Below are 230,686 nucleotides of genomic sequence, written 5' to 3'. Positions count from 1 at the left end.
TTTATATCTCATCGAAGGGGATCCGCAGTCATTTGATGACAGTGTCTTTGCCGTCGAAGAACTTGATAAAGCGGTGGTGGTGAAAATAGCCGATCGCCAATGGCGTTATTCTCGCTATCCGGAAGTGCCGCTGTTTGGTCGTGCTGCCCGTGAAAACCGGCTAGAAGCGCTGTACCAAGAGCGTGATAGTCTGGCGGAGCGCTATGCGACACTGTCGTTTGATGTGCAGAAAACCCAGCGTTTGCATCAGGCATTCAGCCGGTTTATTGGTTCTCATCTGGGTGTGGCATTCGATTCTGATCCAGAAGCTGAAATTCGGTTGTTAAATACTCGCCGGGGTGAAATCGAGCGCGCGCTGAATGCGCACGAAGACCAAAATCAACAGCAACGCCAGCAATTCGAACAGGCTAAAGAGGGTATCTCAGCGCTTAACCGTTTGATTCCGTTGGTATCATTGCTGCTTGATGACAGCCTGACAGATCGCGTCGAAGAAATCACTGAAGAGCTAGCTGAAGCACAAGAGGCCGCCCGCCATATTCAGAAACACGGCGCTTCTTTGACCAAGCTTGAACCGCTGCTGGCGGTGCTACAAAGTGACCCGCAGCAACACGAACAGTTGCAGAAAAACTATACTCAGGCGCAAAACAGCCAGCGCCAGGCTAAGCAGCAAGCTTTCGCCTTGACGGAAGTTGTGCAGCGGCGTGCCCACTTTAGCTATACCGATTCTGCGGGGATGCTGACTGAAAACTCCTCTCTGAACGATAAACTGCGCCAGCGCTTAGAACAAGCCGAAGCAGAGCGTACGCGCGCTCGCGAGCAGTTGCGTCAATATCAGGCGCAGTTTACTCAATACAATCAAGTGCTGGCGTCATTGAAAAGTTCTTATGATGCCAAACGTGACATGCTCAAAGAGCTGAGTCAGGAGCTGGTGGATATTGGCGTTCAGGCGGATGCTAATGCCGAAGCCCGCGCCCGCACGCGCCGCGATGAATTGCATGCTGCATTGAGCACCAACCGCTCACGGCGCAATCAGTTGGAAAAACAGCTGACTTTCTGTGAAGCCGAGATGGACAGCTTGCAGAAGAAATTACGCAAGCTGGAGCGCGATTATCACCAAATTCGCGAGCAGGTGGTTAATGCTAAAGCGGGCTGGTGTGCCGTGATGCGGATGGTGAAAGACAATGGTGTCGAGCGCCGCTTACATCGTCGTGAATTGGCCTATATGGATGGCGATGAGCTGCGTTCTATGTCGGATAAGGCGCTGGGGGCATTGCGTCTGGCGGTGGCTGATAATGAGCATTTGCGCGATGTGCTGCGCATGTCGGAAGATCCCAAACGGCCTGAGCGCAAAATTCAGTTCTATATTGCGGTATATCAGCATCTACGCGAGCGTATTCGCCAGGATATCATCCGCACTGATGACCCGGTCGAAGCCATTGAACAAATGGAGATTGAACTCGGCCGGCTGACCGAAGAACTGACCGCCCGTGAACAGAAGCTGGCGATCAGTTCGAAAAGCGTGTCGAATATCATCCGTAAAACCATTCAACGCGAACAGAACCGTATTCGGATGCTGAATCAGGGCCTGCAAGCGGTGTCATTTGGTCAGGTCAAAAGTGTGCGGCTAAATGTGAATGTGCGCGAAGCCCATGCGACCTTGCTTGATGTGTTATCCGAACAGCAAGAACAGCATCAGGATTTGTTCAACAGTAACCGCCTGACCTTCTCTGAAGCGCTGGCAAAACTGTATCAGCGCCTAAACCCACAAATGGATATGGGGCAGCGTTTGCCGCAAACCATTGGTGAAGAGTTACTTGATTACCGTAACTATTTAGAGCTGGAAGTTGAAGTTAACCGCGGTGCAGATGGCTGGTTACGGGCCGAGAGTGGCGCATTGTCAACCGGTGAGGCTATCGGTACCGGGATGTCTATTCTGGTGATGGTGGTACAGAGCTGGGAAGAAGAATCTCGCCGTTTACGCGGTAAAGATATTTCACCTTGCCGCTTATTGTTCCTGGATGAAGCTGCGCGTCTGGATGCGAAATCTATCGCAACATTATTTGAACTGTGCGAGCGGCTGGAAATGCAATTAATTATTGCCGCTCCAGAAAATATCAGTCCAGAAAAAGGGACGACTTATAAACTGGTGCGAAAAGTCTTCCAAAATCATGAGCATGTACACGTAGTGGGCTTACGCGGTTTTGCCAATGAAATACCGACTTTGCCACAGATATCTGCTGAACAATGATATTTCGGTTAATTTTCGCACAATAAAGACGTAATAATAATTAATTCCATCCAATGGCCGCCTAGCGGCCATTTTTATTTGTTGCGACATTTGAGGGTTATATTTTATAACCGAAGAAAATCTGTTAGCGTAAGGTTAATGGCTAATTTAGATTATTATCTACTGAGTAGCATTTCTGTTTATATAATAATACCCAAAGATAGTGGTGGTGTTGTCAACGGCCGATGTTGTCAACGACCGAATCGGGTAACGAGAGCCGCTAACCTACTGCGACTTCAGGGAAGAAAGGTAACGACAAACTATGACGTACTTAGATAAGCATACCGGGGGCATAGAATGTCGGTAGAGAAAAGAAATCCGCGACCTGTATTAGCGTTATATTGCGCTGTGATTTGTAGCGTAATGCCCGTATTTACAGCATCGGCCACAGTGCCGATGATGCCTGTTGATTCATCTTCAGCGCAAAAATCACCGCCACAAAGCATGTCGGTCGCACAAAGCCGCTCTCAATTATTGGCAGTGTTACCGAAAACTATCACGCCGTTCTATTCTTCTGAATTAGCCGTGCTCTATGCTGCCAATAATATGCAGCCAATGTGGCAAGACCAGACTGCTGTCCAGCATTTCCAGCAACAATTAGCGGAAGTGGCTCTCTCCGGTATTCAGCCGCAATTTATGCAATGGGTGAAATGGCTCAGTGATCCTGCTATTACCGGCTTGGCTCGCGACGTTATTCTGTCCGATGCCATGTTAGGTTATTTGCACTTTATCTCAGGCGTTGGTGCAAATGGTAGCGTCTGGCTCTACAACAATGTGCCGTACAAGATGGCGATGCCACCGGCGACGATTTTAAATCGCTGGCAACAAGCTGTACACGAGGGGAACACCGCGCTTTATCTGGCATCTCTGGCACCTCAACATCCTCAATATGAGAAAATGCGTCTGGCGCTGAAACAGATGCTGGCAGACCGGCGTCCGTGGCCACAAATGGCCAATGGCCCGAGTTTACGTCCAGGGCAGTTAAGCGACGATATTCCAGCGCTGCGGGAGATTCTCGACAGAACCGGCATGTTGCACCCGGTGGCGTCTACACCAGTGCACACCCCGGAGGTTATCCCGGCTGATAATCCTGCGGTCGCGGTTGTTAATGATGACCTCTCGGTTGATGAAGAGAAAAACCGTGCTCAGGCCCACAGTTTGGTGGTTAGCCCATCAGCAGCCCCGGTTGCAGACACTCCCGCTAGCGAAGGGGTAGTTGCGCCATCTGCGGCACCACTGGCCGCGACTGTCACGGTAACTGACAATGTCTATACGCCAGAGCTAATGGAAGCCGTCAAACGGTTCCAACAGTGGCATGGTTTGAGTGATGATGGCGTTATCGGTGCCCGTACTCGCGAATGGTTGAATGTTTCTCCACAAACACGGGCGACATTATTAGCCTTAAATATTCAGCGCTTACGCATTTTGCCGGGGCGGGTGGATAACGGCATCATGGTTAACATTCCAAACTATTCGCTGAATTATTATAAGAATGGTGCCGAGGTGCTTTCGTCACGCGTGATTGTCGGCCGCCCAAGCCGTAAAACGCCGTTGATGAGCAGCGCGTTGAATAATGTAGTGGTTAACCCGCCGTGGAATGTGCCGACCTCTCTGGTGCGCCAGGATATCGTGCCGAAAGCGCGTTACGATTCCAGTTATTTCCAGCGCCATGGCTATACGGTATTGTCCGGTTGGAGCAATGATGCCGAAGTTGTCGACCCGTCAATGATTGACTGGAGCATGATTTCACCGAATAACTTCCCATATCGCCTGCGTCAGGCACCGGGTGCCAGCAATTCATTAGGGCGGTTCAAGTTCAATATGCCAAGCTCTGATGCTATCTATTTGCATGACACGCCGAACCATGGTTTGTTCCAGAAAGATATTCGGGCCTTAAGCTCGGGCTGTGTTCGCGTGAATAAAGCGTCTGATTTAGCCAATATGTTGTTGCAGGATGCGGGTTGGAATGATGCTCGTGTTTCCTCGACCCTGAAAAAAGGGGACACCACTTATGTCAACATTCGCCAACGTATTCCGGTGCAACTGTATTATCTGACGGCATGGGTGGCTGAAGATGGTAAACCACAGTTTAGAACAGATATTTACAATTATGATATGACGGTGAGATCCGGTTCACAAATCGCTCATCAAGCTGAACTTTTGCTGCAATAAATGCAGTAAAACTCAATAACTAATGGTCTCAATATCAGGTTGTCTTATGGGCGCTTCTAAACGGGCGCCCTATAAACCTGGACTAAACGCACAGTGAATGCGTACCGAATGCGGGTTGACTGGTTTTCCGTAGACGGTTATGGTTCGGGACGGTACATATATACCCAAAGTTATTGGAGTTGCAGCCAGCCAACACAGCCGTGGCTCCAAGCCATGAGGGGACAGTACTTACTTTTGACATTCTTGCCGGGTATTAACAGAGATCATGGATAAAATTGATAATCATCGCCGTAAATGGCTAGCGTTAGGCGGGGTAGCGCTCGGGATGTCGCTACTCCCAGGGCAAGCATTTGCTACCCTTTCAACTCCTCGCCCACGCATTTTGACCCTGAATAACCTGAATACAGGTGAGTCCATAAAAGCCGAGTTCTTTGACGGTCGAAACTATAATAAAGATGAACTTTCCCGTTTAAATCATTTATTCCGCGACTACCGAGCTAACAAAGTAAAAAGCATCGATCCTCGCCTATTTGACCAGCTATACCGCCTACAAGGCCTTCTTGGCACCACTAAACCGGTGCAGCTGATTTCTGGCTACCGTTCACTGGATACCAATAATGAACTGCGTGAGCGGAGCCGCGGTGTGGCCAAACATAGCTACCACACTAAAGGGCAGGCGATGGATTTCCATATTCAAGGTATTCAATTGAGCAATATCCGCAAAGCGGCATTAAAAATGCGTGCAGGTGGTGTAGGATATTACCCTCGCAGTAATTTTGTGCATATTGATACTGGGCCAATACGAACCTGGTAATATACCCGTCGCCCTTCAAGATACAGGGGTGTTGGCTGCCCTTGCTCACCCCAGTCACTTAGCTATCTAAGCTTCTGGGGATTTGCTCGGTTGCCGCCTACCTGCATCTTGAAGTAACTTGGGTATCCGCATTTTTATGCCAATGCTTTGAATCTATCCAGTGCATTGGGGGAGCTCTATGAAATATCAAATTATTCCAGTGACGGCCTTTAGTCAGAATTGCACACTGATCTGGTGTGAAGAAACAGGGCTAGCTGCTCTCGTGGATCCCGGTGGTGAAGCTGCCAAGATAATTGCTGAAGTCGCCCGTCAGGGTGTTAAGGTCAGCCAGATTTTGTTGACTCACGGTCATCTGGATCATGTGGGTGCTGCTGCTGAATTAGCTGCACATTTTCAGGTGCCTATCTATGGCCCAGAAAAAGAAGATACGTTTTGGTTAGAAGGATTACCCGCTCAAAGCAGAATGTTTGGGCTGAGCGAGTGTGAAGCTTTCACCCCAACTCGTTGGCTGGAAGAAGGGGATACAATGACGGTGGGCGCAATAGAATTATCAGTATTGCATTGCCCAGGGCATACCCCAGGCCATATTGTTTTCATCGATCAAAAAGATCGTTTGGCATTAGTTGGGGATGTTATTTTTAATGGTGGTGTGGGACGCAGTGATTTTCCACGGGGTGACCATCAGCAATTGATTCATTCTATCCGAACCAAATTATTGCCTTTGGGTGACGATATCACATTCATTCCGGGCCATGGCCCGATGTCTACGTTAGGGCATGAGCGGCAGACCAATCCGTTTATACGTGAAGAACCTGCTGTTTGGTAAGAATGGCAACTTAGTGCGATATAACACTGAGTATCAGATAGCGTCAGATCAAGGAGGGCACCGTGAGGTGTCTTTCTTATATTAGATTTAATTTTTTGTTAAAGTATTTTGTGAACTCTTAATCAGCTATTTATAAATACGACGAACATAATTATGGGGTTCATAAAATTAGCATGACCCTATAATATTCATAAGGCGTAACATAACAGAGAAATATACCCTAGCGACTTCGAGGTGCAGGTAGGCGGCAACTGAGTGAACCTCTTGGAGCTTACACAAGTAAGTGATTGGGGTGAGCAAAGGTAGCCAACACTCCTGCGTCTTGAGGGCACAGGTATAGAACTGATATTGACCCGCCACGACCTTTACTGCCGTTTTAAGTTCGTCATATTATGAGTGCCTTTCAATGGAATCTACTATGCCATTTCGTCGTTTCAGAGTGAATAAATTCCTGTCCCGGCTCGGTTTTTCTTCTATGGTATTATTGCTATTTCTGCTGTTGGGCGCTGTTGTGATTTATGCGCAAACAAAAGCTAATATGCATCAAGATGCTCAAGCCAAGTTATTACAGGGTAGAGAACGTTTCGACCAAATATTTAATAACTTGCAGCATGCTGCTACCCAGGTGGAAACAGGGCTGGGAAAACCTTGTTTACAAGTTGTGCAGAACTTACGCGATCAAGTTGTCTTTATACCGGATGTGCGTTCAGTTTCTTTGGCAAAAAACACGACTATTTATTGTTCTTCAATATATGGCCCAATTTCCGAGCAATTCTATTTAGATGCATTTGTTGATGGGCAATTAGAATTAATGTCGGGTAATGATGTAACTCCTGATCGTGCTTTGATGGTTTATCGGCAAGCTCGAGGGGATTACAGCATTCTGGTCGCTGTTGATGGTTATTATTTACGCAGTATTCTTAATTTATTGAGCGGCGATATCGCATTGCAACTGAGAGTTGGCGATAAATGGATGGATGCGATCGGAATGGTGCATTCAGGTCATCCGACGAATAAAGGCGAACCTTTATACTTGGCCTCAGAAAGATATGCTTATTCATTAAGCACTGCACTTTCTCATCAACAATATTGGGCTTATGCTTGGCAATACGCTCAAGGCAGTTTAATTTTCTTCATATTAATGAGTATTGGCTCGGCGGCACTTGTTTTCTGGTTGTCAGGAAGGGCATCATCACCCACTCAGGTATTAAAACAAGCATTAGAAAATAATGAATTTATTCCTTATATGCAGCCGATTGTCAGCGGTAAGAGGCAATGCTGGGTGGGGTGTGAAGTTTTAATGCGTTGGCAGCATCCAGAGCAGGGATTAATTCAACCAAATCATTTCATTCCTATGGCGGAGGACAGCGAACTTATCGTGCCGATGACCCGTGCTATTATGCAGCAGGTCAGCACAAAATTTGCGCATTACGTCAATAAATTACCCGAAGGGTTCCACTTTGGTTTTAATATTAGCGCCAATCATTGCCGTGATCTCAGTCTGGTAGATGACTGCCGTAATTTCATTCAGGCTTTTGGCGGCAATAAAATTAATATCATGTTGGAGTTAACTGAACGAAAATTGATTGTTGCAGATGAGATTACAGATAAATTATTTGCCGAACTTCATGCTTTAGGTGTTTATATTGCCATTGATGACTTTGGTACCGGGCATTCGAGCCTAACTTATTTGCAGAAATTTAAAGTCGACTTTCTCAAGATTGACCAAAGTTTTGTCGGGATGATTGGTTCAGATGCTCTGTCGAGCCACATAGTGGGGAATGTCATCGATCTTGCAACTCGACTGGGATTACAAACCATTGCCGAGGGAGTTGAAAACGAAACTCAAATGCGTTATTTACAGGCCCATAATGTGGATTATCTGCAAGGATATATGTACGGACGACCCATGCCAATGAACGAATTTGCCAAATATTTGTTCCGTTAAGATTATAGGCAGGAGAATAAAAAAGGGTGCCTCTAAGGCACCCTTTTTAAGGCCGGTCGCGGAGGCTTAATTAGAGCACCGCAACGATAGCTTCACACAATGGCGCCATATTGTCTGGCGTCATACCGGCAACGTTAACGCGACCAGAATTTACGGCATAAACAGCAAACTCATTACGCAGACGCAGAACTTGTTCTTTGGTCAGGCCACTGAACGAGAACATACCATTCTGGTTTATGATAAAGCTGAAATCTTGCTTAGCGCCTTTTTCCTGCAAAGTATTAACAAACAACTGACGCATACGGTGAATGCGTTGGCGCATATCAGTCAGTTCTTGTTCCCAAATAGCACGCAGCGCTGGGTTACTCAAAATGGTGGCAACCACAGAGGCACCGTGAGCTGGTGGATTGGAATAGTTAGCGCGGATAACGGCTTTCACTTGGCTGAAAGCGATATCAGCGACTTCACTGTTTGCGGCAACAATAGTACAAGCCCCGACACGCTCATTGTACAAACCGAAGTTTTTGGAATAAGAGCTGCAAACAATCAATTCTTGATGTGTCGCGGCAAAAATTCGCAGGCCTTGGGCATCTTCTTCCAAACCTTTAGCAAAACCTTGATAAGCGAAGTCAAACAGCGGCAACCAACCTTTAGCAACTGAAAGCTCGGCTAATTGGCTCCACTGGGCTTCTGTTGGGTCAATCCCTGTTGGGTTGTGACAGCAACCATGGAACAGCACTACGTCACCAGCCTGGGCTTCTGACAGGCTATTTAACAACCCATCGAAGTCCAGCGCATGATTGGCTGCGTCATAATATGCATATTCAACGACTTCCAGCCCAGCAGCGGCGAAGATATTTTTATGATTTGGCCAGCTTGGATTACTGACCCAGACACGTTTGGCGCTGGTTTGATGGGCAATGAAATCAGCGGCGATACGCAAACCACCAGTACCACCAGGGGTTTGAGCGGTACGCGCACGTTTATCAGCAATAATTGCGCTATCGGCCCCGAACAACAGTTCCTGAGTACAACTGGCGAAAACGGGCAGGCCATCAATACCCAGATAGTTCTTGGTGACTTCATTTTCCAGTAAATACTGTTCAGCTTTCTTTACGCTGGTCAGCACCGGCGTTTTCCCGGTTTCGTCTTTGTAGACCCCGATCCCGAGGTTAATTTTATGAGAGCGGTCATCCGCGCGGAAAATATCGGTCAGACCCAGAATAGGGTCGGCAGGTGCGGCAGTGATTTTTTCAAACATTTCAGAGGTTTCCATGGCTTAGCTTTAAGCAAACAGAACTACCAGAGTAGCGCCAGTTGCGGCCTTTGCCAACCGTTTGCAATAAAAAGAAATGAATGTTGTGAGGCGAGGGGATTCAGGGTGAAAAATCGGCAAAATAACGCTTTCTACAGCGCAATCTCCCTGGATTAATCAAGGGTAAAAATGTTAGCCAAGCATAAAAACAAAAAGACAGAGCCGAGGCCCTGTCTTTTTTAACTTAGGTCAGCAGATAAACTGCTTGATTAAGTTTAACTTAGAACTGGTATACCAAGCCAACACCAACAACGTCATCAGTGTTCAGACCGTTAGTACGAGTGAAATCATTCTCGTCCAACAAGTTGATTTTGTAATCAACATAGGTAGACATGTTTTTGTTGAAGTAGTAGTAAGAACCAACAGAAACATATTTCAACAGATCTTGGTTATCGCGAGTCGCGTTAAGATCTTTGCCTTTAGACTGAACGTAGCCTAAAGATGGACGCAGACCGAAGTCGAACTGATATTGTGCAGTGATTTCAATGTCACGAGTCTTGTTAGCGATAGTATCGTTAGCATCGCCGTACGGAGTCATGTTCTGAGTTTCAGCATACATTACAGCCAAGTATACGTTGTTTGCGTCATATTTAGCACCAACGTTCCATGCCTGAGCTTTATCGCCTTCAGCAGTACTGAAACGTTTTTGTTGATCAGTACGGTTTGAAGAAGAGAAACCAGCACCGAAGTTCACGCCGTAACCGATATCATAAGTAGAAGAAATACCGAAGCCGTCGCCATTCTGATCTTTCAGGTTGCTGTAAGTAGTGCTGGTTACATTACCAAGTGCATCAGTTGTTTCAACAATACCGTTACGACCATCTTCATTTTTGCCTTGGTATTGCAGAGCAAAGTTCAGACCATCAACCAGACCGAAGAAGTTAGTGTTACGGTAAGTTGCCAGGCCAGTAGAACGGCCAGTCATGTAGTTGTCAGAGTTGGAGATTGAATCACCACCGAACACTGGCAGCATGTCAGTCCATGCGTTGACATCATAGATTACGCCGTAGTTACGGCCGTAGTCGAATGAACCGAATTCAGCAAATTTCAGACCAGCAAAGCCCAGACGGGTTTTGTTGCCTTTGTCGCCTTGGGATTCAGCGTGGTTAGCCTGAATGTTGTATTCCCACTGGCCGTAACCGGTCAGTTGGTCAGTAATTTGGGTTTCACCTTTGAAGCCGAAACGAACATAAGATTCGTCGCCGTCTTGGCCTTTGTTATCAGAGAACTGGTGACGGGCGTCAACTTTACCGTACAGGTCAAGTTTGTTGCCGTCTTTGTTGTAGATTTCTGCTGCATTAGCTGCACCAGCTACTAACAGTGCAGGGATTACTACTGCAAGAATATTGCGCTTCATCATTATTATTACCCTCATTGGTGTTATTCGGACACCTGCCACTGCCGCCAATAATTTTTTTGGAACTATTGTTGAGAGTTTGGTGTCGTCTGTGTCTGAACGCAGTGTTCCATTCACGGGGGTTATAATCCAGACCGAAAATGCTACCAATTACCTGAATATGTTTCATAGGGATACTATGTGTTACAAAGTGTAAATTTAAGGGAACTTTGTGACTTAGATCGAACTTTAAAAAATGACAAAAGCCAGCAGAGCTGGCTTTTATTTATACAAAAACACTTTTTTTCTCAATGACGAACTTAGAAACTGGCATTTCTCGGCGTGCGTGGGAATGGAATTACATCACGAACGTTTTGAACTCCAGTCACATAGGAGATCAAACGCTCAAATCCAAGGCCAAAACCTGAATGTGGCACAGTGCCATAGCGACGCAGATCACGATACCACCAATAATCTTCTTTATTGAGGCCCATTTCTGCCAGACGTGCATCCAACACATCTAAACGCTCTTCACGTTGTGAACCACCGATAATCTCACCAATGCCAGGGGCGAGGACATCCATCGCTGCCACGGTTTTACCATCTTCATTCATACGCATATAGAAAGCTTTGATATCTTTCGGATAGTTTTTGACCACTACCGGCGCTTTAAAGTGTTGCTCAGCTAAGTAACGCTCATGCTCAGAAGACAAATCAATGCCCCAAGAGACATCATTTTCAAATTTCTGACCTGATGCCAATAAAATCTCAATAGCATCGGTGTAGTCAACCTGAGCAAAGTCAGAGGTGACAAAACGCTGTAAGCGATCGACCGCATCTTTATCGACACGCTCGGCAAAGAACTTCATATCATCAGCGCGTTCGTTCAATACCGCCTGGAAAACGTATTTCAACATTTTCTCGGCCAGTGCGGCGACATCATCCAATGAGGCGAAAGCAACTTCAGGTTCAACCATCCAGAATTCGGCTAAATGGCGGCTGGTATTGGAGTTTTCAGCACGGAAAGTCGGGCCGAAAGTGTAAACTTTGGATAACGCACTGGCGTAGGTTTCACCGTTTAGCTGGCCGGATACCGTAAGGAAAGCTTCTTTACCGAAGAAATCCTCACTGAAATCAACAGCGCCAGTATCTGTGCGCGGCAGATTTTCCAGATCTAATGTGGAAACACGGAACATTTCACCGGCACCTTCAGTATCTGAAGCGGTGATAAGTGGGGTTGAAACCCAGAAATAACCGTTCTCATCGAAGAAACGGTGAATGGCTTGTGCCAAAGTATGACGAACGCGAGCAACTGCGCCGATCAGGTTAGTCCGCGGGCGCAAGTGAGCGACTTCACGCAAGTATTCGATACTATGACGTTTTGCTGCCATTGGATAAGTATCAGGGTCATCAACCCAACCGACGACTTTGATAGCGGTGGCCTGAATTTCAAAACTCTGCCCTTCACCTGGTGATGCAACCACAGTGCCAGTGACTTCTACTGAGCAGCCGGTAGTTAAATGCAATACTTCGTCCTGATAATTAGGCAAAGTATTATTCACGACGGCCTGTAACGGGTCAAAGCAGGAACCGTCATAAACGGCAACGAAGGAGATACCCGCTTTAGAATCTCTCCGGGTACGCACCCAACCGCGTACGGTGACTTCACTGTCAACCGCAGCACGGCCTTGCAGTACGTCGACTACAGGCACTACGCTCATAGATTTCTCTCTTTAATAGTTTTGATAAATAGTTAACAACCCAACAAAATGGGGATATTGCTATGTTACTTGCGACGGTGCAGGACACAAGTAGAAATCACCCGTTCAGTGCAACATTTCTATAAATATACCCGTCATACTTCAAACTGCATTTGCGTTGGCTGCACTCAATCACCCGAATCACTTACTCGAGTAAGCTCATCGGGACTCACTTGCTTGCCGCCTTCCTGCAATCTGAATTATCTTGGGTATAAAGACGACATAAACTGAGAAATGATTGAATCGCGGAATACGGGAGAGTAAAGAGGGGGCAAAAAACGCAAGTCTGGCTAGGGCCGGGCGAGCATCTGCCGCCCGACAATCAGGTATTAACTGGCTTTCTTGACCAAAGGAAGGGCGAATGCTTCACGCAATTCATCAACAAAAGCCGGGTCATGACAAATGGTTTTTCCCGGGCTATCGGAGAGTTTCGCCACCGGTTTACCGTTACACTCCACCAGCTTAATGACAATATTCAGTGGCTTGATGCCGGGAATATCACAGGTTAAACGCGTCCCAATACCGAATACCAATTTAATCCGTTGGTAAAAATGTCGGTACAGCGACAGTGCTTTTTCCAAGTCTAAATTATCCGAGAACACCAATGTTTTGCTCATTGGGTCAATACCCAGCTTTTCATAATGGGCGATAGCTTTTTCACCCCATTCGACTGGATCACCGGAGTCATGGCGTAATCCCTGATAGCGAATAGCGAATGTTTCATCAAAATCACGCAGGAATGCATCCATAGTAATACAGTCTGTTAATGCTACTCCAAGTTGGTTTGGATACTCATCTAACCAGACTTGCAATGCTACGCGCTGGCTGTTGGCCAGAACTGGGCTAATTTGTTGGTGGGCCTGGAACCATTCATGAGCCTGAGTTCCAACCGGAGCTAAAGACAACTTCCGTGCTAAATCATAGTTACTAGTGCCGACAAAGTAGGAAAACTCATCTTTTAATTCACTGACAATGGCGTGCTGAACCTCGCGGGAAAAACGGCGCCGCGTACCAAAATCCATTAACTTGAAGTGAGTTATGTCGATATCAGCACTCAGCGCTTTAAATTGCTGAAGTTTGCTGCGCAACTGTGTAATCGCCTGGTCAGCAGTGACAAGCTCGGAGCGGCGGCGATGGACAATCTCACTGATTACCGCTAATAGCGGCACTTCCCACAGAATTGTTTCGCACCATAACCCGGTAATCCGAATGTCTAATTTGCCACCATTATCAGATACGCTGACTTGTTCGGGATTAAAACGAAAGCTATGTAACCAATTTAAATAATCATTTTTAAAAAAGGGTAAGCCGGAGAGATAGAGATACTCATCATCGCTCAGTGTTAATTGGCTCATCAATGTTATCTGATGGCGGATTTCGTCGGCATATTCGCCCAGCAGCTCATCACCACGGCAGCGGAATTCAGCGGCAACGGTAATATGGCGATAACGATGGAACACTGCTTGTTGCATATGAAGCTTATAAGCATCCGTATCAAGCAATGAAGTCAAAATCGGTGAGGCGTCTTGGGTCATGGCGCTGTATAGCATCCTCGTAGGAGCATTTTCCACAGTATGAATGTCGCGGAAGTATACCGGTATTATCCTGTTATTGAAGCCTCATCACACCATAAATGCTAATCAGAGGTCTAGGATTAAACGTGCCATTAGCGATGAAAAAAGTTTTTTGCTAAATGTTCAATCCAATTAAGGTCAGTTTTTTAGCTATTTAGATAATAAAGAGAAAGTTGTATTAAAATAGTAGGGTTATTCACTGAATATAATATCCGCAATAATATTGCACATATTCTGAGTGATTCTTAAACAGTTAGGCAGTTTTTACCCTAGATAACGTCTACCCGAGGTTTTATCTGGGCTCAATGCAATAAGACAATAACCTTGCGAAGCGGCTCGAAAAAGTGGCATTCAATGCTTTATTTGCCTCAATAGCACTGGCTCTCACCTAGGTTTTTTTCACAATTGTGATACATTGAAAAGACTATCTGAGTCCAGGATGAAGTCACTGATAGCGGTGCTTTGAACCTGATTTTATGAGCCAAAACGGCCATAAATATAGACTTGATAATCATATTCACTGATGACGTCAAAAGGGTTTCTATGACACAACAGCCGCAAGCTAAATACCGTCACGATTACAAATCACCGGATTACACTATTACCGATATCGACCTAGACTTTGCCCTCGATGCGCAAAAGACGACGGTGACGGCGGTGAGTAAGGTAAAACGTCAGGCAGCAGACGCGACGCCGTTGGTTTTGGATGGTGAAGATTTAACGCTCATCAGTATCAGCGTTGATGGGCAAGCATGGCCCCATTACCATTTACAGGAAAATTCACTGGTTATTGAGCAATTACCCGCGAATTTTACACTGACTATCGTGAATGATATTCATCCGGCGACCAACAGTGCACTTGAAGGGTTATATCTTTCTGGTAATGCATTATGCACACAATGTGAAGCCGAAGGTTTCCGCCACATTACCTATTATTTGGATCGCCCTGACGTGTTGGCGCGTTTTACCACCCGCATCGTCGCGGATAAATCACTTTATCCTTATTTGCTCTCCAACGGGAATCGTGTGGGGCAGGGAGATCTGGATAATGGTCGGCATTGGGTTAAATGGGAAGACCCATTTCCGAAACCTTGCTACCTGTTTGCCTTGGTCGCGGGCGATTTTGATGTCTTGCGAGATAAGTTTATAACGCGCTCAGGCCGTGAAGTTGCATTAGAGCTTTTTGTTGATCGCGGTAATTTGGATCGTGCTGACTGGGCAATGACCTCATTGAAGAACTCCATGAAATGGGATGAAACCCGTTTTGGCCTGGAATATGACCTCGACATCTATATGATTGTGGCGGTTGATTTCTTCAATATGGGTGCTATGGAAAATAAAGGGTTGAATGTATTCAACTCAAAATATGTTCTGGCAAAAGCAGAAACGGCGACAGATAAAGACTATCTGAACATTGAAGCCGTTATCGGTCATGAATATTTCCATAACTGGACAGGTAACCGAGTTACTTGCCGTGATTGGTTCCAATTAAGCTTGAAAGAAGGGTTAACGGTATTCCGTGATCAAGAATTCAGTTCCGATTTGGGCTCACTCTCGGTTAATCGTATTGAAAACGTCCGTGTGATGCGTTCGGCGCAATTTGCTGAAGATGCCAGTCCAATGGCTCATGCGATTCGTCCAGATAAAGTCATCGAGATGAACAATTTCTACACCTTGACGGTGTACGAGAAAGGGTCAGAAGTCATCCGGATGATGCATACTTTACTGGGGGAACAACAGTTCCAAGCGGGTATGCAACTCTATTTCGAACGCCATGATGGCAGTGCGGCGACCTGTGATGATTTCGTACAGGCAATGGAAGATGCATCTAATGTCGACTTGTCTTTATTCCGCCGCTGGTATAGTCAATCGGGTACACCGATACTGACGATACGTGATGATTATGATGCTGAAAATCAGCAATATCATCTGCATGTTAGTCAGAAAACATTGCCAACCGCCGATCAGCCGGAAAAACTGCCATTACATATCCCATTGGATATTGAGCTTTATGACAGTAAAGGCAATGTGATTGAGTTGCAGAGAAATGGTTTGCCGGTTCATCATGTTCTGAATGTCACAGAAGCCGAGCAAACCTTTACTTTTGATAATGTTGAACACCCCCCCATTCCGTCTCTATTGCGTGAATTTTCCGCGCCAGTCAAACTGGATTACACCTACAGTGACCAGCAACTGACTTTCTTGATGCAGCATGCGCGTAATGAATTCTCGCGCTGGGATGCGGCACAAAGTTTGCTGGCAACTTATATCAAGCTCAATGTTGCTAAATACCAGCAAAAACAGCCGTTGAGTTTACCTAATCATGTGGCTGATGCTTTCCGCGCAATATTGCTTGATGAAAATCTTGATCCTGCTTTAGCAGCACAGATCCTGACATTGCCATCAGAAAATGAAATTGCAGAGTTGTTCACCACTATCGATCCGCAAGCTATCAGTGCGGTGCATGAAGCCATTACCCGTTGTCTGGCAAATGAACTGTCTGATGAATTATTGGCTGTCTATGTGGCGAATATCACCCCTGAATATCGTATTGAACACACTGATATCGCCAAGCGGGCATTGCGCAATATTTGTCTGAGTTACCTGGCCTTTGCGGATGAAGAATTTGCCAACAAGCTTGTTTCTTCCCAATATCATCAGGCAGATAATATGACTGATTCGCTGGCGGCGCTGGCAGCCGCTGTTGCTGCACAGTTACCTTGTCGCGATGAGTTACTGGCGGCCTTTGATGTACGCTGGAATCATGATGGTTTGGTGATGGATAAATGGTTTGCTCTGCAAGCAACCAGCCCAGCGGTTGATGTTCTGGCGCAAGTGCGCGGTTTACTTACACACCCCGCCTTTAGTTTGAGTAATCCAAACCGTACTCGCTCGCTCATTGGTAGTTTTGCTTCCGGCAACCCAGCAGCATTCCATGCCACTGACGGCAGCGGTTATCAATTCTTGGTAGAAATACTCAGTGATTTGAATACCCGAAATCCACAGGTTGCTGCTCGTTTGATTGAGCCATTGATTCGTTTGAAGCGCTATGATTCAGGGCGTCAAACTCTGATGCGTCAGGCCCTGGAACAATTGAAAACATTGGATAATTTATCTGGTGACTTATACGAGAAGATAACCAGAGCATTAGCGGCATAAGTCGGTTATTTGCAAAAGTAAATAATTTGTGAAAATTATTGTTTAAATAGATAGAGGGCATAACGGCCCTCTATTTTTTATCCTTACAATTGTTAACACCAGAGTAACATCAGAGAGCAAGGTCTTTGCATGGCTTTACTTCGCAAACGTTTACTTTCCTGAAAGATGAATTTACCATTCCAGCATCAAAGGCTAGTCACCGCCCGCTCAGGAGATTACATGTATTATCCACTTGTCAAAAAAGCACTTTTTCAGCTTGATCCAGAACGTGCACACGAACTCACTTTTCGCCAGTTAAAACGCGTTACCGGCACACCACTTCAATTCTTGATTCGGCAATCAGTGCCAACCAAACCAGTAAGCTGCATGGGGCTGTCATTCAAAAATCCATTAGGCTTAGCTGCGGGTTTGGATAAAGATGGCGAGTGTATTGATGCTCTGGGCGCGATGGGGTTTGGTTTTATTGAAGTCGGGACAGTAACACCACGACCACAGTCTGGAAATGATAAACCAAGATTGTTTAGAGTCGTCGAGGCCGAAGGTTTGATCAACCGCATGGGATTTAATAATCACGGGGTTGATAACTTAATTGAAAACGTTAAGAAATCACATTTCGGCGGTATTTTAGGTATTAATATCGGCAAGAATAAAGATACGCCGGTAGAGCAAGGTAAAGAAGATTACTTGATTTGCATGGATAAAATTTATCCTTATGCCGGTTATATTGCGATTAATATTTCATCGCCTAATACCCCAGGATTACGATCTTTGCAGTATGGTGAAGCACTGGATGATTTGTTGGCAGCAATTAAAAATAAACAAACTGAATTACATCAGCGGCATCATAAGTATGTTCCTGTCGCAGTTAAGATCGCGCCGGATCTTACTGAAGAGGAATTGATCCAAATAGCGGATAGTTTGGTTCGCCATAATATAGATGGTGTTATTGCTACTAATACCACATTAGATCGTTCTCTTATTCAGGGTTTAAATTATTGCGAACAAGCTGGTGGATTAAGTGGCCGTCCATTGCAATTACGCAGCACTGAAGTGATTCGCCGTTTATCGCAAGAGCTACAAGGTCGGTTACCTATTATCGGCGTCGGTGGAATTGACTCGGTCATTGCTGCGCGGGAAAAAATGGCTGCGGGTGCTTCATTGATTCAAATTTATTCCGGGTTTATCTTCCGTGGGCCAAGTTTGATTAAGAATATCATTACTCATATCTAATTATTTATCTTCTTTACTTGTCTGGGGGTTTATTTATTCCCCCAGCTCGTCTATATTTTATCCCTATAGATTAAATATACATCAAAAGCCTTATATGATTTAGTGCAATTAGATGGGTGAGAGCTCAGTTATTGAGTCAATAATGTTGGCGAGCCTGGCGGGAAGGATAAAATATGCGGATTAAACCAGACGATAAATGGCGTTGGTATTTTGATATCGAACATGACAGGCTCATGTTGGATTTAGCCAATGGTATGATATTTCGGTCGCGGTTCCCATCTAAGATGTTAACTCCTGACGCCTTTGATGAATCTGCATTTTGCGTTGATGATGCCGCACTTTATTTTGAATTCGAAGATCAATGCCGCCAAATTAAAATGGGCCATGAGCAACGCTCAGAATTAATATTAAATGCTTTAGTTGCATTTCGTTTTCTAAAACCATTAATGCCCAAAAGCTGGTATTTTGCACAACAGCCTAAAACGTGGGTACCACAGAATGCGGCGCTGGCCACAGTAAAAGTATTGGATAGCAGTGAAGAGATTAGTTTGTTAGTGGTTGAATCCGGTGACACCGCCAGTTTGTGTTTATTAGCGCAGCCCCAAGTTGTATTAGCTGGGCGTCAGTTGGCATTGGGTGACGCGATAAAAATAATGAATGACCGTTTGTTACCATTAGTGATTCAAGAGGTTTACACCACGACGGCCTATGACCGGGCAGTATAATCTCTTGATACTCGTCATACTTCAAGCTGCATGTGTGTTGGCTGCTCTCACTCACCCGAGTCATTGACTGGCGTCAACTCATCGGGATTCATTCGATTACCGCCTTCCTGCAACTCGAATTATCTAGAGTATATACTCGTCATACTTCAAGCTGCATGTGTGTTGGCTGCTCTCGTTATTCGTCCCGTCCATGGGCTGCCCTTCTGCGAGTCGCATTCCAATATGCTCCCGGCCGATTTGTATCTTATTTACCGCTAAGAGTAATATTTCCTTTGGGTATGCAACTGCAACAAAGTATCGTCCCGTCATTGCCAATAGCACTTTGTTTTAACGGTGCGACATCACCATCGACTAAGGTAATTCTGCAACTACCACATATTCCTGCTCGGCAAGAGTAAGGAATACGGATATTTTGTTGTTCCAGTTGTTCCAATAATACTTGCTGATTATTACCGTTAAAGCGAATGCCATTATATTCAATGGATACGGCTTTGGATTGATCTTGCGGTGCGCTAAGGCTTTCAACTACCGCGCCAGCGGCATAGGGGCGCGGTGGCTTGGTTGACAGAATTTCCACTTCGTCCCCAACTCGAATAATACCACTGTTTCTGGCCACCATATTTTGACCAAAATCGATATCACCATTCTCGGCAGTTCGGAATGTCTGTAGTGTTTGTAATGGCTCGCCCGTTGGATGTTTGCGACCGCGCTCAACACTGACGGTGGTTAATACGCAGCGGCTGCATGGCTTAACCAAATCAAAAGTAATATCGCCCACTCGGATAACCTGCCAACTGTCTTCAGCAAATGCACTCGCGCCGGTCACGACTAAATTGGGGCGGAACTGTTCCAGCTTAATACTGCCGGGGCAGCGTTGCTGTAATTCTTTAAACGAGGCTTCATTAATCAGTAGATAAGGGAAGCCATCGGCAAATGATAGCGGAATTTCCGGCATGGGTTTTACCCGCCGGGTGAGTTCCGGCCCCAGCCAGCGTAATTGTACTTCTCGCTGAAAATAGCCGCTGAGCCAGTTGTTGATAGCCGCAGGGGCAATGAGCGCGGTAAAATGATTTCCCCAAACTTCAGTCGGTTCGGCATTGGCTAAAAAATCATTAAAGCGGATACTGGCACTCTCGCCATCAGGGGCAGTGAGATATAAGCCGTCTGACATTAAGGCGGGGGTAAACATCACCATCTTTGGATATTGGCGCGCAGTAATAAAAGTGCCATCCGGTTCGGTAATCATAAATACGCGGTCAAAGGCCAATCCGCTGCTGCTGACTTGAGCATGAGAAAGCTGCAAACCACGCATGGATTTTACCGGATGAACATAGAGTCGGGAGAGGGTAATCACCATTGCCTCCGTGCGAGTATTAAATAAGAGGGAGCAACTTTATGACAAGCTGCTGGGATTAGCTATAATGCGCAACAATTTTCTTTTTGGTGATAGTGCGATATGAACTCTCTGTTTGCCAGCACGGCGCGTGGACTGGAAGAACTGTTAAAAAGCGAACTCGAAGCGCTGGGCGCTCACGACTGTAAAATAGTACAGGGTGGGGTACATTTTCAGGGCGACGATCGACTCATGTACCAAAGCCTGTTGTGGAGTCGCCTGGCTTCGCGCATTTTGTTACCGCTTAACGATTTTAAAGTATACAGTGACTTAGACTTGTACCTTGGGGTGCAGGCGATTGATTGGCCATCAATTTTTGGTGTGGATAAAACCTTTGCCGTGCATTTTAGCGGTGTGAATGACGAAATCCGCAATAGCCAGTACGGGGCATTAAAAGTTAAAGATGCCATCGTCGATAGCTTTACCCGTAAACTGGATCAGCGCCCAACCGTGGCTAAACAGCAGCCGGATATCCGGGTGAATGTGTTCCTGCAACGGGATATGGCCAGTGTTGCGCTGGATCTCAGCGGCGAAGGGTTACATCAGCGCGGTTATCGTGATCTGACCGGTCAGGCACCGCTGAAAGAAAACCTGGCAGCGGCCATTATCCAACGTTCTGGCTGGCAGTCGGGCACCCCGATGGTCGATCCGATGTGTGGTTCTGGTACTTTGCTGATTGAAGCCGCCATGATGGCTTCAGATCGCGCCCCAGGGTTGCACCGAGCGCATTGGGGTTTTACCGCCTGGAATGCTTTTAACGAAGAGCTGTGGCGTGAATTGACCACTGAAGCGCAAGTTCGTGCGCGCCGTGGTTTGCAAGAGACAACCTCCCGCTTCTTTGGTTCTGATATTGACCGCCGCGTTATCGAGATGGCTCGGGCCAATGCCCGCCGCGCTGGGGTAGCAGAACTGATAACCTTTAATGCCAATGATGTCAGTAAGCTGGTGAATCCATTACCTGAAGGGCCTGTGGGGACGGTTATCAGTAACCCGCCTTATGGTGAGCGCATGGAAAGCGAACCGGCATTGATTGCGTTGCACAATATGCTGGGCCGCATTATGAAAAGCGCCTTCGGTGGCTGGCGTTTATCCCTGTTCAGTGCCTCGCCGGAACTGCTGAGTTGCTTGCAATTGCGCGCCGAACGCGAATTCAAAGCGAAGAATGGCCCATTGGATTGCGTGCAGAAAAATTACCAATTAGCAGCCAATCCACAGGGAGCTGCGGGTGTTCAGGTCGCTGAGGATTATGCCAACCGTCTGCGTAAGAATGTGAAAAAACTGGATAAATGGGCTAAACAGCAGGGCATTGAATGCTACCGCTTGTATGATGCCGATTTGCCGGATTATAACGTGGCCGTTGACCGCTATGGCAGCAAAGTCGTGGTGCAAGAGTATGCGCCGCCGAAAACCATTGATGCACAAAAAGCGCGTCAGCGCCTGTTTGATGTGATTAATGCGACTTTGGCGGTGCTGAATCTGCCATCCAACCAGTTGGTGTTGAAAACACGTGAACGCCAGAAAGGCAAAAACCAATACGAGAAATTGGCGCAGAAAGGCGAGTTCCTGCTGGTGAGTGAATATAATGCCAAGCTATGGGTTAACCTGACTGATTACCTTGATACTGGCCTGTTCCTTGACCACCGCATTGCTCGTCAGATGCTGGGCAAAATGAGTCAGGGTAAAGATTTTCTTAACCTGTTTGCTTATACCGGTACTGCCAGTGTCCATGCCGGGCTGGGCGGTGCGCGCAGTACCACGACGGTTGATATGTCGCGGACTTATCTGGAGTGGGCTGAGAAGAACCTACGGGCCAATGGTTTAACTGGCCAGCAACACCGCCTTATTCAGGCTGATTGCCTCTCTTGGCTAAGTAACACCGATGAGCAATTCGATGTGATCTTTATTGATCCACCGACATTCTCCAACTCTAAGCGAATGGAGACCACCTTTGATGTTCAGCGCGATCATTTAGTGCTGATGAAAGAACTTAAACGGTTACTGCGCCGTAAGGGAACAATCATGTTCTCGAACAATAAGCGCGGTTTCCAGATGGATTTGGACGGGATAAAAGCGTTGGGATTGGAAGCGAAAGAAATCACCGCACAAACACAATCTGAAGACTTTGCCCGCAATCGTCAAATCCACAACTGTTGGCTGGTTACCCACAGCCACGAGGAAAAGTAGAAACTATGTCGTTAATTAGCATGTCCGGTGCTTGGCTGTCGTTCAGCGATGCACCTTTATTAGATAATACTGAATTGCATATTGAGCCAAACGAGCGTGTTTGTCTGGTGGGCCGTAATGGCGCGGGCAAATCTACCTTGCTGAAAATTCTGAGCAAAGAAATTGCATTGGATGATGGCCGGATAACTTATGAGCAGGATTTGATTGTCGCACGTCTGCAACAAGATCCTCCGCGCAATGTAGCCGGAACCGTGTTTGATTTTGTTGCAGAAGGCGTACAAGAACAAGCCGAGCATCTGAAAGCTTATCATGCCACCCTGCATCAGGTTGAACTTGACCCGAGCGAAAAAAACCTTAATCGCCTGGCGGCATTGCAGGAAATTCTGGACCATCAGGGGCTATGGCAATTAGACAGCCGTATTCAGGAAGTATTGGTTCAACTGGGTTTATCAGCCGATGCGGAGCTTTCATCTCTGTCCGGTGGTTGGTTGCGTAAAGCGGCATTAGGTCGCGCTCTGGTCAGTTCACCAAAAGTGCTGCTGCTGGATGAACCGACTAACCATTTGGATATCGAAACCATTAACTGGCTGGAAGGTTTCCTGAAAGATTTTCAGGGCAGCATTGTCTTTATTTCCCATGACCGCTCCTTTATTCGTGCGATGGCAACACGTATTGTTGACCTGGATCGCGGCAAATTGGTGTCATGGCCGGGTAATTACGAACTGTATCTTGCCAGCAAAGAAGAAGCACTGCGGGTTGAAGAGCTGCAAAATGCTGAATTTGACCGCAAATTAGCGCAAGAGGAAGTGTGGATTCGCCAAGGAATCAAAGCACGACGTACCCGTAATGAGGGCCGTGTTCGCGCCCTGAAAGCGCTGCGGATGGAGCGTTCAGAGCGTCGTGAAGTGATGGGCACCGCCAAGATGCAAGTAGAAGAAACTGTGCGTTCGGGCAAAATTGTCTTTGATCTGGAAAATGTTAACTATCAGGTTGATGGCAAAGTGTTGGTGAAAGATTTCACCGCACAAGTACAGCGTGGCGACAAAATCGCGCTGGTGGGGCCGAATGGTTGTGGTAAAACCACCTTGCTGAAACTGATGCTCGGTCAGCTTAAAGCCGACAGCGGTAAAGTGCATTGCGGAACCAAATTGGAAGTGGCCTATTTTGACCAGCATCGTGCAGAGCTTGATCCAGAGCGCACGGTGATGGATAACCTGGCCGAAGGTAAGCAGGAAGTGATGGTCAATGGCCGTTCACGCCATGTTCTGGGCTATCTGCAAGACTTCTTGTTCCACCCGAAACGCGCCATGACCCCCGTGAAAGCGTTGTCTGGTGGTGAGCGTAACCGCCTGTTATTGGCTAAGTTATTCCTTAAGCCAAGCAACTTGTTGATCCTCGATGAACCGACCAACGATCTGGATGTGGAAACACTGGAACTGTTGGAAGAAATGGTTGATAGCTATCAGGGCACCGTATTGCTGGTTAGCCATGATCGTCAATTCGTGGATAACTCAGTAACAGAGTGCTGGATTTTTGAAGGTAATGGTCAAATCAGTAGCTTTGTGGGCGGTTATTATGATGCTCACCAGCAGCGCGCTGAGGCAAAACCTATTCGTCAAGTGGCGGCTAAAGTTGAAGAAACCAAAGCGGCTGCACCGGTGAAAAACAATACCCCGGCAGCAAAACGCCCCGGCAAACTGAGCTATAACTTGCAGCGCGAGCTGGATCAGTTACCGCAGCAGCTAGAAAAACTGGAAAATGAAATCAGTAGCTTACAGGCCGAGGTCAGCCATGCAGATTTCTTCTCCCGTCCGCATGCAGAGACGCAACAGGTTTTGCAAGCATTAGCTGATGCCGAACAGGCACTAGAAGTTGCATTTAGCCGCTGGGAAGAGCTGGAAGCTCAGAAAAACGGCTAAATGGTGTTTCGCCGCTCAATTAAATGATGTGCTATACGATAGTATGCCTATTGTTATATTAGTATCGTGACAATGTGATACTTAATATACCCAATAGATTTCAATGTGCAGGAAGGCGGCAAGCGAGAGAACCCCGATGAGCTTATATCAGTAAGTGATTCGGGTGACGAGAACAGCCAACACACCTGCGCGTTGAAAGATAAAGGGATAGACAGTTCAGCCGTGAGGGATTCGATATTGTGTTCTGTAATTCAGCCTGAGCACGGCGAGCACTCTGGGCAATCAGGGGACGTCATCCTGTGCCGGCAGTGCGATATGTCAGTGGCCTTACCCCCTTTGCCATACGGCACCAAAGCGGTATGTCCGCGTTGTAAAACCACACTGACTGCGCGGTGGGATGAACCACGTAAGCGCCCGGTGGGTTATGCTATCAGCGCATTGTTTATGTTATTGCTGGCTAATATGTTTCCCTTCGTCAACATGCGTGTGGCGGGGATCACCAGCGAAATAACGTTGATCCAAATACCCAAAGTGATGGTGGCAGATAACTATGCCAGCATGGCAACGTTATTTATGGTTCTGGTTCAATTGATACCCGCTTTCTGCATGGTGGCTATTATCCTGCTTTGTCTGCGGGTGCGCATGCCGCACCGGTGGAAAGCACTGATGGCAAAAGCATTATTCCAATTTAAAACCTGGTGCATGGTGGAGATTTTCCTCGCCGGCGTGCTGGTTAGTTTTGTCAAACTGATGGCCTATGGTGAAATCGGCATCGGCAGCAGCTTTGTCCCTTATTGTTTATTCTGCTTATTACAAGTGCGCGCTTTCCAATGTGTTGACCGCCATTGGATGTGGCAAGATATTGCCCCCGCACCGGCGTTACCTCACCCACTTATTGCGGGCCGAACGGGCTTACGCCAAGGTCTGCGTTCTTGCTCGTGCTGCACTGCAATCTTGCCGCAAGCTCAGGTGGAATGTCCGCGTTGTCATACTCATGGTTATATCCGTCGCCGCAATAGCTTACAGTGGACTATGGCATTATTAGTCACGTCTATCTTGTTGTATATTCCAGCCAACTTAATGCCCATTATGATCACCGAAAGTTTGGGGAACCAGATGAACTCCACCATCATGGCGGGGGTGGTTTTCTTGTGGAGCGAAGGTTCATATCCAGTGGCGTTGGTGATTTTTATTGCCAGTATTATGGTGCCATCATTAAAAATGTTGGCGATCGGTTGGTTATGTTGGGATGCAAAAGGCAAAGGTAATACCGACACCGAACGGATGCATTTTATTTATGAAATAGTGGAGTTTGTTGGTCGCTGGTCAATGATTGATGTCTTTGTTATCGCGGTGCTGTCGTCATTGGTGCGTATCGGGCAACTGATGAGTATCTATCCGGCGATTGGTGCGCTGCTATTTGCCATGGTGGTTATCCTGACCATGTTTGCTGCATTAACCTTCGATCCGCGTTTAACTTGGGATCGGATAAGTGAAACAACCCAAAAGGAGCCGCAAGGTGACGGACAATAATCCCAGCCAGGGTGTGGCGGAAATTGAAAAAATCAAGCGCTGGTCCCCGGTGTGGATCATCCCCATTGTCACTGCGCTGATTGGCGCATGGATACTGTTTTATCATTTTAGCCATCAGGGGCCACAGGTGGTGATGACCACTTTGAATGCTGAGGGTATTGAAGCCGGTAAAACAAAAATAAAGAGCCGCAGCGTGGATGTTGGCATTGTTGAGCAGGTCACTCTGAGTGAAGATCTTAACCATGTTATCGTGCAGGCGCGGTTAAATTCCGGCATGAATACCTTGTTGCACAGTGACACGGTTTTCTGGGTGGTTAAGCCGCAGATTGGTCGTGAGGGGGTTTCCGGTCTGGGAACCTTGCTTTCAGGGGCCTACATTGAGTTACAACCTGGTAGCAAAGGTAAGGCACTTAATGAGTTCACCTTGCTCGATTCCCCGCCATTGGCCTCACCGGATGCTAAAGGGATTCGTATTACACTCGATAGCGAACGAGCCGGGCAGTTGAATGCAGGTGATCCGGTCTTATTCCGTGGCTATCGCGTCGGTTCAGTGGAAACTAGCACCTTTGATGCTAAATCACGCCTGATGCGTTATCAGTTATTTATTGGTGCGCCTTATGACGGTTTGGTCACTAGCAATGTCCGGTTCTGGAAAGACAGTGGCGTAGCAGTCGACCTCTCCTCACAGGGGATGCGGGTTGAAATGGCATCGCTGGCGACTTTGCTCAGTGGCGGAGTCAGCTTTGATGTGCCAGAGGGTGTGGATTTGGGTAAACCAATCACACAAGATAAGGCTGAGTTCAAACTGTTTGATAACCGCAGTAGCATCCAGAACTCGCTGTACACCGAACATGAAGATTTCTTATTATTCTTCTCCGATTCTGTGCGAGGTTTGCAGGCGGGAGCACCAGTTGAATTCCGTGGTATTCGTATCGGTACTGTCGGGGATGTTCCTTTCTTCGCCGAAGGGATGAGACAGCGCGTTGATAATGACTTCCGCATTCCGGTGCTAATCCGCATTGAGCCAGGCCGTTTCCGCGAGGACTTAGGCCCGGATGCCAATTTTGAGCAAATCTTGAAAACCGCCAAAGAACGCGGTCTGCGTGCATCTTTGAAATCAGGTAACTTGTTGACTGGCGCACTGTTTGTCGATCTGGATTTCTATCCAGATGCCAAACCGTGGAAAGGGCCAATGGAAGTGGCGGGCTATCCGTTGTTGCCAACTGTCAGTGGTGGCTTGGCGCAAATTCAGCAAAAAGTGATGCAAACGTTGGATAAGGTTAATAATCTGCCGTTGGATCCTATGGTCAAAGAAGTCACCAAAACACTGGCTGAAAGCCAAAAAACCATGCGTGAAACTCAGAAAACCTTGGAATCATTGACCGCGATTACCTCCAGCCCGGCGATGCAAGATCTGCCCAAAGATCTGCAAAAGACCTTGAATGAGTTGAATCGCAGTATGAAAGGTTTCCAGCCAGGTTCACCCGCCTACAATAAAATGGTGGGTGATATGCAGCGGTTAGATCAGGTCTTGCGTGAATTACAACCAGTATTGCGTACGCTGAATGAAAAGAGTAATGCACTGGTATTTGAAGCGGCAGGAAGTCAGGACCCTCAGCCTAAGAAGGCCAAAAAATGATGAAATGGATGGCAGTTATCGCAGCGCTATTACTCAGTGCATGCAGCAGCACACCGAGCAAAACCTATTATCAGCTACCGGCACTCAGTGCGCCAGCAACCGCGACTAGCAGTGTGGCATCGCGGCAATTGTGGGTTGAACATGTGGGAGTCGCGGATTATCTGGCGGCGGCGGGTTTGGTGTATCAAACCAACGATGTGCAGTATGTGATTGCCAGCAACAACCTTTGGGCCAGCCCATTGGACCAGCAATTGCAGCAAACTCTGGTCACTAATCTGAGCAGTGCGCTGCCGGGCTGGTTGGTGTCTTCACAACCACTTGATAGCGATCAGGATGTCCTCAATGTCACTGTCACCGGGTTCCACGGCCGTTATGATGGCCGAGCTATCATCCGTGGCGTGTGGATACTCAAACATCAGGGGCAGCTGATTAAGCAGCCGTTCGATTTAGAGATCAAACAAAGTGACGATGGTTATGATGCACTGATCCGTACTTTGGCCGAGGGTTGGCAGCAGGAAGCCAAGACAATTGCGGTGCAGTTACAAAACGCTCAGTAATATTTTATCTTAAATAAATCTAACCCTCTTTCGGTAGTCATACTTATATGATACCGGAAGAGGGTTTTTTATTTAAAATCAACCAGATAACATTCATTGTTTCAAATCAATCACTTAGCCAATTCAGTGTGCATAGTTCACAAATATGATATTGGCGTGAATTTTGCGCATTGCTTTTCTGTTTCCTAAGGTCTATCACTTAATTGTGGCTGAACATAAATTAGCCACTGTTTTCTTTCCACCAGACCGAAATATGAGGGAAACGAGGCATGAAGAGACAGAAAAGAGATCGCTTGGAAAGGGCATTGTCACGAGGCTATCAAGCAGGTATTTCAGGGCGTTCAAGAGAAATTTGCCCCTATCAAGCTTTAGACGCCAGATCGCATTGGTTAGGAGGTTGGCGACAAGCCATGGAGGACAGGGCTGTGACCGCTTAAGCGGCTCTCTGTCAGACTAAGGGATAACCTCCGCTTTATGCGTATATTGCGGAGGTTGTTGTTTTTACTCTTTGTCTTTGGCACCGCAGCGTTGTTGGCTGCTCTCGTGCACCCGAATCATTGACTGGCGTCAACTCATCGGGATTTACTCGTTTGCCGCCTTGCTGCAACACCAATGACTTTGAGTAACACTCTCGTTGTTGCTTGGCATCGCAGCGTTGTTGGCTGCTCTCGTGCACCTGGGCTATTCAGCCCAGCGCTTCAGTAGGATGCTGGCATTCACACCACCAAAACCAAAACCATTTGATAGTGCATAGGTCATTTCATGAGGCTGTGCTTGACCTGCAATTATATTCAGCCCTTGAGCCGCTGGATCCAGATTTTCCAGATTAAGTGTTGCCGGCACGATTTGGTCACGTAATGCTAGCACGGTGAAGATAGTTTCCAACCCGCCAGCAGCACCTAGCAAGTGGCCAGTGGCCGATTTTGTTGAGGTTACCGCTAGTGTATTACCCTCACCAAACAAGTGCTTAATGGCATTGATTTCACCCAAATCGCCTACTGGCGTTGAGGTTGCATGAGCATTGAGATGCTGAACCTGTGCAGGAGTTATTCCCGCCTGACGTAATGCAATTTTCATTGCACGATATGCACCGTCACCGTCTTCCGCACCCGAGGTCATATGGTAGGCATCGGCACTGGTGCCGTAGCCGACAATCTCTGCTAATGGTTTTGCGCCCCGCGCCAGAGCATGTTCCAGCTCTTCAATAATCAGCAAACCGGCACCTTCACCCATCACAAAGCCATCCCGGGCACTGTCGAATGGCCGAGAGGCTTTTTCGGGCGCATGATTAGAACCGGTTGATAATGCGCGTGCGGCCGCAAAGCCCGCCAAACTGACTTTATCAATCGCGGCTTCAGCACCACCGCACAAAGCAATATCAGCTTCATCATTGCGGATCAAACGCACCGCATCGCCGATCGCCTGAACTCCAGCTGCACAGGCAGTGACTGGCGCACCAATCGGCCCTTTGAAATGATGTTTGATGGAGACATGACCAGCGGCCAGATTCACCAGAAATGAGGGCACGGTGAAAGGGGAGAGGCGCTTTGGCCCACGGCTATCCGTGGTTCGCACCGCATTGGCGATGGAAGGAAAACCGCCAATACCCGAACCAATGATAGTCGCGGTGCGCTCTTGCTTATCTTCACTATCGGCTTGCCAGCCAGCATGGGCAATGGCTTCATCTGCCGCGGCCATAGCAAACTCAATAAAACGATCCATTTTCTTTTGATCTTTCGGTGCAACAGCTTTATCAGGATCAAAGCCAGCTTCAGGATCGTCTGCAATTGTGGGAACTTGCCCACCAATCTTTGCCGGTAAATCACCTACAATTTCGTCTGGCAGAATACGGATACCCGATTTCCCGGCTAATAGACGCCGCCATACAGCGTCGATACCGCAGCCTAATGGGGAAACCACACCCATTCCTGTAATTACTACACGGCGCATATTCATTATTTTTCCTTTGGAGACTCAATTGAATAGGGGGAATACTTGGCATTGGTTGAGTTTTTCTCACGCATCAATGCCAACCGTTTATTAATTATATCGCTCCTGACCGAACCTGCCGCGAGGGTGACATCCTCTGCACAGATAGGTCGTCGAGTCGCATTGTCCAGTAATATGGGTTCGACAGGGGCACCGCTCCGGCGATCGGTGAGTATGGCTGCCGGGCCATCCGGCGCAAAATGTTGATTACCCCAATGAAACAAGGCAGCGATCACTGGGAAGAAATCATTACCACGTTCAGTCAATAAGTATTCATAGCGGGCGGGGCGAGAATGATAAAGCTGTTTCTTCAGGATGCCACTTTCCACCAAATATTTAAGGCGGCGGGTGAGGATCGTGGGTGAAAGCTGCAAACTTTGCTGAAATTCATCAAACCGTGTTAACCCCTGAAAAGCATCACGGATGATCAGTATGCTCCACCATTCGCCTACCCGTTCGAGAGAGCGCGCCACCGGGCAAGGCATATCTTGAAAGTGAGTTCTTTGCATATCACTCCTCGGATGATTTTTGTGGGCATAGAGAGCTGCCGCCAAAGCTAAACATTAGTCACTACATTTATTGTAGTGACTAATGTTTAAAAAAATGCCATTGGCATCATAATAATGGTGCAGGGGGTTAACAGCCCCTGCACCAGAAGTATTAGAAAGCAGCAGTGTCTTTAAACAGGCCCACTTTCAAGTCGGTGGCGGTATAAATAACTTTGCCATCAACTAATACTTCGCCATCAGCCACACCCATAATCAGTTTACGCATAATAATGCGTTTAAAATTAATACGGTATGTCACTTTTTTGGCATCTGGCAGAACTTGCCCGGTAAATTTCACTTCACCGACACCGAGTGCGCGGCCTTTGCCTTCGCCACCCAACCAGCCAAGATAGAAACCAACCAATTGCCACATAGCATCAAGGCCCAAGCAGCCAGGCATTACCGGGTCACCAATAAAGTGGCAACCGAAGAACCATAGGTCCGGATTAATATCCAGTTCCGCTTCCACATAACCTTTGCCATAGGTGCCGCCGTCTTCTGTCATTTTGACGACACGATCCATCATTAACATATTTCCTGCTGGCAATGGTGGACCGCCAGCGCCAAACAGCTCGCCACGGCCTGATGCTTCAAGGTCTTCTTTTGTATAGGATTCGCGTTTATCTACCATGTTCTCAGTAAGCCTTATTTTAATGAAGTGCGCACAATAGCGTACACCTGTACGCTGAACAAGTCCGATCAGCCCTGGTTAAACCAGTTCAGCCAACGTAATGGCCATGGCCAACGGTGTCTGTCTTGCGGATTGACTTGTGAGATTCGTTCTTGAATTATACCCAATAAGCTAGGTTGTTGCTCATCGGCATAAACCACGCCGGTTAACAACGGTAATGCTTCTGCGGCGGTATCAACAGCCCATAAATGGAACTGGCCTTGCTGCACCGCATCAATCACTGCTTGATTCAGACATAAATGGCGGACATTAGTGGCAGGTAAAATAACCCCCTGATTACCCGTTAGCCCGCGGCGCTGACAAGCTTCGAAGAAACCTTCGATCTTTTCATTCACACCACCAATAGGCTGCACATTACCAAATTGGTCAACAGAACCTGTAACAGCGATTTGCTGATTGATCGGTTGTTGTGAAAGGGCGCTGATCAGCGCGCAAAGTTCTGCCAGTGATGCACTATCGCCATCAACTTCACCATAAGATTGTTCAAAAACAATCGAGGCGGAGAAGGGCAGTGGCTGATCAAGTTCCAGTTCTGAAATCAAGAACGCCTGCATAATCATCATGCCTTTAGCATGAATATTACCGCCTAATTCAGCTTTACGTTCCACATCAACAAATTCGCCATCGCCTAAATGGACCACACAACTGATACGTGCTGGTTCACCAAAGGCGTAAGGATGCCCAGGATATTCCAATACTGACAGACCATTAATCTGGCCAACAACCTGACCTTCGGTTTCAATCAGAATTTGCCCAAGCTCTATTTCATCTTGCATCCGTTCAGCGAGGTAACTATTACGCCAATCACGGGCATTCAGCGCAACTTCTAGCGTATTGGCTGTGATGGTGTTCTCTTCGGCATAGAGTGCAGCCTCTGCCAGTTGGCTAGTAAGCCATTGCGGACATAAAGGCAGGCTTCCTTGATCACCGCTATAACGCACCGCTTGACGGAATAGCACCGGCCAGGCATCAGCAGATAACGAAGGTAACTGTTTCTGTTGCAACAGCGAATTAATATAACCGCACCACAATGTCATGCCATCAATATCGACCAGCGGCAGCTCGACTTCGAACTCGCCGTAAATAGCCAATTCGCCTAGTTCAGGTTCCATATCGTGGAAATCAGCCAAACCAAGACGATCGCCAACTAGAATCAAGCGCAGGTCCAGTGGCATTGAGGGGATATGTACTGGTAGAGGACGGGTTTCATCAGGCGACAACCAGTCGAAGCGCTGTTGAACTATCATCTGTTTCAGGCGCAGCCACATCAAAGGTTGAGCTTGTAATACCCGTACCGACAAGATCAATACACCACCATTAGCTTGATGCACTAAACCGGGTTGTAGATTTATTTGATCTTTATGCCATCTGACACAACCAAACAGTTGTTCGGGTTCGACCCATTCTTGGTAGAGACAGCGTGAAACTGCCGCAAAGGGTTCGTCACCGCGTTGAGCGGGTTGCCAACTGACCTGGTGGCCATGCACGAGGTAGTCTCCGCCAAACAGGGCTGAAGCATCAGGCTGGAGCTCTTTAACAGCTTGAGCGATCAATGTCAGATACTCAGTGCTTTCCTGTGCTTTGATCAGCATAAAACGCGGACGTGACTGTGGATGACAGAATAGCGTCATGCCATTTTCGAGCCGCGGTTGAATCGCCGAAAAAGAAACAGGCTCCAACTGGGAAGCTGTAGCAAATAACGCTTCATATGGCGCTGTGTTCGGCAGCAGCGACTGCCATTCAAGTCTGTTATTGGTCAAAGTGATAGATGCAATCGTCAAAAAGGGAAAGGGCGATTATACAAGAATAAAGCAGGCTGCATATATGTAGAGTAGCAGTTGGTGGCAAGGAGTAAGATATCGGTAGTGTTTCGTACAAAAAACAATCTAATCATGTGCTTTTAGTAGGGTGAAATTCTGCGTAAAACTGTTATGCTTAAGTTAAGTTACGCGGTCACTGAAGAGTTCAGAATGAAATATCAGCAACTGGAAAATCTAGAAAGTGGTTGGAAATGGACCTATTTGGTTAAAAAACACCGTGAAGGTGAAGCCATTACGCGCCATATAGAAAACAGTGCGGCTCAGGATGCTGTCGAGCAGTTGATGAAACTGGAAAGTGAACCAGTGAAAGTGTTGGAGTGGATTGATATTCACATGAATGTGCAACTGGCTAACAGGATGAAGCAGACTATCCGTGCCAGGCGTAAGCGGCATTTTAATGCGGAGCACCAACATACTCGCAAGAAATCAATCGATCTGGAGTTTTTGGTGTGGCAACGTTTGGCGGCCTTGGCAAGGCGTCGAGGCAATACTCTATCAGAGACTGTTGTTCAGTTAATTGAAGATGCTGAGCGTAAAGAGAAGTATAAGAGCCAGATGTCATCGTTGAAACAGGACTTGCAGGATATTCTCAGTAAAGACATTTGATATGACTAGGTGTAACTCAATATTAACGTAGCTAAAATACTGCAATTAAGAAAACAGGATATGACTCGATTTTTCTTAATTGCATGATAAAAAAAACCCCGCAATGCGGGGTTTTTTACGAAAGGAGTAAACTTAAGCCTGTGGCTGAGTTACAACTTCTTTGTAGCCTTTAACTTCGATCTCTACGCGACGATCTGGTGCCAGGCACTCAATCAGAGCAGCACGTGGTTTCACATTGTCACAGGTGTTGCCTGTAACTGGGTTTGCTTGGCCTTCACCGCGAGCGGTGATTTTGTCAGCAGGGATACCTTTAGAAACCAGGTAATCACGTACGCTGTCAGCACGACGCTGAGACAGAGCTAAGTTAGGAGCTGGTTGACCGATACGGTCAGCGAAGCCCAGAACAACTACAGAACCGTCTTTAGGATCGATAGAGCTCAGCTGTGAATACAGTTGATCCAGAGCTTGCTGGCCTTCTGCTTTCAGAGTTGACTTGTTGAAAGCGAACAACACGTCTGATTTCAGAGTGAAACGCTTAGTGTCAACAACTGGAGCTGGAGCTGGTGCTGGAGCAACTACTGGAGCTACTGCATCTTCCTGACCGAAACGGTAAGAAACACCTACGCTCAGCATGCCGTTGTCTGGACGAGCACCAACGGTAGCTTTATCACCGATGTTGCTAACCCATTGGTATTCCATACGGGTTGCCCAGTTCTTGGTCCATGCGTATTCAGCACCCAGAGCTACCAATGGAGAAACACCGGTGTCATGGTTGTTCAAACGTGTGCCAGAAGCTGCGTTAAACGCGCTGGAGTCTGCACGCCAAACCATACCACCCAGACGGGTGTACAGGTCCAGGTCCTGAGCAATTGGGTAGCTCAGTTTTGCAGCCAGTTGAACGCCTTGTGCTTTAAAGTCGCCGTTACGAACGTCGCCTTTGTAAGGCATACGGCCAAGCCAGTCGTATCCCATTTCAAAGCCCAGGTATTGGTTTGCTTGGTAACCCAAGAACGCACCAGCACCTAATTGGTCTTTATGAGTTGGACCGTCATTGCCTTGGTCGCCATAGATACCGCCAGTGCCAGTATTTTGATACTGAGACCAGCCCAGTTTGCCACCGGTGTACCAGGTGTTATCTTTCGGTGCGGCTTGCGCTACTGTAGCGAAACCAGCCAGTGCCACTGCTAATGCGATAGCTGTCTTTTTCATTTTACGCCTCGTTATCATCCAAATAGGCAATGAGCTTTAAAAGCTAAGCCCTTGGTTAAAATTCTTCGTCAAGGTTTTAACGCTCCCGTTAATTACGCTGCCAGTATAATTTGGCGTTTTAGAGCAACCTTGGCGATGTAAAGTCTACAACGTGGCGAGAAAGTTACAAGTGTGATGTGATATTCTGACTGAAAAAAAACCGAAATTGTGCATAATCTTTAACGATTTAGCCGTAAAAAGGCTCTTTTTGTAGACGTTATTTTCTACTGTAAGCCGCATTCTGACTCGCTTTATGTCGATTTATCAGGAGTAAGCCCTAAATATTGTAATAATTCATGGGATAAATCCTAAATTTACTTAATGATACAAAGAAGAATGAATTTTTAACGTTGCGCACTGTCCTTGATCGAGTTTTGTGTCTTCTAAAGGACGCATAACAAACCCATAAGCGTTCCCTAATTTTGCCGCCAAACGCAATCTGATGCGGTCATTTTCTGACAACTCGGGTAGCCAACCAAGAACAACACTGTAATTTCCTGTTAACAGCGCTTTTTCCATAGCATCAACAGTTGATAATGGATTGATTTGCCTCGCCTGAACGACTTTAGTTATTGGTAACCCCGATTGCTGTAGCCATAAACGGCTCAATTTCTGTTGTGGGGTTAACCATAGAAGCCATCGAGATTGTTTACCGAGCTGTTGTAATAAAGGAAGCAATAATTGTGCTACTACAGACTGGTTTTCACTGTACACAAGTTCACTGATAAGGCCACTATCCGTTTGAGTATCAACTCGTTGCGATACATCACGGGTAGCAAGAGAATGATGATTAGCATTATAAGATTTTAGTGATTGAGTACGCATTATGAACCTCGCCTGTAGTGTGCTGTATGTATATACAGTAGTCACTGTTTGTTCGAAGATCAACTAAATTTTTACAAGATGCTTCGCATTATTGTGATGAAAATACATGAAAACTGATTTTGTGTTTGGCTCTGTTATCCATATTGCGTATTTTCTAATTAGTTGTTCCTCTTACACTTATTACAACTGGATAGGGACGTTGGATCGGATTTTTACTAAAGGAGTAGTGATGAAAAACATATCAGAGAATAAGATAAGACAAGCACAGAATCGCTTTGATTTTTTAGGGAAAATTACGGCTCGCTCACAATTTGGCGGTTATGGGTTGCTAGCCAATGGCATTATGTTTTCAGTGGTTTCTGAGGGGGAGCTGTATTTACGTGCAAATGACAGGGTTGAAAATTTATTTCGCGCCAGAGAAATGACCAATCTTGTTTATGCTAAGCGGGGGATTCCTATTTTATTGCGTTATTATTGGGTGGACTCTCTCTTGTGGAATGACGACCTCGCACTACGCCATTTTGTAAAACAGGCCTATCAAGGGGCTAAATCTGAAGTTTTAAGCAAAAAATGCCCGCCAGTTCGGTTGAAAGACTTACCTAACCTCAGTGCCAGCCTCGAGCGACTATTATGGAAAGTCGGTATCAAGAGTGTAGCGGAATTGAGGTTTGAAGGGGCTAAGCGCTGTTATTTGAAGTTGCGTACGTTGAGGTGTTCACTTGGCGTGAATGTTTTATTGGCTCTTGCTGGGGCGATCAGTGGCCATCACTATGCTGCGCTGCCCCTCATAATGCGCAGTGAACTTATTGAATGGTTTGAAATGCACATTCGCACAGATGATGTTTCACAATATGAAACAGCATAAAGAAGGGCCATTGATAGAAACTGGCCCTGGGTTCAATTAGCCAGTGTGGCCGATACGTTTATTGAGCTCACTGAGTTCAGGTAATAGTTCAAGCAATAAGCCAATCTGTTGTAATACCAATTGATCTTTGCTCTCCGGCTCAGGATTACAGCTCTGTAGCCGGGTTGATAAGCCGGCTAACACTTGCGCCATTTTTATACTGTCGGGTTGTTCTTGCTCAAGTGTACCTTCAACATAACAAATAGCATCGTTGAGTAACCTCAGCGTAGCTGTATTGGTCAGCTTTTCACGATGAGCGCCTAGCGCAGATATATAACTGAGCATAGTGTGGTTGAGACAAAGTAAACGAAATGCGGCTTCCTGAGTTTCTTTGTCGTTCTTGGGCTCTGCTGACATATTTGAAATGACGGAAGCCAATTCGGCATCGCAATTATGAGCATCACGGCGGGCAATACGGTAAGGCAAACTATTATCTCTACCTTGATAATATTGCACTAAGATAGCATCCAGATAGCGGCAGTTCGCATTAAGTGTTCTACGAACTACGGCGGGAAGTTGGCGGAATTTCCAGTCTGGCCAGATAAAACTCACCGCGACCCAGGCAATTGCGCAACCGAGTAAGGTGTCAAACACGCGGGGTGCAGCAACCTCAAATCCCTCTCCGAGTAAGTTAAAACACAACAAAACCAGCAACGTAATGAACATCGTCGCGTGAGCATACTGAACATTGCGGAAAGCAAAAAACAGCACGCCGGTAATGACAATTAGGATTAACTGGCCCTCAATGGAAGGGACGAAATAGAGGATTGGTAGTCCGATCAGGATACCCGCCAAGGTGCCAATGATGCGCAGCGCCAGGCGACGCCTGGTTGCATTGTAGTTGGGTTGGCAGACAAAAAGGCTGGTCAGTAAAATCCAATAACCGTGTCGCATGCCGGTCAGTTGAATAAATGCATAACCCACGCAGAGTACTACTGACATGCGGACAGCGTGGCGGAAAAGTGCGGACTGTGGGGTCAGATGGCGGCTGATCCGCAATTTTATATCGCTCCATCCGGTGATACGGTCGTCAGATAGGCGGCTTTCAGGTTGCGGCCCTTCAGCAAGGACTTGCTCTGATTCAATCCCCGCTAATTGGGCATCAATGGCCCGCAGGTTTTTGAGCAAATGGGAAAGCGCTTTAACTTGCGGCACATTCTCGTTTTGAGCTAATTCTCTGGCAAGGGCTGCATCCAGGAAAGTAAACGCCCGTTCGAAACGCGGGTCATGCTGATATTTCTGTCTCATGAGAATTGATTGCGACAGTTGCACACAAGCTCGGGATTGCATGTTCAGCAGACGTTGAAAGCGGAATAACACGTCGCTGTAGCGGAATTTTTCGCGCAATATTTGATATTGAACATGGGATGAACTGGCGCGTTCATGAATATCTTGCGCCACAAAATAATAGTGGAGGGTTCGTCGTGTTTCGCGCTGGCCGCGATCGCCTTTCAGCCGCGTAACAAGTGAGGTTTTGGCTTGATTCAGTGTCGAGACTAATGTGCTATTGGCCATTGCAACATCAATAAGCGGCTGGTTAACCTCAGATTCAATATCAGGATCAAATAGGTTGGCTTTTGCTTCCAGGTATTGAGCCAGGTGTTGATAGCAGCGGGCCAAATTATCCTGTAAGGGTCGGATAGGGAAAATAAGGTGTCCACATAGGGTCAGCACGTTATACCAGACGGCACCGAGTATCAGTAGCAAAGGTTGCTGATACCAAATATGGTACATCGAAGTGCCCAACATGGTGTAGATAGCAATTAACAAGGCACCAAAGGCGATAGTGGCATAACGTTGGCCTAAGGCGCCCAGCAAGATAAAGCCACAGGTTGAAAAAGTCAGGCCAAGGGCAAAGAGCCAAGGATAAGGAAATAACAGTTCAATAGAGGCTGATGCGATAAAAAAGCAAATCAGTGTGATGAATAGATTGCGCAACCGCCCAGCCAGGCGGTCATCAAGATCAGTTAATGCTGCGGCCACGACACCGAGAGTTAGGGGGATTGTCAGTTTGGGCTGCTCAATCCACCAAGGAACCGCCGTTACACCCACCAACGCGATAAAGATACGAACATGATAAAGCAGGCTGCTATTGTAGATATAACGGCGTAAACCAGTGACGAAAGTGAGCACAAAAAACCTCTAAAAACAGAAAATTCAGCGTTGCTGATACTGGCGTTGAGCATTAGCCATTCTTGCCTGTTGCGCCATTTCGACAGAAACGACACGGCGGCCTACTGGCCATAACGCAATAGCGGCAATCTTAAAATTGGCAATTCCGACGGGAATACCAATTATGGTGATACATTGCACAATTCCGGTTGCAATATGTGATAAACATAGCCACCAACCAAATAAAATAAACCAAACGATATTCAGTAAAGAACCACTGGCGGATAACAGAGGATTACTTTTTTCTGGGTATAATTCATTGACATGGATCGCCTCATTGCCATAAGGGAGAAATGATAACTTGGTAATCTCCCAGCAAGAGCGAGTTAATGGTAAGGTGAAAATCAGCATGACACTGACCACGGTGGCCAATAACCAACCCAATGTGGTGAAGAAACCACCTAAAACAAAATTAAGAATATTCAATACAGTACGCATAGTGATTAATCTACCTGGCTGAATAAAAACCGCAATGCGGGTGAGTGATAACTGGCGTTAGCTATTCTATACGCATAGCGCCGGTTAGTTTCCTTTGTTAACTATCGGATACCTGTTGTTTAAACTCAATTATTTTATTTACACTCTATCATGTTATTTCAATTCACTTAATACGAGTAATGGCGCGCAGATATGGAACTTAAAGCGACATCTTTTGGCAAGCATCTGGCTCAGCATCCCTATAACCGGGTTCGTTTGCTGAATGCGGGCATCGAAGTATGCGGTGATAAACATCAATACCTGATTCCTTTCAACCAGTTGGTTAACATTCAATGTAAGCGCGGTATTGTCTGGGGCGAGATGGAGTTTGAATTGCCGAATCAGCAAGTTGTGCGTTTGCATGGTACCGAATGGCAGGAAACGCAACGTTTCTATCATCATTTACTGGGCATCTGGCAGCAATGGAGTGAGGAGATGAGCCTGGTTTGTGTTGAGGTTTTACATAAACAAGTTGAATTAATTAAGCGAATTGAGCAGCAGGATAAATGGTTTAAACGCAGTGAGTTAAGTCAGGTGCAGGCGTCTATTCGCGAAGCTTTCACGTCATTGCCGATCCCGGTTCAGCGTTTAACCGAGTTTGATTCTTGCCGCGCCGATTATGAGCTTTGTTTGCGCTGGCTGGATCAAGGTAACCGCAGTGTTGATCGTCGCAATCAGCAATGGACTCATCGCATGTTGGAAGAACATCAAGATTTCTTCCAGAGCGTAGAAACTTCGCCCCTCAATGAGTCGCAAAGTCGGGCGGTCGTCAACGGCGAAGATTCGGTATTGGTGCTGGCCGGTGCTGGCAGCGGCAAAACCTCGGTGCTGGTTGCGCGAGCGGGTTGGTTACTGCGCCGCAATGAAGCACTGCCGGAGCAAATTTTACTCCTCGCTTTTGGCCGTCAGGCTGCCGATGAAATGAACAGCCGCATCAAGCAACGGCTTGGTGTGGATGATATTCAAGCCAAAACTTTCCATGCACTTGCGTTGCAGATAATCCAGCAAGGTAGCCGTAAAATGCCAGTGATTAGTCAACTTGAATCTGACAGCCAAGCCAGACGGTCGCTGTTGATCAAACATTGGCAGCAGCAGTGCAGTGAAAAAAAGGCGCAGGCTAAAGGGTGGCGAGAATGGCTAACGGATGAGTTGGCGTGGGAAGTCGATGATGGCGAGTTTTGGCGTGATTCGCGCCTTGCAGCCCGACTGGCTGGGCGGCTTGAACGTTGGTTAGGGTTGATGCGTATGCACGGCGGTAGTCAGGCCGAAATGATTGAGCAGGCTGATGAAGAAGTGCGAGATCTCTTCCAAAAACGTATCCGACTAATGGCACCGTTACTGAAAGCATGGAAAGCAGCGCTGAAAGAAGAGGGGGCAGTTGATTTCTCCGGGCTGATTCATCAGGCTGTTAACTTGCTGGAAAAAGGGCGGTTTGTTAGCCCGTGGAAACACATATTAGTCGATGAGTTTCAGGATGTTTCGCCACAGCGCGCCATGTTATTGACTGCTTTGCGTAAACAAAATAAGCAAACTTGCCTGTTTGCGGTTGGGGATGATTGGCAGGCTATTTACCGGTTCAGCGGCGCAGAACTTTCTCTCACAACGGCTTTTAGCCAGAATTTTGGTGAGGGCGCTGAGTGCGCATTGGATACCACCTATCGTTTTAATGACAGGATTGGTGAAATTGCTAACCGGTTTATTCAACAGAATCCATACCAATTGAAAAAACCACTGAACAGCTTGAGTAAAGGTAATGAAAAGTCAGTGACTATTTTGCCGAATGAACAGCTGGAATCGCTATTGGATAAGTTAAGTGGTTTTGTTAAGGATGATGAGCGCATTCTTATTTTGGCCCGCTATCATCATTTGCGCCCAGCAATTTTGCAAAAGGTGTCCACCCGCTGGCCGAAGTTAACCATTGATTTTATGACGATTCATGCCAGCAAAGGTCAACAAGCAGATTATGTGATTATTGTTGGTTTACATTACGGGAGTGATGGTTTCCCGGCAGCGGCGCGCGAGTCAATTTTGGAGGATGTGTTGCTACCGGCCCCTGAAGATTTCCCTGATGCGGAAGAACGGCGTTTGCTGTATGTCGCCATGACGCGAGCAAAACATCAGGTTTGGCTACTACAAGATACGGCTAACCCCTCTGTTTTTGTTAATCAACTTAGCGAGTTAGGAGTGTCAACTCAGCGCAAACCCTAGAACGTCATTGCATGAAAAATTCACATGTGCAGTTTTTTGTTAAAAATAAAGCCCAGGGGTAATCCCCTAAATAATTCGAATTGCAGGAAGGCGGCAATTGAGCGACAAATCGGTCGGGAACCGATTTGAACAGCATTTATGCTGCCCATAGGGTGAGCCTCAGGGATGAGGCTCATTAGTCCCCAGGAGCTTACATAAGTAAGTGACTGGGGTGAACGAAGGCAGCCAACGCCCATGCAGCTTGAAGAATGACGAGGTATGGTATCAGTCCAGTTATCGCCCCCGAGCCTAATGATTATTTCAGGCGTTGCTGTAAGTAGCGCTCATAATCCGGTATTGCAATGGTCACTTCACTGCTAAATAAGATGGAGCCAATCAAGAAATCGGCGGTAGAGCGGTTGGTCGCGACCGGAATATTCCACACTGTCGCCAAACGTAGCAGGGCTTTGACATCTGGGTCATGTGGTACAGCATTGAGTGGGTCCCAGAAGAAAATCAAAATATCAATTTTCTTCTCAGATATCAGCGCTCCAACTTCCTGGTCCCCCCCCATTGGGCCACTGAGCAAGCAGCGGACATCAATCCCCGTTGCTTTCTGTACCAGGTTTCCGGTGGTGCCTGTTGCATAAAGTTCGTGCTGTGCCAAAAGATCTCTGTTTTCCATGACCCATTCGAGCAGAGATTTTTTGCAATGGTCGTGGGAAACCAGTGCAATGTGTTTACGTGCCGCAATAGTGCGGGTGGTGAGTTCCATCAAGTTTTCCTTCAATGTACCCGTCATACTTCAAGCTGCATGGGCGTTGGCTGCCTTCGCTCACCCCAATCACTTACTGGTGTAAGCTCTTGGGGATTCACTCAGTTGCCGCCTTCCTGCAACTCGAGTTATTTAGGGTATGAGTGCCAGCGGTTTGCAGACAGATTACTGAAATGGCGATTTTGTGCATAGGGGTAACGCCAAGAAATGCGAGGGGACAAGCATAACCTGATGTTTAAGAACGCCCTTGGTTCTACCTCACTACTTTGTGGATTGTTTTTTAGCCCACAGTAGAAAACGCTGTTGCGTTTCGGCATCGGTTTGTAGGAACCAATATTGCAGCATTTGTTCTGCTACATTCTCACCTTGTAAATTGGTCTTTTTCTGGGCGGTATTCGTGCCCGCAACTGCGATTGTTGTTCCCGGCACAGCACTCACCGGTGATGGCGGGATCTTGGCAAAAGACGGAACCGAAGCGCTGAATTGCCCGACGTTATAGGTGGCCATGGCTGTTTCAAGGGTTGTAGCAGTATTGAGATTATCCTGATGCAATACATCGTGGCGTACCGATAATGGCCGTCCGTTATCACCTATAAGCTGATATGTCGGGTTTTTAGAGAACTTGCTGGCATCTCGTTCAGTCTCGAGAGTGGGTAATTGTATCGCCACCGAGCTGATATTGCGGGTGTTAAATACCACCACTAATGGCGGGGAGGCATATAATATCTTCGGGTCAGCCGGAAGAGGTTTTGCAACTTTGAACAATATTTGATGCTGTCCATTATTTAATTCCAAGCTATCAGCCCCTTTGAGCAGGGATCCTGACATATTTTTACCATCGACCACCAACAGGTCAATTTCCGGCGCGAGTTTTAAGGTCGTGGCTATAGCGGAAGCACTACAGCTAACGGCCAGAATCCCTGCGACCACCAGACCAACTTTCATGTGCTACTCCTGAGGGTGATATCCGTTTATATTGTCAGACACGCTAGATTATGTGTCAAAGTCTTTCCGGTTGCCCATATTTATTTACTTTCTGAAACAATCAGTATAACTATATTGATGTTATCTCAATGAATTTTAAAGATTAGATAACCAATCTAACAGTTATTCCCACTATACCTATTACATCAAATCAATTAGACGGCGTTTATCATCATTTTTCTACATGATATACACTTGCTATCACCTGACATGTGTAAATCCATCTGGATGCAAATGGATTGAAATACTCTTTTAGCGCATCAGAGGAACTGAAAATGCACGATAAAGACATTGCTGACATTCTCCAACAGGTGAAGACAATTGCATTAGTGGGGGCAAGTGATAACCCTGCGCGGCCCAGCTATGGTGTTATGGCTTACCTGCTACAGCAGGGGTATCAGGTGACGCCTGTCAGCCCCAAATTGGCGGGGAAGACATTATTGGGTCAGCCGGTTTATGCTGAATTGGCCGACATCCCTTATCCTATTGATATGGTTGATGTATTCCGTAACACTGAAGCGGCATATGGCGTTGCGCAGGAAGCCATTGCTATCGGAGCCAAAGTGCTGTGGCTACAAATTGGTGTGATTAATGAGTTAGCGGCAACATTGGCGGCAGATGCAGGGCTAAAAGTTGTTATGGATCGCTGTCCTAAAATTGAAATTCCGCGATTAGGACTCGAGAAAGAGTAATTTTTCTATCCCCGTCATCTTTCAATATGCAGGGGTGTTGGCTGCTATCACTTACCCAACTCATTGAGTTATCTCAACTCCTTGGGTTCATTCTGTTGCCGCCTACCTGCAGCCCGAAATCTATTGGGTATAAAAAACCCGGCAACCAATGCCGGGTTTTATCAATCAGTGCAAAACTTAGTTGCGCAGGCGCGGAGCCTGTAATTGATGGCGGATAGAAGCGGCCAATTCATCTAATGAAGGTTGCTCCGGGTGAGCATCCATATCTTCATAAGTCAGCTGCGCTTCAGCCAGATAAGTATGTATCGGTTGCCCCTCATCATCCTCAATAACCACGTGATACCAAGGTGATGAACGCAAAGTATCATTATTTGCAACTTCATCAGGAGCTGGTGGCTCAAGAGAATATTCAGGATCGATATCAATCACTACACCCAAGTAGCCATGTAGGTTGTGGCGAACCTGCTGCCCAATACCGAATTTGCTGGCGATCATGATAACCTCCGGATAAACATTACGCTGCCATCTATATGAGGGCAGTGCAGGGCATTTCAAGTCACATTATCCGACACGCAAAGCCTTTCAGGTACAAACCCTCAGGATATGTCGCGATAACAGGGTGGTCCGCGGCCTGACGGAACTGCTCTATAAATTGTATATCATGGCCTGCATCTAATGCAGCATCGGCTAAAATTTTCTGGAATAAATCTATTGGCATCAAGCCCGAGCAGGAGAAACTTAATAAGATGCCGCCGGGGCGTAATAGCTGTATAGCTAACATATTAATATCTTTATAACCACGGCAAGCGCTGGCCAGTTGACTTTTATTTTCCACAAATTTCGGTGGGTCCATGATGATCATGTCAAATTTTTCCCCTTGTGCGCGGTAATTACGCAGCAATTGGAACACATCATCACGAATAAACTCGGTTTTGCTCAAATCTAACTGGTTCAGCTCGACGTTTTGTTTGGCAATATCCAATACTGATTGCGAGGTATCAACACTGATAACTTGCTGGCAATTCCCCATCAACGCCGCAACGGCAAAGGCCCCGGTATAAGAGAAGCAGTTCAGAACGCGGCGGCCCTCAGCATAATGACGCGCGGCGAGGCGGCTATCGCGCTGGTCTAAATAAAAGCCTGTTTTATGGCCTTGCTGAATATCGACTAGCAATTGCATTCCGTGCTCAGTGATAGGTAACAGTGCCGGGGGCATTTCGCCACAAACAGTGCCCTGAGTCAGCGGCAAACCTTCTTTTTTACGCACCGAAACATCGGAGCGGTCATAAATAGAGCATTCCGGGTAGCACTGTTGTAATGCGCTGACCAGCGCTGCGCGTTGATATTCAGCCCCTGCCGACAACAATTGCAATACCAGGAAATTTTGGAAGCGGTCAATGGTGATGCCCGGTAGGCCGTCGGATTCACCGGCAATCAGGCGGTAGCCATTCAAACCATCGCGTTGCGCCAACCAATCCCGCCAGGTTTGCGCCCGTTGTAGACGGCGAACAAAAAATTCACTGTCGATAACTTCATCTTGTTGGAACGTCCAGACTCGCGCCACAATTTGTGATTCAGGAGAGTAGGCGGCGCGGGCCAGCCATTTACCCTGACTATCAAGAACATCGATGGTTTCACCGGGAACTGCATTGCCTTCAAGGTGTTGTACGGCCCCAGAGAAAATCCATGGATGGCGACGAAGTAAGGATTTTTCACGTCCTTTAGCAAGAAATAGGCGCATTGTAATATTCTTATTAAATCAAAATAGTTGAAATTGATAAGTCATTATCAATCAAAATAAGGCCATTATGATATAGCAATATCATGCCGCTCACTACCACGGCGGCCTTGATATCTGGCGGTCATTGGGGCGATTCTGTGTCTTATGGGCGGGCATATTGTGTTCAACAGGGCGACTAAAAACTTTTTCACTACTATATTCATAGAGCTATATGTATTCATAGAGCTATAGTCTTCATAGAGATATAGTAACTTTCTTTCTGCCAAATAGGGACAGCATCATGACGAATAAGCAAACTGACTTAGCACTCACAGAAAAACAAAAAGAAGAAATTGACGAGATTGCGTTACAGCGCGTCCAGGCAATGAACAGTGATGAGTTTCTGTGTAATAGCATTGACCAAAAAATTCACTCGATGGAAGAACAGGTTAAATCTTATTTCCAGTCGCGTTTTTCGTTCCACTTGAACCAAAAGAACGGTGATAAATAGATGAGGGGTTAATATGGCAAAAGTATGCACCGCGGCGTATGTCTATGGTGTGGTTCAAGGTGTAGGGTTTCGCTATAGCACGCAACGGCAAGCATTGGCGTTAGGGGTGACCGGTTATGCCCGCAATTGTGACGACGGCAGTGTAGAAGTGGTGGCTTATGGTGAACAACAGGCGGTCGAGCAACTGATGGCGTGGATTAAACAGGGCGGGCCACGGGGGGCGCGAGTTGATCGCCTGCTGACAGAGCCCCATCCTGCCACGCCATTTGAGACATTTAACATTCGCTACTAACCAACCCACCTAGAATATGGCCGCCAATTAAATACATTTCACCGGTTTTGGCAGCCCGGCAATTTTTGTCGCTTGCTTGGCTGGCCCCTTAGGGAATAAACGGTAGAGATAGCGGCTATTACCTTTTTCTTCGCCATATTTTTGCGCCATAGCTTTTACCAACATTCGGATGGCTGGTGACGTATTGAATTCCTGATAAAAAGCGCGCACAAAACGCACCACTTCCCAATGAGGTTCGGTGAGGGTAATGCCTTCTTGTTCAGCTAATATCGGGGCCAGAGCTTCACTCCAGTCTGCGCTATTTTTCAGGTAACCCTGAGTGTCGGTATCAATCCTGCGGCCTTCAAACTCCAACATACAACCTCGGTGGTTCAATCAATGAAACGGCTGCTAATTTAGCAAATATTTGCCGGTACCCCAAAGAAGTCTGTGCTGTTGCTGGGTAAAATGGCCTCTAGATAATAAATATTCGGAGCGGTTGTACAGTGAATCATCATCATGATGATTAATTCATCATTCGATAATCAGATGGCGGCTTTTTGGGCGATTAAACACGAACAAGCTTTACAAGCGGCGGAGCTGTGTTTATAGTTCGGCTCGTTGCGGAGGGGTGGCCGAGTGGCTGAAGGCAACGGTCTTGAAAACCGTCGACGGGTAACCGTTCGAGAGTTCGAATCTCTCCTCCTCCGCCATCATTTCTCTGTTTCTCCCGCTGATTATCCTTGCTTAATCTCCTGAAGTACCTCAATTTTATCGGTCATATTTATTCTTTCTGACATAACAAAACTAGCAAAGCCCGCCCACAAAATAGTGAACTATAAGTTTTTCAAACTCTCTGTTGTTCGTCACATCATCCGCAGCAGAAAAAGGCTTAATAACATTTTGGCTAAACCTCATTTTAAACCCTTTTTTTAACGTACTTTTTAACTTATTGATTTTATATAAAAACCCCCAAGATTTTAAAAAATCATTTTTTATTACTACGGTCTAATGCGCTTTTATTATCAGTAAGTTATCTGTATTGTTCTACTGTTTACTGCCGCACAGGCAGCTTAGAAATCTTGGAAGATTAATGTTTTTTTCTATTTTACGTTTACTGCCGCACAGGCAGCTTAGAAACAAAGCGGCAAACTGTTACCGGCCATCACCATGTTTACTGCCGCACAGGCAGCTTAGAAAGAACCCGTTTGACAATTTAACGCCGCATTTGGGTTTACTGCCGCACAGGCAGCTTAGAAAGGAGAGTTCAACTGCGGGGTGGTGTAGAGTGCGTTTACTGCCGCACAGGCAGCTTAGAAAGCCGAAAACCGGTTGTTCCCTTGGTTGCTCCGGTTTACTGCCGCACAGGCAGCTTAGAAAATTTGCATTGCGATAAGAACATCGTTTGGCTTGTTTACTGCCGCACAGGCAGCTTAGAAAGTAGAGGCTAACATGCAACTCATGGATACAGGGTTCACTGCCGCACAGGCAGCTTAGAAAGGTAAACGTCATTGTCGGCTTGCGATTCGCTAGTTCACTGCCGCACAGGCAGCTTAGAAAAATACATATAATTATTTGGCGATATTCCAGTGGTTCACTGCCGCACAGGCAGCTTAGAAAAACTGCAACCCCGAAAACTAAAAGCCCTTGTTGTTCACTGCCGCACAGGCAGCTTTAGAAATCTATCCGACTTCTTATTTCTCCTTTCTCGCTTCATACCTCCAAAGAGGTATATGTTTGATTTTATGCAAAAATTGTTTGGTGCTGAGTTTTTTTTGAGCTGGTTCATAAAATCAAATACCCACACAAAGAATATTTGATCTAAAACAAGCATTGTTACTACAACAAATCATTTACTGAAAATCCTCCTTACTATCTCCATAACCCGCACTGGGTAAATCTGTCATGGGTATCACTGAGTGAGTGTCTTACATTCCGGTGCGGGTTTAAAAATAAAAAAATGACTGTCTGGTGCAAGCACCGGCGGCGTCCGGTATGGAAAAACACACTGGAGTATCTATTGTGAGCAAATTTATAAGACAAATGTCGGTAGGGATATTGGCGCTATTGGTCATCGGAGGGGTGTTTTCTGTGTCGGCAGCACCTACGCCGCCGATTGAGGCCCGCAACGATAAGTTCGCGCAGCAGCATGCGGATCAGTTCACCTCTTGGTTGAAAACCAAAGAAAGTGGGCCGCGAGAAGATGCATTGGCCGAAGATCCTAATTTGGTGATTCTGTGGGCGGGTTATCCTTTCGCCAAAGATTATAACAAACCGCGCGGGCATGCTTATGCCGTCACTGATGTGCGGGAAACATTGCGCACAGCGGCCCCCAAAACCGCGGAAGATGGCCCACTACCCATGGCGTGTTGGAGCTGCAAAAGCCCGGATGTCGCCCGTTTAATTAATGAACAGGGGGAGGAGGGCTATTTCAACGGCACATGGGCCAGAGGCGGCCCGGAAGTGGTCAATCAGTTGGGATGCGCCGATTGCCATGACACCGCCTCGGCCGATTTTGCGGCGGGTAAACCTGCATTGGTGCTATCTCGCCCCTATATTGACCGCGCGCTGCAATCTATCAACAAACCTTTCGAGCATGCCAGCCGCCTGGATCAACAGTCTATGGTGTGCAGTCAGTGCCATGTGGAATATCACTTCGCCGGTAAAGATAAAGCCGTGAAACTCCCTTGGGATCAAGGGACTGATGTAGATTCGATGGAGAAATATTACGATGAAATTGCTTTCTCTGATTGGGTTCACCCTCTGTCAAAAGCCCCTCTGCTGAAAGCGCAACATCCTGAATACGAAACCTGGCGTGCAGGTATTCACGGTAAAAATAATGTCAGTTGCATTGATTGCCATATGCCGAAAATCCAAAATGCGGCGGGTAAAGTGTATACCGATCATCAAATTCGTAATCCCTTTGATAGTTTCGAAACCACCTGTGTTAACTGCCATACCCAAGATAAAAAAACCTTGCAAGATATTGTCGCCGAACGCAAAGCCAGCATTCAGGAGTTGAAACTGAATGTTGAGAAACAGCTGGTTCATGCGCATTACGAGGCCAAAGCGGCTTGGGATGCAGGGGCGACGGAGCAAGAAATGCAGCCGATTTTGCAGGATATTCGCCATGCGCAGTGGCGCTGGGATTACGCCATTGCCTCCCACGGCATTCATATGCATGCACCGGATGTGGGGCTGCGGGTTCTCGGCGGCGCGTTGAATAAAGCCGCAGACGCCCGTACCAAATTAGCGCGCTTACTGGCCACCAAGGGGATTAGCCACGAAATTCCACTGCCGGATATCTCCACCAAACTCAATGCGCAAAAAGCGCTGGGGATGGACATGGATAAGCTGAACAGTCAGAAGCAGGAGTTTCTGCAACAAGTGGTGCCAGCCTGGGATGCCGAAGCCAAAAAAGCGGGCCGTTTGAGCCAGTAAAAGGCGTTCCGGTGGGGTAAAACACCTGCCGGAGCTATTCCAGAGACAAACTGGCTCCCACTTGGAGCCATAGCAAAGGTGGAATAACTATGCGCGTTTTACGTTCATTCTGTTCAGCAGTGTTGCTGGCAGTGTTGGCTCTGCCCACATTCGCCACAACATCGGCCGAACCGCCGAAAGCTGCCGACTCGCGCCATGTGGTGGAGCCGCAGCGCAACCCGGATGCAGCTTGTGTCCAATGCCATAAAGAACAAAAAGATGAGTTACACGGTAAACATGCCGGAGCCATCAATCCGAATACTCAACTGGCGGTAACTTGTACTAATTGTCATGGAAAAGCATCAATACTGCACCGAAATGGCGTCAAAGATGTGATGCGTTTTAATAGTGATATGTTGAATGCCGATAAGGCGATGTTCAGTGTGTCACAACAAAACAGTGTTTGTATGAGTTGTCATCAGCCGGAAAAATTACGCGAAGCATTCTGGCCACATGATGTGCATATGCTGAAACTTTCTTGTGTCAGTTGTCATCAGTTGCACCCCAAAACAGATCCAATGCATGGGCTGGATGATAAAGGGCGGGTCAAAATCTGTGTGGATTGCCATCGCCGTCAGCAGGAGTTGCTACCTAAGGACGCGCCATGAAGACCAATCGTCGTCACTTTATCGTCAGTATGGGGGCGCTGATTTTTATGACCAGCTCATCTGGGCGGTCATTGGCGCTGAGCGGCACGATTGATGGTGTTCGTTACGGTATGTTGCATGACGAAACCCGCTGCATTGGCTGCACCGCCTGTATGGATGCTTGTCGTGAAGTTAATCAGGTGCCCGCCGGTGTTTCGCGCTTAAGCATCATCCGCAGTCAGCCTATTGGCGAGTTCCCGGCGGTGAAATATCAGTTTTACCGCCACTCTTGCCAGCATTGTGATAAAGCGCCGTGTGTCGATGTTTGCCCCACCGGGGCTTCTTATCGCGATAAGGCGACCGGAATTATTGACGTCGATCCTGACCTTTGCGTCGGGTGCCAGTATTGCATCGCGGCCTGTCCGTATCGGGTTCGCTTTATTCATCCGGTGACGAAAACCGCCGACAAATGCGATTTTTGCCGCAAAACTAATCTCAAGCAGGGCAAACAACCGGCTTGTGTCTTGTCGTGCCCAACTAAAGCACTGGTTTTTGGCAATTTGGATGATGCCAACAGTGAGTTGGTGAAGCTGTTGCATCAGCGCACGGTCTATCGCGCCAAGTTACATCTGGGAACACAACCGAAACTTTATCGTGTTCCTTTCCAGTATGGGGAGATAACCGGATGAGTCCTGCACTGAATACGCCCTTTCATTTTGAGTCATTAGTCTGGGACTGGCCGATTGCTATCTATCTGTTTTTAATCGGGGTTTCGGCCGGTATGGTGGTGGTGAGCTTGCTGGTTAAGTGGCGCGTCTTGGGGGAGGATGCCGCGCAAAGTGGCTTACTAAAATCCACCGCAATTATCGCGCCACTGGCAGTTATCGCGGGTTTGCTTATTTTGATCCTGCACCTTACCCGCCCCTGGACTTTCTGGAAGCTGATGTTTTTCTACAGCAGCAGCTCGGTGATGTCATTGGGCGTCATGTTATTTCAGATCTATATGTTGGTGTTATTGGTTTGGCTGGCGGTGATATTCCGTCGGGGAATAACGGCATTTTTACAGCCTTATCCTAAATTGAGCTGGATTAGCGCGCTACTGAATAAACTGGCTCCAATTGAACGCAAACTTGAGCCGTTGATGATGTTTCTGGCGGTCGCATTAGGGGCTTATACCGGTTTTCTGTTATCCGCGTTGAAGAGTTACCCACTGTTGAATAACCCAGTATTGCCGGTGTTATTCCTGTTTTCAGGTGTTTCTTCCGGTATCGCCGCCATGGTGCTGTGCTCGGTGGCTTTTTTCAAAGAGCCGCTCCATAGCCCGGCATTGGCTTTTGTTCATCGATTGGAAAAACCGGTGGTTTGGCTGGAGCTTTTTCTGCTGTTGGCTTTTTTTACCGGACTATGGTTTGGCGGCGGACAGAAAGAAGTGGCGGTGACAGCCGCCCTCGGCGGCGGTTTCTGGGCGCTGATGTTCTGGTTCTGGGTGGTTGGCTGCGGCATGGTGCTGCCATTGGCTCTAAACCGCTATTGCAGCCATAACCTGCGCCACCGGGTCTCATTCCTGCTCACGGTTTCCGGTTTCAGCTTGTTCGGCGTATTCGTTTTGCGTTTTTTCATTCTTTATGCCGGTCAGATGACCCTGGTGTGATAGGGAATAGTGTGATGGAAAAATGGTCTGATGGATAAGGTAGAGTAATGGATAAAATTCTATGACAGGAGAGTTTGGGCTGCTTTCACTGCTGGCGGCGGCGTCACTGGCGCTATTGCTCGGTTGTGTGCCCTTTATAGCTTTGTATGGGCGGCGAATGCCATTGCTTGTCTGGCTGCCGTCGCTCAGCTATGGCGTGACTTTATTGATCACATTGGCGCTATTGGCTCTGGGGTGGTGCTTTGTCACCAATGATTTTTCTGTATTGTATGTTGCCCAGCACGCCAATAGTCAGCTCCCACTGTTTTATAAAATTGCGGCAATCTGGGGGGGGCACGAAGGTTCCATGTTATTTCTGCTGTTTGCACTTAGCTTGTGGAGCAGCGCGCTGACACTCTTTCGCCACCATTTTCCGTTGCGATTCTTTGCCCGCGCCTTGGGCGTGATGGGCTGGCTGCTGGTTGCTTTCAGCGCTTTTATCCTCTTCTTCTCCAACCCCTTTGTGCGATTATTCCCCACCTTAGCGGAGGGGCGCGATTTGAACCCGATGCTGCAAGATCTCGCGCTGATATTTCACCCTCCGCTGCTGTATCTGGGTTATAGCGGTTTTGCTATCAGTTTTGCTTTTGCGGTCGCGACATTGCTTGAGGGCAAAAGTAGCCAAAATATAGCGCGTTACAGCCGTCCATGGGTGCTGGCGGCTTGGGGGTTATTGAGCATCGGGATTTTACTGGGCGCTTGGTGGGCATACAGTGAATTGGGCTGGGGAGGCTGGTGGTTCTGGGACCCGGTAGAAAATGCGTCATTATTACCCTGGCTTACCAGCACGGCACTATTGCATGTTTTGGCTATCAATGAGCGGCGCGGTTTGTATCATCAATGGGGCATTTTGCTGTCATTGGTGACATTTCAGCTCTGCTTGTTAGGGACTTTTATCGTCCGCTCCGGCGTGTTGACCTCAGTTCATGCTTTTGCTGTTGATGCCGCCCGTGGCGAGGTTTTACTGGCGCTATTTGGCATGGTGACATTGATTTCTTTGATGTTATTTGCACTGCGGGTGCGGGGTAATCACCGCGCGGCTGATTTCGCGTTATTTTCTTTGGAAACCTTGCTGCTGGCGGCGCTAGTGTTACTCAGTATCGCGGCGGTTACGGTGTTGATTGGTACTTTATATCCTTTAATTTTCAGCGCATTAGGTTTGGGGTCACTCTCTGTTGGTGCGCCTTATTTTAACCAAACACTGACGCCTTTTGTGTCGCTGTTGTTATTGCTGATGGGGGCCGCGCCATTTGCTGATTGGCAGCAAAGCCGCAAAACCCCGCGCTGGCGTCTGGTGGCTCCTGCATTGTTGGCTATCTTCGGGGCGCTATTCAGTGCGGGCTGGTTTCAATTTCTATGGCAACCACAATCACAATGGCAGCCAGCCATGATGCCGGGCGTCACACTGGCTCTTTGGGCATTATTTGCCCCGCTGTTTGCCGCCAAGATCCGCTGGCGCTCATGGTTGATTCATGGCGGGGTGGCCATCAGCTTGCTGGGCATGCTGTTTGCTTCCTATCACTCGACGGAGCTGGGCAGCCGCATGTCACCTGGTCGCGAAGCAACATTGGCGGGCTACCAACTGACTTATCAGCAAACCGAATTACTGGTCGGCCCGAATTACACCAGCGAACGGGCGCACATCAGGGTGAGTCAGCATGGGCGGCCTATCACCACATTGTTACCTGAACGGCGGCATTATACCGCGCGTGAAATGTTGATGATTGAGCCGGCGATAGCCAGTGGCCCCTTGGCCGATTTTTATGCCGTGTTAGGGGATAATCTGTCTGCCGGGGAGTATAGCGTGCGCTTATATCATAAACCGATGGTTAGCTGGATTTGGGGCGGCGCATTGATAATGGTGTTTGGTGGCGTGCTGACACTGTGGCGTAGAGCCAAACCTGCCAGTGATATTGTGGAGGACAAATGAAACAGCGGTGGCCTTGGTTGCTGGTTCCAGTGCTGGCCTTTTTCTTAGGATTGGTGCTCTACAGCGGCCTAAATCGTGACCCGCATCATATTGAGTTAGCAGAGAAAAACCTGCCAATCCCCGAGTTTTCATTATCTGAATTACAGCAACCAGAACAAAAAATAACGCGGAGCCAACTGCTGGGGAAAGTGACTGTGATTAATGTATGGGCCAGTTGGTGCGCCAGTTGCAAACAAGAGCTGGCGGTATTAGACCAGATTGCTAGCAGCTTAAATAAAGTACAGTTTTACGGGTTGAATTACCGCGACGAGCGCCAGGCGGCATTGAATACACTCCACCGCTACAGCAATCCTTATCAAAAGAATCTTTATGACCCACAAGGGATTTTAGCGCTGGCGATGGGAGTCTATGGCACCCCCGAAACCTGGCTGATTGATGCTGATGGTATTATTCGCCAGCGCTATGCGGGTGAAATGACATTAGAGATATGGCAACAGCAGTTTATGCCATTATTGGCGCAATGGGCTGAGGCGGAAACACCATGAAAACCCTTTTGCTGCTGTTATCACTGGTTTTCTCGCCGTGGGTGTTGGCCGATTTGGTGGATACTTACCACTTTAGTTCGCAACAAAATCAACAACAAGCGCTGGCACTGGCAAAAGAGTTACGTTGCCCACAATGTCAGAATCAAAACTTATTGGAATCAACATCACCCATCGCGCAGGACTTGCGCTTAGAAGTCTACCGGTTGGTGGAAGCGGGGCACAGCTCTCCAGAAATTATGGCCCTGATGACTCAGCGCTATGGTGATTTTGTTCTTTATAGGCCGCCGGTGCGCAGTGCAACATTGATACTGTGGTTTGGGCCGGGAGTGCTGCTGGCCGGTGTGTTAGGCGGATTAGTGTTACGCATTCGAAACCGAGCGGCCTCAAGTTCAAGAGAGGGGCGCTGATGATATTGGCAATCGGAATGGCGATATTATTGCTCATGATTTTAAGCGGCATATGGTGGCCTTGGTTGCGGCAATATGGTCGTCTGAGTTGGCGCTGGCCGTTGGGATTGAGCTTGTTGCTCCCGATACTTATTCTGTTGGGATATCAGCAATTAGGCCACTATGCCGCGGTGCAGCAGGAAGTTTTACGCCAGAAAGAAGCTACGCGATTGAACAATATGTTGGATAAGCAAAGCAGTGACCCCACATTATTTCTATTACAGCAGCGTATCCGACAGTCACCTGATAACAGTGAACTCTGGTTTAGTTTGGCTCAATATTATTTGTATCAGAATGAATTTGAGGACGCGCTGGTGGCATTGCAGCAGACAGAACGTTTGCAGGGGGCGAGTGCTTCAATAGATGCTGCCCGAGCGACTCTGTTTTATTATCAGTCAGGGCAAAAAATGACTGAGGATGTGACCTATTGGCTACAGCAAGCACTGGCAAAAGATCCGTTGCAATACACCGCACTGATGTTGCAAGCCAATGATGACTTTATTCATGCCAAGTATGCACAAGCTATAGTTATCTGGCAGCAATTACTCGAAAGCCCCCATCCTGACGTCGATCGCGCGATGATTATCCGAGCCATTACTTTAGCTCGAGCGCTACAGTAGAGTCGTCATCCAATAAAACGCGGTTGTAGGCCAAATAATAGACAAAAAAAACCCTTACCAATCTCATTTGGTAAGGGATGCCAATTCGGCCAACACCAGGGAAACATTATAACCGGTTACTTATCATGCGATTAATTTAGGTTATTCAAATGACTTAAGTCAAGTTTATCAAAATTACATTAATATGTTTAATGTTTATATGTTTTTGAAGAATATTTTTTTACACTCTTAGCGGCATTAATACACTTGAAAGTAGGTTGCAGCTTAAATGCGTGATAGGCGACAAGATAAATTGCGTATTGTGACGATAAAATCGTCCGGGCAGGGCTGTCACATAGCAAAGCGATTTTGGGGGCTGGAATCAGTAAAAAGATCAAACGCAAAGAGCTTTGATAGTTTTAATACAAACAGTTTTGAGGGTTTTGACATCCAGATGCGCTATAGGTGTGAAGCAATAATCTTATTGGCATCTTTTTAGGAGAAAAGTGACATTAGACAGGATTTTTAAACCAGAAATGGTTATAACGAAACAATGTTTCATTTCTTGTTTGAAAGGATGTTGACGTGGACCGGAGTCCTCCGCTTTTTACCAATAAAAAATTTGTTTTTCTTGTCGCGACATTTTGTTGCCTTCTTTGGGGCAGTGCCTATCCGGCGATAAAGAATGGCTATGCGCTGTTTCATATTGCACCAGATGATATTCCGAGCAAGATGGTATTTGCGGGTTATCGTTTTTTATTGGCCGGAGTGGTGTTGCTATTTTTTGCTGTGGCCAGCGGCAAGGCGATTGGCCGCCTCAAAAAGAGCCAATATAAACAAATTGCTCTATTGGGGCTAACACAGACAACGTTACAGTATGTGTTTTTCTATATTGGTCTGGCCTACACCACGGGTGTCAAAGGCTCTATCATGAATGCGACAGGTACATTTTTCAGTGTGCTATTAGCGCATTATATTTATAAAAATGACCGCCTGACGTTCAATAAAATCATTGGATGCGCTTTAGGCTTTGCCGGTGTCATGGTGGTGAATTTTGGTTCCGATTTAATGGACTTTAATTTTTCCTTGATGGGCGAGGGTTGTGTGGTGTTGGCGGCTTTTATTCTATCCGCCGCCAGTATTTATGGTAAACGGATCTCACAAACCATGGACACCACCGTGATGACGGGGTATCAGTTGGCGATCGGCGGGTTAGTATTAACGCTGGGCGGCTATCTCTTTGGTGGCTATTTAAGTGATTTTGATTGGCAGGCATTATTGTTGCTGGGCTATTTGGTGCTGTTGTCGTCGGCCGCCTTTGCACTGTGGAGCTTGTTGCTGAAATATAATCGAGTCGGCATGGTGGCGCCATTCAATTTCCTTATCCCGGTTTCTGGTGCGGTTTTATCCGCCATTTTCCTGAACGAAAGTATTTTAGAATGGAAGAATGCCATCGCCCTAATATTGGTCTGTGTGGGGATTGTTTTGGTTAATAAAATTAAATCAGTGTAGAAGAAAAACTGGAAAGTGTGACCAAAAAGTAATCCTATAATGTATTCGCTGTAATAGATGATTACAGCGAATACAAAGTACGACTCTTGCCGTCTTGACTGAATGGCTATGTCATTGACTCTGCTTTTTAGTGATCAATATTTGGCATTGCTGAATGATAGATAAGAAGGGTATCAAGCTTTGCTCAAAAGCGTGCGATATGAGTGCAATATTTTCAGACTCATGTTGCAAAATAGCAGCATAGCTATCGCACTGATTCATTAGATCCTCAAACTGGAGCAAACTTAACATTCTTTTAATGCTATAGACTATCTCGAGTCTGGCTTCTTTATCTTCAGGATGCGTATTTTGTAACTGTTGGATATTTTCATTCACTGCATCTGACAGAACATTGACTATAGCTAATAACGTGTCTTGGTTACCATAAGTATTTTTCTCTAATAGTGTGAGTAATTTGTAGGTCTGTTGCGATGACTTAATATTGTCTAGTATCTCTTGTAGTTGTTCAATTGATAATGGTTTGGCGATGAGTCCGGTGGCCCCAAGTGCCAAGCTCTTCTCTTCGATTTCTTTTTCAATACGGTCAGTATAAATATAACAAGGTGGTGGATATTGGGTAGATTCTACCAGCGTTTTGAGCACATCGTAGCCTGTTATATTTTTCATGGTTAAGTCACTAATAACGGCATCAAGTGATCCTTTCTCCACTAGCTGTTTTAATTCAAGCAGGTCATTAGTCTCGCTAACATTAACCCCATATTCTAGAAGTTGGGCTTTAAGTAAGATTTTACTGATGGAATTGTCGTCAATAATAGCGATGTGAAGCATGCTATAATTGCTGTCGACAGCATTTTTTTTCGCGGTTGCAAATGTAATATCTGTTTTTTTACTGTGTATAGCATCGAACCAACCACCAATTAACATGACTTGTTGCTTATCACTGTTTTGAGTTGGTGATATCCATTGCCTAATGTAGAAGTCGATATCTGAAATTTTATACGTTTGACCCGAATTTATCTCTCTGTTAGTTGTGTATGCGGTCTCGTGTAATTCCATTATCTTTGACAAGCTGTTTGGTGCCAGAGATTGAATATCTTGCAATGAGCTAATACTGTCAGGGTCTTTGATTGAAAGGAAATCATAAAATGCTTTGTTGGCTAAAATAATATCGCCATTGACACTCACTTTATAAAGCGGGGACGGGGTTGCATCTATAATTTCTTTTAAGTTACTGTTATACAATTCTAAATTGGTCTTCCGTCGTTTTCTTAGGCGGCTATTTATATAAATGATCACACTAATTGCTGCTATAACAACTAATACTGATAAAGTCAGGTAAATAATAGTCGGAATTCTTGGCGCAATGGTGGAGGGAGGGGTTATTGACTTTGACCAATGATAGTCAATCATCTCTAAATTGTTATAAGGTAATGTAAGCATGACATTTTTGATAATATCATTGAGGATGGTATATTTACGATTAATTGTAAATGCTATGACCGCCGGTGGATTGGTTAATGGGTATTCTTTTAGTTTTTTTTCGTAAAAATATTTAATCCAATAAGATGATACAATTTTCGGTATAATAGCAATGTCTGCTTTATTATTAACGATGGCACTTAATAAATCTAATTCTGAACCTTCAATAGTGATTATTTCTGACTTGGGAAATTCAGCCGCAATTTCCTGAATGACTTTCTGGCCCTTCACCAGCACAATACGCTTACCATTGATATTTTTTGAGCTTTGGATATCGTTATCACTTGCCCTTGCAACCGCGACGAATCTTGAAATATAAAATGGTGGACTGAAAATGGTATTAGGTGTGTAATTTGATGTAACACTGCGATGAGCCCCCATATCGGCTTTTCCTAATGAGACATACTCAATCATTTCCCCTAATGATTCGACAAACACAGGTTTAAATTTAAGACCGGTACTGGCTGAGACAATATCCAAAAGTTGTGCCGATAATCCACTAAAATTACCTTCATCGTCCTGGTATCCTATTGGATAAGAGTATTTAGGCACCGCAACAATGATGGTTTTTTTCTCTGCCACCCATTCTTTTTGTTCGGGAGTTAATTGAATTCTTTGATAGTTACCTAATTGGGCATAATTAAGCCAATACATCTCATCGTCGTTAGGATATTTGGACGACTTCTCTGTCATGAAGGAATTAAGTGCATTAAATAATTTTCTATCAATAGAGGGCGTTAAGGCAAAAATAAATTTTGTATCATAATTATAAGTTAACGGCGCATATTGAATATTTGCTGCGTTTTCTTGCACGATACGGTTAGTGTTAAAAATACCTGCAATATAGATAGAATAAGGATCTGCCAGTAAAACCTTTAGAACTTCGGCCTCGGGCAGATCTTCTATTATTTGAGCATGAGGATAAATCTTTTTCAGGCTTTCAGCGGAAATCTGTTGTGAGAGTGAATAGACTGTTTTTATGTCTCTCTGGCGCTGGCTGTTTTGTAGTTTATAAAGGCGAGTTTGCCAAAAAACCGGTGAGTTAATGGCAATTTTACATTGTGTTATTTGAGTAAACCCAATAGCAATACTGATTTTTCCGCTTTCTAAATCATCACATAAATCATTTTTATTTTTATAATGAACATATTCAAATTGAAAATTATTTATTTCGCTGAATTGATTGAGATAGTCGACAGCTAACCCACTGGGCTGTGAAGTTCCTTCGCGAAACACAAGTGGCGACAGGTTATCAAGATAACCTACATTAACTAATGTTCTGATTATTTCTTGTGGGGCAGCGACAGTGCCATAGGTTAAAAATGTCAGAACAACGAAAATGATACCGGTTAAAAAATTTTTCATAATGACTGGCTCTTTATATAGCCTAAGTGTGAAATCGGGCTAAATTTAGGGTTTTAGTGCTTGAGTTTGCATTCTTGACCGTGGAGAAAACACTATTCTGACATTAGAATTACCAAGCGAATTTATAATGTTATCTGTCAGCTTATACTCACGACCTTAGAGCGAAGGCATAGAGAGAATAATTAACTACGTCGTGTGTCAATAAGAACTGTGGCTACTAATTCATTATAAACCACTGATTATAATTCACAATATATACCATTATTGATTAATTTATCAACAAATATATACAACAGGCCAACATTTCTTAATATATTGTATTTAATGGTTTTTTTTGAAATGAAATTGACTGAGACTAGAATTCACCACGGGCTAATATTTATATTGCCAATAAAATACAAGAAAACTCTTAAATAAATTAAGCGAACTCTAAGCCCGAGTTGAATATTAGATCAAGCGGTTGTGCTACTCAACTCAGGCTTTATCCGTGACTATCTTAACCCCGACCCGGCTCACTCGGTCAGATTCCATTTCGGCAATTGTCCACGTCAGACCATCCCATTCAATCTGATCACCAATAACCGGCTCACCACCAAAGAGATAGAGCACGAATTGGCCCAGTGTTTGTTGTTTATCAACACCCGGCTCTAGATTGAGACCATAAATCTGAGAAATATCATGAAGTTTTGCATCAGCATCGAGAATAAAGTCGCCGAAGAAACGCTCATCCAACTGGATGCTGGGGGACCGGCTGAAGAGTTTCCCTAGTGCGGGTAAATCATGTTCTTGACCAATAACACACAAAATATCGCCCTCTTTCAGGCGAGTGCTACCGGTGGGATGTAAGAGATCCTTGCCACGGAACAGTGCGGCAATGCGCGTGCCCTCCGGCATTTTCAAATCACGCAGGGTAGCTCCGATACACCATTTATCACAGCTGAGCTGGTAAATGAATTGCTCCCACTGGTTATTCTTATCAATGTCTAAACCAATCCGTGCCACTGGCGCGAGGGCAGGAGGCACCACCAGTTTTGTTTTGCGCGCCGCGAATGACAAACTGGTGCCTTGCAGCAGCAGTGAAACCAGCACCACGAAAAAGGCGACATTAAAGAATAAATTTGCATTGGGTATACCCGCCATCATCGGGAATACTGCCAGAATAACTGGGACTGCACCGCGTAAACCGACCCACGAAATAAAGATACGCTCGCGCAGATTAAAACTGGGGAAGGGCAGTAGGCCGATGAACACTGACAGCGGTCGGGCGAACAAAATCATCCACAATGAGAGAATTAATGCCGGAATGGCGATCGGCAACAACTCAGTTGGATTAAGCAGCAACCCTAATACCAAGAACATGCCAATTTGGCTGAGCCAGGCCAGCCCATCAAAGGTTTGCAAAATCCCAGAGCGGTTGCGGATGGGGCGATTGCCCAGTAGCAAGCCACATAGATAGACCGCCAAAATACCGCTGCCATTTAGCGCGGTGGCGAGTGAAAAAACCAGAATCCCGCCGCATACCGCCAGTAATGGATATAAACCACTGGGTAATTCTATCCGGTTGATGAGTAATATCAGTAAGCCGCCGCCGCCCAAGCCGATGAGAATACCCAAGCCAAATTGTTGAATTAAGTGCACCAAAAACATCCAGCTTAGGCTAGTTTCACCGGCTGAAATCATGGAAATCAGAGTCACGGTCAAAAAGACGGCCATGGGGTCGTTACTGCCCGATTCTATCTCAAGAGTGGCGCTAACACGTTCGTTGAGACCTTTCCCACCTAACAGTGAGAAGACCGCCGCCGCATCGGTTGACCCTATAATTGCCCCAATTAATAAGCCTTGAATGATATCTAAATCAAATAGCCAGGCAGCGGCCATGCCGGTTAGGCCAGCAGTAATCAATACCCCGACTGTCGCCAGCGAGAGGGCCGGCCACAATGCGACGCGGAATGATGATGCTCGGGTGCGCATACCGCCATCTAATAGAATGACGGCCAACGCCAGATTGCTCACCAAATACGCGACAGGATAATTATCGAAAGCAATTCCACCGATGCCGTCGGTACCCGCCAACATGCCAATGGCCAAGAAAATGACCAAAATGGGGATGCCCAGGCGGGAAGAGAGTGAACTCAGTAAAATACTGGCTCCCACCAGCACAGCGCCAATCAAAAAAAGGCTGTTAATAGTGATGGCGTCCAATGTGGGAGGTCTCCTGATATGAAAAGAAATGGCGGGTGAGCAGAATTATTATACACAGATTTGGAGGAATCGATGGGAAGATATGACCTAATTCAATATGTTAAATTAAGGTATAGCCGCAGCATATAGGAAAGTATCTCCAGATCGCTCACCTTTAATCGCCCAGCGGGGAATCAAGGGTGAGCGTTGGATAATGAAATTAATCGCGTTTCAGTGTTGCTAACGATCTTTTTAGTGCTTCAGTCGTCACTGATTTTTCCTGTTCAGGAAGATTATCGACAGAAAATTGTGAAAGTTCATTGACCAATACGCTGCGGTCTTTGCCGGTGATCGCGCTATCTAAAGCACCGCTAAGGCGGCTAATCAGGGCCAATAAGGTGCTGAACCCGGTGACTGGCGTAGTATCAGATGTGGGATTATTCTCAATAGATTCTTGCTTACTCATCACAATTCCTCTTTTTGTTGTCACTGCAAGTGAAACAAACCCTGATAAGGAATCAACAGGATAATTGCTCTGAAAGCAGAGCGCACAGTGAGGCATTTGCCATCCCGCATCTACATGATGGTCTCACAGTGTAGCGGTTTTATGACCAAAACGGTATGCAGTTAGGTAGATCGCTTAGCAATAACTTTATTACTTTGCACAATACTTTGGTTGCGTCGTTTGCTGCTGCGACTTGCCAGAAAACAAGAATTTTAGCAAAGGAATACGGCGATGAACCTCATATAAAATAAATGAAATCAAACACACAAAGAGCATTCCGAGTAAAAAGCCCACGCCATTGTTGTCAATTTTGGGAGTGACAAAGGCACCATAAATCAAGGTCAATGGATGATGCACCAGATAAATGAAAAGAGAGGCATTAACCAGGTAGGTGATGCGTGTAGAAGGATAATTGAGCAACTGGTGCCCCAGAGAGTAGACCACGTTGGTCATCGTCACGCCCATTAACGCTTTAATCATAAGATCCAGCTCGAAGGCAAAAAACTCAGCAGTATTAAAGTGTTGGTTTAAATAGTAAGCACCAAATAACAGGAGTGAAGCAGCTAGTGCACCCGGCGAAAAGGTGAGAAAAACCTGCTTGAGTGGGGGATAGATAAAGCTGTAAGCGCCCAGAAGAAAGAAAGGCAGATAAAACACGGTTTCCATCACAACGAAATTGAAGACACTATTAAAGAGTATTTCAGGATTTAGGATAAATATTATTCTCCGTATTACTGAATAAATGAACACGAATAAAAACAATGATAGTGAGATTTTTCCTATGTTATTCATTCTCTTTATCAAGGTCGGAACTGAGTGCTGTTTATTCTTTATCTTCTGGAACAGATAAAAACAAAGTGTGGTCAATAAGGCGAGTGTTAACAAAAACCATAAGTGAGAAACAACTTCCCAAATAGCAATATTTATTTTTTGATAAATTGTAAATAAATTCCAATCTTGTAATTTACTGGTGTAATTTTTAAGTAAGAAAAACTGAGGCAAAGTAATGAGCGGGATAGCAGTAATTAACGGAATAACAACACGTTCCAGCCGGACTTGCAGCCAGCGGTGGCGCTCATAACGCTGATATAACATGAACGAAAAATAACCGGAAATAACAAAAAACACTTGCATGCGGAAAGCATGGATAAAGTCATTTAATAGGGTAAATTCCAATGAGGAATGGCTGCTATTCACTGCCCAATGATGGCTGGAGTATATAAGTGAAAGATGAAAAGGAATGCCGAGTAACATCAAATAGGCGCGGATGGCGTCTAAAAAGTACTCCCGTTGGTGAGTGTTTTTTTTCATACTTATTCGCTGTTTGTTATCGGAATTAGAATAACGTATCTGATTTTGCCCAGAATATTTTTTATGGTAATTACTCATTGGTAACTATATGCGTTATCAATGGATCAGTACGGCAAGAAACACTACTATAAGGGTTAATGATTTTCCATAGCGTATTTTAGTCTAGCTTGCTAGGCTGGTGGCTTAGCCACTGGTTTAAACACTGGGCTGGTGGTGTAAGTTTGGGCATAACATTAGCCGGGACTTATCAACGGCACCTGCTGGATAAACCGTCAATTATTTGGCTGTTATGATTTAGGGGGAGATGTGGGAGTTAATATTTTGTCGAACGTCAATAGAATGTCAAAAGGGTTACGCGCAAACAGCGTCAGATGGCTGGGGGTGGCTCTCTTGCTGTCATTATTCACTTCTCAGGCCATGGCTTTCTCATTAGATGATGTGGCTAAGCAGGCACAGGCTCTGGCGGGTAAACGTTTTGAAACGCCGAAAAGTAATCTGCCATCGCAATTTCGCGAAATGAAATTTGCCGATTATCAGCAAATTCAGTTTAACCATGATAAATCGTATTGGAACAAACTGGATACGCCATTTAAGTTAGAGTTTTATCATCAAGGTATGTATTTCGATACACCGGTGCAAATTAATGAAGTGACGGCCACCAGTGTGAAGCCTATCAATTATAACCCGGACTACTTTAACTTTGGCTCGGTCAAGCATGATCCCGAGTCAGTGAAGGATTTGGGTTTTGCCGGTTTCAAAGTGCTTTATCCTATTAACAAAGCGGATAAAAAAGACGAAATCATCAGCATGCTTGGTGCCAGCTATTTTCGTGTGATTGGTAAAGGCCAGGTTTATGGTCTTTCTGCGCGCGGGCTGGCGATTGATACTGCCTTGGCTTCTGGCGAGGAGTTCCCGCGTTTTCGTGAGTTCTGGATTGAGCGTCCCAAACCTAATGATAAGCACCTGGTTATTTTTGCTTTGCTAGATTCCCCTCGCGCCACCGGGGCTTATCGTTTTGTGGTTTATCCGGGCCGCGATACCACCATTGATGTGCAAGCTAAAGTTTTCCTGCGCGATAAAGTAGAGAAACTGGGGATTGCACCATTAACCAGTATGTTCTTGTTTGGCCCAAGTCAGCCATCTGCGGTGTTGAACTATCGCCCGGCCTTACATGATTCCAATGGTCTTTCTATTCATGCTGGTAATGGTGAATGGATCTGGCGGCCGCTGAACAATCCAAAGCATTTGTCAGTTAGCACTTATATTGTTGAAAATCCAAAAGGATTCGGTTTGCTGCAACGCGGCCGTGAATTCTCGCAGTATGAGGATTTAGACGATCGCTATGATTTGCGTCCGAGCGCCTGGGTTGAACCCCGTGGCGATTGGGGCAAAGGTAAAGTGGAGCTGGTGGAAATTCCAACTGCGGATGAAACTAACGATAACATCGTGGCTTTCTGGACACCGGATGTTTTACCGGATGCCAAGAATTCGCTCGATCTGAATTACCGCCTGCATTTCACCCGTGATGAAGACAAATTGCATTCACCGGATGTGGCTTATGTGAAACAAACTCTGCGCTCAACCGGGGATGTGAAACAGTCGAATCTGATCCGTGAGCCAGACGGCAGTGTGGCTTTCCTGGTTGATTTTGTCGGCCCGGTACTGAAATCACTGGATGAAAATGCGCCACTGGCTTCGCAGGTCAGTATTGATGACAACGGTGAATTGATCGAAAACAGTGTTCGCTACAATCCAGTGACCAAAGGCTGGCGTTTGACACTGCGGTTAAAAGTTAAGGATGCCAAGAAACCAATAGAAATGCGCGCTGCGCTGGTTAATGGCGACAAAACCCTGACGGAAACCTGGAGCTATCAGCTACCTGCCAATGAATAAGTTAAATCAATCTCCTGTACAGGATTATATTGCGGATTTGCCCCTGACTGCACAGCAGCAAGGGGCGTTGCGCGATGCTTTGCCTGAGGATGTGCTGCTCGGCAGCACACCTGATGCGATACCACAAGTACATCAGCAATTAGCTGCCAGTACATCAGAAAAGATGGTTTTCAGTGAGCAAGACAGTGCATTGGCTTCGGTCAATGCCCGCTTGCAAGCGGCATGGCCGGATGCTTTGGCCGATAAGAAATTACTGGCTGATAAAAAATTACTGGCGCAAGACGACGAGGGGCGCACGGTTATTCATGCTACGCCGCCCATCAAGCGCACCAGTATGGCTCCGCAGGCCTGGCGTACTAATCCGGTCGGGCGTTTTTGGGATTCGCTACTGGGCCGCAGCCCGGTGTCACGCGCCCAAACACATGAACAGGCACTTGCCGAGAAAAAATGGCGCAGCGTGGGGTCTCTGCGCCGCTATATATTGCTGATACTGATTGTGTTGCAAACCACCATTGCGACCAGCTATATGAAGACCATTTTACCTTATCAGGGCTGGGCATTACTCGATCCATTCGAAATTTGGCAGCAGAACTGGCAGGTTTCAGTGATGCAATTGCTGCCTTATTTACTGCAAACCGGCATTCTCATTCTGTTCGCCATTCTGTTCTGTTGGGTCTCCGCCGGTTTCTGGACCGCGCTGATGGGGTTCTTGCAATTATTGATTGGTAAAGACAAATACAGCATTTCCTCCACCATCAAAGGGGATGAGGCGCTAAATCCAGCACATCGGACAGCGCTGATTATGCCCATTTGTAATGAGGACGTGGAGCGCGTATTTGCCGGTTTGCGGGCCACTTATGAGTCGGTGGCCGCAACCGGGCAACTGGATCACTTTGATATTTATGTGCTGAGTGACAGTTATGACCCCGATATCTGTGTGGCGGAGCAAAAAGCCTGGTTGGAATTGTGCCGCGATGTGGATGGGCACGGGCGTATTTTCTATCGCCGCCGTCGGCGTCGGGTGAAACGCAAAAGTGGCAATATTGATGACTTTTGCCGCCGTTGGGGCAGCCAGTATAGCTATATGGTGATATTGGATGCCGACAGCGTGATGAGCGGCGGCTGTTTGACGGGCTTGGTGCGGTTGATGGAAGCCAATCCGAATGCCGGGATAATTCAGTCCGCGCCGAAAGCCTCCGGTATGGATACGCTGTATGCCCGAATACAGCAATTTGCCACTCGCGTTTATGGCCCGTTGTTCACTGCCGGGTTACATTACTGGCAACTGGGCGAATCCCATTATTGGGGCCATAACGCCATCATCAGGGTGAAGCCGTTTATTGAGCATTGTGCTTTGGCACCTTTGCCGGGCGAAGGCTCATTCGCGGGCGCTATTTTGTCCCATGACTTTGTGGAAGCGGCATTAATGCGCCGTGCTGGATGGGGCGTGTGGATTGCGTATGATCTACCGGGCAGCTATGAAGAATTGCCCCCCAACTTACTTGATGAGTTAAAACGAGACCGTCGCTGGTGCCACGGTAACTTAATGAATTTTAGGTTATTTTTGGTTAAAGGTATGCATCCGGTTCACCGTGCAGTGTTCCTCACCGGTGTGATGTCTTATTTGTCGGCCCCGCTGTGGTTTATGTTCCTGGTGCTATGCACGGCTTTGCAGGCGGTGCATACCCTGATGGAACCGCAGTATTTCTTGCAACCGCGCCAGCTGTTCCCGGTATGGCCTCAGTGGCGGCCGGAATTGGCCATCGGTTTGTTCTCCACCACCTTGGTCTTGCTGTTCTTGCCTAAGCTACTCAGCATCATTTTGATCTGGGCTAAGGGGGCGAAAGAGTACGGCGGAGCACTCCGTCTGTTGCTGTCGATGCTGGCGGAAATGCTGTTCTCAGTCTTACTGGCACCGGTGCGGATGCTGTTCCACACCGTGTTTGTGGTCAGTGCTTTCCTCGGCTGGTCGGTGCAGTGGAATTCACCGCAGCGCGATGATGACGCCACGCCATGGAGTGAAGCTATGGTCCGCCACGGGCCACAACTGTTGCTAGGTGTGGTTTGGGCGAGTGGTGTGGCCTGGTTGGATCTGCGTTTCTTATGGTGGTTATCGCCCATCGTCTTTTCGCTGATCCTGTCGCCGGTGGTCTCTGTATTCTCCAGCCGCCGTACCTTGGGGCTGGCCAGTAAACGGGCGAAATTATTCCTGATCCCAGAGGAATATAATCCGCCACGGGAATTGGTTGCCACGGAAGAGTATCTGAAACTTAATCATCAGCGGGCGCTCAGTCATGGCTTCTTCCATGCGGTAATGAACCCGTCGTATAACGCGTTAGTCAGTGCTATGGCAACGGCCCGCCATCACACTCGCGCGATTATCGAGCAATATCGTCGTGAGCGGGTGGAGCAAGCTCTAGAGGCTGGGCCGGAGAAATTGGCTAAATTACAGCGCTTGGAACTGCTCAGTGACCCGGTCATGATTTCGCGTTTGCACCAGCAAGTCTGGCAGCAGCCGGAACAGTACCAAATCTGGAACGGTTATTATCGCCAACTGGCGCATAATATGAAGGCGTTTCCCGCCGCGAAATAGCGGTGAAGTAAAATAAAAAACGGGCATATAAATTGCCCGTTTTTTGTGTATATAAAAGCTTGCTATGAAGATTAAAAATCGATGGAACTCCATGTTTAAACTGACCCGCCGCTGGCTTCCGCGAACTCGCATTCTCATGCTCGGGGCCGTTATTCTGCTGTTATCGGGCTGCGGCAGTATTATCAGCCGCACCGTGCCGGGGCAGGGGCATGGACACCAATATTACCCCGGAGTGCAATGGGATATGCGCGAGGGGCCATGGAAATACATCACGGTGATTGATGTTCCTTTATCAATGATTGTTGATACTTTTATGCTGCCAATTGACGCCCAGCACGGCCCCTATGAGTAATGCTATGCTGTGGTCGTAAAAACTAACAATTGATAATGTTGTTGCTGGCAAGTGAACTCACAGATCGGCGTCATATTTAACCCTTTTACATGGGCCGCCAGTGAGTGTTGGTTATCATGGTTAACAAAAGCGGCACCGACATCAAAGTCTTTGCAGGTATGGGCTTTAACGGCGGTAAATAACTGACTTAGCACGCCTTTTCCCCGCCAACGGCTATCAATACACACCGGCCCATAAAGAAATACCCGCAATTCTTTCAATGGTTTACCTTGAAATTGGTGCTGACTTATCGCCTCCAGCATGGCATCGACCACCGGTGGGCGAGGTTGCTGATGTGTGCGAGCCAGGCAGACAAATGCCGCCACCTGAACATCATCAATAGCCACCAGAATCCCCAGATCTTGATTGATAGCATCCAGCTGTTTTTCGTCCATCTGCGACACAATAAAACCCTGTTTGCGCTGTTCCGTGCTTAAATTTGCTGGGGTATTTTGTGATTGCAACTGTAATATGGCGGGGTAATCAGCAGGTTGCGCAGGTCTTATTTTCATTTTTAGTCTCAGCATTCAAATGTGCTATCAAAGGAGAGCTAGATGTCATCCAAATCCATTGGTTTGCCTGCTACCGGTTTGACGAAAGAAGCGGCCATATTGCCACAAACTTCGGTAATGCGAGTGGCCAGAGCTACGGATAATCTCAAATTAATCAGCGAGATGTACTGTAACGGCTTAGGGTTCACTCTGTTGGGCAGTTTTGCGGATCATCAAGGATTTGACGGTGCCATTCTGGGTCACCCACATCATGCTTATCATATAGAGTTTACTCATCATCGTGGCACTTGGGTAGGTTTTGCGCCCACGCAGGATAACTTATTAGTTTTTTATCTGCCGGATGAAGCGCAATGGGCAGGGCAGTGCCAGCAAATGTTGTCTGCCGGTTTTCGCGCGGTGGCGTCTTATAACCCTTATTGGGATATCGGTGGTAAAACTTTCGAAGATACAGATGGTTATCGGGTGGTTTTACAGCAGCGTGTATGGGAACTGTAAGCTTATTTTGAACATAAAAAACCCGCCATTAAGGCGGGTTGGTGTAGCTTAACTTATCACTGTTAGGCAGTTTGCTGGCCCTGAGTGTTGTTCATCAGGCGACGAATTGGCACGATAAGCAATATTAATACCGCCGCACAGATAACCAGCGCAATTGAGCAGCGCGCAAACAAGGTTGGCAGCATATCAAGCTGGTCAGCTTTAACATGCCCACCAATCAAGCCCGCAGCCAGATTACCCAGTGAACTGGCGCAGAACCACAGCCCCATCACCTGACCCCGCATTCTGTCTGGAGCCAGTAAGGTCATGGTCGCCAGCCCGATAGGGCTAAGACACAATTCGCCCAAGGTCAGTAGCAAAATACTCATCACTAACCACCAGGGTGAAACGCCCGCGCCGCCACTGCTGAGGACATGCTGTGCGGCATACATCATCACGGCGAAACCAGCCGCCGCGCATAAAATACCAATCACGAATTTAGTGATGCTGCTCGGCTGAATCTTTTTCTTCGCCAGTGCTGGCCACGCCCAACTAAATACTGGCGCTAACAGGATGATAAACAGTGCATTTATTGACTGGAACCAGACGGTCGGGATCTCAAAACCCATCACCATACGGTCAGTATAATCATTGGCAAACAGGTTAAATGAGGTTGGTTTTTGTTCAAAAGCAGACCAGAAGAATGCCGCTGATACCAACAGAATAAAGCACACCAACAAACGGGCGCGATCTTTACGGCTCATTTTGGCAAAAGCGAACAGATAGACAAAATAGAGTGTCACGGAGGCGGCAATGACATACACCAGCAAGCTGGCAATCAGCACCGGATTAATCGGGATAACGCCCTGTGAAATAAGAGCAATAATGGCCACCACCACCAGCATAATGGCTGCAACCCATTTACCCACACCCTGGCGTTGATTGGTCGGTTTATTCCAACTTGAGTCCAGCCCCACTTCTGCGTCATAGCGCTTCATCGCCGGTATGGCAAAGCCACGGAAGATAAGCAACGCCACCAGCATACCGATCCCGCCAATACCAAAGCCCCAATGCCAGCCATGAGTTCGCAACAACCAGCCGGAAAGCAGCGGTGCAATAAACGACCCCATATTGATACCCATATAGAACAGTGAGAAACCACCGTCACGGCGGGCATCACCGGGCTTATAGAGGGTGCCGACCATCACCGAAATACAGGTTTTGAACAGGCCGGTACCGAGCACAATAAATGCTAAGCCGATAAAAAACAGGTCATTGCCGAAGAAAGCAGATAAAGCAATCGACAGATGGCCCAAGGCAATCAGAATCGAGCCATACCACACCGCGCGTTGTTGGCCCAGCCAGTTATCCGCCAGCCAACCGCCGGGCAGTGCCGCCAAATACATACTACCGGCAAAAATCCCGACGATAGCCGAAGCTTGCTCACGGGGTAGACCCATACCGCCATCAAAAACGGTGGCCGCCATAAACAGAATTAAGAGAGGGCGAATACCGTAGAATGAGAAACGCTCCCACATTTCGGAAAGAAATAGTCCACTGAGCGGATAAGGGTGCCCAAAAAATGTACGACCACCAGGGGTGTTAACAGAGGTTTGCATAAAGTCTTCCCATAGAATCGCTTTAAAATGAGCGAATAAACCCGTCATACTTCAAACTGCATGTGCGTTGGCTGCTTTCGCTCACCCCGGTCACTTACTTATGTAAGCTCCCAGGAATTTACTCAGTTGCCGCCTTCCTGCAATTCGAATTATTTAGGGTGTAATTATCATCGAGTGTCAGCTCTTTGGCGCTGTGACCAATTGTCGGAGTTAACACGCGTTACAGTAGAATTTAACGCAATAATAACGTCATTTTTTAATTTCCACTGGGGGTTATATCGTATTTTTAGATAAAAAGTCGACATTCATCGCAATTATCAATCAGTTTGAACCGAATCTTATGGTTTTTTTTACTGTTTTTATTCGCATTTTGCGGATTTTTATGCTGAAAAAATACACAAATCTAGATTGCTTTATCCTGACTTTTCGTCGCCTCAGCGGTGTTATCTTGAGTTAGCTATCTTGCTGTTGTTGAACTTCGCGCTGTGCTTTTAAGGGCTGGCGTTGCAAACACCAGTAAGAATACAGGGCATTAAATAGCACAACCACGGCGGTGACGCAGAATACTGCGCGGAAACCATAGCTGGCGGATACCGCCGCACCCAGGAGTGGGCCGCTAACATTCCCCACATCACGGAATGATTGGTTATAGCTGAAAATTCTACCCGCAATCTGATTGGTACAGTTATAAATCAGCAAAGTCTGCACTGCGGGTAACAGTGCGCCATCTGTCGCCCCCAATAAAAAACGCAAAATACCCAGTTGTAATGGGGTTTGTACAAAGGCCATCGGGATTAAAATCAGAATGGATAATGCCAGCATGGCGATCAAAATGCGTTCTGGCCCGATTTTATCCCCCAACTTGCCTAAGCGCGGCGCACTTATCAGCGCAGCGACACCCGGCACCGAAGCAATCATGCCACTGACAAAAGCCAAATTATGGATATCTCCGGCCAGCTCGCGCACATACAGGGTCAAAATGGGCGCAATCGAGCCGGTCGCAACTTGAATAATCATGGTGGTGACAAACAAACTCAGGATTAACTTAGGGTTTTTCAGTGAGTTAAATACCTGTCGGCCATTCAGCATATCTTTCTTCAGCACTGGCGCAAACTGCTCGCGGACATAAAACCAGGTCATGGCAAAACAGGCGAATAGCACTCCGGCAGTGATAAAAAACACCGGCCGCAAACCATAATTATCCGCCAATAATCCACCAATCAATGGGCCGATTAATGCACCACTGACCCCGCCGGTTGAGAGTGTGCCCAATGCCCAGCCACTTTTGTTGCGCGGCACCTGTGTGGCAATCAGCGCGTTGGCATTAGGAATAAAGCCGCCCAACAGCCCCAGCAGGGCGCGTAGGGCCAAGAATTGCCAAATATTTTGCGCCATGCCCATCAGCACCATCACAATCCCCATGCCGAGAGCGGATCGCAGTAGCATGATTTTCCGGCCTTTTCGGTCGGCAAGGCTGCCCCAGAAAGGCGCGGCAATGGCGGAAAACAGGAAAGTAATGCTGAACACCAAACCCGACCACATGTTCAATGACTGGTGGCCGCTCACACCCAACTGTTCCACATACAGTGGCAGGAATGGCATGATCAAACTGAATGCCGCGCCGGTTAGAAAACAGCCTAACCAGGTGACAAATAAGTTTCTTTTCCAGTTAACAGGTTGTGGTGCTGAGGTCATAAATTACCGATTAAACAAGGGATTGCTTCTTAACAAACTGAGCGCTTTGCGTCTCTTTATTCGTCGATAGGGGCGTTTGAAGGGGCAACAAAGCACAAGAATAAAACAGTTAGCTTGGTAAGTATGCGCCTATAGCACATTGACATCAATGAGATGAATGTTAGTTTTTATTAAAATGAAAAGAGGGTTTGAAATTCGGGGATATGCTTATTCGATTAGGTTATAACTGAATGGAGAGAGCTTTGACCGTTTGTTATAACTCATTGCCGCGAAATAAAAAAGCCACTACGCGATGGGCGCAGCAGCTCATTTATCAGCACAGATTATTATCAGCGATAAGCTTCATTTTTGGTGACGGAATAACGGCCACTACCCAACAGCATGATAGCCACGCCGCCGAGGAAGTACATGGCTTCGTTTTCCAAACCCCATGCGCCCACTTGGGTCAGAGTAAAGAACTTACCGGTGCCGACCATCAATACCGCGACCAATAGGTTAACGGCGTAAATGAAAGCCGCAGGGCGAGTAAATAAGCCCAAAATAATCAGGATCGGGGTGATAATCTCGCCAATGTAAACGCCATAGGCAACAAAGCCAGGGATGCCCTGCGCCTGTAAAGAGGCGGCTATCCAACTGGTGCCGTGCTGAATTTTTGCCACGCCATGAAATAACATCAAAACACCGAATGTCAGGCGTAATAACAATTTACCGCCGTTCGGATGATCTGTTAACCGCGTGAACCACAGATTAAGAGTTGCGAGCATATATATCCTTATCAAGAAAAAGATATTCCCGTCATACTTCAAGCTACATGTGTGTTGGCTACGTTCACTCACCCCAGTCACTTACCTGTGTAAGTTCTTGGGGACTCGCTCAATTGCCGCCTTACTGCAACTCGAATTAATTAGGGCGTCACCAGAAGATAACCAAGGGAAATTAATTCAGTATCGTCAGACCACAACTATATTTCTATCGGATAATACTGACAGATTGTATCAAAAAAACTGATATAAACTAATTCTCATTATCATCTGTTATATTATTTTGCTCTAAGCTAATTCCGTTTAGCTAAGCTAGTCATACAGCGAAGGTGCGCCCTCGGGGCGGGTTTTAAAACGCCGGTGCAGCCACATGTATTGATCCGTGGCGCGCATAATCTCTTTTTCGATCACTTTATTCATAAAGGCCGCGGCTTCGACTTCATTATCCAGCGGGAAATTATCCACTGCGGGCTGTAAAATCAGTTGATAACCTTTGCCACCCGGTAACCGACGTGGTGTGAAAGGAATGATTGCGGGTTTACCCATACGCACCAGAAGATAAGTCCCGGTGGTGGTGGCGGCTTGGCTGACGGCAAACAAGGGCACGAACACACTGCTGCGTGGGCCATAGTCATGGTCGGGCGCATACCAGATAATTTCACCTTGCTTGAGGCTGCGAACCATCCCTTTGAGGTCTCTGCGATCAAGCATGGCTTTATTTGACCGCATCCGGCCCCAGGTCTGCATCCAATCCATGGCTTTATTATCATGTGGACGATAAACGCCAATTCCCGGATTGTAGATACCAAAAATACGCGCGCCCAGTTCTAGCGTCAGAAAATGCAAGCCAATCAACAAAACCCCTTTGCCCTCATCACGCGCCTGTTGGATATGCTCCAGCCCGCTGACACTGCACCAGCGCTTAATTCGCCAGTCTGGCCAAAACCACGCCATGCCGGTTTCAAATAACCCCATGCCGACGGATTCAAAATTCTTAACCAGCAGTTCATCCCGCTCGTTTTTCGGCATGTCAGGGAAGCACAGCTCCAGATTGCGCCGCGTTATTCGCTTACGTCGTGCAAGAAAACGCATAGAAAAACGGCCAAGGGAGGTGCCCATGGAATAGATGACCGGATAGGGTAGCAGTACCAGTAGGTAGAGAATACCGAGGCCGAGCCAAGTCAGCCAATAACGAGGGTGCAGTAGTGAGCGATTAAAAGACGGAACTTGCATATCTGTTCTCAGCATTATTGTCATTCGTTCGGACATATTGATGGTGCACATTGAGTTAATCAGAAAACCTCAATAAGCCCAGTCCCAACCTACTTATCTGTCGTTTTAAGGTAGCCTATTGTGGCATTTTTAGGAGACTACAGGAAAAAAGAGCGCACCAAAAAGCCATTTTCATGCTTTTTTGTCGAAAACTTCATCAAATAAATCATTTGTTTGATGATTATGTAAGCGGGGCGATTGCCCCGATGGGCGCTCCGACGGCTTACGCACTTGTATTTGAAACTAACAGGGACCCATCCGGCACATTTCCCCGCAAATTAACTTGGTCAGTAGTCCAATCCCTGTCTGTCGAAGAGGGATTTTTATTTCTGCGGTATGATATTTCCAGTGTATAAATGGATATTATTCATTCTTATCGGAGAGCCGTCGATGACAGTTGCAAGACTCAGTGCGGGTTTATTGGTCGTCGGTGGCATATTGGGTTATCTCGGCGCTGATTGGCAGAGCAAACCGTTACTGATTGCTGCCGGAATTGCCTTGCTCGCGGGTGTTATTTTTTCTGCTTTGACTGAGCGTGATAGCCGCTAAAGATGTGCCGTGGCGGGGTTTCAGGTATTATATGCGCCGCACGGGATAGCCGGTGCCGAAATATCAGTTCTATTGCGCGATGATTTAGCGTGGTTAGCCGTCTAATGATTAACCTAACCCATTGAGCAATAATTAAATATTCATCAGTAACCTCTCTGAAAGACAGGAACGTACACCATGCCAGTGTTACATAACCGAATTTCTAATGAGGAACTTAAAGCGCGCATGTTGGCTGAAACCGAACCGCGCACCACAGTTTCTTTTTATAAATATTTCATGCTGGAAGATGCAAAAACCTTCCGTGATAACCTCTATAGCCAATTTGTTAAACTCGGGGTATTTGGCCGGGTTTATGTGGCAAAAGAGGGAATTAATGCCCAGATTAGCGTGCCTGCAAATCGTTATGATGAGTTTCAAGTCGCGCTGTTTGCCGCTCATCCCGCGCTGAACCAAGTGCGGTTGAATGTTGCGCATGAAGATGACGGCAAGTCATTTTGGGTGCTACGCATGAAAGTTCGTGAGCGCATTGTGGCTGACGGTATCGACGATGACAGTTTCGACCCCAGCAATGTTGGGCATTATTTAAAGGCCGATCAGGTCAATCAGATGATTGATGACCCCGATACTTTGTTTGTCGATATGCGCAATCATTATGAATACGAAGTCGGCCATTTCGAAAACGCGATAGAAGTTCCGTCGGATACTTTCCGAGAACAACTGCCGATGGCGGTTGATATGCTGCAACATAATAAAGATAAGAATATTGTGATGTATTGCACCGGTGGGATTCGTTGCGAGAAAGCCAGCGCTTATATGCTGCATAATGGCTTTAAAAATGTTTATCACGTCGAAGGCGGGATTATCGAATATGCCCGTAAAGCAAAAGAACAGGGATTGCCGCTTAAGTTTATTGGTAAAAACTTTGTTTTCGATGAGCGGATGGGCGAGCGGATATCTGAAGATATTATCGCACATTGCCATCAGTGCGGCACCCCAAGTGATACGCATACTAATTGCAAGAATGATGGTTGCCACTTACTGTTTATTCAATGCCCCGTTTGTGCAGCAAAATTTGAAGGTTGCTGTAGCCAGATTTGCCAGGAAGAGCTGAAGCTTCCACAGGAAGAACAACGCTCTCGCCGGGCCGGGCGAGAGAATGGCATTAAGATTTTTAATAAATCTAAAGGTTTGCTACAAACAACCATGCATATTCCTATGCCGGAAAAGGGCGCAGATAAGTAATATCCAGTGCTATTAAAATAAGGCGTTGTCGGTTATTTTATCCGCTAGCGTCTTTTTTTTGCCATTTGAGCCGTGGCGGTTCCAATACAAGGATTAATAATGACAAAACCTGTGGTAGGTGGCCAAGGGTTGCGGTTAGTTGCGATGCTGGCAATGTTGGTGGTGATTATGGCCGGGATCAAAGCGGCATCGCCCATTGTAGTTCCCTTTTTACTGGCGATATTTCTCGCTATTGTTTTAAACCCTTTGGTGAAATTACTCGAAAAAATAAAGATCCCCCGGACATTGGCTATCATCTTATTGGTAACCATTATTGTTTTACTGATGGCATTACTGTTTAGCCGCTTAGGTTCTTCATTAAATGAATTTGCCCGCTCACTACCGCAATATCGCGGGATGATGCTGGAAAAAATGCGTGACCTGCAAGAGTTCGCCATGCGCTTTAATATCGAGTTTTCGGTGGATGACATTATGAAACATGTCGATCCCAGCATGGCCATGAACTTTGTTACCCGCCTGCTCAGCCACCTTTCCGGTGCTATGGCTAGCACGTTCTTGCTGTTAATGACGGTCGTTTTCATGTTATTTGAAGTCGAGCGCCTTCCCTATAAAATGCAATTAATGTTTGATAACCCAGAACAAGGGAATGCGATTTTGCGGCGTGCGCTGAATGGCGTGACGCATTATCTGGTGATTAAGACCATTATTAGTATTGCGACGGGGATTGTCATTTGGCTATTTTTGGCCGCGATGGGGGTTAGGTTTGCTTTCCTGTGGGGGTTACTGGCCTTTGTTCTCAATTATATTCCCAACATCGGGTCTGTATTGGCCGCTATTCCACCCATTATTCAGGCCTTACTCTTTAACGGTTTTGCTGACGCCTTTGCTGTAACCGGCGGTTATATTCTCATTAATCTGATTGGTGGCAATATCATCGATCCGCGCATGATGGGCCGTGGCTTAGGGTTATCAACATTGGTGGTGTTCTTATCATTAATTTTCTGGGGATGGTTATTGGGGCCGATAGGTATGTTACTGTCAGTTCCATTAACCATTATTGCCAAAATCGCACTGGAATTAACACCTGCCGGTTATAAGTTTGCAGTGTTACTGAGTGATGGTAAGCCGGCTAAGATTGAATCGGATACGCCCATATTGTAACTTAACATCTGAGGGCCGCAGGTGATTTGATGCCTGTTGGCCCCGTTAAAAAAGGAGAGGCGAGTTAATAGAAAAAGAAGTAAATATCCAGCGCCAACAATATTAACCACAAACAGATATAGAGTATTAAATGCTCTCGTACATTATTGATAACCATTGAGATGAATTTACTTAACATACTGACTGCCTGAGGTTAAAGTTATAGCCCATTGTAGGTGATTTTAATTGGGTAAACAATCAGTTAGGGGGTAAACCTTTATCTAAGAGAATAATAAATTAAATAACTTATTTTCAGGCGTGTGTAAAAATTGAAGGAAATAGAAATTAGTTTATATAAAAAGGCATTTAATAGAATGTAACCGATATTTTTAACAGTAAGCTATGTCGCATTGTTTTCTCGGCTACATTATTCATAATATAAATATATATGTGTATTATTTGGCTATATCTAGAGTGCTATTGGCTGATGCTGTCTCTAAATACAGGCCAAAGTCTAGTATAAATATTTAAATACATTATAGATAAAGCACAGTTCCAAGCGGTTTCTGACTTTTATTTTTTCAGTAATATGGCGCTTATGTGAGTAAACTGTACTGTCACTGATATTTAATTTTCTGGCTATCCGGTAATTGGGCATTTCTGTCATCCAATAGCACATAACTTTATGTTCTTGTGGGCTGAACAGTGATGCAGGACATGGCAGCACTGGTTTATCGTTATCATTTGAAACACTTGATAAGCTTTGTAATAATTCGGGCAAATGCTTTTTAGCCAAGATTGAAACAGAATCCGTTAGAGGGATAGGCGTTTCGCTAAAGGGATATGATGCATCCAGATAAATATAAACTCTTGCCTGACCACAGCAGTTGATGAATTGTGCTAATAATGGGCAGTGTCCACCGAATCGACAGTATTGCGTAAGATTAACAATTATTATTTCAGGATTAAAATTATCAATGGCTAATGTTGCCTGCTCAACGGTAGAAACATCCATTAAATTAAGAGATGCGGAACTATTTAAATAAGTATTTACCCCTGAGCGGGTATAAAAACACTCGTCAATAATTAATATTTTCATGTGACATACATCCTTGTCTAACTGCAACCATACCTGACTGCATACTAGGATAAGGTAATCCTCTGACGACCAAAGCGTCAATTCGGCATTTACGATGTTTTTTTGCGGGTTTTATGAATTGATGGCTATTAATTACCAGGCTAATGTGGTTTTGATGCTAACGATTAGATATGAATTAATTGCCAATGACTTGTTTAAGTCTCAATAGTCATTGGCAATAATTTAGTGAGTCAATTGCGGATATGAGTGCTATGAATCCGTGAATCGAGCCAAAGAAAAGGCAGTAATATCAATAGGTGATGGTTTATCTTGTGCAAACAGTGCAGCGACCTCGCCCAGCGCAGTAGCAAATTTAAACCCATGGCCACTTAACCCCGTCACGACCATAATATTGGGGTTATCCGGCAAAGTATCGATGATGAAATCTTCATCAGGGCTCATATCATAGCTGCATGCAGCACCATGTAAACAAACGCCCACGCCGGGTAAGAAATTACGCAAAAAGCCAAATACTTCTGTTCCGTCTTCAGCATAACTGCCAAAGGGTTTGCGCTGTGTCGCTGATTCTATGGGCTGCCCACCATTATGTTTACCGAGTTTCAATTCATCATTTTGTGAAGGGAATCCGTAATAATGAATATTGTCCGGTGTTTCCACCGTGAATGCTGGGAAATGATTCCCTTCACTGTATCGGCCATCGGCATGGTGCCAGGAAAAGACTTTGCGTATTGCGGTTACCGGCAATTGCGGTAGCAACTCCTTCACCCAAGTTCCAGCAGTCACAACCACTTTTTTAGCGCTGTAGGTACCATCGATGGTCACGACATCCACGCCTTCATCCAGAGGTTCAATCGCGGTCACCGGGCAGTTAAATAGAATGCCACAACCGGCTTCAGTGACGGTTTTTATCAGTGTTTTTATCGCCAACTCTGAGCGGAGGAAACCGGAATGCGGTTCGAACACGCCGATATAATTATCCGGGACAGTAAATACCGGCCATTTCTCACGAATTTGTGCAGCATTTAGGATCTCAACCGGCAAATTAAATTGTTGAGCACTGTATTGTGAGTTTTTTAGAAAGACCGAATCCTCTGGCCCCAGATTAAGCACACCACAGGCCTGGAACAATTTTTCACCAGTCTGGGCTGAAAGTTGATCCCAAAGTGCTTGAGCACGTAATACTAATGGGACATATTTCTCGCCTTCACCATATGCATGGCGAATGATTCTGGTATCACCATGGTGGCTACCTGCTTGGTGAGGGGGCATTGCGCTATCAATCATCAGCACATTTAGACCGGCTTGTGAGGCATAGTAACCTGCGGCTGAACCGACCGAGCCACTACCAATGACAATCAAATCATAATCCATATTTTTCACCCTGCTGAATATCACCGCGAACCCTATTTAACGCCCGATCTTATTTAATATTGTTTGATTTGTAACGCAGTTTTATCCTGAAAATGACCAGAGCGATTTAAATTAAAGGCAGTAAGTTGTCATAAAAATTAAAACGATAGTAATAACATGAGAGCCAAGAGAGCAAAAGGAATGTTCACCATATTATAGTGGGAGCGGTTAATAAAAAGGCACCGAGTGATATTCACTGGTGCCTTTTTACGAGCTTTGAGAAATTAATTGCTGGTGATAATTAATGCTTACGGTGATCCAAATCTTGGTAATCTGATGATTCAATTTTAGCAATGCCTGCTTCTAATATATTTATTAATTGTCGCGCAACATCAGTCGTCAGCCAGAGTGTTCTATCAACTAGCGCATCTTCTGGCGGTTGATCCATGGAAGACAGGTAATGAAGGCGTATCATCATCGCGTCATATACATCTACAGTGCTGATATCCCAACCTACGAGCGGGTGAGTCTGGATAACTTCATCATTTCTGTCCATAAAGACCCCTTATATAGTAGTTACTGAACGGTAGTGACTAATGAGGATCAATGCGGCCCAATACTGAGTGAGCTTTTTCAGTATACGCAACCGTTGATGAATTTGGCGATTATCTACAGATATTTACAAATTATTTATTTTCTGATGATTAATGAATCGAAAGTTAAAAATAAAAAATGTGAAACGGAAAGGGCCAATATACATTGATATAAAAAAGCCGAGGAGCGACTCCCCGGCAAAAAACTGCATTTATCTACAACATATCGCCGTCATTGACAGCCTATTGCAGTGGGTTAATCCGCGTCGAACCAGTCGTCCGCGCTTTCCCATATTTCTTGTAATATTTCAGATATGAGGTCTTTATCCGTTTTGGCTCCACCTAAAACAGAAAGATTATTCGCACTGGCATAACGTACTTGTACCGCAGTGGTCGTATCTGGGAATTTAGTCTTCAGTCGTTTACTCAATTCATTGGTGAGTGCTTCGATAGCACCTGCGGGTAACTGGTTTTTTTTATCAATACAGACTTCAACACGCATACTTGGCCCTCCGAATATTTATACTGTTTATTTATACAGCATAAATATTCAGGCCGCAACTGACTAAGAAAAAAATTTTCAGCTGCAGAGAAAAGTGCGCTCTACAGCTGGTGTTATCAGGCTTTAACTGACCAATTGAGGGTCTGACCGGCAAGGAAAGGAATGATAGATTCGTTTCCTAATGTGATGTCCTCTGGTTGCTGGAAAGGTTTCCGAACCAACTCAACAAAATCTTCGTTAACTGGCAAACCATAAAAACGCGGGCCATTCAAAGAGCAGAAAGCTTCCAAATGTTCCAATGCATTCATTTCTTCAAACACAGTGGCATAAGCCGAAAGCGCCGATGGGGCATTGAAAACACCGGCACAGCCGCAAGATGATTCTTTCCGATGTTTGGCATGAGGAGCAGAGTCAGTGCCAAGGAAGAAACGGTCTGAGCCACTGGCCACAGCTTGCCGCAAGGCATCTTGATGAGTGCTCCGCTTCAGAATTGGCAAACAGAACAGGTGAGGGCGAATCCCACCCACCAACATGTGATTGCGGTTGAACATCAAATGTTGAGGAGTGATGGTCGCACCAAGGAAACGATTGCCTGCCAGCACATAGTCGGCCGCATCTTTGGTGGTGATGTGCTCAAAGACAATTTTCAATTCTGGGAATTTACGGCGTACCGGTTCCAGAATTGTTTCAATAAAACGCGCTTCACGATCAAAAATATCCACCGCGGCATCGGTGACTTCACCGTGGATCAACAGCGGCATGCCAATCTTCTGCATTTGTTCAAACAGCGGATAAATCGCTGGAATATCAGAGACACCATGCGTTGAGTTAGTGGTGGCATTGGCCGGATATAACTTGGCCGCGGTAAATACACCGTTTTCAAAACCTTGGGTCAGTTCATTGACATCCAGGGTATTGGTCAGGTAGCACGTCATCAGTGGGGTGAATGTATGACCTGTAGGTATTGCCGCCAAAATACGGTCCCGATAAGCAATAGCACTGGCAACAGTGGTAATCGGTGGGGTCAAATTTGGCATGACGATGGCTCGGGCAAACGCCTCGGAAGTGTAGGGCAGCACGGTACTGAGCATTTCGTCATCACGTAAGTGAATATGCCAGTCATCCGGGCGGCGAATTTTCAGGGTTTGAGGTTGTGCAGTCATTTAACGGGCTCCGCAGTCATGAAATATATACCGTCATACTTTAAGCTGCATGTGTGTTGGCTGCGTTCAATCACCCGAATCACTTACAAATGTAAGCTCATCGGGACTCTCTCGCTTGCCGCCTTCTCGCAACTCGAATTATTTAGGATATGGGTTTTTGTGCTGTTTCCGGCGGGGTATAAGGATAAGCGGAAAGCGCTTAGGATGCATCTGATTGTTACGGTTAAGTTGAAAACAATATTTTTTGGTTAGTTGGAAATTTTGGTCAGTTGAAAATAATATAAAAAGGGTCTCTTATAGGGAGGCGCCAAGTCACATTGTCCTGCAGGACGAGTGATTGATTTATCGGCAAGTAGGCTAATTAAATATCAGATGGGAGAATAATCATGGAAGTCCGTGTCATTGCCAGTTTAGTGGCGAAACCTGAGTTTGTTGCTGAAGTTAAAGCGGCGGTTCATCAGGTTATCGACCCTAGCCGTGAGGAAAAGGGGAATCTGCAATATGATCTCCATACCGAAAGCGGCCAAGAAGGTTCTTTTATATTTTTCGAGCGCTGGGCGTCTGATGATGCATTGGAAAAACATAACAAAACTGAACATTTCAAAGAATTTGTTAAAGCACTAGAGGGCAAGCTGGAAAGCCTTGAGATCAAGAAAGTGAAGCAGATCGCTTGAATTTATCGGCGAAATAAAAAACCCGCCAGATGGCGGGTTTTGCAATATTAGGACTGAATGATATTGCTATTATTCGACCGATTGTGGTTTTGTTGCCGGTGCCGTGGCCTGAGTAACAGCAGCATGGCCACCCGCAGGACCTTTTCCTGCGAAATCAAAGGCTGGGCGCTCCCATTGGCCTTGAGTTGGTGATGCTGGGACGTAATCAGGCGCAGGTGCTTTAGTCATCGGTGCTGAAGCATAGTGCTTAAATAGCACACCTTCAGGATGAGCGACAACCGGCTGTGGTGCTGCCACGGCAACAGGCGCTACAACGGCCTCTTCTGTCACATTGACCTCTTCAACTGCAGCCTCTTCAGTTACAGTTTCCGCAGCAATCGCTTCTGGCTCGGTTATTTCTTCAACCACAGCTTCTTCAACCACAGTTTCCACAACAACAGTTTCTACAACAACCGCTTCTGGCTCGATTGTTTTTTCAACTGCTGTTTCTGTTGCAGCCACTTCTTCAACCACTGGCTCAGTTGCCGTGATAGTTTCAGCTTCTGTTGCTATTTCAGTAACCTGAACAGGTTCTTCAATCGCGCGGCTTTCAACAGTGGCTTCTACTGTTGCTGGCTCAATAACTGCTGTTTCTGCAATTGTCGTTTCTACAATTTTTGTTTCCACGACCACAGGTGCACGGCCAGGTACGGCAGCGGCGGATGAGGATGACCCCCCCGGCTTATGTTGTGGCGTCGGTACGGCAATTTCAGCTACGGCAGTGGCAACAACTGGAGCAGTAATCACTGGAGCAACAATCACTGGAGCAACAACAACTGGTGCGGCAGCAATAGCGATTGACGTTTCTACAGCTGCAACTTCTTGCACGCGTTCTACTGGCAATTGCTCTTCAACCGGGTTTTCCACAAAGGCTTGTTCAACCTGCTGGGCAACCGGATAACGCACCCACACTTTACCCGACGCCATTTCTGGTGAGGCGAAAGCACCTGCCAGCGGCATAGCAGATTGTGTTGGATAGCGCTCATCACGGTAGCGACGACGGCGTTGACCGCTGACACGCAGGTGGCGAGGCGAGCGGCGAGAGCGACGTGGCATGCCATTTTCATTGTTGGCATTGCGGTCGTTCGTTGCATCATCATCGGTCTGAGGGCTGGTCTGTGTCAGTAATTTCACTTCTTCGTGCACTACTGGTGCAGCAACCTGAGCAACCGGGGCGGTGATCGGCGTTTCCAGAACATTCAGCTCATCATTCGCGGATTGAATACGGACTTTCTGATTCAATTGGCGGCGTTGACGGCGCTGCATCACCTGTTGGCGTTCTTCTTGCTCAGGTTGTACTTCTTCTACAGCCGCAGTAATGACATCAATGTCATCAACTTTAGCTTTAACGTCCTGTGGTGCCTGGCGTTTGTCATCCTGACGGCGACGCTGGCGATCACCGCGGCGCTGTGGCTGCTCTTCACGCGGTGCTTTATCCGCTTCTACAACTTCAGTTTGCGCTAATGGCGCAGTTGTCTGTTGTGTTGGGCGTTTATTGCGGCGTTGATCTTCACGGCCCTCGCGATTGCTATTATCGCGGTTAGCATTGTCACGGCCATTATTATCACGGCTTGAGTTATCACGGTTTGAGTTATCGCGACCTTCACGTGGTGTGCGGTCACCGCGATCTCTACGGTTATTATTCTGGCGACGAGGATTACGGCGATCATTGCGACGATTTTCGCTGTTTTCCGTTTTTTCAACTTCGACCGGTTTAATTTCTTCTTCTGATGTGCCGAATATACCTTTCAGGCCACTGAGCAGACGGCTGAAGAAACCAGGTTGTTCAACCGCCGCAGCAGTTTTTTGTGGTGCAACAGTTGGCTCAACCGGCGTAGCTGTAGGGGCTGATTCTGGCGGCACTTCAGTTGGCAGAGAGAAAGTTGCCAACGCCGGTTGTTCCGGACGTTTACGCTCAATAGTCGCTTCTTCCAGCGGTTGCGCCATTTCTGCTTCATGCAGTTGTGGCAACAAATAGCTGAGAGTCGGGACTTCTTCGCCTTTGCGTACGCGAAGCACCGAGTAATGCGGCGTTTGCATTTGATCGTTTGGCACGATCACTGCACGTACACCGCCCTGGCGTTTTTCGATAGCATTGACGGATTCACGTTTTTCGTTCAACAGATACGACGCAATTTGTACCGGTACAATCGCGTGAACTTCATGAGTATTTTCTTTCAGCGCTTCTTCTTCAATCAAACGCAGAATAGAAAGTGACAGGGATTCATTGTCACGTACAGTACCGGTACCGCTACAGCGTGGGCACACATGGTGGCTTGACTCACCCAGTGACGGGCTGAGGCGCTGACGGGACATTTCCAGTAAACCAAAGCGGGAGATGCGGCCAATCTGGATACGCGCACGATCCTGACGGACGGCATCGCGCAAACGGTTTTCCACTTCACGCTGGTGGCGTACCGGTGTCATATCGATAAAGTCGATGACAATCAGGCCACCCAAGTCGCGTAGACGTAATTGGCGAGCAATCTCATCGGCAGCTTCAAGGTTGGTATTGAATGCGGTTTCTTCGATATCACCACCACGCGTTGCTCGCGCGGAGTTGATATCAATCGCAGTCAGCGCTTCGGTAGTGTCAATAACAATCGAACCACCGGAAGGCAGACGCACTTCGCGTTGGAAGGCAGATTCAATCTGTGACTCAATTTGGTAGTGACTGAATAATGGAATCTCACCACTATACAATTTAATTTTGCTGCTGAAATCCGGGCGACCGAGTGCGGCGATATGCTCTTTAGCCAGTTCGAGAACTTTAGGGTTATCGATCAGGATTTCGCCGATGTCCGGGCGCAGATAATCACGGAAAGCACGGACAATCACGTTACTTTCCTGATGGATCAGGAAGGGCGCAGGGCGACCTTCAGCGGCTTTTTTAATCGCATCCCAATGCTTCAGACGGAATGATAAGTCCCATTGCAGCGCATCAGCAGATTTACCGACACCGGCGGTGCGAACAATCAGGCCCATGCCGTCAGGCAATTGCAGGGAGGATAGGGCTTCTTTCAATTCAGTGCGGTCATCACCCTCGATACGGCGAGAAATACCCCCGGCACGTGGGTTGTTTGGCATCAAAACTAAATAACTACCCGCCAGGCTGATGAAAGTCGTGAGTGCGGCACCTTTATTACCGCGTTCTTCTTTATCAACCTGAACAATAACTTCCTGGCCTTCGCGCAGCACATCTTTGATGTTTGGGCGGCCATGAGAGGAATAATTACTAGGGAAATATTCGCGAGAGATTTCTTTTAATGGGAGAAAACCATGTCGTTCAGCGCCGTAATCAACAAAAGCGGCTTCCAGACTAGGTTCGATTCGGGTGATTTTCCCTTTGTAAATATTCGCTTTTTTCTGTTCATGACCTGGGCTTTCAATATCCAAATCATACAGCCGCTGTCCATCTACAAGGGCGACACGCAACTCTTCTTGCTGAGTGGCGTTAATCAACATTCTTTTCATCTTTAACTTACTCGTTATTTTTACATTGTCATTAGAACTGCGGGCAAAATAACCTCATGGTCGGGTAAACCGATGACCCCGAGTCTTCTAGCAAAGCCGTCAACCTCACGGTTGTCGCCTGCATAGGGGCGCATTATTTCGGTAAGCCTGTGTTTCTTTCTGAAAAACAGCGCTTTTTATATAAAGGGTAGCTTCTGAATATAAGACAACAGAGCCTTACCCACTTGCCGACCAAGCTGCAACCCGCAGCCCGCTAATTGCTTGATTTCACATTACGTCTTACGCCATTGCTGCGTTTTTGCGTGATCAGGCAAAGTTTATTATTCCACAAGTCTCTTGGTCTAACGAGAATCAACGCAGAATTAAACACATTATTCCATTGCTGACACTGATATAGCAAGATGACTTTACCTGTCTAGGTAAAGATTCTTTTACTGTATTCACAGTGTTGGCGGCTATCGTTGTCTTATTAAACAATAAATGCACGCAAACGTTATCTTTAAATAGCCAGATTGACAGTTAAGCACAGAAAAAGGGGTGGCGCTAATTCCTCGGTGTATTTAGAATCGCGTCCCATGAAAACGAATAATCCAGTAGTACAATTAATCACCATTTCTGCCGACGAAGCCGGTCAGCGGATCGATAACTTTTTGCTCACTAAATTGAAAGGTGTGCCAAAGAGTATGATTTACCGCATCGTACGCAAAGGTGAGGTTCGAGTTAATAAAGGGCGCATTAAGCCAGAATATAAATTGGCTGACGGTGATGTGGTGCGTGTGCCGCCGGTACGGGTTGCTGAGCGCGAAGAAATTCAGGTATCAGCTAAACTTGATAAAGTTGCCGCGTTAGCCGATTGCATTCTATTTGAAGATGACTATCTCTTAGTGCTGAACAAACCTTCCGGCACTGCGGTCCATGGCGGAAGCGGTTTAAGTTTCGGGGTGATTGAAGCATTACGCGCCCTGCGCCCGGAAGCGCGTTTCCTGGAATTGGTCCACCGTCTTGATCGTGATACCTCCGGTGTTTTATTAGTTGCAAAAAAACGTTCAGCTTTGCGTTCCTTACATGAGCAACTGCGCTTGAAAGGGATGCAGAAAGATTATTTAGCTTTGGTGCGCGGACAATGGCAATCACATTGCAAAGCCGTGCAAGCGCCTTTGCTGAAAAATATTATGCAAAGTGGTGAACGCATGGTGAAAGTCAGTAGCGAGGGCAAACCATCAGAAACCCGCTTTAAAATAGAAGAGCGTTTTGAGCATGCCACACTGGTTAAAGCTAGCCCGATTACCGGTCGAACACATCAGATTCGTGTCCATGCGCTGCATGCTGGCCACCCGATCGCTTTTGACGATCGCTATGGTGACCGTGAATTTGATGCACAATTACAGGGTACTGGGTTACATCGTTTATTCCTGCATGCCGCCGCTTTACGTTTTGAACACCCAAATACCGGTGAAACCATGCGCATTGAAGCACCGCTGGATAATCAATTGCGCCATTGCTTGTCAGTATTACGCAAGAATAGCGCTATTTAAAATAGCGCTATTAGTTTTACAGTCATCAGTTTTACGGCCATCAGTTCTAAAGTAATGGATTTACCCCTTGCTCAATTAACATTTGGGTGAGGGCGATTAACGGCAGGCCGATGAGGGTATTTGGATCTCGGCCTGATAATTTATCAAATAAGGTGATACCCAACCCTTCACTTTTAAAACTTCCCGCGCAATTCCACGGTTTTTCCCGCACTAAATAACCTTCAATTTCTGCACTATTCAAGGTGCGGAAATAAACATCAAACGTTTCACAAAGACAACTATGGCTATTAGTTGCGGTGTTTAGCAGCGCCAGTCCGGTATAAAAAGTGACACATTGCCCGCTGGCTTGGTGTAATTGTTTGACGGCATTGGCATGATTATGGGGTTTGCCGATGATGCCCCCGTTGATAACACACACTTGATCAGAACCTATTATCAAGTGTTGTGGGTAATGCGCAGCCAGTGCTTGGGCCTTCGCTTGTGCCAAACGCTGCACCAATGCGCTCGCGGTTTCGGTGGGCAACGGGGTTTCATCGGTTTCTGGCGCGGCAGTGATAAAAGGCAATTGCAGCTTTTCCAGTAATGCGCGGCGGTATGACGAGGTTGAAGCAAGGACTAATTGCGGCATAATATTTTCCATAAACCGTGGCGTAATTGAATCAGACATTTTAAACTGTCTTCCGCTTCGGAAGCGAATATTGGTGAAAGGTGCAGTAAAACGGCCTTTTTCTTTGACTCTATGTCGTTACAAAGTTAATATGCGCGCCCTATGCAAAAGGTAAAATTACCCCTGACCATTGATGCGGTTCGTACCGCTCAGAAACGTTTAGATTACGCAGGTATCTATTCGCCTGAGCAGGTTACACGAGTAGCCGACTCAGTGGTAAGTGTGGACAGCGATGTCGTGGCCTCATTATCATTTAATATTGATAATCAGCGCCTGGCGGTTATTACAGGTCATGCGGACGTCGATGTAACATTGATGTGTCAGCGCTGTGGTGGCACGTTTGCGCACCATGTTCATACAACGTATTGTTTTAGCCCGGTCGTCAATGATGAGCAGGCTGAGGCATTGCCGGAAGCGTACGAGCCGATCGAAGTCGACGAATTTGGCGAAGTTGATCTGTTGGCTATGATTGAAGACGAAATTATTCTTTCACTGCCTGTCGTTCCGGTACATGATTCTGAACACTGTGAAGTGTCCGAGGCGGACATGGTATTTGGTAAACTGCCTGCAGAGGTGGAGAAACCGAATCCATTTGCCGTATTAGCCAGTTTAAAGAAAGTAATTAAGGAGTAAGGTCAATGGCCGTACAACAGAACAAACCCACTCGTTCCAAACGTGGCATGCGCCGTTCACACGATGCACTGACCACTGCCACTCTGTCTGTGGACAAAACTTCCGGTGAAACTCACCTGCGTCACCACATCACAGCCGACGGTTTCTACCGCGGCCGCAAGGTTATCGGCTGAGTAGTACTTGCTAATCTTTAGCAAGGCGATACCTTGACTTGTCTAACCCTAGCGTTAGATGCAATGGGTGGGGATTTCGGTCCCCACGTCACAGTGCCTGCTTCATTGCAGGCACTGGCCTCTAATCCAAAGCTAAAACTCCTGCTGGTCGGGAATCCCGACGCCATCACTCCGTTACTTGTTAATGCCGATCCTTTGTTGCTGGAGAGGTTACAGGTAATCTCCGCTGAGCATGTTATTGCCAGCGATGCTAAACCCTCACAAGCTATTCGTGCCAGCCGTGGTACCTCCATGCGTATAGCTCTGGAGTTGGTCAAAAACGGTGATGCAGCAGCCTGTGTGAGTGCAGGGAATACAGGAGCATTGATGGGGTTGGCGAAGATGCTTATTAAGCCATTGGATGGAATAGAGCGCCCGGCATTGATGACAGTTATCCCCAATCAGCAGCGCAGCAAGACTGTGGTACTGGATTTAGGGGCCAATGTTGAATGTGATAGCACGATGCTGGTGCAATTTGCTGTCATGGGTTCGGTGATGGCAGAAGAAGTTGTTGGCATAAAAACCCCACGTGTTGCTTTGCTCAATATTGGCGAAGAAGAGAGCAAGGGGTTAGATAATATCCGCGAAGCCGCCGCAGTATTAAAAAATACACCGGCGATCAACTATATTGGTTATCTTGAAGGCAATGATTTGCTGACAGGCAAGACTGATGTGATGGTTTGTGACGGCTTCGTGGGTAACGTCACTCTAAAGACCATGGAAGGTGTGATAAGAATGTTCTTGTCATTGCTCAAATCATCGGGCGACGGCAAAAAACAGTCCTGGTGGCTTAAATTTATTGGCCGTTGGCTACAAAAACGTGTGGCTAAGCGGTTCGGTCATTTGAACCCCGACCAGTATAATGGCGCATGTCTGTTAGGATTACGGGGCATCGTAATCAAGAGCCATGGCGCTGCGAATCAACGTGCATTCGCAGTGGCTATCGAACAGGCTGTGCAGGCGGTGCAGCGGCAAGTCCCACAACGGATTGCAGCGCGCCTTGAAGCGGTTTTACCCAAGAGTGACTGATCGTACATGTATACTAAGATTCTCGGTACGGGGAGTTATCTGCCCGTACAAGTGCGCAGTAATGCTGATTTAGAAAAAATGGTGGATACGTCGGACGAGTGGATTGTCACTCGGACAGGTATTCGTGAACGGCGTATTGCTGGCCTTGATGAAACTGTGGCGACAATGGGTTTCCAGGCGGCTGAACAAGCACTGGAGATGGCCGGTATTGCTAAAGACGATATCGGGCTGATTATCGTTGCCACCACCTCTTCAAGCCATGCTTTCCCAAGCTCGGCCTGTCAGGTGCAGCAAATGTTGGGCATCAAAGATGCGGCCTCTTTTGATTTGGCTGCCGCCTGTGCTGGTTTTACCTATGCACTTAGTGTTGCTGATCAGTACGTGAAAAGTGGTGCTGTCAAACATGCTATCGTCATTGGTTCAGACGTACTGTCGCGAGCACTGAATCCTGAAGATCGTGGCACGATTATTCTGTTTGGTGATGGTGCGGGTGCCGTTGTATTAGGTGCATCCGAACAACCTGGCATTCTCTCTACCCATTTGCATGCAGATGGTAAGTATGGGGAATTGCTGGCATTGCCGTATCAGGATCGCCAGCAGCAAGACCAGCCAGCCTATGTCACGATGGCCGGTAATGAGGTTTTCAAAGTTGCGGTGACTGAACTTGCTCACATTGTGGACGAGACCTTGCAGGCCAATAATCTGGATCGTTCAGCGCTGGATTGGCTGGTGCCGCATCAGGCTAACCTGCGGATTATTAGCGCAACGGCTAAAAAATTAGGCATGGGGATGGAGAAAGTGGTCATCACGCTCGATCGTCATGGCAACACTTCTGCAGCATCTGTACCGGCGGCACTTGACGAAGCCGTGCGAGATGGGCGTATTCAACGTGGGCAGTTAGTGCTGCTGGAAGCGTTTGGCGGCGGCTTTACCTGGGGCTCGGCGCTGGTTCGCTTTTGATTTAACAGGGTTTCTTTGATTTAACAGGAAAGTAAAATGTCGAAATTTGCTTGTGTTTTTCCAGGCCAGGGATCTCAATCTCTTGGTATGCTGGCCGATTTGGCCGCACAATTTCCGATAGTTGAAGAGACTTTCAGTGAAGCATCTTCAGTTCTGGGTTACGATCTCTGGCAGTTGGTACAACAAGGCCCGGCTGAAGAATTGAATAAAACCTGGCAGACGCAACCGGCATTGCTGACGGCATCTGTTGCTATCTGGCGTGTTTGGCAGCATCAAGGCGGCAAACTGCCGGCGATGATGGCGGGCCATAGCTTGGGTGAATACTCAGCTCTGGTGTGTGCTGGCGTGCTGGATTTCAAACAGGCGGTTCGTCTGGTTGAATTACGCGGTAAACTGATGCAGGAAGCGGTACCGGAAGGCACCGGTGCCATGTACGCGATTATTGGTTTGGATAATGAATCCATCGCCAAAGCGTGCGAAGAATCAGCACTTGGGCAGGTTGTCTCTCCAGTCAACTTTAACTCACCGGGACAGGTCGTTATTGCCGGTAATAAAGATGCGGTAGAGCGCGCAGGTGCGGCTTGTAAAGCAGCCGGTGCGAAACGCGCCTTGCCTCTGCCAGTCAGCGTGCCATCCCATTGTGCGTTGATGAAACCTGCGGCAGATAGATTGGCCGTCGCACTGGAAGAAATTGAGTTCCAGGCACCGTTATTCCCGGTGGTGAACAACGTCGATGTGAAAGCTGAAGTGTCGCCAGAGGCTATTCGTAGCGCGCTGGTGCGTCAGTTATATAATCCGGTACGTTGGACTGAAAGTGTGGAATTCATGGCGTCAGAAGGCGTTGAGCTGCTGTTAGAGGTTGGGCCGGGTAAGGTATTGACTGGTTTGACTAAGCGCATCGTGGATACTTTAGCTGCAGCACCGGTAAACGATGTTGCCACGCTGACCAACGCGCTCGAAAACTAAGAAAAGAGGATAACATGAGCTTCGAAGGTAAAATTGCGCTAGTCACTGGCGCTAGCCGCGGTATTGGCCGTGCGATTGCAGAATTATTAGCTGAGCGTGGTGCCCGTGTTATTGGTACCGCGACCAGTGAAAAGGGCGCTGAAGCCATCAGCGCCTACTTGGGCGACCAAGGTAAAGGTTTAATGCTGAATGTCGTGGATCCTGCATCAATCGAGTCAGTACTGGCAACGATTCGTGCGGAATTTGGCGAAGTCGACATTTTAGTGAATAATGCAGGTATTACGCGTGATAACCTGCTGATGCGTATGAAGGATGAAGAGTGGCAAGATATTATTGACACCAATCTAACTTCCGTGTTCCGCCTATCAAAAGCGGTAATGCGCGCTATGATGAAAAAGCGGTTTGGGCGTATCATCACCATCGGTTCTGTAGTTGGGACAATGGGCAATGCAGGGCAGGTTAACTACGCGGCAGCTAAAGCGGGTCTGATCGGTTTTAGCAAGTCTTTGGCGCGTGAGGTTGCTTCACGTGGCATTACTGTCAACGTTGTGGCACCTGGCTTTATTGAGACGGACATGACGACGGCGTTGACAGATGATCAACGCGCAGGCATTTTAGCCCAAGTACCAGCTAACCGGCTTGGGCAAGCTAAAGAAATTGCCAGCGCTGTTGCATTTTTAGCCTCTGACGAGGCCAGCTACATCTCTGGTGAAACGTTACATGTCAATGGCGGCATGTATATGATTTAAAAATCACGAAAGTATTTGCGTTATTTGAGGTAAAAACCGCAAAATAGCGTAAAATCGTGGTTTGACCAGCCGAGATTTAGTTGCATCTTTTTCAACATTTTATACACTACGAAAACCATCGCGAAAGCGAGTTTTGATAGGAAATTTAAGAGTATGAGCACTATCGAAGAACGCGTTAAGAAAATCATCGTTGAACAACTGGGTGTTAAAGAAGACGAAGTGAAGAACAGTGCTTCTTTCGTTGAAGATCTTGGCGCAGATTCTCTGGACACCGTTGAGCTGGTAATGGCTCTGGAAGAAGAATTCGACACTGAGATTCCAGACGAAGAAGCAGAGAAAATCACTACTGTTCAGGCAGCTATTGATTTTATCAACGCTAACCAGCAGTAAGCGAATATGCTTTAAGTTTGGATAGATAGTTAGGCGGTCATTTGACCGCCTAAGTTTTTTTTGCCCTAGTGTAATTTTCCCTCCCTGGAGGACAACCGTGTCTAAGCGTCGAGTTGTTGTGACTGGACTGGGCATGTTGTCTCCTGTCGGTAATACAGTAGAATCCACATGGAACGCTGTTCTTGCCGGGCAGAGTGGCATCAGCCTGATCGACCATTTTGATACTACAGACTATGCAACGAAATTTGCTGGCTTAGTAAAAGATTTTAATTGTGAAGATTACATTTCGCGTAAAGATGCACGCAAAATGGATGCCTTCATACAGTACGGTGTCGCGGCTGGCATGCAAGCTATGCGAGACTCCGGGCTTGAAGTGACAGAAGCCAATGCTCCTCGTATCGGTGCCGCGATTGGTTCCGGTATTGGTGGGTTGGGTCTGATTGAAGAGAACCACACCTCATTGGTGAAAGGCGGGCCGCGTAAAATTAGCCCATTCTTCGTGCCTTCAACCATTGTTAATATGATTGCCGGCCACCTGACCATTATGTTCGGTATGCGTGGGCCAAGCATTTCTATTGCTACGGCATGTACTTCTGGCGTCCACAATATCGGGCAAGCGGCTCGTATCATTGCTTACAATGATGCTGACGTTATGCTGGCCGGTGGAGCTGAAAAAGCCAGTACCCCATTGGGTGTCGGCGGTTTTGGTGCTGCGCGTGCATTGTCTACTCGCAACGAGAATCCGCAGGCTGCCAGTCGCCCTTGGGATAAAGACCGTGATGGTTTCGTTCTGGGTGATGGCGCAGGCATGATGGTGCTGGAAGAGTACGAACACGCGAAAAAACGTGGCGCAAAAATCTATGCTGAAGTTGTTGGGTTTGGGATGAGCAGCGATGCTTACCATATGACCTCTCCACCAGAAGACGGTTCTGGTGCAGCTCTGGCAATGGTGAATGCGTTGCGTGATGCGGGTGTGACCCCCTCTCAAATCGGCTATGTCAATGCCCACGGCACGTCAACTCCTGCTGGCGATAAAGCCGAAACGCAGGCAGTTAAGTCTGTATTTGGTGGAGACACCAAAGTGATGGTCAGTTCCACCAAATCCATGACTGGGCACTTGTTAGGTGCAGCAGGCGCGGTTGAGTCTATCTTTACGGTATTAGCGCTGCGTGATCAGGCTATTCCGGCAACCATTAACCTGGATAACCCAGATGAAGGTTGTGATTTGGACTTTGTTCCAGGTGCCTCTCGCCAGGTAACAGATTTGGAGTACACCCTGTGTAACTCCTTCGGCTTCGGTGGTACTAACGGTTCTTTGGTGTTCCGCAAGGTATAAAAAGACCGCTGACAAAGTTGATTCGCGGGGAAATGTGCCGAATGGGTCCCTCTTGGTTTCAAATACAAGTGCGTAAGCCGTCGGAGCGCCCATAGGTACAGTCGCCCCGCCAGTCCCGGGCTACAAAAGACGTTTGTCAGCAACCTTAAAAGACCCGGTTTTCCGGGTTTTTTATTTGCTTAGTAAGCATCAGCTATAACATCCTTCCATAAAAATTGTCTCAATAAGAGATAAATCTGAAAACAGCCACGGCCTTAAATCTGATACTGTCAGCAGGTAGGATTTATATTTATGGGCAATACCTATACCCTAATTGAATGTAGAGCCAAGACGCCCCCATTTAAAGAGAATCTGAATGTTCTGGATTAATGGTGTTGAACAAAATTTGATTTCAGCTTCAGACCGCTCAGTGCAGTTTGGTGATGGCTGCTTTACCACCGCCAGAGTCTCCGGTGGTCGGGTTGTGTGGCTGGATAAGCATATATCGCGTTTGCAACAGGCGGCTGAGCGGCTATTAATGCCGGTCGTAAATTGGAATGCATTGAGAAAGGAAATGGTTGAGGCGGCAAATCATACTGAGGACGGTGTGCTGAAGGTGATTATCAGCCGGGGAAGCGGTGGCCGAGGCTACAGTGGCACAGCATGTCAGCATCCCACGCGAATTATTTCTCTTAGTGATTATCCGGTTCATTATCTTAGTTGGCGTGAACGGGGTATTTCTTTGGCACTTAGCCCGATATTGTTAGCACGCAATCCATTACTGGCCGGTGTTAAGCACTTGAATCGCCTGGAACAAGTCTTGATCCGCGCGCATCTTGACCAGACAACGGCGGATGAGGCACTGGTGCTTGACACTGAAGGCATGCTGGTGGAATGCTGTGCGGCTAATTTATTCTGGCGTCAAGGGGATAAAATATTTACCCCAGACCTGTGTCAGTCAGGTGTAGATGGCATTATGCGCCAACGAATAATCACTTGTCTGGCCGCTCATGGTCGGCAAGTGGAGATTGTGGCACAACCGGTGAGTGTGTTGGCAGACGCAGATGAAGTTATCCTGTGTAACGCGCTAATGCCGCTACTCCCGGTAAATAGGATCGAGCCGATAAATCGCGCCGAACAGTGGGTTTATCACTCACGTCAGTTGTTTGATTTCTTAAATCTTCATTGCTGTGAAATATAAGCTTTATGGGGATTTTGATTTTCGTACCAATGATACCTTTAATTTGAAGATGGTCGTCCGATGAAAATAAAAAGTACCAGAGCATTAATCCTTTTTGTCGCTATCTGTTTGGGATTGCTGCTGTTGGGTTACCAAAGAGTACAACATTTTGCCGATCAGCCTTTGGCTATCCAACAAGAAACCTTCTTCAAACTTCCTGCTGGCACCGGGCGAGTGGCGCTGGAGAACTTGCTGCAACGCGACGGCCTGATTAAAAACACCCGCTGGTTTCCCTGGCTGCTGCGGCTTGAACCAGAGTTAGCCAAATTCAAGGCGGGGACTTATCGGTTTACCCCCGGAATGACGGTGCGCGGCATGCTAGAACTGCTCGCCAGCGGCAAAGAAGCACAATTTACCGTGCGCTTTATTGAAGGTAAGCGGCTGCGTGATTGGATGGATGAATTACAACAATCAAAATATATAAAGCATGTCTTGGATGGGAAGAGTGATGCTGAAATCGCGCTATTGTTGGGGTTGAAAGACAGTGAACACCCAGAAGGCTGGCTCTACCCGGATACTTATTCCTATACCGCTGGCACCACTGATTTGGCATTACTCAAACGTGCCCATGTGAAGATGGAAAAAACAGTCGATGAAATCTGGCAAGGGCGTGATAAGTCATTGCCTTACAAAACCCCGGGCGACTTAGTCACTATGGCGTCCATCATCGAGAAAGAAACGGCAGTCAATGAAGAACGAACCAAAGTGGCGTCGGTATTTATCAACCGGTTACGCATTGGTATGCGCCTACAAACAGACCCAACCGTCATTTATGGCATGGGGAATAACTATAATGGCAACATTAGTCGTAAAGACTTAGATACTCCAACGCCTTATAATACCTATGTGATATCCGGTTTGCCGCCGACCCCCATTGCAATGCCGGGGTTGGCATCGCTCATGGCTGCCGCTCATCCGGCTAAAACGGCTTATCTCTATTTTGTGGCAGACGGCAAGGGCGGTCATACTTTTACCACCAATTTAGCCAGCCATAACCAAGCGGTGCGGGTTTATCGTCAATCGCTAAAGGATAAAAATGAACAGTAAATTTATCGTTATTGAGGGGCTTGAAGGGGCAGGGAAAAGCACCGCCAGAGATACCGTGGTTGCTACGCTGCATGCCCAAGGGATTAACGATATTGTCTTCACCCGGGAGCCAGGGGGAACGCCGCTGGCAGAAAAACTGCGTGACTTGATAAAGCAAGGTATTGACGGCGAAGTTCTGACAGATAAAGCCGAAGTGCTGATGTTGTATGCTGCCCGAGTGCAATTGGTTGAAAATGTGATTAAACCTGCGCTGGCGCGCGGCAGTTGGGTGGTGGGTGATCGCCATGATTTGTCATCGCAAGCTTATCAGGGCGGTGGGCGTGGGATTGATAGCAACCTCATGACATCTCTGCGTGACACCGTATTAGGTGAATTTCGCCCAGACCTGACACTGTATCTCGATTTGCCACCGGTGATTGGGCTAGCGCGCGCGCGGGCTCGTGGTGAATTAGATAGGATTGAACAAGAGTCATTGGCCTTTTTTGAGCGCACCCGCGCACGTTATCTTGAGTTGGCTGCCGCAGACTCCAGCATCAAGACCATTGATGCTTCTCAACCACTTGAGCAAGTCAGTGAATCTATTAGCCGGGTACTGAAGCAATGGCTGACTCGCCGAGAAACAGCGTAATGAAATGGTATCCATGGCTTACCGCGCCTTATCGTCAGTGGGTTGGACAGCAGACGGCCGGGCGTGGTCATCATGCATTATTACTGCATTCTTTGCCCGGGAATGGCGAGGAAGCGCTGATTTATGGTATCAGCCGTTGGTTAATGTGCCAGCAGCGGCAAGGTGAGAAAAGCTGTGGCGAATGCCATAGTTGCCGCTTGATGTTGGCGGGTAATCATCCGGACTGGTATGTGCTGGCCCCGGAGAAAGGCAAAAATAGCATCGGTGTAGAGTTGGTGCGCCAACAGATTGAAAAACTCTATTCTCATGCTCAGCAGGGCGGGGCAAAAGTTGTGTGGCTGCCTCATGCCGAGTCACTGACTGACGCGGCGGCCAATGCGTTACTCAAAACTCTGGAAGAGCCGCCAGAGAAAACCTATTTTCTGCTCGATTGCCATCAACCCGCCAGTTTGTTAGCGACATTACGCAGCCGCTGCTTTTACTGGCATCTGGCCTGCCCGGATACCGCGCTCAGCTTACAATGGCTGCAACGGCAGATTCCGGCAGAACCGATTTCGATGCTGGCGGCACTTAAATTAAGCGAGGGCGCACCGTTGGCGGCTGAGCGCTTGCTCCAACCCGAACTCTGGGCCATCAGAACGGCCTTGTGTAGCGCGCTGAGCAGCGCCCTGAACAGTTCGGATTTACTGTCGCTATTACCGCAGCTTAATCATGAAGATGCCCCAGAGCGCTTGCAATGGCTCTCTTCATTGGTGCTGGATGCTTTGAAGTGGCAGCAAGGTGCAGGTGAGTTTGCGGTTAATCAGGACCAATTGCCGTTGGTGCAGCAATTGGCACAGATGGCCACGACACCTATATTGCTTCATTCAGCCAAGGCGCTGGGCCATTGCCGGCATCAATTGTTATCCGTGGTCGGTGTCAATCGTGAGTTATTACTTACCGAGCTTTTGCTCAACTGGGAAAGCGCCCTGACCGCGGGGTCTTACTCCACATCACTTTAATTGAGTTTAATATGTTGTTAATAGATTCTCACTGTCATCTTGATAGCCTTGATTACCAGACGCTACACAGTAGCGTCGATGATGTATTAGCCAAAGCGAAAGCTCGGGATGTGGGTTTTGTGCTCGCCGTAGCCACTACATTACCGGGCTTCTCCGCCATGACGGCACTTATCGGTGAGAGAGAAAACGTGGCGTTTTCATGTGGCGTTCATCCACTGAATCTTGATGGCGGCTATGATTTTCAGCAGCTTGAGATTTTAGCCGCGGCAGATAATGTGGTGGCGATGGGGGAAACTGGGCTGGATTACTTTTATCAGCAAGACAATATCACACTGCAACAAGCTTCGTTTCGTGAACACATTCGGGTTGGGCGTAAATTAAATAAACCAGTGATTGTGCATACCCGCGATGCGCGCGAAGACACACTCGCGATTTTGCGTGAAGAACAGGCGCAAGAGTGTGGCGGGGTTTTACACTGTTTTACAGAAGATAAAGCGACCGCAGCCACCTTATTGGACCTCGGCTTTTATATCTCTTTCTCGGGTATTCTCACTTTCCGCAATGCGGAGCAACTGCGTGATGTTGCACGCTATGTGCCGTTAGACCGGTTGCTGGTCGAGACCGATTCGCCGTATTTGGCTCCGGTTCCGCATCGTGGTAAAGAGAACCAACCTGCCTATGTCCGTGATGTTGCAGAGTATATGGCAGTTCTCAAAGGCGTCAGTCTTGAATCCTTGGCTCAAGCCACTACGGATAACTTCTGCCGGTTATTTCATCTGGACTCGTCAATACTCCACAGCGAAACGCGCTAATTTCCTTAAGAATACTTTTTTTTAAGCTCGTAATTAATCGCCGAAACGAGTAATGTTCTCACCCGATTTATTGGGTGAGGGCAGCTAATATTGACGTTTTTTTACAAAAAATGCGCTATCTGAAGCAAATTAAGCGCTTTCTTGGAAGAAACGTGACTGCCATCAAACATTAAGCAAGCTATTTATTTTACTCTTCGTAAAAATTAAAGGGGTGCTTTAGACACCCTGATTCGCAAAGGCTTACTCCCCCCTTTGTAATGCCAATAAACGCGAGAAAAAGCAGTAAAAGCACTATTACTCAGGAGCTCACTCACTATGTTTAAGAACGCATTTGCAAACCTGCAAAAGGTCGGTAAATCGCTAATGCTACCGGTATCCGTGTTACCCATTGCAGGTATTCTGCTGGGTGTCGGGTCCGCGAATTTTAGCTGGCTACCATCGGTAGTCTCTCACGTAATGGCAGAAGCGGGCGGTTCCGTTTTTGCTAACATGGCATTGATTTTTGCTATTGGCGTTGCACTCGGCTTTACCAATAACGACGGTGTATCTGCGTTAGCGGCAGTTGTTGCATACGGCATCATGGTGAAAACCATGGCGGTGGTAGCACCATTGGTCTTGCATCTGCCGGCAGAAGAAATTGCTGCCAAGCATTTAGCTGATACTGGGGTACTGGGCGGGATCATTGCAGGTGCAATAGCGGCCTACATGTTTAACCGCTTCTATCGTATCCAATTACCTGAATATCTGGGCTTCTTTGCGGGCAAACGCTTCGTTCCGATTATCTCTGGTTTCACAGCGATCTTCGTGGGCGTGATTTTGTCCTTTATATGGCCGCCAATCGGTACTGCTATCCAGACTTTCTCTCAGTGGGCAGCATATCAGAACTCCGTAGTCGCTTTTGGTATCTACGGCGTCGTAGAGCGTGCGTTGGTTCCATTCGGTTTACACCATATCTGGAACGTACCATTCCAAATGCAAATTGGTGAATACACCAACGCAGCGGGCCAGGTATTCCACGGTGACATTCCACGTTACATGGCCGGTGACCCAACTGCGGGTAAACTGTCTGGTGGTTTCCTGTTCAAGATGTACGGTCTACCCGCCGCAGCCATTGCCATCTGGCATTCTGCTAAACCGGAAAACCGGGCGAAAGTGGGCGGGATTATGATCTCCGCAGCACTGACCTCATTCCTGACCGGTATCACCGAGCCAATCGAATTCTCCTTCATGTTCGTGGCGCCAATCTTGTATGTTATCCATGCGATTCTGGCCGGTCTGGCTTTCCCAATCTGTATCCTGCTTGGGATGCGCGATGGTACCAGCTTCTCCCACGGTCTGATTGACTTCATTGTACTGAGTGGCAACAGCAGCCGTATCTGGTTGTTCCCGCTGGTGGGTATCTGCTACGGTCTGGTGTACTACACCATCTTCCGTGTGCTGATCGCTAAACTGAATTTGAAAACGCCGGGTCGTGAAGACATGACAACAGAGCAAACTGTACAGGGTGGCACTGAAATGTCAGCGGCACTGGTCAATGCGTTTGGTGGTAAAGAAAACATTACTAACCTGGATGCCTGCATCACTCGTCTGCGTGTCAGCGTGGCGGATGTGTCCAAGGTTGACCAAGCGGGTCTGAAGAAATTGGGTGCTGCGGGCGTAGTGGTCGCAGGCTCAGGTGTTCAAGCTATCTTCGGGACGAAATCTGATAACCTGAAAACTGATATGGACGAATACATTCGTAACCATTAATTCAGGTCTGGGGAGTGCAAAAGGGCGGCGAAAGCCGCCCTTTTTTTGTATTCAGAAAAGCTTTGCATGGCCCACAGTTTACTGTTTCTAATATATTACTTATTCATTTTTAAACTTCTTGATAAGTAATCTCTGCTTGGGGAAATCAATGGCTAAAGCGAATTCATTCAGGAAGTTATTGCCAATTAATCCATCGGTATCCATCTGATTGAACTGCCCATCTAGCAGCACTGCATTAAAACCAATCTCTGTTGCACCTATTTCGTTAAGCTGAAAATCTGATGCCACGCAGCCTTTATGATCCATTTCTTTCATGACTGTTTGGCAGGATAGGCTAACAGCTGGCGATTTAAGCCGTTCTTTAAAAAATACAGACACTGTTGCGCCGGTATCCAAAAGCATATTGTATTCCTTAGCATTTTTTACGACTTTGATTTCAAGCCCTTCTGGCGTCAACCTCAGTGGCAGTGATGTCCACCCATCAGCCATATTAATGCCCAATACATGAGTATTATCCGCGACAGACAAACGCTGTTTTTGGTAATCAATCAGTACTGCCTTACCTTTGAATAAATCTAGCCCAATCATCATTGAATGAGGGGGCGTGCTATCAGAGTTGAGAACCATACCCTGAGGGGTGTTTACCGATATCCCTTTTACATTCTTAAATTCCATGCCATTGATTGAAAGTTTTGGAATGTAGAACTTATCGTTAAGAAATACTTTGCCGGTCAGGTCTGTTGTGCGATGTTTTCCTGGTTCAGGTATCAAGCCCGGAAGTTGTGCGATAACATCTTTGAATAAGTGCAGAGCAATTAAGGCCCCGGTATCGATCATGAAATTTTGGCGCATCCCATTGATTTCAATATTGACTATGGGGGTTGCGGTATCATCCCACTTAAACGGCATATGCATGACTTTTTCCGAAGTGATGGCATGGAGTGCTGTCGGAGTGGCGAGAGCAGAGAAGAGAACGAACGTCATCGCGGTAATGTTTTTATTGGGTAAAAAGTGCATAAGGGCTTTCCTTTTCCTTTTCCATTTCAGCATTTTTGCTGAGGTCAAACACCCGATCCGCCATGGCAATCATTGTTGGGCGGTGGGCGACAAAAATTCGGGTTATCTTCAATGCGCGCAGCGAATCATTAATTCGGGCTTCGTTGTCGATATCCAGGTCACTGGTGGCTTCGTCGAGAAATAATATTCGCGGGCGTTTGTATAAAGCGCGGGCCAGAGAAATGCGTTGGCGCTGCCCACCTGACAGGGCGCTGCCCATATCGCCGACCATGGTTTCATATTTCATCGGCATGGCGTCAATCTCAGTATGAATTGAAGCGAGGCGCGCGCATTCACACGCCCATTCATTGTCAGGATGAATATCAAACGAGCTGATGTTATCGAGCAAAGACCCCGCAAATAGTTTGTCCTCTTGCAACACGTAGGCGATATGTTTGCGGTAGGCAGTAAGGCCTAATTGCCGAACATCGACACCGTCTAGTAAGATAAAACCGCTTTTTTGTGGAGCTAAACCACCTAGTGCTTTGAGGAGTGTCGATTTGCCGCAGCCTGATGGCCCAATGATGGCAATGCTTTCACCGGCTTTGATAGACAAACTCACATGTTCAAATACGGCAGGTTCGCCGTCACCATAACGGTAGCTTAGATCTTTAACTTCAATGCTGGCAGCAAGGGAATTGGCGGGAGTCAAATCGGCCTCGCCGGTATCCTGTTCAGGTGTGGCTAGCGCGACTTCTGACAAGCGCTCACTGTGCATATCAATCAAGCGGAGCCGGATAATTGAATCAACAACCCGAATAGCGCGAGTGACGTACATGTCCGAGTAAATTAAGAAGGCAAATAGCATGCCGGTGGTGAGAGTCCCGCCATCAATCAGCTTTGCCCCTAACCACAGTATTATTGCCGAAGACAGCCCGATTAATAACAAGCCCACTGTCTGTGTCGCCAAGTCTATTTTGAACAGATAGATTTTTGCATTGGCTTCATTGATCACGAGATTGATCCAGTCGGATCGGCGGCGCTCCGCCAAATTGAAAATTTTCACGCAGGCAATGCCGCGCACGGTTTCGAGGAAATGTGATTGTTGTTTTGCCTCGTGAGCAATGGCCTCCAAATTGGCAGAGCGATAGGCACCGAAAAGAAAAAATTTGATAGCTGCATAAATAATGGATATCAACACGGCGATTGCCGCGAGGTAGCCATCATAGGCCCACATCAAAAATAACAGCCCGATGACCACCACAATATCCAACAGCGACGCAACCATCTCGGCGGTAAAAGCATCTTGTACCACTGACAGGGAGTTAAAACGCGACCTGACATCACCAATATGGCGTTTTTCAAAGTAGGAAACGGGCAAGCGGATTAAATGGCTAAAAAGCCCGGAGTTCCATTGAATCCCCAAGGTGTATTTAATAGACATCACCATCCAGGCGCGCACCAGACTGAGCAAGGCTCTAAAGATTAATAAAACAATGACCCCCCAAGCTATCAGCGAGACTAAATGAATATCGCCAGACCTTAACGCCATATCGAGAGTAAATTGAGCCGCTAATGGAACGGCCATAGCAAGAAGTTCGATGCACAATGAGAGGGCCAATATATGTGCTAAAGCGCGTGGCAGGCCGGATACGTTTTTGAACATATCCAGTAGGCGGATAGTCTCTCTTTCAGTCCGGCGTTGAAAGTGCTGATTAGGCCAAATTTCCAATGCGATACCGGTAAAGTGTTGAGATAGCTCAGTCAGAGAGATTTTTCTCTCACCTTTAGCTGGGTCAATAATAGTGGCCCCGTGGCGAGAAAACTTCTTTAGCACCACAAAATGGTTAAACGACCAATGCAGAATGCAAGGTGTCTTGAGTTGGCGGACTGAGCCTAAATCCGCCCGCACCGGACGTGAACCTAAGGATAACCGGTCTGCCAACACGATAAGATCGCGCAGACTCATGCCTTTCAGAGAAACTTGATAATGCTTCCGCAGTGCCTGGAGATCCATATTAAGGCCGTAATATCCGGCAACCATCGCCATGCAGGCCAGCCCGCACTCTGTTGCTTCTGTTTGCATCATCACCGGCAAACGCTGTCGCAGGGCTTCAAAGTAACCTTTCATAGCGACTATCATGCGGCTTCTCCAGAGTGTTCTTGAGGTATGTTGCGAGCCCCTTTTAGAGGTAAAAGGAGCCATTCATAGAGAGGCCGTTTTCTGATGAAAACATCTGTTTTAACACCGATTCCCGGCCGCAAGGGGTAGGTTTTACCGGCCATAACGACATTATTGTTCGTAGGGACTATCCGCACTTGAAAATAATGTCGCGATGGTTGATGAGCTTGCTTTTCGCTTATGTCTAAACGCTGTTCGACGGACGCAGTGGATATTGACCTTACAATGCCATCATATTGCCCAAACCACTGATAGGGGTAGGCATCGAACCGTAGTCTCACTGCTTGGCCTTCACGTAATTCGCCGATGGTATCCGCAGTGGCAAAAATTTCCACTTCGGCTTTCCCTGATGTTGGCACAATACTGGCCAATTCTTGCGCGGCTCGAATGGTGTTGCCGGCAAACCCTGTAATGCCGGTTAAGGTGCCATCAATCGGAGACGTAATATGCAGTTCTCGCTCTCTTTCCGTCGCGATTAAATCTTGATCCAACTGTGCCGTTTGCCGGCGTAGCCTTTCCAGTGAAACGTCAACTTCGCTATGGATAGCCGCTAACCGTGCTTTAATGCTGATGGTTTCTCCTTGTAGCTTTACCTTTTCCCGCTGGTAAGCTTCGAGCTGGACAGCGGCACTGTAATACTCGGACTGGCGTGCCATATGCTCCGTCTCAAGAGCTATTCCTTGCCTAACCAACGTTTTGAAATGTTGTGCTTTTTCCAGTAACCATGAGGTTTGTTGCACCGATTTGGCAATCAAGTGGCCCATTTTTTGCTGTTCGGCGTCTTTATTTTTTAACATCTGCAGAAGGTGGCTTTTCTCGATGTCTGCTGCTGCAGATTTGAGTTTTATCTCCTGTTCAATAGCCGTTTTCTGCGATTTCAGTGCTGCGGTTATTTCACGGTTTGTTGCGCCAAACTCGGTCTGGGTTTCCATACTGATGATATAAATCACTTCGCCAGCACGAACGATTTTCCCCTCTTCAGCCAGGCTGCTAATAATAATCCCATCCCGTGGGGCGGTTATCCGTGCCACTGCAGGGTGATGAACAACAGATCCGGCGAGGCGGGCTTTTTGGGTGTAAGTCCCCACCACCAAGAATGCTATCAAACTGGTAATCAACACCAGCGCCAGCATGGCCCAAACAGAAGCACCTACTGGGATAATAACTTGTGGGCTACCCAGCCAATGATGTGCTCTGTGCTCTAGCGCTTCCTGTCTGAAAATCGCGGTTTTTTCGATCAATTTATTGGCGCTCCCTCACCCTATATTTCAAAAGTCATGCCCTAATTGCTGCCATAATGCGTTCTTCTTTGATGCCCATATTGAGTAAGTGGGCTGATGAGCGGCTCAGGAAAGTCCTCATGGAATAACAATAAATAGACTTGTGTTTGAAGCGATCCTCGGTGGAAAAACGATTTACGATGCGCCCACCGGCACAAATATTCTCCCAAATGCAACCTTCGCATTCCGTGGGTAATGATTGTCCGATTGATGAATATTCTTGAAACTGCGGGCTAGCGAAGACATTAGATAGATTGACTTCAGAAAGATGACCAATGGGGTTAAACATTCTGTCTGATGTTGACCGCAAGGTATCGTCCACCCGGACAAAGCCATCGGAACTGACGGTCAGGGCGTAGACACCGGTAATATTGGGTGTGTGGCCTAAGACGCCCGAATTTTTTTGCCCCAATAGGCTGGCGATATGGGTTTGAAAGAGTCGGACAAAAATTTTGGCATTATTATCTTTCACCCACTCATCCAGCGCTTCGTTGAGAAAACGCCCTATACCGACAGCATCAGGATGAGCATCTTTGTAAGAGTCATCAGGTATTAGGAAATCAAAACTATAAACACCTAACTCATCAACGAAATGTCGATATATTTCGGCACCATTTGCCTGAGCATTCGCGACACATAAAATACCGGGGTCTGAGGGGAGCCGCCCTTGTTGATAGGCGTTTTGGAGTATACGGAGGCCACGAACGGTGCTCTCATATGTGCTGCGCCCTTTGGTATCCAGGCGGTGCCTGTCATTAATATGCTTAGGGCCATCAATAGAAATACTCACATTCACGGAATATTTCTCAAATATCGCTATCCATTCATTGTCAATTAACGTGGCATTGGTTTGTAAAGCAAGTCTGATATTTGAGCCACAGTAATTCCCTGAAATCAATTGAATACACATATCCGTGAAATTTTCTTTTTTCATCAGTAGCGGTTCACCACCATGAAAATCAATTTGTACTGTGCCAATTTTATATTCCTGACACGCTCGCTGTAAAAAACAGACTAAATGGTGAATATTTTTATTTGAGAGTCTGGCCGGACTATCGTCAGCGGCTGAGTTTCCTTTATTAAAAACATAACAATAATCACAATTTATATTACAGCGCTCGCTGATTTTTAATATTATTTCAAGATGTCGAATGTTCTTTTCAATTAATAAATTAAGCATAACTCTACCCTCGCTTCCAGTGATTACTTCCATACTGGACAGTGGATGAGTTTACAAAAGGGCCACCTGCGGTGGCCCCACTGGGGGATTAAAAACTTCTTGACCAGTTCCCAAACGCTTTTATCCAGCCAGCACCGCCAGCTATCTGTTCAAGAACATCTTCAGTCAGACGTTGAGGCTGGCTTTTTTTTGCGCCACTGACATCAATGACGGTTTTAGTTTCAATGATTTCTTTTTGTAAACGAGACATAGGTTATTCCTCCATTGATTCTGAATGCCAGGAAACCACCTCCTGACATGTCCATTAAGGAAAGTATTTTCACATTCGTCTTTGTTTTAAAATTATCAAAATAAATTAACCATATAAATTTAATATTATGGATGAATGTAATTTTGCATCCTTTAACTTTCCTTTAAATATGAATATCATTTAATTAAACCTATCGTCAAGAAATAACTTTTAATTTTTTATTGGATTAATGGTTATAGGTAAATAACATCATAAAATGATAGAGTTAATTAAATACATTAGAGTTTCTCTGTACTGTTGCATGGAAATACAAATTAAATATCTATATGAGAGTTAAATTTTATCCGCTATGTAATTAATATTTATTTTGAATTTGTTTTATATTAATTATAGTTATTCCGGTTCCAGCCAGGTTGTCTGGAAATCAAACCAACCTAAATTATTCAAGTGTGCGCCTTGGGCTTGTTCCGGGGCTTTTAAGCGCATCCAATGGTGGAATAAAGGTTGTAACCACCCACTGCCGATAACCTCTCTGATCAATTGTTCGCTACCGAGGGATTGATTGCGCCAATTGTGTAGCGAGGTTTGCAACTGAGCGCCATCACCGCCAGTCATACATTGACGCAGCAGTGGGGAGCCCAATAACCATGCGCCAACATTCCATTCTTCGGGAACCGCAAAGTTCACTGTGCCTAGCCATAAATCGACATGGGCCTCGCCCTTGGCCCAAGTGATGTAATCCAGCTCTATTACCGCCAATTTAATCCCCTGAGCTGCTAGAATATGAGTCATTTCAGTTACCAGCATCGCGTATTCTGGGTGCTGAGCATGATAAGCCAGAGTTAGCACCGGCATATCCTCTGATTCTATCGCGCGGCCAATGGGGAAAGGAGAGCACTCTTCCCCTGAGTCTATGCCGTGAAACCAGGTGGGTAAAACACTGGTGGCGGGTACCCAGAAGGGGCGAATAGGGGCAATTAGGCGTTGGATGAGATGATAAGGATTGAGTGTTTTTCGCAACCAGCGGCGCTGTTTAATGCTGTGCCAGTGCGGTGAGCGGCTGTCACACAGCAAAAAATACCCGCCGCGTTCCAGAAACATCTCTTGCGTTGAGTCTGAGGGTTTACCGGTCAGGCTGGCGGCAGAGCCAGACACATAATCAATATCACTGATACTGGAGCTCAGCCAGGTGGCACTTTGGATATTTGCCATGCTCAATTGCTCTGATAACACGGTGGGCGTGCCAGAGGGCGGGCGGGCTAAATCCGGGAAGATAAGCACTTCAACTTCATCCAGCAGGCCACGAAAACCAAAATAGTGGTCAAAGGATTTCATCTGTAAGTGCCAGTCATCATTTTCAGCCACTCGGTAAGGCCCGGTTCCCACCGGGTGAGACGCAAAATCCGGCTGCGTAGCATGATTCTCTGGCAAAATCAGGGCGCTGTGATGGGCCAGTAGCTGGGGTAGGCGGGAGTCCGGCTGATTAAGTTCAATCACCACACTGAGTGGCCCGTGCTGACTGACTTTTTGAATATGCGAAAACAGTGGCAAAGTTGCACTGCGGGTTAATGAGCTGACCACATCACGGCTGGAAAGCTCTCGACCATCATGGAATTGCACCGCAGGGCGTAAATAAAAACGCCAGTGTAATGGATCGAGCATCCGCCATTTGTGGGCTAAATCGGTTGTGACCTCGCCGTCTTCCTCTTTTATCCGTGTCAGTCCGTTAAAAATTTGCCGGACTAAGTGCAATTCAGAACGGCGTAAGGGGGTGCCGGGGTAAAGATTTGACATAGTGCGGTAGTAGGGGATGCGCAGGGCTTGATAGTCATCACGTATCCGATACCCTAACTTGGCCCGCAGCAGGGGGGTAATTAGCTGTTTATCCTCCCCTAATAAGGCAATCGCCTCATTAAAATCACCGGAATCCAATAACTGTTCCGCTTTTTCCATTAAAAGTTGATGAGTATTCCGCAATAGCTGCAAATGTGACCGGCGGCCACGACCCGCTTCTGCTTGCCATATCAGCCAGCCGGCTTGTTGCATCTGAACCAATAATGTCCGCATATGGCGCTTGGTACAGCTGAGTTTATCCGCGAGTTCTTGCAGTGTAATCTCAACCGGTTGTACCCCAACCTGATGAAGTAATCGCAAATATTGTTGTTCAAGGCGGCGGCTGGTCATAAAAGAGGAACCTAATTGAGTCAAACTCAGCAGTTTTATATATCATCTTTTTAGCCGATAATTTTCACTACAGCAAGCGTTTGTGCTTTAGCACTTTTCGTCAGGAAAAGGCCGCAGGCAAAGCGCCATGATTATTTGAGGTAAGAAAATGACCCGCTACTTAAATAAAGACACCCAAGTGTGTATTTCTCTGGCCGCCAGACCCAGTAACTTTGGCACCCGTTTTCATAACTTTTTATACGATGCTCTAGACCTCGACTATCTATATAAGGCCTTTAGCACCACTGACTTGGCCGCGGCGATTGGCGGTGTGCGGGCATTAGGATTCCGAGGTTGCGCCATTTCGATGCCGTTTAAAGAGGCGGTTATCCCGATGGTTGATGAGCTGGATGCATCGGCGGCAGCGATTAATTCAGTAAATACCTTGGTGAATACGAAGGGTTATCTGAAAGCCTATAACACCGACTATATTGCCATCGCGAAATTGCTACAGCGCTATCAGGTGCCGGCAGAAACCGTTTTTGCACTGCGTGGCAGTGGTGGGATGGCGAAGGCGGTGGCTTTTGCGCTAAAAAATGCGGGTTTTAAGCAAGGGTTTATTATTGCGACTAATGAAAAAACCGGTCAGAAACTCGCCGAGCAATCTGGTTATATTTATCAGCCCGATATGCAGGGCGTACCGGCCACTATGTTGATCAATGCCACGCCTGTGGGGATGCTGGGGGGGAAAGATGCTGATAGCATGGCGTTTACTGAAGCTGAGGTGGAGCAGGCTAAGGTGATTTTTGATGTGGTGGCCATGCCCGCTATTACCCCACTAATCAGTTATGCTAAAGCACAAGAAAAAACCCTTATTACTGGTGCTGAAGTCTTTGCTATTCAGGCAGTTGAGCAATTTGTGCTGTATACTGGCATTCGCCCGGATCAAGCTTTGTTTGAAAAAGCAGCGGCTTATGCCCGCGCTCAATGATTGAGGTTGAAATCAATAGAAATTGTCGCTCATACTACCCATTCTCCATTTTTATCACTTTCAAGGAAATGCGTTATGGCCGAAGAAACGATTTTCAGCAAAATTATTCGCCGTGAAATCCCTGCTGATGTGGTTTACCAGGATGAACTGGTAACCGCGTTTCGTGATATCGCCCCACAGGCTCCCACCCATATCTTAATCATTCCTAATATTCTTATCCCAACTGTGAATGATGTCACAGCAGAACACGAAGCAACTCTGGGTCGAATGATCACTGTGGCTGCTAAACTTGCAGAGCAGGAAGGTATTGCTGAAGATGGATATCGTCTGATTATCAACTGCAATCGCCATGCAGGGCAGGTGGTTTACCATATCCACATGCATTTGGTGGGCGGTCGTGATTTGGGTTCGTTGCTGTCACATAAGTAATTGAGGTAAGCCTATGCGCCCTGTAAAGGCGTTTTTATTACCGCAGACGCATTTATTACCGCTAATTGTGTTCGCGTGTATAGCGACATTGCTGGGGTGCAGCAGCCCGAAAGGGATTGCGGTGAATAAGCAGCAAACGGTGGTAATGGATTCGTCAGTGTTAACGGCGGGTATTTTGGCTTCTCAACCGGCAATTTCAACATCCGATGGCGATAATGTGACGCGCTCGGTGATTACCAATAGCCAGAATAAACCGATAAAAATAAACTACCGCTTTTATTGGTATGATGCGCAGGGTTTAGACGTGCCGCCACTGGAAGCGCCACGGTCTATTATTATCGCGCCAGACAGTGATGTTGAAATTCAATCAGTTAATAATAATTTTAATGCACGCAGTGCGCGTGTTTATCTATTCTTATAGCCACACTTTGGAGTGGGACAATGAAAAGGTATTTATCTGTGGCTCTGGCGGCACTGGTGCTGACGGGGTGTATAACTCAGCCACCGGTTGAGCCAACTACGCCACCAGTGACCATCGAACCCGTTACGCCCCCTGTGACTGAAACGCCTCCGCCAGTTGACACCGTGCCGCCACCGCCCAAAATGCAGCAGCCGACTGATTGGGCCGCCAGCGTAGAACCCTTAGTTGCGCAAATGGTGAACAGCAATGATGTAGCAACCGGCAGCATATTGCTCCTCGATAGCGTCAAAAATAACACCAATGGCGCGTTGCAAACGGCGAAAGCGACCTCGGCCTTACATCAAGTGCTGTCATCAAATAAAAAGTTTGTATTGATCTCGCCGCAGCAATTAGCTGTCGCTAAGCAAACTTTAGGGTTATCGGAAGAAGATAGTCTCGGCTCGCGCAGCAAAGCTATTGGCCTGGCTCGCTATGTCGGTGCTCAGTATGTGTTGTACAGCGATGTCAGTGGTGATGTGAAGTCACCGACCATTGAAATGCAACTGATGCAGGCGCAAACCGGCGAAATCATCTGGTCAGGTAATGGCCCAGTTCATCGCTGATCCTTCTCTGTATGCGCTCATCGACAGCATCAAACCGGCGGCGAACACCGCCGGCGGTGTTTTTAATCCAGCCGATTTTATTAAGGCAGATTGGTATATTAGCCCGGTGTCCGGTCTGACCGGTGAAAGTTGGCGCATTGTTTATCCATCAAACATTCATCCATCAAACATTCATTCGCTAAACACTGGGCCAAATATTGATTGGCTGGCGCGTGAGCAATCAGTCCAGAAAACTCAGTTAGGTGTGAACCGGCGGCGCGAGCGTAAGTTATTGCAGCATGTCGCGGGTTGCTATTTAGCACCGACGATTATTGCAGCAAATCAGCGCTGGTTAGTGGTCAATTGGCTTGAGGGTGACGTTGTCACTAACGAGCAATTCATTGAATTATCAGCTAATGGTCAGTTAGCACAGCTATTAACCCGTTTGCATCATTTACCTCCCAGTGGTTATCGTCTGGATCTCTGTGCTCAGCTTATCCGTTATGCCCGGCAGATTGATGCCAAACGCCTCTCGCCCAGTTGGTTGCGGCTGCATCAGGATTTTTTACACCGGCCACAGCCCCAACCTGTGAAATTGGCTCCTCTGCATATGGATATTCACCCAGGCAATCTATTAGCAACATCAACCGGTCTAAAACTAATTGATTGGGAATATGCTGCTGATGGCGATATCGCCCTTGATATTGCTGCCTTATTTTGCGGCAATGATTGGTCCGCGCCGCAGCAACAGGCTTTTTTACAGCACTATTGCAGCAATAAACTGGGCTACCATGATATCGACCGCCTATCTCGCCAGGTACGGCGCTGGTTGCCATGGGTTGATTACCTGATGTTGATGTGGTTTGAGGTGCGTTGGCAGCAGAGCGGGAACACTGAGTTTTTGCAATGGGCCGCACCGTTGCGCCAAAGGTTTAATTTATCATTTTGATTTTATTTCCAACGCTATAAAGTTGATGAGGTTGTCGTGGGTCCAGTAATGTTAGACGTTGCCAGCTATGAGCTGGATGCAGAAGAACGTGAGATTTTAAAGCACCCGCTGGTGGGCGGCTTGATTTTATTCAGCCGCAATTTTCATGATGCCGAGCAATTACGTGAGTTAGTCCGCCAGATAAGGGCAGCATCCCACGCGCGGTTGGTGGTGGCCGTTGATCAGGAAGGGGGCCGGGTACAGCGTTTTCGTGATGGTTTTACTCGTCTGCCCGCAGCCCAGTCTTTTGCTGAGCTGAATGATGCCGCCACGGCGGCGCAGTTGGCGCAAGAAGCGGGCTGGCTGATGGCCGCTGAAATGATATCAATGGATATTGATATTAGCTTTGCCCCGGTTCTGGACATTGGCCATGTCAGCGCCGCCATCGGTGAGCGCTCATTCCACAGTGACCCGCAGCAAGCGCAGAATATGGCCGAGTGCTTTATTCGTGGGATGCACAGCGCAGGTATGAAAACCACCGGTAAGCATTTCCCCGGACATGGGGCGGTGGCGGCTGATTCACATAAAGAAACACCGCGGGATAATCGACCACTGGCAGAAATCCGCACACATGATATGGTTATATTTCGCGAGCTGATCGCGCGGGGATTACTGGACGCCATCATGCCCGCTCACGTGATTTATACTGAAGCTGATGCGCGCCCTGCTAGTGGCTCGGCCTATTGGCTCCAAAATATATTGCGTCAAGAGTTAGGGTTTGAGGGCATCATTTTCTCTGATGACTTGTCGATGGAAGGGGCGGCTATCATGGGCAGCTACGCCGAGCGTGGGCAAGCTTCTCTGGATGCTGGCTGCGATATGATTTTGGTTTGTAATAACCGTCAGGGCGCAGTGAGTGTGTTAGATAACCTGTCTCCAGTCAAAGCAGACCAACTTATACGCTTGTATCATTCTGGACAGTTTGACCGTCAGGCGTTGATGGCATCATCGCGTTGGCGGCAGGCGAATAAGGCATTAACGGCACTCAGCGAACGTTGGGATGCACATAAGTCGCGAGGATAAAAATGATCATTTATCTACATGGTTTTGATTCCAACAGCCCTGGCAATCACGAGAAAGTCCTGCAATTACAATTCATTGACCCGGATGTGCGTTTTATCAGCTACAGCACTTTGCATCCTCGCCATGATATGCAGCATTTACTGAAAGAAGTGGATAAAGCTATTCAGCAGGGCGGAGATGCCAAATCATTGATTTGTGGCGTGGGGTTAGGGGGCTTTTGGGCTGAACGTATTGGTTTCTTGTGCGGGATCCGCCAGGTTGCATTTAATCCAAATCTTTATCCGCAAAACAATATGAACGGCAAAATTGATCGCCCGGAAGAGTATGTGGATATTGCTGGTAAGTGTGTCAGTGATTTCCGTGAGAAAAACCGTGACCGGTGCCTGGTGGTGCTGTCGCGCAATGATGAAATGCTCGATAGCCAAGTGACCGCTGGCGATCTGCACCCTTATTATGAAATTGTCTGGGATGAGAAACAGAGCCACAAGTTTAAAGATCTTTCTCCTCATCTTCAGCGGGTCAAAGCATTTAAAACATTGGGTTAATGATAACCTCATTAACCGGTGTTTTGTTAAAGATTGGTTAATTGAAAAACTCATGATTCTGTGCAATTTGGCCTGAAAAAAGAGTGTCATCTGCTTTTTTCAGGCCATTTTTATGACTAAAAATCGCAAAATAGCGCTTTATCGCCCCTCCAATAGAAAATTTATAAATTGTGACTAAGCGCTAACTATTTGAATCTTATTCCAGAAAAAATCCCTATGCTGGCACTTTAATCAAAAAAAATTGATATATATCAATTTTGGTATGACCAAATAACCCTGCATGATATTCTGAGGTTAGTTTATTGAATTAGCATCAGTGAACCCTATGTTATCTAAGGATATTATTCATTTACCCTTAGCTAACAATTGGTTCACATTTAGGGGGGTCATTTTGACAACGCCGAAGAAAAAAATCGTTATTATTGGTGGTGGTGCTGGCGGTCTTGAGTTAGCGACCAGTCTGGGCCATAAACTGGGCCGCAGCAAAAAAGCCGAGATTGTGCTGGTTGATCGCAACCACAGCCATCTGTGGAAACCACTGCTGCATGAAGTCGCGACCGGTTCTCTGGATGATGGTGTTGATGCATTGAGCTACCTGGCTCATGCGCGTAACCATTACTTTAATTTCCAGTTGGGTTCGTTAACTGACATCAATCGTGAAACTAAAACCCTTAGTCTGGCGGAAATTTGCGATGAACACGGCGATGTGCTGGTGACCCAACGCGAATTAACCTATGACATTTTAGTGGTCGCGCTGGGCAGTACCTCGAATGATTTCGGTACACCGGGTGTGAAAGATAACTGTATTTTCCTTGATAACCCGCATCAGGCGCACCGTTTCCATAATGAAATGCTTAACTTGTTCCTGAAGTATTCAGCGCAACCGGGTGACAAAGGCAAAGTTAATATCGCGATTGTTGGCGGCGGGGCCACCGGTGTGGAACTGTCTGCTGAGCTGCATAATGCGGTCAAACAGTTGCATAGCTATGGTTTTGAGGGCTTGGACAATCAAGCGCTGAATGTCACATTGGTGGAGGCGGGTGAACGTATTTTGCCAGCATTGCCGCCACGTATTTCGGCTGCTGCGCATCAGGAACTGATTAAACTTGGCGTCCGGGTATTGACCAAAACTATGGTTACCAGCGCTGATGAAAAGGGCCTGAATACTAAAGACGGCGAGTTTATTAATGCAGATCTGATGGTCTGGGCGGCGGGTATCAAAGCACCTGACTTTATGAAAGATATCGCCGGGCTGGAAACCAACCGAATTAATCAGTTAGTGGTGGAGCCGACACTACAAACCACCCGTGATCCGAATATATTTGCTATTGGTGACTGTGCTTCTTGCCCACAACCTAGTGGTGGTTTTGTACCGCCGCGCGCGCAGTCGGCCCATCAAATGGCCAGCCGCTGCTACAGTAATATTCTGGCATTGCTTAATGAGCAACCTTTAAAACCATACATTTATAAAGACCATGGTTCACTGGTATCGCTGTCTAAATTTAGCACTGTCGGTAGCTTGATGGGTAACCTGATGCGCGGTTCTATGATGGTGGAAGGCCGTGTTGCCCGTATTGTTTACATCTCGCTGTATCGGATGCATCAAGTGGCATTGCATGGCTATACCAAGACGGGCTTGATGATGCTGGTGGGCGGGATTAACCGCGTGATACGCCCGCGTCTGAAGCTCCACTAATTCTCCTTCGTCCTTGACGTTGCAGCTGTGTTAGCGGCGCTAGTTACTCGGCCCGTCCATGGGCCTCGCCTCTGCGAGGCCGCTGCAAGCAGCGTTCAAATCGGTTCCTGACCGATTTGTCACCCGAATCATTTACTTATGTAAGCTCATCGGGATTTGCTCGCTTGCTGCCTTGCTGAAACGCCAATGACTTTGGCGAATACTCCCCCCACTAAAAACCGCTGCCCGTTAATACGGGTGGCGGTTTTTTTTGGCGCTAATCTAGCGCACGTTTTGCTCAAGCCATTCGCACGTAATGCTAAATTTACAGTATAAAATTCTGTAGCAATCAATCTCGCTAGTCGGATTCCTCCTAAACACATCCATTCACACCTATTATCTGAATGTTTCGTCCATTTATCTTATTGCTCGTTCGCCGGACATTGTGCAGACTTCTCGATGTTTACAGATCAATGTTTACAGATCAATGTTTACAGACGGCGAGTCACGCACGCCGTCGTCCGCAAATAAGGGGCAACCCTCATGGAGGATGCTGTCAGGTTTTCGCTGTTAATGTGGGCGTCTGGGGCAAAAGCTGCGTGGTAATACTTTTAATTCGTTATTGACCTTCAGGAGGATGTCCTGTGAACAAATCAATGTTAGCAGGTGTGGGTATCGGTATTGCGGCTGCTCTGGGAATTGCCGCTGTCGCGAGTATGAATGTCTTCTCCGGCGCACCGCAATATGCACAAGTTCTTGCTGCGACACCGATTAAAGAGACGATTAAAACGCCTCGTCAGGAATGCCGCAATGTGACAGTGACGCACCGTAAGCCGGTGCAGGACGAAAATCAAATTGCGGGTTCAGTCTTGGGTGCTGTTGCGGGTGGCGTTCTGGGCCATCAGGTAGGTGGCGGCCGGGGTAAAGATATTGCGACAGTTGCTGGCGCGCTGGCAGGCGGATATGCCGGTAACCGCGTCCAAAGTAATATGCAGGACAGTGATACTTACACCACCACCCAACAACGTTGCCAAACTGTTTACGATAAGTCACAGAAAATGTTGGGATATGACGTAACCTACAAAATTGGTAATCAGCAGGGAAAAATTCGCATGGATCGTGATCCAGGCACGCAGATTCCAATCGATAAAAATGGTCAACTGATACTGAACAAACAAGCATAATACAAAATCTGTTGTCCAAGACCTTGTATCAAAAACCCGCGGTATAGTGTTAATTCTGATCGCTTAACATGATTTTTAAGCGAGTGGCATTAACATTAGCGCGGGTTTCTCACATCTGAAACCCGCGCTAACATTTTGATATTAAGCCACTCGATGCTGAGAAAATGCCGCCAGCAGTTCACTGATAAACTTCAACCGCTGTGTCCGATCACTTAAATCCTGGATAAATTTCAGTTTGGTTGGCCCTTCCAGACGGTATATCTGTGGTTGGCGTTGCAGCAAACCAATCAAATAAACCGGGTCCACTTTGTTCTTCTCACCAAATTCGATAAAACCACCGCGCTCATTACCTTCAATGCGCTTGATACCCAACTTCTGGGCCTGTTGGCGCAATTCTGCAGTATGTAACAGATAGCGGGCGGCATCGGGCAGTTTACCAAAGCGGTCAATCAGCTCGACTTTCAACTCATCAAGTTCAGTTTCATTGCGAGCACTGGCGATTCGCTTATAAAACGAAAGCCGGATATTCACATCAGGAATAAAGTCTTCCGGCAGCAGCACCGGCATACGCATTTCAATTTCAGTCTGATTACTGGTCAAATCTTCCAGCGACGGCTCTCTGCCTTCTTTCAGCGCATCCACCGCGCTTTCCAGTAACTCCATATACAGAGAGAAACCGATGGTGGTCATTTGGCCACTTTGATCTTCGCCTAATAGCTCACCGGCCCCACGAATCTCAAGGTCATGAGTTGCCAGGGCAAAACCAGCACCGAGATCTTCCAGTGACGCAATAGCCTCCAGCCGTTTTTTGGCATCGGTAGTCATGGCTTTCGGATTCGGCGTGAGCAAGTAAGCATAGGCTTGATGGTGGGAACGCCCAACCCGGCCGCGCAATTGGTGCAACTGCGCCAGACCAAAATGATCGGCGCGTTCGATGATAATGGTATTGGCGCTCGGAATATCTATACCGGTTTCAATAATGGTGGTACAGACCAACACGTTAAAACGCTGATGATGGAAATCATTCATCACCCGCTCCAGATCCCGCTCACGCATCTGGCCGTGGCCGATGGCAATGCGCGCCTCTGGCACTAATTCCGCGAGCCGCTGGGTGGCTTTTTCGATATTTTCCACGTCGTTATACAGGTAATAAACCTGTCCGCCACGGAGAATTTCGCGCAGAATCGCCTCTCGCACCACCAAGCTATCATACTCACGGACAAAGGTTTTTACTGCCAGACGGCGCGCGGGCGGGGTGGCAATAATGGATAAATCGCGCATGCCGCTCATTGCCATATTCAGTGTGCGCGGAATTGGCGTGGCGGTGAGTGTCAAAATGTCGACATCGGCGCGCATCGCCTTGATTCGCTCTTTGTGGCGCACCCCAAAGCGGTGTTCTTCATCGACAATCAACAGCCCAAGATCTTGCCAGTGCAAGTCAGTTTGCAGCAATTTGTGGGTGCCGATAATAATATCGACTTTCCCTTCCGCCGCTTGTTCCAAAATCACTTGCTGCTCTTTGGCGCTGCGGAAGCGGGACATCATTTCAATCCGCACCGGCCAGGTAGCAAAACGGTCGCGGAAGTTGTCAAAATGCTGTTGCGCCAGCAGGGTGGTCGGCACCAATACCGCCACTTGCTTATTATTCGCCACCGCCAGGAAAGCCGCTCGCATAGCCACTTCGGTTTTACCGAAACCAACATCCCCACACACCAGGCGGTCCATGGCCAGTGGCCGGCACATATCACTGAGCACCGCATTGATGGCCTGTTCCTGATCCGGTGTGGTTTCGAACGGGAAGCTTTGGCAAAACAGCTGATATTGCTCTTTATCCAACTTGAACTTAAAGCCCGATTTAGCGGCGCGCTGCGCATAGATATCCAGCAGCTCGGCGGCCACATCACGCACTTTCTCGGCGGCTTTCTGCCGTGCGCGGCCCCAAGCCTCTCCACCCAATTTATGCAGCGGTGCATTATCATCTGCTCCGCCAGAATAGCGGCTGATCAGGTGTAATGAGGAGACCGGTACATAGAGTTTATCTTCACCGGCATAGGTCAATATCAGGTATTCAGCTTTAATGCCGCCCGCTTCTAAGGTGGTCAAGCCCAGATAGCGGCCAACACCGTGCTCCAGATGCACCACCGGCTGGCCGGGGCGCAACTCCGCCAAATTGCGGATCAAGGTATCGGTGTTGATGGTGCGGCGATTATCTTGACGGCGGCGGCTCACGCGCTCGCCCAGCAAGTCACTTTCGCAAATCAGCGCTAATTGTTTTTCGCTGTCGAGGAAGCCGCGTTCAGCGGCACCAATCATCAGATAATGGCCGGGTGCGCTGGCCTGAGGTAGCTCGGTTATCAACGTCGGGCTGATTTTTATCCGCGCCAGCAGGTCTTGCAGGGTTTCGCGTCGGCCCTCGCTTTCCACCGAGAACACGACGCTACCGCTGAATGACTCAATAAAGCGCCGCAGATTATCCAACGGTGCTTTTTGCTGCGCCTGTACCGCTAAATCGGGTAGCGCTTGATAATGTAAGTTGGTATTGGCAGTTTTTGCCGGTAATTCTGTCGTTTTAAACTGAACTCGTGGCCACTCTTTTAGCTCACTGAAGAGTGAATCAACCCGTAACCATAAGGTTTCTGGGGCCAGCAATGGGCGCATCGGGTCAATACGGCGGCTTTCATAGCGCTGGTTAACATCCAGCCAGAAACGCTCTGCCGAGCTTTCCAAATCACCGGTATTGATCAATAAGGTATTTTCAGGCAAGTAGCTAAAAAGTGTCGGTAAGGGCTGGCTGAAGAACAGCGGCTGCCAATATTCAATACCGGCAGGCCAAATACCTTTGCTCACTTGCTGGTAAATATGTTCTGCATCGCGGCGCACTTCAAACTGTTCCCGCCATTGGCTGCGGAATAATTCAATGGCGGCTTTATCTATCGGGAATTCATGGGCGGGCAGTAAATTTATTTGCTCGACTTCTGACAAAGTGCGCTGTGAATCCACATCAAATACACGCAAGCTATCAATATCATCATCAAAAAAATCAATGCGATAGGGTTCTTCACTGCCCATCGGATACAAGTCAAGCAAGGCCCCACGGGTAGCGAATTCACCGTGTTCCATGACTTGATCGACACTGCGATATCCCGCTTGTTCAAGCTGAGCACGCAACTTATCCCGTGATAGATGCTGGCCTTTTTTCATCACCAAAGCATGGCCATGCAGGAATGCGTGCGGGCAAACCCGTTGCATCAAAGTATTAATCGGGAGAATAATAACGCCGCGTTCCATGGTCGGAAGGTGATACAAACAAGAAAGGCGCGCCGAAATAATATCCTGATGAGGAGAAAAACTGTCGTAAGGCAGTGTTTCCCAGTCGGAGAGGGTGTTCACCGGACGAGGGGAAAACTGCTGAATCTCATCACGCAGCCGCAGCGCCGTTTGCATATCCGGGGTAATTAACATTACCGGGCCATCATGGCGCTCAATGATTTCTGCACACTCGACGGCGCAAGCGGAACCAGTCAACTGGCCTAACTGGCGGGTATCGCCACGGCGCGTCGGCAATGAATAACGATGTTGTTGGGACATAAGCAGTTAAACAGTCTCTTTATCAGGACGAATTATCTCGGCGGCTATCCTAGCACGTGAGAAGACATAGCCACAGATTGGCGCTCTGATTTGCAATAAAAGCCGGAGATATAGGCGGTTAATGGTTCCATAAAGCGGTAGTACCCTTTATTATCCTCGATCACTTTGCTTTAGCAACAGGATCTAAACAGATTTCATGTATCAACCTGTCGCATTATTTATTGGCCTGCGTTATATGCGCGGGCGTGCATCTGACCGCTTTGGTCGGTTTGTTTCATGGCTTTCTACCATTGGCATCACTCTGGGAGTGATGGCATTGATCACCGTGCTATCTGTGATGAATGGTTTTGAGCGCGATTTGCAGAATAACATTTTGGGGCTGATGCCACAGGCGCTAATTACCACGCCACAAGGTTCTCTTGACCCGAACAAAATGCCTGCTTCATCACTGCAATCACTGACTGGCGTCACTGATGTCGTGCCATTGACCACCGCCGATGTGGTGTTACAAAGTGCGCGCAATCTAGCCGCAGGGGTGATGCTGGGCGTTGATCCTAATCAGCATGAGCCTCTGAGTGACTACCTGGTCAATGTGCACCTAAAGGATTTACAACCGGGGAGCTACAATATCATCCTCGGTGAGAAATTGGCCGGTCAATTGGGGGTTAAACGCGGTGAAACACTGCGTTTGATGGTGCCGAGTGCCAGTCAATTTACCCCTATGGGGCGTATTCCCAGCCAGCGCTTGTTCAATATTATTGGAACATTCGCCGCTGACAGTGAGGTGGATGGCTATCAAATGTTGGTTAATCAGCAGGATGCATCACGTCTAATGCGCTACCCCGCGGGTAACATTACTGGCTGGCGTTTATTCCTTTCACAGCCGCTGACCGTCGATAGCTTGAGTCAACAAGCTTTGCCCGAGGGAATGGTATGGAAAGATTGGCGCGAGCGTAAAGGCGAGCTTTTCCAAGCAGTTCGGATGGAAAAAAATATGATGGGGCTGTTACTTAGCCTGATTATTGCTGTCGCGGCCTTTAATATCATTACCTCGCTCGGCTTGTTAGTGATGGAAAAACAGGGCGAAGTAGCTATTTTACAAACCCAAGGGCTAAGTCGCCGGCAAATTATGCTGGTGTTTATGGTGCAGGGGGCTACCGCTGGGGTGATTGGTGCCTTGCTGGGTGCTGGGTTTGGCATCTTACTGGCCAGTCAATTGAACACCATTATTCCGGTTCTCGGCTTATTGATTGATGGTGCCAGCTTGCCGGTCGAGATTAACCCGATTCAGGTGACCGTGATTGCTTTATTGGCGATGGCGATTGCTTTGCTTTCAACGCTTTACCCTTCCTGGCGCGCTGCCGCCGCACAACCTGCCGAGGCTTTACGCTATGAGTAATCATCCTTTATTACAGTGCTTAAACCTGTGTAAACGCTATCAGGAAGGCCAATTGCATACCGACGTATTGCGCAATGTGTCGTTTACCATTGAAGCCGGTGAGTTGATGGCGATTGTCGGCAGTTCTGGTTCGGGTAAAAGTACCTTATTACATTTGTTAGGCGGGCTGGATTCCCCCACCTCCGGCGAAGTGATTTATCAAGGGCGCTCACTGAATCAAATGTCCTCTACCGCAAAAGCTGAGTTGCGCAATCGCGAATTAGGTTTTATCTATCAATTCCACCATTTACTACCTGATTTTACCGCCTTGGAAAATGTGGCGATGCCGCTACTGATTGGCGGTGCGAAACCGAGTGAAGCACAGGATAAAGCCCGTGCCATGTTGGCGGCGGTGGGGTTGGAAAAACGCAGCAAACATCGCCCGTCGGAGTTATCTGGCGGTGAACGCCAGCGGGTGGCGATTGCGCGTTCACTGGTTAATAATCCGTCGCTGGTGCTGGCCGATGAGCCGACCGGTAACCTTGATCAGCGGAATGCCGATAGCATCTTTAATTTGTTAGGTGAATTGAATGTTCGTCAAGGGACGGCATTTTTAGTCGTCACTCACGATCTGCAATTGGCTAAACGCATGAGTCGCCAGTTAGAAATGCGTGATGGTCAGCTACAGCAACATCTGACGTTGGTGGGGGCGCAATAGTGGCGATGGGCATGGGCGTTTCGCCACTTTCACTGTTAATCGGTTTACGTTTTAGCCGTGGTCGCCGTCGCGGCGGCATGGTATCACTGATTTCGGTGATATCTACCTTGGGTATTGCTCTGGGTGTTGCGGTGCTGATCGTCGGCCTAAGTGCAATGAACGGCTTCGAACGTGAGCTAAAAAATCGTATTTTGGCGGTGGTGCCTCATGGTGAAATTGCTGTCGTCAATCAGCCATTTAGCGGCTGGGCACAAACTTTACAGCGGATTGAAAAAGTGCCCGGCATTGTGGCGGCGGCACCTTATATCAAATTCACCGGCTTGATTGAAAATGCCACTCAATTACGTGCGGTAGAAGTCAAAGGGGTTGATCCTGAAAGCGAGCAGCATCTCAGTGCATTACCCAGTTTTGTCCTTGACCATGCTTGGGATAATTTCAAGGCCGGCCAGCAGCAGATTATTTTAGGTAAAGGTCTGGCCGATGCGCTGGGCGTGAAGCAGGGGTCATGGCTGACGGTGATGATCCCCAATAGCGACCCTGAGATGAAATTGCTGCAACCTAAGCGCATTCGCTTGCAGGTAGCGGGCGTTTTTCAATTGAGCGGGCAACTGGATCATAGCTTGGCATTGGTGCCTTTAATTGATGCCCAGCAATATCTGGATATGGGTGACAGTGTCACTGGTATAGCCATCAAGGTCGATGATGTCTACAACGCCAACCAACTGGTGCGCAGCGCCGGTGAGGCTTCCAATGCTTATGTGTATATCAGCAGTTGGATTGGCACCTATGGCTATATGTATCGCGATATTCAAATGATCCGTACTATCATGTACTTAGCTATGGTGCTGGTGATTGGTGTGGCCAGTTTTAACATTGTCTCCACACTGGTCATGGCCGTTAAAGATAAAAGCAGCGATATTGCAGTTCTGCGCACATTAGGGGCTAAAGATGGCCTCATTCGCGCCATTTTTATGTGGTATGGCTTGCTAGCGGGGCTTATCGGCAGTGTTAGCGGGGCGGTGGTGGGGGTGATTGTTTCTTTGCAATTAACCAATATTATCCGTGGGCTAGAAAAGCTGGTGGGGCATCAATTTTTGTCGGGCGATATATACTTCATCGACTTTTTACCGTCAGAATTACACTGGTTTGATGTGGCCTGTGTGCTGGCAACCGCGTTGGTGTTGAGCTTAATTGCCAGTTGGTATCCGGCTCGTCGTGCCAGCCGTATTGATCCGGCGCGGGTGTTGAGTGGGCAATAGTTGAATGGGCAAGAAAAATCTAAAAATAAGTCAAACTAACAATAATTTCTCTGAACAATAATGGGTAAGGGCAAACTTATGTATTACGGTTTTGATATGGGTGGCACCAAAATTGAGTTAGGTGTTTTTGATGCTAACCTGCAACGAATCTGGCATAAGCGGGTTCCTACGCCGCGTGAAGATTATCGGCAACTCCTGCAAACATTGCAGGAGTTAACGCTGGAAGCTGATGAGTTTTGTGGGGTTAAAGGCAGTGTGGGTATTGGTATTCCCGGCTTGCCAAATGCGGATGATGGCACGGTGTTCACGGCGAATGTGCCCGCAGCAATGGGCCAATCCTTACAAAGTGACCTTTCCACATTAATTGGGCGCGAAGTTCGCATTGATAATGATGCCAACTGCTTTGCACTGTCTGAAGCCTGGGATCCTGAGTTCCGTGGTTATCCTACGGTATTAGGGTTGATTCTTGGCACGGGTGTTGGCGGCGGTCTGATTGTGAATGGCAGCATTGTCAGTGGGCGGAACCATATCACCGGCGAATTTGGTCATTTTCGTTTGCCGGTAGATGCACTGGATATTCTGGGTGCCGATATTCCACGGGTGCCTTGTGGCTGTGGTCATAACGGCTGTATTGAGAATTACATTTCCGGGCGCGGCTTTGAATGGATGTATAAACACTTCAATCAGCAATCCTTGCCCGCGACTGAAATCATTGCTAACTATAATTGCGGTGAATCTAAAGCCGTGGCGCATATTGAGCGCTTTATGGATGTGCTGGCGGTATGCTTGGGCAATTTATTAACCATGCTAGATCCCCATCTGGTGGTCATTGGGGGGGGATTATCCAATTTTGAGAAAATTTATCAGGAACTTCCAAAACGTTTACCCCAGCATTTATTGCGAGTAGCCCGATTGCCACGCATTGAAAAAGCGCGTTATGGTGATGCGGGCGGCGTTCGTGGGGCGGCGTTCCTGCATTTGTCTGAGCGGTAGTTAATCAATAGCAAATAACAATACCTAAAATAGAGGCAAAAGGTTATGCGCATACGCCATCGGTTGTGTCGGTTTCGTAAGAATAAACACTTGCGGCATCAACGTTTTCGCTCCCGTATTTTTCATCGAGACAGTGCTGCAACTTCAGAAATGAAGAAGCCGTTTGTGGTAGTTCTGACGGGGGCTGGCATCTCGGCTGAATCAGGTATTCGGACTTTCCGTGCGGCGGATGGTTTGTGGGAAGAGCATCAGGTGGAAGATGTTGCGACCCCGGAAGGCTATCGCCGTGACCCTGAACTGGTTCAAGCTTTTTATAATGCACGCCGTCGCCAGTTACAGCAGCCCGACATTGCGCCGAATGCTGCCCATTTTGCACTCGCTGATTTGGAAGCGGTGCTGGGTGATAACTTTGTGCTGGTTACTCAGAATATAGATAATTTGCATGAGCGGGCGGGTAGTAAGCGCGTTATTCATATGCACGGCGAGCTACTGAAAGTCCGCTGTACGCAGTCTGGTCAAGTGCTGGACTGGCCGGGTGACCTCAGTGCAGACGAGCGCTGTCATTGTTGCCAATTCCCATCGCCCTTACGCCCACATATTGTGTGGTTTGGTGAAATGCCGATGGGAATGGATGAAATTTATCAGGCGCTGGCTGAAGCTGATTTCTTTATTTCGATTGGCACCTCCGGGCATGTCTATCCCGCTGCCGGGTTTGTTCATGAATCTAGCTTGCACGGCGCTCATACCGTCGAGTTAAATCTGGAGCCTAGCCAGGTTGAGAGTCAGTTTGATGAAAAACACTACGGTTTAGCCAGCAAAGTGGTGCCAGAATATGTGCGCGAATTTTTAACCACCCGTGGCGAGAATCGCGAAGGCGACTAATTACCCTGCTTAATTGGTGCCGCAGCGTTGCTAGCGGCACTTAATCATTAATTCAAACACTCAGTGTCGTACCTATATTGCTTTTTTATTCTGACTTAAGTTTGTCTAAAACTGACCTGACGCAATATTTGATGGTGATCACTTCCCCATAATGATATTCACTATTATGAAGGTGGGAACCATGGACAAATTACTCGACCGCTTTTTCAACTATGTCTCTTTTGATACTCAAGCAAAAGCCAATGTAAAATCCGTGCCGAGCACTGAAGGGCAGCGCAAGCTGGCTCTGGCGTTGCAACAGGAGTTGCAGTCGCTGGGTTTTTCTCAGGTTAATTTGAGTGACCACGGCTGTGTGATGGCAACATTACCCGCAAATGTTTCCTGGTCGGTCCCCACGGTTGGCTTTATTGCTCATCTCGACACCTCACCCGACTTCTCGGGGAAAAATGTTAATCCACAGATTGTAGAAAACTACCGTGGTGGTGATATTGCTTTGGGAATCGGTGATGAGGTTCTGTCCCCGGTCATGTTCCCCGTCCTGCATCAATTGCTTGGGCACACCTTGATTACCACTGACGGCAAGACCCTATTAGGTGCGGATGATAAAGCGGGTATTGCAGAAATTATCACCGCCATGGTGCGCTTAAAGCACAATAATGTTCCTCATGGGGATATCCGGATCGCATTCACGCCAGATGAAGAAGTGGGGAAAGGGGCGCGTTTCTTTAATGTGGCTGAATTTGATGCCCAATGGGCTTATACCGTGGATGGCGGCGGTGTCGGCGAACTTGAGTTCGAGAATTTTAATGCGGCTTCGGTGACAATAAAAATTGTCGGTAACAATGTTCATCCTGGGAGTGCTAAAGGGGTGATGGTGAATGCACTGTCGCTGGCAACCCGTTTCCATCAGGAATTACCGGCGAATGAAACCCCTGAATGTACAGAGGGTTATGACGGATTTTATCATCTGCAAAGCATTAAGGGCACGGTTGAACGGGCAGAAATGCACTATATCGTGCGCGATTTTAACCTCGATGGATTTGAAGCTCGCAAGAAAAATATGGTGGATATCGCCAAGCGGGTTGGTAAAGGTTTACACCGTGACTGTTATATCGAAATCGTTATGGATGATAGTTATTACAATATGCGTGAGCATATTATTAAGCATCCACATATCATTGAGATAGCACAACAGGCGATGCGTGATTGCGATATCACGCCTATTATGAAGCCAATTCGCGGTGGCACTGATGGCGCTCAGTTATCTTTCATGGGCTTACCTTGCCCCAATATCTTTACCGGTGGCTATAATTATCATGGTAAACATGAGTTTATAACCCTGGAAGGAATGGAAAAAGCGGTGGCGGTTATCATGAGAATTGCTGAATTGACAGCAAAACGGGCTAAAGAGTCATAAGATTATCCATCACACAAAAATGTTGAGATTAATGACAAAGCTATAGATCACGCAATGAGTGAAAGGGTAACCGCACCTCGTAGCTCTCCGGCAACTTACGTCGCCACGACCCCAACAGCACGTTTCCCTTTCATTTGACTTTGTCAGCAGTCTGATGCCCCGTTTATCGGGGCATTTTGTGTAATAAGACCGAAATATTAGTCGTTAAAATACCAATAGCCGCTGTTCACCAGTGTGGTCAGCATGGCGAGGAAAGACGGATCTTCCAGCGCATCACCCAACTTCTGCGCATCAACACTGAAGTGTTGGCATAATGCATCGGCGGCTGATAAGTGCGGTGTATTAATCAATTCACCATTAGCAAAACATTGGTCACCAATACGCAGAACACGCAGGCCGGCAAGACGTTGTAATTCTTCACCTTGTTGGAGTAATTCATAGACATCCCCTGCTTGATAAGGGGGTTCTGGTGGGGCGATATCCAACTCATGGCGTGATTGAGAAATAAATTCGCCAAACCAGTTTTGGAACTCTTCCGGTTGCTGGACTAAATCGAGCATCATAGTGCGAAGTTTATCGACTTCTTGTGGCAGCACTTCAGCAGGGTGGTCCCGCAATTGCAAGTCCGGATCACTGTAACGGTAACTGCCCAACTCGCGAGAAAGCACATAGTCAGCAAAACCGCTGACCAGTTCACGGCCATTAGGTGCACGGAAACCGACCGAATAATTCAATGCATTTTCAAGAGCATAGCCTTCATGAGGGAAGCCCGGTGGGATATAGAGAATATCGCCCGGTTCCATTTCTTCATCAATAATGGCGTCGAATGGGCCGACTTGCAGCAGGTCTGGATGGGGGCAATGCTGCTTCATTTCCGTTTTCTCACCGACCCGCCAGCGACGACGGCCCGTGCCTTGAATGATAAAAACGTCATATTGGTCAAAATGCGGGCCAACACCCCCACCAGGGACCGAGAAAGAAATCATTAAATCATCCATTCGCCAGTCAGAAAGCTTGCGGAATGGGCGCATTAAGGCGGCTGCGGGTTCATGCCAATGATCAACCGCCTGTACCAACAGCGACCAATTAGTTTCACCTAAGTGATCAAAACTCTCAAATGGGCCATGACTCACTTGCCAGCGACCCTCTTCATGGCTCACCAGACGACTATCGACTTCATTTTCCATTGCTAGACCAGCAAGCTCATCAGGCGAAAGAGGGTCAATAAAGTTTGTAAAGCCACGTTTGAGGAGGACGGGGCGTTTCTGCCAATAGCGCTGCAGAAAATCGGGCCAATCGAGATTGAGTTGGTAATCCATGTTTATTCCAGGATAGGGGGTGAACTTGCCTGTGATTATAACGGATGCCTGCCATTAGTATCAGGGGTTGACGGGCAAATTTTATTAATCAGCGTGATAATCATTTTGCTGGCCAAAGGTCACCATCATCCGTGCTCCACCTAAGTGGCTTTCAGTGATGGTTATCTTACCTTGATACTGTTCAATAATTTCAGCTGCAACAGACAATCCAAGCCCTTGCCCCGGGCGTAAAGTGTCCACACGTTGGCCTCGTTGGAAAATTAATTGCCGTTTACTTTCAGGGATGCCCGGCCCATCGTCGTCAATGACAATAGTGAGCTGCTTCTCTGAGTGGAGGGCGGTTATTTCGACAAATTCCAGGCAATATTTGCAGGCGTTTTCCAGAACATTGCCCATCACTTCCATGAAGTCATTCCTTTCGCCCAGGAAAGTCACTTCAGGCGAGATATCCAACGTCAATACCACGCCTTTGCGTTGATACACTTTATTCAGCGCACTGCACAAGCTATCGAGTAGGGCAGGAACAGAATGAATTTCACGAATCAATACGTTATGTTCAGAACGCATGCTGGCCCGATGCAGATAATAACCAATTTGCTGAGAGATACGACTTATCTGCTCGAGCATGATAGGTTCGACCTCTTCAATGGTTGTTTGCTTACCGGTGCGTAAAGAGCGCAAAGTTGTTTGCAATACTGCCAGAGGCGTTTTTAGACTATGAGTCAGGTCTGAGAGTGTAGTGCGGTATTTGGTATAACGCTGGCGTTCATTGGTGAGCAAGATATTAAGATTTCGCACCAAACTTAGTAATTCACTAGGAGGATTCTCATCTAATTGTTCGCGTTCACCTTTCTCTAACTGATTGATCTGGCTGACCAGCGCCTTAATCGGTCTTAGGCTCCAATAGGCAGCAAGCCAAAGCAAGGGAACAACCAACAGTAAATTCGCCAGTAAGACATAGCTAAACCAGTTCCAAACCAAGTCTGAGCGCTGTAATTCCTGCGGGATAGTATCGACAACTACAATGGTGAGTTGCGGTAAGCGGGATGTCGCGGGATAAGTATTAACGGATATGGAGTGAGTCAACGCGCTGCTGTCAGTATCGTCATATTTTTTGAGTTGGTCTTGCGCTTTCGGATTATCACCCAGCATCATGCTACTGATATGTGTTCCGGTATCCAACTCATAAAATCCCGGTTTTTGTAACCAGCTTTTTTCGATATGAGACTCAAGTTCTGGCACATGCCGCTGACGCCACAAAATATTGCCATCTTTATCATAAATCAGAACCAGCGTTGGGATATTCAGTTCAAGCTCTGGTGGCACTGAGATACTAAGCTTATTATTTTGCCATTGGGCCAGACTGAAAAATAAGTTACTTTCGCCGCGATGTGCTCTGAATGTATTTTTATCAAAACTGACAATATAGCCGACGACGGCGACCATACCATAAGATAACGACAGCGCCAGAATGACGCCCGCTGTCGCCATAAGAAACCGTGCGCGAAGAGAGAAGGGTTTGTTATTTTTCCTGAGCATGATGTCTAGTTGGCGTCAAAACGGTATCCCTGACCACGGATGGTCGTAATCACCTCTCCTTCATGTTTTGCCTGCATTTTTTTACGCAAACGCCCCATTAATACGTCAATAGTGTGGCTTTCACGTAGTTCTGCATCAGGATAGAGTTGCAGCATTAATGTATCTTTGCTGACGACTTTTCCAGCATTACGAATAAGGGTTTCAATGATAGTGTATTCGAAAGCGGTGAGTTTAATCTGTTGCTGATTGACGCACAACTCTCGCCGTGAGAGATCAATCTGAAACGGAGGGAATTCAATCACCTGAGAGGCTAAACCAATATTGCGCCGCATTAATGCCTGCATTCGCGCAATGACTTCCTCCAGATGAAAAGGTTTGGTCACGTAATCATCGGCACCAGCTTCCAGCACTGCAACTTTATCTTGCCAACTTTCCCGTGCTGTTAGCACCAGAATCGGCAGGTTCGTCTGATGGCTGCGCCAGCGACGGATAAGGCTCAACCCATCTTCACCCGGTAAACCAAGATCAATAATGGCGATATCAGGAGCATGCTCTTGCAAGAAATAGTCTGCTTCTTTGGCGTCTTCTGCGGCGTCTACCTGATGGCCCATCTCACGCATTTGCACGGTAAGATGGTGACGCAACAAAGCATTATCTTCGACAACTAAAACTCGCATACCACATTCCTCGATAAGACATTAATCGGGTAATTTAATATTACCCGACAAATAAAAATTAAAACAGTAAGTTAGAAAGCGTAACGCAAACCTACTTGCATTGCCTGATCACTGACTTTCCAGTTATGGTAGGTATAACCCACTTCAGCCGCGAGGCTTTTTGTTAGAGCATAGCCTGTGGTTACCCGTGCTTCATGGAAGGCGCGGTCGTCATATCTGGCCAGACGGTAGGCAATGTCCAGGCTAATATCTTGTGATAATTGACTTTTGATTCCAACTTCACCGGTAGCGCTATTGTAACTATTAGTTTTTTCACCGTTTTTGCTGGCATCAAATACCATGGCGCGGCGACTGCCGCCGACCAAAGTATAAAAATCAATATTAGGTGAGAATGTCCAATGGTAGCCCAGGCCTAATACGGCCTCCGCAAGACCCCGATCACTATTGGCAATGCTGCTTATACGGCCATCAATAAACAAATCGTTATCAAAACCATAGCCACCATTAAGATAAATGCCACCCATGTCACGGTCGCCGATCTGGCTGTAATTACTCTGATTAAATTGCTTATCAAAACGTTCATTACTACTGATTGAACCATACTGCAGGCCACCCGCGACATAAGTGTAATCAGCGGCAATAGCGGTAGTACAAGTCCCTATCAGGGCGAGAGAAAGTAGTGTTTTCTTCAACATAATGAGAATAGCTCCAGTGATTGTAACGTCCTTTTGACATCATCAGTATTATCAATGACAACAGCTAAACCGGGGCTAAACAGGGGCAGTACGCGGGGAATAAGAAAAATAGGGGGTTATACAGGTGGCGTTGATTCACCACCTGTATTTGAGATTAAAGCATTACTTCAATTCATCAACCATCGTCGTGGCGCGGCCAATATAATTAGCCGGGGTCATGGCTTTCAACCGGGTTTTTTCTTCTTCCGGCAGTGCGAGACTGTCGATAAATGTTTGCATACCAGCAGCATCAACACGTTTTCCGCGAGTCAATTCCTTTAATTTTTCATAAGGTTTTTCAATGCCATAGCGACGCATGACGGTTTGGATAGGTTCAGCCAACACTTCCCAGTTATGGTCCAGTTCTTCCAACAGATGCGCTTCGTTGACTTCCAGCTTACTAATGCCTTTCATCGTCGCCTGATAGGCAATGGCGGCATAGCCCAGCCCAACACCCAAGTTACGCAGCACTGTAGAGTCTGTCAGGTCACGCTGCCAGCGCGAAACCGGGAGTTTGCTGGCTAAATGACCCAGTACCGCGTTGGACAGGCCCAGATTGCCCTCGGAATTCTCGAAATCAATAGGGTTCACTTTATGTGGCATGGTGCTGGAACCAATTTCGCCAGCGATGGTTTTTTGTTTGAAGTGATTCAAGGCAATATAACCCCAGATATCACGGTCAAAATCGATCAGAATGGTATTGAAACGCGCTATACAGTCGAAAAGTTCAGCGATGTAATCGTGCGGTTCGATTTGTGTGGTGTAGGGGTTCCAATTGATACCCAGTGAAGTGACAAAACTTTCACTGAACTGGTGCCAATCAACTTCAGGATAAGCCACGATGTGAGCATTATAGTTACCCACTGCGCCATTGATTTTGCCTAAAATTTCCACTTGTGACAGTTGGCGGAACTGGCGCTCCATACGGTAAGCTACGTTCGCAAACTCTTTACCGATGGTGGACGGTGTTGCCGGCTGGCCGTGAGTACGGGAAAGCAGCGGCAAATCACGATGTTGGTGAGCCAGCGCTTTAATCGAATCAATAAGCTGACGCCACATCGGCAACACCACATCCTGACGGGCGGTTTGCAGCATTAGGGCGTGCGACAGGTTATTGATATCTTCTGAAGTACAAGCAAAGTGAATGAATTCTGACACTGCATGCAGCGCTGGAACACTCTCCACTTTCTCTTTCAGGAAGTATTCGACCGCTTTTACATCATGATTCGTAGTGCGCTCAATGGTTTTGATGCGCTGTGCATCCTGTTCATTGAAATCTTGCACTATCTTATCGAGGTAAGCGTTTGCGTCGGCATCAAAAGCCGGGACTTCTTTGATTTCTGCACAGGCGGCCAATTTTTGCAGCCAACGTACTTCGACCTGCACACGGAATTTCAGCAAACCGAATTCGCTAAAGATTGGGCGCAGTGCGCTGACTTTATCGCCGTAGCGCCCATCAATAGGGGAAACGGCAGTCAGTGAGGATAATTCCATTGGTGGCAACTCCTGATAAAGAATGTCAATTATGAGCAAGAATACTCTGCGCCTGCTTAAACAGACGATTTCGCGAGAACATTAACTGCAAGCGGCTTCCGCCGACTTGTTGCCAAAGCACGGCTGAGCGGATCCCCGCCAGCAGGGTGGCACGAATTTTTGCCTGCACCAATGTGCTTTGTAAAATAGCCGGAGAGCCAATAACTTGAATGCGTGGGCCGAGAGGGCTGATAACATCGGTATAAATAGCCGCCAGCGAACTCATCATGGTTTCAGATTCGAGATCGAAATGCGCCAGTTGGCGATCAAGCTGACTGATACGGTCACCTAAGGTATTCATGGCCGATTTATTGGCATTGAGTTTTCTTTCAAGCACCATGAGGCTCAGGGTATAGCGAGTCAGCTCAGCTGCCGGCCCCTGTCGGTTGGCGTTTAACACACTTTGCAGTGTTTCCAACCCCATTTTTAGGGATTGCTCATTACCGCCATATACCGCCAAAGTTGACGGTGGATTGGTTTGCAACAACCCACCCAGCATGGTGCTCAATGCATCATTATCGCATTGGCCTTCATGAGCCAATTGTTGAACCAAGCGAGCTGACTGGCAGATTCCTGCCAATGCCAACGTAATATCATAATAGTTTTTCGCCACGGTTACTCCTGTAAACATTCTGGTTCACGTATGGGTTGAATTAGTTTGCGGCTGAACCAATCAGCGGGTAACGCTCTTCAATAATACCGCCACCGAGGCAAACTTCGCCTTGATAGAAAACAGCCGACTGACCGGGTGTTACTGCCGCCACGGGTTCATCAAACCGAACCTCAACACGCTCGTCATCCAAAGGTGTAACGGTGCAAGGAATGTCCTGTTGACGATAACGGGTTTTCACCACACAGCGGAAAGCGGCGGTGACCGGTTCTCTATCCACCCAATGCAACTGTTGAGCAATCAGACCGACAGACATTAAACGCGGATGTTCGTGCCCCTGTGCTACCAACAGGATGTTATTGGCAACATCTTTATCCACAACATACCATGGGTCATCGCCACCTTCTTTGGTACCGCCAATACCTAAACCTTTGCGTTGGCCCAGCGTGTGATACATCAAACCCTGATGTTCACCCACATGTTGGCCATCTACGGTCATGATTGGGCCGGGTTGAGCGGGCAGGTAGCGGCCGAGGAAATCACGGAATTTGCGCTCACCGATAAAGCAGATGCCGGTAGAGTCTTTTTTCTTGGCGGTGACCAGGTCAAGTTGTTCAGCAATGCGGCGAACTTCAGGTTTTTCTAATTCCCCAACGGGGAACAGGCTCTGAGCAAGCTGTTCGTGACTTAAGGTGTAGAGGAAATAGCTTTGGTCTTTATTGCCATCAAGGCCACGTAGCAAACGGCTTTTACCCTCAACATCCTGACGACGGACATAATGACCGGTAGCAATATAGTCCGCGCCCAAGTCTTCGGCGGCGAATTCCAGGAAGGCTTTAAATTTGATTTCTTTATTACACAGAATATCGGGGTTGGGGGTACGCCCGGCTTTGTATTCCTCAAGGAACAATTCGAACACGTTATCCCAATATTCTGCGGCAAAATTGACGGTGTGCAACTCCATGCCCAGTTTGTCGCATACTGCTTGAGCATCGGCCAGGTCGGTCGCTGCAGAGCAATATTCTTCGCCATCATCCTCTTCCCAGTTCTTCATGAACAAGCCGGCAACTTGGTAGCCCTGCTGCTGAAGCAGGTAGGCGGAAACGGAAGAATCGACACCGCCGGACATACCGACGATTACTTTTTTCTGGCTGTTATCTGACATGGGAGTCTCACTAACGTAAATACCTAAAGCCCCTGCGATGGCGGTGGCGGATGATATTATCCGACTCATTGCTCAGCGCGGGTGAGGCATTATAAAAACAAGCGCCGGATTTTATCACGTTGTTTGCTTCACTGCATGGTTGTTTGCTTCACTGCATGGTTGTTTGCTTCACAGCATAGTTGATCCTCAGCCTGAACAAAATTAGCTGAGTAAATCAAATCTGCTGTTTATAGTGGCCAGTTAAATGAGCCAACCAGATCAAGCGAATAGCGCTCGGGCTGTTGGTAACACCGGATACTCTCAGCAACCAGTGGCGAGCGTAAATTATCTGATTGCAGTATTTCATCCGCAGTGAGCCAGTGGCAGCAGTCGATATCGTCATCTTGCGGCGCTGTGGCTACGGGCTCTTTCAGCTCAATCACAAAAGCAAAACGGAGGAACGGGGTTTTATCCGGCGCAATCCACTGATGCATACGCAAAAAAGATTGCGGGTTGGCCCGAATGCCGGTTTCTTCCCACAGTTCCCTTTCTGCGGCCTGCACCAGGGTTTCATCGGCCTCTAAATGACCCGCCGGTTGATTCCATAACTTTTTGCCGTTGATAGTTTCCTCAACAACTAAAAATTTCCCGTTAGCATGCACGACACAAGCCACAGTAACATGAGGCTTAAACATAGTTTATCTCCTTCCATTCGCCGGGCTGTAGGTCGCCTAAGCTTAAATTTCCCATACTAAAACGTATCAGACGCAGGGTAGGGAAGCCAATATGGGCGGTCATTCTGCGAACTTGCCGGTTGCGACCCTCAAAGAGGGTTATTTTTAGCCAGCTAGTGGGAATGGCTTTGCGCTCTCGAATCGGCGGATTACGCGGCCATAACCACTCAGGTTCACTGACTAACTCGGCACCCGCAGGTAAAGTGGGGCCATCTTTTAAGGTCATCCCAGTTCTTAACTGGCTGAGTGCATCATCGCCCGGCACACCTTCGACTTGCACAAAATAGACTTTACCGGTTTTCTGGGCGGGTTGCGTGAGCCTGGCTTGCAATTTGCCATCATTGGTTAAGACCAACAAACCTTCGCTATCACGATCGAGTCGGCCCGCCGCATAAACATCACTAAAAGGGATAAATTCCTTCAAAGTTGAGCGCCCAGACTCATCAGTAAATTGCGGTAACACATCAAAAGGCTTGTTGAATAACAGGACGCGACGTGGAGCAATCGGCTTGACTTGTTTCGCCTGTGTCTTGGTGCTGAATCGGTTAACTTTGTGATTTTTAACAGAGAATTTATTCATGATTATTGCGATTCCGAATGATTAGCGCATTATACCTCAATCTGTTTCGGATTGGCGTGGAACGAATATTCAAGTAGTATTGACACGAATCTTACAAGGCATTAACAAAATTGCGCTGAAGGAGAGGTTGATGGAAAGCAAAGTAGTGGTTCCGGCAGAAGGTAATAAAATTACTGTCGATGCTCAGGGTAAACTGGTTGTTCCGCATAATCCGATCATTCCATTTATTGAAGGTGATGGTATTGGCGTCGATGTGACCCCAGCCATGATCAACGTGGTAGATGCTGCGGTTAAGAAAGCCTATAAAGGTGAGCGTAAAATCTCCTGGATGGAAATCTATACCGGTGAGAAATCAACTCATGTTTATGGCAAAGATGTTTGGCTGCCAGAAGAAACATTGGATCTGATTCGCGAATATCGCGTTGCTATTAAAGGTCCATTAACCACGCCAGTGGGCGGCGGCATTCGTTCTCTGAACGTTGCTTTGCGCCAACAACTCGACTTGTATGTGTGTCTGCGCCCAGTGCGTTATTACGAGGGGACACCAAGCCCGGTAAAACATCCTGAATTGACCAATATGGTGATTTTCCGCGAAAACGCTGAAGACATCTATGCGGGTATCGAATGGAAAGCGGGTTCACCAGAAGCTGAAAAAGTGATTAAGTTCCTGCGTGAAGAGATGGGTGTGAAGAAAATCCGTTTCCCTGAACAATGTGGTATTGGTGTGAAACCTTGTTCAGAAGAAGGGACTAAGCGCTTGGTTCGTGCTGCCATTGAGTACGCGATTACCAACGATCGTGAATCAGTCACTCTGGTTCATAAAGGCAACATTATGAAATTCACCGAAGGCGCATTTAAAGACTGGGGTTACCAGTTAGCGCGTGAGGAATTTGGTGGTGAGCTGATCGATGGTGGCCCATGGGTTAAAATTAAGAATCCAAACAACGGTAAAGACATCATTATTAAAGATGTTATTGCCGATGCTTTCCTACAACAAATTTTGCTGCGCCCAGCGGAATATGATGTCATCGCCTGTATGAACCTGAACGGCGATTACATTTCTGATGCCTTGGCTGCACAAGTCGGCGGTATCGGTATTGCTCCTGGCGCTAACATTGGTGATGAATGCGCCTTGTTTGAAGCAACCCACGGCACTGCACCAAAGTATGCGGGTCAGGATAAGGTGAACCCAGGTTCTATCATTCTGTCCGCAGAAATGATGCTGCGTCACATGGGTTGGTTCGAAGCTGCTGATTTGATTATCAAAGGCACCGAGGGCGCAATTCAGGCCAAAACCGTGACTTATGATTTCGAGCGTCTGATGGAAGGCGCTAAGTTACTGAAATGTAGTGAATTTGGCGATGCCATTATTCAACACATGTAATTCAGCAAGTTAAGCTATATCTCACGGGGGCGTCCGCTTCCGTGAGTTTTTGTTCCCCCTCAATTACCTCACAAACTCTGCTGCAGTAAATTCAGCTAATTCTGCAACTTTGTGGATAAATCAATGAGTGAGCTGTGACCCGCCATAATAATATGAAGAAAATATTTGACTGGTCAGGTTAACTCTTTATCCTTTACGGCAAAGTTATTTAGCATATGTATTTCATTTAATCACCAGAACTTAAGAAACTATAAATATTTTTTTATTTTCTCTCTTAAAACAGAGGTTTATATTGTGACGAAGGATGTAGAAATCGTTAAAGCACGGCATCCGTTAGATAAGCAGCATATCAAACTGACTTATGTAACCCATTTTTACTGTAATCAGGGAAATATGGATTCCGTTGAGTCTTTGTTGAAGGAATATGAATCTTACCCTGACGATATTAAGGATGCGGTAGAGTTTGTCATTGTCGATGATTGCTCTCCCTTAGAGTATGAAGTAAAAGATTATGATTTGAATTTCACGTGGTTAAGAATAACCACTGATATCCCGTGGAACCAAGCGGGTTCCCGTAATCTGGGTGTCACTTATGCTAAATCTGATAAAATCATCATTACTGATTTAGACTGTTTGCTGCCAGAAGATACGCTGCGTTATCTGGTTAATGCGCGTAACCCTGGGCGCTCACTGTATCGTATCTACCGTACAGATGAAAAAACCGGCAAAGCCTACCGCGGTCATCCCAATTTATTCTTCATGTCCAGAGCTAGATTCTTCAGACTTTATGGCTATGACGAAGAGTTTGCCGGCCATTATGGTTCAGAAGATTATCGTTTTGTGAAGTTCCATAAAGATCATGGCACCACACCTCGCTATCTGCCGAAGCAATATCGCTGTATTGAGCGTAATGTTGATAGGAAGAAAAGCTACCATTCTCTGGATCGTGATTTGACGCACAATGCGCCTATTGATGATCGCAAGAAGAATGAAATTGCTCTCTTTGGTGCGGAATATGGTCATAGCCGAATATTCCTTAACTTTAATTGGGAAATCAAAAAAGTGCATTCACGCCCACCAACAGTCCCCGAACGTAAGGGCTGGTGGCGGCCATTATGGTGGTTCCGTTACCTGTTCCGTTCACTCGCGGCATAACGGCATTTATCTAAAATATTTCTCATAGCCAGTCAGTGTATACTGATTGGCTATGTCATAGATTAGGGCTGCGATACTGGGTACCAGTGTGTCACGCGGCTTCTCTTGGTTATTAATCTGAAGTGAGTGACTTATGATTTCTCCTGCTACCTTGCCCAGTTCACCGCCAGCGCATCGCTATGTTGGCATGTTATCTTGTGTAACTGCATTTTTATTAGGTATTGGTGTACCCACTTCTAATTTTATAATGAACTTGTCGATGGTATTGGCTTTAATCTGTTTACTGCTGAGCCGCGATACACGTTATGTGAAAGTTTTAGTCAAAAACCCGCTGATTTGGTTACCGGCAATTATGTTTTTGCTGCTGGCAGTATCTTTGCTATGGCAGCACAATTTGTACGGTAAAGTGATGGTCGGAAAATATTCCAAGCTGTTGTATATCTTGCCATTAGCGATGTTTTTTATTCTTTCTCGCTCACTTGCCCGCTATTTTGCCAAAGGTTTTTTATTGGCCAATGCCGTGATCCTGGCCGCCAGTCTCTGGGTCGGTGTCCTTCATATGCCGTTGGGTCATATTGACCCCTTAAATCCGACAGTATTTAAGTTACAAATCACACATAACTTCTTTATGGCATTAGCTGCGGTGATATGGCTTTCTTTAGCATTCCGCAGCCATGGGCTTAAGCGCTGGGGCTATGCGCTACTGGTGTGTCTGGCGGTCTATAACATTGTGTTTATGGTGCAGGGCAGAACCGGCTATGTTGCCTTGGTGGCTGCTTTTGGGGTGTGGGCGCTGCTGTCATTATCAACCCGTCAGCGTTTGGGGATGCTGGTGGGCGCATTTATCATCGCAGCGATCGTGCTTGTGGTGCCAAACCGTGCAGTTGAACGGCTACAGCAAGGTGTCACCGAGGTTCAAACCTGCTTGTCGGCCACCCACGAGGAGGATAAAAAATCTTGCGACAGTTCGATGGGAATGCGCACGTCATTCATACTTGAATCTGTAAGGTTGATAGAGTCAGCGCCTGTTTTAGGGCATGGCGCTGGGGGCTTTTGGCTCAGTCTTTCACAAAGCGAATATAGCATAAATCCGCATAATGAATATTTAATGCAAACTGTGCAATCCGGAATCGTCGGTTTAGCTTTATTCCTCGGGTGGATGTGGTGTTATTTCCGTTCTGCCTGGCGTTTACCAACACACATTAGAAATGTGTTGGTGGCTTTGCTCTGTGCTTATTTGGCTTGTCACCTATTTAATTCCTTCTTACTCGACTCTTCAGAAGGGCACTTATTTATCATCCTTACGGCGATTGTGGCCAGTTATTCAGCACTGCCGCCTAAAGAACGCGAAGAAATAGAGCAAACAGAATAAAACTCGGAATAAAGAGTGTGTTAAATCTAGAGAGCAGGTGCCCACAGTGGCACCTGTTTTTTATCCATTTAGTTTGATACTTCCTGCGGCGAGCTAAAGTTTAAGTTGTTGTATCCCTCTTGAAAACCAAACAACTCAAACAACTCATAAGCCGTTGAATACATATGATAGGGCGAAAAAAACAACCAGGCAAAAAGTGAGAATAAAATCATAATGACAACCAGTAGGATTTTATCAAGTAGCACTTTTTCTCCTTATATTATTTGAGCCAATAAACTTGTCACATTGACTCATTATGTCAACTGCGCACTGTTGCATAACAATAACGTAAACCATATTAAACGCATGGGCAGGGTTAACGAATGTTAAGTGATCTTCGTCACGAAATTGAATTGTTAACGTTAACATTGGTGATTAACATCACGAAATACACGAGATATTGTATCAATATAGAGGATGAAAAAGAGCCGAAACCAAAACGACTTTTCTGTTATGGGCATAACAGAGCTGCGTTGGCATTAAGTGGATGCTCGCTCCAGTAATGGGCAAGGCAATCGGTGTATTAATCGTGATTCCCGCCTTTCAATTAAATGAAGAGCAGCTTCCCGACCAATATCATAATGAGGCTGTTGCACCGTAGTCAGTGGCGGTAGAAATAGCTCTCCGATACCGGCCATATTGTCATACCCCACTACCGCAACTTGCTGTGGGATGGTAATACCTTTCGCTAAAAGCACTTGGTAGGCCAGGAAAGCGATGCGGTCATTACCACAAATAAGCACATCAAAATCAGGTTTCCCGTTAGGGCAGTTGCGCTCTAAGAGAGAAATAACATCCTGATAATGCTCATCTCCCCACGCCAAGTGGTGCTGACGTAACTGCTCCAGTGGTAAGGTAGATTCTCGCCATGCTTTTTCCACGCCCGCGCGCCGAGCTTTTCCCGCCAGCGAACTCTCAGGAAGATAGAGACACAATGGCCGCTGATAACCTCGGCGCAGCAGCAATTTCAGCGCCTGATATTGACCATCAAAGTCATCAGGAATGTAGCTGGGGATTGTATTATTCTCGCTGACACAATTAGCTAGCACAATATTCTTATCCCGAAGACATTCAGGGACAGTGACCTGTTGTAGCCTCATTGAGGCAAAAATAATGCCATCGGGGCGCTGGGCCAGCAGTTGGTTGACCGCGCGTTCGCTGTCTTCGTGTGAAGTTAGATTGACCAGAAAGCTATTCCAGCCAAATTCGCGTGCCGTCAACTCAATGGACAGTAATATCTCGACCGAAAACGGAGTGGTGGCGGTATCGCGCGCAAGCACGGCGAGAGTCGAGGTTTTGGTGGTGTTGCCCCGCATTTTTCGGGCAAAGAAATCAGGTACATAATCGAGAGTTTCAATGGTTTGCATGACTCGCTGATAAGTTTCTGGTCGCAATTGTTCTGGGGCATTGATTGCCCGAGAAACCGTCATTAATGAAACTGACGCCAGATTTGCCACTTCTTTCAGCGAAACCATTACTTTCCTCGATAGATTATATTACCGCTTTGATTGGTTGATGATGGCTACCTGTCATTATTGATTAATAGGAGCGGCGGTATTGGCTGGTTCTATCAATAAAAAGCCCTCATGAGTGAGGGCTAGAGGCTAACAGTTGGCTTTATCATCAGCCTCATCAATCAGACCGTTGGCTATCTTGCTCGCATCAAGATAACGGGAAGAACTTAAAATCTGATTAAGTGTTTCTCGAACACTGAACAAAAATTGATCATTGTCTGACTCGTTAGCACATTCAACCATTAATGCGATAAGCAAAGCTTCATGGGCGATCAAATGATCTTCACCAGGTAAGTTTGCATCAGTGCTACCTTGCTGGGCGCGAACAGATGTTTGATTAAGTGATGACATAAAACTCCTTATTTAATAATTGAATAACCACCCGCCCACTATAGCGGGGTTTCTGTTTATTGCTATGACAGATGAATACTTTGTCATAGCATCCATAACAGATAATGTGCTGGTGGTACTCAATTGTTCAATTTATTCGTGCTGTTTCAAAGGGATATTATGGATAAGGCCCTTATTTTACCGGGCGATAAATACGGACAGCCGCAGTTAGGCGCAAGGTACGATGAGCGAGCTCTTCTGCCGCACCGGCATATTGTTCCACCATGGCGGAATTTTGATGCGTCATTTGGTCTAATTGACCAATCGACTGGCTAATTTGGCCAAGAGCTTGTGTCTGTTCATGGGTTGAGGTGCTAATTTCACGGATTAAAGTAGAAACCTGACCGGCCTGTTGCACAATATTATCCATGGTAGCCCCGGCGTTTTGGACTAATTTACTCCCATCGCGAACCCGCTCTACACTAGTTTCAATGAGGTGCTTAATTTCTTTTGCCGCAGTGGAGGAGCGTTGGGCTAAATGGCGAACTTCACTGGCAACCACGGCGAAGCCACGGCCTTGTTCACCGGCTCTTGCCGCTTCAACCGCCGCATTGAGTGCCAAAATATTGGTTTGGAAAGCAATGCCTTCAATCACACTGATAATATCGACAATACGATGGCTGGAATCATTAATCGTGCCCATGGTATTAATCACCTGGTGCATTAACTCACTACCACGTTCCGCCGCATGGCTGCTCATAGCAGCTAATGATGTCGTCTCATTGGCACTATTGGCGCTGTTTTGGACGGTTGCGACGAGTTGTTCAGTCGCACTGACAATATGTTGTAGATTGGCGGTAGCTTGTTCGGTCCTAACTTTTAACTCACGATTCCCTGCCGCAATTTCACTGCTGGCAGTATTAATACCATCAACCTGGCCACTGACGTCGTCTGTCAGAGAGCGGAGGTTCAATCCCAACTGATTGACGCTACGCATTAAATAGCCAATTTCATCAACACGGTTCAGTTGCACATAATCACCGGCTTGTCCTGAGGAGACATCTTGTGCTTGCTGCAAAATCGCGGCAATTGGGCGGGCGACCTGGCGTTCCAACCAAAATGAGGTGATCAAGCTACTGAAAAGGGTGGTTATTCCTAGCTCCAGCAAGGGCAAACCGGTCACTCCTATCCCCATCGCCGCCAAAGTCGGTAGCAGTGCGGCAGTCAATAATGCACCGCGCAAACGCCAACGCAGGGGCAGAGTTTGAAACAATGAAAGGAAAGATAACACGCCAGTGCGGACAATTAGCCCGCGATACAATGCAATGCGGCGTTGCTTAGCTTTGCCAGAGTTAAAATCGGCATACAGTGCTTCCGCTTGTTTAACTTCTTCGCGGGTTGGCGCAATTCGCACTGAAATATAGCCGGTCAAACGGTCTTTATGGAGCAGCGGGGTGGCATTGGCGCGTACCCAGTAATAGTCACCATTTTGACGACGATTCTTGACCAATGATGACCAAGATAAACCCGCATTCAAAGTCCGCCACATATCAGCAAAGGCCGCGGGGGGCATATCCGGGTGCCGCACCACATTGTGAGGTTGACCCAGCAAGTTCTGATATTCAAAGCCACTGGCCTGCACAAAGGCAGCATTGGCATAGGTGATATTACCTTGAATATCAGTGGTAGACTGCAAGGTGGTATCGCGATCAATAGGATACTCCTGCCGGCTGACAGGTTTGTTCACTCGCATAATAACCTCAGTAAATGGGGGAGTTCATTTATACCGTCATACTTCAGCGTTACATGTGCGTTGGCTGTTCTCGCTCACCCGAATGACTTACTTGAATAAGCTCATCGGGATTTACTCAATTGCCGCCTTCCTGTAACTCGAATTATTTAGGAGATATAACAATGGAATACAATAATTACTGAGAGTCATCGGCAGTCGCAGAGAAAACTTTATGGCATTCTTAATATAAAACATCAATTCCCTATAAAGGTGCTTTTATTCGTCTCATTGCTCATATTTAGTGCGTTTCACTATTTATGAAAAATATGAATTTTACTTAATTCATTATTTAACCTTAATATTAATTTGGTATTTAAAATAGCTAAATTGTAAATATATATCATATAAAACAGTTAGTTATGTTATTTTTGTTGAGTTGCTTAATGTTCAATTGGTGAGTTTTTTAAATGAGTGTTTGTTTGCTTTTATATTTGCCTGTAATTGAAATTAAATATGTATGATTTTTATTTAAAGGTTACACGATGTGATGTTTTTTGGTGGTTTGATTTGCAATATTTGTTAATTATGAATATCACAATAATTATTTGTTACAGTTGCCCGACATATCAATCTGAGTAATATTAATTAGGAATAAAAATCCCCGCAGATGCAGAGCTAGAAAAGCTAAAAAGCGATAATGATGGCTGAATCAAAAATCATTTAAAATTAAATGACTCTTTTTTAAGCTTTCTATTTTCATCAGAAAGTCATAGATAGGTGAAAGTCGGTTAAAGTCTTTGCTCAAAATATCAAGCAGTTGCACGAAAATTTTGGGCGGAAGAGTTGATTAAGCCGCCATCGTCGATGTTGTTAACTGTTCCAGACGTTACAGTGCAAAATGAGTCTGGCCTATTCCGGGAGCTTGTTATGCTCCCGGATAATATAGCCAAGAAGGGGTTATAAACCGCGTTTTTCCATTAACAAAGCAAGGTCAATGAGGCGATTCGAAAATCCCCATTCGTTATCATACCAAGCCAAGATTTTGACCAGTTTGCCACCAATGACCAGTGTTGAAAGGCCATCAATAATAGATGACCGCGGATCGCCGCGATAATCACTTGATACCAGAGGTTCTTCGCTGTAGCCCAGAATACCCTTTAACGGCCCAGATTCACTAGCTTGACGAAATGCAGCATTAATTTCTTCAACTGTCGCTTCACGTTTAAGGTTTACGGTTAAATCGACTATAGAGACCACTGGCACAGGAACGCGCAGGGAATAGCCGGTCATTTTACCTTCAAGTTCAGGAATAACCTTGCCGATTGCTTTAGCAGCACCGCTGGAGTAAGGAACAATAGAAACAGCTGCTGCACGTGCTCCTCGTAAGTCTTTTTCTGGTTGGTCATGGAGTGCTTGGCTGTTGGTATATGCATGGGTGGTATTCATAAGCCCATGTTCAATGCCAAATACCTGATGTAAAACTTGTGCCGCAGGAGCAAGACTGTTAGTGGTGCAGCTACCGTTACTGACGACTTTGTGCTTGGCTGCATCATATTTGTCATCATTGACACCCATCACAATGGTCATGTCGTCGTTTTTAGCTGGAGCGGAAATGATGACACGCTTTGCTCCACCTTGGGTGATATGGACTTCTGCTTTGGCCTTTTCAGTAAAGAATCCGGTGGCTTCTATGACAATATCAACACCGACGCTACTCCACGGAATTGCAGCTGGGTCTCTTTCTGAAAAGACGCGAATTGCATGTCCATCAACCAAAATTTGGTTTTCACTCGCTTTAATATCAACATTTAACGTACCGGAGAGTGAATCATATTTAAGGAGATGAGCGAGAGTTTTGCTATCAGTGAGGTCATTAATGGCGACCACCTGAAAATCATGACGTCCCAATGCTGCACGAAGGACATTTCGACCAATTCTGCCGAATCCGTTAATACCCACTTTAACCATGATAAAAACCCCTTTATTGACTGAATTGAATTAATAATAGCTCTCAGAAAAGGGGGGCGTAAATGACAACAAAAGATCAATTTATGCCATTTTGCGAGAATGGAAATGTTCACGATATTCTGTTGGCGTCAGCTGTAAGTTGCGTTCAAAAACTCTGCGTAGATTTAGACCGCGACCAAACCCAGTGACCACCGCAATTTGCTCAATACTGTTGGTTGTCTGTTCAAGGTGCTGTCTGGCAGCATTTAACCTGACTTCTTCAATATACTTTGCTGGTGTAAGACCGGTCTCCCGAGTGAATACTCGAGTAAAGTTACGCGGACTCATGGCCGCTCGTTCTGCCAGATTTTCGACGGACAAATTATGGGTGAGATTATTAGGCAACCATGCTTGAAGATCACGGATCACCCCATCATTGGCTTGATTCAGTAAATACCGACTAAACTGTATTTGTCCGCCAGGACGGCGCAGAAACATCACGAGGTCTTGCGCAATCTCTCTGGCGATATTAAATCCTTGGTCGTCTTCGACCAAAGCGAGAGTCAGATCAAAACCTGAACTGACCCCCCCAGATGTCCAGACCATGCCATCTTGAACATACAAAGGACCGCGTTCCACCATTATCCGTGGGTATTGGGTTTGCAGGGTATCAAGCAACCGCCAGTGTGTAGTGGCATGCCGCCCATCCAGTAAACCGGCCTTGGCCAGTAGAAGTGCGCCCCCACAGATCGAAACTATTCGTTCGGCATGTGGCTCTGCCAGCTTAAGCCAACTGACAACATTGCTACTTTCATCCTCTGTCAGCCCTTTGCCAGTGACCATTATTGTGTTGCGGGAAAGTGTCGGATCCAGGTCGGAAAGCCGCTGGTCAGCAAGCAAGTTTAGACCTGAAATGCCGTTTACCACGCGATGCGGTTGTGTTGTTGCAACAGTGACCTGATAGGGTGGGTTAGGAGTATCCGTTGTTCGCAGGCGATTAGCATGCATAAGAATATCGGTGACCCCTATTGCTTCAAACAGCATTCCCCCATTAGGGATGATAATCAAGAAAGTGTGCATGGCATTAATTGTTCAGTTAGCATGATATGCGACAAGTGTATCACTGGAGTGGACATGGTTGTAAATAGCGGACAGTGATAGGTTGATGCTCTATCTATTTAGTTAAGGGGGCAATACTCCCTAAGTGAAAATGACCACTTTGTTGTGACAAACCCACTCCGCATAATGACATTTAGGTTTAAATTATCCTTCAAATTCATCGTGTCAGCCCGACATGATTAGATTCCCTCGTAAATGCTCCTAAATGCGAGAACAAGAAGAAAAGATAACTTGCCATCCAATGCTGTTTATATATACAGTATTTAACAATGAAGACAGACAGCAAGACACCAATCTGCTTTTTTAATCAGATGATTGGTTTGTAAGAAGAGAAAGTTAGTGGGATAGAAAAATACAGGGAAACGGCGAAGAGTGATGGAGGACTTAGTCGGGGGAAGTCGATAATTTTTAATTATAATTAATAACTAAATAATTGTTTTTTTTCATATATGTATCGTTCATTAATTCCTCTATTGTGAATTCCTTAATATCGTCTATCGCAAGTAAATTGTTGGTCTAGTCAGAGGCGCAGCATCATAAAGCGCCAGTCCGTAGCTATCGACCAGTTCATAGCTATTGATATTGTATCTATAACAAGGATTAAAAATGAAATTAGAAACATTATCTATTCATGCCGGCTATTCACCAGATCCCACCACCAGAGCGGTTGCCGTTCCCATTTATCAGACTTCCTCTTTTGCCTTTGATGATACCCAGCATGGTGCCGATTTATTTGATTTAAAAGTCGCGGGCAATATTTACTCACGAATCATGAACCCCACCAATGATGTGTTGGAACAACGGGTTGCAGCGCTGGAAGGGGGGATTGCTGCCCTGGCAGTTGCATCCGGTATGGCCGCGATCACCTATGCTATCCAGACACTTGCTGAAGCCGGGGATAATATCGTGTCAGTAGCGAAGTTGTATGGCGGGACTTACAACCTGCTGGCCCATACTTTGCCGCGTTACGGGATCGAAACTCGATTTGCCGACCATGATGATATTGAAGCATTAGAAGCATTGATTGATGACCGGACAAAAGCGGTTTTTTGTGAATCAATTGGTAATCCAGCGGGCAATATTGTTGATCTGAAAAAATTGGCTGATGCCGCCCATCGGCACGGGGTGCCATTGATTGTCGATAATACGGTCGCGACACCTATTCTTTGTCGGCCATTTGAACATGGCGCGGATATTGTGGTGCATTCATTGACCAAATATATCGGCGGCCACGGTTCCAGCATTGGTGGCATAGTGGTGGATTCCGGTAAGTTCCCGTGGGCACAATATCCGAAGCGTTTTGCTCAATTGAATACGCCCGATCCGTCTTATCACGGTGTGACTTATACCGAGCAATTTGGCGCGGCTGCGTATATTGGTCGCTGCCGAGTGGTACCGCTGAGAAATACCGGCGCGGCACTGTCGCCATTCAATGCCTTTCTGATCTTACAAGGGCTAGAAACTCTGGCTTTGCGCATGGAGCGCCATACTGAAAATGCATTGAAAGTTGCCCATTACTTGCAGAATCACCCACAAGTTAGCTGGGTTAAATATGCCGGTTTACCTGACCATCCTGAACATGAATTAGCCCAACGCTATTTTGGTGGTAAACCTGCCGCTATATTGTCATTCGGTGTTCATGGCGGGCAGGCGGCGGGGGGACGATTTATCGATGCGCTGAATTTGATCGTACGGCTGGTTAATATTGGTGATGCCAAATCATTGGCGTGCCATCCAGCCTCCACAACTCACCGTCAGCTCAATGATGAAGAGCTTATTAAGGCGGGTGTACCACGGGATATGGTGAGGTTGTCGATTGGTATTGAGCACATTGATGACATCCTCAATGACCTTGCCCAAGCATTGGATGCGGCTAAATCATAAGACAGACGCTGAATGTGACCGGTAGCCCGAGGGTACCGGTCAAGAGTCATAGCGGAAACAATGATGGTGAAAAATTAAAGTGTAGCCAGTGTTGCAGCAATCACTTTGGCATAGGGGGTTGTTGGGCGGCCAATAAGTTTGCTCAAGGTATGGCTATCATCAAAAAGCCCACCTTTAGCCGCACCCGCATCAGAATCGGTCAGCAGGCTGGCAAAACCGTCAGGTAAACCGGCTCCAATCAGCGCTTGCTTGAAGTCAGTCTCAGATAGATTTTTGTATACGACTGGTTTGCCGGATTGGCGGGCAATTTCTGCTGTGAATTCGGCCAATGTATAGCTGTCATCACCAGCTAATTCGTAAACTTTACCGGCTTGATTTTCTTGGGTCAGCACTGTGGCGGCGGCCTCGGCATAGTCTTCACGCGCGGCAGAGGCGATACGGCCATCAGCGACCGCGCCGATGAATGCACCATGGGCTAGCGCCGGTGCAATACTTGCAGCATAGTTTTCGGTATACCAGCCGTTTCTCAAGAGCACCACCGGCAGGCCTGAGTCGCGCAGAAGTTCTTCTGTGGCACGGTGTTCTTCACCTAATCCCAAAGTGCTTTTATCGGCATGCAGCAAACTGGTATACGCCAACAATTTGACGCCTGCTTTTTTGGCGGCATTGATTACCGCAGTATGTTGGGCAATACGTTGTCCCACTTCACTCGATGAGATTAACAGCAGTTTATCAACCCCTTGGAAAGCAGTTTCTAATGTCGCGGGTTGGCTATAATCAGCTTTAAGTACCTGAACGCCTAACGCTGCTAAATCACTGGCCTTCTCAGGGCTGCGTACGGCGGCAATAATTTCACTGGCTGGGACTTTTTTGAGTAATGCATTGATAACAAGGCGGCCTAGTTGGCCGGTAGCTCCGGTTACTGCGATCATTATGATGCTCCAAATGTGATGTTATGCCTTTCGTACTTGAAATAGCTGGGGTTAGCTAGATTCTCGTACCCGAATCACTGACCTGAGTCAGAGCTGCGCGGTTTATTCACTGGCTACCTACCACACTAATGACTTTGGGCAAGTAGTCAGGTGACAAGCTGTTTTAAGGAACAAAAGATAATATTCGCTAAAAAACCGCTCTTGAGATCATCATATGCAATATACTAACTTTAAGTAAGTACGCACAAAAAGGTTAGTATGAAAATAATAGAATCGCCAAATTTGCCTGACACTATTTCATTTCCGGAACAAGTCCGGCGGGGAGAGTTGCTCAATGTAGATTGCCCATCAAGAGAAGTGCTCAAGCGAGTTACTAGTCGCTGGGGGGTTTTGGTACTCATTGCGTTGAGTAATGAAACCCTGCGTTTTAGTGCTCTGAGAAGAAAGATTGGTGGTGTCAGTGAAAAAATGCTGGCGCAAACATTGCAGAACCTCGAAGAGGACGGGTTTGTTGAACGTATCGCGTATCCGGTTGTGCCACCGCATGTGGAATATAAGCTAACCTCATTGGGCAAAGAGGTTCAGGAGCAGGTTGAGGGGCTGGCTCTCTGGCTTGAGGAGAATTTTCACCGCATTATGGCGAAACGACAGCAGCAGGCTGCATCATAATATTCAACATTCGCTGGTATTCAACATTCGCTGGTATTCAACATTCGCTGGTATTCAACATTCGTTGGTATTCAACAACAGCCATAGCATCGGCTCTGGCTGCTATTATTTGATATCAATCCATTACAGCGTTTTTAATGCATCAACTGACTCGATAGCCATAGAGGGGACAAACTCAGTCACACTATAATGAGCTACCGCAGTAAAAGGATCTTCTGACAATATTTTATCCAACTCTTCACGAGCGATACTTTTCACCAAAATGATACCGCCAGTACGCGGGACTTTACGGCCAGAGGCAATAAAAACCCCCTGTGCATAATACTTCTTCAACCAATCTTTATGGTTTTCGGTCAATGCTTCAACTACGTCAATAGGTTGATGATAAGTTAGGCTAACAATAAACATGCGGAGCTCCTCCAAGGGCGTATCTGTTAAAGATAAATGTCCATTCAATATAGCGTTTTGGCGCATGGCTAGCATGACTAAAGTGATAAATTCACGAAGTCAGTTCTTTAATAGCTAAATTTTGCATATTGAAAGTAATAATGATTATTTCATTTATTGTGTAGTTCGGCGTTTACTCTTAATACATTAGTTTGACTCAGTTTGCTCGATAACGTGGAGATGACAATGGCTAAGATTATTGCATGGCTTACTGGATTACCTGGGCGGCCGCTAGCATCTTTGCCTGAGAGTGATGCTACTTTTTCTCAGGCAGATGGGGCGCACTTACTGGAAACAATAAATGCGATTGGCGGGCTATATGGCATTGAATTTATTCATCATTAAATACAATCTCTATTATTCCCATACTCGGCAATTCCTTAACTTGCTGAATGATTATTAAGTGATATCTGCTTAAACCAGGATTGTACCCAGCCGGGTTTAGAGAACATAACCAAACTACCCAATGGTGGCGGCTGCTTATCATATTGCCCAGTGAAAAGCCGTAAGTCCCTGGCAAGCTCAGGCCAATTCCTTTCAATAATTCCGGTGCTATTTGAGCCGCGGTAAGATCTTGTCAGAATAGGGCAACAATACCTATCATTCCCAAAATACTGGCGCTCAGCAGTGCCGCGACTTTGCTGATGACTCATCTACTCAAAAATTATACTCAGTTGCAGTGGGCAATACCCAGCATTCGTGGTGGTTTAGCCCCGGAAGTATTAAAACGAGTAAAGGAGTATATCGGCGATCACCTTGCGCAGCTGCTGTTATTATCAGGTCTTGCTGAACAGGCGGGGCTGAGTGAGTTCCATTTTGCGACAATGTGAATTATAGCGAGTGTGTATCTCTGAGTGATATTACAGCGGGCAACTTAAATCACCTTCAGGGCAGTTGAGGAATGATTTCAATTGTGCGGTGCGTTCTTCGGTTTTATGGGTCAAGCAAGCAGAAATAATCATTGGATGTACTGACCCCCCCTCGGTGGCTGATGACTGGAAAGTACAATCCGCATCACGGTATTTTATCCAGGTCAGTTGCGCACTTTTTAATAATGGCCTTTGGCCGACAGATGTTTTGGCAAGAACATCCTTGTAAGTGCGATTAAGTTCGGCATCGGCTTTTTTATAATCTGAAGTTGCACATTGATTCATATCTTGCTGTGTTACCGCGTTTTGACAATTAAGAGCCAAAGTTTGACCGAGTGGTAATAGCAATAACGATACCAACATAATCTTCTTCTTTAGCATCATGACTCCAAAATAAGAATAACCAAAAGTAACAGACAGCCCCTCCTCGTTAAGGCGGGGCTTTGAATGATATGACATTTATTTCTTGGCCGCTGCCATAATATCTGTTTTTACAGCGGATACTTTTTTATCAGGCGACTTTTTACAGATATCAATGACTTTTGGGGTGTATACAGTATCGACCTCCTGAAAGTCTACATTGTCCCCTTTTTTATACTGTGTATCCTCATTCAGTATCCAGAAAGCCACCGGAGTCATGCTCTTTGGATTAAGATCAAGAAACTCTTTGCAGGTCATCTCTGTTGGGGTCGTGGAGGAGGCAAATACTGGCGTCATGGTGGCCAGTAGCAGTGTTGCAATGGCTAAGTTAGGTAATGATTTATAGAGCATGATTATTTCCTTATTGGGTTGTTATACTTCACAGGGTGTTATTGGTGCATAAGGATGATATTTTCTCGTTATTTAGCATGGCCTATAAATTTATATCTTGCCAATTTTATGTCTTGTTTAATAACTTAATTTAAAATTTATGCTATTATTAATTTTTATGGTGCTCTTATTATCTAACTGATTTTTATGATAATATGGTTTTTTGTTATTTTTAGATTATTACTCTGTTGTGTGGGTTGAAGTTATTAATAATCTCATTATAATAAATTATTGCATTGCAATATGCGGGCTAATAACAAGCAGGTAAATAGAAGCATATTATTCCTACAAGGATGGAGACTGCTTGTAGAGCACATTAGGCCAGATCTACACTGGGCTATTACCATGTGTTATAATTGGCTATGTTACTGTTTATACTGAGAGTTAAGTTAATTATAGTTTTATTTCCATGCTGAATAACAGGTGATTTATCTTTATGTCTATACTTTCTTTTTATCATAACTGTCTGGGTTATTTTGCCAAAAAAGTCTTTGGTAAGCGCCCCGAAGGTGAACCAGTGGAGAGAGAGAATGGGAAGAGTGAATTATCTAATCTTCAACTGGATGTATTACTGAATGCCGAGAAGCAAGTCGCTATTATTACAACCGACTTAGATAATTGTGTCACGATATATAATGTGGGCGCAGAACGAATGTTTGGTTATTCTAAGGATGAAGTCATCGGTAAGCCTATTTCTGATATATTACATATTCCAGAAAATGGTGAATTTCAAATTAAGCTGGATTATTTGTTGCTTAATCGCCGTGAAGCCAGTGAATGGTGTTATCAACGTAAGGATGGAGAACGTTTCTGGGGCGCGCTGAGTGTCCATGAAATAACATCTGAGAATGGCAATATTGTAGGTTATATCAGTGTGATTGCAGATGTATCGGAAAGAAAATCCTTACTGATAGAACTGGAAAAAAGCCAGAAAATGATGGATAAGTTAACTAAAAACTTGCCAGCGATGATCTATGCATACTATTTAAATTCTGATGGAGAATCTCATTTTAGTTATTGCAGCGAGGGGATCAGGCAAATATTTGATCTTGCGCCTGCCGATGTTCTGCATGTACCGCAAGAGAAAAATCCGTTATTTAGCCGTATTCATACCGATGACATGGAGATGTTAAAACAAGCGGTTATCACATCCCAGCAGAATTTATCCGTTTGGAGTTGTGATTTCCGTGTTGTGCGACCAGGGAAAGGAACACATTGGCTTCATGGTGAGTCTTTCCCCATGCGGCAAGATGATGGTTCGGTTATCTGGTATGGTTCGTTTTTTGATATTACAGAACTTAAACAGTCTGAATCGATCCTCAAAGCATTGTCACAAACTGATGTGCTGACGGGGGTAGCAAATCGCCGTCACTTTGATGACATCTATCAGAGTCTTTGGCTGAAAAATCAAACAGAAGGTGGCAGCCTATCAGTCTTGATGATTGATTTTGACAATTTTAAAAGCTTTAACGATCTGTATGGGCATGCCATGGGTGACGTGTGTCTTAAGTCTATTGTCGAAACATTGGCAAAGTCTATTCGTGGCGATTCAGATATTCTGGCTCGTTATGGTGGTGAGGAGTTTATTGTCTTACTCGCCCCAAGTACTCTGGCAGATGCGACCGCGGTTGCTGAGCGTATGCGTCATTCGATTGAGGAACTGGATATTCCGCACGGAATGTCACCCCATGGGCGCGTGACTATCAGTGTTGGTGTGGCCTCAGTTTCTGAACCGGGTGAACATCTGTCGGCGAAAAATTTGTCAGATGCTGCGGATAAAGCGCTATACCGAGCGAAAACTGCGGGGAAAAACCAGGTTAAAGCGGTAGAACTAAGTTGATTCGTAACATACATATGAAAAAATGTGGGGCAGGAAGATATTACTGCCCCACAAATACACATTGACGATATGATTATTGCCGATGTGATTATTACTGATATTAAAAAGCGATATCTCGCTTAGTTTGTATGGTCTTGAGCTTCCCGCAGACGTTCTTGCTCTTCAGCGATAACCGCCTGAATTTCCTCTAGTACACCATCAACATCAACGGCTTGCGTGCTTTCTGCAAACTCACCAGTCAATGGGGTTTCAGGATGCAACTTGCCATCTTCATAGAGCGCCCACATTTCTTTGGCATATTTACGGTCAAGTAATTCAGGGGCGTATTGACCATAATAATGCGTCATATTCGCCACATCTCGCTCCAACATGGCTTTAGCGTGATTATTGGCTGCAGCATTAACGGCTTGCGGCAAATCGATAATCACCGGGCCGTCTTTGTCGATTAAGACATTAAACTCTGACAAGTCACCATGAACCAGGCCCACACACAGCATCCGAACCACATAGCGGATCATTATTTCATGGTCAATCAGAGCTTGCTCTTTGCTAAAGGGAACATCACTAAGGCGAGGGGCGGCGAGGCCGTCTTCATCGGTGACCAGCTCCATAAGAAGCACGCCATCAAGACAAGCATAGGGCTGTGGCACGCGAACACCGGCATTGGCTAGCAGATACAACGCATCGACCTCGGCAGTTTGCCAGGTTTCTTCTTGCTGCTTGCGGCCAAATTTGGAACCCTTCGCCATAGCACGCGCATCACGGCTATTACGAACCTTACGACCTTCTTGATATTGAACCGCTTGTTTGAAGTTGCGGTTCTCTGCTTCTTTGTAAACTTTAGCGCAACGGATATCCTGCCCACAACGGACAACATAGACATCAGCTTCTTTGCCACTTTTTAAACGACGGATGACTTCGTCAACCAAGCCGTCATCAACCAGCGGTTGGATTCGTTTTGGAATTTTCATGGCGTCCTTGTACCCTATTTAAGCCCGCGATGGAATGGCTTTGGCTGAATTTTCCTCCAGTTTACCATTCGAGCCCATCTGCGGGTGGGTTTTTACTGTGAATCAGGCTGCATTGAACTGCGCATTATGCAGTTTGGCATAAGCCCCTTTGCGGGCGAGCAACTCGTGATGGTCACCTTGTTCAACAATACCTTCTTTATCGACCACAATAATGCGGTCGGCGTTTTGAATTGTGGCTAAACGATGAGCAATGACTAAGGTGGTTCGCCCTTGTGATAACTCAGTCAATGCCAACTGAATAGCTTGTTCTGTGGCCGTATCCAATGCAGATGTCGCTTCATCCAAAATAAGAATTGGCGGGTTTTTCAAGAAAATACGCGCAATAGACAAGCGTTGCTTCTGGCCACCCGATAATTTAACTCCGCGCTCACCAACTACAGTATCAAGGCCATCAGGCAGACTTTCAATCAGCTCATCCAAGCGAGCTTGCTGTGCCGCCGCCATAATTTCGTCATCGCTGGCGTCCAGTTTGCCATAAGCAATATTCTCACGGATAGAGCCGCCGAATAAGAAAACATCTTGCTGAACAATACCAATATTATTGCGCAATGATTGTTGGGTCATATCACGGATATTGATCCCATCAATAGTAATTGCACCGCCATCAAGCTCATAGAAACGGGGGAGTAATGAGCATAATGTCGTTTTCCCTGCACCTGAGGGGCCGACAAATGCCACGGTTTCACCCGCACGGATTTGCAGGTTTAAGTCAGTAAAGATTTTGTTATGTGCAGAATAACCGAAACTGACATTTTGATAACAAATATCCCCCCGCAGGTGGCCCACCGGGCGTGCATTGGGCTGATCGACAATGTCGGGTAATGTATCAATCAGTTGAGTAAATCGTTTAAATCCAGCAATTCCTTTCGGATAACTTTCCAGTACCGAGGTTATTTTTGCCACCGGGCGGAAAAAGACTTCGACTAACAACAGAAAACCGACAAAACCGCCGTAACTAAGCTGGTCATTAACCACATACCAAGTGCCAACCACCATCACGATCAACTGAACCAGGCGGGTGCTGAGGTAGCTCATGGTCATACTGGTGGTCATAATGCGGTAAGCCCGCAGTTTAGTGGTGCGGTAATCTTCGTTATCTTTGGCGAATAATTTTTTCTCATGGGATTCGTTTGCGAAAGCTTTTACGACACGGATCCCCCCAATGCTTTCTTCAATTCGGGCATTAAAATTCCCCACTTGACCAAACAATCGACGCCAGGTTTCCGTCATTTGTGCGCCATAACGGCTGACCAGATAGGTCATAAACGGCACAATAAAGATAGTGAGCATCGCCAGTGGCAGATGAACAGAAGCCATCAGGATAAAAGCGCCAATAAAAGTCATCACCGCAATGAAAAGATCTTCTGGGCCGTGATGGGCAATTTCCCCAACTTCCTCAAGGTCTTTTGTGACATGGGTGATGATATGGCCGGTCTTCATATTGTCGTAATAGCTAAATGATAACTTTTGCAGATGGCTAAATGCTTGGCGGCGCATATCGGTTTCGATGCCGACACCGAGAGCATGTCCCCAATAGTTGACTATTGCCATCAGCGCGGTATTGAGGAGATAAATCATTAGCAGGCCCGTAGCTGCCCAGACTATTAACACCCAATCTTGATTAGGGAGCAGCTTATCAATGAACAGTTTTACAGCCATCGGGAAGCTCAGTTCCAGCAGACCGGCCAAAATAGCACAGCCAAAATCCAGATAGAAAAGCCCTTTATACGGGGTGTAATAAGAAAAAAAACGGCGGAGCATTAGGCATCCTTACAATTACAGAGGGAAATTACAAAACGAAATAAGAAAAAGTGATTTTCGGCATTATAAATCTAAATAGTTCTTAATAGCATTTATTTTGCAGTTATTAACCGATAATAAAATTCTCATCTGTGCGAATATGCCAAAAAAAAGATAAAATCGAGTTGTGTCAGTGATTTCATAGCGAGGAGGAATGACAATGAAGTTGATGATGACGGATACCCCAGCGGCTGAAAATGTGGCAGAAGTTATGGCGGGGTTAAAGGCCTTTAACCGCAAATTTGTCGGGGATAATGGTCGAAAACCATTAGCTGTTTTTATAACGGGTGAACACGGCGAAACGTTAGGGGGGATTACCGCCTATACATTAGGCAATTACCTGAGTATAGAATTGTTATGGGTATCAGATACATTACGTCATTCAGGTGCGGGCAGTAAATTGATGCAGGCTGTAGAGCGGGAAGCAATACAACGCGGATGTAAATTTGCCCAAGTTGATACATTCAGTTTCCAGGCGAGGCCATTCTATGAAAAGCATGGCTATCAATTGCAAATGGCGCTAGAAAATGTCGTGGATGAGTATCATCGCTATTATTTGACGAAAAAATTAATGAGCTAAATTGTATTGAAATAGGGTGATAACGTTCAACTTTCATGCGGTTAAAACACTTATCGAATAGATCCCGGCTCAACTAATGTCAATCGCCTACAAATGCACGGCACCCTCTTCATAATGACTTCGTGCATTATTTATCTTGTTATACTCAAATGATGAATATTCAGCTTTTGACGGAAGCTCACATTTTCGTCGAATAACCTCTATAGGACTTAATCTTTTATTAGGTTAATCTGTTTTACATTGGATTAACTTATGTAAAGGGACACGAATATGGCGGCCTCTGCAAATAAAAAATTGTCACTGTGGTCATTAACTTCTCTGGTCGTCGGCTCAATGATAGGTGCTGGTATTTTTTCTCTGCCCGCGACGTTTGGCCGTGCTACCGGGGGCTTTGGCGCATTAATCGCCTGGATTATTGCGGGTGGGGGGATGCTGACACTCGCCTTTGTTTTCCAGACATTGGCACAACGTAAACCCGACCTTGACTCAGGCGTTTATATTTATGCTAAAACCGGGTTTGGCGACTATGCTGGTTTTGCGTCGGCAATAGGTTTTTGGGCTGGGGCGTGTATTGGTAGTGTTTCTTATTTCGTGTTGATCAAATCAACACTGGGTGCATTCTTCCCGCTATTTGGTGACGGAAATACGCTATCCGCTGTTTTAATTGCTTCATTAATCTTATGGAGCTTCCATTTTATGGTGTTACGCGGCATCAAAGAAGCTGCGACGATTAATACCATTGCTACTTTTGCTAAAGTTATTCCGATATTTATTTTTATTATTGTTTTGGCGTTTTCATTTCACACCGATACTTTCGCTTTAAACTTCTGGGGGACTCAGTCTTTAGGGGCTGTGGGGGATCTCTCACATCTGGACGATTATGGCTATGCCGGACATGCGGCATTAGAAATAAGTGCGGGTTCTGAAACTTTGTTTTCTCAAGTTCGTAGCACAATGTTGGTCACGGTATTTGTTTTTGTTGGTATTGAGGGGGCGAGTGTTTATTCCCGCTACGCTAAAGAAAGAAAACACGTCGGTATCGCGACCGTTTTAGGTTTTATTGGCGTTTTATGTTTGTTGGTGTTGGTCACTATGCTCTCTTATGGCGTGCTGCTGCGCCCTGATCTGGCTGCATTGCGTCAACCGTCAATGGCTGGCGTGTTAGAGCATATTGTAGGGCGGTGGGGTGCCATATTTATCAGTATTGGATTGATTATTTCAGTTATGGGAGCCTATTTATCATGGACTCTACTGGCCGCCGAAGCACTCTATAGTGCAGCAAAAAGTAATATTATGCCGAGTATCTTGGCTACTGAGAATAAACACGGGGTGCCCTCGGCTGCGGTGTGGATGTCGAATATTTTTATCCAGTTATTCTTAATTGTTACGCTTTTCACTGAATATGCTTTCCAACTTGCACTTGAGTTAACCAGTTCATTGGTTCTCATCCCCTATCTCCTGGTTGCAGCATATGGATTGAAATTAGTCTGGACCCGCGAGACTTACTCTGTGGGCTCGAAAGACCATAAAAAAGATTTTATCATTGCCTTAATTGCCACGGTATATGCCATATTGATGGTATATGCGGGTGGTTTGAAATACATATTATTGTCGGCAGTGATATATGGGCCAGGAACCCTGCTATTCATTATTGCTAAACGCGAGCAGAAGAGGTCAGTATTTTCCTCCCTTGAAAAGTGTTTCTTTGCCGTGGCGCTCATTGCCGCTATCACAGCGTTATACAGTCTTGCGACCGGCATAATTACCCTGTGATAAGGTGACGATATTGAGTGATAATAGTCTGGGAACCCTAAGACTTGACTATGACTTGCAATACATTACCTATATTAATGTGTTTGGGCGAGCGCCTTATTTTTACAATGGATGGGCTTGATCTATAACACAGACTACGACAGGATCGCGTTGAAAAAGCCTGCTATCAGGTTAGCGTTAGTATGATTTTTGCTAATGTTGTGCCCAATAAAACGCGATTTTTCTTATGCAGGGTCACGGCTGGTGTGTTTTCACCAGTAGGTATTGATTTGAAAAAACAACAAAATACTACCCAGAATAGTGATTATTCAACGGGAATTGGCGATGCGCAATTTGCGCTTGTAGTTTTACTGACAACATCATGTTTGCTGATTGCAATAACGTTGATTGTGATCCTATGGCTCATTTAATGCGCTATAGAAAATAGGGGAATGTATGGAAAAGAGCTTGTTTGATGACAATAAAGTTATTGCATTGATTGGTTTATTGTCGGCGGCGCTGATTGTGGTTAGCTCGATGTTTGTGATGACTTACATGGCGGATCGCCAACGCAACGAAGTACAAACCATTGATGTGCAGAATTGCTACAAAAAAGATTGAGAAGGTATTCGCCGGATAGCGCTCATATGCATTCAGGCGAATAATTATATTGTGGTGATTACGCTAACTTCTGATGAATAGCATGCAAGGGCAAGGCGATATTGAGGTCAATATCGGTATTTTGCCGGAAATCATAGGGGGTTATGCCGTAACGTTTTCTGAACATGTAAGTAAAGTGTGACTGTGAACCAAAGCCAAAATCCAAAGCAATATCAAAAATGGTGCTATCACTGCTGCGCAGTTGATAGACGGCACCCGCTAAACGCCTTTCCCGAATGTATTTACCTAATGATACCCCGGTCACTTCTTTAAATATTTTCTGCATATGCCAAAGCGAGTAGCCAGAGTACACAGCTAACTCTTCAAGGTAGATGACCCGCCCCAGATGGGTTTCGACCCATTTACTGAGGGCGCAGACTAACGCGAGATGATTTTCTTGTGACATTATTTAGTCTGTTTTTTCTGGTTGGGAGTAGTGCAGTATACACAACTTGAATCTAACAACACAAAACACCAAATTGGCTTCGATTGTCGAAAATCTATCATAAAGACTTTTCAGCGTGTGTTTGCAAAAGAGCTTTCTAGTGCCATAGTAAAGGAGAGAGGGGGATCTCGAAGATAAAGGCTGAGTTTGGAAAAATAGAAATTAAAAGTGATGAGGTGATCGCATGTTGATAACAGTGATTATGACTCTGATAGCGGTTGTGGGTGTAACCGTTTTTCTAAAAATGCCAGTAATGGTTCTGCACAAAGATAAAAGCGTAGGAGGTGATAAACTGTGAGACTAGGATTATTGTGATCAATATATGTAATAGCATATCCCCGAACCAGGTGATTGATAACTATCAAACCTGGTTTTTTTACGCTTTGTTTTTATCCCAATAAACTTTTCATATCCTGATTCAATGCACTGACCTGTCTATATAGGTTGTTTATTAGCCACAGGCAAGGCTCGGAATCCTTAGCAATAAAATCATTGGCATGACACGGTCGGCTAAAGAAATATGCCTATGAGCGTGATATCCTCTCACAATATTATTGTGAAGGAATTATTCATGTCTGAAATGTTCACTAATGATCAAGAATTGGTTTCTGATCTGGTTGCCTGCCAATTGGTTATCAAACAAATTCTTGATGTGATTGATATTATTGCGCCAACTGAAGTGCGGGATAAAATGTCCCATCAACTTAAAGCGATTGATTTCTCTTCACATCCTGCTGGCACTGACCCGGTCACTAAGCGCGCCATTGAGAAAGCTATTGCTTTGATTGATATGAAGTTTACACAGGAATAAATTGCCATCTGTTGTATTTTGGTCTGTACGTTCAGCACAGACCATATCCTGTGGGGCGAGCCGGGCTGGCGGTGGGTTATTCAAATACATTATTGCCAATTTTTTTCACCAATGGGCAATTGCTGACGCCAATGATGCCATTCTCTCCGTTTATAAATTGAGCGGTCGAAATGCTTCTGGCTGTTAGATATTGGCATTGTAAGCCGATGCCCGCAGCGTTTTTCTCACTGCCAATTAGCACGCCATAGCCTGAAAAGAGCAAACCTAAGTATATGATTGCTACCACTAAGAGAAGTCTGAATAAACTCATATGGTCACTTCCTGTAATTAGTTTTACTTATTATATAACAGATATGTTTAACAATTTAACTTGTAATAATGAGCAGTTTAATAGTAAAAATCCTAAACATTATTGATTTATAAAGCGAATCTGTAAAATAATCAGTAAAATAGGTTTTTAACACGGTGTCAAACATAAGTTAATGACATCTTGGCTATAAATGGTTGATGTTTAATACAGTATAATTTAAAAAAAATGTTGAATAAGGTGCCTGATTTGAACATTAAGAAACTTGTTGCAGCGGTAGGGGTCATTGCCGTTTGTTGCTTGTTTTATCTGTTAGCCCTTGATAGCTATTGTGACCAAGGGGGAACTTTCTCTGCTGGTATTTGCACCATTACTTCGATTATTCCATGGTAAGAATAACCTATTATTCATATATATAATAACTAATGAAAACTATTTACATTGGTTATATTTATTGATTGTTAATCGTTTACCCAGGTTGATCTTTGTTACGTGGAGAGTGATAAGATAGTGCTTTCGTCATGCATGTAATAGGGTAGTCAATGTTAGGTACAAATATGGGCGCAATGGGTGTTGTCCCAATTGCTTTTTCGCTGTTTACCGTCATTTTTTTCTTGATAGTTTGGTTCTTTTTGAGCCGTGCCAGCGTGCGAGCCAATGAACAAATCCGCTTGTTACAAAACATCGCCGAACAACAAAAACAGCAAACAGAATTACTAAAAGCGTTGCTAGCAAACGCAACCGGCGTCAGTGATTTTCAAAGTGACAGTGATATTGTTTCTCCTCTCGATTTTAAGGGCGTTATTCCGGAGAGATAAACTTACCGACTCTGGCGCTGCTGTCCTGCAGTGTCAGAGTGACACTAACCTCCACCTGTCATGCTTCTTTTCTCTCAGTTCCTTCGATACTCTGCTTAGCACCTCGGTGCCAGGTCACTCTTTTATTGGACAAAAATAAACTACGTTGATTGTCATAAATATGTCTTAATTTCGCCGTAATGTAGCCTGAACTTAACAGGAGAACGGTGATTCGGATGATTAAATGGTGTGAAGAAAGTGACAGCGAAGTGAACAGAAGTATTGCGTTACTTAGCGGTGAAGATCCCGACAAGTGGTATCCGTATGGAGGCATTAAGGGTAAGGATTACTGCAAGAACCCCTCTGATGCTTGGCCTATCATCTATGCCAATAAGATTGGCCTCTATTCACCCGAAATTGATGATAATAATCAGTGGAATGCCAAAATTACCAATCCGCAAGGAGAATGGCAAGCTTATAGCCAAAGCCCGCTGCGTGCAGCGATGATCTGCTATCTACTCAGCCAGGACGTGTGATAATCCATCCCGATAATTTTCAGCAAAAGTGAATATCCCGTGAAACTCGTATAGCGGGAATGATAAACGGTAAGAAGTTTTTTGACTGCTTTCGTGGGGCTGATGATGAAACGTATCATTAAAGGTGATTCAAATTTGTCACACTTGGTTATTGCCCATGCAGCGATTGACCACCATCAAAAATCCTACGGCGAGCGGCGTCAGGGCTGGCCTTCAACTTATCTTATTCGCTACAAAAATAATCGAGTTGCCGTCGAAGTGGTCACCCGACGTCAGTCTTATGTGGCCACATTAATGATTGGCGCTCGAAATTTAAGCAAGTTATGTGGTATATCGGGATTACATCTTTGAGAGATATTCATAGTTTCAGTCAATAATGCATTCTACATATATATAGCTGGCCGATTGATTTTTATCTTGTCGCCCACTAATGACCTTAATCCTTGCCGCCATCAGGTTTAAGTGTTAAAAAAACGCCGCAGATTCATTTACGAAAGGCGCTTTTTAACACGATAGTGAGTAAAAGTGCGGCAGAGGACAGGATGGAACAGCAGTTGCAGGATTCAACATTAAAACGCGGTTTAAAAAACCGACATATTCAGCTGATTGCTCTGGGTGGAGCGATCGGCACTGGGCTATTTCTTGGGATAGCACAAACTATTAAGATGGCTGGCCCCTCAGTGATACTGGGCTATGCTATCGGCGGTTTTATTGCATTCCTTATTATGCGTCAGTTGGGTGAAATGGTTGTTGAGGAGCCAGTAGCCGGTTCATTCAGTCATTTTGCCCATAAATATTGGGGTGATTTCGCCGGATTTTTGTCTGGCTGGAACTACTGGGCGATGTTTATCTTGGTCGGTATGGCCGAATTGACTGCAGTAGGTATTTATATTCAATATTGGTGGCCGGAAATCCCAACATGGGTTTCAGCCGCAGTATTCTTTGTCCTGATTAATGCCATCAACCTTGTTAACGTGCGTATGTATGGCGAAACTGAGTTCTGGTTCGCTATCATCAAGGTTGTTGCCATCATTGGTATGATTGTCTTTGGGGCGTATCTGCTGGCGTCGGGATCGGGCGGGCCAAATGCTTCTGTGACTAACCTTTGGGCACAGGGCGGCTTTATGCCTCATGGCTTTAGTGGGTTGGTGATGGCGATGGCCATTATTATGTTTTCTTTCGGCGGGTTAGAAATGGTCGGCATTACTGCCGCAGAGGCTGAAGACCCACATCACAGTATTCCTAAAGCAACCAATCAAGTTGTCTACCGTATCCTTATTTTTTATATCGGCTCATTGACGGTGCTTTTATCTCTTTATCCATGGGGCAAAGTCGTGGACGGGGGGAGTCCTTTTGTGATGATTTTCCATGCCTTGGATAGCCATCTGGTAGCAACAATCCTGAATGTGGTGGTTTTGACCGCGGCATTATCGGTCTACAATAGCGGGGTTTACTGCAATAGCCGCATGCTATTTGGCTTGGCATCGCAGGGGAATGCGCCCAAATTGCTCACCAAGGTTAATCGGCGTGGTGTGCCAATTTTATCCATCGCGCTTTCAGCATTGGCGACCTCAGCCGGTGTGGTGATTAACTATGTTATGCCGGGAAAAGCGTTTGAATTATTGATGGCGCTGGTGGTATCTACCCTGGTTATCAACTGGGTCATGATTTGCCTGGCTCATTTGAAATTCCGAGCGGCTAAAGTGCGAGAGGGCGTTGAACCGCGTTTCAAAGCATTATGGTATCCCTACGGCAATTATCTGTGTCTGGTGTTTCTGATGCTGATTTTGGTCATTATGTATTTTACTGATGGGATTCAGATCTCGGTGCTGATGATGCCCGCATGGATTGCACTGTTGTGGTGCGGTTTCATGCTGACTCGCCGCAAAGGTAAGACTAATCCAGCGACAGTGACACAGTCTGATTAGGCTGTGAAATAACGCTAAAATCGCTGGGCAGAAACAAATTATGCCCGGCGATTGCTTTCTTTCGTATTACTCATGGCGCTATCTATTGTTTAAATTGTCAGCAATAAATAAGATAGGTAACGACAGTATTATAATAGCTAGAGACTATTGTTTCTTTCTGGAATCACCCAAGCTAATTGAGATTAATTCTTAATAACCCAATATAACCATTTTAGAAATGTGGTTAAATGCGTTGGGAAATATATTCAATCAAAACTGCCAACGCATCCAAGTAAACAACACATTACCATTATTATAAGTGCCGGGAATATAGGTGGTTTGTAGGGCAAATTTATTATATTCAATAGACAGCAGCGGCAAGGGTAATGGAATTGGAATGTAATGATATTCATGACGTGCGGTAACACTGACAGTAAAACCGACCCCAAAACGCCAGCCGTCCATTTCCCCCGGAATCCACATCTTTTGATAGCCATAACCTATAATTGGCTCTACTTCATTGTGTGAGTCCATAAAGGCCATCGCATATACTGAATGCCAGTTGTTATTCTCATCATAGCGATACTTACCATAACCGATGCCCCAAGGACGTTCATTGTATGACTCGATCTTGTCATCATCATAAGTCCAGCGGTTGTGCCACGTATTCAATGGGATATACAGCTCTTGGTTGGGCGAATCCCACGCGAGAGAGATATTGCGCATCAGGCGTTGCCACAGATTGTCATTATCTACAGACGCTATGCTTTGTTGGTCGATGCCGGTATTGGCAGCGGGTGATTTATCTTCTGCCAGAACTGCGTTAGCCTGGCCCAGCCATAGGTTACTCAGAAAGAGCACGTTAACAATGTATTTATAATTCATGGTATAACTCTCTGATGCTGATAAGGTGAAATAAGATTTCCTTGCATCAGATAATCCTTATACCTATCAAAATTAATCACTAATAAACGTTATTCAAATGCGTAAATGTTATAGCCTAAAACCTAAACAGTTCTATAACGAGGAGGTAATACAGCATTTTAAATTGTCTTCAGAGCAGTGTAAATGTAATTCATAAAACCAAGAAATATCTTAATTTATTTTTATGACATAATGCTCTATCAGATTGAGTGATATTCCGTTGTCATAAGTTGACTAAAATGGCACGATTTTTCTTATATTTATCCGCGTTGAAGAATGAGAGGTTTTAGTTCTTCGATGATTTTTGCTTCGTGTTTAAAATATTATTTTACTTAACATGACATGATGAGGTTTTATTAATATTTCCATTTCTCATACTTATGAATGTGTATTTATATTGGTTTTGTTTTTTTAGCATCTTGATATTTTTTTATTGTTTTTTTAGATCTCATTCTCCTTAAGTATTAAGTCAGTAAATAAGATGTTTATGTATTTTATGTACAAATGGTTTTTTGTACATAATCTGAGACTAAGTAAGGGGTTAGTCTCGTAATCTAATGGGTAATGATATCGTGGCGAGGCCGGAAAAGCAGCAAAACGGAAGGTGAGTATATTCAATTATTATATATTTAATACTAATAAATTTTATACTAACTCTGCTTTAGGTCACAGGATAGAGATGGAAACCAAGGATTTTTTGCGTAAGAAGTATTATAAAAAGAGTTAGCTAAAATGTTAAAAACCAGTAAGAAAGCGGGATAAGACAGTATACGAAAATAGAGCAGAAAATACGATGACCTTCAACAAATTTTAGCATATTCACGCACTCTTTATGAGCAACCGTTTCAAATATGTGCGACAGGTTCACCCTTCATTAAAAATGGCTTGCCATCGAATACAGAGTATGTGATAACGCATATGGGTAAAACGAGGTACAGTTCTGTATATGTGTGGCATTTTCAGTAAAGAAGTTCTGAGTAAAGACGTTAGCGTTGAATACCGCTTCTCTGCCGATCCTTATCTTAGTGCCTCAAGCAGTAACGACTCTAGTTTGTCTATGTAAATGCCTACGGGCAAGTTAAACAATCCAAAGGAAATACTCAAGATGGCAAAGATCAAAGGTCAAGTTAAGTGGTTCAACGAGTCTAAAGGTTTCGGTTTCATCACTCCAGCTGACGGCAGCAAAGATGTGTTCGTACACTTCTCTGCAATCCAGGGTAATGGCTTCAAAACCCTGGCTGAAGGCCAGAACGTAGAGTTCGAAATCCAAGACGGTCAGAAAGGTCCGTCTGCAGTAAACGTTACTGCAATCTAATCAGCTCTTTTGCTGTTAAAAACCCGCCTTTGTGCGGGTTTTTTTGTTTCAGATGCCGCTCCGACCAAACCGTAAGCTAAGGTAAAATAATTAATCCCGAATACTGATTACGGCCTTTGATACCAGGGTGGGCGGGATCAATTGCCTGCTGTTGGCTGGTACGGCGGAAACTGGTGTATTTGAAATGATGCTGAGCATCATCTCCGCCATGTGGTGCGGCAGTACAGATGGTACAACTGCCGACCCTATCAATTTGATGAATGCCCGCGCCGCGCAATTGGTGCTCAGCTATAGCGGCCAAATTAAGGTGGCGAAATCGGGGTGAAATAATATTTTCTGCCAGTGGCAATTCGCTAACAAACCGTTCCACCAGTTCTTCATTGACCTCATAACAGCAGGAGCGGGCGGCTGGCCCAATGGCGGCAACCCAATTTGCCGGGTCGTCATCGCGGGCAATGCGCTCAACCATCCTTAAGATAATGCCATCTAACAAACCGCGCCAACCGGCGTGAACCACTGCAATGCCTTTTCCGTGCTGTTGACTGAAAATCACGGGTAAACAATCCGCCGTCAAAACGGTTAATAGAATGCCAGATTGAGTGGTGTAGAGCCCGTCAGCTTCGCCACACTCTTGTCCCGGATGTGTTACATCGACAATTGCCGTGCCATGAACCTGTTTTTTGTTAGCTTGTGATGTTTGATAGGGCCGGAGGTTATCAGGTAATAGGGCCGATTTATTGCCAAAACCATGGCAAATAGCGGAAATTCGGCTGAGTTGTGGTGAAAAGTCAGTCATAGGGCTTACCTAAGGAAAAAAGATGCTGTTCAGTGTAAGCCGTTTTTTAACTTATTGACCAGCCGCCTTTTCTTTTAAATTGCTGTTAGCGAATTGTTGCAAAATAATGCATCTTGTATCATTGTTTTGGCACCTATTGATGTAATGGATAGGGTTTAATGGCTGCTATAACTCAAGCGACCATCCAGGATTGATCTCCGTGATTTCTAAACCCAAAAATGACGCCAGCAACTTTATTCGTTGGCGCTTTAGCTTGCTATGCGGCGGTATTTTACTTTCATTTTTTGGTTTACTCGCCAGGGTTGCTTGGTTGCAAATTATTGAACCTGATCCATTGGTAAAAGAAGAAGATATGCGCTCAGTGCGGGTGGTGGCCACACCGAATACACGCGGCATGATAACCGACAGAAATGGACATCCTCTGGCGGTCAGTGTGCCGGTTGAGGCTATTTGGGCTGATCCCACCAGGGTGCTGGAGAAAGGTGGCGTCAGTGTTTCGGCGCGTTGGCAGGCATTGGCTCAGGAACTCAACATACCACTTGACCAACTCAATCGCCGTATTCATCAAAATCCTAGCGCCCGTTTTATCTATCTTGCCCGGCAAGTGGAGCCGGATGTCGCTGAATATATTCAACGGCTGAAATTGCCCGGTATTGCCATAAAAGAGGAATCACGGCGTTTTTATCCTTCGGGAGATATTGCCGCGAATCTGGTGGGTTTCACCAATATTGATGATCAGGGCATTGAAGGGGTTGAAAAGAGTTTTAATTCACTCCTCTGCGGGACTGCCGGCAGCAGGGTGGTGCGGAAAGACCGCTTTGGCCGAGTGGTTGAGGATATTTCCTCGACCGATAGCCATCCAGGGCAAAATGTTGAACTCAGTATTGATGAGCGGCTACAGGTGGAAACCTCCCACGCGTTGAGCAATGCAGTGGTGTTCAATAAGGCAGATTCCGGCTCTGCCGTGGTCATTGATGTTAATACGGGTGAAGTTTTGGCGATGGCCAATTATCCGACCTTTAACCCCAATAATCGGGCTGACACTCCGGAAGAGAATTTTCGCAATCGGGCAATTAGCGATATTTTTGAACCCGGTTCGACCGTCAAACCTATGGTAGTCATGACTGCGTTACAACGTCACTTGGTTAAACCTGATGCGGTGCTGGACACTCGCCCCTATATATTAAGTGGGCATTTAATCAAAGATGTGGCGCTTTATCCTGCGCTGTCACTGACCGGCGTGTTGCAAAAATCCAGTGATGTGGGGGTGTCGCGGCTGGCACTGGCGATGCCCGCCTCTGCATTGGTACAGACCTACACCAAGTTTGGTTTGGGCCAATCGACTCAGTTAGGGCTAACGGGGGAAAGCAGCGGGCTGATGCCGCATCGGCAGCGCTGGAGTGATTTAGACCGCGCAACTTTCTCGTTCGGCTACGGTTTAATGGTGACGCCGCTGCAATTGGCCCGCGTTTACGCCACTATCGGGAGTTTCGGTATTTATCGGCCATTATCGATTACCAAGGTTGACCCACCAGTGCTGGGGCAGCGGGTATTCCCTGAAGTGCTGGTGCGCCAAGTTGAGCATATGATGGAAAGCGTGGCATTGCCCGGTGGTGGGGGGGTAAAAGCGGCGGTGCGGGGATATCGGGTGGCGGTTAAAACCGGGACAGCTAAGAAGATTGGGCCAAATGGCCAATATATTGATAAGTATGTGGCTTACACCGCCGGTGTTGCTCCCGCTAGCCAACCGCGCTTTGCTTTAGTGGTGGTGATTAACAACCCGCAGGGCGGCAAATATTATGGGGGCGCGGTGTCAGCCCCGGTCTTTAGCGATATTATGGGGCAAATTTTGCGAACTATGAATGTGGAGCCGGATGCAATCCCCGCCAATGTGATTCGGCATAGCTAATTCGCGGAGTTAAACCGTGGCTTGCAACCCTATCAGCGCTTCTTTAGACTAATGCCGCGTCTGCCGGCATTTCTGGCGGTTATTAATCAGTTATCTGGGATCCAACCATGTCTTATCAGTGCCCCCTTTGTCATCAAGCCTTGCAGCAAAGTCCGCAACAGTGGCGTTGCAGCAATAATCACCAGTTTGATTGTGCCAAAGAGGGTTACGTCAATTTAATGCCGGTGCAGCATAAAGGTTCGAAGCAACCCGGTGATAGCCCTGAGATGATGCAGGCCCGGCGGGCCTTTCTGGATGCGGGTTATTACCAACCTTTGCAGCAGCGGATCTGTGAAATTCTGGATAAGGCGCTCCCACTGGATGCCACCATGCTGCTAGATATTGGTTGTGGCGAGGGCTATTATACCGCCGCAGTGGCAGACCGGTTAAATCGGCAGCGGCAGATGTCTATTTTCGGCTTAGATGTCGCCAAAGTGGCGGTAAGATACGGAGCAAAACGCTATCCTCAGGTCAGCTTTTGTGTTGCATCCAGCCATCGGTTGCCTTTTTCCCATCAAGCCTTGGATGCGGTATTGCGTATTTATGCCCCATGCAAAGCCACCGAATTAGCTCGCACCGTGAAGCCCGGTGGAATTGTGGTCACTGTCTCTCCTGGCCCACGTCATCTCTATCAGTTAAAAGCACTGATTTATGCTGAAGTACAACTTCATGACGATACGCCCGAGCATTTAGACGGTTTCTCTCTGGTCAGCAGTGAAAAATTGGCCTACGACATGAAGTTAACCGGTAAACAGAGCTTTAATTTATTGCAAATGACACCTTTTGCCTGGCGCGCATCAATTGAAACCGGACAAGGGCTTGCCGCACTGCACTCCTTTGTCTGTGAAACAGATTTTGTTATCGCGGTTCATCGCCGCCGAGAAGATCTTGAGAGTCTGGTGTTAAGCAATGACGAGAAAGAAATATAAGTGGCCGCTCGTTATTTAATAATATTCAAATAAATGACGAGCGCATAACTCCCCTGAGGGGAATGTTATTTTAATAGATATTGTAATAATTCCCTGGTGTGGGATTGATAGTTAACTTAAGTCAAATTTTTAGAGTATTATATTTATAATGAAAAAATTCATTTTAGATCTAAGTTTCGCCAGGTTCTTCCACCTGATTCAGTCACCAAAATAGAGGGGATAAACCGTATTTTTTCAGCAACTTGTAGCGCTAAATCAGCAACTTCCTGCTTATTCAAGATACCACTCCCGTAATTGAATTCTCCTTCAGGTAATTTATAAATTTTCTCCCTGCCGATATGGCGAGTAAACCCTGCATCAATCATTTTCTTATTAAGGGTCTCGTAATCGCCTTCCACCGCATTGTGCAAAACGACACTGACCGTAAAGTACGGCATAGTTATTTTTCCAGTTAACCAGATGATGCTATTTATATATCATACTGTTGATGCCGATATTTTGACCGGGGTCTAATTGCTGGACATACCGCTAATATAACGTTGTCTGTATCATTAGAGGAGCAGGTGACGGCGGAGGTCACCTGCGAAAGAACGCGGGTTATAGGGCAAGAGATAAGCGGTTACGGCCGGAATGTTTTGCCGCGTAACAGGCAATATCGGCCTGACGCATAGCTTGTGCCGCCGTTTCTGTTTTTTGGGTCAATGATACGGCCCCTAAACTGGCGGTAAAGGAATAAGATTGACCGTGCCAATGGAATTGGATTGAAGCTATGTCGGCGACCACTGTTTCGAGTACCTCTGTCGCGGCCTTGTTTGGGCAATTTAACAGCACGATAGCAAATTCATCCCCGCCTAAACGCGCCACAATGTCATTTTCACGCACGGCCTGTTGCATGGTTTGCGCCACCATTCGCAGCACCATATCGCCAGCTTCGTGACCCGCACTGTCATTAACATCCTTGAAATAGTCTAAATCGACATAACAGAGAATATGCTGCTCATCCTTGCCCAATTGGGTGATAGCCTGATTAAGCCGCTCTTCCAATCTTCGCCGATTAATCAAACCGGTCAGCATGTCATGATTGGCTTGATATTGCAGTTCCCTTTGTTCATGGCGCGCGCGGGTGACATCCTGGAAGACTACAACGGCACCCGTGAGTAGATTGTCACGATCGCGAATCGGTGAAATAGAACAGCGAATTTCTTGGCGTTCCCCCTGACTCGACAACAGCTGACTGCCCTCGGGCAATAAGGTATTACGCTCTTGAGTTAGGCACTGATTGATAGCAACTAATTGATTTTTATCCTGTAAAGGGGACCATAAAATAAAAATTTCTTCAATGGGTAAGCCGCAGGACTCATTCTGGCTTCGGCCCGTCATCTCTTCGGCTTTGGGGTTCATTAATACAACGCGCCCCTCAGTATCGAGAGAAATAATTCCCTCCTGAATGGATGACAGCACACGATGCAGTTGCTCGCGCTCTTCATAGCGCGCAATTTCACTGGCTCGCAGAGCATCTTCGCGCTGTTTCCGCTCGCTCATATCCCGGATTATTTTGGCATACCCCAGCAGTTTTCCGCTGTTGTCATGCACCACAGTAATGATGGTGACGGCCCAAAAACGGGTCATATCCTTACGAACCAGCCAGCCCTCGCGCTCCACTCGGCTGGAGGAGGCTGCCGTTTTCAGTAATTTTTCCGGTAGCCCAGCGGCGATATCCTCAGGTAAGAAGAAACAGCCGAAATGCTGGCTAATTATTTCATTGCTGGCATAGCCAATATTGCGTTCTGCGCCGTGGTTCCAGGTGGTTACCCGACCCCAGGGATCAAGCATTAAAATGGCATAGTCTTCGACGGTATCGACCATAAGGCGAAAACGTTCTTCACTGATCCGTAAAGCTTCTTCGCGCTGACGCCGTTCGGTTAAGTCACGGACAATTTTAGTAAACCCCAGCAGCTTCCCACTATCGTCATGCATGGGGTTAATGGCTACGCTGGCCCAATAGCGGATGCCATTTTTACGCACATGCCAGCCTTCAGTCTGGAAATTGCCCTCTGCAATAGCTTTCGCCAGTGATTTCTCTGGCAGGCCTGCAGAAATATCTTCGGGGGTAAACAGCAGGGCAAAATGTTCACCAATGATTTCATCACTGGTATAGCCTTCATGGCGCTCTCCACCTTTATTCCAAGTCAGAATTCGCCCATTGGTGTCTATCATGTAAATGGCGTAATCTTCGACTTCACTGATCAGATGGCGAAACTGCTCTTCACTTTTGCGCAAAGCATTTTCCCGCTGCCATTTGTCGGTCAGGTCGCGTGTAACATGTACAAAACCCTGCAAATTATTGTCTGAATCGTGCAATGCGCTGAGGGTGAGGTGGCCCCAAAAGCGTTTACCATTCTTGCGAACTCGCCAACCTTGAATCTCATAATGGCCAAACTGATTGGTGTGGCGCAGGCCCTTTGCGGGTAATTCATTGGCTAAATCTTCGGGGGTGTAAAACAGTTCGAAAGATTGGCCAATGATCTCTTCGGCTTTATAACCCGTATTGCGTTCAGCGCCATTGTTCCAGGTGAGGATATGTCCTTGGGCATCAATGATGTATATGGCGTAGTCATCTACGGCTTCGATTAATAGCCGAAAAAGATGATCATCAAATGATGCCGGATGCAAAGCCATTCCTGTATTCCTTGAATTTTTTATTGAGTAGTCTGTCGCTGCACAACCCAGACGGTTTAATCTGTTATCGCGATAAATGTGATGCGCTAGTTTATCGCTAACATCGAAAATTAGGTAATAAGATTTTTATTATTATTAATAAATCTAAGGAATTCAAAAGCCTAATAGTAGTAGCGCCTATTTTCAGTAAGGCCGCGGTTGATGGGCCTTGTGGCGGTCTTTTTGAAGAGTGCTATACAGTGATGAATAATGGTTTACCTCATTAATAATAGGGGGAATCAGTATGTAAATTGTATAAACAAATGACTTAAGTAGGGAATTCAGAATTAATCCCGCGTTATATAAATAAATTCTCAGAATAATTTCACTTTAGTTTCTTTCTCTACGCCTCGGACAATAACGCTACCACCAGAGATCATATTTATCACACAATCCACCTGATTTTTTTACGAGATAAAAAATAATCTCCTCGAGGTACAGAAGTGCTTGCATCGACAAGGGTTATCCGGATAATTCCGAATCCTTATAATAAGCATTCTCATTAGTAAATAATTTGTTAAAATCAGGGGTATCAATACAATGAATAAAATAACCTCCACTTGCGGGCATCAGAACCGGCTTGCCCCGCGTCTTTTGTTCGTCATGATCGGTGTCGCATTAGGGACTTTATCTGCTTCCTCATGGGCGGCCACCGCAACCAATACGGCAGCTGAAAACGTCAAAAAAACCAGCACAATCACTGACACTGCAAACACCGATGAGAGCAAAAAAAATGACACCATCACGGTCGTTGGGACGCAGGATACTTTCCGTGCCGGTGGTAATGATTTAATCCCAACCTATTTGGATGGTCAGGTCGCTAATGGGGGCCGCATCGGTTTCCTTGGGCAGCAAGATGCGCGTAATGTGCCATTCAACGTGATTAGCTATACTTCAAAAATGATTGAAGACCAGCAGGCTAATACTATTGCTGATGTGGTCAGAAACGATGCTTCAGTACAAAATGTGCGCGGTTTCGGCAATCCATCACAAAACTACCGCATTCGCGGCTATAACCTTGATGGCGATGATATCTCATTTGGTGGTCTGTTCGGCATTTTGCCACGTCAGATTGTTTCTACCAGCATGGTTGAGCGGGTTGAAGTGTTTAAAGGTGCAAATGCCTTTATTAACGGTATTTCCCCGAGCGGCAGTGGTGTCGGCGGCATGATCAACCTCGAACCTAAACGTGCCGGTGATACTCCGTTGACTCGCGTTACGGTAGATTATGGTTCAGCATCACAAGTGGGCGGGGCGCTGGATGTGGGTCGCCGTTACGGTGATGAGGATCAATTCGGTGCTCGAGTTAACGTATTGCATCGTGAAGGTGAAACGGCCATTAAAGATGAGAAGAATCGCCTAACCGCACTTTCCACCGGGCTTGATTACCGTGGTGACCGCGCTCGTACCTCATTGGATATCGGCTACCAGAAGCAAACTATTCATCATATGCGGACTAGCGTTGGTATTGGTAGCGCGACTGAGATTCCAGAGCCGCCATCATCTACTCTGAATTATGGTCAGTCGTGGGTGTATACCGATCTGGAAACGACCTTTGGTATGCTGCGCAGTGAATATGATGTTAGTCAGGATTGGACAGTATATGGCTCCATTGGTGCCAGCCGTAATGAAGAAACGGGCCAGTATGGTTCGCCAACCCTGACTAGCGCCAATAATGGTGATGCCACCATTTTTCGTATGTATGTGCCGTATGTGGCCGATTCTATTGCTGGCTTAGGAGGGGTTCGTGGCCACTTTGATACCGGTTTTATTACTCATAAAGTGAACTTGGGTTATGCGGCTAATTACCGTACGACCAAATCGGCCTATAATTACTCAGATTCCGTCAATACAAATATTTATAATCCGGGCGTAATCCCTTTCCCACCAACTGGGAGTGGCCCATATTCTGCTAGCGCTAGCCAAGATCCACAACTGACCAGCCAAGTGCGGGCATCCGGCCTTTCATTGTCTGATACCTTATCAATGATGGATGACAAAGTGTTGGTCATGTTAGGGGTACGCCGTCAGGAAGTGAGCATTCGTAACTTCGACAGTGGGGTGCCGAATAGTGCGGGTTCACTGGATGCAATGAAAGTCACGCCGATTTACGGTGTGATGGTGAAGCCGTGGGAAAAGGTTTCTCTGTATGCCAACCACATTGAAGCATTAGGGCCGGGTAAGGCTGCACCGAGTGAATTTAATGGCAAACCTGTGGTTAACAAAGGCCAAATTCCAGGAATTATTCATTCAAAACAGAATGAAATTGGCGTGAAGTTTGATAACCAGCGCTATGGTGGCACGTTGGCTTTGTTTGAGATAACCCGCCCGACTGGCACGGTTGATCCTGTCACTAACGTCTATGGTTTCTATGGTGAGCAGCGTAACCGCGGTGTTGAATTGAATGTGTTTGGTGAGCCGGTCTTTGGTACCCGTCTGTTAGGGAGCGCCATTTGGTTGGATCCTAAACTGACGCAAACTCAGAATGGCACCCATAATGGTAATGATGCAGTGGGGGTGGCGCGTTATCAGTTAGTCTTCGGTGGCGAGTATGATATCCCAACAGTTGAAGGCTTGACGGCGACCGGCACTGTAGTACGTTCGGGTTCACAGTATGCCAATGAAGCCAATACCTTGAAGCTGAAACCTTGGACTCGTTTGGATCTGGGCGTGCGTTATACCATGCCAATGAAAGATAGCACTCTGATCTGGCGAGCAAATGTAGAGAACGTCACTAATGAACGTTACTGGGAGTCGGTTGAGGACGCTGGTGTCTATATGTATCAGGGCGACCCACGGGCATTGAAACTATCCGTCTCAATGGACTTCTAATCAGCGGTTGATGTCCGCCCGCTAAGTGGTATTTAAACCAAAAAAAACCGCAATTCTTTTTGAATGCGGTTTTTTTTTTGCGTTTTAATCTGGACGGCTTTATTTCACGAGAAAAATAAAATTGGCCGCTTATTATGCCGCGACGCGATACATATGCTCGTAAAGAATATTAAAGCCGATACCTATTAGCACGATACCGCCGATTATTTCTGCACGTTTACCTAACAGCGGGCCAATATAACGGCCAATCAGCATCCCGAACGTGGCCATAATCATGGTGGCTAACCCAATAGCCATGGCGGTATGAATAATATTGACTTGCAAGAATGCCAGACCAACACCAATGGCCATGGCATCAAGGCTGGTGGCGATAGCGGTCATGACCAAAACCCAAAAACTGTGACTGCGCATTTTTTCGGTTTCTTCGACTTGCTGCTTCGCACCTTCAAAAATCATCCGACAGCCCAGAATGAACAGCAGACTAAAGGCAATCCAGTGATCCCACTCCAGAATATATTGACTGGCGTATAGGCCAATGCACCAACCAATTAGCGGGGTAATTGCTTCTATCACACCAAAGATAAGACCGGTGCGCAGCGCTTCTCGAAAACGGGGTTTATGTAGACTGGCGCCTTTACCAATAGATGCAGCAAAGGCATCCATAGACATAGCAAAAGCAAGCACTAATGTTGCAGATAAATTCATAGAAATAGTCTCGGCCGGGCGGCTCCATATACACGTAACCCACCCCCAACCTAACGACGGAGCTACGTGTCTATGGTCTCGCCAACCTTACCTGGCTGCCCGTACCACGTTTCAAAAAAATGAAACGAGTATGTTGATACGGGCGTTTCTGCTTATCAATATATCGGCTAATAAATTTACTTGCTGACATATTGCACAAAAACCGGCTACTCCCCATGAACGGCGCAACCTTAACATATAAATTCCAGGACAGACAACCCCAAAAATAATATGGCGACCTGACTGTTGTTGATAATGATTTTCATTATCGAGATTTCAGAGGAAATAGCCGATATAAGCATCAGTAATGGTGTGGAAATAAGCAGGAGACGATTAGAGAAGATGTGTCGGGAAATTAATCAGTTAACTGAATAATCAAAAGATTCATTTCCCCGGAATATTCTTTATGATTGATTTTCAAGGAAAAAGTTATAAATTTTTTCTAAATCATCTAATTGGTTAACCTGGATAAGTAATCTACGCTGCTCTAGCTCAATCACCAAAATACCATCTTCAGATAAATTCATACTTTTTATTCGATTATATTCAATAAAAGCATTGGCGTAGAAGAACCCGGTATTTTTAAACAGCAATTTTGGCCAGCGAATATAAGAGATATAAAATGCGATTAATGCTAAACCCACTAATAAGTATGTGGTTAAAGGCTCGCCATTCGCCATCACGTTATTGTAAACAAGAATGGCAATCAGCCCGACAAAAATTGCGCAGTCGATTTTGTTTTTACGTTTCAGGTGAATTTGTAGCCGGGTTTTGCCTTTCATTATATTCATGATGAATTCATCATAAATAGCATAAGCAAGCAGTAGGGTAATAAAAACAATAAGAATAATATCTGTGACCGACATGCAAACACTCCCGAAATAAAAAACCGGGAGTAAACCCCCGGTTTTCGTTAAATCTAATCAGAAAATTACGGTGCCAGGAAGCCAATCCAGTAACCGAAGATACCGATGGCGAAGAAGCCCATAATAATCCACAGCGCGTTAACTTTGCGGCGTAACAACCACATACAACCAAAAGTTAACAGTAAAGGTACCAAGCCCGGCATCAACTGATCCAGAATGGTTTGCACTGTGGTAACTGTGGTCTCACCCGCTTGGTTGGTTATCTTGGACACCACCACCGGTATATTGACGTGCGTCCATTTGTTAACCAAGGCCCCCATAACAAACAGGCCGAGAATAGACGCCCCTTCCGTCAGTTTTTGCAGCAGACCACCGTCCATATCACTGACGATATTGACGCCTTTTTTGTAGCCATAAGCAACACCGTAATAACGGGTCAGCAAGCGTACCAGGTTAAACAGAACAAAGAACAGCAATGGGCCAAGTAAACTCCCGCTCATCGCGATACCGGCACCAAGAGCTGCCAATACCGGGCGCACAGTACCCCAGAATATCGGGTCACCCACACCGGCCAACGGCCCCATCAGACCAACTTTGATCCCGTTTATTGCCGCGTCGTCAATCTCAGCACCATTGGCTTTCTGCTCTTCCATCGCCAGCGTGACACCCAAAATCGGGGCGGCAACGAAGGGTTGGGTGTTGAAGAATTCCAAATGGCGTTTGATTGCCTGCTTGCGCTCTTCTGAATTCTCCGGATACAGGCGACGAATTGCCGGTACCATTGAGAAACAGAAACCCAGCGCCTGCATACGTTCGAAGTTCCACGACCCTTGGAAGAGGTTAGAGCGGATAAACACACCGCGGATATCGGCGGGCGTGAGTTTCTTTTCACCTGTAGTTGTTTTATCAACAATCGTTGTATCAACCATTTCTCTCACCTTTTCCTAGTCTAATTCGTTATCAAGATCGTTATTGGACGGGCCAGACTGTACAACCTGAGATTTGTTGTATTTCGGGCTGAGCTGGATATACAGCAGTGCCATAACCACGCCGATAACACCGAGAGCTACCAGGTTGAAGTTGGTGAAAGCGGCGGTCACGAAACCTAAATAGAAGAATGGCATCAGGTAGCCAGCACGCATCATGTTGATAACCATGGCGTAACCGACTACGACGATCATACCACCGGCGATGTTCAAGCCACTGGTAACCACATCAGGAATCGAGCTGAGCAGCATCTGAACTTCGGATGTCCCAACAGACAGAGCAACGATCAGGGCAGGGATAGCGATACGCATCGCCTGCAAGAACAGGGCAGAAATGTGGATCCAAGTTATCGCTCGTAGGCTGCCACGTTCGGCAGCACCATCGGCGGCGTGCTGGAAAGCCACGGTAATGGTACGCACGATAATGGTTAATACCTGACCGGCGGCGGCCAGCGGGATAGCCAGTGCAATACCGGCACCGATATCTTGACCACCAGCAATAACCAGAATGGTCGAAATAATTGACGCCAGCGCGGCATCAGGTGCTACAGCAGCCCCGATGTTCATCCAGCCAAGCGCGATCATTTCTAAGGTACCACCGATAATAATACCGGTTTTCATATCACCTAAAACCAAACCTACCAAGGTACAGGCGACGAGGGGGCGGTGAAATTGGAACTCATCCAGAATGGAACCCATCCCGGCGATACAGGCAACGATGAAAATCAGCACAATCTGAAGAGTTGTGATCTCCATTGTACTTCTCCTATGACCAAAAAAGCTGTGCAAAGATAACCGAGTCCTGAAACAGAACAGGGCATAACCTTTCTATACCCGCCATACTTCAAGCTGCATGTGGTTGGCTGCTCTCACTCACCCGAATCATTGACTGGCTGCCCACTCATCGGGACTCATTCGATTGCCGCTATCCTGCAACTCAAATTATTTAAGGTGTCCGTAGTTTTCAGTAAAGCTATTTATTAAATTTGTTAATTAAATCCATCATTTTGAGCCGGCTATCCGAAGAGACTTTTCGAACTTCCAATTCAATACCGCGAGCATTTAATTTATTAAAAGCTTCAATATCTTTTTCATCAACGGAGACGGCGTTATTCACTTGGGTTTTACCCTGACGGAAGGCCATACCACCGATATTGACTGACTTAATATCCACGCCACCCTCAACCATACGCACGACATCAGTTGGGTTGGTAAATAACAGCATGACCCGGTCTTTGGCATATTTCGGGTTGTTATAAACGCGAATAGCTTTTTCAACATCAACTACGTGTGCGGTTACGCCGGGAGGAGCAACCTGTTTAAGCAAGGTGCTACGCATTTTGTCAGCAGCGACTTCGTCACTGACAACAATAATGCGGCTTACGTTGGTTTCTTTGGTCCAGCGCGTTGCGACCTGACCATGAATTAAGCGGTCATCAATACGCGCCAACCCGATTTTCATATGATCATTCGGGCCTAAAGCGACGGCTGGGGCCTTGGCTTTGGGTGCTGGAGCTGTTTGTTGCGTCTCGGGCTTATCACTCTTAATTTCAGGCGCTTTTAGTGCTTTTACGCCCTCACGACCGGTTTCTACGGCGACTGCGACCAGTTCAGCAAATGATGGATCATCATCACGGGCCATAAAGGTTTCAGCGAGCATCGGAATGTTAACCCCGGTGACGACCTCATAATTCTCTTTATCAATAGCAATTCGACTGGCGGCGTTAAACGGGCTACCACCCCAGGTATCAACCAGGAATAAGACACCTTTGCTGGTATCAAGCCCGGTCAATTTACCGTTGTATTTCTCAATCAACGTTTCGGCATTCTCACCTGGGACGAAATCGATATAAGCGACATTAGTTTGCTCGCCTAAAATCATTTCAGCTGTTTTCAGCAGTTGTTCTGCTGCAGCCCCATGTGTGCCAATGATAATAGCTATACTCACTCGCTACCCCCTCTGTTAACTCAGAATTGAGTTCTCGCACGTAACAGAAAACCAGTAATCACCAACCACACTTCAGTACATATTGAATCTATTATGATAGTCACAATATCAGCGTACTGCTGACGATTTATTCGTAACGACAATGAATCGATTCAGGAACATATCTAAATGTGCTGGATGTGATTTATTTTAGTCAGTGAAAAAATAAATTATGTGACGTTGCTCAGTTATTGAGACATGTTATGAATGATTTTGCTTGTTTGGATAATTATTAAACAATCACATCAATGATATTGATAGGTTATCCGCTAACTCATTCATAGCAGTATGATTATTGTGCTTAATATTTGTGCGATCCGTGTGAATTTTGACTGATAATCTACTTTTGGCAGGGAACAAATTTTAGCCATAAAAATAAGTATTCTGATGGCTGACATCACTTAACTTGCTGAAATTTGGTTTTATCGCGTGTCAGGCCCTAAATCCGACTATGCTGTTAAAAAGATTCCTGATAAAGTTATCGGCTCTATTAATTGTCAGGAGTTAAGGGCCTCAGCTCTCCCTATGGACTGTCACCGAAGTTACTGTTTCTCTAGCGTTAACACCCAACCAGTGGGTTTAAATCTGGTTATCCAATCACGCACATTTACTGCGTATAATTTCACCCGATCTTTCTGCGTATCTATACTGACAACCGTACTGCGGCGTTTTGCTGCGTCTGTTGCCAGTCGCACATCACCTAAATCGTGTTCTTATTATCGGAGTCTGACATGGAATTTCTAATGGACCCCTCAATCTGGGCAGGGTTATTGACGTTGGTGGTACTGGAAATTGTTCTGGGTATTGATAACCTGGTATTTATTGCCATTCTGGCCGACAAACTACCGCCTAAACAAAGAGATAAAGCTCGAATTATCGGGTTGTCTCTTGCATTAATTATGCGTTTGGGGCTGCTGTCGGTTATTTCCTGGATGGTCACGCTGACCACGCCACTGTTTAGTGTTGGCAGCTTTAACTTTTCCGGACGAGATCTGATTTTGCTGGTGGGGGGGCTGTTCTTGCTATTTAAAGCTACCACCGAGCTACATGAACGGCTGGAGGGTAACCAGCACGATGACAGTGCGAGCCGTGGATATGCCAGCTTCTGGGCGGTGGTTGCACAGATTGTGGTGCTGGATGCGGTCTTCTCGCTCGATGCGGTGATTACTGCTGTGGGGATGGTTAACGACTTGGCCATCATGATGACGGCGGTCGTGATCGCCATGGGCGTGATGCTGCTGGCATCGAAAACACTGACGCGATTTGTTAACGCACACCCGACGGTCGTGGTGCTGTGTCTGAGCTTCTTGTTAATGATTGGCTTGAGCCTGATTGCGGAAGGTTTTGGTTTCCATATTCCGAAAGGTTATCTGTACGCCGCCATCGGCTTCTCTATCCTGATTGAGTTGTTTAACCAGATTGCGCGCCGTAATTTCATTAAGCATGAGTCCCGCTTGCCACGGCGCCAGCGCACGGCGGAGGCGATTATCCGTTTGATGGGCGGTCGTCAGCAAGAGCCGCAAAATGGTGATGCGCAGTTACCCTTGCCAGCCGAGGCCTTTGCTGAAGAAGAGCGCTATATGATTAGCGGCGTACTGACATTGGCCTCCCGATCATTGCGCAGTGTGATGACTCCGCGCACGGAAATTTCTTGGGTAGATTGTAATCGTTCACAAGCCGAAATCCGTGAGCAATTATTGGACACGCCGCACAGCTTGTTCCCAGTTTGCCGTGATTCATTGGATGAAATAATTGGTGTGGTTCGTGCTAAAGATTTGTTAGTGGCAATTGAACGCGGGGAATCTATCTGTGAGTTTGCTGCGGAGACACCACCAATAGTCGTGCCTGATACCATGGACGTGATTAATTTGTTGGGCGTATTGCGCAAAGCAAAAGGGCGCTTAGTGGTAGTCAATGACGAATTTGGTGTGGTGCAAGGGCTGGTTACACCGCTGGACGTGCTGGAAGCTATTGCCGGTGAATTCCCTGATGAAGATGAAACGCCAGATATTATTGCCGATGGTGATGGCTGGTTAGTGAAAGGGGGGGCTGATTTGCACTCTCTGGAGCAGGCGCTGGATTGCCAGGAGTTGGTCAGCCCGACGGCTGATTATGCTTCATTAGCGGGCATGTTGCTGTCTCACTCCGGGCATATGCCAACGGCGGGGGATGTGGTTGAACTGCATAACCTGCGCTTTGAGATTATCGAAGTCTCAGATTACCGCATTGAATTAGTGCGTATTACCAAGCTGAGTAATGAATTGGAAGAGTAACACTCTGACAACTAAAAGAGTTTCAGCTAATGCGGGTCATCTTAAGGTGGCCCGCATTTTTTAATGGATATTCCAACGCTTTGTCATCCGTTTATTTTCATTTCATAATAATCAGCTTGAAATAATTACCAAGACAAATAACACGCATCATAATGTTTGTTATATTTATTGTTTAATGTGCGAATATTCAGTTATTTATATTTCACATGATTTAAATTAAATAAATATATAAAAATATAAAAATCACAGTGATAAGAATAACAGTAAATAATGATATTTATCATAAACATGAAATGCAGTTAAATTGCTTAATAATCAAAATGTTGTGTTGTTTTTTTCGTATGAATTGGAAAATAAAAATATAATTATACAAAATGGAAATGCCAACTTGATAAGTTTGGTTTATGCTTAAATTCACTTAAGTAAGGAGGTGCTCAAACAGTCATATTAATATTTACCGTGAGCTTGGGTGCATCTAAAAATCCTAATATTGCTCTGATCTATTTTGTTTGGTCTGTTATTCAAAATAGAAATTCATTTTCTGCTTTTGACACCGCACAACCTATATTTTTGTAGCACTCTACCTATTAGTGATGGAGGTTTTATGAAAAAGATAGTTTTTGTTCTTGTGTTAATGCTGTCTTCATTTGGAACATTCGGCCAAGAGACAGCTTCGAGGCAGTTTGGTGATGCATTCTCGACACCTATCGCCGCTGAGGTAAACAAAAAAGCGTGCGATACTGAATTGCCGCCCTCTGATTGGTGCTGTGAGGTATGCTGCAATCCCGCGTGTGCTGGTTGCTAGACATAAAAATCATTACTCATCTTTCACTGTGCATAAGGGGAGCCGTAGCTCCCCTTAATGAAAACGTCTTTTCAATACAATAAATTAATTACATTGCACTTTAATGGCTAAACCACCACGGGAGGTTTCGCGGTATTTAGCATTCATATCTTTACCGGTCTCAAACATGGTTTCGATAACCTTATCCAGTGAAACGCGCGGTTCACTGGTGCGGCGCATGGCCATCCGTGCAGAGTTAATGGCTTTTACCGAGGCAATCGCATTACGCTCAATACACGGCACTTGCACCTGACCTGCAACCGGGTCACAGGTCAGACCTAGATTATGTTCCATGCCAATTTCAGCGGCGATGCATACTTGAACCGGGCTTGCGCCCAGCAGCTCGGCCAAGCCGGCAGCCGCCATTGAACAGGCAACGCCCACTTCACCCTGGCAGCCCACTTCAGCACCAGAAATCGACGCATTCATCTTGTACAAAATCCCGACAGCGCCGGATGACAGGAAATAGCGGATAAAGATTTCAGGGGTAACAGGCTCGATAAAGTGGTCGTAATAGGCCAAGACTGCTGGCACGATGCCACAGGCACCATTGGTCGGCGCAGTAACCACGCGGCCACCCGCAGCGTTTTCTTCGTTAACCGCCAGTGCGAACATATTGACCCAGTCAATAACATTCATTGGATCGCTGGACAGTTTATCCGAGGAAACTAACAGACGGCGTAATGCTGAGGCGCGACGCGGCACCCGCAGCGGGCCTGGTAGAACCCCTTCGGTATTCAGGCCACGATCAATACAGGCGCGCATGGTTTGCCAAATCGCCGTAAAGTAGGATTCAATCTCTTCTTTGCTGTGCATCGCCAGCTCATTCTGCATTACCATGCCGGAGATCGACATACCGGTTTGCTCGCAGTTAGCCAGGATTTCTTCAGCGGAATTGAATGGATAAGGCACGCTAACGGCATTAACCGCGGCTTTACCGAAATGCTCTTCATCAACGATAAAACCACCACCAATTGAATAATAGGTCTTGCTAAGCACCTTTTCATCACCGGCATAGGCGTGGATCTGCATACCATTCTCATGCAATGGTAAATTATCACTGCGGAATACCATCCCGCCTTCGCGCGGGAAGTCAACTTCATGCAACCCATTGGCCAGCATCAGTTTTTGACGTAATTCCACATCCCGAATAAACGCTGGAATACTGTCGATATCCACGGTATCGGGCATGTTGCCCGCTAACCCCATAATAATGGCGATATCAGTATGGTGGCCTTTCCCGGTCAGTGACAGTGAGCCATAAACATCGACGGCTACTCGCGTGATCGACGGCATTAACCCTTGAGTGACCAGCAAATCAGCAAACTCTTTGCCGGCTTTCATTGGCCCAACAGTATGAGAACTGGAGGGGCCGATACCAATCTTGAACATATCAAAAACGCTAATCACGCTAAAACTCCTTAACAACGCTTTTTGTTATTCCCGGACGGCCGAGAATATCTGTATTAAGTAAAGAGCCTGTAGATAGCTGCAGGTTACTTCGTATTAAGTATTGCTATCACCGGGCCCTGTAAATTGGGTTTCTACTGGTGTTGGCGCTATCAATTTGATATCGCAACCATGACATTTCGCTACCAATGAATCATTATCACTATCAGCTTTTAACCTTACATTTTTAGTGGTTTATAGTGATGAAAGATATTTTACAGATATTTCATAACGCTGACAGGTCAGTTTACAGTTTTTTTAAAATGGTTGTGCAGAGAAAGTAGAGTAAAAATCGAGATGATGGGGTGATAGGGATCGCTTTATGCTGTAATTCAGCTTTTTTAACCGTCATGCTGTGAAGCAGGTCACTCATTACCCGTGCTATTCATATGCCTATTAGTGTCAAATACTGACCTGCTGTGCCAGACGGCGAATAATTGCCGCAGTCAGCCCCCAGATAAATTGGCTTTCATACCATGAAAGATAGACCCGGTGATTGATTCCCCCGCGATGAATATCCAGTGAATAGTAGCGCGACAATCTGAGAGCTTCACGTAAGGGAATTTCAAATAACCCGGCGACTTCTTCTTCATTACCCTGAAAGGCGATATTGGCGGGAACCAAACCGACGACCGGTGTAACCTGATAACCGCTGGAACTGTCGAGCGGAGCCAATTGCCCTAAAACATGTACCGCGGAGGTAGGGATCGCCACTTCCTCTTCTGCTTCTCGTAGCGCGGTATCAATCAGTGAAAAATCTTGTGGGTCGGCTTTGCCTCCGGGGAAGGCGACCTGGCCGGCATGTTTGCGTAAATGATCGGAGCGCCGGGTGAGCAGCAATGTAGGTTCTGGTCGGCAAACAATAGGAATTAATACCGCAGCATGGCGGCCATTGGCAGAAAAACTGCCAGGTTGAGGCCGTTGCAGCTGGAATCGGCTAATAAAGTCAGACAAAGTTTGCCCCGATTGGCTGACAAATTTGTCATTCACAAGCGGGTCATTCATCAACTTATCATTCACAGACATAGCACTCACAGAATCCACTCATTCATAAATTAACTCTTTCCCAGTAAGGGTAATATTCGGGCTATTTTATCAAATGTCTCTTGGTATTCAGCTTGTTCCTGACTGTCAGCCACAATTCCGCCGCCGGCAGAACAATATATTTTGCCGTTTTCAGTCAGTAGAGTGCGGATGGTGATATTGGTGTCCATCGTGCCACAGCAACTAATATAGCCAATGTTGCCGCAATAGGCGTTGCGGCGCTGGGGTTCCAATTGTTCGATGATTTCCATGGCCCGAATTTTCGGCGCACCCGTTATCGAGCCGCCGGGGAAGCAGGCGCGCAATAATGCGGTTGGCGGTGATTCGGTGGGCAGAATTGCGGTAATGGTGCTGACCAAATGATGCACCGCCGGGAAAGGCTCGACCACAAACAGCTCCGGAACCCGCACGGTGCCCGGCTGTGCAACTCGGCCAATATCATTGCGCAGCAGGTCAACAATCATCAGGTTTTCAGCGCGATCTTTAGTGGAATTAGCTAACCGCTCCGCTTGCAAACGATCTTGTTCGGGGTCATCCAGCCGCGGCAAAGTACCTTTAATCGGGCGGGTTTGAATATGATGATTTTCCAACCATAGAAAACGCTCCGGTGACACACTCAAAATTGCATTTTTTTCTAAGCGAATAAAAGCCGAAAAAGGCGCTTGATTACTGCGGCTCAATGTCAGAAAAGCTTGCCATTCATCACCCTGATACTCCGCACTGAATCTTTGGGCCAAATTAATCTGATAACAGTCGCCATTGTGCAAATATTCCTGAACTTGCCGGAATTTTTCACCATATTGCTCTCGCGACATATTGGCCTGCCACCGGCTGGTTAACTTAAATGGCAAAGTGGCTTCGGGGTTTCTTTGTTGCAGCAACCACTGCAAGCGCTGTTCAGCATCGCCATGACAGACCAGTGTCAGTTTTTGCAAATGATGATCGGCAATCAAGGCCCAGTCATACAGGCCGACGGCCATGTCCGGTAAGGCGATATCTGGCTCGGCCAGCACCGGTAGTGTCTCAACCCGTCGGCCCAAATCATAACCAAATAGCCCTAATGCTCCGCCCAAAAAAGGTAGGTCAGGGTGGGGCGAAATAGCGGGAGAAAACTTATCCAATTGCTGCTGCAATAAAGAGAATGGATCTTCGAGGGAAAGCTCCTGGCCTTGCGCACTGATAATTTCTGTTTGCTCGCCCCGCGTGGTGAGAGTGACTTGCGGGTCGGCGACCAGAATATCAAAACGGTTATGGGTGTGTTCAGCAAATCCGGAGTGCAGCAACATGGCCCAAGCTTGATGGGCAAGGGGGGCGAATTGCTGGAGCAGGGCATCTGGTTGATAAGGCAAGGTTTTGCAGGTCAGGGTTTTCACACTCATGAGTCACGATTCTTTTCTTTCGGCTGAACATATTAGGCGGTAGAAAGGTATTTTCACCACCAAAGTTGGGCAAGATTAGCATAAATTACCCAGTGTTTGGGGGCTGTTCACCAGTGGCAGTCAATCCACCATAAATAGCTATTCACTTTAAATAACAATAAACAGGTATACTGAATCAATTATATGCAGGAGATAAATCAATGTTAGCGGGTATGCCTTCACTTTCTCATGAGGAACAGCAAGAAGCTGTCGAACGTATTCACCAATTCATGTCGGAAGGAATGAGCAGTGGTGAGGCGATTGCTTTGGTCGCCGCAGAAATTCGCGAGCGGCACGAGAATGATCCACAAGCCATGCCTATCTTTGAAGATTCTGACTTTGATGAGAGTGATGAGTCTGATTATCGTCGTGATAATGAGCAGGATGCGGACGAAATAGAAGATCCGTACGAAGGGTAAGCTCCGGTTTTGTGCTGTTCAATGCCAATAAACCCGCCGTGATGGCGGGTTTATTCATCAGTGCCAGATTATTTACCTGTCACAACTATCTACCTGTCACAACTATTTATCAGTCACGACGACTGCGCTTGCGGCACGTTTTGCCACTTCAATCGCGCTATCAATATCATCTGCTACCGCCAACGCCACACCCAACCGCCGTTTACCCGCAATATCGGGTTTACCAAATAGACGAATTTGCGTGTCACCGACCAAGGCGGTTTCCAACCCATGGTAAGCAATATTATGGCTGGTCAATTCGGGTAAAATAACCGCCGATGCCGCTGCGCCATACTGACGAATGGTGCCAATGGGCAAGCCCAAAAATGCGCGCACATGCAAGGCAAACTCAGACATATTTTGCGAAATCAACGTCACCATGCCGGTATCGTGAGGGCGCGGTGAAACTTCACTGAAAATAACCTCATCGCCACAGACAAACAATTCCACCCCAAATAGCCCGTAGCCACCTAGCGCCGTGACCACTTGGGAAGCAATCTCTTTCGCCCGCGCCACTGCAATATCACTCATCATTTGTGGCTGCCAGGACTCACGGTAATCGCCATCTTCCTGACGATGACCAATAGGCGCACAAAAGTGGATGCCATCAACCGCGCTGATGGTCAGCAAGGTGATTTCAAAATCAAAGTGTACCAATCCCTCGATAATCACTTTACCGCCGCCCGCGCGGCCACCTTGCTGCGCGTAATCCCATGCGGCCTGAAGTTGCTGTTCATTACGAATCAAACTCTGGCCTTTACCAGAGGAACTCATCACCGGTTTGACAATGCACGGGTAACCTATCTCACTGACCGCCTGGCGGAATGCACTCTCGGTAGCGGCAAAGCGGTAGCTGGAGGTGGGCAATTGCAGCTTTTCGGCAGCCAGACGGCGAATACCTTCGCGGTTCATGGTCAAACGAGTGGCTTCGGCGCAGGGCACAACCTTCTGGCCCATATTCTCTAACTCAACCAGCATATCTGTGGCGATAGCTTCAATTTCCGGCACGATATAGTGCGGTTTTTCCTGCTCGACCAACTGCTTGAGCGCTGCGCCATCCAGCATGTTAATCACATGGCTGCGATGAGCAACATGCATCGCGGGTGCATCGGCGTAGCGATCAACCGCAATCACTTCCAGCCCCAGCCTTTGGCATTCAATTGCCACTTCTTTACCCAGCTCTCCAGAGCCAAGCAACATGACACGGGTGGCATTCGGGCGCAGAGCGGTTCCAATAGTCAGCATAGTTAGGTACCTACATCAGTGGGAAATTTTGACACGCGATGAATTTTACGGGCATGAGTATAAGGCAAAATGGCGACGAAAACGATTGCGTATTGGCTCTTAAGCAGAGAATCAGACCATTTTATCGGTATTGATGCGGTATAGTTCCGGCAATAGCCCTATATCTGGTATTATCGCGCCAAAATCTTGCGCTCGCCTTCAGGCCATCGCTGCCATTCCATTCCGTTATAAGAGTTACTGCCGTGAGCACAACGTCCTTTTCTTCCCTGACACTGCCTGCTGAGCAGTTGTCCAATCTTAATGAACTTGGCTATACCGAGATGACACCGGTACAGGCCGCAGCATTACCGGCCATCCTCAATGGGCAGGATGTTCGGGCAAAGGCCAAAACTGGCAGTGGTAAAACTGCGGCTTTCGGCATTGGTTTGCTGGACAAAATTGCTGTGGGTGAGTTTGTGACTCAAGCTTTGGTGCTGTGCCCAACACGTGAACTGGCTGATCAGGTCAGTAAAGAATTGCGCCGGTTAGCGCGATTTACTCAAAATATTAAAATCCTGACCCTGTGTGGCGGCCAGCCGATGGGCCATCAGTTAGATTCTCTGGTGCATGCCCCGCATATTGTCGTCGGCACTCCGGGCCGTATTCAGGAGCATTTGCGCAAGAAAACGCTGGTGCTGGATGACCTCAAAATTCTGGTGCTGGATGAAGCCGACCGCATGCTGGATATGGGTTTTACCGATGCCATTGATGATGTCATTGCCTATACCCCACCGCAGCGCCAGACATTGTTGTTCTCGGCGACTTATCCGGCGGGTATTGAGCAAATCAGTGCGCGGGTTCAGCGCCAGCCAGTCAATGTTGAAGTTGATGATGGTGATGAAGCGCCCGCGATTGAGCAGGTATTTTTCGAAACCACACGCGAAAAACGTTTGCCGCTGTTGATCTCCGCCCTCAGTCATTATCAGCCCGCTTCTTGTGTGGTGTTTTGTAACACCAAGAAAGATTGCCAGAGTGTCTATGAGGCGCTGGAGTCCCGTGGCATCAGCGTGTTGGCCTTACATGGCGATTTAGAACAGCGCGACCGTGATCAAGTGCTGGTGCGTTTTGCCAACCGCAGTTGCCGGGTGTTAGTCGCAACTGATGTTGCTGCGCGGGGTCTGGATATTAAAGACTTGGAACTGGTGGTCAATTTCGAACTGGCATTTGATCCCGAAATTCATGTGCACCGCATCGGCCGTACCGGGCGGGCAGGGATGAGCGGTCTGGCGGTGAGCCTGTGTACCCCACAGGAAATGACCCGCGCCCATGCCATTGAAGATTATATGCAAATGAAACTGAAATGGACGCCAGCCGAGCAGGTAAGCCGCAGTGCTAACACCATGCTGGAACCTGAAATGGTCACCTTATGTATTGATGGTGGCCGTAAAGCTAAAATTCGCCCTGGCGACATTTTGGGGGCTTTAACGGGTGAAGCCGGTCTGACCGCCGCGGATGTGGGTAAAATCGATATGTTCCCGGTTCATGCCTATGTTGCTATTCGCAAGGCGAGTGCCAAACGGGCTCTTCAGCAGTTACAGCAAGGCAAGATCAAAGGCAAAAACTGCAAAGCCCGTTTATTAAAATAATCACAGTAGAGGGCGATGGTGGTTGCATCGCCCCGACAAATCACATTATACTGTGATTATGTACAGTAATCTGTAAGTGAAGAGGACGCGTATCAATGGCCGTTGAAATAAAATTCGTCGTGGTAAGACAGGGTGAGGAAAAAATGACTTTCACAACCAAAAAAGAAGCCGATGCCTACGATAAAATGCTGGATTTGGCTGACAATTTGTCTGAATGGTTGGCACAGTCACCTTTAACACTTGAAGAAGATCAACGCGAGGCTCTGAGCTTCTTCCTTGCAGAGAACAAAGATGCATTAGGGCAAATTCTGCGGGGTGCCCAGCCAGCGGCCTCCGCCGAGGGGCAGCCAAAAGCGAAAGTTGAAAAAATCGCATCAGAGAAAAAATCCAAACCTGATGAAAATCAAGCGGCTTAATCTGCCTGATTTCGGCAGGAAGTGAAAAAGGGATCTAAAATGAATCGTGAAATCACCTTCTTTCGCCGGTTTGAGGCGGATATTCTGGCCGATCGCAAAACGATCACTATCCGGGATAGCAGTGAATCCGATTTTCGCCCAAGGGAAACCCTGCGTGTATGTCGCAATGAAGACGGCGTATTTTTCTGCCATATTTTGGTTAAATCCGTCACTCCAATCACCTTGGATACACTGACGCAACACCATGCCGAGCAAGAAAATATGTCGCTGGATGAACTGAAAAAAGTGATTAAGGAGATCTATCCGGGGTTGGAACAGTTTTACGTGATTGAATTTACTCGGTGTTAATTAAATAGCGTTAACATATTAATTTTTAGCGCTATTCGTTCTGTAACCCCCCTTTCAATCATTGTTCCAGCCAGAGGATAGAAATAATAATATCTGGAGGAATGATGAGAAAGACAGGACTCGCCTTAGTAGTGGCCGTCGCTTTAGCCGGTGCCATCAGTAGTGTACAGGCCCAGGAACCGCGGGTAGCAAAAGTCCCTACTTGTACTGGGTTAAATCAATCTCAGGTTGCGACTCAAGTTAAACGTGATTTTCTACAAAATCGTATAACACGTTGGGAAGCGGATAAAAAAGGGTTGGGTACTGATAGCCCGGTTGTCTGGATTAGCGCGGTAGACATTACAGGCCAAGATGATATCTGGCAGGTTCCATTGACCGCTCGTGGTAAAAAAGGCGATAAAACCTACCAAGTGGTGCTTGATTGTAAAGCTGGCACTATCGCCTATACCTTGCGTGCTTGAGGCCGCAGGGGTGGAATTAAGCTAATCACAACAGGTGCTGGCGTAAAGGTATCCTGCACCTGTTTATCATGTTGCTTATCATTGAATTACACTCTTTCAACTCAAATTTAAGCAGATGCTGCCGCTTGGCATCGACAGGTAATCGTGTCACTCTCGCGATAACGAACACTGATGGACACTTCAACTAATGACCATACCTCCAAAGGCAGATAAACGCCCTTATCCGATGACGATGCACGGTGATATCCGTACAGATGATTATTATTGGCTACGTGATGATGAGCGCACTGATGCTGATGTCCTGAACTATCTGCAAGCTGAAAATGAGTTCACCGAGTCGGTGTTGAAGCCGCTGCAACCGCTTCGCGAAACTTTGTATCAGGAAATGGTTTCCCGCATTCCGCCCCAAGAAGAGTCCGTCCCCTATACCCGCAATGGCTACCGCTATCAAACACGTTTTGAACCGGGTAATGAATATGCCATTTACGTTCGCCAACCGGTTTGGGCGGATAGCAGTTGGGAAACCTTACTTGATGGTAATCAACGCGCGGCGGAAAGCGAGTTCTACACCTTGGGGGGCCTGGATGTTAGCCCAGATAATCAACTACTGGCAGTGGCTGAGGATTTCTTATCACGGCGTCAATATGATATCCGGGTAAAACATTTACAAAGTGATAGCTGGCAGCAGGAAGTTATCAGCAATACGTCGGGTAGCTTTGAATGGGCCAATGATTCAAAAACACTGTATTACGTGCGTAAGCATGAAAAAACGTTGCTGCCTTATCAAGTCTATCGCCATGTCGTGGGCACTGACCCTGCATCGGACCAGCTGATTTATCAGGAAGCGGACGATACATTCTATGTCGGGTTGGAAAAAACCACATCTGAGCGCTTTATTGTCATCCATCTCAGTAGCACCACAACATCTGAAATTTTACTGTTGGATGCCGATCAGCACGAGCCGCTGCCGCAAATGTTCGCGCCACGCCGCAAAGACCATGAATATGGTTTAGATCACTATAAGCAGCATTTTTATTTACGTTCGAATAAAGATGGCAAAAATTTCGGTCTATATAAAATCGCCGATGCAGCTAAAGTGCCCGTTGATTTCGCTGATGAATCTCAGTGGCTACCCTTAATTACGCCAAGAACAGAGGTTATGTTGGAAGGCTTTAGCCTATTCCGCGATTGGCTGGTGGTGGAAGAACGGAGTGAGGGATTGACGCATTTGCGGCAAATTCACTGGGTCACCGATGAACAGAAGTCGGTGACTTTTGATGACCCTACCTATGTCACTTGGTTGGCATATAACCCAGAGCCAGAAACTGAACTGTTGCGCTATGGTTATTCTTCCCTGACCACGCCAAGCTCCATGTATGAACTTAATATGGATACCGGCGCTCGTCAGTTGCTCAAGCAGCAGGAAGTCAAAAACTTCACACCAGAAAAATATCGTAGTGAGCGGATTTGGGTCACCGCATCGGATGGTGTCAAAGTGCCAGTTTCATTGGTTTATCATCGTGATCATTTTGCCCCAGGCAGTAACCCGCTGTTGGTCTATGGCTACGGCTCATATGGCAGCAGCATGGATCCGGTATTCAGTGGTAGCCGTTTAAGTCTGTTAGATCGTGGTTTTGTCTTTGCACTGGCGCATATTCGGGGTGGTGGGGAACTGGGGCAGCAATGGTATGAAGATGGCAAGTTGCTCAAGAAATTAAACACATTCAATGACTTTATCGATGTTACCAAAACATTGGTTGCCAAGGGTTATGGCGATGCTAATCGTGTTTTCGCTATGGGCGGTAGTGCGGGCGGCTTGTTGATGGGCGTTGTTATTAATCAGGCGCCTGAATTATACAAAGGTGTTGTGGCGCAGGTGCCATTTGTTGATGTGGTCACCACTATGCTGGATGAATCTATCCCTCTGACGACTGGCGAGTATGACGAGTGGGGCAATCCAAATGATAAGGCCTATTACGATTACATGAAGCAATATAGCCCATACGATCAGGTTAAAGCTCAAGATTATCCGCACATGCTGGTAACTACCGGGTTGCATGACTCTCAGGTTCAATATTGGGAACCCGCAAAATGGGTCGCGAAACTGCGAGAAATGAAAACTGATGACCACCAATTATTGCTTTATACCGATATGGATTCGGGCCATGGGGGTAAATCAGGGCGCTTCAAAGCTTATGAAGATATTGCTTTGGAATATGCTTTTATTCTCTCTCTAGCTTGATTCACAAAATCGGTTATGTCAGATAATGTGTCAGGGTATGGCGCATATCTGGCGTAAGGTCGGCAATTGAGGTCAGCATCCAGCGCAGGTAGTCCGGATCTTGCCGGGCTATCTGTTCAATACTTTTTCCACGATATTTCCCGAACTTAAATGTCTGTAACAACAGCGGTTGTTGCGTCATTTCCACCATCTGCTCGGCGTTCCACCCAGAGTCTCGTATGATGCGTTGCAACAGTGCGGCGGTGACATAACAATCATACAAAGCACGATGTGGATAAAGATTATCTGGCACTGAAACATTCAGGCGCAAAGCGTAACGCAGATATTGATTACTGTGCTTAATATCAGGGTAGAGCATACGGGCGAGCTTTAAGGTGCAAATCCATTGACCACCCATCTCCGGTAACACACCGCGGTCAAAGGGGGCGTTATGAGCGACATAATACGGGCTCCCTTGATATTTTCTAACTGCAACGGCAATTCGCGGTTTACCTTCCACCATTTCTTCCGTGATATGGTGAATTACCATGGCATCGAGACTGATTGGCCTGTCTGGGCTAACCAAGTCACTCATAGGGTTGCTCAATAATCCGTCCACCATATCGACAGACGCGATTTCGACAATACCCCCCTCCAAACCACAAGTTTCTGTATCGATGACACGAAAATACATTCTTATTCTTCCCCGTAATACCTAAATATTAGCAACAAAAAACCCGCCTATCGTGGCGGGTTGACTGACGAGACGAAAAGTCCGTTATTCTGCGCTAGTGGAAGATGACTTTTTAGCGCGTTTCTCAGCTTTTTTCTCAGCTGGTGTTTTTAGTGGCTTTTTCTTCGCGTTCTTTTTGCTGTCCATTCCCTTACTCATGGCTTGCCTCTCTTTACCTTCGGTTAGGTTGGTACGCCCACCTATTAACCACCTAATGGGGGGGAGTTGCAAGGGAAGAAAACATGAATATACTTAATTCATTGTTTAATAAGTATATTATTAAATATTAATCTCTCTTGTTATGTTCTGGCACGCGCCATGTTTTGAGCTAAGACCTGAAAATTAATTAAGTTATGGTGTATTTATCACCGGTTGATGGAATTAATGTGCTGATTGGCGTAAATGTAATGTTTTATCGTTGACCCTGCGGGCTGTATAAGCTTTGATAACTTTATTGTCTCAACAAACATGGAAAAATAATGGAACAATTACGTGGGCTTTATCCAGCGTATGAACCTTACGATAGTGGCTTACTAGACACAGGTGATGGTCACCAGATTTACTGGGAACTCTGTGGCAACCCTGAGGGTAAGCCCGCGGTATTTATTCATGGTGGCCCTGGTGGCGGGATCGCGCCTTATCACCGGCAACTTTTCAACCCAAAGAAATACAAAGTATTACTTTTTGATCAACGCGGGTGTGGGCGTTCGACGCCCCATGCCAGCTTGGATAACAACACAACCTGGCATTTAGTTGATGACATTGAACGGCTGCGTGAGATGGCTGGCGTAGATAACTGGTTGATATTTGGCGGCTCTTGGGGTTCGACACTAGCATTGGCCTACGGTGAAACCTATCCCGAACGGGTCAGTGAAATGGTTTTGCGTGGGATATTCACTCTGCGTAAAAAAGAGTTGGATTGGTATTATCAGGACGGGGCTTCCCGCTTCTTCCCCGATAAATGGCAGCGCGTGTTATCCCTGTTAGCGCCAGAAGAGCAGGGCGATGTCACTGCGGCCTACCGCAAGCGGCTGACCTCACCGGACAAAGCGGTACAATTGGAGGCCGCAAAAATTTGGAGCTTGTGGGAGGGAGAAACAGTCACTTTACTGCCAACCAAAAGCGCGGCTTCTTTCGGTGAGGATGACTTTGCTCTGGCATTTGCCCGCATTGAGAATCACTATTTTACCCACTTGGGCTTTTTGGATAGCGATAACCAACTGCTCGATAACGTCACGCGCATTCGCCATATTCCTGCGGTAATTATTCATGGCCGATATGATATGGCTTGTCAGCCACAGAATGCGTGGGATTTAGCAAAAGCATGGCCAGAGGCTGAACTGCATATTGTCGAAGGTGCCGGACATTCCTTTGACGAACCAGGAATCTTGCACCAACTAATTCTTGCAACCGACAAATTTGCTCGAAAATCCTAGCGATTCTCATCGCCAAACTCCCGCAGACCCTGGTGCGGGAGTCTCTTACTCATGACTTCATTTTGGGTTCATACGGCAAGCGAGAGAATTTATTTGATTCACTGCGGTAGTGTGCCAACCGCTGTAAAAAGTATTCACGTAGCTCATCCGGCTGTTCTCGAGCAACCATTTCAGGGATCACCGGCATATTGTAGCGCTCTTTAAATGCAACCCCAGAAGCGGCCAGATCGACATTCATTTTTGCTGTTTCTTCATCAGAAAACTCAGCCAGATTATATCCCATTTTTCCTCTCCTTCGTGGCGCATCGGCAGTTATGGCGCAAAAGGTAATGCAGCTGGCAGATATTGGCAAGAGGCTAATGTACCCTAATAATATCTAATTAAACGTTTTTGCAGTGAGATAATATGACCTCAAAGTCATAAGGTTATTATTTATTGAAATAAACCTCAAATAAGAATCATTCTTTTTAGTATTCTGGTGTTAATGTAAATGATTCTTATAATAATTAATCTCATGTTTAAATTTAAAAAATATCATTAATAATCAGTTGGTTAAGTTATTTTGTGATTTTATTAAATATTAATGTGAATAGGGTGTTCTTATTTTGTTTTTAACTTGGCATAATAAGCTAAGTTAATCGTTGCTTACCTGCATTATAAAAATTAGGGAATTATCATGTTGAAAACAGAAATGGCTCAGAAGCTTAATGAGCAACTGAATCTGGAATTTTACTCTGCCAATCTTTATCTACAGATGAGTGCTTGGTGCAGTGATAAAGGCTTTGAAGGCGCGGCAGCATTTTTAAAAGAGCATTCTCAAGAAGAGATGCAGCATATGCAGCGTTTATTTGAATATCTGAGCGGAACGGGCGCTATGCCGGTATTGGGTACAATCAGTGCGCCGCCGACAGATTTCGCATCACTGGCTGATGTATTCAAACTGACTTATGAGCATGAGCAACTTATTACGACTCAAATTAATGAGCTTGCCCATGTCGCAATGACCACTCACGATTACTCTACATTCAACTTCCTGCAATGGTATGTGTCTGAACAGCATGAAGAAGAAAAACTGTTCAAATCTATTCTGGATAAACTGGCGCTGGTGGGTAATAGCGGCAATTCATTGTTCTTCGTCGATAAAGATCTGAAAACCATGGCTGCACAGAGCCACGTTCAGGCGTAATTTTTTGGCTTGATTTGAACTCGCCGCAGTTTCTATCCACTCTTAGTGGAAATAGAAATTGCGGCTTTTTATTGTCTCTTCGCCATACTCGTCCCTCCCTTTTCTCTTAATTTTATTGTTTCGTGCTAACAACATGTTGTTTAGCTATGGTTTCTCGACTTGCTATATTGAAATCGTTATCATTTGCAACCAAGCTAAAAGCGCTAGCTGAGCTTAATTGCTACTCAACTATTGGTGATATTTCAATCGCCATTCATAATTTGGCGTTTTATTTTGTGCCCTACCTCACAGGTAGTGCAATTGACTGGAAGTGATAGGGGTTCGCGCTGCCAATATAGGATATGGTTGGTAGCAGACAGATTCTTCTCCCCCATCGATTAAGGGATATTATGTTTATTCGCAAAGTACGTTCTTCATGCCGCATGCTTTCGGCACTTATTGTGTTATTTGTTGGGTTATCCAGCCAGCAAGCCTTGGCTCACGCCCACCTGAAAATTGAATCTCCTGCTGCCGATGCGACCATTGGTTCAGCGCCAGAAGCCGTGACACTGGGTTTCTCTGAAGGAATTGAATTGGGTTTCAGTGGAGTGAAAGTGACTGGCCCAGATAACAATGTTGTCAAAACAGGCGAGCTTAAATTGGACCCGGTCAATAACACACAATTAATCTTGCCGATCGATAGTGCATTGAAAGCTGGGAAATACGACGTTTCATGGCATGTGGTGTCTGTTGATGGCCATAAAACCAAAGGCACTTACAGCTTCACAGTGAAATAATATGTCTCTGGCGACTCTATTCGTTCTGTGTCGCTTTCTGCATTTTTTGGCGGTGATGCTGATGTTTGGCATCAGTGTTTTCACCGCCTTATTAGCACCAGACCGCTTCTCTTCGATACTCAAAAACCGCTTATCGCCTCTCCTTGTCTTCAGTACATTTGTGGGATTAGCCTCCGCTATCGGGCTGCTAGCTATCCAAGCTGGCATGATGGGTGATGGTTGGGCTGATACCTACAGACTAAACGTGTGGTGGGCGGTATTGGGCACCCGTTTTGGTCAGATATGGCAATGGCATCTCGGTTTATCCATATTGAGCATGTGGATAGCTTTGCTCGGCACAATCCGTGTTTATTATCGGCTGATGGTAGGCTGTTCAACGTTGCTATTAGCCAGTCTGGCCTTTATCGGGCACGCGGCGATGCACGAGGGTGTGCTGGGATGGATTCATCAGATCAATCAAGTTATACATCTGCTCAGTGCAGGTTATTGGATAGGATGTTTGCCCGCATTGCTGGTTTGCCTTGCATATACCCGCCATGGTGATGTTAAACGCGAAGCTATCACTACGTTAATTCGATTTTCAAGTTGGGGTCATTTGGCCGTGGCATTGGTATTGTCCACCGGAATTATTAATAGCATTATTATATTGCGTGAGACTTCTTTAACACTGACATCTGTTTATCAGATGCTATTACTCAGTAAAGTAATATTGGTGCTGTTTATGATTGTTATTGCTGTGATTAACCGCTACCTCATTGTCCCTATGTTGCGAAAATTGCCCACAAAAGCCCATTACTGGTTGGTTGTAAACAGCTGTGCTGAAATTATCCTTGGTGCAACAGTACTGCTTTTGGTGAGTTTTTTTGCGACGATGGCACCGATATAATGTGAAGTTATACCTGATAGATAGTGGCAGTAAGCTTGCATCGACGCCTCGATATACGAGAAAATCAAGGCAATCAGTTAATTGAGGATAATTAGAATGAAAGGTTTTGTGCTGACATTATCATTACTGATGTTATCGGTAAACGCTATTGCTGCCGGGAAGATAGTGACCGTCAGTAAGTTTGAGTTTGGCAAACAATGGGCATTTAATCGAGAAGAAGTGATGTTGGAGTGCCGCTCAGGCGGGGCTTTATTTGTGATAAATCCAAGCACATTAGCACAATATCCACTCAATGATGTTGCGACTGAACAGATGAAAGCGGGGCATGTCCTGGCAAAACCGTTAGATATTTTATTATTGGATGACAGTGAGAAACCGGGCCAAAAGATGAGTCTGGAGCCTTTCCAGCAGCGCGCCACGACCTTATGTCAAAAGTAAACTCGAGAATATTGGCGGACACAGATATTTGTCTCTATTTAACAGATAATTACGTTGTTCATTTTATGAACTGACTTTTATCATCCAAACTAGTTTGCAACTGTGATTAATTACTTCTGTTGCTAAGTTGGCGAAACACATGTACTCGACTATTCTTAAAGAGTATGGCTGAGTAAGCCTACGTTAATGCCAACTTTTAGCGCACGGCTCTCTCCCAAGAGCCATTTCCCTAGACCGAATATAGGAATCGTATTCGGTCTTTTTTTAATCTATTGATTTTAATGATATTTTTCTGTTTCTCCCGAAATCCCCCGAAATTCCCCCGAAATCCTATACTCGGCCTAAATCTCAACCCACTCATTTTTACGTGAATCCAGGTATACATTCGTCATTTTCATCGATTTGTGTCCAAGCAATTTCTGTGCAAATTCCTTACCGTATTCCGCTTCATAAAGACGAGACGCCAAGCTGCGGATCTCGTGAAAACTGGGAGGGGATATTTCATAAACCAGATCGGTCGCCTTTAATGCTTTAACAAATGCTTTGGTGAGCGAGTCTGCATTTAATGCCCCCGGTTCTCTGCCTGAATTTTTACTTGGCGAGCTGATGAGATATTCACTTTTACTGTTATTCAGGCACTTTTCTATAATTTCCCCAACCGTGGTATTCATTATTTCCAGCCGTAATGATAGCGATATCGCAATCTGCATCTTGGTTTTACTCTGGACTAACCACGATATCAGGTCTATGCGCCTGGCTGGCCGGTTAAACGAGGCCAACAGCCAGTTAAACCGCGTGATCGCCGCTGCCAGTGGGGCTGACTGGCGAACCCTGCGCGATCTGGAAAAGTTGATGTCCCAGATGTTCCCCGGTGAAGGTGATACCCAGACCGCGATAAGCGCACGTCTGCGCGAGATCAATCCTGTCCGTCACGGGCTGGTGAAACAGGTCAGAACTGTCCGCAATGAGGATAGCGGTAAGCGGGTTTGGTTTTATCGTCTGGTTCCTACCACGCAAGGAGGCATGCAATGAGTTACCAGATTTTTATCGGTGATTGCATAGACTCAATGCGCAAAATGGCAGATCAGTCCATTCATAGCTGTATTACCAGCCCACCGTATTATGGGCTGCGTGATTATGGTGTTGAGGGGCAGATTGGCCTGGAGGAAAGCCCAGAGGTGTTTATTCAAAAGCTTGTCGCAGTGTTTCGCGAGGTTCGCCGCGTGCTTCGTGACGATGGGACATTATGGGTAAATATGGGGGATAGTTGGGGCAAAGGGAAGCAACTGTATGGAATGCCGTGGCGTTTTGCCTTTGCGTTACAAAATGACGGCTGGATCCTCCGCCAAGATATTATTTGGCACAAATCTAATCCTATGCCAGAGAGCGTGCGTGATCGCTGTACCAAAGCCCACGAATATATTTTCTTGTTGAGTAAGTCGAAAAACTATTACTTCGATCATGAAGTAATTAGAGAGCCATCTGTCTACAACGGTAAAAATACCGGTGTCGGCTTTGGGCATGGCATGGATAAGAGTGACAGAAATCGAGGGAGGATACAGGAAGAGGTCAAAACCGGAGTAATAGGTAAGCAATTTAGCGAACTTTTGGGAGGGCTAGCTAACTTTATAACTGTAGCGCAGGGAGTAAAAGAATTAGCTGGGCCTATTGCAGCACTTCTTTTGGGTAAAGTTTAATTGCATTTAAAGGGATGTTTTCTATATGTGTTGCGTATTATGAAATGAACTATAAACTCAGTTCTGTGAATTTAAAACACGGGACTGACCAATGACCACAGCAATTGAACAACTTATTAAAATGCATGATCCGCGCTGCGTCAGCATTGAATCGCTGAACATTGGCAGAGGTCGTGCAGTTCTGACCAAAGACCAGATAGTAGGGACTTTTGCTACCTGCCAGCATAGCCACCCCGTTGGGTTTGATATCTTGATGACCAAATACCGTAATGATTGCAAAGCCGAGCAACGCTTACGGGCTGCTATTGGTGTGTGGCTGCATAAGCGACCGCATCCACCGCGTGCCATTGCTGCCAGTCAGTTAGCGCTGAATATGGTATTGGATAGAAATCTCCCGGCGCAGGTAGAGCAAATTGCCACTTTATTGCGGCGTTACGGCTCCCGTACTGGAATGACCAGAAAAGTCGTTGATGGGCTACAGCAGCAAATCAAATTACTGGAGAGAGATAAAGCCCAGGCACTTGATGATGGCACTATCGAACTACTGGCCAGTGACATACAAACTCTTCAGTCTAAAATCAAAACAGAACGCGGAGCACTCCGGGCATGGGCCAATCAGCAGGCTGCGGTAACCCAAGTCTGCCCACGTTGCCATGGTGCCGGTAAAACCCTGCGACCTCATCCAGAAACATGCAACGAGTGCGGTGGTAGTGGTCGTATACCGCCGACAATGGAGCATCTGCGCAAATCTATGGGCATCATAGGGGCTGAGATACCCGCCGGGGAGTGGGCTGCGCAATACGCACCTTTGGTTAAAGAATGCATGCAATGGCTGTACATTGAAGAAAGCGACGCGTCTCAGACATTATCTGAATTAACTAAAAATGAAATGGTTTGAGAGACAGATGGCAAAAAATAATTATGCTGAAATAGCTGTCAGCGTCGCAAAATATTTTGCTGGCGTGAATAACCCCGAATTAGCTAAAAAATGGGATCAATCACTCGACGGTAATGGAAAGTCATGCCCAAGAATTACTTTTCTAGGCTTATGTGAGGACGGCTGGGTAAAGGGAATAAAACGAGGTAATTATATTTTACGTCGAAGAAAATATCCTAATAACAAAGATTACGCCATCGAGGGAGCAAAAATAGTCTTAGCTAATCCCAGCAAGCAATATTCAGCATCTCAATTGTGGGTTGAGGTTAAAAGAGCATTGCCTGGTGGGGCGGAGAATCACAATCAGCAGATGACGGTGGTTATTGCGTTGATGAATAATGATCTTTTGCAATACCCTCCATTGACTGAATGATTAATACGCGCTAAATTTCCGAAAGATGCCGGAGTATGCTTAAAAGCTGCTCCGGTTTTTTATTGGTCAGTTCCGGTCAGTCCTGACTACCCCAAAAGCCTGCATGGTTCGCCCAGCAGGCTTTTTTATTTCCCCAAACCGGGGAGGTGGAGCATGAAAATGCCTGAAAAAACATCATTTGCCTCATATCTCACAGGGGCAGTGCTGGTATTGGTTGGGAAGCTGGGTAACCTATTAAAAGATTTAACCCTGAATGATTGGGCGATTGTCATCGGTATTATCATCGGGGTGGCTACCTTTTTTCTGAACGCCTACTGGCAGCGCCGGCAGACAAAAGCTATCGAAAAAGCAGCGCGAGAGGGATACACAATAATCAGGGGGGATAAATAATGGCAGTGTCCTCCCCTTTAATGAAGAAAATATACGGTGTAGTTGCTGGTGGTGCTATGGCGATCGCAATTGCCCTTGTGGGTGGCAGCGATGGATTGGAAGGGCGAGAGTAGTTTCAAATACAAGCGCGTGAGCCGTCGGAGTGCCCCGAGGTGCGGTAAACCCTTCACTCACTAAGTGACTAATAGCTTTGTCATTAACCATTTTACTATCCGCAATCTGGAGTCTCCCATGCCTAACAAAATCGCCGTGGTCTATATCGGCCTAAAAGAAAAAAAACGTGACACCATTACCGGTAGTCGCCTGGTATTCCCGCGCCATAAACCGGTTGAAGTTGAAAGTGCTATTGCCCATCAACTGCTGGATTTTCCAACGGTATTTATCCGTCACGATGAATTGGAAAGTACGCTCAATCTGCAACAAGCCTCAGAGCAAGAACATGCAGAATTGGCGGCGCAATTAATAGAACAAGCCAAACTTGAGGCTGAAAAAAATAGTTTTGTCCTGAAAGTTGGGGGTGATGAGGTTGATATCGCCAAACTGACCTCGGTTCAACTGGCCACCTTAGTCGAATCTGAAGATCTGAATATCAGGCAGGCTGCTCAGGAAAAGGTCAATGATTTCCGCGTGCGTGTTCGTGAAGCCATTCAGGTCAAGAACGCTGTTAGCACTGGGGCCGAATAACCATGGCAACACTTGACGCATTTCTGCCGACCATACGAAAGCATATCAGCGGCCCGCTGGATATCATGATGAAGCAGGCCGCATTGGAATCTGCGATCACCTTTTGTCGTGAGTCATTACTCTGTCGTGAAACTGTCACTTTTAATGATGTTATTCAGGGTGCAACTTGTATCCTGACGGACAGTGATCTGGTGAAATGCGTCAAGCGTCTACGGGTATTAAACCTCACAAATCAGGTGAGTAATGCCAGTGCGCCGGGTGTTCTGTTGACGGCTGGCATTGAGTTTACCGTAAAGTCTGCCAATCAAATCATTTTCAATCAGCCGTTTACCAAAGTGACTGTGGATTTTGCCATTGAACCCAAGCGTGAGGTGACTGAAGTGCCTGACGTGCTTGCAGACGATTACGCTGATGTGATCGCCATTGGTGCGCTGGAAGATTTATTTATTATGCCGGGCAAACCGTGGACCGATCCGCAGCGCTCACAATACTTCGGGGTGCGCTTTGTTGATGGTTATCGTCGGGCATTTCGTGAGGCGCTGGATAACTCCCCGATCACCGCCTTCAATAACCCCGTTCGTAAACACGAGTTCTTCTAATGATCACCATTGCCGAGATTATTGGGCGGGTTAACACCCAGCTCAAAGATACTGCATGGCTACGCTGGCCGTTGGCGGAGCTATGTGATTATTACAATGATGCTGTCCGGGCTGTCATTCTGGCGCGACCTGATGCCGGAGCCACCACTGAAGTGATGACCACAGAGGTTGGGACTAAACAGAGGTTGCCCGCCGGTGCGATCCGCTTAATCGAGATGATTCGTTTAGTAGACGGCAGGGCATTAAGGCCGGTACCGCGCGATGTACTGGATAGCCAATACCCTGACTGGCATCAGATGACTGGCTCAGTCGAGCGTTACACCTATAACGAATTGACACCCAAAGTGTATTACCTGTTTCCCGGTGCTATGCAGCCCATTGGTATTGAGGCGGTCGTTGCCAGAGTTCCGGTGGCCGTTGCTATCAATGATCTGGCAGATAAAACGCCGGTACCGATTGATGAGCTCTATGTGAATCCGTTGGTGGATTGGATGCTGTTTCGTTCATTTAGTAAAGATGGTGACGCCGGGGCCAATCTCAATTTAGCCATGCAGCATTATCAGGCATTCAGTGATCAGCTGGGGGTTAAGCAAAATTCTGAGAGTTTCGCTCAGCAATTGAAAGAGGCGCAGTATCAGGGAGGTGGGCAGTGAGCGTTATTGTTTCCGGCATTATGATTAACCCGGTTGGTGAGCCGGTAATCAATGCACAAATCACTCTCACCGCAATAGCTAACAGTCTCACTGTACTCAATACCTTTTCAGCCACGGTTAGAACCGACAATATTGGCGCATATCGTATCCAGTTAGAGGAGGGCAGTTACTCTATTACGGTAAATATGTCGCCGGGTTGCAGGATGTTGTCGCTATGGGTTCAGGGCAAAAAGCTGATGCACTGTCTGGTTATAGCAACATTGCCAGCCAGAGTTTAAGTAAAGCGACCAGCGATGCACAGAAGTCACTTAGCGACCGACAGGCAGTAGGGCAATTAGTCGGTGCTGTTGGCGGCGTGGCTGCTCGTAATTATGGGGTCAAGGACGTCAGCAGCAAATCGACTTATGGACTCAAAGACGTGAGCAGCAAATCCACGGGCATCTTTGGCGGCAACTAATGACAGGAGAGCGTTATGGGACAAGCATCTGATACCTATGCCAATCTTATTCGTGATCAGTATAACGATTGGCTCACTCGTTTTTATCCAAAGCAAAAAGAGCTAATGGGTTTGGCTACCAGCGGAGAACTGATGAATCAGCAATTAACCCGCGTCAGTGATAGTTCTGCCAACAGTCTGCGTTCTGCTCAGTTGGGTACTCAAAATCAGTTAGCGCGTTATGGCACTACTCAGACGGCAAACCCGAACGATAACAGTTTAGGTCTGCGCTCGGCACTGGCCACTGCCGGGGCGAAGAATGGTATCCGGGAGGCTGAGCAAGATCGACAGATGAATATTTTAACCGGTGGCAGTGCAAGCCTACGTGAGCAAATGAGTATTGGCGGGGGGAGTAACTAATGGGATACGGACTGATTGATGTTGCACGGGATACTCGGCAGCAGGCCATGCAAGGGCTAGGTGATGCTTCTAACCGTGAGATACAGCGCGAATCTGCAAATGAGCAGCTCAAATCCCAACAGAAACAGAGCCAAATGAGCATGATTGGCGTGGGGGCCGGTACTGGCATGGCGGTTGGTGCCACCTATGGTGCTGCGGGTGGGCCGATTGGTGCGGGTATTGGTGCCGCAGTAGGTTTGCTGGCAAGTAGTTTCTTCTAAAGGATCATTATTATGGGCGTACAAGGTTTAGCAGACGGCTTCTTGGCAGGCTTCAATACTGCGGATCAGGCAATGAGTCGCAATCGTGAGCTGGGCTTGCGAGATGCCGCACAACAGCAACAGATTAAAGACTCTGACCGCAACTATGGCCTGGCGAAAGAGCAGGTGGATTGGCGCAAAGAGACTGATAATCGAGATCACCAATATAAATCACAGCGTGACAGTGTGGGTGATGAGCAGTGGAATAAAAACTACGGGTTAGCGCAAGCCAATCAGCGCACGGCCAATGCCAGTTTGGGCATGCGGGCGCAGGAACTCAACATGCGTAAAAGCGAGTTTAATTTCCAACGTTCACAAGCCGAGCGGCAACAGCGCATGCAAGAAGAAATGCCGGTCGTTCAGGCGATGTATAAACAGATTGAAACCACTGGTCAGGTAGACCCTCAATTGTATGGGCAAATATCAAAGGATAATCCGCTGCATCCGTCCCGCTTCTTTGGTCAGGACGCCATCAATAACGTGATGGAGATTAACCAGATTATGCAGAAAGTGCTCTCCGGGGAAATGAACTATAACGACCCGAAAGTATTAAAGACGATGAATACTGTGTTGGCCCCTCATATTGAGCGCAATATTGATGAAGTCGATCCGGAATCTGGCAAGAAGATTAAGAGCAAAGAACTGGCCCATATTGGCATCAGCGAAGATGGCAAGTTTGTTATTCCTGGTCTGAAAGTCACTTATAGCGATGGTTCAACCGCCAACAAACCTATGACTCAATTCGGTTCCGCTGATGTGAATGATAACCAGGTAGCTAAAATCTCTATCGACGAGTTTATGAATAAGGTCAGAGGTTACAGCCAGATGGTTGGTCAGCTTAACCAGCCAGATCGCGCCAAGTTTATTGGCAGCATGGTTAACCCGCCAGATAAAGCCGCCATGCGTCAGGAAAGTGAAGGCTACCGCAAAGAGCTGCTGGATATTGGTAAAGATGAAAGTAAGCAATTGGCCGCGCTGAATAAAGACAGTGCCATGATGGATGAGAAGCAACTGGCCGCTGCAAAACAGGAAATAAAAAGCAGCTCTGAGCAACGCCGCCAGCAAGCTTCTGAACTCTATGGTGTTGGTGGGGGCCGTGGTTCTCAGAATCAATCCGGCATTGACCCAGCTGAGTTGGAAGCATTTGCCGGGGAGTACCAAAAAGAATTTGGTGAAGTGCCAGATCTGAATAGTGAGGAAGATCGGAGGGCATTTGCTGCCTGGCAGCAGAAACGAGCGGATAGGGAGGAGGTAAAGGCTGCAAACAACACAGCCCAGACAGCTTCCACACATGTTAACAGCTTTACTGCACAACAGTTGAGGGAGATTATTAGATTAACTTCGGACTAAAACGTTATCTTATTGAAGGAAACTATCAATTTTAACAACTTTTACACCTACAAACAGTTCATCAGGTATAGAAGTTGTTAGGTCATTTTTTAGTTTATCTAATATTCTAACTATATCTGATTTAACACTCGCTTCAACATTGTCGTTCGTCGGTGCAACTATAACGATATAATTCCCTTTTTCTACTACTGCCCATGCAGGAATATTACTTATGTTTTTGGGCATATAACGAAGAATAGTTAATGAGTCTATATATTTTTGACGCATTTCGGAAATAATGGCTTTATGCAATTCTTTAATATGTAATATTTTTTCCTTCTTGTCTAAATCACAATCTTTTATTTTTTTTATGCGTTGTAATATACAAGTATGCTGCATGGCTAGATCACTAAACTCGACCAAGTGAAGTTTATCTTCTATGTTGTGAAAGTAATCTACAGACTTAATTTCGTTAAATTTACAATGATATTTAATACCTTCCCCATCAACTTTATAGCCTATTTTATTTATTTTGACATCGATGGATTTAAATTCATGATCCATTTCCTCAGCAAAATTCTCAAAATCACTCATGTCCATATTACAACTCTCCATCTATGAACATGTCATAAAAAGGTTTGCCAAGATCACTTTTAATTGCTGCAATACGCTTCATGGGATTAGTGCTTTCAGCGACAGAATAACCATCAGAAGTTAATTGATTTATACCAAAATGTTCTTCAGATACAAGAATAGGATTGCTATCCATAATATTTTCTATGCACTTCATCATGTCTATGCTATGGCTAGCAATAATAACGCTTATGCCGTGGGTGCTGAGTTCAAAAAGGGTCTCAATCATAATTTTTTGCCATGATGGATGAAGATTCACTTCTGGTTCATCAATAAATAAATAACTACCTTCCGATATAATACCTCGCTCTAGCAAGAGAGATATTATACCTAAATTAGTAACACCCAGAGCAGTAGAGTGTAGGCCAACAGCTCGAGGGCTTCCTTTTTCTCTGAAAACAATATCACTAGTTGGTGATATTAGAATCTCACCACCAATAGCTTGTTTTATTGACTTTGAAAAAGGAGAATCACAAATTGATTTTTCATCTTTAGCTCTATTTTTTAATAAGTCAAAGAGATCGTAAAAATGTTTAGGTACTCCAGATAAAATATCATTCTTTTGTCGAGCTAAAAAGGATAAGTATTTTTTATTAGACCTTAAAGTATCAAGGGAATCCTTTAGCTTCCAATATATAGGTGATTCTAAATATACAACATTATATAATTTTTGAAAATCATCAATACTAGTATGGGTCAACTTGAATGAAAGGCGTTCGTTATTTATGTGAATTGAGCCAAGGGAATCGAAATCAAAACAAATTTCAGAATCGTTATCGGCATTAAAGTTTTTTAAGTCTGCCAGTTTAGAAACTTGAAAGTTTTCTTTCAGTTCATTAATGAAACCCTTTTCTATTTCTTCACCAAGAAAACTATTAGGTTTAGTTGTCAAATTAGATAATGAATTTAACATTATCTTGATGGCATCAAAAGTTGCGCTAACTTTTTTAAATTTAACTTTCCCATGAACTTCATTTCTGAAGTTGTCAAAATTAGAAAGTACATTTTTACATGCGACACTTAATAATTCCATCCCGGAAATTTGTTGAGTAAGAGTGTTAGCTCTAAACTCTTCATCAATAATTTTCTCCACCTGTTCAATAGAGTTAATAAGATCTCGATGCAATAATTGCTCTGTTAAGCTTGGCCGAACCAATTGATAATCAATAGAGAACGCTAAGTTTTTTATTTTAGTTATACTATTGAATGCTGAGGAGGTAACGTGATCATTATTAATTGTATTAAAAAAACTATAAAGAGCTTTAGTTACAAAACTTTTCCCAGATGAATTTGGGCCTGCAATAACAGTAAAAGGCCTTATGTTTATCTTAGCTTCTTTTATTTTACCAAAGTTTTTAATATCAATATTAAATTTCATAACCACCTAATTTTTTATAAAATATTCCATTCCCATAGATTATACATCAAGCCTTGATTAGGGCTACTTTTTTTGCTAAGAGTTTTAGGGAAAACGTGTTTGTTTGAAGTTTCATCATTTACAACTTCACAGAATCTCTGTAACACGCTAAATTACAGAAAGATGCCGAAGTGAGCTTTAAAAAGCCCTTCGGTTTTTTTATGCACGAAATCTAGCCTCGACAGGTTCGCCTGCCGGGGTTTTTTATTCCAGTTTCCCCAGCACAACGCATGTGCTTCAAACCATCGAACCTGATTAGAAATGAGCCTTTGAGGAGCCAGTACGGTTGGTACGCCTCGGTGGGCTGGTTTCCTATGCGCCAAAGGTTCATTTCTAATAAAGGAGTACCAAATGACTTACGATCCGCAGCAGCAACGTCCAGAAGAGCAAACCAATAACAGTAATCGTGAAACACTCAATATCCAGCAACCAGGTGAAAATGCGAATACCGGTTTCGACTGGGGTGCTGTAAGGGCAGCGCGTGAGGCTGCTGGACGGCAGTCAAAAGCACCGCAAGCCAATGATCCTAGCGTAGGTTTAAAAGATGTACTTCTTTCCGCTGCGGCGGCACCAACAGATATCATTAGTGGCAATGCTCAGTTATTTAAGGCGGGTACCCAACCGAAGCGGAATTAAACGGCGGCGTGCGTCAGGCATTTGATCACCTATTCAAAACGCTCAAAACCAAGCCAACCGATAAAGGTATCGCTTTCTATTCGCGTAAAGGTACCGATATTGATAAAGGCAATGTTATTTCAGATACCGGCCACACTGCTGCGGGTGAAAAAACCGCTCAGGGAATGCGCCAAGGGCGAGCCCAAGTTATCGCTGATGTCTGGGTGCGCAATTTGAATGGTGCAGCCAAAATCAAAGTTAAGGTAGTGCAAACCCAAGCTGAAGCGGCTGCCATGATGCCGCGCGGGATCCCAAAAGAATTCGGCATTGTCCATGCCATTTATCAGCCGGAACTCAGCCGGGTGATTGTGGTAGCGGATAACATTACTTCTGACCGCGAGCTTCGGGCTAAATTGCGTCATGAGGTCTTGGCGCACCACGGGCTGGCTTCCGTCATTGGTGATGTGGAATACGACCGTATCATGCGCGTATTACATCAGACTCGCGACAGCAAAAATAAAGAAATTCAGGATGTTTGGCGGGAAGTCGATAAGTCATACCGCAATGAGTCTCCCGAAATGCAGGCTAATGAGTTTTTGGCTCACATGGCTGAGCGTTCAGAACTCAGCGGCCTTGGAGCGATGTGGGACCGTTTTGTTTCTGTGCTGATCAATGCATTGAAGAAAACCGGCATCATGAATACGAATGATATTTCGCCAACTGAGATACGCACTATTCTGCGCACCGTCGCTGGGCGGTTTAAAAAGACGGCTATGTATGATGGCGAACAACCCGGAACGCGGGAGTTTGATAATACGTTTTCACGCTCTGATGCTCTGTATTCCAAAGGCCGCAAAGATCCATTCAAACCCGATAGCTATGACGCTAAGCAGCTTGCATCTGAAGTTGAAAATATAGCGGCAATGGAGCATGCCCCACGTCATCAGGTTCGCTTAGGTGACACGCCCGCCGTTTATCAGGCGGTTGGCGCGCGGAATATTGAACTTACCATGCCTGCGTCCGTGGTGCATAAAGCCACTGACCCATCCGTACGTGATCATGCAGTACGACTGGAGGATATGAAGCGGTTGCCTGAGTTAATCTCGGATCCTGTGGCTGTCATGCGTTCTGCAACGGAGAAAGATGCGTTAGTCTCACTGGTGGAAGCTCATGATGCTAATGGGAATCCAGTGATTGCCGCTATTCATCTGAATGGTAAAGGTGCTGGATTTGCAGAGGTGAATAAGATTGCGAGCGTGTACGGAAAAGATAACCGTGCTGCACTACAAAAGCAGTTGGACAACGACTTGCTGTATTTAGACAAAGAAAAAGCCGCTAAATGGCTTCATGCAACCGGGCTCCAATTGCCCGGGGCGAACACCTTTAGCGGCTCAAGTAAAAATATACTCTCCAAGCAGGATATTCGCAATAGTGATGCGCTTTACTCCCGCACTGCTAGCTCATCAATGGATGCTGAAACCAACCGCAAAATGGGCTTTAACGTTGAGCAGGGGTGGTTTGATAAGGCCAAGACTTTCTACGGTACAGTGACCAGCAAAGATAAAACGGAACTGAAAGCCTGGCTAAAAGAAACCGGCCGTAAACTCAATACCAAAACCTTTGATGGTATGGCTCCGCTGAAATATGCCGAAGATGCTGCCGGTATCAATGATGCACGAAGTTCTGCCTACATTGGAGCGCGTATGGCTGCCGGGGCAGGCTCTGTTACTGCCGCCACTTTAGAGCATGGCTTGCCGCGCTATAACAAAGCCGAAGGGATAGTAGAGCGACAATCCGGTACCGGTAAAGAGGACGCTCTTATGGGTATTCTCGACGGACTGGGAAACCATCGGGAAAACTTCTTTAAATGGATCGCCGGCCATCGCTCTGAACGGCTGATGAAAGAGGGCAAAGAGAACAACTTCAATGCTGACGAAATTGCTTATATGAAAACCCTTAACCGGGGTAATGAAGCCTTATTCGACAGCCAGAAGAAAAAATATGATGCTTTCATTAAGTCGATTCTGGATCTGCAACAAGATATGGGATTGATTGATCCGGAAAGCCGCGCACAGTGGGAGGATGCCTGGTACTTGCCTTATTACCGTGAAGCCGAAAATGGCGAGGTGAAAGGGCCGTGGACCAGCAAAGGCATTGCCAACCAGAGCAGTACCGTACGCAAGTTAAAAGGCAGCGATTTAACCATCAAGGATCCTATCGAAAACCTGTTTAACTATGTGGCGAAATCGGTTGATGCTTCAATGAAAAATGAGGCCATGCGTCGCTCAGTGGTCAATCTTGTGGATACCGGCGTGCTGGAGGTGATTGAATCACCGAACAAAATGGATTTTGAGCGTATCGGCAAAGATGTGGTTAAGGTGTTTATTGATGGGCAGGAAAAACTGGTTCAGGTTAATGATCCGGAACTGTATCGCGCCTTTACCATGATAGACCTCGAGCGTAGTAACTCTACCTTTATGAAAGCGGCCCGCCAGGCTAAAAAGGTGCTGACCGTCAGCACCACATCGATGCCTGATTTTATCATCCGCAACTTCTTACGTGACTCAATCCACTCATGGGCCATCAATAAAGATGGATTTAAGCCAGTGACAGCCTCATGGGCCGGATTTAGAAAAGCCCTACGCACTGATGATAGCCTGGTGGATATGATGTTCGCCGGTGCCACTTTTGGCGGCGGTTACTCGAATGTTTATGATCCGGCATCGACTGCTAAAACTATTCGTAGTGTTCTACGGCGTAAAGGTTACAACGACAGTCAAATCCACGAATTCGAATCCTCCATTGCTCGTAACAGCAAAGAGGTGATGGGTAAGATTGAACAGGGTTTGCATAAATATAAAAATCTCAGCGAAGCGGCAGAGAACGCTAACCGACTGGCCACTTATGAGGCCGCAATTAAATCAGGGAAAAGTAAAGCTCAGGCAGCCTTTGAATCGCGTGATTTGATGGACTTCAGCATGATGGGGGCCAGTAAAATCATGATAAACCTGAGTGATATGCTGCCATTTTTCAACGCCCGTATGCAAGGGCTGAGTAAGTTAGGCCGAGGTATCAAAGAGAACCCGCGCGAAGTGCTGAAACGCGGCGGCATGATCACCGCAGCCTCGCTGGCACTGATGGCGCTGAATTGGGACGACAAACGTTATGACGAGCTTCAGGACTGGGATAAAGACACTTATTGGCACGCATGGATTGGCGATCAGCATATTCGTTTCCCGAAACCGTTTGAAATTGGCTTGATGTTTGGCACCTTGCCGGAGCGATTTGTCCGTGCGCTGGGCGGTAAAGATACCGGGGCTAAATTTGGCAAGCTGGTGGCGCATAACTTTATGGAAACTATGGCATTCAACCCTATCCCACAAGTCGCGATGCCGATTGCCGAGGCTTATGTTAACTATGATTTCTTCAAAGGCGGGCCGATTGAGAACATGGCCGACAGCAACTTGATTGCGGGTGCCCGTTATAACGACCAGACCAGCCTGTTAATGCGCGAAGTGGGTGAGGCGACCAATATGTCACCGAAGATGCTGGATCATATTGTGATGGGCTATACCGGCAGTTTAGGCAGCTATGTGATGGGCGCGACTAATTTGCTGATGCGTAACCTGAAAGACTACGGCGAAACCCCGACCATGCGCCTAGATGAGATGCCGGTGATTAAATCCTTCTTCAGAGGTTCAGATCCGGCCAAGTCTACCCAATTCACCGAAGATTTTTACCGCATGATGACCGAAGCCAACCAGATAAACAGCACCATCAACAGCTTCCGTAAGCAGGGGCGGGGCGATGATGCCAATGAATTGATAGAGGAAAATAGGGGTAAGTTATCGCAGCGTCAGGGGCTAACCGCGACGCAGAAACAAGTGAAAGCACTGAATGCTCAGATTGAAATGATGAGGCGCGACCGGATACTCACGGCGGATCAGAAAAGAGAAAAGATTGATCGGCTAATGGCGACCAGAAACAAACTGGTACAACAGGCGGTGGAAAGGGTGAATCCGTATTTTAATAAGTAAATTGAAAGGGAGTTTGGAAGACTCCCTGATTTATTGGCTTTTGAGCAAGGCAATGTAGCCATGGTCATAGATGGTTTTACTTGCCAACTCGATAGCAACCTCGCTTGGGTGTAATTAGATCTGACAGAAGGCTCTGTGTCAAAAGTAGGCATTCATATAGCTACGCACCAAGGGTACTTCAAAGGTCAGAAAAATCTACCTGTAAAACACGTAAAGACCCAGTATTTAGTATGGATATTTTAATCTTTCGATAATATAGTAGTTTTAAAACTAAGCCTTAATAAGGACATAAAATGAGTTCAGCAGTTACACCACAGCTAGTTCAGAGAGTATTCGAGCTGTACTTAGAGAACAAACTCGTTGTTAATCGCAGATACCAAAGAAAGCTTGTTTGGACAATCGAGGAAAAAGAAAAATTTATAGATTCATTGGCCAATGGGTACCCGATTCCCATGATATTGACATCAAAACAAGAAGGAAGTGGTGATGACATTGGAGTTTTCGAGATTTTAGATGGACTACAGCGTTTGAATGCTATTACATCTTTTCTTGAATGTGACTTTTCTCTCAATGGAGCATATTTTGATTTAGAAACAACTTCCCTAACTAAAAGTTTAAAAGATAAAGGGATCTTAAATCAGAAGGCCCCAATTTTAGAAGCTAAAGTTTGTTCTTCAATACTTAATTATCAAATACCATTTTTAACTACACACATAAACACTCCTGCATTTATAGATGAAACTTTCAGAAGAATAAACACTGGAGGAAGAAGATTGTCAATGCAAGATGTACGACAAGCCGGATCACTAGGAATAGTTCCCGAGACAATAAATAAAATATCAAACTACGTCAGGAAAGATTCTTCCAGGACTGATATTGTGACACTTAGAAATATGAAGAATATAAGCATAGGTGATGATAGGTTAAATTATGGAATAAACATAAAGGATATTTTTTGGGTCAAAGGTGATATTATTAGGAAAGAAGATATAAGAGAGTCGAGGGATGAAGAGTTAATAACTCATTTACTTAGCTATGTATCTGTTCCTAAAGAGTGTCATACAACATCAGACTACTTAAATAAGGTTTATGATTCAACTACAAAAGAGCATCAAAATTTAGCAAGCACACTTGAAAAATATAAGGAAGATTTCATTATAAAATCTTTTAATTATATATTTGATGAGCTTAATAAAGTATTTAAGGATGACAGAGGGAATTTCTCTGATACGATTTACTCTAATCAGAAACAAAAATCATCACGATGCTTTCAGATTATATTCCTGTCTATGTATGAGCTAATAATAAATGAAAGTATGGAAGTCTCAAACTATAAGGACCTCCATAGTTCGCTGAAAGGAATTTATGATAAGCATTATAAGTCCATTATGGGAAATGGTAGAAAGTGGCATAACGATGAAAGAACCAGCTTAATTGAGGCAACTAAAGGGATTATATCAAAACACTTTATTAAATCCAAAGTTAATACTTTTGAACCAGGTAATTGGATAAGAAACATAGAAAACATTATTAATGAGTCCAAGACGGAACAGCAATCATATGATTTTAAAATGGGGTTAATCACGTTAGCTAATAGTAAAAAAGAGTTTAATTTTGCTTTGGTTGATAAAATATTAAAAACATTGACAGCAATGACAAATAGTATAGGTGGGGAGTGTACTGTCATTGTTGGTGTTGCGGAAAGCGAATCTGATGCAAAGGATCACGAAGCGAAATTTAAAAGGAGTTATATAAAATACTCAAGTAAATTCATAGTTGGCATTGATAGTGAGGCTGAGTATTTACATGGAGGAGTAGACCAATATCTGAAGCAACTTAAAGATTATATAGGGAAAAGTAGCTTGATTTCAGAGGAATTCAAGAGGAAAATTTTAAACAGATTATCGAACTTTACCTATAAAGAAAAAGAAATATTAATATTTAGGGCTGAGAGAGGCCCATCGCCTGAGGCTTATGAAAATAAATATTTTGAGCGACATCTATCTCATAATAGTGAAATAAAACCTGGTGCTGCAATGAATGACTTATTCAGAAGGTTTTAATAATTTATTCTACTGGTATTTTTTATCTATGGGGTGCCTAATTATGGGCGCCCTCAGCAAGTAACTATCCTTACTTATATTTAATGAATTTTAAGCTTTTATTTTCCCCTTCGAAATAGCTAAAATATTTTAAACTGTTTTTTAGTTTGAAAATGTTTGCGGTTAGTCATTACTACAATTGTCTCAGATAGACTTTCCACACTGTAGTCAACTTTTCGCTCTTAGTTGACGATTGAGTAGCGATTAATCCACATTACACTATCAGCAATTATTTCAGAGCGTCATTCACAATGACGAACAGAACCAATAACAGAATAAATCCGATGATACCTAAAATGATACTCGCGTCACTATCCATGTGCATATTGCCATTACCAGCTAGTAGGTAAGCAGCGATAACAAAAGGAATGCAGAGAGCAGGGTGGATGGTGATCATTACGGCGACCAGTATTAGGCAGACTATAAATAGTGTTGATGTCATGTTTCCCTCATTTTAGCGCCCGAACTTTTCCCGAGAATTTTCGAAATAGCTGATAAGTATATGATCATGTTGATCTTTTAAAGACGGTGTTAAACGTAGGCTAAAGGTCATAACTCTGATTATCTTATTGTTTTATATAGATAAATTTAAGAATTCTCACCTTTAGGAATCGTATTCGGTCTTTTTTTAATTTATTGATTTTAATGATATTTTTCTGTTTCTCCCGAAATCCCCCGAAATTCCCCCGAAATCCTATACTCGGCCTAAATCTCAACCCACTCATTTTTACGTGAATCCAGGTATACATTCGTCATTTTCATCGATTTGTGTCCAAGCAATTTCTGTGCAAATTCCTTACCGTATTCCGCTTCATAAAGACGAGACGCCAAGCTGCGGATCTCGTGAAAACTGGGAGGGGATATTTCATAAACCAGATCGGTCGCCTTTAATGCTTTAACAAATGCTTTGGTGAGCGAGTCTGCATTTAATGCCCCCGGTTCTCTGCCTGAATTTTTACTTGGCGAGCTGATGAGATATTCACTTTTACTGTTATTCAGGCACTTTTCTATAATTTCCCCAACCGTGGTATTCATTATTTCCAGCCGTAATGATAGCGATATCGCAATCTGCATCTTGGTTTTACTCTGGACTANATAAACCAGATCGGTCGCCTTTAATGCTTTAACAAATGCTTTGGTGAGCGAGTCTGCATTTAATGCCCCCGGTTCTCTGCCTGAATTTTTACTTGGCGAGCTGATGAGATATTCACTTTTACTGTTATTCAGGCACTTTTCTATAATTTCCCCAACCGTGGTATTCATTATTTCCAGCCGTAATGATAGCGATATCGCAATCTGCATCTTGGTTTTACTCTGGACTACCCAAAGCTTGCCGTCATGAACATCGCTTCTTTTTAATTGCCGCACATCATCACGGCGTTGGCCAGTAATCAGCGCCAGAGCCAGGCTAAGTTGAACCCAGCTCCGCTGTTGGCCAGCAGCCTCATAAATCTTGCAAAAGGCGGCATAGTCGAGCCGTTCCCGCTTAACTTTTGGTGACGGCGTGCGTGTTGCTTCCACTGGATTGGTGCTAATTAAACCATCAGCTATTGCTTCGCGAAAAACATCAGACAAAACAGAACGTAGATTTACCGCCATCGAACTTTTACCATTATCGACATAGGTATTAATAAAATCAGCAATATGCTTGGTGGTCACAGTCTCGATCGGCCTATCTCCAAATTCTTGCTTAATATATCCGATTTGCAGGACTCTCATTTTCATGGTGTTCTCAGCCAGTTCGCGACGCTTTAATAGTTCTGAATAGCGCTTTAGCCAACTCGCTACGGTAAAATAGAGATTGTCTTTGAACTGGAATGGGTGAGTTTTGTCTCTGCTTGATGAATTGAATGATGACGACAGCTCGCTAGCTGGCTCTTCGTCAATACCCACGCGGAACGTGTCGTGATCGCCCATTTCCATTAGCACTTCTGGCCGCTCCCAACCCTGCGCGGCTGCTTCTTCCTTGTGTTCATTGATATAGGCTTTCCAGAGATCGGAGGCTTTGATGTATTTCGGCGTTTCTTCCGACTTGACGAAATCCAGCACCATCTTCTGCATACCCGCTGTTAGGCGCTCCCCAACAGCATTGAGCGCCCAGCTTTCTTCCAGCTTTTTAGCTATGAGGATGTTGTAACGCGGCAGATCGACCATTTGCGAAATATTGGCCGGCAGAGCGTCCTCCAGCGCTTTCTTGACGGCGCGGGGGAAGTCACCCCACTCGAAGGTTTCCTTGATGGCCTTGTCGTACAGGCTGGAAACGTGTCGCTGTAGCATCGCTGAATATTCTGGCGACTGTTCGAAGGCCAGGCAGTGAGCGGCAATATCGGCGGCTAAACTGGTAGCTTTTGGTTTGATAGGGGCAGGATTAGCTGCCTGTTTTTCATTGGTCATTGGTCAGTCCTCAGTTTATGTTTTCGAAGTTGATTACTCATATCTGTGCGTTTTTCCGCTAAAACTAAACCTCCCGAATTAACCGGTTGATAATGTCTCGTTTTGAGGGGATGCGGAGCTGGTGAGCCAGTTGCCATGCTTTGCGCTGGCTCTGGGTTTTATGTTCTAACATTTTGCGGATAGTGGTCACCGGAATGCCGGTATCACTGGCAATCAAGTTTTCATTGTGGCCAGCGCGGTGAAACTGGTAGATAGCCAGTAAAACTTCCAGTGAGTAACGCTTACGAATGCCGATATCAACCGTACTCACTTGAGATAAACCACGCCATCGTTCATCACCCGCATAAATCGGTTTTGGCATCGGTCGATAGGGATTACCACTACGGATCTCTGCGCGGGAGCGCATTAGCCAGATGATGCAAGCGGTGTAGTCGCCCCGGTCATCTTCCTTAAAATAGCTGCCGGTGGTTAGGTTCAGTTCCTCATCCATCATGCGGCTTCCTTTTGTTTCTGCTCTGCTTCCCAGTCTTTGACGATTCGGGTGCATTGAGCATGTACCTGGCGGGCGCTGGCAGCCCCGAAGCCTTTGACGACATTAGTTGCGTCTACCACTTCGTGTTCAACTGCTTGGCGTGCTTGGTCTACAAATGCTTTTAATCCACCGTTGGTATATAAAACTGGTGCCGCATCATCCTTAATGATTACCTCGGGGAAGTTGATTTTGTTAGTCATATTGATTAGCCCTCAGATTTTGACAGCGATAGCCAGAAACATGAACGCGCCTAAAACACAGGCGAAGAAGAATTTCAGGCCAGATTGTTTGGGATACAGGTTGAAGTCGTCGCCGGTAACGCGGTGGCGGTATTGGAGTTTCTTGATGAATTCAATAGTCATGGTATGCTTTCCCATGGTTGGGTTTGGTCACTCAACCACGCTGATAATAATCTTCGTGGTTATTGTTCAGTCCTCAGTAGGTTTGCGGTTGGTCCCGCACTCCTGGGATAGCCCCAGCTTAATCGCTGGGGCTTTTCTCTTTATTGGGATAGAAGGAATATAAAAATGGCATTGCCTCAAGAATACAGAAATGAACAACTTGATAAACTAGAACGTGAGCTTCTGAAATATAATGTGGCTGAGCTTGAGAGTTTATCTCAAGAAGATTTTTATTTGTTAGGTATGTATATACAAACCTACAATTTCATTGAGTTTAATATTCAACGTGTTTTTCTTTTGTTAATGGATAAAGGAATAATATGTTTAACGCCTAAAGAGAATAGGATGAATATTAATTTTCCATTTATAGTGGGTAAATTGCTTCTATCCCTCGATAAACTTGAGTCAGACCCAGATAAAAAAATAGAAGTAGCAGAACGCATTAACGAAATTATTTATCGTAGGGACCACCGGAATGTTCTAGCTCATTGGGCAGGAAAGAAAATCCCCGGGAAAGATGCTTTCGTTTTTTTTACCTCTGATCTAGAAGATATGAAAAGGGTTAAGAAAATGAAAAAAGAAGATGATTTTATTATTACATCAGGATTAGTTCATTATGTAATTTATAATGCTGCTGACCTAAGGGGATTATTTACTCACATTCATGAATATGAAGTTTGGATAGCGCATAAAGCGGCTGAGTGGATTGAGAAGTTTAGTAATACTGAAATGTTAATAGATAAATCAGTTGTATAACCATTCTTCTTTTTTAATCTGGTGTCTTTCCGCCGTGGCCATTGCTAGGCAATATTTATAAATCACCTCGTTAAGGTCATCTTTGATGGTGTCGAAAGCGTCACAGCCGATCAGATGCAAATTGTGGCCACTGAACTGTAAAACAAAAAAGTTTTTCGCTGTTTCATCGGTGATGACCGATAGCAACTCTTTAACACGTTGGCTTATCCAGCTATCGTCAGAAACCAGCATAGCTTCCTGATGTTCCTCAGCGGCACGTTGGTAGTTGTATTGATACATACAGACTCCTTTAGGTGTTTCATTCATGCGCCTATTTTTATGGGGGAGCATGATCAAATCATTTATTCGTCGTCTTTCTTTTCGTTAATGCGTTGGAATGGATAACGCTCGGTATCTGGCTTTATATTGCGGTAGAAGTGGGAGCCAATTGATTCAGCGCCGGAGAATGCCGCGTAATCATCAGCGGATATGTTTTGGTAGTGATACAGGGCCGCCGGTTCACCTTTCGACTTAAAACGAATCGCCAGCGTGTTACTAATCGGGTCATGGCCGATGCTGTGGATCTGGGAAGATTCAATCTGCTGCATATTAATTGCTGATAATTTGCTCATTTGAGTTCCTTACAGGTAAAAAAAGAGCCACAGCCTAAGCTGTAGCTCTGATGGTTTGATTTGGGTTTCCTGCTAACTAATATCTATCGCACGCCGCGCGGTAACTTGCTGCATCCGCACATCTTCTGGCGGGCAACGGCGGCAATGCGTTTCTCTGGATCTGCTGAAGTGCGGGACTTGCTGGGTACGGCTGGCATATCTGGCATCGGCTTGCACCGCACCAAGACTAATACTGCTCTTTCAACGCGATTACTTTCACGCTTTGCCAGCGCCTGGATATGGGCATTGCGTTTCTTTGCCATACGCTTTTGACGAGATGTTGTGGCCATTGGTCAGTCCTCAGTTGGTTTATGCCGGGATATTTATCCACGCCCGGCCGTGGTTCTCGCTATACCCCTACAGCAAGAAATCAGATAAAGTCTTGTCACCCCTACAGTTAAAGAGTGAAGTTCATGTCTGAAAGCAAAGGAATTATTGCTAGGATAAGTGAATCCATGTCCAGCGTTGGTGGAGCTATTAAAGGCGCTGTTGGCGCTGCTAGAGAAATTCAGAATTTGACAGTGGACTATGTAGTTAAAGAAAAAACACATAGTTTGCTGGATAAACTAATGGACGTTCAGATGCAGCAAATGTCTCAGCAAGAGTTATTTATAGCGGCGAAGGAGCGCATTATTGAACTCGAAAATGAGAAAAAACAACGTGAGCAATGGGATGCAGAAAAATCCAATTACTTTCTTTATGAAGTTATTACCGGGACGCTTGTTTACCGAGTTGATATATCGAAGAAGCCAGACACACCTCTTCATGATATATGCCCCTCCTGTTATGAGCATTCGGTAAAGTCGATACTTCAACTTCAAGCATCCACAACTGTTCAAGATACGCATTTTTGTCCTACTTGTAAGGTTGAATTCCGCTTCCCAAGCACTACAAAGCCGAATGAATATATTAGAGTTCCGAGTTCATCTGGTAGATGGTAATAGAAGTCTTATCACCGTTGCACCCTCATAGAAGGCACACGGGTGATCCGTGGTTTAGCCTTAGCCGTGACCGGTACACGCGGACCGTTTAGTGTCACTTAACCTGTTTGTTAAAGAGCGTATCCATTGTTTCGGATGGTGGTGCTATTCCTGAATCTAAATGTAACTATAGTTTCGGATTGCGTCAAGTGAGATTTGATACTTTAGTTTCGACCACGGTTATGAAAAACCATTTAGTGTGGTTTTTCTGAAAGATAGGGGGTATTAACGAGGTGGGCAGTCTGATTTATTAAAGGTGGCGGTCAATGTCTCTGTAGGGAATTGGTAAATATAGTTAACTGAGCCTTGATATTTATCGATAAGAATGTTGTCGCAAAGTGCATGGGTAAAACTTTCTTTCGCAATGGCTTTAGCGTGAATAACTGTTTCGTCATCAGGATTCATATCATTGATTTTATATATATAATTAATGCTTTTTTCTTTGACAAACATATCAGTTAAAAGGGTGTTGTCATCCAAACGCTTAGGGATGCCAATTTTGACTTTTTCTTCAGCAAATGCTGGTACGGCTTTTTCCCAGATTGAAGCATTATCTGATTTGTCTGTTAGTGTGCGCCCTAAATCCTTACCGAGGACAGCAAAGATAGTCGCAACAATGAGAATAATAGCTCTCGTGCCCCATTTTTTGATAAAACCTATGAGGCTATTTTCTGTTGTTGCGGTAGGTTTTGCATCAAGAATGGTTTGCTGCCTTTTAGGCTTATCACTCAACCAGGGATTTGAGGGGGTTATTTGGTTTGGTTGACTGACTTGAGTTCCGCATGATGAACAATACTTGCTATGGGGTTCAACTGATGCGCCGCATTTCATACAATACATTGTTCTCTCCCTATAAGTTTTCCCATTTGGCTTCAACGACTACCCCAATAATACGGCAGTTACCATTGATTTTTATCATTGGATACTGAGGGTTAAGCGGTTTTAGATATTTATGACCAGCATCTTCAATATAACGTTTGAATGTGGCTTCATTATCATCAGTTAATTTAGCAATCACTAATTTACCCGAAGTGGGTTCGATATCAGGATTCACTAATACGGACATACCTTCTGGAATGGTTAGTCCCACCGGAGAGGTCATGGAGTCCCCTTTAACATCGAGCCAAAAAGCGTTTTGGCCCGCATATTTTGTCGTGGTGACCCAATTATCAATTTCGTTAAGGCTATATGGCTCAATAGCTTCAGACCAATTCCCCGCGCTAACCCAACTAATTTTAGGATACTCATAGGATTGTACTGGGTGCGAGTCTCTATTTTCTTTCACATTCACATCCCAATTAGCACTGGATGTGGATTGTAATTCAGGATTACCCTTTCCCGTCTGAAGCCATTCTGGATTGCATAAAAGAGCGCGGGCAATATTAAACAGCGTATCGCCATTAAAATTTTTGGTAAGCCCCAACTCAGCTTTGCTTATGGCAACCCGGGATACACCGGCTTTTCTGGCTAATTCTTCCTGACTAAGATTCAAAGCCGCTCTACGTTCGCTAACCCTTTCAGCCAGAGTGCTTGCCATTAAATTCTCCAAATATTGTGTATAGCTAAAATCTGACACCAAAGTAACACCATCCTTGGAAACTTTGTTTTCGTTGTGCTATTGCTTGATTCCGACACTTTAGTTACGCTTAGTGAGGAGGTTTCTATGAAACTGTATGAAATATTGAAATCTGAAATTGGCAGTAATGCGGAGATTGGCCGCCGCTTCCCTGCAAAAGGTAAGCCACGAACTGGGCAAGCAGTCGGTAAGTGGCGCTCACAAGGTGTGCCAGAAGACATTGCATTGTTGTGCCATTTATCTTCCTGCATCCCATACACCTATAACCCGGCCGACTATGGCCGTAACCCGGAAAACCTTAGCCTGGTTCTGACCAAACCAGCTCATCAGTAAAGATAGAGGACTGACCAATGACTATTAGCCCAAAGCGTTGGCTTGCTAACTGGAGAGCCAAACGAAAGACACAAAAAACTGTTACTCCTCTTTGCCCCCGCTCAACAAACGTAAATGGGGGGCGGAGTGTGAGTTTTCAGGATCTGGAGCATCTTGGCTTAGTCGTGCTGAAAGGAAAACCTCATTGCTTGAACCATCCAGAAGGGCAGCAAAGTGAGCAAATAATTCCTGACCCTCAGGTGAAATCTCCAGTGTCGGATGATTCATGATGGAATCCAGACTTTGCTTGATACGGAGCTTATCTTGATACGGAGCTTATGTTGTTCATCACTGCCGGATAGCACGGTAATGGCGACAACATCGACCAAGGCTCTAATGTAACTAAGGGAATTATCACTGGACATTGCGCCTCCGTGGCGGACTAAAAAAAGAAACGATTCATAGTTTATGTCCATGTGTGTAATCACCAAAGATATTTAAGGACTGACCAATGACCACAATTTATCAACCTGCCGGTATAACGGCAGGGGCTACGATAGCCTCTGACATCCGGCGGGAGTTGCTATCCCGCAAAAAGGTGGGAAAGAACGGTTTACCGTTCCATACTCACCCAGGTGCTTATACCGGGCAAGATGCTTATACCGGGCAAGATGCTTATACCGGCCGCATAGTGCCTCAGGTATTTAGCTCTACTGGTGCGGGTTATTGGGCGGCTGGATGTGGAGTATTGAGAGCGAGACCGCAGGAAAGTCACGAACATCTTGCGGTTTTTAACTGGCAAGCTGGTGGTAATACATCATCGACGCTTGGACTTGGTGAGATTAGTGGCTCATTACAGTGCAACAATATACCTGCGGTTCTCTTCCCCAATAAGCAGGAAATAATGGGTGGACAGCATCCCAATGCTGGCTTGGGAGTTGACGTCTGTCCAACGTTAACTGAAGCAATGGGGATGGGGGGCGGTCATATTCCTATCACTCATGGCCCACTATATGCTTTTAGTTTTAAAGATTCAGGTGGGGATGCTTCTGTTGAAATATCTCCAACTCTAAGGGCTGGTAATAGTAGTGAGAGCAATGCCAATGGCGGGCAACCTCCAGCGATAGCATATGCTTTCGCAGAAGCAGTTCGATTACAGAATGGGGACGGACAAATAACGGGTGCTGTATCTGCTGGGGGCGGCAAGCCGGGGCAGGGATACCCAGCTGTATTGGCATTTCAAGAGCGCGGTCGTGAAAGTGGGCGATCCCTCGAAACGAACGGAGACTTAGCCTACGCACTGACCGCTCCATGCGGCGGTGGCCGGGCGCAAGAGCGCAATATTTGCGATTTTAGAACCATGGCAGTTCGCCGCCTTACCCCTCGTGAGTGTGAGCGCCTGCAGGGTATGCCAGATGACCACACGCTAATTCCCTACGGTCGTGCGATTCGCCCTGAAAAGCTGGACAAAGATTATGCCAAATATCAGATGCGCGGTGGTCGAGCGAAGACGTTTGAGGAATGTTGCGCCGCAGCATCAGATGGACCCCGCTACAAGGCTATTGGCAACAGCATGGCTGTCAATGTCATGCATTGGCTCGGACAGCGAATTGCCGCCGCACTGCCATCGCCGCTATACGATGTCATTTATGCCGATCCGCCGTGGCAGTATGGAAGTAAGCCAAATAGAGGGGTTCTGCTGGATTACTCAACAATGTCAGTTGCAGAACTATGCGGCATGCAGGTTAAAAGCATCGCCAGCCAAAATGCTGCGCTGTTCATGTGGGTGACGGGCGCCATGGTTTCGGAGGCACTAGCTGTCGGTGCTGCTTGGGGCTTTAAATTCATCCGGATCGATAAGGTATGGGAAAAGAAGAAACATACGGGTAGCAGGCACGGCGTTGTGGGACCATGGGGAATGAATGACGCTGAATTTTTACTGTTGTTCACGCGGGGTAAAGTCTGCGGCAACCAAACAGAGCGCAACCAGTACACCGTCTATGAGGAAAGATATACCGGTATCCATTCCGGCAAGCCTCATTTCTTTCGTGGACAGATCGAGCGGCGATTCAAAAATGCTCGTCGTATAGAACTATTTGCGCGCACTTCATCGCCCGGCTGGGACGTTTGGGGTGATCAGGCACCAAATGCCACCAGACTATCCCTCATAGAGCCGGAGGATACTTTATGACAACAGCACCGCGAACTAAGTCCCCGAGAAAGAAAAAGACTGAGGTGCTGGGCGTCCTGTTGCCTGGTGGTGGAATCAAGTACGCCACTGATCATGATCGCGAAACGATGAAAGGGGTGCCTGTGGGCACTCCAATTTCAATGAGTCCAATTGGCGACCGGCGCAACCTGAAGCATCACCGTAAATTCTGGAAATTGTTGGAGCTGGGTTTCTCATATTGGGTACCGGATTGGACCTTTGTTAGTGCGCCAGAGGAATGGATAGCCCATGAAGTGGCTAAAGCTGTAGGTAGTGCCGCTGGAGATCCAGAACTCTATGAGAATGTTACCAGGTCTATTGCTCAAGCGGTATTAGACAGGGTAATCAGGCAGCGCCAGAAGAGGTTTGATGGTGAGGCGGTAAAGACTGATGCTGCCTACTTCAACCACGTCATGATCAAGGCCGGATTCTATGACCTGATGCCCAACCCCGAGGGTGGTACATTGAAGCAGCGTTGGAGTATCGCGTTTGTGAATATGGATCAGGGCGCTTTTGACCGGATTTATCAAGGCGTGGCCGGTGTTATCTGGAATGAGACATTAGGGCAGCACTTTGATAATGAGTATGAAATGGAACAGGCAGTTAATCGGCTGCTGGAGTATTGATATGAAATCTCCGGCATTTAGAAGTAAAGCCCTGCGCGATTCTGCGCGGGGCCAATGCTGCACGCTCCAGATCCCCGGTATCTGTAACAGTAACCCAGAAACAACGGTACTGTGCCATCTGCCCAGTTCAACCCACGGCATGGGGTATAAGTCAGATGACTACTGGGCCGTATTTGGGTGCTCAGATTGCCATGATGTTATTGATGGCCGGGTGCCGTATGAATGGCGGGAGGGAGAGAGGGAAGAGGCCATTTTGGCAGCTTTATATTCAACTTTTAAAAAATTTATTGATTGTGGTGTAATTCAACTCGCCAAATAGTGATTTTTGTCATTGAATTACTAACGAACAATTGATAAGACTTATTTCACATTAAAATTTATTTGGTAAAGAGAATGGAAGATCAAAGTACTTTCAGAATCAAATTTGCCTATTTTCATCCAACGTGGGATAGGAATGTACACTCAATTCCGACGTTAAAATCTCAGGGGCAAAGTGTATTGCCTAGTGAATTTACCCTTGAAATGGATAAAGCCATTTTTTGCCCCGAATGTTTCACCCCGCTAACTAGAAGACCAAAACATAAGGAAATGACTACAAATGGTCGGAATGCTAGTTTTGCTCACTTACGTTCGTTCCGTGACGTACCTTGTTTTTTGCGCTCTAAGCCAGCAGAAGGGAAGAAATATTTAAGCGAGGAAGAAGCCAAAAAAGCAATTTCAGATGATCAATTGGCAATCGTTAAGGCATTTGTGACTGAGCGCCCTGAAATAAAGAAATCTGAACTTGGTACTTACGATCAAAACCATCTTGAGGATATCGATGGTGGTCTATCTGAAGTCGCGATCGGTAGGCATACAGGTAAGTCGTTCTCTCTACCAAGTGTAATAACCACTGTGGCAGGTTTTTGCCGAAATTTTGACAATAATTACTATAAATTTTTCGTTCTACCAGGTGAAAATAATGCAGAACGTCTTGATAGATTATTAGTTGATATAAATACAGTGAAAGATGTAACCCATTCGCCAAGACTATATTATGGAAAAATACAAAGCAGTTCGAGCAGGCCTTGGGACTCATCAATACGAATGACTAAATTAGCATGGGAATATAACAAAGATTACGCTGATTTCTATTTTAAGCAGAAAAATAAAGATGCTCAAGATAAACATATAAACGAAGATAGTCGAGGGCGCTATATTTTCATGTACGGCACAGTGAAAAGGAGCGGAATAGGTTTATGTTTATCTGATTTGGGCTGGGGGGAGTTCGCTCTTCTTCCAGAGAAATATAACTATCTATTGGATGATAAGCTGACGCAAAGTTGATAAATCAAATTGATGTTATCGATCTTGTTCGTATAAAAGCCAAGCTTGAGGTACGCAACGGCAAGGTTCGTAAAGTTAACCACCAGGCGGAAACCGAGGAACAGGCCGCGCTGATTGAGTGGGCAGATAAAACTGTTATCGATGGTATCTGCGTAGGGGATTATCTTATCCATATACCCAATGAGGGGAAACGTGGACCAAAGGCGGCGAGGGATGCAAAGCGACTTGGATTGAGGAAGGGTGTGCCGGATTTGTTTCTGGCGCTGCCGCGTGGCGGCTATGCGGGGTTGTGGATAGAGATGAAGGTAAAGTCCCGATTAACATCTGCTGAGCAGTTTCGCTGGCTGAGAAAGCTGGATAATGTTGGTTACGTTGCAACTACTTGTTTTTCTTTTGGTCAGGCTACCCGAGCGATTTATTCGTGCGCTGGGCGGTAAAGATACCGGGGCTAAATTCGGCAAGCTGGTGGCGCATAACTTTATGGAAACCATGGCATTCAACCCTATCCCGCAAGTCGCCATGCCGATTGCTGAAGCTTATGTTAACTATGATTTCTTCAAAGGTGGCCCGATTGAGAACATGGCAGACAGCAATTTGATTGCGGGTGCTCGTTATAACGACCAGACCAGCCTGTTAATGCGTGAAGTTGGGCAGGCTACCAATATGTCACCTAAGATGCTGGATCATATTGTTATGGGATATACCAGCAGCTTGGGGGGTTATGTGATGGGCGCGACCAATCTTCTGATGCGTAACCTGAAAGATTACGGCGAAACCCCGGCCATGCGTTTGGATGAGTTACCGGTGATTAAATCATTCTTCAGGGGATCTGATCCGGCTAAGTCTACCCAATTCACAGAAGATTTTTACCGCATGATGACTGAAGCCAATCAGATTAATAGCACTATTAACAGCTTCCGTAAGCAGGGGCGTGGCGATGATGCAAATGA

Annotated in this window: 221 protein-coding genes, 1 tRNA gene, 3 pseudogenes, 1 CRISPR repeat array and 1 riboswitch (2 of these 227 running past the window's edge); of the genes and pseudogenes, 130 read left to right on the top strand and 95 right to left on the bottom strand. The window is 46.2% G+C overall.

Annotation, left to right across the window (positions count from 1 at the left end; translation table 11 throughout):
• The 5 genes from mukB to OVO64_RS01405 all read left to right on the top strand — a co-directional run.
• Positions 1–2,248, top strand: the 3' portion of a protein-coding gene (gene mukB, locus OVO64_RS01425; protein WP_267248538.1) for a chromosome partition protein MukB. The gene continues 2,198 nt to the left of window position 1, outside the view; only the last 2,248 of its 4,446 coding nucleotides appear in the window; the start codon falls outside the window, past its left edge; the stop codon is at positions 2,246–2,248.
• A 336-nt stretch (positions 2,249–2,584) separates the two neighbouring features.
• A complete protein-coding gene (gene ldtD / locus OVO64_RS01420; RefSeq protein ID WP_050291289.1) occupies positions 2,585–4,459 on the top strand; it encodes a L,D-transpeptidase in 1,875 nt (624 codons plus the stop codon).
• A 265-nt stretch (positions 4,460–4,724) separates the two neighbouring features.
• Positions 4,725–5,273: a YcbK family protein gene (locus tag OVO64_RS01415; RefSeq protein ID WP_038632133.1), complete on the top strand. Its 549-nt coding sequence runs from the start codon at positions 4,725–4,727 to the stop codon at positions 5,271–5,273.
• Between the two features lie 178 nt (positions 5,274–5,451).
• Positions 5,452–6,099, top strand: a complete 648-nt coding sequence (locus tag OVO64_RS01410) for an MBL fold metallo-hydrolase (RefSeq protein WP_050291287.1) — start codon at positions 5,452–5,454, stop codon at positions 6,097–6,099.
• A gap of 418 nt (positions 6,100–6,517) precedes the next feature.
• Positions 6,518–8,047, top strand: coding sequence for an EAL domain-containing protein (locus OVO64_RS01405; RefSeq protein ID WP_145540882.1), 1,530 nt, complete (start codon positions 6,518–6,520; stop codon positions 8,045–8,047).
• Between the two features lie 70 nt (positions 8,048–8,117).
• On the opposite strand, the gene OVO64_RS01400 is transcribed toward OVO64_RS01405, so the two are convergent.
• From OVO64_RS01400 to pncB, 4 genes are all read right to left on the bottom strand, one after another.
• Entirely contained in the window at positions 8,118–9,308 is a 1,191-nt protein-coding gene (locus OVO64_RS01400) for an amino acid aminotransferase (RefSeq protein WP_038632139.1), read from the bottom strand.
• 274 nt (positions 9,309–9,582) lie between these two features.
• Positions 9,583–10,719, bottom strand: a complete 1,137-nt coding sequence (ompF, locus tag OVO64_RS01395; protein ID WP_162928777.1) for a porin OmpF — start codon at positions 10,717–10,719, stop codon at positions 9,583–9,585.
• 299 nt (positions 10,720–11,018) lie between these two features.
• On the bottom strand, positions 11,019–12,419 hold the full coding sequence (gene asnS, locus OVO64_RS01390; protein WP_038632143.1) for an asparagine--tRNA ligase: 1,401 nt from the start codon (positions 12,417–12,419) through the stop codon (positions 11,019–11,021).
• A gap of 368 nt (positions 12,420–12,787) precedes the next feature.
• On the bottom strand, positions 12,788–13,993 hold the full coding sequence (pncB, locus tag OVO64_RS01385; protein ID WP_038632145.1) for a nicotinate phosphoribosyltransferase: 1,206 nt from the start codon (positions 13,991–13,993) through the stop codon (positions 12,788–12,790).
• A gap of 582 nt (positions 13,994–14,575) precedes the next feature.
• Here pncB and pepN point away from each other — a divergent pair.
• From pepN to OVO64_RS01370, 3 genes are all read left to right on the top strand, one after another.
• Positions 14,576–17,191 (top strand): aminopeptidase N, encoded by a 2,616-nt coding sequence (gene pepN / locus OVO64_RS01380; RefSeq protein WP_267248536.1) that lies wholly within the window; start codon positions 14,576–14,578, stop codon positions 17,189–17,191.
• A 219-nt stretch (positions 17,192–17,410) separates the two neighbouring features.
• Positions 17,411–18,421, top strand: a complete 1,011-nt coding sequence (gene pyrD / locus OVO64_RS01375; RefSeq protein WP_038632149.1) for a quinone-dependent dihydroorotate dehydrogenase — start codon at positions 17,411–17,413, stop codon at positions 18,419–18,421.
• A 173-nt stretch (positions 18,422–18,594) separates the two neighbouring features.
• Positions 18,595–19,146 carry a cell division protein ZapC gene (locus OVO64_RS01370; protein WP_038632151.1) on the top strand — a complete coding sequence of 184 codons (552 nt, stop codon included), beginning with the start codon at positions 18,595–18,597 and terminating at the stop codon, positions 19,144–19,146.
• A 244-nt stretch (positions 19,147–19,390) separates the two neighbouring features.
• Here the strand turns inward: OVO64_RS01370 and OVO64_RS01365 are convergent, their stop codons facing one another.
• On the bottom strand, positions 19,391–20,503 hold the full coding sequence (locus OVO64_RS01365) for a YcbX family protein (protein ID WP_072088972.1): 1,113 nt from the start codon (positions 20,501–20,503) through the stop codon (positions 19,391–19,393).
• A gap of 99 nt (positions 20,504–20,602) precedes the next feature.
• On the opposite strand from OVO64_RS01365, the gene rlmKL reads away from it, so the two are divergent.
• The 6 genes from rlmKL (at position 20,603) to rmf (ending at position 28,808) form a co-directional block, all read left to right on the top strand.
• Positions 20,603–22,723 (top strand): bifunctional 23S rRNA (guanine(2069)-N(7))-methyltransferase RlmK/23S rRNA (guanine(2445)-N(2))-methyltransferase RlmL, encoded by a 2,121-nt coding sequence (gene rlmKL, locus OVO64_RS01360; protein WP_038632153.1) that lies wholly within the window; start codon positions 20,603–20,605, stop codon positions 22,721–22,723.
• Between the two features lie 5 nt (positions 22,724–22,728).
• On the top strand, positions 22,729–24,642 hold the full coding sequence (locus OVO64_RS01355) for an ABC transporter ATP-binding protein (RefSeq protein ID WP_038632155.1): 1,914 nt from the start codon (positions 22,729–22,731) through the stop codon (positions 24,640–24,642).
• A 237-nt stretch (positions 24,643–24,879) separates the two neighbouring features.
• Positions 24,880–26,175: a membrane integrity-associated transporter subunit PqiA gene (gene pqiA, locus OVO64_RS01350; RefSeq protein ID WP_072088971.1), complete on the top strand. Its 1,296-nt coding sequence runs from the start codon at positions 24,880–24,882 to the stop codon at positions 26,173–26,175.
• On the top strand, positions 26,162–27,814 hold the full coding sequence (gene pqiB, locus OVO64_RS01345; protein ID WP_038632159.1) for an intermembrane transport protein PqiB: 1,653 nt from the start codon (positions 26,162–26,164) through the stop codon (positions 27,812–27,814). Before pqiA ends, pqiB begins: the two co-directional genes overlap by 14 nt.
• Positions 27,811–28,371, top strand: coding sequence for a membrane integrity-associated transporter subunit PqiC (gene pqiC, locus OVO64_RS01340; protein WP_038632161.1), 561 nt, complete (start codon positions 27,811–27,813; stop codon positions 28,369–28,371). Before pqiB ends, pqiC begins: the two co-directional genes overlap by 4 nt.
• Before the next feature lie 269 nt (positions 28,372–28,640).
• Positions 28,641–28,808 (top strand): ribosome modulation factor, encoded by a 168-nt coding sequence (rmf, locus tag OVO64_RS01335; protein WP_005170911.1) that lies wholly within the window; start codon positions 28,641–28,643, stop codon positions 28,806–28,808.
• A 244-nt stretch (positions 28,809–29,052) separates the two neighbouring features.
• Here the strand turns inward: rmf and fabF (OVO64_RS01330) are convergent, their stop codons facing one another.
• The 4 genes from fabF (OVO64_RS01330) to OVO64_RS01315 form a co-directional block, all read right to left on the bottom strand.
• Entirely contained in the window at positions 29,053–30,327 is a 1,275-nt protein-coding gene (gene fabF, locus OVO64_RS01330; RefSeq protein ID WP_038632163.1) for a beta-ketoacyl-ACP synthase II, read from the bottom strand.
• The gene (locus tag OVO64_RS01325; protein ID WP_038632165.1) at positions 30,327–30,869 is read right to left on the bottom strand and encodes a winged helix-turn-helix transcriptional regulator; all 543 of its coding nucleotides are present in this window, start codon (positions 30,867–30,869) and stop codon (positions 30,327–30,329) included. The genes fabF (OVO64_RS01330) and OVO64_RS01325 overlap by 1 nt, the downstream gene beginning before the upstream one ends.
• Positions 30,870–31,020: 151 nt before the next feature.
• A complete protein-coding gene (gene fabA, locus OVO64_RS01320; protein ID WP_004873784.1) occupies positions 31,021–31,539 on the bottom strand; it encodes a bifunctional 3-hydroxydecanoyl-ACP dehydratase/trans-2-decenoyl-ACP isomerase in 519 nt (172 codons plus the stop codon).
• A gap of 68 nt (positions 31,540–31,607) precedes the next feature.
• Positions 31,608–33,359 (bottom strand): AAA family ATPase, encoded by a 1,752-nt coding sequence (locus OVO64_RS01315; protein ID WP_038632168.1) that lies wholly within the window; start codon positions 33,357–33,359, stop codon positions 31,608–31,610.
• Positions 33,360–33,569: 210 nt separating this feature from the next.
• Between OVO64_RS01315 and matP the strand changes: the two genes are divergently transcribed.
• Positions 33,570–34,025, top strand: a complete 456-nt coding sequence (gene matP, locus OVO64_RS01310; RefSeq protein ID WP_038632170.1) for a macrodomain Ter protein MatP — start codon at positions 33,570–33,572, stop codon at positions 34,023–34,025.
• Positions 34,026–34,157: 132 nt separating this feature from the next.
• Here the strand turns inward: matP and ompA are convergent, their stop codons facing one another.
• Both ompA and sulA read right to left on the bottom strand, forming a co-directional pair.
• Entirely contained in the window at positions 34,158–35,234 is a 1,077-nt protein-coding gene (gene ompA / locus OVO64_RS01305; RefSeq protein ID WP_038632172.1) for a porin OmpA, read from the bottom strand.
• A 357-nt stretch (positions 35,235–35,591) separates the two neighbouring features.
• A complete protein-coding gene (gene sulA, locus OVO64_RS01300; protein WP_267248535.1) occupies positions 35,592–36,098 on the bottom strand; it encodes an SOS-induced cell division inhibitor SulA in 507 nt (168 codons plus the stop codon).
• 229 nt (positions 36,099–36,327) lie between these two features.
• Between sulA and OVO64_RS01295 the strand changes: the two genes are divergently transcribed.
• Entirely contained in the window at positions 36,328–36,963 is a 636-nt protein-coding gene (locus OVO64_RS01295; RefSeq protein WP_050291282.1) for a TfoX/Sxy family DNA transformation protein, read from the top strand.
• A gap of 36 nt (positions 36,964–36,999) precedes the next feature.
• Here OVO64_RS01295 and yccS read toward each other — a convergent pair whose 3' ends face one another.
• Complete coding sequence (gene yccS / locus OVO64_RS01290) at positions 37,000–39,135, bottom strand: YccS family putative transporter (protein WP_038632178.1); 2,136 nt, start codon at positions 39,133–39,135, stop codon at positions 37,000–37,002.
• 24 nt (positions 39,136–39,159) lie between these two features.
• Positions 39,160–39,612, bottom strand: a complete 453-nt coding sequence (locus tag OVO64_RS01285) for a YccF domain-containing protein (RefSeq protein WP_038632180.1) — start codon at positions 39,610–39,612, stop codon at positions 39,160–39,162.
• A gap of 192 nt (positions 39,613–39,804) precedes the next feature.
• Here OVO64_RS01285 and helD point away from each other — a divergent pair, with 192 nt between their 5' ends.
• Complete coding sequence (gene helD, locus OVO64_RS01280) at positions 39,805–41,859, top strand: DNA helicase IV (protein ID WP_038632182.1); 2,055 nt, start codon at positions 39,805–39,807, stop codon at positions 41,857–41,859.
• Positions 41,860–42,154: 295 nt separating this feature from the next.
• Here the strand turns inward: helD and OVO64_RS01275 are convergent, their stop codons facing one another.
• The gene (locus tag OVO64_RS01275) at positions 42,155–42,613 is read right to left on the bottom strand and encodes a methylglyoxal synthase (RefSeq protein ID WP_038632183.1); all 459 of its coding nucleotides are present in this window, start codon (positions 42,611–42,613) and stop codon (positions 42,155–42,157) included.
• 261 nt (positions 42,614–42,874) lie between these two features.
• On the bottom strand, positions 42,875–43,558 hold the full coding sequence (locus tag OVO64_RS01270) for a DUF2057 family protein (RefSeq protein ID WP_038632185.1): 684 nt from the start codon (positions 43,556–43,558) through the stop codon (positions 42,875–42,877).
• A 314-nt stretch (positions 43,559–43,872) separates the two neighbouring features.
• Between OVO64_RS01270 and OVO64_RS01265 the strand changes: the two genes are divergently transcribed.
• A complete protein-coding gene (locus OVO64_RS01265) occupies positions 43,873–44,289 on the top strand; it encodes a CoA-binding protein (RefSeq protein WP_038632187.1) in 417 nt (138 codons plus the stop codon).
• A gap of 177 nt (positions 44,290–44,466) precedes the next feature.
• On the opposite strand, the gene hspQ is transcribed toward OVO64_RS01265, so the two are convergent.
• Together hspQ and rlmI are read right to left on the bottom strand one after the other, a co-directional pair.
• Positions 44,467–44,784, bottom strand: a complete 318-nt coding sequence (gene hspQ / locus OVO64_RS01260) for a heat shock protein HspQ (RefSeq protein ID WP_038632189.1) — start codon at positions 44,782–44,784, stop codon at positions 44,467–44,469.
• 61 nt (positions 44,785–44,845) lie between these two features.
• A complete protein-coding gene (gene rlmI, locus OVO64_RS01255) occupies positions 44,846–46,036 on the bottom strand; it encodes a 23S rRNA (cytosine(1962)-C(5))-methyltransferase RlmI (protein WP_172667597.1) in 1,191 nt (396 codons plus the stop codon).
• A 274-nt stretch (positions 46,037–46,310) separates the two neighbouring features.
• Between rlmI and OVO64_RS01250 the strand changes: the two genes are divergently transcribed.
• Both OVO64_RS01250 and yccX read left to right on the top strand, forming a co-directional pair.
• Positions 46,311–46,520 (top strand): hypothetical protein, encoded by a 210-nt coding sequence (locus OVO64_RS01250; RefSeq protein WP_038632193.1) that lies wholly within the window; start codon positions 46,311–46,313, stop codon positions 46,518–46,520.
• A gap of 13 nt (positions 46,521–46,533) precedes the next feature.
• Positions 46,534–46,812 carry an acylphosphatase gene (gene yccX, locus OVO64_RS01245; protein ID WP_038632195.1) on the top strand — a complete coding sequence of 93 codons (279 nt, stop codon included), beginning with the start codon at positions 46,534–46,536 and terminating at the stop codon, positions 46,810–46,812.
• 27 nt (positions 46,813–46,839) lie between these two features.
• On the opposite strand, the gene tusE is transcribed toward yccX, so the two are convergent.
• Entirely contained in the window at positions 46,840–47,169 is a 330-nt protein-coding gene (gene tusE, locus OVO64_RS01240) for a sulfurtransferase TusE (RefSeq protein ID WP_050291280.1), read from the bottom strand.
• Positions 47,170–47,416: 247 nt separating this feature from the next.
• Between tusE and OVO64_RS01235 the strand changes: the two genes are divergently transcribed.
• The 10 genes from OVO64_RS01235 (at position 47,417) to OVO64_RS01190 (ending at position 57,580) form a co-directional block, all read left to right on the top strand.
• Positions 47,417–47,504: transfer RNA gene (locus tag OVO64_RS01235), tRNA-Ser, on the top strand.
• A gap of 339 nt (positions 47,505–47,843) precedes the next feature.
• Positions 47,844–48,471: direct repeats of the CRISPR family, unit length 28 nt; unit sequence GTTTACTGCCGCACAGGCAGCTTAGAAA.
• A gap of 363 nt (positions 48,472–48,834) precedes the next feature.
• Positions 48,835–50,232 (top strand): ammonia-forming nitrite reductase cytochrome c552 subunit, encoded by a 1,398-nt coding sequence (gene nrfA, locus OVO64_RS01230; protein ID WP_042562383.1) that lies wholly within the window; start codon positions 48,835–48,837, stop codon positions 50,230–50,232.
• Between the two features lie 89 nt (positions 50,233–50,321).
• Positions 50,322–50,879 carry a cytochrome c nitrite reductase pentaheme subunit gene (gene nrfB / locus OVO64_RS01225; protein ID WP_038632199.1) on the top strand — a complete coding sequence of 186 codons (558 nt, stop codon included), beginning with the start codon at positions 50,322–50,324 and terminating at the stop codon, positions 50,877–50,879.
• Positions 50,876–51,547, top strand: coding sequence for a cytochrome c nitrite reductase Fe-S protein (gene nrfC, locus OVO64_RS01220; protein WP_120011304.1), 672 nt, complete (start codon positions 50,876–50,878; stop codon positions 51,545–51,547). The genes nrfB and nrfC overlap by 4 nt, the downstream gene beginning before the upstream one ends.
• Positions 51,544–52,509 (top strand): cytochrome c nitrite reductase subunit NrfD, encoded by a 966-nt coding sequence (gene nrfD, locus OVO64_RS01215; protein WP_038632203.1) that lies wholly within the window; start codon positions 51,544–51,546, stop codon positions 52,507–52,509. The genes nrfC and nrfD overlap by 4 nt, the downstream gene beginning before the upstream one ends.
• Positions 52,510–52,570: 61 nt before the next feature.
• Positions 52,571–54,478 carry a heme lyase CcmF/NrfE family subunit gene (locus tag OVO64_RS01210; RefSeq protein ID WP_267248534.1) on the top strand — a complete coding sequence of 636 codons (1,908 nt, stop codon included), beginning with the start codon at positions 52,571–52,573 and terminating at the stop codon, positions 54,476–54,478.
• Positions 54,475–55,023, top strand: a complete 549-nt coding sequence (locus OVO64_RS01205) for a DsbE family thiol:disulfide interchange protein (protein ID WP_038632205.1) — start codon at positions 54,475–54,477, stop codon at positions 55,021–55,023. The genes OVO64_RS01210 and OVO64_RS01205 overlap by 4 nt, the downstream gene beginning before the upstream one ends.
• Positions 55,020–55,430 carry a heme lyase NrfEFG subunit NrfF gene (nrfF, locus tag OVO64_RS01200; protein WP_038632207.1) on the top strand — a complete coding sequence of 137 codons (411 nt, stop codon included), beginning with the start codon at positions 55,020–55,022 and terminating at the stop codon, positions 55,428–55,430. Before OVO64_RS01205 ends, nrfF begins: the two co-directional genes overlap by 4 nt.
• Positions 55,430–56,089 carry a cytochrome C heme lyase gene (locus OVO64_RS01195; RefSeq protein ID WP_038632209.1) on the top strand — a complete coding sequence of 220 codons (660 nt, stop codon included), beginning with the start codon at positions 55,430–55,432 and terminating at the stop codon, positions 56,087–56,089. Before nrfF ends, OVO64_RS01195 begins: the two co-directional genes overlap by 1 nt.
• Positions 56,090–56,653: 564 nt before the next feature.
• Positions 56,654–57,580, top strand: coding sequence for a DMT family transporter (locus OVO64_RS01190; protein WP_038632211.1), 927 nt, complete (start codon positions 56,654–56,656; stop codon positions 57,578–57,580).
• Between the two features lie 111 nt (positions 57,581–57,691).
• Here the strand turns inward: OVO64_RS01190 and OVO64_RS01185 are convergent, their stop codons facing one another.
• From OVO64_RS01185 to mdoC, 4 genes are all read right to left on the bottom strand, one after another.
• Positions 57,692–60,424: a transporter substrate-binding domain-containing protein gene (locus tag OVO64_RS01185; RefSeq protein ID WP_145510117.1), complete on the bottom strand. Its 2,733-nt coding sequence runs from the start codon at positions 60,422–60,424 to the stop codon at positions 57,692–57,694.
• A gap of 474 nt (positions 60,425–60,898) precedes the next feature.
• Positions 60,899–62,626 (bottom strand): potassium/proton antiporter, encoded by a 1,728-nt coding sequence (locus tag OVO64_RS01180; protein ID WP_145510116.1) that lies wholly within the window; start codon positions 62,624–62,626, stop codon positions 60,899–60,901.
• A gap of 199 nt (positions 62,627–62,825) precedes the next feature.
• The gene (locus OVO64_RS01175; protein ID WP_038632216.1) at positions 62,826–63,071 is read right to left on the bottom strand and encodes a hypothetical protein; all 246 of its coding nucleotides are present in this window, start codon (positions 63,069–63,071) and stop codon (positions 62,826–62,828) included.
• Positions 63,072–63,260: 189 nt separating this feature from the next.
• On the bottom strand, positions 63,261–64,421 hold the full coding sequence (gene mdoC / locus OVO64_RS01170) for a glucans biosynthesis protein MdoC (RefSeq protein WP_038632218.1): 1,161 nt from the start codon (positions 64,419–64,421) through the stop codon (positions 63,261–63,263).
• 339 nt (positions 64,422–64,760) lie between these two features.
• Here mdoC and OVO64_RS01165 point away from each other — a divergent pair, with 339 nt between their 5' ends.
• From OVO64_RS01165 to OVO64_RS01155, 3 genes are all read left to right on the top strand, one after another.
• Positions 64,761–66,314 carry a glucan biosynthesis protein G gene (locus tag OVO64_RS01165; protein ID WP_267248603.1) on the top strand — a complete coding sequence of 518 codons (1,554 nt, stop codon included), beginning with the start codon at positions 64,761–64,763 and terminating at the stop codon, positions 66,312–66,314.
• Positions 66,307–68,907 carry a glucans biosynthesis glucosyltransferase MdoH gene (mdoH, locus tag OVO64_RS01160; RefSeq protein WP_120011301.1) on the top strand — a complete coding sequence of 867 codons (2,601 nt, stop codon included), beginning with the start codon at positions 66,307–66,309 and terminating at the stop codon, positions 68,905–68,907. Before OVO64_RS01165 ends, mdoH begins: the two co-directional genes overlap by 8 nt.
• Before the next feature lie 136 nt (positions 68,908–69,043).
• Positions 69,044–69,259, top strand: a complete 216-nt coding sequence (locus OVO64_RS01155; RefSeq protein WP_038639457.1) for a YceK/YidQ family lipoprotein — start codon at positions 69,044–69,046, stop codon at positions 69,257–69,259.
• 2 nt (positions 69,260–69,261) lie between these two features.
• Here the strand turns inward: OVO64_RS01155 and OVO64_RS01150 are convergent, their stop codons facing one another.
• On the bottom strand, positions 69,262–69,810 hold the full coding sequence (locus OVO64_RS01150; RefSeq protein WP_038632221.1) for a GNAT family N-acetyltransferase: 549 nt from the start codon (positions 69,808–69,810) through the stop codon (positions 69,262–69,264).
• Positions 69,811–69,852: 42 nt separating this feature from the next.
• On the opposite strand from OVO64_RS01150, the gene OVO64_RS01145 reads away from it, so the two are divergent.
• Complete coding sequence (locus OVO64_RS01145; RefSeq protein ID WP_267248533.1) at positions 69,853–70,305, top strand: VOC family protein; 453 nt, start codon at positions 69,853–69,855, stop codon at positions 70,303–70,305.
• A gap of 62 nt (positions 70,306–70,367) precedes the next feature.
• On the opposite strand, the gene OVO64_RS01140 is transcribed toward OVO64_RS01145, so the two are convergent.
• The 4 genes from OVO64_RS01140 to OVO64_RS01125 all read right to left on the bottom strand — a co-directional run bounded on the left by OVO64_RS01140 (position 70,368) and on the right by OVO64_RS01125 (position 75,592).
• A complete protein-coding gene (locus tag OVO64_RS01140; protein ID WP_038639462.1) occupies positions 70,368–71,903 on the bottom strand; it encodes a peptide MFS transporter in 1,536 nt (511 codons plus the stop codon).
• 453 nt (positions 71,904–72,356) lie between these two features.
• The gene (mdtG, locus tag OVO64_RS01135) at positions 72,357–73,598 is read right to left on the bottom strand and encodes a multidrug efflux MFS transporter MdtG (protein ID WP_038632223.1); all 1,242 of its coding nucleotides are present in this window, start codon (positions 73,596–73,598) and stop codon (positions 72,357–72,359) included.
• Between the two features lie 329 nt (positions 73,599–73,927).
• Entirely contained in the window at positions 73,928–74,362 is a 435-nt protein-coding gene (locus OVO64_RS01130; RefSeq protein WP_038632225.1) for a DoxX family protein, read from the bottom strand.
• A gap of 309 nt (positions 74,363–74,671) precedes the next feature.
• Positions 74,672–75,592 carry a Kdo(2)-lipid IV(A) acyltransferase gene (locus OVO64_RS01125; protein ID WP_038632227.1) on the bottom strand — a complete coding sequence of 307 codons (921 nt, stop codon included), beginning with the start codon at positions 75,590–75,592 and terminating at the stop codon, positions 74,672–74,674.
• Positions 75,593–76,021: 429 nt separating this feature from the next.
• On the opposite strand from OVO64_RS01125, the gene OVO64_RS01120 reads away from it, so the two are divergent.
• From OVO64_RS01120 to OVO64_RS01110, 3 genes are all read left to right on the top strand, one after another.
• Positions 76,022–76,180: a hypothetical protein gene (locus tag OVO64_RS01120; RefSeq protein ID WP_038632229.1), complete on the top strand. Its 159-nt coding sequence runs from the start codon at positions 76,022–76,024 to the stop codon at positions 76,178–76,180.
• 177 nt (positions 76,181–76,357) lie between these two features.
• Positions 76,358–77,422 carry a rhodanese-related sulfurtransferase gene (locus OVO64_RS01115; protein ID WP_038632231.1) on the top strand — a complete coding sequence of 355 codons (1,065 nt, stop codon included), beginning with the start codon at positions 76,358–76,360 and terminating at the stop codon, positions 77,420–77,422.
• 99 nt (positions 77,423–77,521) lie between these two features.
• The gene (locus OVO64_RS01110) at positions 77,522–78,583 is read left to right on the top strand and encodes an AI-2E family transporter (RefSeq protein ID WP_038632234.1); all 1,062 of its coding nucleotides are present in this window, start codon (positions 77,522–77,524) and stop codon (positions 78,581–78,583) included.
• A gap of 64 nt (positions 78,584–78,647) precedes the next feature.
• Here OVO64_RS01110 and OVO64_RS01105 read toward each other — a convergent pair whose 3' ends face one another.
• From OVO64_RS01105 to pyrC, 6 genes are all read right to left on the bottom strand, one after another.
• The gene (locus tag OVO64_RS01105) at positions 78,648–78,740 is read right to left on the bottom strand and encodes a DUF2770 family protein (RefSeq protein ID WP_227744204.1); all 93 of its coding nucleotides are present in this window, start codon (positions 78,738–78,740) and stop codon (positions 78,648–78,650) included.
• Positions 78,741–79,076: 336 nt separating this feature from the next.
• Positions 79,077–79,661 (bottom strand): LuxR C-terminal-related transcriptional regulator, encoded by a 585-nt coding sequence (locus OVO64_RS01100; protein ID WP_038632236.1) that lies wholly within the window; start codon positions 79,659–79,661, stop codon positions 79,077–79,079.
• Positions 79,662–79,910: 249 nt separating this feature from the next.
• Complete coding sequence (gene solA / locus OVO64_RS01095; RefSeq protein ID WP_038632238.1) at positions 79,911–81,032, bottom strand: N-methyl-L-tryptophan oxidase; 1,122 nt, start codon at positions 81,030–81,032, stop codon at positions 79,911–79,913.
• Between the two features lie 280 nt (positions 81,033–81,312).
• Positions 81,313–81,567: a biofilm formation regulator BssS gene (bssS, locus tag OVO64_RS01090; RefSeq protein WP_032819502.1), complete on the bottom strand. Its 255-nt coding sequence runs from the start codon at positions 81,565–81,567 to the stop codon at positions 81,313–81,315.
• A 293-nt stretch (positions 81,568–81,860) separates the two neighbouring features.
• A complete protein-coding gene (gene dinI, locus OVO64_RS01085; protein WP_038632241.1) occupies positions 81,861–82,106 on the bottom strand; it encodes a DNA damage-inducible protein I in 246 nt (81 codons plus the stop codon).
• Positions 82,107–82,222: 116 nt separating this feature from the next.
• Positions 82,223–83,269, bottom strand: coding sequence for a dihydroorotase (gene pyrC, locus OVO64_RS01080; RefSeq protein WP_050291271.1), 1,047 nt, complete (start codon positions 83,267–83,269; stop codon positions 82,223–82,225).
• 386 nt (positions 83,270–83,655) lie between these two features.
• Between pyrC and OVO64_RS01075 the strand changes: the two genes are divergently transcribed.
• Positions 83,656–83,943 carry a putative quinol monooxygenase gene (locus tag OVO64_RS01075; protein ID WP_267248532.1) on the top strand — a complete coding sequence of 96 codons (288 nt, stop codon included), beginning with the start codon at positions 83,656–83,658 and terminating at the stop codon, positions 83,941–83,943.
• A gap of 69 nt (positions 83,944–84,012) precedes the next feature.
• On the opposite strand, the gene rne is transcribed toward OVO64_RS01075, so the two are convergent.
• Positions 84,013–87,456 (bottom strand): ribonuclease E, encoded by a 3,444-nt coding sequence (rne, locus tag OVO64_RS01070; RefSeq protein ID WP_145540628.1) that lies wholly within the window; start codon positions 87,454–87,456, stop codon positions 84,013–84,015.
• A gap of 575 nt (positions 87,457–88,031) precedes the next feature.
• On the opposite strand from rne, the gene rluC reads away from it, so the two are divergent.
• The gene (rluC, locus tag OVO64_RS01065; RefSeq protein ID WP_038632251.1) at positions 88,032–88,991 is read left to right on the top strand and encodes a 23S rRNA pseudouridine(955/2504/2580) synthase RluC; all 960 of its coding nucleotides are present in this window, start codon (positions 88,032–88,034) and stop codon (positions 88,989–88,991) included.
• A gap of 46 nt (positions 88,992–89,037) precedes the next feature.
• Here rluC and OVO64_RS01060 read toward each other — a convergent pair whose 3' ends face one another.
• On the bottom strand, positions 89,038–89,619 hold the full coding sequence (locus OVO64_RS01060; RefSeq protein ID WP_038632253.1) for a Maf family protein: 582 nt from the start codon (positions 89,617–89,619) through the stop codon (positions 89,038–89,040).
• A 141-nt stretch (positions 89,620–89,760) separates the two neighbouring features.
• Here OVO64_RS01060 and yceD point away from each other — a divergent pair, with 141 nt between their 5' ends.
• The 14 genes from yceD (at position 89,761) to ptsG (ending at position 102,389) form a co-directional block, all read left to right on the top strand.
• On the top strand, positions 89,761–90,291 hold the full coding sequence (gene yceD / locus OVO64_RS01055) for a 23S rRNA accumulation protein YceD (RefSeq protein ID WP_038632255.1): 531 nt from the start codon (positions 89,761–89,763) through the stop codon (positions 90,289–90,291).
• Between the two features lie 5 nt (positions 90,292–90,296).
• Positions 90,297–90,464: a 50S ribosomal protein L32 gene (gene rpmF, locus OVO64_RS01050; RefSeq protein WP_002210931.1), complete on the top strand. Its 168-nt coding sequence runs from the start codon at positions 90,297–90,299 to the stop codon at positions 90,462–90,464.
• Positions 90,465–90,497: 33 nt separating this feature from the next.
• Positions 90,498–91,532 carry a phosphate acyltransferase PlsX gene (gene plsX / locus OVO64_RS01045; RefSeq protein WP_071841715.1) on the top strand — a complete coding sequence of 345 codons (1,035 nt, stop codon included), beginning with the start codon at positions 90,498–90,500 and terminating at the stop codon, positions 91,530–91,532.
• A gap of 6 nt (positions 91,533–91,538) precedes the next feature.
• Entirely contained in the window at positions 91,539–92,492 is a 954-nt protein-coding gene (locus OVO64_RS01040; protein ID WP_038632259.1) for a beta-ketoacyl-ACP synthase III, read from the top strand.
• A gap of 36 nt (positions 92,493–92,528) precedes the next feature.
• On the top strand, positions 92,529–93,458 hold the full coding sequence (gene fabD, locus OVO64_RS01035) for an ACP S-malonyltransferase (RefSeq protein ID WP_038632261.1): 930 nt from the start codon (positions 92,529–92,531) through the stop codon (positions 93,456–93,458).
• A gap of 14 nt (positions 93,459–93,472) precedes the next feature.
• Positions 93,473–94,207 carry a 3-oxoacyl-ACP reductase FabG gene (gene fabG / locus OVO64_RS01030; RefSeq protein ID WP_038632263.1) on the top strand — a complete coding sequence of 245 codons (735 nt, stop codon included), beginning with the start codon at positions 93,473–93,475 and terminating at the stop codon, positions 94,205–94,207.
• Positions 94,208–94,360: 153 nt separating this feature from the next.
• The gene (acpP, locus tag OVO64_RS01025; protein ID WP_002220787.1) at positions 94,361–94,597 is read left to right on the top strand and encodes an acyl carrier protein; all 237 of its coding nucleotides are present in this window, start codon (positions 94,361–94,363) and stop codon (positions 94,595–94,597) included.
• Between the two features lie 97 nt (positions 94,598–94,694).
• Positions 94,695–95,933, top strand: a complete 1,239-nt coding sequence (fabF, locus tag OVO64_RS01020; protein WP_038632266.1) for a beta-ketoacyl-ACP synthase II — start codon at positions 94,695–94,697, stop codon at positions 95,931–95,933.
• 355 nt (positions 95,934–96,288) lie between these two features.
• Positions 96,289–97,113, top strand: coding sequence for an aminodeoxychorismate lyase (pabC, locus tag OVO64_RS01015; RefSeq protein ID WP_145586631.1), 825 nt, complete (start codon positions 96,289–96,291; stop codon positions 97,111–97,113).
• 60 nt (positions 97,114–97,173) lie between these two features.
• Positions 97,174–98,199, top strand: coding sequence for an endolytic transglycosylase MltG (gene mltG, locus OVO64_RS01010; protein ID WP_145509718.1), 1,026 nt, complete (start codon positions 97,174–97,176; stop codon positions 98,197–98,199).
• Positions 98,189–98,827, top strand: coding sequence for a dTMP kinase (tmk, locus tag OVO64_RS01005; protein ID WP_267248531.1), 639 nt, complete (start codon positions 98,189–98,191; stop codon positions 98,825–98,827). The genes mltG and tmk overlap by 11 nt, the downstream gene beginning before the upstream one ends.
• The gene (gene holB / locus OVO64_RS01000) at positions 98,827–99,828 is read left to right on the top strand and encodes a DNA polymerase III subunit delta' (RefSeq protein ID WP_038632274.1); all 1,002 of its coding nucleotides are present in this window, start codon (positions 98,827–98,829) and stop codon (positions 99,826–99,828) included. Before tmk ends, holB begins: the two co-directional genes overlap by 1 nt.
• 11 nt (positions 99,829–99,839) lie before the next feature.
• The gene (locus OVO64_RS00995) at positions 99,840–100,640 is read left to right on the top strand and encodes a metal-dependent hydrolase (RefSeq protein ID WP_038632276.1); all 801 of its coding nucleotides are present in this window, start codon (positions 99,840–99,842) and stop codon (positions 100,638–100,640) included.
• A 315-nt stretch (positions 100,641–100,955) separates the two neighbouring features.
• Entirely contained in the window at positions 100,956–102,389 is a 1,434-nt protein-coding gene (gene ptsG / locus OVO64_RS00990; protein WP_038632278.1) for a PTS glucose transporter subunit IIBC, read from the top strand.
• Positions 102,390–102,488: 99 nt separating this feature from the next.
• On the opposite strand, the gene OVO64_RS00985 is transcribed toward ptsG, so the two are convergent.
• The 6 genes from OVO64_RS00985 to OVO64_RS00960 all read right to left on the bottom strand — a co-directional run bounded on the left by OVO64_RS00985 (position 102,489) and on the right by OVO64_RS00960 (position 110,461).
• On the bottom strand, positions 102,489–103,406 hold the full coding sequence (locus OVO64_RS00985; protein ID WP_038632280.1) for an aspartyl protease family protein: 918 nt from the start codon (positions 103,404–103,406) through the stop codon (positions 102,489–102,491).
• Positions 103,387–105,528 carry a peptidase domain-containing ABC transporter gene (locus OVO64_RS00980; RefSeq protein ID WP_145509714.1) on the bottom strand — a complete coding sequence of 714 codons (2,142 nt, stop codon included), beginning with the start codon at positions 105,526–105,528 and terminating at the stop codon, positions 103,387–103,389. Before OVO64_RS00980 ends, OVO64_RS00985 begins: the two co-directional genes overlap by 20 nt.
• Positions 105,525–106,808 (bottom strand): HlyD family secretion protein, encoded by a 1,284-nt coding sequence (locus OVO64_RS00975; protein WP_050291265.1) that lies wholly within the window; start codon positions 106,806–106,808, stop codon positions 105,525–105,527. The genes OVO64_RS00980 and OVO64_RS00975 overlap by 4 nt, the downstream gene beginning before the upstream one ends.
• Before the next feature lie 34 nt (positions 106,809–106,842).
• Entirely contained in the window at positions 106,843–108,027 is a 1,185-nt protein-coding gene (gene xyeB, locus OVO64_RS00970) for a cyclophane-forming radical SAM/SPASM peptide maturase XyeB (protein ID WP_186368484.1), read from the bottom strand.
• An 88-nt stretch (positions 108,028–108,115) separates the two neighbouring features.
• Positions 108,116–108,277 (bottom strand): XyeA family cyclophane-containing RiPP triceptide, encoded by a 162-nt coding sequence (xyeA, locus tag OVO64_RS00965; RefSeq protein WP_072088965.1) that lies wholly within the window; start codon positions 108,275–108,277, stop codon positions 108,116–108,118.
• Positions 108,278–108,670: 393 nt separating this feature from the next.
• A complete protein-coding gene (locus OVO64_RS00960) occupies positions 108,671–110,461 on the bottom strand; it encodes an SgrR family transcriptional regulator (protein ID WP_145509380.1) in 1,791 nt (596 codons plus the stop codon).
• Positions 110,462–110,609: 148 nt separating this feature from the next.
• Between OVO64_RS00960 and OVO64_RS00955 the strand changes: the two genes are divergently transcribed.
• The 9 genes from OVO64_RS00955 to OVO64_RS00915 all read left to right on the top strand — a co-directional run bounded on the left by OVO64_RS00955 (position 110,610) and on the right by OVO64_RS00915 (position 118,277).
• Complete coding sequence (locus OVO64_RS00955; RefSeq protein ID WP_267248530.1) at positions 110,610–111,431, top strand: shikimate 5-dehydrogenase; 822 nt, start codon at positions 110,610–110,612, stop codon at positions 111,429–111,431.
• Between the two features lie 75 nt (positions 111,432–111,506).
• Positions 111,507–111,860: a purine nucleoside phosphoramidase gene (gene hinT / locus OVO64_RS00950; RefSeq protein ID WP_005273079.1), complete on the top strand. Its 354-nt coding sequence runs from the start codon at positions 111,507–111,509 to the stop codon at positions 111,858–111,860.
• A gap of 13 nt (positions 111,861–111,873) precedes the next feature.
• On the top strand, positions 111,874–112,281 hold the full coding sequence (locus tag OVO64_RS00945) for a YcfL family protein (protein WP_038632292.1): 408 nt from the start codon (positions 111,874–111,876) through the stop codon (positions 112,279–112,281).
• A 20-nt stretch (positions 112,282–112,301) separates the two neighbouring features.
• Positions 112,302–112,883, top strand: coding sequence for a penicillin-binding protein activator LpoB (gene lpoB / locus OVO64_RS00940; protein WP_038632294.1), 582 nt, complete (start codon positions 112,302–112,304; stop codon positions 112,881–112,883).
• The gene (gene thiK / locus OVO64_RS00935; RefSeq protein ID WP_038632296.1) at positions 112,864–113,811 is read left to right on the top strand and encodes a thiamine kinase; all 948 of its coding nucleotides are present in this window, start codon (positions 112,864–112,866) and stop codon (positions 113,809–113,811) included. Before lpoB ends, thiK begins: the two co-directional genes overlap by 20 nt.
• 36 nt (positions 113,812–113,847) lie before the next feature.
• Entirely contained in the window at positions 113,848–114,873 is a 1,026-nt protein-coding gene (gene nagZ / locus OVO64_RS00930) for a beta-N-acetylhexosaminidase (RefSeq protein WP_038632298.1), read from the top strand.
• A 2-nt stretch (positions 114,874–114,875) separates the two neighbouring features.
• Positions 114,876–115,418, top strand: coding sequence for an alpha/beta hydrolase YcfP (gene ycfP / locus OVO64_RS00925; protein ID WP_038632300.1), 543 nt, complete (start codon positions 114,876–114,878; stop codon positions 115,416–115,418).
• A gap of 391 nt (positions 115,419–115,809) precedes the next feature.
• A complete protein-coding gene (locus OVO64_RS00920; RefSeq protein WP_038632302.1) occupies positions 115,810–117,114 on the top strand; it encodes an NAD(P)/FAD-dependent oxidoreductase in 1,305 nt (434 codons plus the stop codon).
• Positions 117,115–117,737: 623 nt separating this feature from the next.
• Complete coding sequence (locus OVO64_RS00915) at positions 117,738–118,277, top strand: glycine zipper 2TM domain-containing protein (protein ID WP_038632304.1); 540 nt, start codon at positions 117,738–117,740, stop codon at positions 118,275–118,277.
• Positions 118,278–118,418: 141 nt separating this feature from the next.
• Here OVO64_RS00915 and mfd read toward each other — a convergent pair whose 3' ends face one another.
• Complete coding sequence (gene mfd, locus OVO64_RS00910; RefSeq protein ID WP_145509957.1) at positions 118,419–121,865, bottom strand: transcription-repair coupling factor; 3,447 nt, start codon at positions 121,863–121,865, stop codon at positions 118,419–118,421.
• A gap of 196 nt (positions 121,866–122,061) precedes the next feature.
• Here mfd and lolC point away from each other — a divergent pair, with 196 nt between their 5' ends.
• The 6 genes from lolC (at position 122,062) to pepT (ending at position 128,512) form a co-directional block, all read left to right on the top strand.
• Positions 122,062–123,264, top strand: a complete 1,203-nt coding sequence (gene lolC, locus OVO64_RS00905) for a lipoprotein-releasing ABC transporter permease subunit LolC (protein WP_050291262.1) — start codon at positions 122,062–122,064, stop codon at positions 123,262–123,264.
• Entirely contained in the window at positions 123,257–123,961 is a 705-nt protein-coding gene (lolD, locus tag OVO64_RS00900; RefSeq protein ID WP_038632310.1) for a lipoprotein-releasing ABC transporter ATP-binding protein LolD, read from the top strand. Before lolC ends, lolD begins: the two co-directional genes overlap by 8 nt.
• A gap of 11 nt (positions 123,962–123,972) precedes the next feature.
• Positions 123,973–125,220 carry a lipoprotein-releasing ABC transporter permease subunit LolE gene (lolE, locus tag OVO64_RS00895; protein WP_038639464.1) on the top strand — a complete coding sequence of 416 codons (1,248 nt, stop codon included), beginning with the start codon at positions 123,973–123,975 and terminating at the stop codon, positions 125,218–125,220.
• 78 nt (positions 125,221–125,298) lie between these two features.
• The gene (nagK, locus tag OVO64_RS00890; protein WP_267248529.1) at positions 125,299–126,213 is read left to right on the top strand and encodes an N-acetylglucosamine kinase; all 915 of its coding nucleotides are present in this window, start codon (positions 125,299–125,301) and stop codon (positions 126,211–126,213) included.
• 45 nt (positions 126,214–126,258) lie between these two features.
• Positions 126,259–127,095, top strand: coding sequence for a Sir2 family NAD+-dependent deacetylase (gene cobB / locus OVO64_RS00885; protein ID WP_005170642.1), 837 nt, complete (start codon positions 126,259–126,261; stop codon positions 127,093–127,095).
• A gap of 181 nt (positions 127,096–127,276) precedes the next feature.
• Positions 127,277–128,512, top strand: a complete 1,236-nt coding sequence (gene pepT, locus OVO64_RS00880; RefSeq protein ID WP_050291260.1) for a peptidase T — start codon at positions 127,277–127,279, stop codon at positions 128,510–128,512.
• 197 nt (positions 128,513–128,709) lie between these two features.
• Here pepT and OVO64_RS00875 read toward each other — a convergent pair whose 3' ends face one another.
• The 9 genes from OVO64_RS00875 to rluE form a co-directional block, all read right to left on the bottom strand.
• Positions 128,710–129,831: a cupin domain-containing protein gene (locus OVO64_RS00875; RefSeq protein WP_038632317.1), complete on the bottom strand. Its 1,122-nt coding sequence runs from the start codon at positions 129,829–129,831 to the stop codon at positions 128,710–128,712.
• An 84-nt stretch (positions 129,832–129,915) separates the two neighbouring features.
• Positions 129,916–131,370, bottom strand: a complete 1,455-nt coding sequence (gene phoQ, locus OVO64_RS00870) for a two-component system sensor histidine kinase PhoQ (protein ID WP_038632319.1) — start codon at positions 131,368–131,370, stop codon at positions 129,916–129,918.
• Positions 131,371–131,375: 5 nt separating this feature from the next.
• On the bottom strand, positions 131,376–132,047 hold the full coding sequence (gene phoP, locus OVO64_RS00865) for a two-component system response regulator PhoP (protein ID WP_004389792.1): 672 nt from the start codon (positions 132,045–132,047) through the stop codon (positions 131,376–131,378).
• Between the two features lie 71 nt (positions 132,048–132,118).
• On the bottom strand, positions 132,119–132,742 hold the full coding sequence (locus OVO64_RS00860; RefSeq protein WP_038632321.1) for an outer membrane beta-barrel protein: 624 nt from the start codon (positions 132,740–132,742) through the stop codon (positions 132,119–132,121).
• A gap of 162 nt (positions 132,743–132,904) precedes the next feature.
• A complete protein-coding gene (gene purB / locus OVO64_RS00855) occupies positions 132,905–134,275 on the bottom strand; it encodes an adenylosuccinate lyase (protein WP_050291259.1) in 1,371 nt (456 codons plus the stop codon).
• 25 nt (positions 134,276–134,300) lie between these two features.
• Complete coding sequence (gene hflD / locus OVO64_RS00850) at positions 134,301–134,927, bottom strand: high frequency lysogenization protein HflD (protein ID WP_038632325.1); 627 nt, start codon at positions 134,925–134,927, stop codon at positions 134,301–134,303.
• Between the two features lie 40 nt (positions 134,928–134,967).
• Positions 134,968–136,089: a tRNA 2-thiouridine(34) synthase MnmA gene (gene mnmA / locus OVO64_RS00845; RefSeq protein WP_038632327.1), complete on the bottom strand. Its 1,122-nt coding sequence runs from the start codon at positions 136,087–136,089 to the stop codon at positions 134,968–134,970.
• A 227-nt stretch (positions 136,090–136,316) separates the two neighbouring features.
• Positions 136,317–136,763, bottom strand: coding sequence for an NUDIX hydrolase (locus OVO64_RS00840; RefSeq protein ID WP_038632328.1), 447 nt, complete (start codon positions 136,761–136,763; stop codon positions 136,317–136,319).
• The gene (rluE, locus tag OVO64_RS00835) at positions 136,756–137,382 is read right to left on the bottom strand and encodes a 23S rRNA pseudouridine(2457) synthase RluE (RefSeq protein WP_267248528.1); all 627 of its coding nucleotides are present in this window, start codon (positions 137,380–137,382) and stop codon (positions 136,756–136,758) included. The genes OVO64_RS00840 and rluE overlap by 8 nt, the downstream gene beginning before the upstream one ends.
• Positions 137,383–137,512: 130 nt before the next feature.
• On the opposite strand from rluE, the gene icd reads away from it, so the two are divergent.
• The 3 genes from icd to OVO64_RS00820 all read left to right on the top strand — a co-directional run bounded on the left by icd (position 137,513) and on the right by OVO64_RS00820 (position 141,293).
• Positions 137,513–138,766 carry an NADP-dependent isocitrate dehydrogenase gene (gene icd / locus OVO64_RS00830; RefSeq protein WP_050291258.1) on the top strand — a complete coding sequence of 418 codons (1,254 nt, stop codon included), beginning with the start codon at positions 137,513–137,515 and terminating at the stop codon, positions 138,764–138,766.
• Positions 138,767–139,060: 294 nt separating this feature from the next.
• The gene (locus OVO64_RS00825) at positions 139,061–139,921 is read left to right on the top strand and encodes a glycosyltransferase family A protein (RefSeq protein ID WP_050291257.1); all 861 of its coding nucleotides are present in this window, start codon (positions 139,061–139,063) and stop codon (positions 139,919–139,921) included.
• 151 nt (positions 139,922–140,072) lie between these two features.
• On the top strand, positions 140,073–141,293 hold the full coding sequence (locus OVO64_RS00820; RefSeq protein ID WP_072089000.1) for an O-antigen ligase family protein: 1,221 nt from the start codon (positions 140,073–140,075) through the stop codon (positions 141,291–141,293).
• 518 nt (positions 141,294–141,811) lie between these two features.
• Here the strand turns inward: OVO64_RS00820 and OVO64_RS00815 are convergent.
• From OVO64_RS00815 to OVO64_RS00795, 5 genes are all read right to left on the bottom strand, one after another.
• Entirely contained in the window at positions 141,812–142,807 is a 996-nt protein-coding gene (locus OVO64_RS00815; protein WP_038632338.1) for a LacI family DNA-binding transcriptional regulator, read from the bottom strand.
• Between the two features lie 129 nt (positions 142,808–142,936).
• A complete protein-coding gene (locus tag OVO64_RS00810; protein WP_038632340.1) occupies positions 142,937–143,197 on the bottom strand; it encodes a hypothetical protein in 261 nt (86 codons plus the stop codon).
• Between the two features lie 172 nt (positions 143,198–143,369).
• Positions 143,370–144,929 carry a methyl-accepting chemotaxis protein gene (locus OVO64_RS00805; protein ID WP_038632342.1) on the bottom strand — a complete coding sequence of 520 codons (1,560 nt, stop codon included), beginning with the start codon at positions 144,927–144,929 and terminating at the stop codon, positions 143,370–143,372.
• 936 nt (positions 144,930–145,865) lie between these two features.
• The gene (gene gap, locus OVO64_RS00800) at positions 145,866–146,876 is read right to left on the bottom strand and encodes a type I glyceraldehyde-3-phosphate dehydrogenase (protein WP_120011291.1); all 1,011 of its coding nucleotides are present in this window, start codon (positions 146,874–146,876) and stop codon (positions 145,866–145,868) included.
• A gap of 81 nt (positions 146,877–146,957) precedes the next feature.
• Positions 146,958–147,935, bottom strand: coding sequence for a GlxA family transcriptional regulator (locus tag OVO64_RS00795; RefSeq protein WP_038632346.1), 978 nt, complete (start codon positions 147,933–147,935; stop codon positions 146,958–146,960).
• Positions 147,936–148,580: 645 nt separating this feature from the next.
• Between OVO64_RS00795 and OVO64_RS00790 the strand changes: the two genes are divergently transcribed.
• Positions 148,581–149,858, top strand: coding sequence for a bifunctional O-acetylhomoserine aminocarboxypropyltransferase/cysteine synthase (locus tag OVO64_RS00790; RefSeq protein WP_038632348.1), 1,278 nt, complete (start codon positions 148,581–148,583; stop codon positions 149,856–149,858).
• 74 nt (positions 149,859–149,932) lie between these two features.
• Here OVO64_RS00790 and OVO64_RS00785 read toward each other — a convergent pair whose 3' ends face one another.
• Positions 149,933–150,790 (bottom strand): SDR family oxidoreductase, encoded by an 858-nt coding sequence (locus OVO64_RS00785; RefSeq protein ID WP_038632350.1) that lies wholly within the window; start codon positions 150,788–150,790, stop codon positions 149,933–149,935.
• Between the two features lie 258 nt (positions 150,791–151,048).
• Between OVO64_RS00785 and OVO64_RS00780 the strand changes: the two genes are divergently transcribed.
• Positions 151,049–151,459, top strand: a complete 411-nt coding sequence (locus tag OVO64_RS00780; RefSeq protein ID WP_120011290.1) for a winged helix-turn-helix transcriptional regulator — start codon at positions 151,049–151,051, stop codon at positions 151,457–151,459.
• Positions 151,460–151,582: 123 nt separating this feature from the next.
• On the opposite strand, the gene OVO64_RS00775 is transcribed toward OVO64_RS00780, so the two are convergent.
• A complete protein-coding gene (locus OVO64_RS00775) occupies positions 151,583–151,867 on the bottom strand; it encodes a YciI family protein (protein WP_038632352.1) in 285 nt (94 codons plus the stop codon).
• Positions 151,868–152,092: 225 nt separating this feature from the next.
• Here OVO64_RS00775 and OVO64_RS00770 point away from each other — a divergent pair, with 225 nt between their 5' ends.
• A complete protein-coding gene (locus tag OVO64_RS00770; RefSeq protein ID WP_162928745.1) occupies positions 152,093–152,251 on the top strand; it encodes a hypothetical protein in 159 nt (52 codons plus the stop codon).
• A gap of 124 nt (positions 152,252–152,375) precedes the next feature.
• Here the strand turns inward: OVO64_RS00770 and OVO64_RS00765 are convergent.
• A pseudogene (locus tag OVO64_RS00765) lies at positions 152,376–152,534 on the bottom strand (EamA family transporter); the annotation flags it as partial.
• Between OVO64_RS00765 and OVO64_RS00760 the strand changes: the two are divergent.
• Positions 152,521–152,733: pseudogene (locus tag OVO64_RS00760) on the top strand (AraC family transcriptional regulator); the annotation flags it as partial. The pseudogenes OVO64_RS00765 and OVO64_RS00760 overlap by 14 nt on opposite strands.
• Before the next feature lie 33 nt (positions 152,734–152,766).
• Here OVO64_RS00760 and OVO64_RS00755 read toward each other — a convergent pair.
• Together OVO64_RS00755 and hdeB are read right to left on the bottom strand one after the other, a co-directional pair.
• Positions 152,767–153,156 (bottom strand): lysozyme inhibitor LprI family protein, encoded by a 390-nt coding sequence (locus OVO64_RS00755; protein WP_038632356.1) that lies wholly within the window; start codon positions 153,154–153,156, stop codon positions 152,767–152,769.
• A gap of 78 nt (positions 153,157–153,234) precedes the next feature.
• Complete coding sequence (gene hdeB / locus OVO64_RS00750) at positions 153,235–153,546, bottom strand: acid-activated periplasmic chaperone HdeB (RefSeq protein WP_145509903.1); 312 nt, start codon at positions 153,544–153,546, stop codon at positions 153,235–153,237.
• Between the two features lie 475 nt (positions 153,547–154,021).
• Here hdeB and OVO64_RS00745 point away from each other — a divergent pair, with 475 nt between their 5' ends.
• Positions 154,022–155,425: a sensor domain-containing diguanylate cyclase gene (locus OVO64_RS00745; RefSeq protein WP_267248527.1), complete on the top strand. Its 1,404-nt coding sequence runs from the start codon at positions 154,022–154,024 to the stop codon at positions 155,423–155,425.
• A 119-nt stretch (positions 155,426–155,544) separates the two neighbouring features.
• On the opposite strand, the gene OVO64_RS00740 is transcribed toward OVO64_RS00745, so the two are convergent.
• Complete coding sequence (locus tag OVO64_RS00740; protein ID WP_038632362.1) at positions 155,545–156,396, bottom strand: PA4780 family RIO1-like protein kinase; 852 nt, start codon at positions 156,394–156,396, stop codon at positions 155,545–155,547.
• A 102-nt stretch (positions 156,397–156,498) separates the two neighbouring features.
• On the bottom strand, positions 156,499–158,217 hold the full coding sequence (locus OVO64_RS00735; RefSeq protein WP_038632364.1) for an ABC transporter ATP-binding protein: 1,719 nt from the start codon (positions 158,215–158,217) through the stop codon (positions 156,499–156,501).
• 199 nt (positions 158,218–158,416) lie between these two features.
• On the opposite strand from OVO64_RS00735, the gene OVO64_RS00730 reads away from it, so the two are divergent.
• The 4 genes from OVO64_RS00730 to OVO64_RS00715 all read left to right on the top strand — a co-directional run bounded on the left by OVO64_RS00730 (position 158,417) and on the right by OVO64_RS00715 (position 161,209).
• Complete coding sequence (locus OVO64_RS00730) at positions 158,417–158,836, top strand: GNAT family N-acetyltransferase (RefSeq protein ID WP_038632366.1); 420 nt, start codon at positions 158,417–158,419, stop codon at positions 158,834–158,836.
• Positions 158,837–159,106: 270 nt separating this feature from the next.
• Positions 159,107–160,609: an amino acid permease gene (locus OVO64_RS00725; RefSeq protein ID WP_038632368.1), complete on the top strand. Its 1,503-nt coding sequence runs from the start codon at positions 159,107–159,109 to the stop codon at positions 160,607–160,609.
• 182 nt (positions 160,610–160,791) lie between these two features.
• Positions 160,792–161,019 (top strand): hypothetical protein, encoded by a 228-nt coding sequence (locus tag OVO64_RS00720; RefSeq protein ID WP_038632370.1) that lies wholly within the window; start codon positions 160,792–160,794, stop codon positions 161,017–161,019.
• A 25-nt stretch (positions 161,020–161,044) separates the two neighbouring features.
• Positions 161,045–161,209, top strand: a complete 165-nt coding sequence (locus tag OVO64_RS00715) for a hypothetical protein (RefSeq protein ID WP_038632372.1) — start codon at positions 161,045–161,047, stop codon at positions 161,207–161,209.
• A gap of 58 nt (positions 161,210–161,267) precedes the next feature.
• Here OVO64_RS00715 and OVO64_RS00710 read toward each other — a convergent pair whose 3' ends face one another.
• On the bottom strand, positions 161,268–161,654 hold the full coding sequence (locus tag OVO64_RS00710) for a helix-turn-helix domain-containing protein (RefSeq protein ID WP_038632374.1): 387 nt from the start codon (positions 161,652–161,654) through the stop codon (positions 161,268–161,270).
• 610 nt (positions 161,655–162,264) lie between these two features.
• Between OVO64_RS00710 and OVO64_RS00705 the strand changes: the two genes are divergently transcribed.
• A complete protein-coding gene (locus OVO64_RS00705; protein ID WP_038632378.1) occupies positions 162,265–162,504 on the top strand; it encodes a DUF2766 family protein in 240 nt (79 codons plus the stop codon).
• A gap of 76 nt (positions 162,505–162,580) precedes the next feature.
• Here OVO64_RS00705 and OVO64_RS00700 read toward each other — a convergent pair whose 3' ends face one another.
• Positions 162,581–162,814 (bottom strand): YobH family protein, encoded by a 234-nt coding sequence (locus tag OVO64_RS00700; RefSeq protein ID WP_038632380.1) that lies wholly within the window; start codon positions 162,812–162,814, stop codon positions 162,581–162,583.
• A 246-nt stretch (positions 162,815–163,060) separates the two neighbouring features.
• Between OVO64_RS00700 and OVO64_RS00695 the strand changes: the two genes are divergently transcribed.
• From OVO64_RS00695 to OVO64_RS00675, 5 genes are all read left to right on the top strand, one after another.
• Positions 163,061–163,204 carry a PhoP/PhoQ regulator MgrB gene (locus OVO64_RS00695; RefSeq protein WP_071841799.1) on the top strand — a complete coding sequence of 48 codons (144 nt, stop codon included), beginning with the start codon at positions 163,061–163,063 and terminating at the stop codon, positions 163,202–163,204.
• Between the two features lie 149 nt (positions 163,205–163,353).
• Positions 163,354–163,629 carry a YebO family protein gene (locus OVO64_RS00690; RefSeq protein ID WP_038632382.1) on the top strand — a complete coding sequence of 92 codons (276 nt, stop codon included), beginning with the start codon at positions 163,354–163,356 and terminating at the stop codon, positions 163,627–163,629.
• Between the two features lie 215 nt (positions 163,630–163,844).
• A complete protein-coding gene (locus tag OVO64_RS00685; RefSeq protein ID WP_004389880.1) occupies positions 163,845–164,144 on the top strand; it encodes a phage protein NinX family protein in 300 nt (99 codons plus the stop codon).
• Between the two features lie 105 nt (positions 164,145–164,249).
• Positions 164,250–164,495: a DUF4060 family protein gene (locus tag OVO64_RS00680; protein WP_032819535.1), complete on the top strand. Its 246-nt coding sequence runs from the start codon at positions 164,250–164,252 to the stop codon at positions 164,493–164,495.
• 191 nt (positions 164,496–164,686) lie between these two features.
• Positions 164,687–166,072 (top strand): amino acid permease, encoded by a 1,386-nt coding sequence (locus OVO64_RS00675; protein ID WP_038632384.1) that lies wholly within the window; start codon positions 164,687–164,689, stop codon positions 166,070–166,072.
• Between the two features lie 249 nt (positions 166,073–166,321).
• Here the strand turns inward: OVO64_RS00675 and pagP are convergent, their stop codons facing one another.
• On the bottom strand, positions 166,322–166,936 hold the full coding sequence (gene pagP / locus OVO64_RS00670) for a lipid IV(A) palmitoyltransferase PagP (protein WP_038632386.1): 615 nt from the start codon (positions 166,934–166,936) through the stop codon (positions 166,322–166,324).
• Between the two features lie 985 nt (positions 166,937–167,921).
• Here pagP and OVO64_RS00665 point away from each other — a divergent pair.
• Both OVO64_RS00665 and cspE read left to right on the top strand, forming a co-directional pair.
• Complete coding sequence (locus OVO64_RS00665) at positions 167,922–168,038, top strand: DUF2627 domain-containing protein (protein WP_002211058.1); 117 nt, start codon at positions 167,922–167,924, stop codon at positions 168,036–168,038.
• Positions 168,039–168,080: 42 nt separating this feature from the next.
• Positions 168,081–168,290, top strand: coding sequence for a transcription antiterminator/RNA stability regulator CspE (gene cspE / locus OVO64_RS00660; protein ID WP_002221949.1), 210 nt, complete (start codon positions 168,081–168,083; stop codon positions 168,288–168,290).
• A gap of 76 nt (positions 168,291–168,366) precedes the next feature.
• On the opposite strand, the gene pgeF is transcribed toward cspE, so the two are convergent.
• Positions 168,367–169,086, bottom strand: a complete 720-nt coding sequence (pgeF, locus tag OVO64_RS00655) for a peptidoglycan editing factor PgeF (protein ID WP_038632388.1) — start codon at positions 169,084–169,086, stop codon at positions 168,367–168,369.
• Positions 169,087–169,285: 199 nt separating this feature from the next.
• Between pgeF and ftsI the strand changes: the two genes are divergently transcribed.
• Entirely contained in the window at positions 169,286–170,995 is a 1,710-nt protein-coding gene (gene ftsI / locus OVO64_RS00650) for a peptidoglycan glycosyltransferase FtsI (protein ID WP_038632390.1), read from the top strand.
• Between the two features lie 107 nt (positions 170,996–171,102).
• Complete coding sequence (gene rlmA, locus OVO64_RS00645; protein WP_038632392.1) at positions 171,103–171,963, top strand: 23S rRNA (guanine(745)-N(1))-methyltransferase; 861 nt, start codon at positions 171,103–171,105, stop codon at positions 171,961–171,963.
• 158 nt (positions 171,964–172,121) lie between these two features.
• Here the strand turns inward: rlmA and OVO64_RS00640 are convergent, their stop codons facing one another.
• A complete protein-coding gene (locus OVO64_RS00640) occupies positions 172,122–172,400 on the bottom strand; it encodes a hypothetical protein (RefSeq protein ID WP_038632394.1) in 279 nt (92 codons plus the stop codon).
• A 160-nt stretch (positions 172,401–172,560) separates the two neighbouring features.
• Positions 172,561–174,642 carry a PAS domain S-box protein gene (locus tag OVO64_RS00635; protein WP_145509384.1) on the bottom strand — a complete coding sequence of 694 codons (2,082 nt, stop codon included), beginning with the start codon at positions 174,640–174,642 and terminating at the stop codon, positions 172,561–172,563.
• A gap of 579 nt (positions 174,643–175,221) precedes the next feature.
• On the opposite strand from OVO64_RS00635, the gene OVO64_RS00630 reads away from it, so the two are divergent.
• Positions 175,222–177,513 carry a TonB-dependent receptor gene (locus OVO64_RS00630; RefSeq protein ID WP_145509383.1) on the top strand — a complete coding sequence of 764 codons (2,292 nt, stop codon included), beginning with the start codon at positions 175,222–175,224 and terminating at the stop codon, positions 177,511–177,513.
• Positions 177,514–177,645: 132 nt separating this feature from the next.
• Here OVO64_RS00630 and mntP read toward each other — a convergent pair whose 3' ends face one another.
• From mntP to manX, 5 genes are all read right to left on the bottom strand, one after another.
• Positions 177,646–178,218 carry a manganese efflux pump MntP gene (gene mntP / locus OVO64_RS00625; protein WP_145509382.1) on the bottom strand — a complete coding sequence of 191 codons (573 nt, stop codon included), beginning with the start codon at positions 178,216–178,218 and terminating at the stop codon, positions 177,646–177,648.
• A gap of 10 nt (positions 178,219–178,228) precedes the next feature.
• Positions 178,229–178,445, bottom strand: a riboswitch (yybP-ykoY riboswitch).
• Between the two features lie 216 nt (positions 178,446–178,661).
• Entirely contained in the window at positions 178,662–179,123 is a 462-nt protein-coding gene (locus OVO64_RS00620) for a DUF986 family protein (RefSeq protein WP_050291252.1), read from the bottom strand.
• Positions 179,124–179,188: 65 nt separating this feature from the next.
• Complete coding sequence (locus tag OVO64_RS00615) at positions 179,189–180,052, bottom strand: PTS mannose transporter subunit IID (RefSeq protein ID WP_038632404.1); 864 nt, start codon at positions 180,050–180,052, stop codon at positions 179,189–179,191.
• Positions 180,053–180,067: 15 nt separating this feature from the next.
• Positions 180,068–180,865: a PTS mannose/fructose/sorbose transporter subunit IIC gene (locus OVO64_RS00610; protein ID WP_004701713.1), complete on the bottom strand. Its 798-nt coding sequence runs from the start codon at positions 180,863–180,865 to the stop codon at positions 180,068–180,070.
• Positions 180,866–181,082: 217 nt separating this feature from the next.
• Positions 181,083–182,057 carry a PTS mannose transporter subunit IIAB gene (gene manX, locus OVO64_RS00605; RefSeq protein ID WP_145509839.1) on the bottom strand — a complete coding sequence of 325 codons (975 nt, stop codon included), beginning with the start codon at positions 182,055–182,057 and terminating at the stop codon, positions 181,083–181,085.
• 770 nt (positions 182,058–182,827) lie between these two features.
• Between manX and OVO64_RS00600 the strand changes: the two genes are divergently transcribed.
• Positions 182,828–184,369, top strand: coding sequence for a TerC family protein (locus OVO64_RS00600; RefSeq protein ID WP_145509838.1), 1,542 nt, complete (start codon positions 182,828–182,830; stop codon positions 184,367–184,369).
• Between the two features lie 604 nt (positions 184,370–184,973).
• A complete protein-coding gene (locus OVO64_RS00595) occupies positions 184,974–185,174 on the top strand; it encodes an ST-I family heat-stable enterotoxin (protein ID WP_071841716.1) in 201 nt (66 codons plus the stop codon).
• A gap of 84 nt (positions 185,175–185,258) precedes the next feature.
• Here the strand turns inward: OVO64_RS00595 and OVO64_RS00590 are convergent, their stop codons facing one another.
• From OVO64_RS00590 to pabB, 3 genes are all read right to left on the bottom strand, one after another.
• Complete coding sequence (locus OVO64_RS00590; RefSeq protein WP_038632410.1) at positions 185,259–186,623, bottom strand: L-serine ammonia-lyase; 1,365 nt, start codon at positions 186,621–186,623, stop codon at positions 185,259–185,261.
• Positions 186,624–187,064: 441 nt separating this feature from the next.
• Positions 187,065–187,667 carry a CoA pyrophosphatase gene (locus OVO64_RS00585; RefSeq protein WP_038639469.1) on the bottom strand — a complete coding sequence of 201 codons (603 nt, stop codon included), beginning with the start codon at positions 187,665–187,667 and terminating at the stop codon, positions 187,065–187,067.
• 50 nt (positions 187,668–187,717) lie between these two features.
• Positions 187,718–189,085: an aminodeoxychorismate synthase component 1 gene (gene pabB, locus OVO64_RS00580; protein WP_120011288.1), complete on the bottom strand. Its 1,368-nt coding sequence runs from the start codon at positions 189,083–189,085 to the stop codon at positions 187,718–187,720.
• 200 nt (positions 189,086–189,285) lie between these two features.
• On the opposite strand from pabB, the gene OVO64_RS00575 reads away from it, so the two are divergent.
• On the top strand, positions 189,286–189,543 hold the full coding sequence (locus OVO64_RS00575) for a YoaH family protein (RefSeq protein WP_038632414.1): 258 nt from the start codon (positions 189,286–189,288) through the stop codon (positions 189,541–189,543).
• A gap of 102 nt (positions 189,544–189,645) precedes the next feature.
• Here OVO64_RS00575 and purT read toward each other — a convergent pair whose 3' ends face one another.
• Positions 189,646–190,827, bottom strand: a complete 1,182-nt coding sequence (purT, locus tag OVO64_RS00570) for a formate-dependent phosphoribosylglycinamide formyltransferase (protein WP_038632416.1) — start codon at positions 190,825–190,827, stop codon at positions 189,646–189,648.
• A gap of 242 nt (positions 190,828–191,069) precedes the next feature.
• Here purT and dbpA point away from each other — a divergent pair, with 242 nt between their 5' ends.
• From dbpA to OVO64_RS00545, 5 genes are all read left to right on the top strand, one after another.
• Positions 191,070–192,452: an ATP-dependent RNA helicase DbpA gene (dbpA, locus tag OVO64_RS00565; RefSeq protein WP_038632418.1), complete on the top strand. Its 1,383-nt coding sequence runs from the start codon at positions 191,070–191,072 to the stop codon at positions 192,450–192,452.
• Between the two features lie 95 nt (positions 192,453–192,547).
• Positions 192,548–192,868 carry a YebG family protein gene (locus OVO64_RS00560; protein WP_038632420.1) on the top strand — a complete coding sequence of 107 codons (321 nt, stop codon included), beginning with the start codon at positions 192,548–192,550 and terminating at the stop codon, positions 192,866–192,868.
• A 39-nt stretch (positions 192,869–192,907) separates the two neighbouring features.
• Positions 192,908–193,216: a N(4)-acetylcytidine aminohydrolase gene (gene yqfB / locus OVO64_RS00555; RefSeq protein ID WP_050291249.1), complete on the top strand. Its 309-nt coding sequence runs from the start codon at positions 192,908–192,910 to the stop codon at positions 193,214–193,216.
• A gap of 104 nt (positions 193,217–193,320) precedes the next feature.
• Complete coding sequence (gene yebF / locus OVO64_RS00550; protein ID WP_050291248.1) at positions 193,321–193,677, top strand: protein YebF; 357 nt, start codon at positions 193,321–193,323, stop codon at positions 193,675–193,677.
• 187 nt (positions 193,678–193,864) lie between these two features.
• Positions 193,865–195,919: a S9 family peptidase gene (locus tag OVO64_RS00545; protein ID WP_038632426.1), complete on the top strand. Its 2,055-nt coding sequence runs from the start codon at positions 193,865–193,867 to the stop codon at positions 195,917–195,919.
• 13 nt (positions 195,920–195,932) lie between these two features.
• Here the strand turns inward: OVO64_RS00545 and exoX are convergent, their stop codons facing one another.
• Positions 195,933–196,592 (bottom strand): exodeoxyribonuclease X, encoded by a 660-nt coding sequence (gene exoX / locus OVO64_RS00540; protein ID WP_038632427.1) that lies wholly within the window; start codon positions 196,590–196,592, stop codon positions 195,933–195,935.
• Positions 196,593–197,110: 518 nt separating this feature from the next.
• Here exoX and pip point away from each other — a divergent pair.
• Positions 197,111–198,067: a prolyl aminopeptidase gene (gene pip / locus OVO64_RS00535; RefSeq protein ID WP_038632429.1), complete on the top strand. Its 957-nt coding sequence runs from the start codon at positions 197,111–197,113 to the stop codon at positions 198,065–198,067.
• A 49-nt stretch (positions 198,068–198,116) separates the two neighbouring features.
• Here the strand turns inward: pip and OVO64_RS00530 are convergent, their stop codons facing one another.
• Positions 198,117–198,350, bottom strand: a complete 234-nt coding sequence (locus OVO64_RS00530; protein WP_038632437.1) for a DNA polymerase III subunit theta — start codon at positions 198,348–198,350, stop codon at positions 198,117–198,119.
• A 393-nt stretch (positions 198,351–198,743) separates the two neighbouring features.
• Here OVO64_RS00530 and ftnA point away from each other — a divergent pair, with 393 nt between their 5' ends.
• From ftnA to OVO64_RS00510, 4 genes are all read left to right on the top strand, one after another.
• Positions 198,744–199,253 (top strand): non-heme ferritin, encoded by a 510-nt coding sequence (gene ftnA, locus OVO64_RS00525; RefSeq protein WP_038632439.1) that lies wholly within the window; start codon positions 198,744–198,746, stop codon positions 199,251–199,253.
• A gap of 389 nt (positions 199,254–199,642) precedes the next feature.
• On the top strand, positions 199,643–200,029 hold the full coding sequence (gene yobA, locus OVO64_RS00520) for a CopC domain-containing protein YobA (protein ID WP_145509676.1): 387 nt from the start codon (positions 199,643–199,645) through the stop codon (positions 200,027–200,029).
• 1 nt (position 200,030) lies between these two features.
• On the top strand, positions 200,031–200,915 hold the full coding sequence (gene copD / locus OVO64_RS00515) for a copper homeostasis membrane protein CopD (protein WP_038632443.1): 885 nt from the start codon (positions 200,031–200,033) through the stop codon (positions 200,913–200,915).
• A 96-nt stretch (positions 200,916–201,011) separates the two neighbouring features.
• Positions 201,012–201,353, top strand: coding sequence for a YebY family protein (locus OVO64_RS00510; protein WP_038632445.1), 342 nt, complete (start codon positions 201,012–201,014; stop codon positions 201,351–201,353).
• Positions 201,354–201,694: 341 nt separating this feature from the next.
• Here OVO64_RS00510 and OVO64_RS00505 read toward each other — a convergent pair whose 3' ends face one another.
• Entirely contained in the window at positions 201,695–202,063 is a 369-nt protein-coding gene (locus OVO64_RS00505) for a tyrosine-type recombinase/integrase (protein WP_323744635.1), read from the bottom strand.
• Between the two features lie 37 nt (positions 202,064–202,100).
• On the opposite strand from OVO64_RS00505, the gene OVO64_RS00500 reads away from it, so the two are divergent.
• The 13 genes from OVO64_RS00500 (at position 202,101) to OVO64_RS00445 (ending at position 209,191) form a co-directional block, all read left to right on the top strand.
• A complete protein-coding gene (locus tag OVO64_RS00500) occupies positions 202,101–202,385 on the top strand; it encodes a hypothetical protein (protein WP_267248523.1) in 285 nt (94 codons plus the stop codon).
• The gene (locus OVO64_RS00495) at positions 202,382–203,050 is read left to right on the top strand and encodes a DNA-methyltransferase (protein WP_267248522.1); all 669 of its coding nucleotides are present in this window, start codon (positions 202,382–202,384) and stop codon (positions 203,048–203,050) included. The genes OVO64_RS00500 and OVO64_RS00495 overlap by 4 nt, the downstream gene beginning before the upstream one ends.
• A 91-nt stretch (positions 203,051–203,141) precedes the next feature.
• Positions 203,142–203,948 (top strand): TIGR02642 family protein, encoded by an 807-nt coding sequence (locus OVO64_RS00490; protein ID WP_267248521.1) that lies wholly within the window; start codon positions 203,142–203,144, stop codon positions 203,946–203,948.
• A 7-nt stretch (positions 203,949–203,955) separates the two neighbouring features.
• Positions 203,956–204,360 carry a DUF6979 family protein gene (locus tag OVO64_RS00485; protein WP_267248520.1) on the top strand — a complete coding sequence of 135 codons (405 nt, stop codon included), beginning with the start codon at positions 203,956–203,958 and terminating at the stop codon, positions 204,358–204,360.
• 153 nt (positions 204,361–204,513) lie between these two features.
• The gene (locus OVO64_RS00480) at positions 204,514–204,750 is read left to right on the top strand and encodes a phage holin (protein WP_226719278.1); all 237 of its coding nucleotides are present in this window, start codon (positions 204,514–204,516) and stop codon (positions 204,748–204,750) included.
• Positions 204,751–204,981: 231 nt separating this feature from the next.
• Positions 204,982–205,434, top strand: a complete 453-nt coding sequence (locus OVO64_RS00475; protein ID WP_267248519.1) for a hypothetical protein — start codon at positions 204,982–204,984, stop codon at positions 205,432–205,434.
• 2 nt (positions 205,435–205,436) lie between these two features.
• A complete protein-coding gene (locus OVO64_RS00470) occupies positions 205,437–206,033 on the top strand; it encodes a hypothetical protein (protein ID WP_267248518.1) in 597 nt (198 codons plus the stop codon).
• Positions 206,033–206,686, top strand: a complete 654-nt coding sequence (locus OVO64_RS00465) for a DUF6682 family protein (RefSeq protein ID WP_267248517.1) — start codon at positions 206,033–206,035, stop codon at positions 206,684–206,686. Before OVO64_RS00470 ends, OVO64_RS00465 begins: the two co-directional genes overlap by 1 nt.
• A gap of 20 nt (positions 206,687–206,706) precedes the next feature.
• Positions 206,707–206,964, top strand: coding sequence for a carboxypeptidase-like regulatory domain-containing protein (locus OVO64_RS20590; RefSeq protein ID WP_416371387.1), 258 nt, complete (start codon positions 206,707–206,709; stop codon positions 206,962–206,964).
• Positions 206,901–207,143 (top strand): hypothetical protein, encoded by a 243-nt coding sequence (locus OVO64_RS00460; RefSeq protein WP_267248516.1) that lies wholly within the window; start codon positions 206,901–206,903, stop codon positions 207,141–207,143. Before OVO64_RS20590 ends, OVO64_RS00460 begins: the two co-directional genes overlap by 64 nt.
• Positions 207,144–207,158: 15 nt before the next feature.
• Positions 207,159–207,542 (top strand): hypothetical protein, encoded by a 384-nt coding sequence (locus tag OVO64_RS00455; RefSeq protein ID WP_004712659.1) that lies wholly within the window; start codon positions 207,159–207,161, stop codon positions 207,540–207,542.
• Entirely contained in the window at positions 207,542–207,802 is a 261-nt protein-coding gene (locus OVO64_RS00450; RefSeq protein WP_050126862.1) for a hypothetical protein, read from the top strand. Before OVO64_RS00455 ends, OVO64_RS00450 begins: the two co-directional genes overlap by 1 nt.
• 12 nt (positions 207,803–207,814) lie before the next feature.
• Positions 207,815–209,191, top strand: a complete 1,377-nt coding sequence (locus OVO64_RS00445) for a hypothetical protein (protein ID WP_267248515.1) — start codon at positions 207,815–207,817, stop codon at positions 209,189–209,191.
• A gap of 9 nt (positions 209,192–209,200) precedes the next feature.
• Here the strand turns inward: OVO64_RS00445 and OVO64_RS00440 are convergent, their stop codons facing one another.
• Entirely contained in the window at positions 209,201–209,770 is a 570-nt protein-coding gene (locus OVO64_RS00440; RefSeq protein WP_267248514.1) for a hypothetical protein, read from the bottom strand.
• A gap of 1 nt (position 209,771) precedes the next feature.
• Complete coding sequence (locus OVO64_RS00435) at positions 209,772–211,181, bottom strand: AAA family ATPase (protein ID WP_267248513.1); 1,410 nt, start codon at positions 211,179–211,181, stop codon at positions 209,772–209,774.
• A 390-nt stretch (positions 211,182–211,571) separates the two neighbouring features.
• Between OVO64_RS00435 and OVO64_RS00430 the strand changes: the two genes are divergently transcribed.
• From OVO64_RS00430 to OVO64_RS00420, 3 genes are all read left to right on the top strand, one after another.
• A complete protein-coding gene (locus tag OVO64_RS00430; protein WP_267248512.1) occupies positions 211,572–211,856 on the top strand; it encodes a hypothetical protein in 285 nt (94 codons plus the stop codon).
• Positions 211,857–211,864: 8 nt separating this feature from the next.
• Positions 211,865–215,872, top strand: a complete 4,008-nt coding sequence (locus OVO64_RS00425) for an LPD38 domain-containing protein (protein WP_267248511.1) — start codon at positions 211,865–211,867, stop codon at positions 215,870–215,872.
• Between the two features lie 293 nt (positions 215,873–216,165).
• Complete coding sequence (locus tag OVO64_RS00420; RefSeq protein ID WP_267248510.1) at positions 216,166–217,935, top strand: GmrSD restriction endonuclease domain-containing protein; 1,770 nt, start codon at positions 216,166–216,168, stop codon at positions 217,933–217,935.
• A gap of 268 nt (positions 217,936–218,203) precedes the next feature.
• Here the strand turns inward: OVO64_RS00420 and OVO64_RS00415 are convergent, their stop codons facing one another.
• The 5 genes from OVO64_RS00415 to OVO64_RS00395 all read right to left on the bottom strand — a co-directional run bounded on the left by OVO64_RS00415 (position 218,204) and on the right by OVO64_RS00395 (position 221,262).
• The gene (locus OVO64_RS00415) at positions 218,204–218,416 is read right to left on the bottom strand and encodes a hypothetical protein (protein WP_267248509.1); all 213 of its coding nucleotides are present in this window, start codon (positions 218,414–218,416) and stop codon (positions 218,204–218,206) included.
• A 263-nt stretch (positions 218,417–218,679) separates the two neighbouring features.
• Positions 218,680–220,368, bottom strand: a complete 1,689-nt coding sequence (locus OVO64_RS00410; RefSeq protein ID WP_267248508.1) for a site-specific integrase — start codon at positions 220,366–220,368, stop codon at positions 218,680–218,682.
• Positions 220,369–220,432: 64 nt separating this feature from the next.
• Positions 220,433–220,861, bottom strand: a complete 429-nt coding sequence (locus OVO64_RS00405; RefSeq protein ID WP_145586751.1) for a hypothetical protein — start codon at positions 220,859–220,861, stop codon at positions 220,433–220,435.
• Positions 220,858–221,100: a hypothetical protein gene (locus OVO64_RS00400; RefSeq protein ID WP_267248507.1), complete on the bottom strand. Its 243-nt coding sequence runs from the start codon at positions 221,098–221,100 to the stop codon at positions 220,858–220,860. Before OVO64_RS00400 ends, OVO64_RS00405 begins: the two co-directional genes overlap by 4 nt.
• A 12-nt stretch (positions 221,101–221,112) precedes the next feature.
• Positions 221,113–221,262 carry a hypothetical protein gene (locus OVO64_RS00395; protein WP_154295109.1) on the bottom strand — a complete coding sequence of 50 codons (150 nt, stop codon included), beginning with the start codon at positions 221,260–221,262 and terminating at the stop codon, positions 221,113–221,115.
• 165 nt (positions 221,263–221,427) lie between these two features.
• On the opposite strand from OVO64_RS00395, the gene OVO64_RS00390 reads away from it, so the two are divergent.
• Positions 221,428–222,057: a hypothetical protein gene (locus OVO64_RS00390; RefSeq protein WP_267248506.1), complete on the top strand. Its 630-nt coding sequence runs from the start codon at positions 221,428–221,430 to the stop codon at positions 222,055–222,057.
• Here OVO64_RS00390 and OVO64_RS00385 read toward each other — a convergent pair.
• The 3 genes from OVO64_RS00385 to OVO64_RS00375 form a co-directional block, all read right to left on the bottom strand.
• Positions 222,046–222,336 carry a hypothetical protein gene (locus tag OVO64_RS00385; RefSeq protein WP_145586234.1) on the bottom strand — a complete coding sequence of 97 codons (291 nt, stop codon included), beginning with the start codon at positions 222,334–222,336 and terminating at the stop codon, positions 222,046–222,048. The genes OVO64_RS00390 and OVO64_RS00385 overlap by 12 nt on opposite strands.
• Positions 222,337–222,398: 62 nt before the next feature.
• Positions 222,399–222,668, bottom strand: coding sequence for a KTSC domain-containing protein (locus tag OVO64_RS00380; protein ID WP_145586236.1), 270 nt, complete (start codon positions 222,666–222,668; stop codon positions 222,399–222,401).
• An 83-nt stretch (positions 222,669–222,751) separates the two neighbouring features.
• On the bottom strand, positions 222,752–222,997 hold the full coding sequence (locus OVO64_RS00375; protein WP_145586237.1) for a hypothetical protein: 246 nt from the start codon (positions 222,995–222,997) through the stop codon (positions 222,752–222,754).
• A 123-nt stretch (positions 222,998–223,120) separates the two neighbouring features.
• Between OVO64_RS00375 and OVO64_RS00370 the strand changes: the two genes are divergently transcribed.
• On the top strand, positions 223,121–223,648 hold the full coding sequence (locus tag OVO64_RS00370; protein WP_145586239.1) for a hypothetical protein: 528 nt from the start codon (positions 223,121–223,123) through the stop codon (positions 223,646–223,648).
• Between the two features lie 264 nt (positions 223,649–223,912).
• On the opposite strand, the gene OVO64_RS00365 is transcribed toward OVO64_RS00370, so the two are convergent.
• Positions 223,913–224,527, bottom strand: a complete 615-nt coding sequence (locus OVO64_RS00365; protein ID WP_145586241.1) for a zinc ribbon domain-containing protein — start codon at positions 224,525–224,527, stop codon at positions 223,913–223,915.
• A 10-nt stretch (positions 224,528–224,537) separates the two neighbouring features.
• On the bottom strand, positions 224,538–225,224 hold the full coding sequence (locus OVO64_RS00360; RefSeq protein WP_145586305.1) for a LexA family protein: 687 nt from the start codon (positions 225,222–225,224) through the stop codon (positions 224,538–224,540).
• A 126-nt stretch (positions 225,225–225,350) separates the two neighbouring features.
• On the opposite strand from OVO64_RS00360, the gene OVO64_RS00355 reads away from it, so the two are divergent.
• Positions 225,351–225,596: a hypothetical protein gene (locus OVO64_RS00355; RefSeq protein WP_053012621.1), complete on the top strand. Its 246-nt coding sequence runs from the start codon at positions 225,351–225,353 to the stop codon at positions 225,594–225,596.
• 81 nt (positions 225,597–225,677) lie between these two features.
• On the opposite strand, the gene OVO64_RS00350 is transcribed toward OVO64_RS00355, so the two are convergent.
• Together OVO64_RS00350 and OVO64_RS00345 are read right to left on the bottom strand one after the other, a co-directional pair.
• On the bottom strand, positions 225,678–225,863 hold the full coding sequence (locus OVO64_RS00350; RefSeq protein ID WP_145586243.1) for a hypothetical protein: 186 nt from the start codon (positions 225,861–225,863) through the stop codon (positions 225,678–225,680).
• On the bottom strand, positions 225,860–226,000 hold the full coding sequence (locus OVO64_RS00345) for a hypothetical protein (RefSeq protein ID WP_186379533.1): 141 nt from the start codon (positions 225,998–226,000) through the stop codon (positions 225,860–225,862). Before OVO64_RS00345 ends, OVO64_RS00350 begins: the two co-directional genes overlap by 4 nt.
• A gap of 662 nt (positions 226,001–226,662) precedes the next feature.
• Here OVO64_RS00345 and OVO64_RS20585 point away from each other — a divergent pair.
• The 7 genes and pseudogenes from OVO64_RS20585 to OVO64_RS00315 form a co-directional block, all read left to right on the top strand.
• Positions 226,663–227,199: pseudogene (locus OVO64_RS20585) on the top strand (phage N-6-adenine-methyltransferase); the annotation flags it as partial.
• The gene (locus OVO64_RS20580) at positions 227,185–227,766 is read left to right on the top strand and encodes an MT-A70 family methyltransferase (RefSeq protein WP_416371386.1); all 582 of its coding nucleotides are present in this window, start codon (positions 227,185–227,187) and stop codon (positions 227,764–227,766) included. The pseudogene OVO64_RS20585 and the gene OVO64_RS20580, both read left to right, overlap by 15 nt.
• Entirely contained in the window at positions 227,763–228,410 is a 648-nt protein-coding gene (locus OVO64_RS00335; protein WP_145586255.1) for a DUF1367 family protein, read from the top strand. Before OVO64_RS20580 ends, OVO64_RS00335 begins: the two co-directional genes overlap by 4 nt.
• Position 228,411: 1 nt before the next feature.
• The gene (locus OVO64_RS00330) at positions 228,412–228,729 is read left to right on the top strand and encodes a DUF1364 domain-containing protein (protein ID WP_145586257.1); all 318 of its coding nucleotides are present in this window, start codon (positions 228,412–228,414) and stop codon (positions 228,727–228,729) included.
• 74 nt (positions 228,730–228,803) lie between these two features.
• Positions 228,804–229,736: a hypothetical protein gene (locus OVO64_RS00325; protein WP_145586259.1), complete on the top strand. Its 933-nt coding sequence runs from the start codon at positions 228,804–228,806 to the stop codon at positions 229,734–229,736.
• Positions 229,733–230,173: a VRR-NUC domain-containing protein gene (locus OVO64_RS00320; RefSeq protein ID WP_267248504.1), complete on the top strand. Its 441-nt coding sequence runs from the start codon at positions 229,733–229,735 to the stop codon at positions 230,171–230,173. Before OVO64_RS00325 ends, OVO64_RS00320 begins: the two co-directional genes overlap by 4 nt.
• Positions 230,097–230,686, top strand: the 5' portion of a protein-coding gene (locus OVO64_RS00315) for an LPD38 domain-containing protein (protein WP_267248503.1). It continues 217 nt past the right edge of the window; only the first 590 of its 807 coding nucleotides appear in the window; it begins with the start codon at positions 230,097–230,099; the stop codon falls past the right edge of the window. The genes OVO64_RS00320 and OVO64_RS00315 overlap by 77 nt, the downstream gene beginning before the upstream one ends.

The organism is Yersinia sp. Marseille-Q5920 (assembly GCF_946902935.1).
In the GTDB taxonomy this organism is placed as follows: domain Bacteria; phylum Pseudomonadota; class Gammaproteobacteria; order Enterobacterales; family Enterobacteriaceae; genus Yersinia; species Yersinia rochesterensis.
This window is presented reverse-complemented; position numbering and strand designations above follow the sequence as displayed.

What these genes read in the sequence shown, in the direction of transcription:
- OVO64_RS01355 (WP_038632155.1), top strand. Translation starts at nt 22,729, where the DNA reads ATGTCGTTAATTAGCATGTCCGGTGCTTGGCTGTCGTTCAGCGATGCA.
- cobB (WP_005170642.1), top strand. Translation starts at nt 126,259, where the DNA reads ATGCGCATACGCCATCGGTTGTGTCGGTTTCGTAAGAATAAACACTTG.
- OVO64_RS00450 (WP_050126862.1), top strand. Translation starts at nt 207,542, where the DNA reads ATGGGATACGGACTGATTGATGTTGCACGGGATACTCGGCAGCAGGCC.
- OVO64_RS00635 (WP_145509384.1), bottom strand. Translation starts at nt 174,642, where the DNA reads ATGGCTTTGCATCCGGCATCATTTGATGATCATCTTTTTCGGCTATTA.
- fabG (WP_038632263.1), top strand. Translation starts at nt 93,473, where the DNA reads ATGAGCTTCGAAGGTAAAATTGCGCTAGTCACTGGCGCTAGCCGCGGT.
- cspE (WP_002221949.1), top strand. Translation starts at nt 168,081, where the DNA reads ATGGCAAAGATCAAAGGTCAAGTTAAGTGGTTCAACGAGTCTAAAGGT.
- OVO64_RS00545 (WP_038632426.1), top strand. Translation starts at nt 193,865, where the DNA reads ATGACCATACCTCCAAAGGCAGATAAACGCCCTTATCCGATGACGATG.
- OVO64_RS00680 (WP_032819535.1), top strand. Translation starts at nt 164,250, where the DNA reads ATGAAACGTATCATTAAAGGTGATTCAAATTTGTCACACTTGGTTATT.
- OVO64_RS00740 (WP_038632362.1), bottom strand. Translation starts at nt 156,396, where the DNA reads ATGAAAATTCCAAAACGAATCCAACCGCTGGTTGATGACGGCTTGGTT.
- matP (WP_038632170.1), top strand. Translation starts at nt 33,570, where the DNA reads ATGAAATATCAGCAACTGGAAAATCTAGAAAGTGGTTGGAAATGGACC.
- OVO64_RS01205 (WP_038632205.1), top strand. Translation starts at nt 54,475, where the DNA reads ATGAAACAGCGGTGGCCTTGGTTGCTGGTTCCAGTGCTGGCCTTTTTC.
- OVO64_RS00705 (WP_038632378.1), top strand. Translation starts at nt 162,265, where the DNA reads ATGTCTGAAATGTTCACTAATGATCAAGAATTGGTTTCTGATCTGGTT.
- hspQ (WP_038632189.1), bottom strand. Translation starts at nt 44,784, where the DNA reads ATGATCGCCAGCAAATTCGGTATTGGGCAGCAGGTTCGCCACAACCTA.
- OVO64_RS01145 (WP_267248533.1), top strand. Translation starts at nt 69,853, where the DNA reads ATGTCATCCAAATCCATTGGTTTGCCTGCTACCGGTTTGACGAAAGAA.
- OVO64_RS00465 (WP_267248517.1), top strand. Translation starts at nt 206,033, where the DNA reads ATGATCACCATTGCCGAGATTATTGGGCGGGTTAACACCCAGCTCAAA.
- pagP (WP_038632386.1), bottom strand. Translation starts at nt 166,936, where the DNA reads ATGAATTATAAATACATTGTTAACGTGCTCTTTCTGAGTAACCTATGG.
- nrfC (WP_120011304.1), top strand. Translation starts at nt 50,876, where the DNA reads ATGAAGACCAATCGTCGTCACTTTATCGTCAGTATGGGGGCGCTGATT.
- lpoB (WP_038632294.1), top strand. Translation starts at nt 112,302, where the DNA reads ATGAAAAGGTATTTATCTGTGGCTCTGGCGGCACTGGTGCTGACGGGG.
- OVO64_RS00335 (WP_145586255.1), top strand. Translation starts at nt 227,763, where the DNA reads ATGACAACAGCACCGCGAACTAAGTCCCCGAGAAAGAAAAAGACTGAG.
- OVO64_RS00480 (WP_226719278.1), top strand. Translation starts at nt 204,514, where the DNA reads ATGAAAATGCCTGAAAAAACATCATTTGCCTCATATCTCACAGGGGCA.
- OVO64_RS00795 (WP_038632346.1), bottom strand. Translation starts at nt 147,935, where the DNA reads ATGCACACTTTCTTGATTATCATCCCTAATGGGGGAATGCTGTTTGAA.
- OVO64_RS00345 (WP_186379533.1), bottom strand. Translation starts at nt 226,000, where the DNA reads ATGTCCAGTGATAATTCCCTTAGTTACATTAGAGCCTTGGTCGATGTT.
- OVO64_RS00485 (WP_267248520.1), top strand. Translation starts at nt 203,956, where the DNA reads ATGGCAAAAAATAATTATGCTGAAATAGCTGTCAGCGTCGCAAAATAT.
- xyeA (WP_072088965.1), bottom strand. Translation starts at nt 108,277, where the DNA reads ATGTCTCGTTTACAAAAAGAAATCATTGAAACTAAAACCGTCATTGAT.
- phoQ (WP_038632319.1), bottom strand. Translation starts at nt 131,370, where the DNA reads ATGCTCAGGAAAAATAACAAACCCTTCTCTCTTCGCGCACGGTTTCTT.
- OVO64_RS00700 (WP_038632380.1), bottom strand. Translation starts at nt 162,814, where the DNA reads ATGAGTTTATTCAGACTTCTCTTAGTGGTAGCAATCATATACTTAGGT.
- rne (WP_145540628.1), bottom strand. Translation starts at nt 87,456, where the DNA reads ATGAAAAGAATGTTGATTAACGCCACTCAGCAAGAAGAGTTGCGTGTC.
- yqfB (WP_050291249.1), top strand. Translation starts at nt 192,908, where the DNA reads ATGAATCGTGAAATCACCTTCTTTCGCCGGTTTGAGGCGGATATTCTG.
- copD (WP_038632443.1), top strand. Translation starts at nt 200,031, where the DNA reads ATGTCTCTGGCGACTCTATTCGTTCTGTGTCGCTTTCTGCATTTTTTG.
- mdoH (WP_120011301.1), top strand. Translation starts at nt 66,307, where the DNA reads ATGAATAAGTTAAATCAATCTCCTGTACAGGATTATATTGCGGATTTG.
- OVO64_RS00755 (WP_038632356.1), bottom strand. Translation starts at nt 153,156, where the DNA reads ATGCTAAAGAAGAAGATTATGTTGGTATCGTTATTGCTATTACCACTC.
- OVO64_RS00475 (WP_267248519.1), top strand. Translation starts at nt 204,982, where the DNA reads ATGCCTAACAAAATCGCCGTGGTCTATATCGGCCTAAAAGAAAAAAAA.
- yobA (WP_145509676.1), top strand. Translation starts at nt 199,643, where the DNA reads ATGTTTATTCGCAAAGTACGTTCTTCATGCCGCATGCTTTCGGCACTT.
- OVO64_RS00985 (WP_038632280.1), bottom strand. Translation starts at nt 103,406, where the DNA reads ATGCACTTTTTACCCAATAAAAACATTACCGCGATGACGTTCGTTCTC.
- mltG (WP_145509718.1), top strand. Translation starts at nt 97,174, where the DNA reads ATGAAAATAAAAAGTACCAGAGCATTAATCCTTTTTGTCGCTATCTGT.
- OVO64_RS01110 (WP_038632234.1), top strand. Translation starts at nt 77,522, where the DNA reads ATGACAAAACCTGTGGTAGGTGGCCAAGGGTTGCGGTTAGTTGCGATG.
- OVO64_RS00415 (WP_267248509.1), bottom strand. Translation starts at nt 218,416, where the DNA reads ATGACATCAACACTATTTATAGTCTGCCTAATACTGGTCGCCGTAATG.
- OVO64_RS01275 (WP_038632183.1), bottom strand. Translation starts at nt 42,613, where the DNA reads ATGGAACTCACCACCCGCACTATTGCGGCACGTAAACACATTGCACTG.
- OVO64_RS00640 (WP_038632394.1), bottom strand. Translation starts at nt 172,400, where the DNA reads ATGCCGTACTTTACGGTCAGTGTCGTTTTGCACAATGCGGTGGAAGGC.
- pncB (WP_038632145.1), bottom strand. Translation starts at nt 13,993, where the DNA reads ATGACCCAAGACGCCTCACCGATTTTGACTTCATTGCTTGATACGGAT.
- thiK (WP_038632296.1), top strand. Translation starts at nt 112,864, where the DNA reads ATGGCCCAGTTCATCGCTGATCCTTCTCTGTATGCGCTCATCGACAGC.
- OVO64_RS01285 (WP_038632180.1), bottom strand. Translation starts at nt 39,612, where the DNA reads ATGCGTACTGTATTGAATATTCTTAATTTTGTTTTAGGTGGTTTCTTC.
- OVO64_RS01125 (WP_038632227.1), bottom strand. Translation starts at nt 75,592, where the DNA reads ATGCAAGTTCCGTCTTTTAATCGCTCACTACTGCACCCTCGTTATTGG.
- OVO64_RS01365 (WP_072088972.1), bottom strand. Translation starts at nt 20,503, where the DNA reads ATGGTGATTACCCTCTCCCGACTCTATGTTCATCCGGTAAAATCCATG.
- OVO64_RS00960 (WP_145509380.1), bottom strand. Translation starts at nt 110,461, where the DNA reads ATGACCAGCCGCCGCCTTGAACAACAATATTTGCGATTACTTCATCAG.
- OVO64_RS00325 (WP_145586259.1), top strand. Translation starts at nt 228,804, where the DNA reads ATGGAAGATCAAAGTACTTTCAGAATCAAATTTGCCTATTTTCATCCA.
- lolD (WP_038632310.1), top strand. Translation starts at nt 123,257, where the DNA reads ATGAGTAATCATCCTTTATTACAGTGCTTAAACCTGTGTAAACGCTAT.
- OVO64_RS00745 (WP_267248527.1), top strand. Translation starts at nt 154,022, where the DNA reads ATGTCTATACTTTCTTTTTATCATAACTGTCTGGGTTATTTTGCCAAA.
- OVO64_RS01405 (WP_145540882.1), top strand. Translation starts at nt 6,518, where the DNA reads ATGCCATTTCGTCGTTTCAGAGTGAATAAATTCCTGTCCCGGCTCGGT.
- OVO64_RS01370 (WP_038632151.1), top strand. Translation starts at nt 18,595, where the DNA reads ATGCGGATTAAACCAGACGATAAATGGCGTTGGTATTTTGATATCGAA.
- OVO64_RS01105 (WP_227744204.1), bottom strand. Translation starts at nt 78,740, where the DNA reads ATGGTTATCAATAATGTACGAGAGCATTTAATACTCTATATCTGTTTG.
- OVO64_RS00380 (WP_145586236.1), bottom strand. Translation starts at nt 222,668, where the DNA reads ATGAGCAAATTATCAGCAATTAATATGCAGCAGATTGAATCTTCCCAG.
- OVO64_RS01130 (WP_038632225.1), bottom strand. Translation starts at nt 74,362, where the DNA reads ATGCTCGCAACTCTTAATCTGTGGTTCACGCGGTTAACAGATCATCCG.
- rluC (WP_038632251.1), top strand. Translation starts at nt 88,032, where the DNA reads ATGAAAACGAATAATCCAGTAGTACAATTAATCACCATTTCTGCCGAC.
- OVO64_RS00780 (WP_120011290.1), top strand. Translation starts at nt 151,049, where the DNA reads ATGAAAATAATAGAATCGCCAAATTTGCCTGACACTATTTCATTTCCG.
- OVO64_RS01295 (WP_050291282.1), top strand. Translation starts at nt 36,328, where the DNA reads ATGAAAAACATATCAGAGAATAAGATAAGACAAGCACAGAATCGCTTT.
- OVO64_RS00420 (WP_267248510.1), top strand. Translation starts at nt 216,166, where the DNA reads ATGAGTTCAGCAGTTACACCACAGCTAGTTCAGAGAGTATTCGAGCTG.
- OVO64_RS00350 (WP_145586243.1), bottom strand. Translation starts at nt 225,863, where the DNA reads ATGAATCATCCGACACTGGAGATTTCACCTGAGGGTCAGGAATTATTT.
- rlmA (WP_038632392.1), top strand. Translation starts at nt 171,103, where the DNA reads ATGTCTTATCAGTGCCCCCTTTGTCATCAAGCCTTGCAGCAAAGTCCG.
- OVO64_RS00330 (WP_145586257.1), top strand. Translation starts at nt 228,412, where the DNA reads ATGAAATCTCCGGCATTTAGAAGTAAAGCCCTGCGCGATTCTGCGCGG.
- gap (WP_120011291.1), bottom strand. Translation starts at nt 146,876, where the DNA reads ATGGTTAAAGTGGGTATTAACGGATTCGGCAGAATTGGTCGAAATGTC.
- OVO64_RS01175 (WP_038632216.1), bottom strand. Translation starts at nt 63,071, where the DNA reads ATGAGTAAGCAAGAATCTATTGAGAATAATCCCACATCTGATACTACG.
- yccX (WP_038632195.1), top strand. Translation starts at nt 46,534, where the DNA reads ATGGCAAAAGTATGCACCGCGGCGTATGTCTATGGTGTGGTTCAAGGT.
- OVO64_RS00690 (WP_038632382.1), top strand. Translation starts at nt 163,354, where the DNA reads ATGTTAGGTACAAATATGGGCGCAATGGGTGTTGTCCCAATTGCTTTT.
- OVO64_RS01075 (WP_267248532.1), top strand. Translation starts at nt 83,656, where the DNA reads ATGGAAGTCCGTGTCATTGCCAGTTTAGTGGCGAAACCTGAGTTTGTT.
- tusE (WP_050291280.1), bottom strand. Translation starts at nt 47,169, where the DNA reads ATGTTGGAGTTTGAAGGCCGCAGGATTGATACCGACACTCAGGGTTAC.
- hdeB (WP_145509903.1), bottom strand. Translation starts at nt 153,546, where the DNA reads ATGCTCTATAAATCATTACCTAACTTAGCCATTGCAACACTGCTACTG.
- OVO64_RS01040 (WP_038632259.1), top strand. Translation starts at nt 91,539, where the DNA reads ATGTATACTAAGATTCTCGGTACGGGGAGTTATCTGCCCGTACAAGTG.
- pgeF (WP_038632388.1), bottom strand. Translation starts at nt 169,086, where the DNA reads ATGACTGACTTTTCACCACAACTCAGCCGAATTTCCGCTATTTGCCAT.
- OVO64_RS01265 (WP_038632187.1), top strand. Translation starts at nt 43,873, where the DNA reads ATGCACGATAAAGACATTGCTGACATTCTCCAACAGGTGAAGACAATT.
- pepT (WP_050291260.1), top strand. Translation starts at nt 127,277, where the DNA reads ATGGACAAATTACTCGACCGCTTTTTCAACTATGTCTCTTTTGATACT.
- fabA (WP_004873784.1), bottom strand. Translation starts at nt 31,539, where the DNA reads ATGGTAGATAAACGCGAATCCTATACAAAAGAAGACCTTGAAGCATCA.
- bssS (WP_032819502.1), bottom strand. Translation starts at nt 81,567, where the DNA reads ATGGACAGAAATGATGAAGTTATCCAGACTCACCCGCTCGTAGGTTGG.
- OVO64_RS00455 (WP_004712659.1), top strand. Translation starts at nt 207,159, where the DNA reads ATGGGACAAGCATCTGATACCTATGCCAATCTTATTCGTGATCAGTAT.
- ldtD (WP_050291289.1), top strand. Translation starts at nt 2,585, where the DNA reads ATGTCGGTAGAGAAAAGAAATCCGCGACCTGTATTAGCGTTATATTGC.
- OVO64_RS00445 (WP_267248515.1), top strand. Translation starts at nt 207,815, where the DNA reads ATGGGCGTACAAGGTTTAGCAGACGGCTTCTTGGCAGGCTTCAATACT.
- icd (WP_050291258.1), top strand. Translation starts at nt 137,513, where the DNA reads ATGGAAAGCAAAGTAGTGGTTCCGGCAGAAGGTAATAAAATTACTGTC.
- purB (WP_050291259.1), bottom strand. Translation starts at nt 134,275, where the DNA reads ATGGAATTATCCTCACTGACTGCCGTTTCCCCTATTGATGGGCGCTAC.
- OVO64_RS00735 (WP_038632364.1), bottom strand. Translation starts at nt 158,217, where the DNA reads ATGCTCCGCCGTTTTTTTTCTTATTACACCCCGTATAAAGGGCTTTTC.
- OVO64_RS00720 (WP_038632370.1), top strand. Translation starts at nt 160,792, where the DNA reads ATGATTTTTGCTAATGTTGTGCCCAATAAAACGCGATTTTTCTTATGC.
- ptsG (WP_038632278.1), top strand. Translation starts at nt 100,956, where the DNA reads ATGTTTAAGAACGCATTTGCAAACCTGCAAAAGGTCGGTAAATCGCTA.
- OVO64_RS00360 (WP_145586305.1), bottom strand. Translation starts at nt 225,224, where the DNA reads ATGGCAAGCACTCTGGCTGAAAGGGTTAGCGAACGTAGAGCGGCTTTG.
- nrfD (WP_038632203.1), top strand. Translation starts at nt 51,544, where the DNA reads ATGAGTCCTGCACTGAATACGCCCTTTCATTTTGAGTCATTAGTCTGG.
- rpmF (WP_002210931.1), top strand. Translation starts at nt 90,297, where the DNA reads ATGGCCGTACAACAGAACAAACCCACTCGTTCCAAACGTGGCATGCGC.
- OVO64_RS00385 (WP_145586234.1), bottom strand. Translation starts at nt 222,336, where the DNA reads ATGTATCAATACAACTACCAACGTGCCGCTGAGGAACATCAGGAAGCT.
- mnmA (WP_038632327.1), bottom strand. Translation starts at nt 136,089, where the DNA reads ATGTCAGATAACAGCCAGAAAAAAGTAATCGTCGGTATGTCCGGCGGT.
- ftnA (WP_038632439.1), top strand. Translation starts at nt 198,744, where the DNA reads ATGTTGAAAACAGAAATGGCTCAGAAGCTTAATGAGCAACTGAATCTG.
- OVO64_RS00675 (WP_038632384.1), top strand. Translation starts at nt 164,687, where the DNA reads ATGGAACAGCAGTTGCAGGATTCAACATTAAAACGCGGTTTAAAAAAC.
- OVO64_RS00875 (WP_038632317.1), bottom strand. Translation starts at nt 129,831, where the DNA reads ATGGATTACCAACTCAATCTCGATTGGCCCGATTTTCTGCAGCGCTAT.
- OVO64_RS00460 (WP_267248516.1), top strand. Translation starts at nt 206,901, where the DNA reads ATGGGTTCAGGGCAAAAAGCTGATGCACTGTCTGGTTATAGCAACATT.
- OVO64_RS00375 (WP_145586237.1), bottom strand. Translation starts at nt 222,997, where the DNA reads ATGGCCACAACATCTCGTCAAAAGCGTATGGCAAAGAAACGCAATGCC.
- OVO64_RS00440 (WP_267248514.1), bottom strand. Translation starts at nt 209,770, where the DNA reads ATGGACATGAGTGATTTTGAGAATTTTGCTGAGGAAATGGATCATGAA.
- OVO64_RS00530 (WP_038632437.1), bottom strand. Translation starts at nt 198,350, where the DNA reads ATGGGATATAATCTGGCTGAGTTTTCTGATGAAGAAACAGCAAAAATG.
- OVO64_RS00620 (WP_050291252.1), bottom strand. Translation starts at nt 179,123, where the DNA reads ATGTCGGTCACAGATATTATTCTTATTGTTTTTATTACCCTACTGCTT.
- OVO64_RS00615 (WP_038632404.1), bottom strand. Translation starts at nt 180,052, where the DNA reads ATGGTTGATACAACGATTGTTGATAAAACAACTACAGGTGAAAAGAAA.
- OVO64_RS00725 (WP_038632368.1), top strand. Translation starts at nt 159,107, where the DNA reads ATGGCGGCCTCTGCAAATAAAAAATTGTCACTGTGGTCATTAACTTCT.
- OVO64_RS00405 (WP_145586751.1), bottom strand. Translation starts at nt 220,861, where the DNA reads ATGATGGATGAGGAACTGAACCTAACCACCGGCAGCTATTTTAAGGAA.
- OVO64_RS00400 (WP_267248507.1), bottom strand. Translation starts at nt 221,100, where the DNA reads ATGACTAACAAAATCAACTTCCCCGAGGTAATCATTAAGGATGATGCG.
- sulA (WP_267248535.1), bottom strand. Translation starts at nt 36,098, where the DNA reads ATGCGTACTCAATCACTAAAATCTTATAATGCTAATCATCATTCTCTT.
- OVO64_RS00805 (WP_038632342.1), bottom strand. Translation starts at nt 144,929, where the DNA reads ATGCGAGTGAACAAACCTGTCAGCCGGCAGGAGTATCCTATTGATCGC.
- OVO64_RS00390 (WP_267248506.1), top strand. Translation starts at nt 221,428, where the DNA reads ATGGCATTGCCTCAAGAATACAGAAATGAACAACTTGATAAACTAGAA.
- phoP (WP_004389792.1), bottom strand. Translation starts at nt 132,047, where the DNA reads ATGCGAGTTTTAGTTGTCGAAGATAATGCTTTGTTGCGTCACCATCTT.
- pabB (WP_120011288.1), bottom strand. Translation starts at nt 189,085, where the DNA reads ATGAGTGTGAAAACCCTGACCTGCAAAACCTTGCCTTATCAACCAGAT.
- OVO64_RS01195 (WP_038632209.1), top strand. Translation starts at nt 55,430, where the DNA reads ATGATATTGGCAATCGGAATGGCGATATTATTGCTCATGATTTTAAGC.
- OVO64_RS00500 (WP_267248523.1), top strand. Translation starts at nt 202,101, where the DNA reads ATGCGCCTGGCTGGCCGGTTAAACGAGGCCAACAGCCAGTTAAACCGC.
- ycfP (WP_038632300.1), top strand. Translation starts at nt 114,876, where the DNA reads ATGATCATTTATCTACATGGTTTTGATTCCAACAGCCCTGGCAATCAC.
- helD (WP_038632182.1), top strand. Translation starts at nt 39,805, where the DNA reads ATGGAACTTAAAGCGACATCTTTTGGCAAGCATCTGGCTCAGCATCCC.
- pip (WP_038632429.1), top strand. Translation starts at nt 197,111, where the DNA reads ATGGAACAATTACGTGGGCTTTATCCAGCGTATGAACCTTACGATAGT.
- OVO64_RS00560 (WP_038632420.1), top strand. Translation starts at nt 192,548, where the DNA reads ATGGCCGTTGAAATAAAATTCGTCGTGGTAAGACAGGGTGAGGAAAAA.
- OVO64_RS01100 (WP_038632236.1), bottom strand. Translation starts at nt 79,661, where the DNA reads ATGAAAATATTAATTATTGACGAGTGTTTTTATACCCGCTCAGGGGTA.
- OVO64_RS00685 (WP_004389880.1), top strand. Translation starts at nt 163,845, where the DNA reads ATGATTAAATGGTGTGAAGAAAGTGACAGCGAAGTGAACAGAAGTATT.
- OVO64_RS00715 (WP_038632372.1), top strand. Translation starts at nt 161,045, where the DNA reads ATGGAAAAGAGCTTGTTTGATGACAATAAAGTTATTGCATTGATTGGT.
- OVO64_RS00630 (WP_145509383.1), top strand. Translation starts at nt 175,222, where the DNA reads ATGAATAAAATAACCTCCACTTGCGGGCATCAGAACCGGCTTGCCCCG.
- OVO64_RS01120 (WP_038632229.1), top strand. Translation starts at nt 76,022, where the DNA reads ATGACAGTTGCAAGACTCAGTGCGGGTTTATTGGTCGTCGGTGGCATA.
- pabC (WP_145586631.1), top strand. Translation starts at nt 96,289, where the DNA reads ATGTTCTGGATTAATGGTGTTGAACAAAATTTGATTTCAGCTTCAGAC.
- OVO64_RS00505 (WP_323744635.1), bottom strand. Translation starts at nt 202,063, where the DNA reads ATGCAGATTGCGATATCGCTATCATTACGGCTGGAAATAATGAATACC.
- nrfA (WP_042562383.1), top strand. Translation starts at nt 48,835, where the DNA reads ATGTCGGTAGGGATATTGGCGCTATTGGTCATCGGAGGGGTGTTTTCT.
- OVO64_RS01210 (WP_267248534.1), top strand. Translation starts at nt 52,571, where the DNA reads ATGACAGGAGAGTTTGGGCTGCTTTCACTGCTGGCGGCGGCGTCACTG.
- OVO64_RS00610 (WP_004701713.1), bottom strand. Translation starts at nt 180,865, where the DNA reads ATGGAGATCACAACTCTTCAGATTGTGCTGATTTTCATCGTTGCCTGT.
- OVO64_RS01155 (WP_038639457.1), top strand. Translation starts at nt 69,044, where the DNA reads ATGCTCGGGGCCGTTATTCTGCTGTTATCGGGCTGCGGCAGTATTATC.
- OVO64_RS01185 (WP_145510117.1), bottom strand. Translation starts at nt 60,424, where the DNA reads ATGAAAAATTTTTTAACCGGTATCATTTTCGTTGTTCTGACATTTTTA.
- yebF (WP_050291248.1), top strand. Translation starts at nt 193,321, where the DNA reads ATGAGAAAGACAGGACTCGCCTTAGTAGTGGCCGTCGCTTTAGCCGGT.
- ompA (WP_038632172.1), bottom strand. Translation starts at nt 35,234, where the DNA reads ATGAAAAAGACAGCTATCGCATTAGCAGTGGCACTGGCTGGTTTCGCT.
- OVO64_RS00790 (WP_038632348.1), top strand. Translation starts at nt 148,581, where the DNA reads ATGAAATTAGAAACATTATCTATTCATGCCGGCTATTCACCAGATCCC.
- tmk (WP_267248531.1), top strand. Translation starts at nt 98,189, where the DNA reads ATGAACAGTAAATTTATCGTTATTGAGGGGCTTGAAGGGGCAGGGAAA.
- OVO64_RS00710 (WP_038632374.1), bottom strand. Translation starts at nt 161,654, where the DNA reads ATGTCACAAGAAAATCATCTCGCGTTAGTCTGCGCCCTCAGTAAATGG.
- solA (WP_038632238.1), bottom strand. Translation starts at nt 81,032, where the DNA reads ATGGATTATGATTTGATTGTCATTGGTAGTGGCTCGGTCGGTTCAGCC.
- fabD (WP_038632261.1), top strand. Translation starts at nt 92,529, where the DNA reads ATGTCGAAATTTGCTTGTGTTTTTCCAGGCCAGGGATCTCAATCTCTT.
- nagK (WP_267248529.1), top strand. Translation starts at nt 125,299, where the DNA reads ATGTATTACGGTTTTGATATGGGTGGCACCAAAATTGAGTTAGGTGTT.
- OVO64_RS00775 (WP_038632352.1), bottom strand. Translation starts at nt 151,867, where the DNA reads ATGTTTATTGTTAGCCTAACTTATCATCAACCTATTGACGTAGTTGAA.
- exoX (WP_038632427.1), bottom strand. Translation starts at nt 196,592, where the DNA reads ATGTATTTTCGTGTCATCGATACAGAAACTTGTGGTTTGGAGGGGGGT.
- OVO64_RS00860 (WP_038632321.1), bottom strand. Translation starts at nt 132,742, where the DNA reads ATGTTGAAGAAAACACTACTTTCTCTCGCCCTGATAGGGACTTGTACT.
- OVO64_RS00595 (WP_071841716.1), top strand. Translation starts at nt 184,974, where the DNA reads ATGAAAAAGATAGTTTTTGTTCTTGTGTTAATGCTGTCTTCATTTGGA.
- OVO64_RS00355 (WP_053012621.1), top strand. Translation starts at nt 225,351, where the DNA reads ATGAAACTGTATGAAATATTGAAATCTGAAATTGGCAGTAATGCGGAG.
- dinI (WP_038632241.1), bottom strand. Translation starts at nt 82,106, where the DNA reads ATGCGTGTTGAAGTCTGTATTGATAAAAAAAACCAGTTACCCGCAGGT.
- OVO64_RS01060 (WP_038632253.1), bottom strand. Translation starts at nt 89,619, where the DNA reads ATGCCGCAATTAGTCCTTGCTTCAACCTCGTCATACCGCCGCGCATTA.
- rmf (WP_005170911.1), top strand. Translation starts at nt 28,641, where the DNA reads ATGAAGAGACAGAAAAGAGATCGCTTGGAAAGGGCATTGTCACGAGGC.
- OVO64_RS00600 (WP_145509838.1), top strand. Translation starts at nt 182,828, where the DNA reads ATGGAATTTCTAATGGACCCCTCAATCTGGGCAGGGTTATTGACGTTG.
- OVO64_RS01115 (WP_038632231.1), top strand. Translation starts at nt 76,358, where the DNA reads ATGCCAGTGTTACATAACCGAATTTCTAATGAGGAACTTAAAGCGCGC.
- mdtG (WP_038632223.1), bottom strand. Translation starts at nt 73,598, where the DNA reads ATGACCTCAGCACCACAACCTGTTAACTGGAAAAGAAACTTATTTGTC.
- OVO64_RS01325 (WP_038632165.1), bottom strand. Translation starts at nt 30,869, where the DNA reads ATGCAAAGAACTCACTTTCAAGATATGCCTTGCCCGGTGGCGCGCTCT.
- OVO64_RS01270 (WP_038632185.1), bottom strand. Translation starts at nt 43,558, where the DNA reads ATGAAAGTTGGTCTGGTGGTCGCAGGGATTCTGGCCGTTAGCTGTAGT.
- lolC (WP_050291262.1), top strand. Translation starts at nt 122,062, where the DNA reads ATGTATCAACCTGTCGCATTATTTATTGGCCTGCGTTATATGCGCGGG.
- pyrD (WP_038632149.1), top strand. Translation starts at nt 17,411, where the DNA reads ATGTATTATCCACTTGTCAAAAAAGCACTTTTTCAGCTTGATCCAGAA.
- OVO64_RS00770 (WP_162928745.1), top strand. Translation starts at nt 152,093, where the DNA reads ATGGCTAAGATTATTGCATGGCTTACTGGATTACCTGGGCGGCCGCTA.
- OVO64_RS00955 (WP_267248530.1), top strand. Translation starts at nt 110,610, where the DNA reads ATGACCCGCTACTTAAATAAAGACACCCAAGTGTGTATTTCTCTGGCC.
- OVO64_RS00585 (WP_038639469.1), bottom strand. Translation starts at nt 187,667, where the DNA reads ATGAATGACCCGCTTGTGAATGACAAATTTGTCAGCCAATCGGGGCAA.
- purT (WP_038632416.1), bottom strand. Translation starts at nt 190,827, where the DNA reads ATGCTGACTATTGGAACCGCTCTGCGCCCGAATGCCACCCGTGTCATG.
- OVO64_RS01250 (WP_038632193.1), top strand. Translation starts at nt 46,311, where the DNA reads ATGACGAATAAGCAAACTGACTTAGCACTCACAGAAAAACAAAAAGAA.
- OVO64_RS00810 (WP_038632340.1), bottom strand. Translation starts at nt 143,197, where the DNA reads ATGTCATCACTTAATCAAACATCTGTTCGCGCCCAGCAAGGTAGCACT.
- pyrC (WP_050291271.1), bottom strand. Translation starts at nt 83,269, where the DNA reads ATGACTGCACAACCTCAAACCCTGAAAATTCGCCGCCCGGATGACTGG.
- holB (WP_038632274.1), top strand. Translation starts at nt 98,827, where the DNA reads ATGAAATGGTATCCATGGCTTACCGCGCCTTATCGTCAGTGGGTTGGA.
- OVO64_RS20590 (WP_416371387.1), top strand. Translation starts at nt 206,707, where the DNA reads ATGATTAACCCGGTTGGTGAGCCGGTAATCAATGCACAAATCACTCTC.
- OVO64_RS00435 (WP_267248513.1), bottom strand. Translation starts at nt 211,181, where the DNA reads ATGAAATTTAATATTGATATTAAAAACTTTGGTAAAATAAAAGAAGCT.
- ompF (WP_162928777.1), bottom strand. Translation starts at nt 10,719, where the DNA reads ATGAAGCGCAATATTCTTGCAGTAGTAATCCCTGCACTGTTAGTAGCT.
- OVO64_RS00980 (WP_145509714.1), bottom strand. Translation starts at nt 105,528, where the DNA reads ATGATAGTCGCTATGAAAGGTTACTTTGAAGCCCTGCGACAGCGTTTG.
- mfd (WP_145509957.1), bottom strand. Translation starts at nt 121,865, where the DNA reads ATGTCCCAACAACATCGTTATTCATTGCCGACGCGCCGTGGCGATACC.
- lolE (WP_038639464.1), top strand. Translation starts at nt 123,973, where the DNA reads ATGGGCGTTTCGCCACTTTCACTGTTAATCGGTTTACGTTTTAGCCGT.
- OVO64_RS00945 (WP_038632292.1), top strand. Translation starts at nt 111,874, where the DNA reads ATGCGCCCTGTAAAGGCGTTTTTATTACCGCAGACGCATTTATTACCG.
- OVO64_RS01150 (WP_038632221.1), bottom strand. Translation starts at nt 69,810, where the DNA reads ATGAAAATAAGACCTGCGCAACCTGCTGATTACCCCGCCATATTACAG.
- OVO64_RS00665 (WP_002211058.1), top strand. Translation starts at nt 167,922, where the DNA reads ATGTGTGGCATTTTCAGTAAAGAAGTTCTGAGTAAAGACGTTAGCGTT.
- rlmKL (WP_038632153.1), top strand. Translation starts at nt 20,603, where the DNA reads ATGAACTCTCTGTTTGCCAGCACGGCGCGTGGACTGGAAGAACTGTTA.
- acpP (WP_002220787.1), top strand. Translation starts at nt 94,361, where the DNA reads ATGAGCACTATCGAAGAACGCGTTAAGAAAATCATCGTTGAACAACTG.
- OVO64_RS00815 (WP_038632338.1), bottom strand. Translation starts at nt 142,807, where the DNA reads ATGGTTTCGCTGAAAGAAGTGGCAAATCTGGCGTCAGTTTCATTAATG.
- OVO64_RS00490 (WP_267248521.1), top strand. Translation starts at nt 203,142, where the DNA reads ATGACCACAGCAATTGAACAACTTATTAAAATGCATGATCCGCGCTGC.
- rluE (WP_267248528.1), bottom strand. Translation starts at nt 137,382, where the DNA reads ATGAATAAATTCTCTGTTAAAAATCACAAAGTTAACCGATTCAGCACC.
- OVO64_RS00370 (WP_145586239.1), top strand. Translation starts at nt 223,121, where the DNA reads ATGTCTGAAAGCAAAGGAATTATTGCTAGGATAAGTGAATCCATGTCC.
- OVO64_RS00840 (WP_038632328.1), bottom strand. Translation starts at nt 136,763, where the DNA reads ATGTTTAAGCCTCATGTTACTGTGGCTTGTGTCGTGCATGCTAACGGG.
- OVO64_RS01410 (WP_050291287.1), top strand. Translation starts at nt 5,452, where the DNA reads ATGAAATATCAAATTATTCCAGTGACGGCCTTTAGTCAGAATTGCACA.
- yceD (WP_038632255.1), top strand. Translation starts at nt 89,761, where the DNA reads ATGCAAAAGGTAAAATTACCCCTGACCATTGATGCGGTTCGTACCGCT.
- OVO64_RS00730 (WP_038632366.1), top strand. Translation starts at nt 158,417, where the DNA reads ATGAAGTTGATGATGACGGATACCCCAGCGGCTGAAAATGTGGCAGAA.
- OVO64_RS00510 (WP_038632445.1), top strand. Translation starts at nt 201,012, where the DNA reads ATGAAAGGTTTTGTGCTGACATTATCATTACTGATGTTATCGGTAAAC.
- OVO64_RS01415 (WP_038632133.1), top strand. Translation starts at nt 4,725, where the DNA reads ATGGATAAAATTGATAATCATCGCCGTAAATGGCTAGCGTTAGGCGGG.
- OVO64_RS00365 (WP_145586241.1), bottom strand. Translation starts at nt 224,527, where the DNA reads ATGTATTGTATGAAATGCGGCGCATCAGTTGAACCCCATAGCAAGTAT.
- mdoC (WP_038632218.1), bottom strand. Translation starts at nt 64,421, where the DNA reads ATGAAAAAAAACACTCACCAACGGGAGTACTTTTTAGACGCCATCCGC.
- xyeB (WP_186368484.1), bottom strand. Translation starts at nt 108,027, where the DNA reads ATGCTTAATTTATTAATTGAAAAGAACATTCGACATCTTGAAATAATA.
- mntP (WP_145509382.1), bottom strand. Translation starts at nt 178,218, where the DNA reads ATGAATTTATCTGCAACATTAGTGCTTGCTTTTGCTATGTCTATGGAT.
- OVO64_RS00785 (WP_038632350.1), bottom strand. Translation starts at nt 150,790, where the DNA reads ATGATCGCAGTAACCGGAGCTACCGGCCAACTAGGCCGCCTTGTTATC.
- OVO64_RS01165 (WP_267248603.1), top strand. Translation starts at nt 64,761, where the DNA reads ATGTCAAAAGGGTTACGCGCAAACAGCGTCAGATGGCTGGGGGTGGCT.
- OVO64_RS00495 (WP_267248522.1), top strand. Translation starts at nt 202,382, where the DNA reads ATGAGTTACCAGATTTTTATCGGTGATTGCATAGACTCAATGCGCAAA.
- OVO64_RS00430 (WP_267248512.1), top strand. Translation starts at nt 211,572, where the DNA reads ATGACTTACGATCCGCAGCAGCAACGTCCAGAAGAGCAAACCAATAAC.
- nrfF (WP_038632207.1), top strand. Translation starts at nt 55,020, where the DNA reads ATGAAAACCCTTTTGCTGCTGTTATCACTGGTTTTCTCGCCGTGGGTG.
- OVO64_RS01400 (WP_038632139.1), bottom strand. Translation starts at nt 9,308, where the DNA reads ATGTTTGAAAAAATCACTGCCGCACCTGCCGACCCTATTCTGGGTCTG.
- OVO64_RS00470 (WP_267248518.1), top strand. Translation starts at nt 205,437, where the DNA reads ATGGCAACACTTGACGCATTTCTGCCGACCATACGAAAGCATATCAGC.
- hinT (WP_005273079.1), top strand. Translation starts at nt 111,507, where the DNA reads ATGGCCGAAGAAACGATTTTCAGCAAAATTATTCGCCGTGAAATCCCT.
- OVO64_RS00995 (WP_038632276.1), top strand. Translation starts at nt 99,840, where the DNA reads ATGTTGTTAATAGATTCTCACTGTCATCTTGATAGCCTTGATTACCAG.
- pepN (WP_267248536.1), top strand. Translation starts at nt 14,576, where the DNA reads ATGACACAACAGCCGCAAGCTAAATACCGTCACGATTACAAATCACCG.
- fabF (WP_038632163.1), bottom strand. Translation starts at nt 30,327, where the DNA reads ATGAATATGCGCCGTGTAGTAATTACAGGAATGGGTGTGGTTTCCCCA.
- OVO64_RS00395 (WP_154295109.1), bottom strand. Translation starts at nt 221,262, where the DNA reads ATGACTATTGAATTCATCAAGAAACTCCAATACCGCCACCGCGTTACC.
- asnS (WP_038632143.1), bottom strand. Translation starts at nt 12,419, where the DNA reads ATGAGCGTAGTGCCTGTAGTCGACGTACTGCAAGGCCGTGCTGCGGTT.
- nrfB (WP_038632199.1), top strand. Translation starts at nt 50,322, where the DNA reads ATGCGCGTTTTACGTTCATTCTGTTCAGCAGTGTTGCTGGCAGTGTTG.
- OVO64_RS00575 (WP_038632414.1), top strand. Translation starts at nt 189,286, where the DNA reads ATGTTAGCGGGTATGCCTTCACTTTCTCATGAGGAACAGCAAGAAGCT.
- pqiC (WP_038632161.1), top strand. Translation starts at nt 27,811, where the DNA reads ATGATGAAATGGATGGCAGTTATCGCAGCGCTATTACTCAGTGCATGC.
- OVO64_RS01140 (WP_038639462.1), bottom strand. Translation starts at nt 71,903, where the DNA reads ATGCAAACCTCTGTTAACACCCCTGGTGGTCGTACATTTTTTGGGCAC.